The 226133-nt window shown below is 65.7% G+C and carries 211 protein-coding genes (2 of these 211 only partly in view); 128 read left to right on the forward strand and 83 right to left on the reverse strand.

Annotation, left to right across the window (positions count from 1 at the left end; translation table 11 throughout):
• Positions 1–33, forward strand: the 3' portion of a protein-coding gene (locus KW845_RS02970) for a TonB-dependent siderophore receptor (protein WP_218367677.1). 2169 nt of this gene lie to the left of the window's left edge; 33 of the gene's 2202 nt are visible here — the last part of the coding sequence; its start codon lies beyond the left edge, outside the window; the stop codon is at positions 31–33.
• An 85-nt stretch (positions 34–118) separates the two neighbouring features.
• Here the strand turns inward: KW845_RS02970 and serB are convergent, their stop codons facing one another.
• Entirely contained in the window at positions 119–976 is an 858-nt protein-coding gene (serB, locus tag KW845_RS02975; RefSeq protein ID WP_218367678.1) for a phosphoserine phosphatase SerB, read from the reverse strand.
• 45 nt (positions 977–1021) lie between these two features.
• Positions 1022–4483 carry a transcription-repair coupling factor gene (mfd, locus tag KW845_RS02980; protein WP_218367679.1) on the reverse strand — a complete coding sequence of 1154 codons (3462 nt, stop codon included), beginning with the start codon at positions 4481–4483 and terminating at the stop codon, positions 1022–1024.
• 29 nt (positions 4484–4512) lie between these two features.
• Between mfd and ispD the strand changes: the two genes are divergently transcribed.
• Positions 4513–5196, forward strand: coding sequence for a 2-C-methyl-D-erythritol 4-phosphate cytidylyltransferase (gene ispD, locus KW845_RS02985; RefSeq protein WP_218367680.1), 684 nt, complete (start codon positions 4513–4515; stop codon positions 5194–5196).
• Complete coding sequence (gene ispF, locus KW845_RS02990; RefSeq protein ID WP_218367681.1) at positions 5193–5681, forward strand: 2-C-methyl-D-erythritol 2,4-cyclodiphosphate synthase; 489 nt, start codon at positions 5193–5195, stop codon at positions 5679–5681. Before ispD ends, ispF begins: the two co-directional genes overlap by 4 nt.
• 107 nt (positions 5682–5788) lie before the next feature.
• Here the strand turns inward: ispF and KW845_RS02995 are convergent, their stop codons facing one another.
• The 4 genes from KW845_RS02995 to ompR are packed head-to-tail and all read right to left on the reverse strand — an operon-like array spanning position 5789 to position 9134.
• Entirely contained in the window at positions 5789–6307 is a 519-nt protein-coding gene (locus KW845_RS02995) for a carboxymuconolactone decarboxylase family protein (RefSeq protein ID WP_218367682.1), read from the reverse strand.
• A 54-nt stretch (positions 6308–6361) separates the two neighbouring features.
• Positions 6362–6910, reverse strand: coding sequence for a peroxiredoxin (locus KW845_RS03000; protein WP_218367683.1), 549 nt, complete (start codon positions 6908–6910; stop codon positions 6362–6364).
• Positions 6911–6970: 60 nt separating this feature from the next.
• A complete protein-coding gene (locus tag KW845_RS03005; protein ID WP_218367684.1) occupies positions 6971–8413 on the reverse strand; it encodes an ATP-binding protein in 1443 nt (480 codons plus the stop codon).
• A complete protein-coding gene (gene ompR / locus KW845_RS03010; RefSeq protein ID WP_012248623.1) occupies positions 8400–9134 on the reverse strand; it encodes a two-component system response regulator OmpR in 735 nt (244 codons plus the stop codon). The genes KW845_RS03005 and ompR overlap by 14 nt, the downstream gene beginning before the upstream one ends.
• A gap of 130 nt (positions 9135–9264) precedes the next feature.
• Between ompR and tsaB the strand changes: the two genes are divergently transcribed.
• Together tsaB and KW845_RS03020 are read left to right on the forward strand one after the other, a co-directional pair.
• Positions 9265–10506 (forward strand): tRNA (adenosine(37)-N6)-threonylcarbamoyltransferase complex dimerization subunit type 1 TsaB, encoded by a 1242-nt coding sequence (gene tsaB / locus KW845_RS03015; protein ID WP_218367685.1) that lies wholly within the window; start codon positions 9265–9267, stop codon positions 10504–10506.
• A complete protein-coding gene (locus tag KW845_RS03020) occupies positions 10503–11402 on the forward strand; it encodes a uracil-DNA glycosylase family protein (protein WP_218367686.1) in 900 nt (299 codons plus the stop codon). Before tsaB ends, KW845_RS03020 begins: the two co-directional genes overlap by 4 nt.
• 11 nt (positions 11403–11413) lie before the next feature.
• Here KW845_RS03020 and lplT read toward each other — a convergent pair whose 3' ends face one another.
• Entirely contained in the window at positions 11414–12727 is a 1314-nt protein-coding gene (gene lplT / locus KW845_RS03025) for a lysophospholipid transporter LplT (RefSeq protein WP_218367687.1), read from the reverse strand.
• Between the two features lie 264 nt (positions 12728–12991).
• On the opposite strand from lplT, the gene smc reads away from it, so the two are divergent.
• The 3 genes from smc to ligA are packed head-to-tail and all read left to right on the forward strand — an operon-like array spanning position 12992 to position 19721.
• Entirely contained in the window at positions 12992–16522 is a 3531-nt protein-coding gene (smc, locus tag KW845_RS03030; protein ID WP_218367688.1) for a chromosome segregation protein SMC, read from the forward strand.
• 38 nt (positions 16523–16560) lie between these two features.
• A complete protein-coding gene (locus KW845_RS03035; RefSeq protein ID WP_218367689.1) occupies positions 16561–17616 on the forward strand; it encodes a cell division protein ZipA C-terminal FtsZ-binding domain-containing protein in 1056 nt (351 codons plus the stop codon).
• Positions 17616–19721, forward strand: coding sequence for an NAD-dependent DNA ligase LigA (ligA, locus tag KW845_RS03040; protein ID WP_218367690.1), 2106 nt, complete (start codon positions 17616–17618; stop codon positions 19719–19721). Before KW845_RS03035 ends, ligA begins: the two co-directional genes overlap by 1 nt.
• A 91-nt stretch (positions 19722–19812) precedes the next feature.
• Here ligA and KW845_RS29635 read toward each other — a convergent pair whose 3' ends face one another.
• The 4 genes from KW845_RS29635 to msrB are packed head-to-tail and all read right to left on the reverse strand — an operon-like array spanning position 19813 to position 21876.
• On the reverse strand, positions 19813–20589 hold the full coding sequence (locus tag KW845_RS29635; protein ID WP_218367691.1) for a peptidylprolyl isomerase: 777 nt from the start codon (positions 20587–20589) through the stop codon (positions 19813–19815).
• Positions 20586–20876, reverse strand: coding sequence for a BolA family transcriptional regulator (locus KW845_RS03050; RefSeq protein WP_218367692.1), 291 nt, complete (start codon positions 20874–20876; stop codon positions 20586–20588). Before KW845_RS03050 ends, KW845_RS29635 begins: the two co-directional genes overlap by 4 nt.
• Positions 20877–20901: 25 nt before the next feature.
• Positions 20902–21477 carry a septation protein A gene (locus KW845_RS03055; RefSeq protein WP_218367693.1) on the reverse strand — a complete coding sequence of 192 codons (576 nt, stop codon included), beginning with the start codon at positions 21475–21477 and terminating at the stop codon, positions 20902–20904.
• Positions 21478–21876 carry a peptide-methionine (R)-S-oxide reductase MsrB gene (gene msrB / locus KW845_RS03060; protein ID WP_218367694.1) on the reverse strand — a complete coding sequence of 133 codons (399 nt, stop codon included), beginning with the start codon at positions 21874–21876 and terminating at the stop codon, positions 21478–21480. It lies immediately after the preceding gene.
• A gap of 52 nt (positions 21877–21928) precedes the next feature.
• Between msrB and KW845_RS03065 the strand changes: the two genes are divergently transcribed.
• From KW845_RS03065 to KW845_RS03095, 7 genes are all read left to right on the forward strand, one after another.
• Positions 21929–22606: an energy-coupling factor ABC transporter ATP-binding protein gene (locus tag KW845_RS03065; protein ID WP_218367695.1), complete on the forward strand. Its 678-nt coding sequence runs from the start codon at positions 21929–21931 to the stop codon at positions 22604–22606.
• Positions 22606–23199 carry an energy-coupling factor transporter transmembrane protein EcfT gene (locus tag KW845_RS03070; RefSeq protein WP_218368602.1) on the forward strand — a complete coding sequence of 198 codons (594 nt, stop codon included), beginning with the start codon at positions 22606–22608 and terminating at the stop codon, positions 23197–23199. Before KW845_RS03065 ends, KW845_RS03070 begins: the two co-directional genes overlap by 1 nt.
• A gap of 42 nt (positions 23200–23241) precedes the next feature.
• Positions 23242–23805: a biotin transporter BioY gene (locus KW845_RS03075; protein WP_218367696.1), complete on the forward strand. Its 564-nt coding sequence runs from the start codon at positions 23242–23244 to the stop codon at positions 23803–23805.
• Between the two features lie 205 nt (positions 23806–24010).
• Positions 24011–25177: an ABC transporter substrate-binding protein gene (locus tag KW845_RS03080; RefSeq protein WP_218367697.1), complete on the forward strand. Its 1167-nt coding sequence runs from the start codon at positions 24011–24013 to the stop codon at positions 25175–25177.
• A gap of 136 nt (positions 25178–25313) precedes the next feature.
• Positions 25314–26351 carry a branched-chain amino acid ABC transporter permease gene (locus KW845_RS03085; RefSeq protein WP_218367698.1) on the forward strand — a complete coding sequence of 346 codons (1038 nt, stop codon included), beginning with the start codon at positions 25314–25316 and terminating at the stop codon, positions 26349–26351.
• 5 nt (positions 26352–26356) lie between these two features.
• Complete coding sequence (locus KW845_RS03090; RefSeq protein ID WP_218367699.1) at positions 26357–28192, forward strand: ATP-binding cassette domain-containing protein; 1836 nt, start codon at positions 26357–26359, stop codon at positions 28190–28192.
• Positions 28189–28938 carry an ABC transporter ATP-binding protein gene (locus KW845_RS03095; protein ID WP_218367700.1) on the forward strand — a complete coding sequence of 250 codons (750 nt, stop codon included), beginning with the start codon at positions 28189–28191 and terminating at the stop codon, positions 28936–28938. Before KW845_RS03090 ends, KW845_RS03095 begins: the two co-directional genes overlap by 4 nt.
• A gap of 39 nt (positions 28939–28977) precedes the next feature.
• On the opposite strand, the gene KW845_RS03100 is transcribed toward KW845_RS03095, so the two are convergent.
• Genes KW845_RS03100 through KW845_RS03110 form a run of 3 tightly spaced genes read right to left on the reverse strand, consistent with a single transcriptional unit; the run spans position 28978 to position 32108 of the window.
• The gene (locus KW845_RS03100) at positions 28978–29697 is read right to left on the reverse strand and encodes an IclR family transcriptional regulator (RefSeq protein WP_218367701.1); all 720 of its coding nucleotides are present in this window, start codon (positions 29695–29697) and stop codon (positions 28978–28980) included.
• A 15-nt stretch (positions 29698–29712) separates the two neighbouring features.
• Positions 29713–30612 (reverse strand): NAD(P)-dependent oxidoreductase, encoded by a 900-nt coding sequence (locus KW845_RS03105; RefSeq protein ID WP_218367702.1) that lies wholly within the window; start codon positions 30610–30612, stop codon positions 29713–29715.
• Between the two features lie 32 nt (positions 30613–30644).
• The gene (locus KW845_RS03110; protein ID WP_255592343.1) at positions 30645–32108 is read right to left on the reverse strand and encodes an aldehyde dehydrogenase; all 1464 of its coding nucleotides are present in this window, start codon (positions 32106–32108) and stop codon (positions 30645–30647) included.
• A 177-nt stretch (positions 32109–32285) separates the two neighbouring features.
• Here KW845_RS03110 and KW845_RS03115 point away from each other — a divergent pair, with 177 nt between their 5' ends.
• Complete coding sequence (locus KW845_RS03115) at positions 32286–33251, forward strand: tripartite tricarboxylate transporter substrate binding protein (protein WP_218367703.1); 966 nt, start codon at positions 32286–32288, stop codon at positions 33249–33251.
• Between the two features lie 7 nt (positions 33252–33258).
• On the opposite strand, the gene KW845_RS03120 is transcribed toward KW845_RS03115, so the two are convergent.
• On the reverse strand, positions 33259–34098 hold the full coding sequence (locus KW845_RS03120; protein ID WP_218367704.1) for a branched-chain amino acid aminotransferase: 840 nt from the start codon (positions 34096–34098) through the stop codon (positions 33259–33261).
• Between the two features lie 81 nt (positions 34099–34179).
• On the reverse strand, positions 34180–35187 hold the full coding sequence (locus tag KW845_RS03125; protein WP_218367705.1) for an ABC transporter substrate-binding protein: 1008 nt from the start codon (positions 35185–35187) through the stop codon (positions 34180–34182).
• 120 nt (positions 35188–35307) lie between these two features.
• On the opposite strand from KW845_RS03125, the gene KW845_RS03130 reads away from it, so the two are divergent.
• Entirely contained in the window at positions 35308–36471 is a 1164-nt protein-coding gene (locus tag KW845_RS03130; protein ID WP_218367706.1) for an FUSC family protein, read from the forward strand.
• Between the two features lie 35 nt (positions 36472–36506).
• Here the strand turns inward: KW845_RS03130 and KW845_RS03135 are convergent, their stop codons facing one another.
• The 10 genes from KW845_RS03135 to fdxA form a co-directional block, all read right to left on the reverse strand.
• A complete protein-coding gene (locus KW845_RS03135; protein WP_218367707.1) occupies positions 36507–37487 on the reverse strand; it encodes a branched-chain amino acid ABC transporter permease in 981 nt (326 codons plus the stop codon).
• Positions 37484–38371 (reverse strand): branched-chain amino acid ABC transporter permease, encoded by an 888-nt coding sequence (locus tag KW845_RS03140; protein ID WP_218367708.1) that lies wholly within the window; start codon positions 38369–38371, stop codon positions 37484–37486. Before KW845_RS03140 ends, KW845_RS03135 begins: the two co-directional genes overlap by 4 nt.
• Before the next feature lie 92 nt (positions 38372–38463).
• The gene (locus tag KW845_RS03145) at positions 38464–39678 is read right to left on the reverse strand and encodes an ABC transporter substrate-binding protein (protein ID WP_218367709.1); all 1215 of its coding nucleotides are present in this window, start codon (positions 39676–39678) and stop codon (positions 38464–38466) included.
• A gap of 58 nt (positions 39679–39736) precedes the next feature.
• Positions 39737–40450, reverse strand: a complete 714-nt coding sequence (locus KW845_RS03150) for an ABC transporter ATP-binding protein (RefSeq protein ID WP_218367710.1) — start codon at positions 40448–40450, stop codon at positions 39737–39739.
• Complete coding sequence (locus KW845_RS03155) at positions 40447–41220, reverse strand: ABC transporter ATP-binding protein (protein ID WP_218367711.1); 774 nt, start codon at positions 41218–41220, stop codon at positions 40447–40449. The genes KW845_RS03150 and KW845_RS03155 overlap by 4 nt, the downstream gene beginning before the upstream one ends.
• Positions 41221–41363: 143 nt before the next feature.
• Positions 41364–42002 carry an endonuclease III gene (gene nth / locus KW845_RS03160; protein WP_218367712.1) on the reverse strand — a complete coding sequence of 213 codons (639 nt, stop codon included), beginning with the start codon at positions 42000–42002 and terminating at the stop codon, positions 41364–41366.
• Positions 41999–42640, reverse strand: a complete 642-nt coding sequence (gene rsxB, locus KW845_RS03165) for an electron transport complex subunit RsxB (RefSeq protein WP_218367713.1) — start codon at positions 42638–42640, stop codon at positions 41999–42001. The genes nth and rsxB overlap by 4 nt, the downstream gene beginning before the upstream one ends.
• Before the next feature lie 46 nt (positions 42641–42686).
• Complete coding sequence (locus tag KW845_RS03170; RefSeq protein ID WP_218367714.1) at positions 42687–43901, reverse strand: polyhydroxyalkanoate depolymerase; 1215 nt, start codon at positions 43899–43901, stop codon at positions 42687–42689.
• Positions 43902–44040: 139 nt separating this feature from the next.
• Complete coding sequence (locus KW845_RS03175; RefSeq protein WP_218367715.1) at positions 44041–44838, reverse strand: ferredoxin--NADP reductase; 798 nt, start codon at positions 44836–44838, stop codon at positions 44041–44043.
• Between the two features lie 41 nt (positions 44839–44879).
• Positions 44880–45203: a ferredoxin FdxA gene (gene fdxA / locus KW845_RS03180; protein ID WP_207406226.1), complete on the reverse strand. Its 324-nt coding sequence runs from the start codon at positions 45201–45203 to the stop codon at positions 44880–44882.
• A 167-nt stretch (positions 45204–45370) separates the two neighbouring features.
• Between fdxA and pncB the strand changes: the two genes are divergently transcribed.
• The 3 genes from pncB (at position 45371) to KW845_RS03195 (ending at position 47255) form a co-directional block, all read left to right on the forward strand.
• Positions 45371–46546 (forward strand): nicotinate phosphoribosyltransferase, encoded by a 1176-nt coding sequence (pncB, locus tag KW845_RS03185; protein ID WP_218367716.1) that lies wholly within the window; start codon positions 45371–45373, stop codon positions 46544–46546.
• 56 nt (positions 46547–46602) lie between these two features.
• Entirely contained in the window at positions 46603–46956 is a 354-nt protein-coding gene (locus KW845_RS03190) for a RidA family protein (RefSeq protein ID WP_218367717.1), read from the forward strand.
• 146 nt (positions 46957–47102) lie between these two features.
• Positions 47103–47255: a DUF3309 domain-containing protein gene (locus tag KW845_RS03195; protein ID WP_218367718.1), complete on the forward strand. Its 153-nt coding sequence runs from the start codon at positions 47103–47105 to the stop codon at positions 47253–47255.
• A gap of 2 nt (positions 47256–47257) precedes the next feature.
• Here the strand turns inward: KW845_RS03195 and KW845_RS03200 are convergent, their stop codons facing one another.
• Together KW845_RS03200 and KW845_RS03205 are read right to left on the reverse strand one after the other, a co-directional pair.
• The gene (locus KW845_RS03200) at positions 47258–47770 is read right to left on the reverse strand and encodes a flavodoxin family protein (RefSeq protein ID WP_218367719.1); all 513 of its coding nucleotides are present in this window, start codon (positions 47768–47770) and stop codon (positions 47258–47260) included.
• The gene (locus KW845_RS03205) at positions 47767–48624 is read right to left on the reverse strand and encodes a zinc-dependent peptidase (protein ID WP_218367720.1); all 858 of its coding nucleotides are present in this window, start codon (positions 48622–48624) and stop codon (positions 47767–47769) included. The genes KW845_RS03200 and KW845_RS03205 overlap by 4 nt, the downstream gene beginning before the upstream one ends.
• Before the next feature lie 105 nt (positions 48625–48729).
• On the opposite strand from KW845_RS03205, the gene KW845_RS03210 reads away from it, so the two are divergent.
• The 6 genes from KW845_RS03210 to KW845_RS03235 all read left to right on the forward strand — a co-directional run bounded on the left by KW845_RS03210 (position 48730) and on the right by KW845_RS03235 (position 55962).
• The gene (locus tag KW845_RS03210) at positions 48730–50952 is read left to right on the forward strand and encodes a bifunctional (p)ppGpp synthetase/guanosine-3',5'-bis(diphosphate) 3'-pyrophosphohydrolase (RefSeq protein WP_218367721.1); all 2223 of its coding nucleotides are present in this window, start codon (positions 48730–48732) and stop codon (positions 50950–50952) included.
• A gap of 72 nt (positions 50953–51024) precedes the next feature.
• Positions 51025–52179 carry an acetylornithine deacetylase gene (gene argE / locus KW845_RS03215; protein ID WP_218367722.1) on the forward strand — a complete coding sequence of 385 codons (1155 nt, stop codon included), beginning with the start codon at positions 51025–51027 and terminating at the stop codon, positions 52177–52179.
• A gap of 91 nt (positions 52180–52270) precedes the next feature.
• Positions 52271–53470, forward strand: a complete 1200-nt coding sequence (gene trpB / locus KW845_RS03220; protein ID WP_218367723.1) for a tryptophan synthase subunit beta — start codon at positions 52271–52273, stop codon at positions 53468–53470.
• A gap of 4 nt (positions 53471–53474) precedes the next feature.
• Positions 53475–54335, forward strand: a complete 861-nt coding sequence (gene trpA / locus KW845_RS03225; RefSeq protein ID WP_218367724.1) for a tryptophan synthase subunit alpha — start codon at positions 53475–53477, stop codon at positions 54333–54335.
• 36 nt (positions 54336–54371) lie between these two features.
• Positions 54372–55247: an acetyl-CoA carboxylase, carboxyltransferase subunit beta gene (gene accD / locus KW845_RS03230; protein WP_218367725.1), complete on the forward strand. Its 876-nt coding sequence runs from the start codon at positions 54372–54374 to the stop codon at positions 55245–55247.
• A 169-nt stretch (positions 55248–55416) separates the two neighbouring features.
• The gene (locus KW845_RS03235) at positions 55417–55962 is read left to right on the forward strand and encodes an acyloxyacyl hydrolase (protein ID WP_218367726.1); all 546 of its coding nucleotides are present in this window, start codon (positions 55417–55419) and stop codon (positions 55960–55962) included.
• Between the two features lie 68 nt (positions 55963–56030).
• Here KW845_RS03235 and KW845_RS03240 read toward each other — a convergent pair whose 3' ends face one another.
• Both KW845_RS03240 and KW845_RS03245 read right to left on the reverse strand, forming a co-directional pair.
• Positions 56031–56477, reverse strand: coding sequence for a thioesterase family protein (locus KW845_RS03240; RefSeq protein ID WP_218367727.1), 447 nt, complete (start codon positions 56475–56477; stop codon positions 56031–56033).
• A 213-nt stretch (positions 56478–56690) separates the two neighbouring features.
• A complete protein-coding gene (locus KW845_RS03245) occupies positions 56691–59738 on the reverse strand; it encodes an Rne/Rng family ribonuclease (RefSeq protein ID WP_218367728.1) in 3048 nt (1015 codons plus the stop codon).
• 514 nt (positions 59739–60252) lie between these two features.
• Between KW845_RS03245 and KW845_RS03250 the strand changes: the two genes are divergently transcribed.
• From KW845_RS03250 to msrQ, 4 genes are all read left to right on the forward strand, one after another.
• Positions 60253–61221: an RluA family pseudouridine synthase gene (locus KW845_RS03250; protein WP_218367729.1), complete on the forward strand. Its 969-nt coding sequence runs from the start codon at positions 60253–60255 to the stop codon at positions 61219–61221.
• A 2-nt stretch (positions 61222–61223) separates the two neighbouring features.
• A complete protein-coding gene (locus tag KW845_RS03255) occupies positions 61224–61880 on the forward strand; it encodes an HAD family hydrolase (protein WP_218367730.1) in 657 nt (218 codons plus the stop codon).
• 90 nt (positions 61881–61970) lie between these two features.
• Positions 61971–62936 (forward strand): protein-methionine-sulfoxide reductase catalytic subunit MsrP, encoded by a 966-nt coding sequence (gene msrP / locus KW845_RS03260; RefSeq protein ID WP_218367731.1) that lies wholly within the window; start codon positions 61971–61973, stop codon positions 62934–62936.
• 17 nt (positions 62937–62953) lie between these two features.
• Complete coding sequence (msrQ, locus tag KW845_RS03265; RefSeq protein ID WP_218367732.1) at positions 62954–63595, forward strand: protein-methionine-sulfoxide reductase heme-binding subunit MsrQ; 642 nt, start codon at positions 62954–62956, stop codon at positions 63593–63595.
• 36 nt (positions 63596–63631) lie between these two features.
• Here the strand turns inward: msrQ and KW845_RS03270 are convergent, their stop codons facing one another.
• Genes KW845_RS03270 through KW845_RS03280 form a run of 3 tightly spaced genes read right to left on the reverse strand, consistent with a single transcriptional unit; the run spans position 63632 to position 65771 of the window.
• Complete coding sequence (locus tag KW845_RS03270) at positions 63632–64459, reverse strand: N-acetylmuramoyl-L-alanine amidase (protein ID WP_255592345.1); 828 nt, start codon at positions 64457–64459, stop codon at positions 63632–63634.
• Positions 64456–65172, reverse strand: coding sequence for an SAM-dependent methyltransferase (locus KW845_RS03275; RefSeq protein ID WP_218367734.1), 717 nt, complete (start codon positions 65170–65172; stop codon positions 64456–64458). The genes KW845_RS03270 and KW845_RS03275 overlap by 4 nt, the downstream gene beginning before the upstream one ends.
• Entirely contained in the window at positions 65169–65771 is a 603-nt protein-coding gene (locus KW845_RS03280; RefSeq protein WP_218367735.1) for a Maf family nucleotide pyrophosphatase, read from the reverse strand. Before KW845_RS03280 ends, KW845_RS03275 begins: the two co-directional genes overlap by 4 nt.
• Before the next feature lie 92 nt (positions 65772–65863).
• Here KW845_RS03280 and KW845_RS03285 point away from each other — a divergent pair, with 92 nt between their 5' ends.
• The 18 genes from KW845_RS03285 to recO all read left to right on the forward strand — a co-directional run bounded on the left by KW845_RS03285 (position 65864) and on the right by recO (position 81878).
• Positions 65864–66523 carry a DUF177 domain-containing protein gene (locus KW845_RS03285; RefSeq protein WP_218367736.1) on the forward strand — a complete coding sequence of 220 codons (660 nt, stop codon included), beginning with the start codon at positions 65864–65866 and terminating at the stop codon, positions 66521–66523.
• A gap of 51 nt (positions 66524–66574) precedes the next feature.
• Positions 66575–66757 carry a 50S ribosomal protein L32 gene (rpmF, locus tag KW845_RS03290; RefSeq protein WP_012416801.1) on the forward strand — a complete coding sequence of 61 codons (183 nt, stop codon included), beginning with the start codon at positions 66575–66577 and terminating at the stop codon, positions 66755–66757.
• 51 nt (positions 66758–66808) lie between these two features.
• Positions 66809–67873, forward strand: coding sequence for a phosphate acyltransferase PlsX (gene plsX, locus KW845_RS03295; protein WP_218367737.1), 1065 nt, complete (start codon positions 66809–66811; stop codon positions 67871–67873).
• Positions 67873–68859 (forward strand): beta-ketoacyl-ACP synthase III, encoded by a 987-nt coding sequence (locus KW845_RS03300; protein WP_218367738.1) that lies wholly within the window; start codon positions 67873–67875, stop codon positions 68857–68859. Before plsX ends, KW845_RS03300 begins: the two co-directional genes overlap by 1 nt.
• 77 nt (positions 68860–68936) lie before the next feature.
• Positions 68937–69872 (forward strand): ACP S-malonyltransferase, encoded by a 936-nt coding sequence (gene fabD / locus KW845_RS03305; RefSeq protein ID WP_218367739.1) that lies wholly within the window; start codon positions 68937–68939, stop codon positions 69870–69872.
• 45 nt (positions 69873–69917) lie between these two features.
• Positions 69918–70673, forward strand: a complete 756-nt coding sequence (fabG, locus tag KW845_RS03310; protein WP_218367740.1) for a 3-oxoacyl-ACP reductase FabG — start codon at positions 69918–69920, stop codon at positions 70671–70673.
• 126 nt (positions 70674–70799) lie between these two features.
• Positions 70800–71039 carry an acyl carrier protein gene (gene acpP / locus KW845_RS03315; RefSeq protein ID WP_003813816.1) on the forward strand — a complete coding sequence of 80 codons (240 nt, stop codon included), beginning with the start codon at positions 70800–70802 and terminating at the stop codon, positions 71037–71039.
• Positions 71040–71223: 184 nt separating this feature from the next.
• Positions 71224–72453, forward strand: coding sequence for a beta-ketoacyl-ACP synthase II (gene fabF / locus KW845_RS03320; RefSeq protein WP_218367741.1), 1230 nt, complete (start codon positions 71224–71226; stop codon positions 72451–72453).
• A gap of 1 nt (position 72454) precedes the next feature.
• Positions 72455–72952 (forward strand): hypothetical protein, encoded by a 498-nt coding sequence (locus KW845_RS03325; protein WP_218367742.1) that lies wholly within the window; start codon positions 72455–72457, stop codon positions 72950–72952.
• Complete coding sequence (gene rpoE / locus KW845_RS03330; RefSeq protein WP_218367743.1) at positions 72949–73548, forward strand: RNA polymerase sigma factor RpoE; 600 nt, start codon at positions 72949–72951, stop codon at positions 73546–73548. The genes KW845_RS03325 and rpoE overlap by 4 nt, the downstream gene beginning before the upstream one ends.
• A gap of 12 nt (positions 73549–73560) precedes the next feature.
• Positions 73561–74061 carry a sigma-E factor negative regulatory protein gene (locus KW845_RS03335; RefSeq protein ID WP_218367744.1) on the forward strand — a complete coding sequence of 167 codons (501 nt, stop codon included), beginning with the start codon at positions 73561–73563 and terminating at the stop codon, positions 74059–74061.
• The gene (locus tag KW845_RS03340) at positions 74061–75116 is read left to right on the forward strand and encodes a MucB/RseB C-terminal domain-containing protein (protein ID WP_370628191.1); all 1056 of its coding nucleotides are present in this window, start codon (positions 74061–74063) and stop codon (positions 75114–75116) included. The genes KW845_RS03335 and KW845_RS03340 overlap by 1 nt, the downstream gene beginning before the upstream one ends.
• A gap of 44 nt (positions 75117–75160) precedes the next feature.
• On the forward strand, positions 75161–76630 hold the full coding sequence (locus KW845_RS03345) for a DegQ family serine endoprotease (RefSeq protein WP_218367745.1): 1470 nt from the start codon (positions 75161–75163) through the stop codon (positions 76628–76630).
• Between the two features lie 323 nt (positions 76631–76953).
• The gene (lepA, locus tag KW845_RS03350) at positions 76954–78747 is read left to right on the forward strand and encodes a translation elongation factor 4 (RefSeq protein ID WP_218367746.1); all 1794 of its coding nucleotides are present in this window, start codon (positions 76954–76956) and stop codon (positions 78745–78747) included.
• Positions 78748–78766: 19 nt separating this feature from the next.
• Entirely contained in the window at positions 78767–79651 is an 885-nt protein-coding gene (lepB, locus tag KW845_RS03355) for a signal peptidase I (RefSeq protein WP_218367747.1), read from the forward strand.
• Position 79652: 1 nt separating this feature from the next.
• Positions 79653–80411: a ribonuclease III gene (gene rnc / locus KW845_RS03360; protein ID WP_218367748.1), complete on the forward strand. Its 759-nt coding sequence runs from the start codon at positions 79653–79655 to the stop codon at positions 80409–80411.
• Positions 80408–81298, forward strand: coding sequence for a GTPase Era (gene era / locus KW845_RS03365; protein ID WP_218367749.1), 891 nt, complete (start codon positions 80408–80410; stop codon positions 81296–81298). Before rnc ends, era begins: the two co-directional genes overlap by 4 nt.
• Positions 81291–81878 (forward strand): DNA repair protein RecO, encoded by a 588-nt coding sequence (recO, locus tag KW845_RS03370; protein ID WP_218367750.1) that lies wholly within the window; start codon positions 81291–81293, stop codon positions 81876–81878. Before era ends, recO begins: the two co-directional genes overlap by 8 nt.
• 41 nt (positions 81879–81919) lie before the next feature.
• Here recO and KW845_RS03375 read toward each other — a convergent pair whose 3' ends face one another.
• From KW845_RS03375 to KW845_RS03395, 5 genes are all read right to left on the reverse strand, one after another.
• On the reverse strand, positions 81920–82591 hold the full coding sequence (locus tag KW845_RS03375) for a PliI family lysozyme inhibitor of I-type lysozyme (protein ID WP_218367751.1): 672 nt from the start codon (positions 82589–82591) through the stop codon (positions 81920–81922).
• A 129-nt stretch (positions 82592–82720) separates the two neighbouring features.
• A complete protein-coding gene (locus KW845_RS03380) occupies positions 82721–83431 on the reverse strand; it encodes a Bax inhibitor-1/YccA family protein (protein ID WP_218367752.1) in 711 nt (236 codons plus the stop codon).
• A gap of 112 nt (positions 83432–83543) precedes the next feature.
• Positions 83544–83918, reverse strand: coding sequence for a hypothetical protein (locus KW845_RS03385; protein WP_218367753.1), 375 nt, complete (start codon positions 83916–83918; stop codon positions 83544–83546).
• A 23-nt stretch (positions 83919–83941) separates the two neighbouring features.
• Positions 83942–84391 (reverse strand): DNA polymerase III subunit chi, encoded by a 450-nt coding sequence (locus KW845_RS03390; protein ID WP_218367754.1) that lies wholly within the window; start codon positions 84389–84391, stop codon positions 83942–83944.
• An 18-nt stretch (positions 84392–84409) separates the two neighbouring features.
• Positions 84410–85906: a leucyl aminopeptidase gene (locus KW845_RS03395; protein ID WP_218367755.1), complete on the reverse strand. Its 1497-nt coding sequence runs from the start codon at positions 85904–85906 to the stop codon at positions 84410–84412.
• 54 nt (positions 85907–85960) lie between these two features.
• Here KW845_RS03395 and lptF point away from each other — a divergent pair, with 54 nt between their 5' ends.
• On the forward strand, positions 85961–87064 hold the full coding sequence (gene lptF, locus KW845_RS03400) for an LPS export ABC transporter permease LptF (RefSeq protein ID WP_218367756.1): 1104 nt from the start codon (positions 85961–85963) through the stop codon (positions 87062–87064).
• A 60-nt stretch (positions 87065–87124) separates the two neighbouring features.
• Here lptF and KW845_RS03405 read toward each other — a convergent pair whose 3' ends face one another.
• Positions 87125–88045, reverse strand: a complete 921-nt coding sequence (locus KW845_RS03405) for a LysR family transcriptional regulator (RefSeq protein ID WP_218367757.1) — start codon at positions 88043–88045, stop codon at positions 87125–87127.
• 146 nt (positions 88046–88191) lie between these two features.
• Between KW845_RS03405 and KW845_RS03410 the strand changes: the two genes are divergently transcribed.
• The 4 genes from KW845_RS03410 to KW845_RS03425 all read left to right on the forward strand — a co-directional run bounded on the left by KW845_RS03410 (position 88192) and on the right by KW845_RS03425 (position 92579).
• Positions 88192–89409 carry an ABC transporter substrate-binding protein gene (locus KW845_RS03410; RefSeq protein WP_218367758.1) on the forward strand — a complete coding sequence of 406 codons (1218 nt, stop codon included), beginning with the start codon at positions 88192–88194 and terminating at the stop codon, positions 89407–89409.
• A 76-nt stretch (positions 89410–89485) separates the two neighbouring features.
• Positions 89486–90979 carry a CoA-acylating methylmalonate-semialdehyde dehydrogenase gene (locus KW845_RS03415; RefSeq protein WP_218367759.1) on the forward strand — a complete coding sequence of 498 codons (1494 nt, stop codon included), beginning with the start codon at positions 89486–89488 and terminating at the stop codon, positions 90977–90979.
• A 143-nt stretch (positions 90980–91122) separates the two neighbouring features.
• Positions 91123–92067: a CysB family HTH-type transcriptional regulator gene (locus KW845_RS03420; protein ID WP_218367760.1), complete on the forward strand. Its 945-nt coding sequence runs from the start codon at positions 91123–91125 to the stop codon at positions 92065–92067.
• Between the two features lie 200 nt (positions 92068–92267).
• The gene (locus KW845_RS03425) at positions 92268–92579 is read left to right on the forward strand and encodes a DUF2325 domain-containing protein (RefSeq protein WP_218367761.1); all 312 of its coding nucleotides are present in this window, start codon (positions 92268–92270) and stop codon (positions 92577–92579) included.
• Between the two features lie 57 nt (positions 92580–92636).
• Here KW845_RS03425 and KW845_RS03430 read toward each other — a convergent pair whose 3' ends face one another.
• Entirely contained in the window at positions 92637–93287 is a 651-nt protein-coding gene (locus tag KW845_RS03430) for a C40 family peptidase (RefSeq protein ID WP_218367762.1), read from the reverse strand.
• A gap of 216 nt (positions 93288–93503) precedes the next feature.
• Here KW845_RS03430 and KW845_RS03435 point away from each other — a divergent pair, with 216 nt between their 5' ends.
• From KW845_RS03435 to KW845_RS03475, 9 genes are all read left to right on the forward strand, one after another.
• Positions 93504–95405 carry a propionate--CoA ligase gene (locus KW845_RS03435; RefSeq protein WP_218367763.1) on the forward strand — a complete coding sequence of 634 codons (1902 nt, stop codon included), beginning with the start codon at positions 93504–93506 and terminating at the stop codon, positions 95403–95405.
• Positions 95402–95809 (forward strand): heme-binding protein, encoded by a 408-nt coding sequence (locus KW845_RS03440; RefSeq protein WP_218367764.1) that lies wholly within the window; start codon positions 95402–95404, stop codon positions 95807–95809. Before KW845_RS03435 ends, KW845_RS03440 begins: the two co-directional genes overlap by 4 nt.
• Positions 95806–97152 carry an MFS transporter gene (locus tag KW845_RS03445; RefSeq protein WP_218367765.1) on the forward strand — a complete coding sequence of 449 codons (1347 nt, stop codon included), beginning with the start codon at positions 95806–95808 and terminating at the stop codon, positions 97150–97152. Before KW845_RS03440 ends, KW845_RS03445 begins: the two co-directional genes overlap by 4 nt.
• 165 nt (positions 97153–97317) lie before the next feature.
• Entirely contained in the window at positions 97318–99297 is a 1980-nt protein-coding gene (gene acs / locus KW845_RS03450; protein ID WP_218367766.1) for an acetate--CoA ligase, read from the forward strand.
• A gap of 111 nt (positions 99298–99408) precedes the next feature.
• Positions 99409–100290 (forward strand): DMT family transporter, encoded by an 882-nt coding sequence (locus tag KW845_RS03455; RefSeq protein WP_218367767.1) that lies wholly within the window; start codon positions 99409–99411, stop codon positions 100288–100290.
• Between the two features lie 56 nt (positions 100291–100346).
• Positions 100347–101357, forward strand: coding sequence for a low-specificity L-threonine aldolase (gene ltaE, locus KW845_RS03460; protein ID WP_218367768.1), 1011 nt, complete (start codon positions 100347–100349; stop codon positions 101355–101357).
• A 166-nt stretch (positions 101358–101523) separates the two neighbouring features.
• Positions 101524–102216, forward strand: a complete 693-nt coding sequence (locus KW845_RS03465; protein WP_218367769.1) for a GntR family transcriptional regulator — start codon at positions 101524–101526, stop codon at positions 102214–102216.
• A 62-nt stretch (positions 102217–102278) separates the two neighbouring features.
• Positions 102279–103514: a CaiB/BaiF CoA-transferase family protein gene (locus KW845_RS03470; protein WP_218367770.1), complete on the forward strand. Its 1236-nt coding sequence runs from the start codon at positions 102279–102281 to the stop codon at positions 103512–103514.
• Entirely contained in the window at positions 103511–104287 is a 777-nt protein-coding gene (locus KW845_RS03475) for an enoyl-CoA hydratase/isomerase family protein (protein WP_218367771.1), read from the forward strand. Before KW845_RS03470 ends, KW845_RS03475 begins: the two co-directional genes overlap by 4 nt.
• Positions 104288–104306: 19 nt before the next feature.
• Here KW845_RS03475 and KW845_RS03480 read toward each other — a convergent pair whose 3' ends face one another.
• From KW845_RS03480 to KW845_RS03490, 3 genes are read right to left on the reverse strand one after another with little or no spacing between them, the layout of a single operon-like run.
• Positions 104307–105404: a cytochrome P450 gene (locus KW845_RS03480; protein ID WP_218367772.1), complete on the reverse strand. Its 1098-nt coding sequence runs from the start codon at positions 105402–105404 to the stop codon at positions 104307–104309.
• A gap of 60 nt (positions 105405–105464) precedes the next feature.
• A complete protein-coding gene (locus KW845_RS03485) occupies positions 105465–106295 on the reverse strand; it encodes an NAD-dependent epimerase/dehydratase family protein (RefSeq protein WP_218367773.1) in 831 nt (276 codons plus the stop codon).
• Between the two features lie 6 nt (positions 106296–106301).
• Positions 106302–107948 carry an electron transfer flavoprotein-ubiquinone oxidoreductase gene (locus tag KW845_RS03490; protein WP_218367774.1) on the reverse strand — a complete coding sequence of 549 codons (1647 nt, stop codon included), beginning with the start codon at positions 107946–107948 and terminating at the stop codon, positions 106302–106304.
• A gap of 112 nt (positions 107949–108060) precedes the next feature.
• Here KW845_RS03490 and KW845_RS03495 point away from each other — a divergent pair, with 112 nt between their 5' ends.
• The 16 genes from KW845_RS03495 (at position 108061) to ftsB (ending at position 125591) form a co-directional block, all read left to right on the forward strand.
• Positions 108061–108537 (forward strand): acyl-CoA thioesterase, encoded by a 477-nt coding sequence (locus KW845_RS03495; protein WP_370628168.1) that lies wholly within the window; start codon positions 108061–108063, stop codon positions 108535–108537.
• 73 nt (positions 108538–108610) lie between these two features.
• Complete coding sequence (locus tag KW845_RS03500) at positions 108611–109309, forward strand: CoA transferase subunit A (protein ID WP_218367776.1); 699 nt, start codon at positions 108611–108613, stop codon at positions 109307–109309.
• A 12-nt stretch (positions 109310–109321) separates the two neighbouring features.
• On the forward strand, positions 109322–109972 hold the full coding sequence (locus KW845_RS03505) for a CoA transferase subunit B (RefSeq protein ID WP_218367777.1): 651 nt from the start codon (positions 109322–109324) through the stop codon (positions 109970–109972).
• Positions 109973–110146: 174 nt separating this feature from the next.
• Entirely contained in the window at positions 110147–111028 is an 882-nt protein-coding gene (locus tag KW845_RS03510) for a MurR/RpiR family transcriptional regulator (protein ID WP_218367778.1), read from the forward strand.
• Positions 111025–112005, forward strand: coding sequence for an isoaspartyl peptidase/L-asparaginase family protein (locus KW845_RS03515; protein ID WP_218367779.1), 981 nt, complete (start codon positions 111025–111027; stop codon positions 112003–112005). Before KW845_RS03510 ends, KW845_RS03515 begins: the two co-directional genes overlap by 4 nt.
• Positions 112006–112056: 51 nt before the next feature.
• A complete protein-coding gene (locus KW845_RS03520; RefSeq protein WP_218367780.1) occupies positions 112057–113931 on the forward strand; it encodes a dipeptide ABC transporter ATP-binding protein in 1875 nt (624 codons plus the stop codon).
• A 36-nt stretch (positions 113932–113967) separates the two neighbouring features.
• Entirely contained in the window at positions 113968–115530 is a 1563-nt protein-coding gene (gene gsiB, locus KW845_RS03525) for a glutathione ABC transporter substrate-binding protein GsiB (protein ID WP_218367781.1), read from the forward strand.
• 80 nt (positions 115531–115610) lie between these two features.
• On the forward strand, positions 115611–116531 hold the full coding sequence (gene gsiC / locus KW845_RS03530; RefSeq protein ID WP_218367782.1) for a glutathione ABC transporter permease GsiC: 921 nt from the start codon (positions 115611–115613) through the stop codon (positions 116529–116531).
• A 7-nt stretch (positions 116532–116538) separates the two neighbouring features.
• Complete coding sequence (gene gsiD, locus KW845_RS03535; RefSeq protein WP_218367783.1) at positions 116539–117423, forward strand: glutathione ABC transporter permease GsiD; 885 nt, start codon at positions 116539–116541, stop codon at positions 117421–117423.
• A 9-nt stretch (positions 117424–117432) separates the two neighbouring features.
• Positions 117433–118512: a P1 family peptidase gene (locus KW845_RS03540; protein ID WP_218367784.1), complete on the forward strand. Its 1080-nt coding sequence runs from the start codon at positions 117433–117435 to the stop codon at positions 118510–118512.
• 28 nt (positions 118513–118540) lie between these two features.
• Positions 118541–119359: a M55 family metallopeptidase gene (locus tag KW845_RS03545; protein WP_218367785.1), complete on the forward strand. Its 819-nt coding sequence runs from the start codon at positions 118541–118543 to the stop codon at positions 119357–119359.
• An 8-nt stretch (positions 119360–119367) separates the two neighbouring features.
• Positions 119368–121167, forward strand: coding sequence for an aminopeptidase P family protein (locus KW845_RS03550; RefSeq protein WP_218367786.1), 1800 nt, complete (start codon positions 119368–119370; stop codon positions 121165–121167).
• 170 nt (positions 121168–121337) lie between these two features.
• Positions 121338–122984, forward strand: coding sequence for a CTP synthase (locus KW845_RS03555; protein WP_218367787.1), 1647 nt, complete (start codon positions 121338–121340; stop codon positions 122982–122984).
• Positions 122985–123839, forward strand: a complete 855-nt coding sequence (gene kdsA / locus KW845_RS03560) for a 3-deoxy-8-phosphooctulonate synthase (protein WP_218367788.1) — start codon at positions 122985–122987, stop codon at positions 123837–123839. It begins immediately after the preceding gene.
• Positions 123840–123889: 50 nt separating this feature from the next.
• Positions 123890–125176: a phosphopyruvate hydratase gene (gene eno, locus KW845_RS03565; protein ID WP_218367789.1), complete on the forward strand. Its 1287-nt coding sequence runs from the start codon at positions 123890–123892 to the stop codon at positions 125174–125176.
• Positions 125177–125243: 67 nt separating this feature from the next.
• Positions 125244–125591 (forward strand): cell division protein FtsB, encoded by a 348-nt coding sequence (gene ftsB, locus KW845_RS03570; protein ID WP_218367790.1) that lies wholly within the window; start codon positions 125244–125246, stop codon positions 125589–125591.
• Between the two features lie 16 nt (positions 125592–125607).
• On the opposite strand, the gene KW845_RS03575 is transcribed toward ftsB, so the two are convergent.
• From KW845_RS03575 to KW845_RS03620, 10 genes are all read right to left on the reverse strand, one after another.
• A complete protein-coding gene (locus tag KW845_RS03575; RefSeq protein WP_218367791.1) occupies positions 125608–126372 on the reverse strand; it encodes a pilus assembly protein in 765 nt (254 codons plus the stop codon).
• 110 nt (positions 126373–126482) lie between these two features.
• Complete coding sequence (hslO, locus tag KW845_RS03580) at positions 126483–127400, reverse strand: Hsp33 family molecular chaperone HslO (RefSeq protein ID WP_218367792.1); 918 nt, start codon at positions 127398–127400, stop codon at positions 126483–126485.
• 36 nt (positions 127401–127436) lie between these two features.
• Positions 127437–127958 (reverse strand): gamma carbonic anhydrase family protein, encoded by a 522-nt coding sequence (locus KW845_RS03585; protein WP_218367793.1) that lies wholly within the window; start codon positions 127956–127958, stop codon positions 127437–127439.
• 21 nt (positions 127959–127979) lie between these two features.
• The gene (locus KW845_RS03590; protein ID WP_218367794.1) at positions 127980–129644 is read right to left on the reverse strand and encodes an acyl-CoA synthetase; all 1665 of its coding nucleotides are present in this window, start codon (positions 129642–129644) and stop codon (positions 127980–127982) included.
• A gap of 136 nt (positions 129645–129780) precedes the next feature.
• Positions 129781–130656: a UDP-2,3-diacylglucosamine diphosphatase gene (locus tag KW845_RS03595; protein WP_218367795.1), complete on the reverse strand. Its 876-nt coding sequence runs from the start codon at positions 130654–130656 to the stop codon at positions 129781–129783.
• 83 nt (positions 130657–130739) lie between these two features.
• Positions 130740–131249: an RDD family protein gene (locus KW845_RS03600; protein WP_218367796.1), complete on the reverse strand. Its 510-nt coding sequence runs from the start codon at positions 131247–131249 to the stop codon at positions 130740–130742.
• 156 nt (positions 131250–131405) lie between these two features.
• Entirely contained in the window at positions 131406–131597 is a 192-nt protein-coding gene (locus KW845_RS03605) for a hypothetical protein (RefSeq protein ID WP_218367797.1), read from the reverse strand.
• A 239-nt stretch (positions 131598–131836) separates the two neighbouring features.
• Positions 131837–133261, reverse strand: coding sequence for a class I SAM-dependent RNA methyltransferase (locus KW845_RS03610; protein WP_218367798.1), 1425 nt, complete (start codon positions 133259–133261; stop codon positions 131837–131839).
• Positions 133262–133291: 30 nt separating this feature from the next.
• Positions 133292–133714, reverse strand: coding sequence for a CopD family protein (locus KW845_RS03615; RefSeq protein ID WP_218367799.1), 423 nt, complete (start codon positions 133712–133714; stop codon positions 133292–133294).
• 193 nt (positions 133715–133907) lie between these two features.
• Positions 133908–135359, reverse strand: a complete 1452-nt coding sequence (locus KW845_RS03620; RefSeq protein ID WP_218367800.1) for a bifunctional 2-methylcitrate dehydratase/aconitate hydratase — start codon at positions 135357–135359, stop codon at positions 133908–133910.
• Positions 135360–135445: 86 nt separating this feature from the next.
• Here KW845_RS03620 and KW845_RS03625 point away from each other — a divergent pair, with 86 nt between their 5' ends.
• From KW845_RS03625 to prpF, 3 genes are all read left to right on the forward strand, one after another.
• Positions 135446–136156, forward strand: coding sequence for a GntR family transcriptional regulator (locus KW845_RS03625; RefSeq protein WP_218367801.1), 711 nt, complete (start codon positions 135446–135448; stop codon positions 136154–136156).
• Positions 136153–138768 carry a Fe/S-dependent 2-methylisocitrate dehydratase AcnD gene (gene acnD / locus KW845_RS03630; RefSeq protein ID WP_218367802.1) on the forward strand — a complete coding sequence of 872 codons (2616 nt, stop codon included), beginning with the start codon at positions 136153–136155 and terminating at the stop codon, positions 138766–138768. Before KW845_RS03625 ends, acnD begins: the two co-directional genes overlap by 4 nt.
• A gap of 69 nt (positions 138769–138837) precedes the next feature.
• A complete protein-coding gene (gene prpF / locus KW845_RS03635; RefSeq protein ID WP_218367803.1) occupies positions 138838–140034 on the forward strand; it encodes a 2-methylaconitate cis-trans isomerase PrpF in 1197 nt (398 codons plus the stop codon).
• Between the two features lie 100 nt (positions 140035–140134).
• Here prpF and KW845_RS03640 read toward each other — a convergent pair whose 3' ends face one another.
• From KW845_RS03640 to KW845_RS03670, 7 genes are all read right to left on the reverse strand, one after another.
• Entirely contained in the window at positions 140135–141214 is a 1080-nt protein-coding gene (locus KW845_RS03640) for an LLM class flavin-dependent oxidoreductase (protein WP_218367804.1), read from the reverse strand.
• Positions 141211–141969, reverse strand: a complete 759-nt coding sequence (locus KW845_RS03645; protein WP_255592359.1) for an ABC transporter ATP-binding protein — start codon at positions 141967–141969, stop codon at positions 141211–141213. The genes KW845_RS03640 and KW845_RS03645 overlap by 4 nt, the downstream gene beginning before the upstream one ends.
• The gene (locus KW845_RS03650) at positions 141966–142718 is read right to left on the reverse strand and encodes an ABC transporter permease (RefSeq protein ID WP_218367805.1); all 753 of its coding nucleotides are present in this window, start codon (positions 142716–142718) and stop codon (positions 141966–141968) included. Before KW845_RS03650 ends, KW845_RS03645 begins: the two co-directional genes overlap by 4 nt.
• The gene (locus tag KW845_RS03655) at positions 142715–143668 is read right to left on the reverse strand and encodes an ABC transporter substrate-binding protein (protein ID WP_218367806.1); all 954 of its coding nucleotides are present in this window, start codon (positions 143666–143668) and stop codon (positions 142715–142717) included. Before KW845_RS03655 ends, KW845_RS03650 begins: the two co-directional genes overlap by 4 nt.
• A 126-nt stretch (positions 143669–143794) precedes the next feature.
• The gene (locus KW845_RS03660) at positions 143795–144661 is read right to left on the reverse strand and encodes a sulfurtransferase (protein ID WP_218367807.1); all 867 of its coding nucleotides are present in this window, start codon (positions 144659–144661) and stop codon (positions 143795–143797) included.
• Positions 144658–145626 (reverse strand): TauD/TfdA family dioxygenase, encoded by a 969-nt coding sequence (locus KW845_RS03665; RefSeq protein WP_218367808.1) that lies wholly within the window; start codon positions 145624–145626, stop codon positions 144658–144660. Before KW845_RS03665 ends, KW845_RS03660 begins: the two co-directional genes overlap by 4 nt.
• Positions 145627–145651: 25 nt before the next feature.
• The gene (locus tag KW845_RS03670) at positions 145652–146662 is read right to left on the reverse strand and encodes a tripartite tricarboxylate transporter substrate binding protein (RefSeq protein ID WP_218367809.1); all 1011 of its coding nucleotides are present in this window, start codon (positions 146660–146662) and stop codon (positions 145652–145654) included.
• A 280-nt stretch (positions 146663–146942) separates the two neighbouring features.
• Between KW845_RS03670 and KW845_RS03675 the strand changes: the two genes are divergently transcribed.
• Positions 146943–147119, forward strand: coding sequence for a hypothetical protein (locus KW845_RS03675; RefSeq protein ID WP_218367810.1), 177 nt, complete (start codon positions 146943–146945; stop codon positions 147117–147119).
• 83 nt (positions 147120–147202) lie between these two features.
• Here KW845_RS03675 and prpC read toward each other — a convergent pair whose 3' ends face one another.
• From prpC to KW845_RS03690, 3 genes are all read right to left on the reverse strand, one after another.
• Positions 147203–148405, reverse strand: a complete 1203-nt coding sequence (gene prpC / locus KW845_RS03680) for a 2-methylcitrate synthase (protein WP_218367811.1) — start codon at positions 148403–148405, stop codon at positions 147203–147205.
• Positions 148406–148474: 69 nt separating this feature from the next.
• The gene (gene prpB / locus KW845_RS03685; RefSeq protein ID WP_218367812.1) at positions 148475–149368 is read right to left on the reverse strand and encodes a methylisocitrate lyase; all 894 of its coding nucleotides are present in this window, start codon (positions 149366–149368) and stop codon (positions 148475–148477) included.
• Between the two features lie 275 nt (positions 149369–149643).
• Positions 149644–150633 (reverse strand): malate dehydrogenase, encoded by a 990-nt coding sequence (locus KW845_RS03690; RefSeq protein ID WP_218367813.1) that lies wholly within the window; start codon positions 150631–150633, stop codon positions 149644–149646.
• 298 nt (positions 150634–150931) lie between these two features.
• On the opposite strand from KW845_RS03690, the gene KW845_RS03695 reads away from it, so the two are divergent.
• The 7 genes from KW845_RS03695 to KW845_RS03725 all read left to right on the forward strand — a co-directional run bounded on the left by KW845_RS03695 (position 150932) and on the right by KW845_RS03725 (position 156755).
• A complete protein-coding gene (locus KW845_RS03695; protein WP_218367814.1) occupies positions 150932–151711 on the forward strand; it encodes a GntR family transcriptional regulator in 780 nt (259 codons plus the stop codon).
• A 121-nt stretch (positions 151712–151832) separates the two neighbouring features.
• Complete coding sequence (gene sdhC, locus KW845_RS03700; RefSeq protein WP_218367815.1) at positions 151833–152246, forward strand: succinate dehydrogenase, cytochrome b556 subunit; 414 nt, start codon at positions 151833–151835, stop codon at positions 152244–152246.
• Entirely contained in the window at positions 152247–152630 is a 384-nt protein-coding gene (sdhD, locus tag KW845_RS03705; protein WP_218367816.1) for a succinate dehydrogenase, hydrophobic membrane anchor protein, read from the forward strand.
• Between the two features lie 3 nt (positions 152631–152633).
• Positions 152634–154412 (forward strand): succinate dehydrogenase flavoprotein subunit, encoded by a 1779-nt coding sequence (gene sdhA, locus KW845_RS03710; protein ID WP_218367817.1) that lies wholly within the window; start codon positions 152634–152636, stop codon positions 154410–154412.
• A gap of 13 nt (positions 154413–154425) precedes the next feature.
• A complete protein-coding gene (locus KW845_RS03715; protein WP_218367818.1) occupies positions 154426–155142 on the forward strand; it encodes a succinate dehydrogenase iron-sulfur subunit in 717 nt (238 codons plus the stop codon).
• A 21-nt stretch (positions 155143–155163) separates the two neighbouring features.
• Positions 155164–155424 carry a succinate dehydrogenase assembly factor 2 gene (locus KW845_RS03720; protein WP_218367819.1) on the forward strand — a complete coding sequence of 87 codons (261 nt, stop codon included), beginning with the start codon at positions 155164–155166 and terminating at the stop codon, positions 155422–155424.
• Positions 155425–155444: 20 nt separating this feature from the next.
• The gene (locus KW845_RS03725) at positions 155445–156755 is read left to right on the forward strand and encodes a citrate synthase (RefSeq protein WP_218367820.1); all 1311 of its coding nucleotides are present in this window, start codon (positions 155445–155447) and stop codon (positions 156753–156755) included.
• A 115-nt stretch (positions 156756–156870) separates the two neighbouring features.
• Here KW845_RS03725 and KW845_RS03730 read toward each other — a convergent pair whose 3' ends face one another.
• From KW845_RS03730 to mdeB, 3 genes are all read right to left on the reverse strand, one after another.
• The gene (locus KW845_RS03730; protein WP_218367821.1) at positions 156871–157323 is read right to left on the reverse strand and encodes a DUF2214 family protein; all 453 of its coding nucleotides are present in this window, start codon (positions 157321–157323) and stop codon (positions 156871–156873) included.
• A 20-nt stretch (positions 157324–157343) separates the two neighbouring features.
• Positions 157344–159635, reverse strand: coding sequence for an NADP-dependent malic enzyme (locus tag KW845_RS03735; RefSeq protein ID WP_218367822.1), 2292 nt, complete (start codon positions 159633–159635; stop codon positions 157344–157346).
• 199 nt (positions 159636–159834) lie between these two features.
• Positions 159835–162540 (reverse strand): alpha-ketoglutarate dehydrogenase, encoded by a 2706-nt coding sequence (gene mdeB / locus KW845_RS03740; protein WP_255592361.1) that lies wholly within the window; start codon positions 162538–162540, stop codon positions 159835–159837.
• A gap of 91 nt (positions 162541–162631) precedes the next feature.
• Here mdeB and KW845_RS03745 point away from each other — a divergent pair, with 91 nt between their 5' ends.
• From KW845_RS03745 to KW845_RS03830, 18 genes are all read left to right on the forward strand, one after another.
• On the forward strand, positions 162632–163105 hold the full coding sequence (locus tag KW845_RS03745; protein ID WP_218367823.1) for an Lrp/AsnC family transcriptional regulator: 474 nt from the start codon (positions 162632–162634) through the stop codon (positions 163103–163105).
• A 67-nt stretch (positions 163106–163172) separates the two neighbouring features.
• On the forward strand, positions 163173–165236 hold the full coding sequence (locus KW845_RS03750) for an OPT family oligopeptide transporter (protein WP_218367824.1): 2064 nt from the start codon (positions 163173–163175) through the stop codon (positions 165234–165236).
• A gap of 335 nt (positions 165237–165571) precedes the next feature.
• Positions 165572–168442: a 2-oxoglutarate dehydrogenase E1 component gene (locus KW845_RS03755; protein WP_218367825.1), complete on the forward strand. Its 2871-nt coding sequence runs from the start codon at positions 165572–165574 to the stop codon at positions 168440–168442.
• Between the two features lie 46 nt (positions 168443–168488).
• Entirely contained in the window at positions 168489–169727 is a 1239-nt protein-coding gene (odhB, locus tag KW845_RS03760; protein WP_218367826.1) for a 2-oxoglutarate dehydrogenase complex dihydrolipoyllysine-residue succinyltransferase, read from the forward strand.
• A gap of 189 nt (positions 169728–169916) precedes the next feature.
• On the forward strand, positions 169917–171344 hold the full coding sequence (gene lpdA / locus KW845_RS03765; protein WP_218367827.1) for a dihydrolipoyl dehydrogenase: 1428 nt from the start codon (positions 169917–169919) through the stop codon (positions 171342–171344).
• A gap of 233 nt (positions 171345–171577) precedes the next feature.
• On the forward strand, positions 171578–172669 hold the full coding sequence (gene zapE, locus KW845_RS03770; protein ID WP_218367828.1) for a cell division protein ZapE: 1092 nt from the start codon (positions 171578–171580) through the stop codon (positions 172667–172669).
• Positions 172670–172772: 103 nt separating this feature from the next.
• On the forward strand, positions 172773–173297 hold the full coding sequence (locus KW845_RS03775; RefSeq protein WP_218367829.1) for a sigma-70 family RNA polymerase sigma factor: 525 nt from the start codon (positions 172773–172775) through the stop codon (positions 173295–173297).
• 4 nt (positions 173298–173301) lie between these two features.
• Positions 173302–174264 carry a DUF4880 domain-containing protein gene (locus KW845_RS03780; RefSeq protein ID WP_218367830.1) on the forward strand — a complete coding sequence of 321 codons (963 nt, stop codon included), beginning with the start codon at positions 173302–173304 and terminating at the stop codon, positions 174262–174264.
• A 140-nt stretch (positions 174265–174404) separates the two neighbouring features.
• Positions 174405–176885, forward strand: a complete 2481-nt coding sequence (locus KW845_RS03785) for a TonB-dependent siderophore receptor (protein ID WP_218368607.1) — start codon at positions 174405–174407, stop codon at positions 176883–176885.
• A gap of 93 nt (positions 176886–176978) precedes the next feature.
• Positions 176979–177284 (forward strand): DUF3649 domain-containing protein, encoded by a 306-nt coding sequence (locus tag KW845_RS03790; RefSeq protein WP_370628169.1) that lies wholly within the window; start codon positions 176979–176981, stop codon positions 177282–177284.
• Positions 177281–178885 carry a PepSY domain-containing protein gene (locus KW845_RS03795; protein ID WP_218367831.1) on the forward strand — a complete coding sequence of 535 codons (1605 nt, stop codon included), beginning with the start codon at positions 177281–177283 and terminating at the stop codon, positions 178883–178885. Before KW845_RS03790 ends, KW845_RS03795 begins: the two co-directional genes overlap by 4 nt.
• On the forward strand, positions 178882–179208 hold the full coding sequence (locus KW845_RS03800; protein WP_255592362.1) for a DUF3325 domain-containing protein: 327 nt from the start codon (positions 178882–178884) through the stop codon (positions 179206–179208). The genes KW845_RS03795 and KW845_RS03800 overlap by 4 nt, the downstream gene beginning before the upstream one ends.
• Positions 179209–179315: 107 nt before the next feature.
• Positions 179316–179945: a GntR family transcriptional regulator gene (locus KW845_RS03805; protein ID WP_218367832.1), complete on the forward strand. Its 630-nt coding sequence runs from the start codon at positions 179316–179318 to the stop codon at positions 179943–179945.
• Between the two features lie 35 nt (positions 179946–179980).
• Positions 179981–180952 carry a tripartite tricarboxylate transporter substrate binding protein gene (locus KW845_RS03810; protein ID WP_370628170.1) on the forward strand — a complete coding sequence of 324 codons (972 nt, stop codon included), beginning with the start codon at positions 179981–179983 and terminating at the stop codon, positions 180950–180952.
• Positions 180953–180975: 23 nt separating this feature from the next.
• Positions 180976–181986 (forward strand): tripartite tricarboxylate transporter substrate binding protein, encoded by a 1011-nt coding sequence (locus tag KW845_RS03815; protein WP_218367833.1) that lies wholly within the window; start codon positions 180976–180978, stop codon positions 181984–181986.
• 25 nt (positions 181987–182011) lie between these two features.
• Positions 182012–183073 (forward strand): isocitrate/isopropylmalate dehydrogenase family protein, encoded by a 1062-nt coding sequence (locus tag KW845_RS03820; RefSeq protein WP_218367834.1) that lies wholly within the window; start codon positions 182012–182014, stop codon positions 183071–183073.
• Between the two features lie 2 nt (positions 183074–183075).
• Complete coding sequence (locus tag KW845_RS03825; protein ID WP_255592363.1) at positions 183076–183945, forward strand: amidohydrolase; 870 nt, start codon at positions 183076–183078, stop codon at positions 183943–183945.
• Between the two features lie 79 nt (positions 183946–184024).
• Complete coding sequence (locus KW845_RS03830; protein WP_218367835.1) at positions 184025–185368, forward strand: tryptophan--tRNA ligase; 1344 nt, start codon at positions 184025–184027, stop codon at positions 185366–185368.
• A 17-nt stretch (positions 185369–185385) separates the two neighbouring features.
• Here KW845_RS03830 and KW845_RS03835 read toward each other — a convergent pair whose 3' ends face one another.
• Entirely contained in the window at positions 185386–185892 is a 507-nt protein-coding gene (locus tag KW845_RS03835; protein WP_218367836.1) for a hypothetical protein, read from the reverse strand.
• A gap of 305 nt (positions 185893–186197) precedes the next feature.
• On the opposite strand from KW845_RS03835, the gene KW845_RS03840 reads away from it, so the two are divergent.
• Positions 186198–186911 (forward strand): helix-turn-helix transcriptional regulator, encoded by a 714-nt coding sequence (locus KW845_RS03840; RefSeq protein ID WP_218367837.1) that lies wholly within the window; start codon positions 186198–186200, stop codon positions 186909–186911.
• Positions 186912–187008: 97 nt separating this feature from the next.
• On the opposite strand, the gene KW845_RS03845 is transcribed toward KW845_RS03840, so the two are convergent.
• On the reverse strand, positions 187009–187482 hold the full coding sequence (locus KW845_RS03845; protein ID WP_370628171.1) for a BON domain-containing protein: 474 nt from the start codon (positions 187480–187482) through the stop codon (positions 187009–187011).
• 126 nt (positions 187483–187608) lie between these two features.
• On the reverse strand, positions 187609–189990 hold the full coding sequence (gene tex, locus KW845_RS03850) for an RNA-binding transcriptional accessory protein Tex (protein WP_218367838.1): 2382 nt from the start codon (positions 189988–189990) through the stop codon (positions 187609–187611).
• Between the two features lie 140 nt (positions 189991–190130).
• On the opposite strand from tex, the gene KW845_RS03855 reads away from it, so the two are divergent.
• Positions 190131–192212 carry an ATP-dependent DNA helicase gene (locus tag KW845_RS03855; protein WP_218367839.1) on the forward strand — a complete coding sequence of 694 codons (2082 nt, stop codon included), beginning with the start codon at positions 190131–190133 and terminating at the stop codon, positions 192210–192212.
• A 53-nt stretch (positions 192213–192265) separates the two neighbouring features.
• On the opposite strand, the gene KW845_RS03860 is transcribed toward KW845_RS03855, so the two are convergent.
• Positions 192266–193060 (reverse strand): outer membrane protein assembly factor BamD, encoded by a 795-nt coding sequence (locus KW845_RS03860; RefSeq protein WP_218368613.1) that lies wholly within the window; start codon positions 193058–193060, stop codon positions 192266–192268.
• Between the two features lie 108 nt (positions 193061–193168).
• On the opposite strand from KW845_RS03860, the gene KW845_RS03865 reads away from it, so the two are divergent.
• From KW845_RS03865 to KW845_RS03910, 10 genes are all read left to right on the forward strand, one after another.
• Entirely contained in the window at positions 193169–194143 is a 975-nt protein-coding gene (locus KW845_RS03865; RefSeq protein WP_218367840.1) for an RluA family pseudouridine synthase, read from the forward strand.
• The gene (pgeF, locus tag KW845_RS03870) at positions 194131–194889 is read left to right on the forward strand and encodes a peptidoglycan editing factor PgeF (RefSeq protein WP_218367841.1); all 759 of its coding nucleotides are present in this window, start codon (positions 194131–194133) and stop codon (positions 194887–194889) included. The genes KW845_RS03865 and pgeF overlap by 13 nt, the downstream gene beginning before the upstream one ends.
• Positions 194890–195070: 181 nt before the next feature.
• Positions 195071–196693 (forward strand): class I poly(R)-hydroxyalkanoic acid synthase, encoded by a 1623-nt coding sequence (phaC, locus tag KW845_RS03875; protein WP_218367842.1) that lies wholly within the window; start codon positions 195071–195073, stop codon positions 196691–196693.
• A 76-nt stretch (positions 196694–196769) separates the two neighbouring features.
• Entirely contained in the window at positions 196770–197507 is a 738-nt protein-coding gene (gene phbB / locus KW845_RS03880; RefSeq protein WP_218367843.1) for an acetoacetyl-CoA reductase, read from the forward strand.
• Between the two features lie 93 nt (positions 197508–197600).
• The gene (gene phaR, locus KW845_RS03885) at positions 197601–198173 is read left to right on the forward strand and encodes a polyhydroxyalkanoate synthesis repressor PhaR (protein WP_218367844.1); all 573 of its coding nucleotides are present in this window, start codon (positions 197601–197603) and stop codon (positions 198171–198173) included.
• A 159-nt stretch (positions 198174–198332) separates the two neighbouring features.
• On the forward strand, positions 198333–198869 hold the full coding sequence (locus KW845_RS03890) for an iron transporter (protein ID WP_218367845.1): 537 nt from the start codon (positions 198333–198335) through the stop codon (positions 198867–198869).
• 23 nt (positions 198870–198892) lie between these two features.
• On the forward strand, positions 198893–199225 hold the full coding sequence (locus KW845_RS03895; RefSeq protein ID WP_218368614.1) for a cupredoxin domain-containing protein: 333 nt from the start codon (positions 198893–198895) through the stop codon (positions 199223–199225).
• A gap of 13 nt (positions 199226–199238) precedes the next feature.
• Complete coding sequence (locus KW845_RS03900) at positions 199239–200075, forward strand: FTR1 family protein (protein WP_218367846.1); 837 nt, start codon at positions 199239–199241, stop codon at positions 200073–200075.
• Positions 200076–200134: 59 nt separating this feature from the next.
• Positions 200135–201514 carry a 4Fe-4S binding protein gene (locus KW845_RS03905; protein WP_218367847.1) on the forward strand — a complete coding sequence of 460 codons (1380 nt, stop codon included), beginning with the start codon at positions 200135–200137 and terminating at the stop codon, positions 201512–201514.
• 63 nt (positions 201515–201577) lie between these two features.
• Positions 201578–202465 (forward strand): PhzF family phenazine biosynthesis protein, encoded by an 888-nt coding sequence (locus KW845_RS03910; RefSeq protein ID WP_218367848.1) that lies wholly within the window; start codon positions 201578–201580, stop codon positions 202463–202465.
• Positions 202466–202471: 6 nt separating this feature from the next.
• On the opposite strand, the gene KW845_RS03915 is transcribed toward KW845_RS03910, so the two are convergent.
• The 5 genes from KW845_RS03915 to cphA (KW845_RS03935) form a co-directional block, all read right to left on the reverse strand.
• The gene (locus tag KW845_RS03915; protein ID WP_218367849.1) at positions 202472–202813 is read right to left on the reverse strand and encodes a BON domain-containing protein; all 342 of its coding nucleotides are present in this window, start codon (positions 202811–202813) and stop codon (positions 202472–202474) included.
• A gap of 63 nt (positions 202814–202876) precedes the next feature.
• Positions 202877–203041 (reverse strand): DUF1328 family protein, encoded by a 165-nt coding sequence (locus KW845_RS03920; RefSeq protein WP_207404343.1) that lies wholly within the window; start codon positions 203039–203041, stop codon positions 202877–202879.
• Between the two features lie 26 nt (positions 203042–203067).
• Entirely contained in the window at positions 203068–203268 is a 201-nt protein-coding gene (locus KW845_RS03925; protein ID WP_218367850.1) for a CsbD family protein, read from the reverse strand.
• Positions 203269–203504: 236 nt separating this feature from the next.
• Entirely contained in the window at positions 203505–206078 is a 2574-nt protein-coding gene (gene cphA / locus KW845_RS03930) for a cyanophycin synthetase (protein ID WP_218367851.1), read from the reverse strand.
• A 22-nt stretch (positions 206079–206100) separates the two neighbouring features.
• On the reverse strand, positions 206101–208713 hold the full coding sequence (gene cphA, locus KW845_RS03935) for a cyanophycin synthetase (RefSeq protein ID WP_218367852.1): 2613 nt from the start codon (positions 208711–208713) through the stop codon (positions 206101–206103).
• Positions 208714–208940: 227 nt separating this feature from the next.
• Here cphA (KW845_RS03935) and KW845_RS03940 point away from each other — a divergent pair, with 227 nt between their 5' ends.
• The gene (locus tag KW845_RS03940; RefSeq protein ID WP_218367853.1) at positions 208941–211220 is read left to right on the forward strand and encodes an ABC transporter ATP-binding protein; all 2280 of its coding nucleotides are present in this window, start codon (positions 208941–208943) and stop codon (positions 211218–211220) included.
• A gap of 19 nt (positions 211221–211239) precedes the next feature.
• The gene (locus KW845_RS03945) at positions 211240–211710 is read left to right on the forward strand and encodes a DUF1854 domain-containing protein (protein WP_218368615.1); all 471 of its coding nucleotides are present in this window, start codon (positions 211240–211242) and stop codon (positions 211708–211710) included.
• Positions 211711–211724: 14 nt separating this feature from the next.
• Here KW845_RS03945 and KW845_RS03950 read toward each other — a convergent pair whose 3' ends face one another.
• On the reverse strand, positions 211725–212855 hold the full coding sequence (locus tag KW845_RS03950) for a GNAT family N-acetyltransferase (RefSeq protein WP_218367854.1): 1131 nt from the start codon (positions 212853–212855) through the stop codon (positions 211725–211727).
• A gap of 57 nt (positions 212856–212912) precedes the next feature.
• Here KW845_RS03950 and KW845_RS03955 point away from each other — a divergent pair, with 57 nt between their 5' ends.
• Together KW845_RS03955 and KW845_RS03960 are read left to right on the forward strand one after the other, a co-directional pair.
• Complete coding sequence (locus KW845_RS03955) at positions 212913–213725, forward strand: ferritin-like domain-containing protein (RefSeq protein WP_218367855.1); 813 nt, start codon at positions 212913–212915, stop codon at positions 213723–213725.
• 81 nt (positions 213726–213806) lie between these two features.
• On the forward strand, positions 213807–215069 hold the full coding sequence (locus KW845_RS03960) for a lytic murein transglycosylase (protein ID WP_218367856.1): 1263 nt from the start codon (positions 213807–213809) through the stop codon (positions 215067–215069).
• On the opposite strand, the gene KW845_RS03965 is transcribed toward KW845_RS03960, so the two are convergent.
• Entirely contained in the window at positions 215047–215838 is a 792-nt protein-coding gene (locus tag KW845_RS03965; RefSeq protein WP_218367857.1) for a dioxygenase, read from the reverse strand. The two genes, KW845_RS03960 and KW845_RS03965, sit on opposite strands and share 23 nt — an antisense overlap.
• A gap of 121 nt (positions 215839–215959) precedes the next feature.
• Here KW845_RS03965 and KW845_RS03970 point away from each other — a divergent pair, with 121 nt between their 5' ends.
• Both KW845_RS03970 and KW845_RS03975 read left to right on the forward strand, forming a co-directional pair.
• Positions 215960–216859, forward strand: coding sequence for a LysR family transcriptional regulator (locus KW845_RS03970; RefSeq protein WP_218367858.1), 900 nt, complete (start codon positions 215960–215962; stop codon positions 216857–216859).
• A 74-nt stretch (positions 216860–216933) separates the two neighbouring features.
• Positions 216934–218223 (forward strand): M20/M25/M40 family metallo-hydrolase, encoded by a 1290-nt coding sequence (locus KW845_RS03975; RefSeq protein WP_218367859.1) that lies wholly within the window; start codon positions 216934–216936, stop codon positions 218221–218223.
• Here the strand turns inward: KW845_RS03975 and KW845_RS03980 are convergent.
• Entirely contained in the window at positions 218216–219127 is a 912-nt protein-coding gene (locus KW845_RS03980; protein ID WP_218367860.1) for a LysR substrate-binding domain-containing protein, read from the reverse strand. The genes KW845_RS03975 and KW845_RS03980 overlap by 8 nt on opposite strands.
• Positions 219128–219290: 163 nt before the next feature.
• On the opposite strand from KW845_RS03980, the gene KW845_RS03985 reads away from it, so the two are divergent.
• On the forward strand, positions 219291–220052 hold the full coding sequence (locus KW845_RS03985; RefSeq protein WP_218367861.1) for a sulfite exporter TauE/SafE family protein: 762 nt from the start codon (positions 219291–219293) through the stop codon (positions 220050–220052).
• 6 nt (positions 220053–220058) lie between these two features.
• On the opposite strand, the gene modA is transcribed toward KW845_RS03985, so the two are convergent.
• The 4 genes from modA to KW845_RS04005 form a co-directional block, all read right to left on the reverse strand.
• On the reverse strand, positions 220059–220814 hold the full coding sequence (gene modA, locus KW845_RS03990; protein ID WP_218367862.1) for a molybdate ABC transporter substrate-binding protein: 756 nt from the start codon (positions 220812–220814) through the stop codon (positions 220059–220061).
• Positions 220815–221169: 355 nt separating this feature from the next.
• Positions 221170–222078: a D-hexose-6-phosphate mutarotase gene (locus KW845_RS03995; RefSeq protein ID WP_218367863.1), complete on the reverse strand. Its 909-nt coding sequence runs from the start codon at positions 222076–222078 to the stop codon at positions 221170–221172.
• Positions 222075–222725 carry an AAA family ATPase gene (locus KW845_RS04000; RefSeq protein WP_218367864.1) on the reverse strand — a complete coding sequence of 217 codons (651 nt, stop codon included), beginning with the start codon at positions 222723–222725 and terminating at the stop codon, positions 222075–222077. The genes KW845_RS03995 and KW845_RS04000 overlap by 4 nt, the downstream gene beginning before the upstream one ends.
• Positions 222725–223072, reverse strand: coding sequence for a type II toxin-antitoxin system prevent-host-death family antitoxin (locus KW845_RS04005; RefSeq protein WP_218367865.1), 348 nt, complete (start codon positions 223070–223072; stop codon positions 222725–222727). Before KW845_RS04005 ends, KW845_RS04000 begins: the two co-directional genes overlap by 1 nt.
• A 139-nt stretch (positions 223073–223211) precedes the next feature.
• Between KW845_RS04005 and KW845_RS04010 the strand changes: the two genes are divergently transcribed.
• Complete coding sequence (locus KW845_RS04010; protein WP_218367866.1) at positions 223212–224090, forward strand: LysR family transcriptional regulator; 879 nt, start codon at positions 223212–223214, stop codon at positions 224088–224090.
• Between the two features lie 59 nt (positions 224091–224149).
• Here KW845_RS04010 and KW845_RS04015 read toward each other — a convergent pair whose 3' ends face one another.
• Positions 224150–225289, reverse strand: a complete 1140-nt coding sequence (locus tag KW845_RS04015) for a tripartite tricarboxylate transporter substrate binding protein (protein WP_218367867.1) — start codon at positions 225287–225289, stop codon at positions 224150–224152.
• 29 nt (positions 225290–225318) lie between these two features.
• Here KW845_RS04015 and KW845_RS04020 point away from each other — a divergent pair, with 29 nt between their 5' ends.
• Positions 225319–226133: the 5' portion of an amidase gene (locus tag KW845_RS04020; protein ID WP_218367868.1), read on the forward strand. 613 nt of this gene lie beyond the right edge of the window; the window shows 815 of its 1428 coding nt (coding positions 1–815); its start codon is at positions 225319–225321; the stop codon falls past the right edge of the window.

Below are 226133 nucleotides of genomic sequence, written 5' to 3' on the forward strand. Positions count from 1 at the left end.
CAGTTCATCCTGAGCGCGAACGTGCGTTATTGACGCGGCTTGGCTTGGCCAGGTGTCAGGTTCCGCAGGTGCCCGGCACCTGGGAACCTGGGCCAGCGTTTTGGCCCCGCGCTTGTCTTCAGCTCTCGAACCAGTTCAGCACCCCGTCGAGCCCCGCCACGTTCAAGGCATACGGCGTCTGCTTCCGGACGATAGGCTTGGCGCGATAGGCCACTGCGTAGCGGGCGGCTCCCAGCATTTTCAGGTCATTGGCGCCGTCGCCCAGGGCGATGGTCTGTTCCGGCGTGGCGCCATGGGCTTGCGCGAAGGCGCGCAAATAGGCCAGCTTCGCGTCGGCGTCCAGGATATCGCCCAGCACCTTGCCGGTGAGCACGCCGTCGCGGATTTCTAGCGTGTTGGCGTGCGCGCTGTCGAGCTGCAGCCGTTCGCGCAGGCGCTCGGTGTAGAAGGTAAAGCCGCCGGATACCAGCAGCACTTTCAGCCCGGCGGCCCGGGCGGTGGAGATCAGGCGCTCGGCACCCGGGTTCAGGCGCAGTTTTTCGCTGTAGACCTGTTCCAGCGCCGCGGCCGGCGTGCCGGCCAGCAACGCTACCCGGCGCCGCAGGCTTTCGGCAAAATCCTTGATCTCGCCGCGCATGGCCGCCTCGGTGATCTCGGCCACTTTGGGCTTGACCCCCGCTACGCCCGCGATTTCGTCGATGCATTCGATATTGATGAGCGTGGAATCCATATCCATCGCCAACACCTTGCATTGCGACAGGCGTGCGCCTGCAGGCACGAAGGCGGTGTCCACCCCGTGTTGCTCACCCCAGGCCGTGACTTGCTCGCGCACGCTGGCATCCTGGCCCACGTCGAGCAGCCGTGCCGCTGTGGCGCCAAGATGCATGACGCCCTGGGCCTGGGCCAGGGCAGCAAGTTGCTCGACTTGGGCGGCGCTCAGGGCCGGGGACTGGATGACAAGATGATGCGTGGGCATGTCGGGCGGGAATATTGGGGCTGAAGGGGGCGGGTCGGCGGAATATTACTTCAGGGTACGCAGCACGGCGCGCACGGCATCTGCACGGGCCGCGACCTTGGGGGCCTTGAATTCGATGCGTAGCTTGTCCTGGCCGGCCAGCCTGATATGGCGCTGCTTTTGTACCAGTTCGATGATGCGCAGCGGATCCACCGCGGCCTTGGGGCCGAACTGCAGCAGGGCCTGGGTTTCGCTGGCGTCGATCTTGACGATGCCCAGCGGTTGCGCGGCCAGGCGCAGCCGGTGCGTGGTCAACAGCACCTGGGCGGCTTCGGGCAACTTGCCGAATCGGTCGATCAGTTCTTCCTGGATGCGGATCAGGTCGTCTTCGTCGGCAGCGTGCGACAGCCGTTTATAGATGCCCAGGCGGGCATGCACATCGGCGCAATAGTCGGCCGGCAGCAGGGCAGGTGCGTGCAGGTTGACTTCGCAGGCCAGGTTGAAAGGGGCGTCCAGGTCGGGTTCTTCGCCTACCTTGAGCGCCCGCACAGCCTCGTTGAGCATCTCGTTGTACATCGAGAAACCGATCTCCTGGATATTGCCCGATTGCGATTCGCCCAGCACTTCACCGGTACCGCGGATTTCCAGGTCGTGCATGGCCAGGTAGAAGCCCGAACCCAGCTCTTCCATGGCCTGGATGGCTTCCAGCCGCTTCTTGGCATTGGCCGTGATGGCATCTTCGCCCGGCGTCAGCAAGTAAGCGTAGGCCTGGTGGTGCGAGCGGCCGACACGCCCGCGCAACTGGTGCAGCTGCGCCAGGCCGAAGCGGTCGGCGCGATGGATGACGATGGTGTTGGCGGTGGGCACGTCGATGCCGGTTTCGATGATGGTGGTGCACAGCAGCACGTTGTAGCGCTGTTGGTAAAAGCCCTTCATCACTTGTTCCAGCTCCCGCTCGGGCATCTGCCCGTGCGCCACGGCGATGCGCGCCTCGGGCACCAGTTCTTCCAGGCGGGCCCGGCGATTGTGGATGGTCTCGACCTCGTTGTGCAGGAAATAGGCCTGGCCGCCGCGCTTGAGTTCGCGCAGCAGGGCCTCGCGGATGGTGCTGCCGTCTTCGCGGCGCACGAAAGTCTTGATGGCCAGGCGCTTTTGCGGCGCGGTGGCGATCACGGAAAAATCGCGGATACCTTCCAGCGACATGCCCAGCGTGCGCGGGATGGGCGTGGCGGTGAGCGTCAGCACATCGACCTCGGCACGCAGGGCTTTCAGCGTTTCTTTCTGGCGTACGCCGAAGCGATGCTCTTCGTCGATGATGACCAGGCCCAGGCGCTTGAAACGCACGTCTTTGGACAGTATCTTGTGGGTGCCGATGACGATGTCGACGCGGCCGTCGTTGATGCCCTGCACCGCCTCGGCCACCTCTTTGGATGACCGGAAACGCGACAGTTCGACCACGCGCACGGGCCAGTCGGCAAAACGGTCGGAGAAGGTATGGGCGTGCTGCTCGGCCAGCAGCGTGGTGGGGCACAGCAGCGCCACCTGCTTGCCGTTGGCCACGGCCAGGAACGCGGCACGCAGCGCGACTTCGGTCTTGCCGAAACCCACGTCGCCGCATACCAGGCGATCCATGGGGCGGCCCGAAGTCATGTCGGCGATGACGGCCTGGATGGCGGCATCCTGGTCGGCGGTTTCCTCGAAACCGAACCCTTCGGCAAAGGCTTCGTAATCGTTGAGCGGCAACTTGAACGTATAGCCTTGGCGTGCCGCGCGCTGCGCATATAGCGCCAGCAGTTCGGCGGCCGTATCGCGCACCTGGCGAGCGGCCTTGCGGCGGGCCTTGTCCCACTGGCCCGAGCCCAGCTGGTGCAGGGGGGCGGCATCGGGGTCGGCGCCGCTATAGCGGGCGATGACATGCAATTGCGATACCGGCACGTACAGCGTGCTGCCATTGGCGTATTCGAGATGCAGGAACTCCATCTCGCCTTCGCCCATATCCATGTTCACCAGGCCGTGGTAGCGCCCGATGCCATGCTGCGCGTGCACCACGGGGTCGCCGGCGCGCAGCTCGGACAGGTCGCGCACCATGGCTTCGACGTTGCTGGCGCGTTCCTGGGCGCGTCGGCCGCGGCGTGTGCCGCCAGCGTGACCGGGGTACAGGTCGTTTTCGGTCAGGAAGATCAGGCGGGCCGACGGAATGCCGAAACCGGTCGACAGCGGCGCCGTGGCCAGTGCGAAAGCCGCTTGCGACGCCAGGAAAGCCTGGACGGATTCGGGGTGGGCATCGGGTGCCAGGCCGAATTCGGCCAGCATCTGCGCCAGCGTTTCGCGGCGGCCGGCCGAGTCGGCGCACAGCAGCACGCGCGATTCGCCGCCCGCCAGCAGGGCGCGCAAGCGCGCGATGGGGTCTTCGGCACGCCGGCTGACGCTGACATCGGGGATGGCAGTGAAGTCGGGGTGGGCGGCGCCGTCGATCAGGGACAGGCGGGCAAAGGCCTTGAAGCGCCCATACAGGGCTTCGGTATTGAGAAACAGCGCGTCCGGCGGCAACACCGGCCTTTCGCGGTCGCTTTTCAGGAAGGCGTAGCGGCTGGCGGTATCCTGGCTGAAGCGTTGCACGGCGTCATCGATATCCCCCAGGGTGACGGCGATGGCATCGGGCGGCAAATAATCGAACAGCGTTGCAGTTTCGTCGAAGAACAGCGGCAGGTAGTATTCGACCCCCGCGAATGCGATGCCGTTGCCGATGTCTTTATAGGGCAGGGCGCGCGACGGATCGCCTTCGAATTCTTCGCGAAAGCGCGCGCGAAAGCGATTGCGCGCGGCTTCGTCCATGGGAAACTCGCGGCCGGGCAGCAACTGCACTTCGCGCACTGGATACAGGCTGCGCTGGGTATCGACATCGAAGCTGCGGATGGATTCGATTTCGTCGTCGAACAGGTCCAGCCGATAGGGCACGGCCGAACCCATGGGGAACAGGTCGATCAGGCCGCCGCGCAAACAGAATTCGCCCGGTGCGGTCACCTGCGTCACATGGCTGTAGTTGGCCAGCGTCAGCTGTGCACGCAGCGCCGCTTCGTCCAGCCGGTCTTTCTGCTTGAACGAGAACGTGTAGGCGGCCAGGAACGCGGGCGGGGCCAGGCGGTACAGCGCGGTGGTTACCGGCACCAGCAGCACGTCGACGGTGTGCTGCAGCAACGCGTGCAGAGTGTGCAGGCGCTCCGAGACCAGATCCTGGTGCGGCGAGAAGGCATCGTAGGGCAGGGTTTCCCAGTCGGGCAACTGCCGCACGCGCAGTTCAGGCGCGAATTGCGGAATTTCGTCGGCCAGGCGCTGGGCTTCCAGCGGCGCGGCGGTCAACACCACCAGCGGGCGGGCAGCCTGGCGGGCCAGGTCGGCCAGCAGCCAGGCGTCGGCTGAGCCGGGCGGGCGTGGCTGTACGTAGCGGGCGCCGGGTTTCAGGGCGGACAGTGTGGCGGCAGTGGCGGGTACCCGCGAGGCCGCATCGAGAAGTGAGGAATCGGACATCAGGCCGAAGATTATAAAATCTCTTGGCCATGACTGATTCTTTGATTGCAATCGTGCCCGCCGCCGGCGTGGGCCAGCGTGCCGGCAGGGCCGGCGCGCCCGATTTGCCCAAGCAATATCGCTTGCTGGCCGGCCAGCCCATGCTGCGCCTGGCCGTGGCGGCATTGCTGGCCGATACACGCGTTGGCCAGGTTCGCGTGGCGGTGTCGCCCGGCGACGAGCGGGCCACGCCTGCCCTGGCCGGGCTGCCGCGCACAGTGTGCCGCCCCTGCGGTGGCCCCACACGTGCGGCCACTGTGGCCGCGGCGCTGGCCGACAGCGGCGCGGCCGATAATGACTGGATACTGGTGCACGATGCGGCCCGGCCGGGGCTGCCACCCGACGCGCTGGCGCGCCTGATCGACGCCTGCCTGGCGGATCCGGTGGGTGGCCTGTTGGCCCTGCCGGTGGCTGACACCGTGAAGTCGGGTGGGCCGCGCGTGCAGGCCACGCTGGACCGCAATGGCCTGTGGCTGGCCCAGACGCCGCAGATGTTCCGTGCTGGGGTGCTGCGTGCCGCGTTGAGCCAGGCCCAGGCGGCTGGTACCACGATCACGGACGAGGCCTCGGCCATCGAGGCTGCCGGCCATGTGCCGTTGCTGGTGCGGGGCGCCATGCGCAACTTCAAGGTCACTTGGCCGGATGATTTCGAACTGATGGAAAAATGGCTATGAATGTTCCTTTTCGCGTCGGGCAGGGCTACGACGTGCATGCCCTGGTAACGGGCCGGCCGCTGATCATCGGCGGCGTGACCATTCCGCATACGCATGGGCTGCAGGGGCATTCCGATGCCGATGTGCTGCTGCACGCGGTGACCGATGCCCTGCTGGGGGCGGCCGGCCTGGGCGATATCGGCCGCCACTTCCCCGATACCGATCCCGCCTATCGCGGCGCCGACAGCCGCGTGTTGTTGCGCGACGCGGTGGCCAAGGTCCGCGCGGCCGGCTGGTCGCCGGTCAACATCGATGCCACTGTGCATGCGCAGGCGCCCAAGATCGGGCCGCATGCGGCGGCCATGGTGGCCAATATCGCCGCCGACCTGGGCATCGATGCCGCGGCCATCAATATCAAGGCCAAGACCAACGAAGGCCTGGGGTACCTGGGGCGCAAAGAGGGTATTGCCGCCACCGTGGTGGCCTTGCTGGCGCAGGTGCCGTAAAAAGCAAACACAAGAGCCCGGCGCGTGGCCGGGCTCGAGGGGCTTGGATGGGCACGTGCGGCGTTGGCGCCAGGCCCTTGAAAGGCTGCCGGCCCCCCGTGCCGCGCTTACTTGCCCTGCGCAGCCAGCGATAGTGCCGCGGCGTTGACTACCGCCGCAATGCGACCGACATCGCGCAGTTGCTCGATGCTCAGTCCGTCTTTCTTCAGGTTTTCATAGTGCGATTGCACGCAGAAGTGGCACTTGCCGATGATCGACGCGGCCAGCGCGAACAGCTCGAAGCGCTTCTTGTCGACGCCGCCGTGGGTGGCGTAGGCGTTCATGCGCAGTTGGGCCGGCAGGCTCTTGAGCTGGGCATCGTCGGTCATTTCCACGTACGGATACCAGACGTTGTTCATACCCATCAGGGCCGATGCGGTCAGGGCGGCATTGGCGTCGGTTTCGGACAGGCCGCTCTTGAAAGCTTCGATCAGGACCGGGCTGCGGGCTGCAAACGCGGCCGACAGGGCGGCACCCACCGCATCTTCGGGGGCCAGGGTCGAACGCGCGATCACGCCATCCAGATTCAGGCGAATGTCTTTGGCCCAATCTGGCAGTTGTTCTTTGATTGCTGAAAGGAATTCCATAGTTTTTACCTATAATCTGGAGCAGGAAAGGCCCGGACGAGCCGGGCCAGGAGATTACAGCGTCGCGCCGCCCAGGCTGCGGTTGCACGGGCAGAGTTCGTCGGTTTGCAGACCGTCGAGCAGGCGCAGCACTTCTTCAGGGTTGCGGCCCACGTTCAGGTTGTTTACCGACACGTGCTGGATGGTGTTGTCCGGGTCGACGATGAACGTGGCGCGGAAAGCAACGCCTTCGTTCTTGTCACGCACGCCCAGTTGGTCAACCAGCGCACCCGTGGTGTCGCCGAATTGATAGTGACCCAGCTTGTTCAGGTCCGGGTGCTCACGGCGCCAGGCCAGCTTGACGAATTCGTTGTCGACCGAACCGCCCAGCAGGACGGCGTCGCGGTCTTCGAAATCTTTGGCCAGCTTGTTGAAGCCGACGATTTCGGTGGGGCAGACGAACGTGAAGTCTTTCGGGTAGAAGTAGATCACCTTCCACTTGCCGGGAAACGAGCTTTCGGTGATGTCTTCGAAGGCCGAAACGCCGTTTTCTTCGTGCTGATTGAAGCCGGGCTTGACGCCGGTGACCTTGAAGGGCTCGAGTTTATCGCCAACAGTTTTCATGAATGCTCCCGTAGTTGTTGGGTGGAAATGAAGGCACTGCCTCAAGCCCCAAATTCTACGCTATTGGCTATCGCTGTCTAATTGATAATTCCTAAATTTGGCTTTGGGGATCTCTATGCGAGCGGTCAGTCCGCCGCCAGGCCGGGACAGCATTTTCAGCGACCCGCCCACGTGCTTGAGCAGGCGTTCGACAATGGCCAGTCCCAGGCCCGCGCCACTGACGCCGGTGCGGGCGGCCTCGCCCCGCGAGAACGGGCGCAGCAGCCGGTCGACCTCTTCGGGGGCAATGCCAGGGCCGCGGTCGGACACCTCGATGACCAGGGTGCCGCCCTCGGCATGCAGGCTCATGGTCAGGTGGGCTTGCCCATCGGTCGAACGGCCGTATCGGCGGGCGTTCTCGATCAGGTTGCTGACCACCCGCTTCAGGTCCAGGGCGGTGATGCGGGCCCGCAGGCCGGGTTCGAGCGAGGCGTCAAGCTCGCCACCCATCGAGGCCGTGTGGCTGCGCTCACGTTCGTACAGGTCGGCCAGCACGGCCGAGATATCGGTGGCCATCTGGGGCAAGGTGCCGGCCGGGCGGGCGTATTCCATCAACTGCCCGATGCTGTGGTCGATTTGGCCCAGGTCTTCGTCGATGGCCTGCCGGGCGTCTTCCGAGACGCCGCTCATTTCGATTTCCAGCCGCATGCGGGCCAGCGGCGTGCGCAGGTCGTGCGATATGCCAGCCAGCATCAGTTCGCGGTCGGCCTCGGCCTGCCGCAGGTCTTTGGACATGCGGTTGAACGAGGCGTTGAGGTCGCGAATTTCCAGCGGCCCCTGTTCCGGCAGCGGGGCCGGCGTCTCGCCGCGCGACAGTACCTGCGCGGCGCGCGCCAGGCGCGACAACGGCCGGTTGACGAAGCCCACGCTGACGGCTGCGCCCACCAGCGAGAGCAGCAGGGCGGTAGCGCCCCAGCCCAGCCATTCGATGCCGCCGGTCAGGCCGATTTGTTCGCGCTCGAACACCAGCCAGTACAGGTCTTGGTCGATCTGGAAACTGACCCAGAACCCGGGTACCTGGTTCACCCCCCATGAAATCTGGGTTTCCGGGCCGAACCGTGTGCGGATATGCTGGGCCACCCGCTGCCAGTAGTTGTCGTCGGGCAGGGCCTCGGTAAAGTCGGTGACTTCGCGCGGATAAACCTGGATGCCTTCATTGGTGGCCAGGTCCAGCAGCAGCTTGCTGCGTTCGGCGTCGTTGGAATAGATCAGGGCCGTGCGCGTGATATTGACGGCCGTGATCACCCGCTGCGCCATCTGGTTGGCGCGCGGGCCCAGTTCCATGCTGAAGAACACCTGCAGCCACGCGCCCAGGCTGACCAGCATCAGTGCGGCCAGCAGCAGGAACGTGCGGCCGAACAGGCCCAGCCTGAGGCGTGAAGTCAGGTTCCTGAAGATCTTGCGCAAGCTGGGCACGAGACGGCGCTCTTGCCCCGGTCGGGCGGGATGGTCAGCTGCCGCCATCCGGGACGAACACGTACCCCAATCCCCAGACCGTCTGGATGAACACCGGCTTGGACGGGTTGGGTTCGATCAGCTTGCGCAGACGCGAGATCTGCACATCCAGGCTGCGATCGAAGGCTTCGTATTCGCGGCCGCGGGCCAGTTCCATCAGCTTGTCGCGGGACAGCGGGATCTTGGGATGGCGCGCGAACACCTTCAGCACCGAGAACTCGCCCGTGGTGATGGGCACCTGTTCGCCGTTGCGCGTGAGCGTACGTGTGGACAGGTTGAGCACGTAGGGCCCGAAGGCGATGGATTCGTTCTCCTGGCTGGGCGCGCCCGGATGTTCTTCGGTGCCACGCCGGCGCAGGATGGCATTGATGCGCGCCAGCAGTTCACGCGGGTTGAACGGCTTGGACAGGTAGTCGTCGGCGCCCATTTCGAGGCCGACGATGCGGTCGATTTCTTCGGCCTTGGCCGTGAGCATGATGATGGGCGTGTTGTCGTGGCCCCCGCGCAGGCGGCGACAGATCGACAGGCCGTCTTCGCCCGGCAGCATCAGGTCGAGCACCAGCAGGTCGAAGTGTTCGCGCTGCCAGAGCTTGCCCATTTCCTTCGCGTCTTCGGCGACGAAGACGTTGAATCCCTGTTCCGACAAGTAGCGGCGCAGCAGGTCGCGCAGGCGCGGGTCGTCGTCGACGACAAGGATCTTGCGGATGGGATTTGTGTTTTGCGTATTCATGGCCGGAAATGTAACAGTGACAAGAACCAGCGGCTAGTGCCTATTCACAAGATATTACACATTGCGAAGTAAGGTTGAAAACCCCACCCGGTCCCCGGGGAAAGCTCCCTGATTTCGTACAATCTGTGTCATGGATTTGAACCTGCTGGCCCTAGAGACCTCATCCTCGCGCTGCGGGGTGGCCCTTTTGCGCGAAACGCCCGCCGGCCCCGTGGTCAGCACGCTGGAGCACGAGGGCGCGCAGGAGCACGCCGAGCGCCTGCTGCCCATGGCCGGCGAACTGCTGGCCCAGGCTGGCCTGGGCCCCGGCGATCTGCATGCGGTGGCGTTTGGCCAGGGGCCGGGGGGCTTTACCGGCCTGCGGGTGGCCTGCGGGGTGGCGCAGGGCATGGGCCTGGCCTTGCAGGTGCCGGTGGTGCCGGTGGTGTCCCATCTGGCGGTCGCAGAGCAGGCAGGGGCCGAACCCGGCGATATCGTGCTGGTGGCACTGGATGCCCGCATGAACGAGGTCTACCTGGCGGTCTACGAACGATGCGCGGACGCGGCGGCGCCCTGGCAGACGCTGCAAGCACCGATGTTGATCGCCGCTGGCGAGGCGGCCGCCTGGGCGGTCCACCACCTGCCGGCCTGGTCGGCAGGCCGGCCTTCGCCCGTGCCGCGGGTGGCAGGCGATGCCTGGCAGGTCTACCCCGCTGACATGGCGGTGCCGGCCGGCTGGCGCCGTACCGACGCGGGGCGCCCGCAAGCCGACGCGGTGGCCCGGCTGGCGCGCCTGGCCTGGCTGCGCGGCGAGGCGGTGGCGCCCGAACTGGCGGCGCCGCTCTACGTGCGCGACAAAGTGGCGTTCACCACGGCCGAGCGTCAGCGCGGGCAGGGCGGCAATCCCAAGGCGGCCCCCGCCTGGACGCAGCCGGTGCTGGTTCCGATGGCCGAGTCCGACCTGGACGAAGTCGCGGCATTGGAAGGGGCAGTCCAGGCCTTTCCCTGGACGCGCGGCAATTTCGCCGATGCCCTGGCCTCGGGCTACGAAGCCCGGGTAATGCGCCAGGATGGCCAGCTGATGGGGTTCTGCGTGGCCATGCTGGCCCCCGACGTGGCGCACCTGCTGGTGATCGCGGTGGCCCGCTTGCGTCAGCGGCAGGGGCTGGGCGGCCTGCTGATCGATTGGTGCGAACAATGCGCGCGCCAACGCGGCTTGCCGGCCATATTGCTGGAAGTCCGGCCCTCTAATCATGCTGCCCTGGCGTTTTATGAACGCCAGGGTTTCCAGCGCATCGGCATGCGCAGGGGCTATTATCCGGCGGGTAAAGGCCAGCGCGAGGACGCCCTGGTCATGCAGAAAACCCTTGCCCGCGACGGAGACTCGCCATGATCCCGACGGACGCCGTGCCGCCGGCGCCTCGCATCAACGCCCTGCAGAAATTCTGGCTGCGCGAGATCGGCATCGAAAAGACTTGGCTGCAGGCGGCCGAACCGCCCGTGCCCGCGCGGCCCGCCAGCACAGCGGCGGCCACTGCGCCAGAGGCCGTGGCCGCGGCTGATGCCGTTTTGGCCAGGGCCATGCCCGCGGCAGCGCCCGCATTGCCCGCTGAAGCACCGTCCGCGCCCGCGAAGCCCGCGGCGCCGGCCGCGCGTCCGGCGGCACGGCCCGTTCCGGTCCCCGCGGCCAAGGCGCCGCAGCCGCCGGTGGTACAGCCAGTGGTCCCCGCTCACGATTTCGACGCGCTGCGCGAGCAGGTCGTTCAATGCACCGCCTGCGGCTTGTGCAATGGCCGTCGCCATGCGGTGTTCGGCATGGGCGCGCGCCCGGCCCGCTGGATGGTGGTGGGGGAGGCTCCCGGCGAACAAGAAGACCGCCAGGGCCTGCCGTTCGTGGGCCGGTCGGGTCAATTGCTGGACGCCATGCTGGCGTCGGTGGGCCTGAACCGCGAAAACGATGTCTTCATCGCCAACGTCATCAAGTGCCGGCCGCCGGGCAACCGCAATCCCAAGCCGGAAGAAATCGCGGCCTGCAGCCCTTATCTGATGCGGCAGATCGAATTGCTCAAGCCCGAGCGCATCCTGGTGCTGGGGCGGTTTGCGGCGCAAACCCTGTTGGGCACCGATGCCACCATCGGCAGCCTGAGGGGCCGCAAGCATGTGCTGGCCGCCGACGATGGGCGCAGCATCCCGGTGGTGGTCAGCTATCACCCGGCCTACCTGCTGCGCAGCCCGGTCGAGAAGGCGCGCGCCTGGCAAGACCTGCGCCTGGCGATGGCGCAGGCCTGAGCCGCCACGCTTCAGTGTGGCGTCTTGAGCGCCTGGCCGTGGCCTTCCTGGCCGATCTGCTCGTGCAGCGCGGGGTCGGCCGACAGGTTGCGGCGGCTCCAGCGCATGAAAATGATCATCAGCACCGCTACCAGCAGGCCGAACAGCACGATGATGGTATTGATGGGCATGTCCAGCCATAGCAGCACGGTGTAGATGGCCACCATCAGCAGGATGTTGAGCTGTTCATTGAAATTCTGCACCGCGATCGAGTGGCCGGCCGACAGCAGGACGTGGCCGCGATGCTGCAGCAGGGCATTCATGGGCACCACGAAGAAACCGGCCAGGGCGCCGGTGAGCAGCAGCAGGACGTAGACGCTCCAGGTGGACTTCACCAGGGGCATCAGCAGCACCACCAGGCCCATCAGCACGCCTACCGGCAGCACGCTGAGCGCCTTGCGCAACGGGATGCGGCCGGCCAGGATCGAGCCGGCTACGGTGCCCAGGGCAGCCACGCCCATCAGCATCGATGCTTCGTCGAGCCGGTAGCCCAGGTGGCGGCGGCCCCATTCGATGACGATGAGCTGCAGCACCGCGCCCGCCCCCCAGAACAGCGTGGTCACGGCCAGCGAGATCTGGCCCAGCTTGTCTTGCCACAGTACGCGTACGTAGCTGGCGAAGGTCATGGTCAGGCGCACCGGGTTTTTCTGCTGGGGCGGGTAGCGCACGTGAGTATGGGGAATCAGCAGGTTGCACAGCGCGGCCAGCAGGTAGACGAAGGCGATCACCAGAATGGCCGCCTCGGCTGGCGTGTGCACCAGGCGGCCGATATGGGCGTGCTTGAGCAGCAGCGCCGAGGCGGCCGGCGAGATCAGCACCCCGCCCAGCACGGTGCCCAGAATGATGGAAAACACGGTCAGGCCTTCGATCCAGCTATTGCCCTTGACCAGCATCTCGGGGGGCAGCATCTCGGTGACGATGCCGTACTTGGCCGGCGAATAGGCCGCGGCTCCCACGCCCACCAGCCCGTAGGCCGCGCACACCAGGTAGGTCTGGTGGGTGGCCGAAATGCCCAGGTTGGCGTACATGAACATCAACAGGCAGCCCGCCACCTTGAGCGCGTTGGTGGCGAACATGACCCGCCCCTTGGGGAAGGAGTCGGCCAGCGCGCCCACGAAGGACGCCAGCACCACGTAAGCCAGCGCAAACGACCACTTCATGACGGGCGCCATCCAGTCGGGGCCGTGCAGTTCCAGTATCAAGGCGATCGCCGCGATAAATAGCGCGTTGTCCGCCAAGGACGAGAAGGCCTGCGCAGCCATGACCAGATAGAACCCGCGTTTCAAAAGTAGATCCCCGGTGGCTGCCGGATTCCGCCGACAGCGTTGAAAACGTGTTTCGTATGGAAAAAAGTGTCAGCGAGTATAGCGTCCGACATCCCGGGCGAGGGCTTTTTCGATCCCCGCAGAGGGCGGCCCCCCGTGGGCGGCCCGGCTGCCTGGGGTATCATACGATCCGCATCTACCGGCCCCGCGGGGGGCCGGTTTGCAATCCGTGCGGCAGGTCCGTTCAACGCCTTTCGTTCAACCCCACCCGTCCGTCATCGTACTGTGCGCCTTACTCAACTAAAACTCGCCGGCTTCAAATCGTTCGTCGATCCCACTGTCATTCCCGTGCCCAGCCAGTTGGTGGGCGTGGTGGGTCCCAACGGTTGCGGCAAGTCAAACATCATCGACGCCGTGCGGTGGGTGCTGGGCGAGGCCAAGGCATCGGAGTTGCGCGGCGAATCGATGCAGGACGTGATCTTCAACGGCTCGGGCAATCGCAAGCCGGCCGCGCGCGCCTCGGTTGAAATGGTATTCGACAATAGCGAAGGCCGGGCCGCGGGGCAATGGAGCGCCTATTCCGAGATCGCGGTGCGGCGCGTACTGACACGCGACGGCACCAGCAGCTACTACGTCAACAACCAACAGGTGCGGCGCCGGGACATCCACGATATTTTCCTTGGTACCGGGCTGGGCGCGCGTGGCTACGCCATCATCGGGCAGGGCATGATCAACCGCCTGATCGAGGCCCGCCCCGAAGAACTGCGCGTCTTTCTCGAGGAAGCCGCCGGCGTATCGCGCTACAAGGAACGGCGCCGCGAAACCGAAAACCGCCTGTCCGACACGCGTGAAAACCTGACGCGGGTCGAAGACATCCTGCGCGAACTGGGGTCGCAGCTTGAAAAGCTGGAAGCCCAGGCCGAAGTGGCCCGGCAGTACCGCGAACTGCAGGCCGATGGCGAAAAGAAACAGTTTGCGCTCTGGCTGCTGAAGGAAACCGGCGCACGCGACGAGCGCCAGCGCAAGAACCAGGACATGGCTCAGGCCCAGAACAACCTGGAAGCCGCCATCGCCAGCCTGCGCACCGGCGAGGCCGAGCTCGAATCCCGCCGCCAGGCCCATTACGCGGCCAGCGACGCGGTGCACGCCGCGCAGGGGCAACTCTACGAGGCCAATGCCCAGGTCAGCCGCCTGGAAGCCGAAATCCGCCACGTGGTCGATTCGCGCAACCGCCTGCAGGCCCGCCGCGAACAGTTGCTGCAGCAGATCGCCGAATGGGACAGCCAGCAGACGCATTGCGTCGAGCAGATCGCCCAGGCCGAAGACGACCTGGCCACCGGCGCCGCACGCACCGAAGAGGCGCGCGCCCTGGCCGAAGAGGCCCATGCCAGCCTGCCGGCCACCGAGGCCCGGGTGCGCGACGCGGCCGCTTCGCGCGACGATATGCGTAGTTCCCTGGCCCGGGTCGAGCAAAACCTGGCGCTGGTGGCCCAAACCCAGCGCGATGCCGATCGCCAGCTGCAAAACCTGGAACTGCGTCGCGAACGCTTGCAGCAAGAGCTGCGCGAACTGCAGGCGCCCGATCCGGCGCGCCTGGAGCAACTGGCGGGCGACCGTGCGGTAGGCGAAGACCAGCTCGAAGAAGCCCAGCAAGAACTGGCTGCCCTGGAAGGGCGGGTGCCCGAGGCCGATACCGAGCGCGGCCGGGCCCAGGCATCGGCCCAGCAAGACACGCAGAACCTGGCACGCCTGGACGCGCGGCTGACCGCCCTGGTCAAGCTGCAGGAAGACGTGCAGAAGCAAGGGGCGCTGGAACCTTGGCTGGCCAAGCACGAACTGGCCGGGCTGGGTCGCCTGTGGCAAAAGCTGCATATCGAGCCGGGTTGGGAAAACGCCCTGGAATCGGTATTGCGCGAGCGCATGGCCGCCATGGAGGTTCGCAACCTGGACTGGTCGCGTGCGTTTGCCGAAGACGCGCCGCCGGCCCGCCTGGCGTTCTACCAGATGCCCGCCGCGGCGCCCGCCCCGGCGGCGGCGCCGGGGCTGACGCCCCTGGCCAGCCTGCTGCGCATCACCGATCCCGACCTGCGCACGCTGCTCAACGACTGGCTGCGCAATGTCTATACCGCGGCCGATGTGGGCCAGGCCCTGGCTGCGCGCGCCACGCTGCCTGCCGGCGCGGCCTGCGTGGTCAAGGCTGGCCACCTGGTGGACGCCCACAGCGTGCGCTTTTATGCGCCCGACTCCGAACAGGCCGGCCTGTTGGCGCGCCAGCAGGAAATCGAGAACCTGCAGCGCGAGATCAAGGCCCAGCAACTCATCGCCGACCAGGCCCGCGCCGCCGTTGCGCGCGCCGAAGCGGCCTGGCAGCAGGTGTCGCAGGCCGTGGCTCCGGCCCGCCAGCGGGTGGCTGAAGTCACCCGCCGCGTGCACGATATCCAGCTCGAACATGCGCGCCTGCAACAGCAGGCCGAACAGTCCGGTGAGCGCGCCGCGCGGCTGCGCCAGGACCTGGAAGAGATTTCCGCCCACGAAGAAGACCTGCGCGCCACGCGCGAGGAAGCCGAAGCCCGCTTCGAGGCGTTGGATGCCGAACTGGCCGAGCACCAGTCGCGCTTCTCCGACGCCGAGATCGCCGGGGAAGACCTGGCCGCGCAGGCCGAAGCGGCCCGTGCCCGGCTGCGCGAGCTCGAGCGGGCGGCGCAGGAAGCCGAGTTCGCCGAGCGCGGCGTGCAATCGCGCATTGCCGATCTGCAGCGCAACCGCCAACTGGCGGTCGACCAAAGCCAGCGCGCCGCCGTCGAGCTCGAGCAATTGAAAACCGACCTGGCCGAACTCGATGCCTCGGCTTCCCAGGCCGGCTTGCAAGATGCCCTGGAAGCCCGCGCCGAGCGCGAAGAAGCCCTGTCGCGCGCGCGCCAGGAACTCGACAACCTGTCGGCGCTGCTGCGCGGCGCCGACGAAGACCGCATGCAGCAAGAGCAGGCGCTCGAGCCCCTGCGCGCGCGGATTACCGAACTGCAACTGCAAGAGCAGGCGGCCCGCCTGGCCGAAGAGCAGTTCACCGAGCAGCTCAACGCCCGCGAGGTCGATCGCGAAACGCTGGCCCAGGAACTGGCCGCCATGCCCGACGAATGGCGCCGCGCCAATTGGCTGCAGTCCGAAGTGGGGCGCATCTCGCGCCACATCGAGTCGCTGGGCTCGGTCAACCTGGCCGCGCTCGACGAGCTCAACGCCTCGCGCGAGCGCAAGGACTACCTTGATTCGCAGCAGCAAGACCTGCTTACCGCCATTGATACCCTGGAAGACGCCATTCGCAAGATCGATCGCGAAACCCGCGAATTGCTGCAGGCCACGTTCGATACGGTCAATGGCCATTTTGGCGAGTTGTTTCCCAAGCTGTTCGGTGGCGGCGAGGCCAGGCTGTCCATGACCGGCGACGAGATCCTGGATGCCGGCGTGCAGGTCATGGCCCAGCCGCCGGGCAAGCGCAACAGCACGATCCACCTGCTGTCAGGCGGTGAAAAGGCCCTGACCGCCACGGCCCTGGTGTTTGCGCTGTTCAAGCTGAACCCCGCACCGTTCTGCCTGCTCGACGAAGTCGACGCGCCGCTGGACGATGCCAATACCGAGCGCTATGCCAGCCTGGTCAGCAACATGAGCGAGCAGACACAATTCCTTTTCATCTCGCACAACAAGATCGCCATGCAGATGGCCAAGCAACTGGTCGGCGTTACCATGCAAGAGCAGGGTGTTTCGCGTATCGTTGCCGTAGATATTGATTCGGCCGTGCAAATGGCCGCCGAAGCTGCATAAACCAGAATGGCGCTGTCTTGCCGGCGCAGGATTGACACATGAGCGACTTGCAGATTGGGCTGATTGCCCTGGGTGTGCTGCTGATTTTGTTGGTGCTGGGTTTCAACTGGTGGCAGGACCGCCGTGCGCGAAACCGCATGCAGGCACATTTTCCAGCCTCTGACCAGGATCCCCTGCTGGGGGCGAACGAAGGCCGCCCGGCGGGCGCCGAGTCGCAGCGCCGCGAACCCGGCATGAACGTGCCTGGCTCCGCCCCGGCGCAGTCGGCCGCGCCCGGCTCCGATACAGACGATACCGAAGAGGCCGATCCGGTCTGCGAGATCGTCATCGAAGTCAATTTCGGCGAACCGGCGCGCGGAGCCGACCTGCTGCCCTACATGCAGGGCCTGCGCCAGGTCGGCCGCAAGCCCATGCGCGTGTTTGCCGAAACCGAGGCCGGGCGCCACCGTGACCGTGTCCATGCCGGCGAGTCCTATGCGTCGCTGCAATTGGCCGTCTTGCTGGCCAACCGCAGCGGGCCGCTGACCGCCATCGAATGGTCGCAGGCCTGGGCGCGAGCCCAGGACCTGGCCGAGCGATTCGAGGCCACGATCGAAGGGCCCGACCAGCAGGTGGTGCTGGAACGCGCGGCCAAGCTCGACGACATGTGCGCCGCCCTGGATACCCAGGTCGGCCTGACGCTCTTGCTGGGGGCGTCGCGCCCGGCCGCCGATGTCGTCGGCGTTGCACGCGAGCTGGGTTTCGCCCCTGATGGTCCGCGCCTGGCGTGGCTGGCCGACAACGGCGTGGCGCGCTTCACCTTGTCGCGCGGCGATGGCGCGGCCTTCGATGCCGGCATGTCCCCCGTCGAGCGCCTGTTGCTGCTGCTGGACGTCCCGTGCAGCCCCGCCGACCCGCGTGCCTTCGGCCGCATGGTCGATGTGGGCCGCGACCTGGCCGCGCGCCTGCAAGCCGAACTGGTCGATGACCAGGGCAAGCTGCTGGTCGACGGCGCCGAAGCCGTCATCGATGAGCGCCTGCAGGTGCTGTTCGGGCAACTGGACCAAGCCGGCCTGCCGGCGGGTAGCCCGCGCGCGCAACGGGTGTTTGCCTGATGGCCGCAGGTGCAGGCGCTGGCGCCAAGCAGGCGGCGCAGCGCGCTGCAGAGCTGCGCAACGAGATCGAACAGCACAATGTGCGCTACTACGTGCACGATGCACCCAGCGTTTCCGATGCCGATTACGACGCGCTGATGCGCGAATTGACCCAGCTCGAGACCGACCATCCCGAGCTGGTCACCCCCGAGTCGCCGACCCAGCGCGTGGGCGCGGCACCGCTGTCGGCCTTCGGCAGCGTGCGCCATGCGGTACCCATGCTGTCGCTGGGCAATGCCTTCGATCCCGACGAAGTGCAGGCATTCGACCGCCGCGTCACCGAGACGCTGCGCGGAGCCGGGCTGTTGCGCCCGGACCAGCAGCCGGAATATTTCTGTGAACTGAAGCTCGATGGCCTGGCCATCAGCCTGCGCTACGAAAATGGCCGGCTGGTGCAAGCTGCCACGCGCGGCGACGGGCAAACCGGCGAAGATGTCACGGCCAACGTGCGTACCATCCGCGCGGTACCGCTGCGCCTGAAGGGCGCGGTGCCAAGCGTGCTCGAGGTGCGCGGCGAAGTGCTGATGAACCGCGCCGAATTCGAGCGCCTGAACCGCAGCCAGGCCGCGCGCGACGAGAAGGTCTTCGTCAATCCGCGCAATGCTGCCGCCGGCAGCCTGCGCCAACTGGATCCTCGCATCACCGCCCAGCGTCCACTGCGCTTTTTCGCCTATAGCTGGGGAGAAGTGCACGGCCTGCCGGGACGCCAGCCGGGGTTGTTCGAAGAGCCTGCCCCTGGCGCGCGCCAGGAATCGACGCTGCCGCACGATACCCACGGCGCCATGCTGGCCTGGCTGGCCGAGCTGGGCCTGCCGGTCAATACCCGGCACAACCGCCGCATGCAGGGCGCCGAGGGCCTGCTGGCGTACTACGAGCAGGTTGGCAGCGAACGTGCCAAGCTGCCCTATGACATCGATGGCGTCGTCTACAAGATCGATTCGCTGCCGGCCCAGAAAGTGCTGGGTTTCGTGGCACGCGCGCCCCGCTTTGCGCTGGCGCACAAGTTTCCGGCCGAAGAGGCCACGACGCGCCTGCTGGACATCGAAGTGCAGGTGGGCCGCACCGGCGCCATCACGCCCGTGGCGCGCCTGCAGCCGGTGTTCGTGGGCGGCGTCACGGTCACCAACGCCACGCTGCACAACGAAGACGAAGTGCGCCGCAAAGATGTGCGTATCGGCGATACCGTCATCGTGCGCCGCGCCGGCGACGTCATCCCCGAGGTCGTGGGGCCGGTGCCCGGGAAGCGGCCCGCCGACGCGCGCGAATTCGTGATGCCCACGTCGTGCCCGGTGTGCGGCTCGGCCATCGAGCGCACCGAAGACGAGGCCATCGCACGTTGCACCGGCGGCTTGTTCTGCGCCGCGCAACGCAAGCAGACGCTGCTGCATGCGGCCGGCCGCAAGGCGCTGGATATCGATGGGCTGGGCGAGAAACTGGTCGACCAACTGGTCGAAAGCGGCCGGCTGAAATCGTTGGCCGACCTGTACAGCCTGACCGCCTTTGAACTGGCGGCGCTCGATCGCATGGGCAAGAAGTCGGCCGACAACCTGGTCGCCGCCATCGACAAGGCTCGCACGCCGACGCTGGGACGGCTGTTGTTCGCCCTGGGCATACGCCACGTGGGCGAAACCACTGCGCGCGACGTGGCGCGCCACTTCGGCAACATCGAAAGCATCATGGATGCCGATGAAGACGCCCTGACCGGCGCGCCCGACGTGGGCCCGGCGGTGGCCGGTTCGATCCGGCGCTTTTTTGCCGAGCCGCACAACCGCGAGATCATCGACCTGCTCAAGGCGCAGGGGGTGCACCCCGTGGCCGAGGCCGGCCCGCAAGGCAATACGCTGGCCGGCAAGACATTCGTCCTGACCGGCACCATGCCCAACTGGACCCGCGACGACGCCACCCGGCACATCCTGGCCGCTGGCGGCAAGGTCAGCGGTTCGGTCTCGAAGAAAACCGCCTACGTGGTGGCGGGCGAAGACGCCGGCAGCAAGCTGGCCAAGGCCCGGGAACTGGGCGTTACCGTGCTCGATGAAGACGAGCTGAAGGCGTTGCTGGGCGTGTAGCGCGGGTAGGTGAATTCCTGGCTGGACCGCCCCCCAAATGGCAAAACGCCCGCTTGATAAGCGGGCGTTTTGCTGCGGCTGAAATCAGGCCTTACTTGATGGTGGCCTTTTCACGCAATTCTTTCTGGTACGTGGTCAGGGTTTGCTGGCGCAGCATTTCTTCAAGCTGCGGGCGCACCTGATCCAGCGGCGGGAACTCTACCGGGCGGGTGTCTTCGACTTCGATGATGTGCCAGCCGAACTGGGTTTGCACCGGCTTGGCAGCAAGTTCGCCTTTCTTCAGGCCGCTGACGGTATCGGCAAACGGCTTGACGTAGTTGGTGGGCGGGGCCCAGCCCAGATCGCCGCCATTGGTGGCGCTGCCCGGGTCTTTCGAATTCTTCTTGGCCAGGTCGGCGAACTTGCCCTTGTTGGCCTTGATCTGTGCCAGCAGGTCGTTGGCGGTTTTTTCGTCTTCGACCAGGATGTGGCGAACCTTGTATTCCATCTGGCCGGCCTGCTGTTCCTTGGCCTTGTCGTACTCGGCCTGGATCTGCTGGTCGGTGACCGGGTGCTTCTGCAGGTAGTCGGCCATCAGGGCGCGCACCAGGATGCCTTGGCGAGCCAGTTCGATTTCGGTCTGGATGTCAGGCTGCTTGGCGATGCCGTCTTTCTCGGCCGCCTGGACGAAGACCTGGCGATTGATCATTTCTTGCTTGACCTGCTCGCGCAATTGCGGCGTATCGGTGGCGCCCTGGCTGACCAGCAGCTTCACGAACTGATCCAGGCTTTGCTGGGAAATGGCCTTGCCATTGACAGTGGCTACGTTCTGCGCAAAGGCCGGCAGCGCGACCGCGCAAGCCGCGGCCAGCATCACGATGCGTTTCATGGATTTCCTTTAGGGTTTTGACTGGGGGCTTGGGCATCGAGCGCAAGCGCATGAATCGGATGGGGGATCAAATCGTGCAAAAGATCATACACCAGGCGATGGCGCGCTACAGGCGCCAGCCCGGCGAAGCGGGCCGACACGATATGCACATGGTAGTGGCCCGCGCCACCCTGCGCGCCGGCATGTCCGGCGTGCAGATGCGAGTCGTCGCGGATGTCGAGCGTGGTGGGGGCCAGCGCAGCCAGGCGGGTGCGTATCAAGGCGATGCGGTCGGTATCGTGGGACATGGGCAAGCTTGGAAAAACAGATGGGTCAGTCTTTGCCGGCGTCATTGCCGGCTTCGGGGGGGCGCGGCTGCTGGATATGGCGGCCCAGCCACAGCGACTGGCCGATCACGAAGACCAGCAGCAGCCCCATCAGGCCGAATACCTTGAAGTTCACCCATTGCGATTCGGTGAAGTGGCCGGAAAAGGCCACGTACAAGTTGACCGCCCCCGCGGCCAGGAAGAACAGCGCCCAACTGAGGTTGAGTTTGTCCCAGGCGGCATCGGGCAATTCGATTTGCGTGCCGAGCAGGCGGCGCATTAGGTTGCGCTTGAACAGCAAGCGTGCGCCCAGCAGGGCGCCGCCGAACAGCCAGTACAGGACGGTGGGCTTCCACTTGATGAAGACATCGCTGTGCAGCCATAGCGTGGCGCCGCCGAAAATGACGATGACCGACAGGTTGATCCAGTGCGTGGCCTCGATGCGCTTGCCCGTGGCCCGCAGCCAGATGAACTGTGCCACCGAGGCGGCAATGGCCACGGCCGTTGCGGTATAAATATCGGTGAACCGGTACGCGATGAAGAAAAGGATCAGCGGGAACAGGTCGAACAGGAATTTCTTCATTCAGTCTTCAAGCGGTTCGAATTTGAGCGACAGCGAATTGATGCAATAGCGCAGGCCGGTGGGCGCGGGGCCATCGGGAAAGACATGGCCGAGGTGGGCGTCGCATATGTTGCACAGCACCTCGGTGCGGGCCATGCCGTGCGAGGCGTCGTGTTCTTCGCGCACCCGCGCGGGATCGAGCGGTTCGAAGTAGCTGGGCCAGCCACAGCCGGCATCGAACTTGGTGTCGGAGGCGAACAGGGCGGTGCCGCAGCCCACGCAGCGGTAGATGCCGTGGGTGGTGGTGTCCCAGTAGCGGCCCGTGAAGGCGCGTTCAGTGCCTTTCTGGCGCGCCACGGCGTATTCTTCGGGGGTCAGCTGGGTGCGCCATTCGGCGTCGGTCTTGCGTACTTTTTCCATATGCACTCTTGGAGTCCCGCTCCGTGAAATGGTTCGGGCATAATCCCGCCCCATGTTAATCGAGTTTGACCAGGTGGTCGTCGCCACGCCGCACTCCCAGGCGCTCAGGGGGGTCAGCCTGACCCTCTCGCAGCGTCGCGTGGGCGTGGTCGGCCCGAACGGGGCCGGCAAGAGCACGCTGGCCAAGCTGTTGAACGGCCTGGTTCAGCCCACCGCCGGCCGGGTGGTGGTCGATGGCCTGGACACCCGGCGCGACCTGAAGGCGGTGCGCCGGCGGGTGGGGTTCGTGTTCCAGAACCCCGAGAACCAGATCGTCTACCCCATCGTACGCGAAGACCTGGCCTTCGGGCTGAAGTCCCTGGGGCTGGCTGCCGCCGAGCGCGCGCGCCGCATCGATGCCAGGCTGGCCGAGCTGGGCGTGGCACACCTGGTCGACCGGGCCAGCCATTCCTTGTCCGGCGGAGAATGCCAATTGGTCGCGCTGGCGTCGGTATTGGTCATGGAACCTGCCCTGGTCGTGTTCGACGAACCCACCACCCAGCTCGACCTGCGCAACCGCAACCGCGTTGCCCGGGCGATTGCCGCCCTGGACCGGCCGGCGGTGGTCGTCAGCCACGACCTGGAGCTGCTGCAGGACTTCGACCGTGTGCTGGTCGTGGTCGATGGCGGCATCGCCGCCGACGATACGCCCGGCCCCGCGCTGCGCTGGTACCGCGAGCACTGCGCATGATGATCGAACCCCTGTATGTAAATGGGCATGGCCCCCTGCACCGGGTGCCGGCGGCGTTCAAGCTGGCGCTGCTGGTGGCGGCCGGCGCCGGCCTGTTCGCCGTGCACGACGCCCGCTGGCTGGGCGTGGCGGCGGGGGTGTCGGCGCTGCTGGTGTGGTCCACCGGCGTGGGCGGTGCCGCCTTGTGGCGCCAATTGCGCGGGCTGATATGGGTACTGGCCGCGGTCGGCGGGTTCGCCGCGGTGTTCCAGGGCTGGCTGGCGGCGGCCGTGGTGCTGCTGCGGATTGGCGCCCTGGTAGGCCTGGCCCTGGCGGTGACGCTGTCGACCCGCAGTTCCGACCTGATCGCGGTATGCGAGCGGGCCTTGCTGCCCTTGCAGCGGATAGGCCTGGTAGACGCCGGCAAAGTCGCCCTGGCCCTGGCCCTGGCGCTGCGGTTCGTGCCCGAGATCTGGCGCCACTACCAGGAAATCCGCGAAGCCCAGGCCGCGCGTGGCCTGGCCAGGCATCCACTGGCCTTGATCGTGCCCCTGATCGTGCGTACGTTGAAGCGTGCCGAGCAGGTGGCCCAGGCCATCGACGCGCGCAGCTAGGCATCGTGTTCCCGATGTTTCTCCTTTCCAGGACTCTCTGCGATGAAGACTAAAGACACCGTGTTGATCGCGCTGTTCGCCGCGCTGATCGTTGTGCTGAGCTTGATGCCGCCGATTCCGCTGCCCGCCATTCCGGTACCGGTGACCTTGCAGACGCTGGGCACCATGCTGGCCGGCGCCATGCTGGGGCCGGTGCGCGGCGGGCTGGCCTGCCTGCTGTACCTGCTGTTGGCGGCCATCGGCTTGCCGGTGTTGCCAGGCGGACGAGGTGGGCTGGGGGTGTTTTTCGGGCCTACCGGGGGGTTCCTGGTCGGCATGGCGCTGGGGGCCTGCATCACCGGCTGGCTGGCGCGCCACCTGGCGGCGCGCGCACGGCACGCGGGCCTGGCGGTGGCCGGCTACGTGGCGGCCTGCGTGGTGGGCGGCATCCTGGCGGTATACGCCATCGGCATTCCGTGGCTGGCTGCCGTGACGCAAATGGAATGGAGCAAGGCGGCCCTGGCCGTGGCGGCGTTCGTGCCCGGCGACGTGCTCAAGGCCGTGGTCGCGGCATGGGTGGCGTGGCGGGTCGAGCGCGTCTGGCCCATGCTCCGGGAATCCCCTTAATGACGCCCGGCGCCAAGTTCGGCAAGATTTGTTAATGTCAAACGCATTTGATTTTTGCGCGTACAAGCTAGGGAAGTCACGGGGTTTTATTTGAAAGGTATTTGATACACTTCAAACGCAATTAGTAGTTTTTCTGTATGACGTTCAACCGGGCTCACCTTACCCCGCTGGGGCCAAAACAAGAGCCCACACAGGAGACAACAACATGACGCGCAAGCATTTCGGCTTGTCTGCGGCCGTCGCGGCCGTTGCCTTGAGCCTGCCGCTGCTCGCCAGTGCGCAGATCAAGGTGGGTGTCACCCTTGCCAGCACCGGCCCCGCAGCCTCGCTGGGCATTCCCGAGCGCAATACGGTTGCGCTGCTGCCCACCGAGGTAGCCGGCCAGAAGATCGAATGGATTGTGCTGGACGACGCCACCGACACCACGCAAGCCGTGAAGAATTCGCGCAAGCTGGTGTCCGACGACAAGGTCGATGTGCTGGTCGGCACCTCGATCACGCCGGGTTCGCTGGCCATGGTGGACGTGGCGGCCGAAGCCAAGGTGCCGATGATCAGCGTGGCCGCCAGCGCCAAGATCGTCGAGCCGGTCGACGACAAGCGCCGCTGGGTGTTCAAGACGCCGCAGAACGATGCCTTGATGGCCAGCGCGCTGGCCGACGCCATGGCCAAAGCCAAGGTCAAGACGCTGGGCTTCATTGGCTTTGCCGATGCCTATGGCGATAGCTGGCTGGACGTGATGCGCGATGCGGTCAAGGGCAAGGGCATCGAGATCACCGCGGTCGAGAAATACGGCCGTACCGATACCAGCGTGACCGGCCAGGTGCTCAAGCTGATCAGCGCCAAGCCCGATGCGGTCCTGATCGCCGGCGCGGGTACGCCGTCCGCGCTGCCCCAGAAAGAGCTGCGTGCCCGCAACTACCAGGGCACCATCTACCAGACCCATGGCGCGGCCAACAACGACGTGCTGCGTGTCTGCGGCAAGGATTGCGAAGGCATGCTGCTGCCGGCCGGCCCGTTGCTGGTGGCCGACCAACTGCCCGACAGCAATCCGGTGAAGCAATCGGCGCTGGCCTACACCAAGGCCTATGAAGCCAAGCACGGCGATGGTTCGACCAACACGTTCGGCGGCCATATGTGGGATGCCGGCCAACTGATCGTGACGGCCGTGCCCATCGCGCTCAAGACGGGCGCCAAGCCCGGCACGCCGGAATTCCGCGCCGCCATGCGCGATGCGCTGGAAGGCATCAAAGACCTCGCCGCCTCGCAAGGGGTGTTCAACATGAGCCCCGCCGACCACGCCGGTTTCGATGAGCGCTCGCGCGTCATGGTAAAAGTCGAGAATGGCAAGTGGGTGTACCAGCCCGACCTGTAATCTTCATGCCGCCGGCGCGGCAGCTCAGTCCCGCCGGCATCTCCACGCACCGGCCGCCAGGCCGGTGTGTCGCATCCGCAGCGTTGCCCGGCAGCGGGGCCGGGCAAGGCCAAGACACCCCTAAGGTAGTGGTTCGATGGATTTCACGATAGCGCTCATCCTGCTGCAGGACGGCATCGTCAACGGCGCCATCTATGCGTTGCTGGGCATGGCACTGGTGCTGGTGTTCACCGTTACGCGCGTCATCTTCATTCCGCAAGGCGAGTTCGTGGCGTTCGGCGCCTTGACGCTGGCCATGCTGGTCAACGGTCGGGTACCGGGCACGGCCTATCTGCTGCCGCTGCTGGGCGCCATCGTGCTGGTGATGGAAGTGCTGCGGGCCGTGCGCACGGGCGCCTGGGCGTCGCTGCCCAAGGTGTTGCTGACTTGCGTGGCCCTGCCGCTGGTGTTGTTGTGGCTGACCACGGCTTACGCCGGCGAGGGCAATTCGCTGTGGCTGAACATGCTGCTGACGCTGGCGCTGATCATCCCGATGGGCCCCATGGTGTATCGCATCGTGTACCAGCCGCTGGCCGAAGCATCGGTGCTGGTATTGCTGATCGTCTCGGTGGCCGTGCACTTCGCCCTGACCGGCCTGGCCCTGGTGTTCTTCGGTGCCGAAGGCTGGCGCACCCCGGCTTTCGTCAGCGGGCAGATCAACATCGGGTCCGCCACGTGGTCGGCGCAGAGCCTGTTCGTGGTGGGTACCTGCGCCTTGTTGATCGTGGCCTTGTGGCTGTTCTTCGATAAAACCCTGTATGGGCGTGCGCTGCGGGCCACCGCGGTCAACCGGCGCGGCGCGCGCCTGGTGGGTATCAGCACCAGCATGTCGGGCAGCCTGACCTTCACCCTGGCGGTGGCGATCGGCGCCATGTCGGGCATGCTGATCGCGCCCATCACCACGGTCTACTACGACACCGGCTTCTTGATTGGCCTGAAGGGCTTCGTGGGCGCCATCATCGGTGGGTTGGGCAGCTATCCCGTGGCCGCCGCCGGCGCCGTGCTGGTGGGCGTACTAGAGGCGTTCTCGTCGTTCTGGGCGAGCGCCTACAAGGAAGTCATCGTGTTCACGCTGATCATCCCGGTCCTGGTATGGCGGTCATTCAGCAGCCATCACACGGACGAGGAGGAGTAAGCGCCATGAACCGCATTCTGCTTATTGCATTCCTCGCCGCGCTGGCTGTCTTGCCGATGGTGCCGGCCACGCCGGAATTCTGGATCACCCAGCTCAATTACATCGGCCTGGCGGCCATGGTGGCGCTGGGGCTGGTGCTGCTGACCGGCGTGGGCGGCCTGACCTCGTTCGGCCAGGCGGCCTTCGTGGGCCTGGGTGCCTACACCACCGCGGTCATGACCAGCCAATACGGCGCCTCGCCCTGGCTGGCCTTGCCGGTGGGTTTGCTGCTGACTGCCGTGGTGGCATACCTGCTGGGCATGATCACGCTGCGCCTGTCCGGCCACTACTTGCCGCTGGGCACGATTGCCTGGGGCCTGTCGCTGTATTTCCTGTTCGGCAATCTGGACTGGCTGGGCAAGCACGACGGTATTGCGGGGCTCGAGCCCATCAGCCTGTTCGGCTTTTCGCTGGCCAGCGGCCGGCATATCTATTACCTGATCTGGGTCTTCCTGCTGCTGTCGCTATGGGCCACCAGCAACTTGCTGAGTTCGCGCCCCGGGCGGGCTATCCGCGCCCTCAAGAGCGGTGCGGGCATGGCCGAGTCGATGGGCGTGAACACGGCTGCCTACAAGGTCGTGATCTTCGTCTGGGCGGCATTGCTGGCTTGCCTATCAGGATGGATTTATGCGCATATGCAGCGCGCCGTCAGCCCCAGCCCGTTCGGCTTGAACTATGGCATCGAGTACTTGTTCATGGCGGTGGTGGGCGGCGCCGGCCATGTCTGGGGCGCGCTGGTGGGTTCGGCCGTGATCCTGGGCCTGAAAGACCAGTTGCAGAACCTGCTGCCGGCGCTGCTGGACACCGATGCCAACTTCGAGCTGATCGTGTTCGGCGTGCTGCTCATCCTGATGCTGCAGTACGCAGCCAACGGCTTGTGGCCCATCTTGTCGGCCGGCTGGGCGCGCCTGACCGGCGGCGCCGGCTCGCGCCGCAACCTGGCGCCGCCACCGGCCGCAGCGGCCTTGCCGCAGCGCGAGCGGCCGCAGGGTGGCGCGCTGGTGCTTGAAGTGGATGCCATCCGCAAGGAATTCGGCGGCCTGGTGGCGGTGAACGATATTTCGTTCAAGGTGCGGGCCGGCGAGATCGTCGGCCTGATCGGCCCCAACGGCGCCGGCAAGAGCACCACGTTCAATTTGATCAGCGGCGTGCTGCCGGCCACGCGGGGCCAGGTGCGCTTTCTGGGCGAGCGCATCGACGGCCAGTCGGCGCGCGATATCGCGCGGCGCGGCGTGGGCCGCACGTTCCAGCACGTGCAATTGCTGCCCGGCATGTCCGTGCTGGAAAACGTGGCCTTGGGGGCGCACATGCGCGCCGATGTCGGGGTGATGGCCGGCGCGCTGCACAGCGAGCGGGCACAAGAAGCCCGGCTGCTGCACGAAGCCGCCACCCAGCTCAAGCGGGTCGGCCTGGGCGACTACCTGTACGAGCAGGCCGGCAATCTGGCGCTGGGCCAGCAGCGTATTCTGGAAATCGCGCGCGCGCTGGCCAGCGATCCGGTGCTGCTGTTGCTGGACGAGCCCGCCGCGGGCCTGCGCTACAAAGAAAAGCAGGAACTGGCCAAGGTGCTGGGGCAACTGCGCGCAGAAGGCATGAGCATTCTGCTGGTGGAACACGATATGGATTTCGTCATGCGCCTGACCAATCACCTGGTGGTCATGGATTTTGGCACCAAGCTGGCCGAAGGGGTTCCGGCTGAAGTGCAGCAGAACCCCGCCGTGCTCGAAGCCTACCTGGGCGGCATCGACGATGACCTGCCCGAGGCCGGCGCGGCTGCATCCGCAACCGGGAGCATCCAATGAGCCAGGACCCGATTCTGGATGTGCGCGGGCTGAGCGCCCGCTATGGCAAGGTGGGGGCGCTGAGCGAAGCGACGCTGACAGTCGCCCCGGGCAGCATCGTGACGGTGATCGGCGCCAACGGCGCGGGCAAGTCGACCCTGCTCAATGCCATGATGGGCGCGCTGCCCACCACCGGGCATTCGTCCGGCGCGGTGCATTACGCGGGCACCGATGTGTCGGGCTGGACCGTCGAGCGGCGGGTGTCGGCAGGCATGTCGCTGGTGCCCGAGCGGCGCGAGCTGTTCGGCAGCATGTCAGTGGAAGATAACCTGTTGCTGGGCGGCTTCCGCCGTTATCGGGCGCGCGAGAGCGGCTGGCGCGGTACCCTGGACGAAGTGTTCGAGCTGTTTCCGCGCCTGCGCGAGCGGCGCCGCCAGCAAGCGGGCACGCTATCGGGCGGCGAACGCCAGATGCTGGCGGTGGGTCGTGCCTTGATGGCCAAGCCGCGTTTGCTGATGCTGGATGAACCCAGCCTGGGCCTGGCGCCGCGCATCGTGCGCGAGATTTTCCATATCATCGCGCGGCTGCGCGAGACCGGCGTGGCGATTCTTCTGGTTGAGCAGAATGCCCGCGCCGCCCTGCAGGTGGCCGACTACGGCTACGTGCTGGAAACCGGTGAAGTCATCCTGCACGGCCCGGCCCGCGAATTGGCTGGCAACCCGCGGGTGATCGAAAGCTATCTGGGCCTGGGCAAGGGGACTGAGTGAAAACCCGCCCCCGAAGCGCTGCGCGCATCCACCTCGCGGCTAGGCCTTACCCGACGGCCAGCGGCCGCCCAAGGCTTGTGTGGCCGACGCGGCTGCTTCAGTGGCCAGGCGCGACATTTTCTTGATGGCGGCCGCCGTGAAGCGCTCTTTGGGGCCGGACAGCGAGATGGCGCCACACATTTCCCCGCCCGGGCCGAACACGGGGCTGGCCACCGCCGCGCAGTTCGGATCGCGCTCGCCCATCGAGATCAGCGTCAGGCCGGCCGGCGAGGGCGGCTTGCCCTGGACCAGATAGGCTGTCAGCAGCCGCCCGGCAGCTCCCCGGTCCAGGGGCAGCAGGTCGCCCACGCGGATGCGGTCGAGCGTCGAATGGTGCGAGTCGACACGCAGCAGGCACATGCGCGACTGGGCATCGTGGTAGGCGTGGAATGACGCGCTTTCGGTTCCTTGGTCGACCAGTTGCTGCAGCAGCGGCTGCACCGCTTCGGTCAGGCGGTAGGTGGCCTCGTAGGCGCGCCCCAGGCGATGCGCATACGGGCCCAGCGCGTACCGGCCGTCGGCGCGCCGTACGACCAGGGCCGATTTTTCGAGCGAGGCAATGAGCCGCAGCAACGTGCTTTTGTAGAACCCCGTAGCCCGCGACAGGTCGGCCAGGCTGATGGCGTCGGTGCGCTGTGCGATGGCATCGACAATGGCCAGGGCGCGTTCGACGGCGGCTACGCCGTCGGAAGAGGGCTCGGGTTGGGAAGTGCGGCTCATGGATGATGCAAAGGCTTAATCGGAGTCGGCAGCGTCCGCGTCGATGATCCGGCTGATGACCGGAAAATAGCGATTGCCCTGGCCTTGCTCGATGGCGGCGGCGAACCAGTGATCGACGTTGCGCGCGCCCGGCGCGTCTACGCCGGTTTGTTCGGCCAGCGCCAGCGCGTAGCGCAGGTCTTTGCGGGCGTACTCGACCGGGAAGGCTTTCTCGGGAAATTCCCCGGGGAGAATAGCCTTTAAGCCATGGTTGCGCAACGCGAAGCTGTCGGCCGATCCGCGCGTGAAGGTTTCGAGCAGCACTTGCGGGTCTACCCCCGAGCGCCGCGCGATGGCGCGCGCCTCGGACAGCGCCGTCACGGTCTCGAACAGCACCATGTTGTTCAGGATCTTCACCACCTGGCCGCTGCCCACCGGGCCGCAATGCGTGATCTCCGAGGCAAAGGTGGCGATCAGCGGCTGTACCCGCGCATAGACGGCGGCCTCGCCGCCCACCATTACCGACAGCGTGCCGGCCTCGGCTGCGGCGCGCGTACGCGCCACGGGGGCATCGATGAACGTGGCGCCCTTGGCCGCGAATTCGGCGGCCAGGGCGCGCGTGGTGTCGACCGGCGAAGTGCTGGTGTCCACGATCAGCTGGCCCGGCCGCGCGTGGGCCAGCAAGCCTTGCGGCCCGCGCGCCACCTGGGCGACGATTTCGCCGGAAGGCAGCGACAGGAACACGATGTCACTGCCCTGGGCTACCTCGGCGATCGAGGCGGCGGTTGTCACGCCATGGGCCGCCAGGCGCTGCAACGGGGCCGGGTTGCTGTCGTAGCCCAGTACCGGCAGCCCGCATTTCCGGGCCAGGTTGCGGCAGATGGGTTCACCCATCACGCCCATGCCGATGAAGCCGGCACTCTTGAAGTCAGTCATTGGTATGGTCTCCGTCGATAATGCGATGGGGCTCACATGCCCCAATAGATGCCCTTGGATTGCTGGTACAAGCGCAGGCCCGACAGGCCTTTTTCGCGCCCGATCCCGCTTTGCTTGAAGCCGCCGAACGGCGTGGCGATGGACAACTGCTTGTAGGTGTTGATCCAGACGCTGCCGGCCTCGAGCTGCCGCGCCACGCGCCAGGCGCGCCGGTAGTCGGCGGTCCAGACGCCGGCGGCCAGGCCGTAGGCGCTGTCGTTGGCCTGCGCGACCAGGTCGTCTTCATCGTCGAATGGCAGCACGCACAGCACGGGCCCGAAGATTTCTTCGCGTACCACGTGGGCGTCGGGCTTTAATGCGCCCAGGATGGTGGGCAGGTAGAAGGCGCCCGCCTGCAGGGCGTCTGTGTCGGGGCGCCGCCCGCCCAGCAGTACTTCACCGCCCTCGGCCAGGGCGGTGCCCACCATGCCTTCGATCTTGTCGCGGTGCCCGAACGAGGCAATGGGGCCCATCTGCGCGCCGGCTGCATCGGGCAGGTCGACTTTCAACTGCGCCGCGCGCGCGACCAGGCGCTCGATGAACGGCTGGGCAATGTTGCGCTGTACGTAAAGCCGCGATCCGGCCACGCAAGACTGGCCGCTGCCTTCGAAGATGCCGCCGATGACGCCTTCGATGGCGGCCTGCTGGTCGGCATCGCTGAACACGACATGCGGCGACTTGCCGCCCAATTCCAGCGCCACGGGCATCAGCTTGTCGGCCGCGATGCGCGCAATGGCGCGGCCGCTGGCGGTGCCCCCGGTGAAAGACACCATGCGCACGCCGGGATGTTCCACCAGGCGCTTGCCCACGGTGGTGCCCAGGCCAGTGACCACGTTCAGGATACCGGGCGGCAGCCCGGCCTCGAGCGCAATGCGGCCCAGCTCGAGCGCCGGCAGCGAAGTGACTTCGGACGGCTTCAGAATAACGGCATTGCCCGCCGCCAGCGCCGGCGCGACCTTCTGGGCCTCCATTGTCATGGGGGAATTCCAGGGCGTGATGGCGGCCACCACGCCGTACGGTTCGTACTGGGTCATCGACAGATAGTTGCCGCGCGAAGGCGTGACTTCGGCATTCAAGGTCTCGCACACGCCCGCGTAGTAGCGGAACGTGGCCGAGGCGCTGGCGACCTGGGCCTGGCATTCGCCCCATACCTTGCCGTTCTCGATCATCTGCAGCCGCGCCAGCGTGTCGGCGTGGCGGTCCATGCCGTCGGCGATGGCGCGCAGCAGGGCGGCGCGCCTGTGCGGCAGCATGTCGCGCCAGGCGGGCTGGCGCACGGCTTGCCAGGCGCCGGCCACCGCCTCGTCCACCTGGGTATCGGATGCTGCACTGATCAGGAAATTGGACTGGCCGGTCGCTGGGTTGGTCGATTCAAAAGCTTGCTCGGGCGCGTCGATCCATGTGCCGCCGATAAGCATCGGCTTGAGCGTGCGGGAAGGGTCGTGGGTGGCGGACATGCTGGTGACTTCCTTGTGGTGGCGGGGTTGCGCGCGACCGTGCGGGGACCGCACAGCGGCATGCATGCGGGTTGACATCGTGCCAGCCAATAATTATAAAATAGAATAATCGTTCTGTTAAACAGAACATAAAAAATATACAAACACATCTGAGATGACAAGAGGAGATTCGCAAAGATGCTTACCCAATGGATGCGCGCCGGTTTCTGTGCCGCCGCCTTGCTCGTCACCGCGGCCCATGCCGAGACGTACCCCGCCAAACCTGTGACGATGGTGGTGCCGTACCCGGCCGGCGGTGCCACCGACGTGGTGGCGCGCGCCGTGTCACAGCAATTGGCCGAGGCCTGGAAGCAACCGGTGGTGGTGGAAAACCGTGCCGGTGCAGGCACAACGATCGCCGCAGCCGCGGTGGCGCGTGCACCGGGCGATGGCTACACGCTGTTCATGACCACCTCGGCTCATACGATCAGTGGCCATCTGTATCGCGACTTGGCATACGACGCCGTGAAGGATTTCGCGCCTATCACCTTGGTAACGAAGGTGCCGTTGGTGCTGGTGGTGAACCCGAAAGTGCCGGCCGCGACGCTGCCCGAATTTCTGGACTACTTGAAACAACACGGCAGCGATGTCAATTTCGCCTCGCCCGGCAACGGCACGGCGCAGCACTTAAGCGGCGAGCTGTTCAAGCTGGCCACCAACACGCAGATTATGCATGTGCCTTATCGCGGCGACGCTCCGGCATTCACCGATCTGGCGGGCGGGCAGGTGCAGATGATGCTGGCCACGATTACCTCGGCCTTGCCGCTGATCGAGTCGGGCAAGCTGCGCGCGCTGGCGGTGGCGCATAACAAACGGGTGCCGGCACTTGCCAAGGTACCCACGTTCAGCGAGGCGGGTATGCCTGGCTTCGAGGCGGCAACCTGGTTCGGCCTGCTGGCGCCGGCTTCGTTGCCGCCCAACCGGGCGCAGCACATCTATCAGGACGTGTCGCGGATCGTCGCTACCCCGGAGATGCGGGCTCGCATCGAGGCGTTGGGCGGCGACGTTGTCAACAGCACGCCGCAGGAGTTCGCGGCGTTCATTGCGGCCGAGCAGGAAAAGTGGGGCAAGGCCGTCAAGGCGGCTGGCGCCGCCCAACCCTAGCCGCCCGCTACTTGCCGCTGCGCGCGTATTCCATATACAACCGGTGCGCGCGCCGCGCCATGGGCCCATAGGGCAGGCTGCGGTCTTCGACCCGGTTCACGTACACCACCTTGCCATAGTTGCCGGTGGAAAATACTTCGTCGGCCTGCCCGACGTCGGTGCGCGACAGCGGCCGTTCCTGCACCTCGACGCCGTCGGTGCGCAGCAGGGCCAGCACGCGTTGGCGGGTGATGCCGTTCAGGAAGGTACCGTTGTCGGCCGGCGTGGCAACGACGCCGTCCTTGGCGATCCACAGGTTGGCGGTGGCGAATTCGGCCACATGGCCATCGCCGTCGAGCATGATGGCGTTGTCGAAACCCTTGGCGACGGCTTCGTGGATGGCGCGCTGGCCATTGGGATACAGGCACGAGGCCTTGGCGTCGGTGGGCGCCATGTTGGACCAGGCGCGCGCAAAGCTGGAAAAGCAGGCCGAAAAGCCCTGCTCGCCCGGCATGGGCACCTTGAATACGTGCAGCACGAACTGTGTCTTGTCGGGATCGGGCAGCAGGAAGCCGTCGGCACAGAAGAACATGGGCTTGATGTACAGCGCTTCGCCGGCCGGAAAGCGCGCCACGGCCTGCAGGCACAGGTCGCGGATCTGCTGCCAGCCCAGCTGGGGCTTCATCAGCATTTTCTCGGCCGAGCGCACCACGCGCTGGCAGTGCAAGTCCAGGTCGGGGGTCAGGCCATCGAAGGCCCGGGCGCCGTCGAACACCATGCTGGCCATCCAGAAGGCGTGGTCGGCCGGGCCCAGCAGCTTGGGGTTTTCGGTGGTCCATCGACCATCGTGCCAGTAGATTGCATCCATGTCGTCGTTCCTTGATTCGCTTGTACGCCGGCGGGCGCATCGCCCGCGCGAGCATACACCCGCCGATGTGCGCCGGGCCGGCTACAGCTTGGCCTGGACCCGGTCGGCGACCTCGGCGGGCACCCACTTGCGCCAGACATCGGGATACGTGCGCAGGAAATACTGCGCGGCGTCTTCGGGTTCGGCACCCTGGTTCTCAAGCCAGCCCAGGGTGTCGTCGATGGCCGGGCCGGGCATGCTCAGCTTCTCGAAGAAAGCCTTCAACTGCGGCGCCTGCCTGGCGAATTCGGCGTTCAGGCCGGTGACCACCTTGTTGGGCTTGAACTCGGTGGCCACCGGGTTCTCGCACTTCGGGTCGGTCATGCAGGTGTAGGCGGCCTGGTCGAACGCCGGCAATTGCAGCTTGACCAGATCCAGCGAGCCGACCAGCGCCGTGGGTGTCCAGTAATAAAACACGATGTCGCGCTTGCGCTTGTAGGCGGACACGATGGCGGCCTTCTGCGCGGCGCCCGAGCCAGGGGCGAACATCGTGTACCGGTCTTCCAGCTTCAGGGCCTTGAGCAGGTTGGCATTGAGGGTGCCGCAGGCCCAGCCGGCGGGACAGCCGTAAATGCGGCCCTTGCCTGGGTCTTCCGGGTCGGCGAACACCTTTACGTAGCGTGCCAGGTCGGCGGCGTTCTTCAGGTCGGGGTGGCGTTCGGCCGTGTAGCGGGGGATGTACCAGCCTTCGCCCGCGTCGAACACGTGGCCCACCGCCAGTACTTTGCCGGACTTCAGCGCCTTGTCCCAGGCGACCTCGATCTGGCCTGGCCAGACTTCGGGCGTGACGTCGACGTCGTGGCGTTGCAGGGCGGCCAGCATGGCCAGGGTCTCGCCGATTTCCACCGAGGTGGCGCAGCCGTAGCCGTGTTCCACGATGAAGCGTTCGATGCCCGCCAGTACCAGATTGGATTCCCAGTTCAGGCCGCTGAAGCGTACCGGCTGGTCGATCTCGCATTGGGCGGCGGCCGTGGCCGGTGCCGCCCACGACAGGGTAGCGGCTGCGGCCAGGGCGGCCAGGAACAAATGGGGCAATCGCAGCGTACGCATGGGATGTTGTCTCCTTGCTTGCGTGGTGGATGACGCTAGGCCTATGCCATTGTAAGGGCTGTCCGCGCAGGCCACGGCCAGGCCGGTCCGCTATGATTGGCAGCAGACGCAGGCACTTCCATGGCCCACAAACCTACTCCTACGCCAGCGGCCAAACCCCGGCCGCGCTTGCACGCTAGCCGCTCGTCCAGGCGGACGGTCACCCGCCTGGCGTCGGCGCGCTATCTGCTGGCGGCCGGCCAGTTTCGCGAAAGCCTGGCCATCATGCCGCCGCCGTCAGTGCGCAGCGCGGTGGTTGCCGGCCTGCAAGCTGCCTTGGCGGTGCTGCTGGCCCTGGCCAGCACGCGCCTGTCGCCCTGGCCGCAGTTGGTAGGGTTTGCCGCCCTGGGCGCACTGGCGGCCTTGTTCGGCCGCTATGTCACCCTGGGCCTGCGCCGGCGCATCGTGCTGATCTGCGGCTGCCTGCTGACATTGGGCGTGTTGCTGCCTTCGCTGGCATCGCTGGCCGGCGCGACACCTCCCATGATGATTGCCTTGCTGGCGCTGCTGGCCGGCGCGGCATCCCTGGCCGTGTCGTACTGGAACCTGGGTGGGCCGGGCGCCGTGATCTTCGTATTTGCCATCGGCGCCGTGATGGCGCCGGCCGAATCGGGCCAGGCCGTCTTGCTGCGCACGCTGGCCGCCGGCTGGGGCGCGGTGCTGGCCTGGCTGGTGTGCGCACTGACCGACCGCTTGCGCGGCGGCAGTGCGCCAGCCATGGCGGCTGTTCTGCGGCCGTCCCTGGCAATGCAGGCGACAGCCGCGGGCCGCATCACGCTTGGTTGTGCGGCGGCCGCTTTCATGGCCTATGCCGCCGGCGGGAACTACCCCGCCTGGGCAGCCATCGGTGCCGCCGCCGTCATGCAGGGGGGCCAACTGCATATCACCATGAACCGCGCGCTGCAGCGCATGGCGGGCACCGTGCTGGGCGCCTGCATTGTCTGGGCCATCCTGATCCAGCATCCGTCTTTCTGGGTCATGGTGGCGGCCATCGTCATGTTCCAGTTCATCACCGAAGTGATCATTGGCTTCAATTACGCGCTCGGCCAGATTACCGTCACGCCCATGGCGCTGTTGATGACACAACTGGCCTCGCCGATCATTTATACCGGCATGCCCGTCGAGCGCGTGCTCGACACGATCGTGGGCGCCGCGCTGGGCATTGTTTTCGCGTTGGTGTTTTCGTCTCTGGACGACCGGCGCCTGCTGGCCCGCCGCCGTCGCAAGTTCGCGGCGTTTCGCTAGGGCGGGTCAGCCCCGGCAAGACGCCGCGGGGGCGCTCAGGCGCGCCCGCGGCGGCGCTGCAGCAGCGCCTGCCATTCGCCCACGATGCCGCGGCGGAACGCCAGTACGCAGATGATGAAGATCAGCCCGATCACGATGGTGACGGACTCGCCCAGCCGCAGGAACCAGTTGTTGCCGGTCAGGTTGGCCAGGAACCGGCCGAAGTCGCCTACCTTGTTCTCCAGCAGTACTACGATGAAGGCGCCCAGGATGGGCCCCACCAGCGTGCCCAGGCCGCCGATCAGCGTCATCAGGATCACCAGGCCGGACATCTGCCAGGTGGCATCGGATAGCGTGGCCGACACGAACACCAGCGTCTTGGTGGCGCCGGCCAGCCCGGCGATGGCGGCCGACAGCACGAAAGCCAGCAGTTTGAAGCGGTCGACGTCGTAGCCCAGCGACAAGGTGCGCGGTTCATTCTCGCGCAGGGCCTTGAGCACCTGGCCGAAGGGCGAGTGCACGGTGCGCCAGATGATGAAGTAGCCGATCGCGAAAATCGCCATGACCAGGTAATACAGGTTCAGGTCCTTGCTCAGGTCGATGAAGCCGAACAGGGTGCCGCGCGGCACGCGCTGCAGGCCGTCTTCTCCACCGGTGAAGGCGGCCTGCAGGAAGAAGAAGAACACCATCTGCGCCAGTGCCAGGGTGATCATGGCGAAATAGATGCCGCTGCGGCGGATGGCCAGCAGGCCCATCACCAGCCCCAGCGCGGCAGCCACCGCCATGCCGAACAGCAATCCCAGCTCGGTGGGCAAGCCCCATACTTTCAGCGCATGCCCGGCGGCGTATGCCGCGCTGCCCAGGAAGGCCGCATGCCCGAACGACAGCAGGCCGGTATAGCCCAGCAGCAGGTTGAAGGCGCAGGCAAACAGCGCATAGCACATCACCTTCATGGCGAAGATGGGGTACACGCCCACGAACGGCAGGATGGCCACGACAATGGCTGCCGCCGCATAGCTGAGCAATTGGCGATTCATTTCTCTTTTCCGAACAGTCCTGCGGGGCGCAGCAACAGGACAATGGCCATGATGATGAACACCACGGTACTGGAAGCCTCGGGCCAGAAGACCTTGGTCAGGCCCTCGATCACGCCCAGCCCCAGGCCAGTAAGAATGGAACCCAGAATGGAACCCATGCCGCCGATCACCACCACGGCGAACACCACGATGATCAGGTTCGAACCCATCAGGGGCGAGATCTGCAGCACCGGCGCGGCCAGCACGCCGGCAAAGCCCGCCAGGGCCACGCCGAAGCCGTAGGTCAGGGTTACCATGCGCGGCACGTTCACGCCGAAGGCCTCGACCAGCTTGGGGTTCTCGGTGCCGGCGCGCAGCAGGGCGCCCAGGCGCGTGCGCTCGATGATGAACCAGGTGGCCATGCAGACCGTGATCGAAGCCACCACGACCCAGGCGCGGTAGTTGGGCAGGATCATGAAGCCCAGGTTGGTGGCGCCGCGCAACAGGTCGGGCGTGGGGTAAGGTTGGCCGGATACGCCGTAGAAACTGCGGAACAGGCCTTCGATCAGCAGCGTCAGGCCGAAGGTGAGCAGCAGTCCGTAAAGGTGGTCGAGCTTGTACAGGTGCTTGAGCAGCAGTTTTTCGATCACGATGCCGAACAGGCCCACCACCAGGGGCGCCAGGATCAGCATGATCCAGTAGTTCAGGCCCAGGTACGACAACCCCATCCAGGCCACGAACGCGCCCAGCATGTAGAGCGACCCGTGCGCGAAATTGATGACGTTCAGCAGCCCGAAAATGACCGCCAAACCCAATGACAGCATGGCGTAGAACGACCCGTTGACCAGGCCCAGCAGTAGCTGTCCGAGCAAGGCCTGTATGGGGATGCCGAAGAGGTCAATCATGTCGGGAGAATCCTGCGCGTTCTGATGGATGCGTGCCGATTCGCGGTGCGGCCCGGCCGGATGGGCTCGGGCGCGCCGGGAGCTTCAGCGGATTACTTCTTGAAGAGCTTGCAAGACGATTCCGAGGGCTTGGTGTAGACCTCGTCGCCAGGCAGGTTGGCGACTACCTTGTAGTAGTCCCACGGCGCCTTGGACTCTTCAGGCGTCTTGACCTGCATCAGGTACATCTCGTGGATCATGCGGCCGTCTTCGCGCACATAGCCGTCCTTGGCGTAGAAGTCGTTGATCTTGTTCGACTTCATCCACTTCATCAGGGTGTCGGCATCGTCGGTGCCGGTGGCCTTGACGCCGTTCAGGTAGAACGTCACCGAGGAATAATCGGCGGCCTGCAGGCTGGACGGCTTGCGGTTGACCTTGGCCTCGAACTTCTTGGTCCAGGCGCGCGCGTCGTCGGATTGATCCCAGTACCAGCTATCGGTCAGGTACATGCCCTGCGTGGCTTGCAGGCCCAGCGAATGGATATCGTTGATGAAGATCAGCAGGCCGGCCATCTTCATGGTCTGGGTGACGCCGAACTCGTTGGCCGCCTTGATGGAATTGATGGTGTCGCCGCCCGCGTTGGCCAGGCCCAGGATCTGCGCGCCCGAGGCTTGCGCCTGCAGCAGGAACGACGAGAAATCGGAGGTGGCCAGCGGCGCGCGCACGGCACCCTTGACCTCTCCGCCTGCCGCCTTCACCACGGCGGTGGTGTCGCGCTCGAGCGCATGGCCGAAGGCGTAGTCGGCGGTCAGGAAGAACCAGGTCTTGCCGCCATTCTTCACCACGGCCGAGCCCGTGCCACGGGCCAGCGCCACGGTGTCGTAGGCGTAGTGCACGGTGTAGGGAGTGCATTGGGCGTTGGTCAAGTCCGAGGCGCCCGCGCCGATGGAAATGAACGGCTTTTTCTTCTCGGCCGCCACGACCGCCATGGCCAGGTTGGTGGCCGAATTGGTGCCGCCTATCAGTACGTCGAGTCCTTCCTGGTCGAACCATTCGCGTGCGCGGCTGGAGGCGATGTCGGCCTTGTTCTGGTGGTCGGCCGTGACCAGTTCGATCTTCTTGCCGTTGATGTTGCCGCCCGCGTCGGCAATAGCCATGCGGATCGCTTCCACCCCAGCCGGGCCGTCGATGTCGGAATACACGCCCGACATGTCCGTAATGAAACCGATGCGGATGACGTCGCCGGAGATGCCCTGCGCCTGGGCGGGTAGCCCTGCAAATCCCAGGCCGGCCAGGGCCAGTGCGGCAGTGATGTGATGCAGCTTCATGGGATGACTCCTTTGCTTCTCTGTGGGGATGCCGGCAATGCGGCGGATGACAGGATTTCTAAACACCCAGCAACTCGTTGAGCGTGTCCTGCTTCTGTTGAAGTTCACTGGCTTCGAAGTGCTCGACGATCTGGCCGTGTTCCATGACATAGAAACGGTCGGACAAGGGAGCGGCGAAGCGGAAATTCTGTTCGACCATGACAATGGTGTAGCCGCGCTGTTTCAAGGCGGTGATCATGCGCGCCAGCGCCTGCACGATGACCGGCGCCAGGCCTTCCGAGATCTCGTCCAGCAGCAGCAGGTTCGCACCCGTGCGCAAGATGCGCGCCACGGCCAGCATCTGCTGTTCGCCGCCCGACAGGCGCGTGCCCGGCGAATTGCGGCGCTCGTGCAGGTTGGGAAACATGTCGTAGATCTCGGTCAACGACATGCCGCCGCCCAGCGCGCCGCCCACAGGAGGCGGCAGCAGCAGGTTTTCTTCGCAGGACAGGCTGGCGAAGATGCCGCGTTCTTCGGGGCAGTAGCCCACGCCCAGGTGGGCGATCTTGTAGGTGGGCAGGTCGATGGCCTCGGTGCCATGGATGCGTACCGAGCCCTTGCGGGTGCCGGTCAGGCCCAGCACGGCGCGCAGGGTCGTGGTGCGGCCCGCGCCGTTGCGTCCCAGAAGCGTTACGACTTCGCCCTGGGCAATCTGCATGTCGACGCCGTGCAGGATGTGCGATTCGCCGTACCAGGCCTGCAGGCCGGATATCTGGAGTGCCGGGGTGCTCATGCATGGGCTCCTTGCAGTTCCCCCTCGGTGGTGCCCATGTAGGCCTGCATCACCGCAGGATGGCGCGACACCTCCGCATAAGGCCCTTCGGCCAGGACAGCACCGCGCGCCAGCACGGTAATGGTGTCGGCAATGGACGACACGACGTTCATATTGTGTTCAACCATCAGGATGGTGCGGCCCTGGCTTACCCGCTTGATCAACTGGGTGACGCGATCGACGTCCTCGTGGCCCATGCCCTGCGTGGGTTCGTCGAGCAGCATCAGTTCGGGGTCCATGGCCAGCGTGGTGGCGATCTCGAGGGCGCGCTTGCGCCCGTAGGGCAGGTTGATGGTGGTCTCGTCGGCGAATGCGCCCAGGTCGACCTGGTCCAGCAATTCGCGCGCGGCCGGGTCCAGCGCGGCCAGCGGTTTTTCGCTGCGCCAGAAGTGAAACGACAGGCCGGTCTTGCGTTGCAATCCGATACGTACGTTCTCGAGCACCGTCAGGTGCGGGAACACTGCCGAGATCTGGAACGAGCGTATGATGCCGCGCCGCGCGATCTGGGCAGGCCGGTCGCGGGTGATGTCGGTGCCGTTATAGATGATCTGGCCCGCGGTGGGCGCCAGGAACCTGGTCAGCAGGTTGAAGCAGGTGGTCTTGCCTGCGCCATTGGGGCCTATGAGCGCGTGGATCTGCCCGCGCTTGACGCGCAGGTCGACCCCGTTGACTGCAACGAAGCCGCGAAATTCTTTCGTGAGGCCTTTTGTCTCCAGGATAACGTCATCCATATCCGCGGCACCAGCGCTATATTTTTTAAGAGTTGCCGGCGAGTATGCGGACCTATCCCCCAAAATTCCATGAGGGTTTTTCATAGGTATTGCGCTGCGGCATCGCCGATTGTCGGGCAGCCGACAATGCGCGGCATGAACCCTTACTGCGGCAGGGTCTTTTGCTTGAACTCGCAAAGATCCGCGATGCCGCATTGCGGGCACTTCGGCTTGCGGGCCACGCAGATGTAGCGGCCGTGCAGGATCAGCCAGTGGTGCGCGTCCAGCATGTATTCGGCCGGTACGAACTTCTCGAGCTTGTGTTCGACTTCCAGCACGTTCTTGCCCGGCGCGATGCCGGTACGGTTCGAGACACGGAAAATATGCGTGTCGACCGCCATGGTGGGCTGGCCGAAAGCGGTATTGAGCACCACATTGGCCGTCTTGCGGCCCACGCCGGGCAGGGCCTCCAGCGCTTCGCGCGTCTGGGGCACTGCGCCGCCATGCTGTTCGAGCAGCAGCCGGCAAGTGGCGATGGCGTTCTTGGCCTTGGTACGGTACAGGCCGATGGTCTTGATGTAGGAGGCCAGCCCTTCTTCGCCCAGGTCCAGCATGGCTTGCGGCGTGCCGTAGCGCGGGAAGAACTTGCGCGTGGCCAGGTTCACCGATTTGTCGGTCGCCTGCGCGGACAACAGCACGGCGATCAGCAACTGGAAGGGCGTGTCGTATTCCAGTTCGGTGGTGGGATGGGGGTTGGCGGCTTGCAGGCGGGCAAAGATGGCTTGGCGCTTGGCGGCGTTCATGGGGGCGTGGTGGTGCGTCGGGCCCGGGCGCGCGCCAGGGCGGATTCAATGGTGGCGCGCTTGCGGGCGTCGTCGTCCGGCTGGGCAAGAACCGGCCGCGCTGCGGCCGGCCCGTCGTCGGGGGATGCCATCAGGCCCGCGTTGTCGGCGGTCTCGCGCGCCAGGCGGGCTTGCCGTGCATGATGGTGCTGGCGGCCGGCTTGCGCATCGGCCGGGGTCCAGGGCCGTCCGGCCGGCACCATCTCGATGCAATCGACCGGGCAGGGGGCCACGCATAGGTCGCAGCCCGTACACCAGTCGGCCAGCACGGTATGCATGCGCTTGTTGGCCCCCACGATGGCGTCCACCGGACAGGCGCGGATGCACAGCGTACAGCCGATGCAATGCGCTTCGTCGATGCGTGCCACGGTCAACGGGCCAGGAGTGCCGCGCGACAGGTCCAGCGGCAGCACGGCGGTGTCGAGCAGGGCCGCCAGCGCGGCGATGCCGTCCTCGCCGCCCGGCGGGCAGCGATTGATGGGGGCCGAGCCTGCGGCGATGGCCTGGGCATAAGGCTGGCAGCCGTCGTAACCGCATTTTGTGCACTGCGTCTGGGGCAGCAGGGCGTCTATGCGCTCGGCAAGGGAAGGACAGGACATGGCGGGTGTAGCAAGAACGGGCCGGCGCGGCCCGTATACGCCGGTACTATGCCTGGCGGATGAATTCCGCAATTTTAGGACAGATCATCTCGCGCCAGCGCCGGCCCGAGAAAATGCCGTAATGGCCGCAGCCTGGCGCGGTGTAGTGCTGCTTGCGGCCGGCCGGTATGCCGCGGCACAGGCCGATGGCCGCGCGCGTCTGCCCCTGGCCCGAGATATCGTCGAGCTCGCCCTCGATGGTAAGCAGGGCCACCTTCTTGATATCGGCGGGCCGCACGGCCTGGCCGCCGACTTGCCAGGTGCCGTTGGGCAACTGGAATTCCTGGAACACCACGCGGATAGTGTCCAGGTAAAACTCGGCGGGCATGTCCAGCACCGCGTTGTACTCGTCGTAGAAGCGGCGGTGCGCGGCTGCATCGCTGTCGTCGCCACGCAGCAGGTCCAGGTAGAAGTCGTAGTGCGATTTCAGGTGCCGGTCGGGGTTCATGGCGACGAAGCCCGCGTGCTGCAGGAAGCCGGGGTACACGCGCCGGCCCGCGCCGGGGTAGCGCGCCGGCACGGTGTCGATCAACTGGCCTTCGAACCAGGCATGGGGCTTGGTGGTGGCCAGCCGGTTGACCTGCGTGGGCGACTGGCGTGGGTCGATGGGGCCGCCCATCATCACCATGCTGCGCGGCTGCAGCCGATCGCCCGCCGAGGCCATCAGGGCGATGGCCGCCAGCACCGGCACGGTGGGCTGGCAAACCGATATCACGTGGACGTCGGGCCCCAGGTGGCGAATGAAGTCCTGGATATAGTGCACATAGTCGTCCAGGTGGAACGGCCCATGCGCCACGGGTACCATGCGCGCGTCGAGCCAGTCGGTGACGTACACCTCGTGGGCGGGCAGCAGGGCGCGCACGGTGTCGCGCAGCAGGGTGGCGTGATGTCCCGACAGGGGCGCCACCACCAGCACGCGGGGGTCGGCGCGGCGTGCGGCGCGCTTGAAATGCAGCAGGCGGCAGAACGGTTTTTCCAGCGCCACCGATTCGGCCACGCGCACGTCGCGGCCGTCGATGCGGGTCGATGGCAGCTTCCAGGCGGGTTTGCGGTATTCCTTGCCCAGCCGGTGCATGAGTTCGCAGCTTGCCGCCAATTGCCGTGACAGTGGCGTGTAGGCCAGCGGGCTATAGGGGTTGGAGAACAACTGTGAACCGGCATCGGTGAATGCGGCTAGGGGCGTCAGGAAGGCCCGCTGCAATTCGTGCAAGTGATACAGCATGTAGACGAGATTCCTAGGCTGGACGGGGGTGGATTATTACCATTGCGTGTAAGGATATATCCAATTCGTCTAGCTGCCCGGCACCAAGGGGGCCGTTTCTGTTGCGGAAAAACGACCCATCAGGCGTGTTTATTCGGGTTTACCAGTAGTTTTCGACGGCCAGATTGCCGGGAATGCCTCGGCGGCCCGGCGCGAAGCCCCGCTCGGAAAGCAGTTTGCGGGCATCGGACAACATGGCCGGATTGCCGCACAGCATGATTTTCGATTGCTGCGGGTCGAGCGTTTCGCCGGCCAGTTGTTCCAGGCGGCCATCGGCGATCAGTGTGGTCAGCCGCGCCTGGGGCGCCCCCGGCAAGGCCTCGCGGGTGGCGATGGGCAGGTACACCAGCTTGTGCGGGTCTTGCTCGAAGAACCGGGCATAGGCCGGCTGCTTGTGCCATTGCAGGATTTCGTCGCGGTAGGCCAGTTCGCTGGCCGAACGCACGCCGTGCACCAGCACGATGCGCCGGAAGGCCTGCCACGTGGCCGGATCGCGCAGGATGGACAGGTAGGCCGACAGCCCCGTGCCCGTGGCCAGCAGCCATAGATCGCCGCCCGGGGCAAAGCGGTCGATGGTCAGGAAGCCGAAGGGGTTTTTCTCGATATACAGGGCATCACCCGGCTGCAACTGCGCCAGCCGCGGGCTGAACAGCCCTTCGGGCACCACGATGGAATAGAACTCCAGCCTGTCTTCATGCGGCGCCGACACCATCGAATAGGCGCGCCAAACCGTGGGCGGCGCATCGGGGGCGTCGTCGGCGGGCAGCCCCACACGGGCAAATTGCCCGGCCTGGAACCGGAAGGCCGGGTCGCGGGTGACACGCACCGAGAACAGCTTGCCCGGCACCCAGGTATGGATGTGGGTGACGGTTTGGCGCGTGTACTTGGAATCGGTCATCTAGTGAATATGTGGCGCGTCAGGCGGCGCGGCCGTGCCCGCTACTTTTCCAGATGCTGCAGCTTGTCTTGCACGCCGTTCCATTCGTCGGCGTCGGGCAGCGGCTTCTTGGCGCGGCTGATGGGGGCGAATTCGGGCGTCAGTTCGGCATTCAGGGCGATGAACTGGACCTGGTCCTGGGGGACGTCTTCTTCGGCGTAGATGGCGTTCGCCGGGCATTCGGGAATGCAGACGGCGCAGTCGATGCATTCGTCGGGGTCGATGACCAGGAAATTCGGCCCCTCACGGAAGCAGTCTACGGGGCACACGTCGACACAATCGGTGTACTTGCATTTGATACAGTTTTCGGTAACGACGTGGGTCATTCAGGACTCCGACAAGCAACAGCTTTTTTAACCTTTGCAGGATTTTACCCAATGCGGCGGGCAGGGGCGACCATAACCCTGGCCACGGTAGTGCCGTGCCCAGGCCGAAGCGGCGGGCTGCTTATGCTATGGTGTGACGAAACGAACCGCGCCCGAACCGCGCCATCATGATTATTACTTCGCTGCTCGACACCGATCTGTACAAGTTCAGCATGATGCAAGTGGTGCTGCATCATTTTCCCGCGGCCCAGGTCGAGTACCGCTATAAATGCCGTACCCCTGGCGTGAACCTGCAGCCTTACCTGGACGAGATCCGAGCCGAAGTACACGAATTGTGCCAGTTGCGCTTCACTCAGGCCGAGCTGCAATACCTGGGCGGCTTGCGCTTTATCAAGAGCGACTTCGTCGACTTCCTGGGCTTGTTCCATATGCCCGAGCGCTGCATTTCCATTGGCGAAGGCGAGCTTCCGGGCGAAATCGCCATTACGGTCAAGGGGCCATGGCTGCACACGATCTTGTTCGAGATCCCGGTGCTGGCCATCGTCAACGAAGTGTATTTCCGCAATACGCGCCGTTATCCCGACTGGGAAGAAGGGCGCCAGCGCCTGCAATCGAAGATGCATCTGGTGCTCGACGATCCGGCACTGGCCGATTTCCGCGTGGCCGAGTACGGTACGCGGCGGCGCTTCTCGAAGCTGTGGCACGAAGAAATCGTGTCGACCCTGAAGGGCCAGATGGGCGTGCATTTCGCCGGCACCAGCAATGTGCTGCTGGCAATGCAGCACAATGTGCTGCCGCTGGGCACCATGGGCCACGAATACTTGCAGGCCTGCCAGGCATTGGGGCCGCGGCTGCGCGATTCGCAAGTGTTCGCGCTGGAAGTCTGGGCCAAGGAATACCGCGGCGACCTGGGCATTGCGCTGTCCGACGTGTACGGCATGGATGCCTTCCTGCGCGATTTCGACATGTATTTCTGCAAGCTGTTCGACGGCGCGCGCCACGATTCGGGCGATCCGTTCACGTGGGGCGAACGGCTGCTGGAACACTACCGCAACAACCGTGTCGATCCGCGCGCCAAGACGCTGGTGTTCTCGGATTCGCTGACCTTCCCGCGCGCGATCGAGCTTGCCCGCCAGTTCGCCGGCCGCTGCAAAGTGTCGTTCGGCATAGGCACCAACCTGACCAACGACCTGGGCCACGAGCCGCTGCAGATCGTGATGAAAATGGTCCGCTGCAATGGCCAGCCGGTCGCCAAGGTGTCCGATGCGCCCGAAAAAACCATGTGCGACGACCCTGCCTACCTGGCCTACCTGCGCCAGGTCTTCCAGTTGCCGCCGGCCTGAAGCGGCGGCGCGGCGCCATCCCAATTTTTGCCAACCATTCTCTCAGGGGATATGCAATGAGCAGTATCAAGCGCGTCAATGTGGAAAAACGGCTGTCTGACATGGCCTTGTACAACGGCGTGGCCTATCTGGCCGGCCAAGTGCCCGACGACGCCTCGCTGGACATGGCCGGCCAGACCCGCCAGGTCCTGGCCACCATCGACCGCCTGTTGGCCGAGGCCGGCAGCGACAAGAGCAAGATCCTGATGGCCCAGATCTTCGTGGCCAACATGAAAGAGTTCGACGCCATGAACCAGGCCTGGGATGCCTGGGTGGCCGCCGGCAATGCGCCGCCGCGCGCCACGGTGGAAGCCCGCCTGGCCAACCCGGACTTCAAGGTCGAGATCGTGGTGACTGCCGCGGTGGCTTGATCGCGGGTCGGCTGCGCTTGCCAGGGCCTCCGGTTTCCGGAGGCCTTTTTGTTGGGCAGGCCCGGGATCGTGCCGGCCGGGCACGCCGCTTGCGGACAGTCCGGCGGCGGCCCGTTGGCCGTCCTGACAACGATAAGGAGCTCGCCATGGGCACTGTGCTGCTGATCATCCTGATTCTGCTACTGATCGGGGCTTTTCCAAGTTGGCCGCATAGCCGCGGCTGGGGGTACTACCCGAGCGGCCTGCTGGGCATCGTGGTCATCATCCTGATCGTGATGCTGCTGACAGGCAGGTTATAGCGTCACGCCTCGGCGGCCAGCAGGGTGGCGGCCAACAGGCCGCCCAGTTCTTCGCAGCGTTGTAGCGCGTCGGCAGGCACGGTCTTGGGGGCCAGGATGGCTTCGGGTGTCTGGGCGCCGTTGCGCTCGATCAGCGCGGGCGCCGCCGCGCGCAGCCGCCAACCGGTGCAGATGCGCTCGGCCTGCCGGGCCGCACCGGCCCCGTCAGTGCCGGCACTGATCGCCAGGGCGTAAGGCCGGCCTTCGATGCGATCGAGTGCGCCGTAATAGCAGCGGTCGAAGAATTCCTTCATTTCGCCGCTCAGGCTTGCCAGGTTCTCGGGCGCGCAGAACAGGTATCCGTCGGCATCCAGCAGGTCGACCGGCTCGACCATCCGGGCGCGCCGCAGCTTCACCTGCAAGTGGTCGGCCTGCTCCAGCGCAATGGCGGCTTGCCGCGCGCCGCGCACCAGCGAGCGGGCCATCTTCCTGGCCGCGCCGGTGCGCGAATGCCAGACGATAAGCAGGTGTTTCATGCCCGCACCTGGCCCATGGGCCGCTCTTGGCGGGCCAACGGATCTTGCCGGTAATAGGCTTGCAGCAATGCATACCATTCGGGCAAGGTCTGGGCCAGCGGAGCCGGGTCGACAAAAAAATGCTCGGAACTGACCGCGAAGAACTCTGCTTCGTCGGTAGCCGCGTATGGGTCCAGCGGCAATTGTCCGTACCAGGCGCCGGCCGCGTCGCTTTCCGGGTCCACGTCGGGCGGAATGGCGGCCTCTACCGCGTCGAGCGCGGCGATGAAGCGGTCCAGGCTGTCGTCAAGCACGCGCCGCCAGGTACGTGGGGCCAGGCCGGCATGGGCACCCAGGTCGGGCATGCCGTCGGCATGGCCCGATCGCAGGTCGAGCTTGTGGGCGAATTCGTGGATGACGACGTTGAAGGCGGTTCCGTTGGGCAGGGCGTCGGCCCACGACAGGATGACCGGGCCGCCATCCCAGGCTTCGCCAGCGGCGGCTTCATCGTATTCATGCACGATGCCCATGTCGTCCTGGCGCACTCGTGGAATCGAGAAACCTTCGGGATACACGATGATCTCGTCCCAGCCCTCGTACAGGGCGGGCGGCAGGTTCAGGATGGGCAGGGCGGCCTGGGCGGCGATCGACAGGCGCATGAAGTCGCTCAATTCCAGCCCGCGGGCGCCGTTGAGATTCTTGCTGGCCAGCAGCCAGGCGGCGCGCGCCTGCAACTGGTCGCGCTCGGCCGGGTCCAGCACGGACAGGAAGGGATGCGCATGCAACACTTGCGCCCACAGCTCGGGCACAATGCGGGCCTGTACCTGGGCTACCGCTGCTGCGCCCGCTCCTCGGCCTTTCAGCCATCGCAACATAACTCTGGGTTCCTTGATCATGCCTCGCCGCGCGGGCGTTGCGGCGTTTGAGCTTAGTGTAGAGTGTAGGAAAATTTCGATTTCTTGCCGGTCATTTCGCACGCGATGTCCGTAACTTCCGATACCGATGCGTTCTCGCCGTTCGATGACGCCTGGCGCCAGAGTGCCGGGGCCGGTCTCGAGCCCGATGCATTGGCCCGCATCGAGCGGGCGGTGGCCTGGGCCATGCCGCAGTTCGCCGGCCAGCGCGCGGCCACGGGCGAGCCCCTGGCCCACCACGCCGCTGGCGCGGCATGCATCCTGGCCGGCCTGCAAACCGATACCCCTACCCGTATCGCCGCCTTGCTGGCGGCGCTGCCGACCGACTTGTCGTCGCCGGCGCCATTGCGCAACGACCCGATAGCCGCCGAGTTCGGCCCCGAGGTGGCCCGCCTGGTGCAGGGTGCGCGTGCCTTGCTCAGGCTGGGCATGGTGGCGCGCCATGCCAGCGACAGCGAGGCCGACAGCGGCGACCAGAAAGAAATGCAGCGCAAGATGCTGCTGGCCATGGCGGCCGACCTGCGCATTGTGCTGATGCGCCTGGCCTCGCGCCTGCAGACGCTGCGCTGGCACGCCGAATCCAAGACCCCCTGCGCGCCGGCCTTCGCCCAGGAATCGCTCGACCTGTATGCGCCGTTGGCCAACCGGCTGGGCATCTGGCAGGTCAAGTGGGAAATGGAAGACCTGGCCTTCCGCTTTCTCGAGCCCGATCGGTACAAGCAGATCGCGCGCCTGCTCGAAGAAAAGCGCGTCGAGCGCGAAGCCTTCATCGCCGACGCCATCGCGCGCCTGCAGGCGGCGCTGGCCAAGGCCGGCATCCATGCCGAAGTCAGCGGCCGGCCCAAGCATATCTACAGCATCTGGAACAAGATGCGCCTGAAGGGGCTGGAGTTCTCGCAGTTGTACGACCTGCGCGCCCTGCGGGTCATTGTGGATGACGTGCGCGACTGCTTTACCGCGCTGGGCATGGTGCACGACATGTGGATACCGATGCCCGATGAGTTCGACGACTATATATCGCGGCCCAAGCCCAACGGCTACCGGTCGTTGCATACCGTGGTGGCCGACGACGACGGCCGGCCGTTCGAAGTGCAGATCCGCACGCGCGGCATGCACCAGTTCGCCGAATACGGCATGGCCGCGCACTGGCGCTACAAAGAAGCGGGCGCCAAGGGCGGGCAGGTGGCCGCCTCGAGCGAATACGATCGCCAGTTGTCCTGGATGCGCCAGTTGCTGGCCTGGGGCACCGACATCGAAGCCGGCGGCAAAAAAGCCGCGCCCACCCGTTCCCCGCGCGACGAACGCATCTACGTGTTGACGCCGCAGGCCCGCGTCATCGAACTGCCGGCCGGTGCCACGCCGGTCGATTTCGCCTATCACCTGCATACTGACCTGGGCCACCGCTGCCGCGGCGCCCGGGTCGATGGGCAGATGGTGCCCCTGCAAACCCGCCTGGCCACCGGCCAGACGGTTGAAATCATTGCCGCCAAGTCGGGCGGCCCGTCGCGCGACTGGCTCAATCCGCAACTGGGCTTCCTGGCCAGCCCGCGGGCACGCGCCAAGGTGCGCATGTGGTTCAACGCCATCGAACTGCAGCAGCGCATCACGACCGGCCAGGCGCTGGTCGAAAAAGAGCTGCAGCGGCTGGGCAAGACCGCCGTCAATCTCGATCAGCTGGCGCAGAACCTGGGATTCGCGCGGGCCGATGACCTGTACGTGGCAGCCGCCAAAGACGAATTCAGCCTGCGCCAGATCGACGCGGTGTTCCAGCAGCCGGCGCCCGAAGCCGAGCCCGAGGCGGCCGACCTGGCCAATGCACACAGTGCCGACAGCGCCGCGCGCAGCGGCAAGAGCGGGGTGCTGGTGGTGGGGGTGGACTCGCTGCTGACCCAGTTGGCGCGCTGCTGCCGGCCCGCGCCGCCCGACGAGATCGCCGGTTTCGTCACGCGCGGCCGAGGCGTGTCCATCCACCGGATTGGCTGCCGCAGCTATCAGGCGCTGGCTGCGCGCGAACCGGAACGGGTCATCGACGTGACCTGGGGCCATACCACCGAGACTTTTTACCCGGTGGATATCAGCGTGCATGCGCATGACCGGTCCGGCCTGCTGCGCGACTTGTCCGAAGTGTTCGCGCGGCAGCGCCTGAACGTGGTGGGCGTCAATACCCAAAGCCGCCAGTCGCTGGCGCACATGATCTTCACAGTCGAGGTGCGCGGCGGCGAGTCGCTGGGCAAGGCGCTGGCGGCCCTGTCCGAGGTGCCGGGGGTGACTTCCGCGGTACGTCACTGACCGCCGGCCACGGGGCGCGGCGCCCGGCTGTTCTGGCCTACACTCGGTGTTTTACCCGTCGAGAATCGTCACATGGATACGCGTACCTGGCTGCAAACGCTGGTTGGCATCGATACCACCAGCCGCAACTCGAACCTGGGCCTGATCGAGACGGTGCGGGACAAGCTCAAGGCCCAGGGCGTAGAGGCCTGGCTGGCCCACAATGCCGATCGCAGCAAGGCCAATCTGTTCGCCACGCTGCCGGCCAGCGATGGAAACGAGCAGGGCGGCATCGTGCTGTCGGGCCATACCGACGTGGTACCGGTCGATGGCCAGGCCTGGTCCACCGACCCCTTCGGGCTGGCCGAGGCCGATGGCCGGCTGTATGGCCGGGGCACGTGCGACATGAAGGGGTTCATCGCCGCCTCATTGGCGCTGGTGCCCGAATACCTGGCCATGCCGCGCAAGAAGCCGATTCATCTGGCGTTTTCGTATGACGAGGAAGTGGGCTGCGTCGGGGCCCCGGTGATGCTGGCCGAACTGGTCGAGCGCGGTATCCGGCCCGACGGCTGCGTGGTGGGCGAGCCCACCGGCATGCAGGTGGTCGTCGCGCACAAGGGCATCAACCTGTTCCGTTGCTGTGTCCAGGGCAAGGCGGCGCATTCGTCGCTGACCCCGCGCGGCTGCAACGCCATCGAGTACGCGGCGCGCCTGATCTGCCGTATCCGCGAAATGGCTGACGCCTTCAAGGCCCAGGGGCCTTACGACGAGTTCTACGACGTTCAGTATTCCACCATGACCACCAACCTGATCCAGGGCGGCATCGCGGTCAATACCATTCCCGAGCGCTGCGAGTTCTCGTACGAATTCCGCAATCTGCCGGGCATGCCGGCCGACCAGATCCAGGCCCAGGTCGAGCGCTATGTACAGGAAACGCTGTTGCCGGCCATGCGGGCGGAATTCGACGGGGCGCGCATTGACATCCAGACCGGTGCCAAGGCGCCGGGGCTGGATGCCTCTGAAGAGGCCGCCATCACGCAACTGGCGCGCGCCCTGACCGATGACCGCGCCACCCGCAAGGTGGCCTATGGCACCGAGGCCGGCCTGTTCCAGGGCATCGGCGTACCCACGGTGGTATGCGGGCCCGGGCACATCGAGCAGGCGCACAAGCCTGACGAATACGTGGCCCTGGACCAGCTTGCGGCTTGCGAAAAGTTCTTGCGCCGCCTGGGGCAGTCGCTGGCGTAGGGCAGGCCACCCTTATGCTCGGGTAAAATGGCGGGTTGCGAAGCGGGCTTCGCGGCCAACGGTGTGTTTGCCGCCTGCCCAGGAGAAACTGGTGAAATCTTACGATCTTCCGGATGCCCAGGGCCATTTCGGCCAATATGGGGGCGTGTTCGTCGCCGAAACGCTGATGCACGCGCTCGACGAGCTGCGCGCGGCCTATGAACGCTGCCGGCTCGACCCCAAGTTCGTCGAAGCCTTCAACTACGAACTCAAGCATTTCGTCGGGCGTCCCAGCCCCGTCTACCATGCGTCCCGCTGGTCGCGCGAACTGGGCGGCGCACAGATCTGGTTCAAGCGCGAAGACCTGAACCATACCGGCGCGCACAAGGTCAACAATTGCATCGGCCAGGCCCTGCTGGCCCGCCACATGGGCAAGCCGCGCGTCATCGCCGAAACCGGCGCCGGCCAGCATGGCGTGGCCACCGCCACGGTGGCGGCCCGCTATGGCATGGAATGCGTGGTCTACATGGGCAGCGAAGACGTCCGGCGCCAGGCTTCCAACGTGTACCGCATGAAATTGCTGGGCGCCACGGTGGTGCCGGTCGAATCGGGCTCGCGCACCCTGAAAGACGCGTTGAACGAAGCCATGCGCGACTGGGTCACCAACGTCGAGAACACGTTCTACATCATCGGCACGGTGGCCGGGCCCGATCCCTACCCCCGCATGGTGCGCGACTTCCAGACCGTCATCGGCAACGAATGCCTGGCCCAGATGCCCCAGGATGCCGGCCGCCAGCCCGACTACATCGTGGCCTCGGTGGGCGGCGGGTCGAACGCCATGGGCATCTTCTACCCGTACATCCCCTACGAAGACGTGCAACTGGTGGGCGTGGAAGCGGCTGGCGAGGGCATGGACACCGGGCGCCACGCGGCCTCGCTGGCGGCCGGACAAGTGGGCGTGCTGCACGGCAACCGCACTTACGTCATGCAGGATGCCGACGGCCAGGTGCAGGAAACCCATTCGGTCTCGGCCGGGCTCGACTACCCCGGCGTGGGCCCCGAGCATGCCTGGCTGAAAGACAGCGGGCGCGCCCAATACGTGGGCATCACCGACGACGAGGCCCTGGCCGCGTTCCACGACTGCTGCCGCATCGAAGGCATCATGCCGGCGCTCGAATCTGCGCATGCCATCGCGCAGGCCGTGAAAATGGCCCCCACGCTGCCGCAAGACAAAATCATCCTGGTCAACTTATCGGGCCGGGGCGACAAAGACATGCACACCGTCGCCGAGCGCGCGGGTATCCAGTTCTGACACCATGACGACCCGAACCGATCGCATCGCCGCTGCGTTTTCCCGTGTGGCCGAATCTGGCCGCTCGGCCGCGCTGATCCCCTACATTGCCGCCGGCGACCCTTCCCCGCAAGCGACCGTGCCGCTGATGCATGCCCTGGCGCAGGCCGGCGCCGACATCATCGAGCTGGGCGTGCCGTTTTCCGATCCCATGGCCGATGGCCCTGTCATCCAGCGCGCCGCCGAGCGCGCCATCGCCCAGGGCGTGGGCCTGCGCCGCGTGCTCGAGCTGGTCGCCCAGTTCCGCCGCGACGACACGGCCACGCCGGTGGTGTTGATGGGCTATGCCAACCCCATCGAACGCATGGGCCAGCAGGCGTTTGCCAATGCCGCCCAAGAGGCGGGCGTCGACGGCGTGCTGGTGGTCGATTACCCGCCGGAAGAAATCGATGCCTTCGCCGGGCAGTTGCAGGCATGCGGCATCGCGCCCATTTTCCTGCTGGCGCCCACGTCCACCGATGCGCGCATCCAGGCCATTGCCCGCATTGCGCGCGGCTATGTCTATTACGTGTCGCTCAAGGGGGTTACCGGTTCAGGCAGCCTGAACACCGACGACGTTGCGGCGCGCCTGGCGCTGATCCGACGCCACGTCAGCATCCCCGTAGGAGTGGGCTTTGGCATCCGCGACGCGGCCAGCGCCCAGAATATCGCCCGGGCGGCCGACGCCGTGGTCATCGGCAGCAAGCTTATCGAAACCATGGAGCAGGCGGTGGCCACCGCGCCTGCCGGCAAGCAGACCGAGGCCGCCATTACCGCCGCCAGCCTATGGCTGGCCGGCATCCGGCAGGCACTCGACCAAGTCAAACGAGATAATCCGCCGGCCTGAAGCCGCCGTGCGCTGTCTCTTAACGGAAGAACGACAATGAGCTGGATCGAAAAACTCCTGCCTCCCCGCATCAACAAAACCAGCGACAGCGGTGCGCGGCGCGTGCCCGAGGGCCTGTGGGTCAAGTGCCCGTCGTGCGAGTCGGTGCTGTATAGCGAAGACCTGGCGGCCAATCTGCATGTTTGCCCCAAGTGCGACCATCACATGCGCATCGGTTCGCGCGCCCGGCTCGATTCGCTGCTCGATGTCGAGGGCCGGGTCGAAATCGGCCAGAACACGCGTTCGGTGGATACGCTGAAATTCAAGGACACGCGCAAGTATCCCGAGCGCATCCAGGAAGCCATGAAGCAAACCAGCGAAACCGATGCGCTGGTGGTCATGAGCGGCTCGATCCGCGGCGTGCCTACGGTGGTGGCCTGCTTCGAGTTCGAATTCATGGGCGGTTCGATGGGCTCGGTGGTGGGCGAACGTTTTGCCCGTGGCGCCCAAATGGCCCTGGACAACAAAACCCCATTCATCTGCGTGGCTGCCTCGGGCGGCGCGCGCATGCAGGAAAGCCTGTTGTCGCTGATGCAGATGGCCAAGACCAACGCCATGCTGACCCGGCTGTCGGCCGAAGGGCTGCCGTTCATCAGCGTGCTGACCGACCCCACCATGGGCGGCGTATCGGCCAGTTTCGCCTTCATGGGCGACGTGGTCATCGCCGAGCCCAAGGCCTTGATCGGCTTCGCCGGCCCCCGCGTCATCGAGCAGACCGTACGCGAAAAGCTGCCCGAAGGCTTCCAGCGCGCCGAATTCCTGCTGCAAAAAGGAGCCATCGACATGGTGGTCGACCGGCGCCAGTTGCGGGAAGAAATCGCCCGCCTGCTGGCCTTGCTGACGGACCAGCCTGCTGACGTCGTCACGGCCTGAAACCTGATATTTCCAGGGCGATATTTCCATATCGCACTGGAATCCATCGTGGTCTCACCACTCGATGTCGAATTTTCTCGCCGCACTGTTGCCTGGCTTATACAGGGTATGACGGAGGACGTGGAATTTCTGATATGTTTACCGGTGCGTAAAAAACACAGGAGCATTCATGTTGAATCTCAATAATAAGAACATCCAGGCGGCGCTGGCCGCCTTGTCGTTCGTCGGCCTGGCGTTTTCGGCCCAGGCCCAGGAAACCACCCAGGGCGGCATCGGCTTGCACTATGGCGTGGGCGATCATTACCAGCGTGCCGAACTGGTGTACGAAACCCCCGGCCTCGAACTGTTCAAGTTCGGTGGCAATTGGGGGCGGCTGGATCTTACCGGCGAATTTGGTGCGGCGTACTGGTGGGCCAGCGGCTCGCGTTCGCCCAGCAGTGTCTGGCAATTCAACGCCATCCCCATGTTCCGCTGGTGGATGAGCGAACGCTTCTACGTCGAGGCCGGTATAGGTGCCACGGCGTTTACCAGCACCAAGTTCGCCGATGAAAAGATCAGCACGGCGTTCCAGTTCGGCGACCACATCGGCATGGGGTTCATGATCACGCCGAACAACCGCCTGGGCCTGCGCTATTCGCATTTTTCCAATGCCAGCATCAAGCGGCCCAACCCCGGTCTCGATGTGCTGCAATTGACGTACACCTACCAGTTCTGAGCCCGCGCCCCCGCGCGCAGGGCTACGAACGAAGGGCCGCATTTTCCGCGGCCCTTTTCCATGCGCGCTCAGGCAAGGGGCAGGATGTAGCGCGCCAGCCGTTCGCGGTGGCGCGCGGGAATGGCCACTGGCCGCCGCGCATGCGGGTCGACATAAACGTGCGTGAACATGCCAGTGGCGTGGCTGTACGGACGCTGCGTCGTGAAGACCCCCAACTGGTACGTTACGCTGCTGGTACCCAGCTTCACCACGCGCAGGCCGATCTCGACCGGTGTGGGAAATGACACAGGCTCGAAGTACTGGCATTGCGTGCCGACCACCAGGCCGATGGCCTCGGGAGAGTCGGAGCCCGCGATGCCCTCGGCGATCAGCAGGCCGTTGACCGCCGTGTCGAACCACGAGTAATAAACCACATTATTGACGTGGCCATAGATGTCGTTGTCCATCCAGCGGGTGGTGATAGGCGTGAAATGCCGGTAGGCATCGCGGCCTTCGGCAAGTAGCCGGTCTGTCATGAAAGGCTCTCCGTAGGGCAAGGCTAGGGGCATGCGGGGTGGGTGCCGGCGTCCGCAGCCTGGTTTGACGTGCGGCGCCCAGTCTACCCTGCAAGAAAGGCACGCACGCAGTGCCTTCGGCTTGCTGCGCTCCAAGGGGGGGCCCTTGGAGCGGCCCAGCCAAAAAAACGCCGGCATCGCTGCCGGCGTTTTCCCTGGGCCTGGCGGCCGCGCTTAGTGGCGTTGGGTTTCCACCTGCACCAACGGGGCATTGGAAACCGGCGCCACGGGCTTGCGCTCACGGCCCAGGCGCGCCGGGACATTGCCGGCAGCAATACGCTGCTGCGTCTGTGCGTGGCGCTCGGGGTCGGTTTCTACCCACTTCAGTCCGGCAGCGCTGACCACATCCTGCAGATCCTGGGTGGACGCGGCCGGAGCGGCGGACGGCACCACGATAGGCTGCGGGGCAGCCGTTTCGATGGCGGGCGCAGGCTTGGCAGCCGGCACGGGCTCGGCTACCGGTGCCGCTTCGGCTGCGGGCGCGGGTTGCGCGGCCACGTCCGGTTCGGCGACGGGGGCCGGTGCAGGCGCCGCGGGAGTGTCGGCTGGCGGCTCGATAGCGGGCGCGGCAGGGGCCGGCTCGGTAGCCGGGGCAGCCTCGCTTGCCGCGGGGGCGGCCACTGGCGGTTCTATCAATGCGGCTGCGGGAGCCGCTACAGGTGCGACCGGTGCCGCTTCTTCGGCCAGCGCGGGGGCCGGGGCCGGGGGGGCGACAGGCACAGCGGGCTCGTCGGCGGCGGCCTGTACGGCCGGCGCTTGCGGAGCGGGCACAGCGACTTCCGGCATGCCCTGGGCCACGGCTGCGGCGTTGGACACGTCGGACAGGCTGGGCGCGGGGGCGCGCTGGGCGGTATCCGCTGCCTCACTGTCGTCGGTGGTTTGTTCCTGGTCGTCGCCTTGCTCTTCGGCGCCTTGCAGCGTCTGGTCGTCCTGACCGCGGCGGCCACGGCGGCTGCGGCGGCGGCGGCGCTTGCGTTCCGGATCGGCCGCGCCTTCGGCGTTGTCGGCATCGGTGGCGGGCGCGTCGGTGCCGGTGTCGGCGGTGGCTTCAGCCTGTTCGGTCAGGGCGGCGGCGATCGCCGGGCCCTGGGCGGCCGGCAGCGCAGAAGCCACGGTTTCCGCCAATGCGGCGACCATGCTTTCCTGTTCGCTCATCGGTGCGTCTTGCTGGGCACTGTCGTCGCGCCGGTTGCGGCCACGGCCACGGCGGCTGCGATTGCCGCGCGGGGCTGCGTCGTCGGCGGCCGCCTCGGGGGCCAGCGCACGGTCGGGACGGGCCGTCTCGCGCTCGGCGCGCGCGGGGCGTTCAGCCCGGTCGTCCGGACGCCGGCTGCCGCGCACATGATGGCGGGTCGCACCTTCGGTTTCGGCCGATTCGGGCCGTGCCTCGCCGCGCCGGTTGCGGCCGCGGTCGGAGCCGTGGCGTTCGCCGCGGCGTTCCTGGCCGTCGTGGCCCCGCTTGGCGCGCGAGCCGCTGCGCTTGGATTCTTCTTTGGGGGCGGCGGGGGCGGCGGGTTCGGCGGTGCCGCTCAGCCAGCCCACCAGGCGCTTGAACAGTCCGCCAAAACCGCCTCCGGCGGCCGGGGCAGCAGGGGCCGGGGCGGCCGACACGGGAGCCGGCTCCGAGGGCGTGATGCCCTTGACCAGCGCTTCCGGACGCGCCTTCACTTCCTGGTCGCGCGGCGCCCAGGCCATGTCGGTGGACGGCGCCTCGGCCAGGTCGAAGCTGGTCTTGACCTCTTCCAGGCGCGGGTCGTCGTGGCGCAGGCGCTCGATATGGTGATGCGGGGTTTCCAGGTGCTTGTTGGGGATCAGCACCAGGTTGACCTTCAGGCGGGCTTCCATCTTGGCAATGTCGGCACGCTTTTCATTGAGCAGGAAGGTGGCCACGTCGACCGGCACCTGGGCGTGCACCGCCGCGGTGTTTTCCTTCATGGCTTCTTCTTGCAGCAGGCGCAGCACGTGCAAGGCGCTGGATTCGGCATCGCGGATCACGCCAGTGCCGTTGCAGCGCGGGCAGGTGATGTGCGAGCCTTCGTTCAAGGCCGGGCGCAGGCGCTGGCGCGACAGTTCCATCAGGCCGAAGCGCGAGATCTTGCCCATTTGCACGCGGGCACGGTCGAAATGCAGGGCATCGCGCAGGCGCTGTTCGACGGCGCGCTGGTTCTTGCTGTCCTCCATGTCGATGAAGTCGATCACGATCAGGCCGCCCAGGTCGCGCAGGCGCAGCTGGCGGGCCACTTCGTCGGCCGCTTCCACATTGGTGCGCAGGGCGGTTTCTTCGATGTCGGAGCCGCGCGTGGATCGCGCCGAGTTGACGTCAACCGCCACCAGGGCCTCAGTGTGATCGATGACCACCGCGCCGCCCGAGGGCAGTTGCACCGTGCGCGAATACGCCGTTTCAATCTGGTGCTCGATCTGGAAGCGCGAGAAGAGGGGGATATCGTCGCGGTAGCGCTTGACGCGCTGCACATTGTCGGGCATCACCACGCTCATGAACGCGGTGGCCTGGTCGGCGATCTCGTCGGTGTCGATCAGGATCTCGCCGATTTCGGGCGAGAAATAGTCGCGGATGGCCCGGATGACCAGGCTCGATTCCAGGTAGATGAGGATGGGGGCGGCATTGTCGCGAGCGGCCGAGTCGATGGCCGTCCAGAGTTGCATCAGGTAGGACAAGTCCCATTGCAGCTCATCGACGTTGCGGCCGATGCCGGCGGTGCGGGCAATGATGCTCATGCCCTGGGGCACCTGCAATTGCTCCATCGTGTCGCGCAGTTCCTGGCGGTCTTCGCCTTCGACCCGGCGCGATACGCCGCCGCCACGGGGGTTGTTGGGCATCAGCACCAGGTAGCGGCCAGCCAGCGAAACAAAGGTGGTCAGGGCAGCGCCCTTGTTGCCACGCTCTTCTTTTTCAACCTGGACGATCAGTTCCTGGCCTTCGCGCAGGGCGTCCTGGATGCGGGCGGAACGGACGTCGACGCCTTCCTTGAAGTAGCTGCGGGCCACTTCCTTGAACGGCAGGAAGCCGTGGCGATCTTCGCCGTAGTTGACGAAGCAGGCCTCGAGGCCCGGTTCGATGCGGGTGATGACACCTTTGTAGATGTTGCCTTTGCGCTGTTCGCGGCCGGCGGTTTCGATGTCGAGATCGATGAGCTTCTGCCCATCGACGATGGCAACGCGCAGTTCTTCCTGGTGCGTTGCATTGAACAGCATGCGCTTCATGAGTGGGGTTCTCCGTTGTCATGACGCGCCGATATCGGCGCGTGACCTCGGGCCACTCGGGCTGCGGGCTGAAGCGGGGCAAGAACATCAAACGGCCGCCGGGCGCAGCGCCCAGGCTTGGCCGCCGCCGGTTAGGCGGGCACGTCGTGCCCTGGGGCACGCGGTTCTGTCAGCAGGAGAGTCAGCTTCACTAAGTGTGGTTGACGGAAAGGATTGCTGTGAACGGCAGGTGCGGCCGGCAATGGGCCTGCGCGCACCTGGTGCTTTAATTACGCGACGATTCTTGCAGTGCTTCAGAGCCGCTTGCGGCATGCAACGGACCTGCCAGGACGGCGGGCAAATGTCGTGCCACACCACCATCCGGCAGGGCGCGGTTGCGCCGGCGACCGAGAGGCCCCGGAGCTGAACGAGCAGGCAACAGTACAATGAAGGCCCGCGCGCTCGACGGAGACGCGTAAATGTTGCATCTCTACGCCAGGCGGCTTGTTCAGCCCCTTAAGGCTGTCCCGATTATATGTCGCTTTCCGCAATGCGCAAAGAAACCCCCATTTTTCCCGATTCAGCCCCTGCGGTACGCCTGGTCGAAGTCGGGCCCGAGCACGACGGCCAGCGCATCGACAATTTCCTGGTGCGGCTGTGCAAGGGCGTGCCCAAAAGCCATATCTACAAGGCTATCCGTGGCGGCGAAGTCCGAGTAAACAAGGGACGCATCCAGGCCGACTACCGCGTGGCGGCCGGCGATGTGGTGCGAGTGCCGCCGCTGCGCTTGCCCGCGCCCGGCCAGGCGCGTCCAGTGCCTGGCGCCGAGTTCCCGGTGGTGTATGAAGACGAGGCCCTGCTGGTGATCGACAAGCCGGCCGGGGTGGCCGTGCACGGTGGCAGCGGGGTGTCGTTCGGCGTGATCGAGCAATTGCGCGCCGCTCGTCCGCAGGCGCGCTACCTGGAACTGGTGCACAGGCTCGACCGCGAAACTTCGGGCCTGCTGATGGTCGCCAAGAAGCGCAATGCGCTGCTGGGGTTGCACGCCATGCTGCGCGAGGGCAAGGGCGACAAGCACTACCTGGCCCTGGTCGAGGGCGATTGGGTCAACGACCGGCAGCACATCCGCCTGGCCCTGACCAAATGGACCACCCAGTCGGGCGAGCGCCGCGTGCGCCCCGACCCGGCAGGCCAGACTGCGCATACCATTGTCACCCTGAAGCAACGCCTGGGCGGTTACAGTCTGGTCGATGCCGAGCTGCGCACCGGGCGCACCCATCAGATCCGGGTGCACCTGGCGGCCAGCGGCTTTCCCATCGTTGGCGATGACAAATACGGGACGGATGAGACGCGTGCTCGGTTTGCACGCCAGGGTTTCAACCGCATGTTCTTGCATGCACATCAGTTGACCTTCCCGCATCCGCTTACCGGAGAATCCCTGCGGCTGACGGCGGAGCTGCCCGCGGCCTGCCGCAAGCTAGTGCAGCAGTTGGAGAGCCTGTAAACATGTCTTATACGCTGGTGGTGTTCGATTGGGACGGAACCCTGATGGATTCCACGAATGGCATCGTGGCCGCGATCCAGGGCGCCTGTCGCGATCTGGATTTGCCCGTGCCGTCGGCCTCGGCCGCCAGTTGGGTGATCGGCCTGTCGCTCGAAAGCGCGCTACGCCGGGCCGTGCCCGAACTGACCCAGGCCATGGTGCCGCGCTTTCTGGAACGCTATCGCACTCACTATCTGCTGCGCGACCCCGAATTGCGGCTGTTCGACGGTATCGAGAACCTGCTGGTCGCGTTGGCGGACCAGCAGGTGCGCCTGGCGGTGGCCACTGGCAAAAGCCGGGTCGGCCTGAACCGCGTGCTGGCCTCCACCGGATTGCGCGATGCCTTTCAGGCCACCCGCACTGCCGATGAAACCTTCAGCAAGCCGCATCCCGCCATGTTGCACGAACTCATGCAAGAGCTGCAGGTCGAACCTGAACGCGTGGTGATGGTGGGCGATACCTCGCACGATCTGCAAATGGCTTGCAATGCGGGCGTGCATGGCCTGGGGGTTGCCTATGGTGCCCACAGCCCTCAGGAACTGCACGGTTGCCAGCCACAGGCCGTGCTCGATAGCGTGGCCGCCTTGCATGAATGGCTGTTGCCGCGCGTCAGTGCCTGATCCGGCGCGCGGGGCGGAATAATCCGGGCCCCGCATTCGTCCACAGCATGCCGCCTTGCGTCGTTCGCGCCGGGTGTCCAGGAGACCGCCATGTTGATACGCAAGCCCGGCCACGTACCGCCGCCATCTGAAATTACCCCCGAGACTGTCTGGCAGTCGCGCCGCGAATGGCTTGCGCGTGCCGGCCTGGCCGCGGCCGCGGTCGGCCTGCCTGGGTGGGCGACCCGCCAGGCATTTGCCCAGGATGCGGCGCCGCTGCCGGGCCAACCTAGCCCGCAGTTCTCGGTGATGGACAAGCAAACCCCCTTCAAAGACGTCACCACCTACAACAACTACTACGAGTTCGGCGTCGACAAGGGCGATCCGGCCAAGTATGCCGAAAAGCTGCAGACGCGCCCCTGGACCGTTACCGTCGAGGGCGAAGTGCAACGCCCCCAGACCTTCGATATCGATGCCCTGCTCAAGCTGGCCCCGCTCGAAGACCGTGTCTATCGCCTGCGTTGCGTCGAGGGCTGGTCGATGGTGATTCCGTGGGTGGGCTATCCCTTGTCGGCGCTGCTCAAGCAGGTCGAGCCCACGGGCAACGCCAAGTTCGTCGAGTTCACCACCGTGGTACAGCGCGAGAACATGCCGGGCGTACGCTATCCGGTGCTGCAGTGGCCCTATATCGAGGCGCTGCGGCTGGACGAGGCCATGCATCCCTTGTCGCTGCTGGTGTTCGGCTTGTACGGCAAGGTGCTGCCCAACCAGAACGGTGCGCCGTTGCGGTTGGCCGTGCCCTGGAAATACGGCTTCAAGTCGGCCAAGTCGCTGGTGCGCATCCGGCTGCTCGAACGCCAGCCCAGCAGTTCATGGATGCAGGCCGCCGCGAACGAATATGGCTTTTATGCCAACGTGAACCCCGATGTGCCGCACCCGCGCTGGAGCCAGGCCACAGAGCGGCGGATCGGCGAAGACGGCCTGTTCACTCCCAAGCGCAAGACTTTGATGTTCAACGGTTATGCCGACCAGGTGGCCTCGCTGTACCAAGGCATGGACCTGAAGGCCAATTACTGAGCCGCCCCGGGCGCCGCATGCACCGTCCGCCGCCTGTACTGTCGTCCGCTGCGCGCCGCAGGCCGTGGTCTGCCGCGGCGGTGGGGCGTTTCAAGCCGCTGTTGTTCGTTGCCGGCCTGCTGCCGTTCGCGCGCTGGATCTGGCTGGGTTTCCATGACGGCCTGACCGCCAACCCGGTGGAGTTCCTGACGCGTTCTGCAGGCACCTGGACGCTGGTATGCCTGCTGGTCACCCTGTCGATCACGCCGCTGCGGCGCATCCTGGACCAACCCGCGCTGGTGCGCCTGCGCCGGCCTTGCGGGTTGTTTGCCTTTTTCTACGGCAGCCTGCATTTCATGGCCTGGGTCTGGTGGGACCGCGGTCTCGATCCGGCCTCGATGCTGCAGGACGTGGTCGAACGGCCCTTCATTACCGCGGGTTTCGCGGCTTTCGTGTGCATGGCGGCCCTTGCCGCGACCTCGACGCAATGGGCGATGCGCAAGATGGGGCGGCGCTGGCAAGTGCTGCACCGGGCCGTATACCTGATTGGCGTGCTGGCCATCGTGCATTTGTGGTGGCACAAGGCTGGCAAGAACGATTTCCAGCAACCCCTGGCCTACGGCGCGGCGCTGGCCGTGCTGCTGGGGTGGCGGATCGTGGCGGCGCTGCGCCGGCATTGAGCCGGCCAGCGGCCGTGGTGGGCCCGAATCTCGGGCTCAGCGCCCCTGTCCTGAGGGAAGGGCCATCATGATGGCCGCCGTTTCCGCGTCGGGCTTGCCGTCGTAGTCGGCTGGCCGGTAGTGCATCTGGAAGGCCGCCAGTACATTGCGGGTGGCGCGGTCCAGCCGGCCGTGCTGCGGGCAGGCGTATCCCAGCCGTGCCAGTTGTTGCTGGAACCACGCCACTTCGGGTACGCCCTGGCGTTGCAGGGTTACCCAGTGGGCGGCCGCCTGCGCCTCGTCGTACCAACGGCCCAGGCCTGCGTCGGCCAGGCGCTTCCATGGGAACAGCGGACCGGGGTCGGTCTTGCGTTGCGGTGCGATGTCGCTGTGCGCCACGATGTTCTCGGGGTGCACGCCATGCCGCGCGATCAGATCGCGCAGCAGCAGGATCAGTACCTGTACCTGCGCATCGGGGTAGGGTTGCCAGCGCGTCGCGTCGCCGGCCGCGTCACGCCGGCCGGCATTGACCAGTTCGATGCCGATCGACACCGGATTCAGCGAAACCTGCTCATACCAGCTGCTTGCTCCGGCATGCCAGGCGCTGCGGGTCTCGTCCACCAGCCGGTACACGTGCGGCCGCGCCTCGTCGGTGATCAGGTAATGGGCACTGACGCCGCCCTGCGACAGCAGTTCCAGCGAGTGCGGTCCGTTGGTCGAGGTGTAGTGCAGCACGATATAGCGCACTCGGCTGTCTTGGCTGACTGCGCTGATCGAGTCGTCGATGTCCAGCGTGGGCGGCGCCCGGTGGCTTGCGCACCCCCCCAGCACCCATGCCGCGACGGCCAGGGCCGCAAAGCAGCGGGACGGGCGCAGGCGGGTCATGGGCGCGCGGCCAGGTACAGGAAAAGGGTGGGGCGCTTGTCCAGTTCGGGCACGGGCCGCGTCTTCCAATCGGCAATGGAATGCGTGCGTATCCATTCGTCATCGGTCGTCAGCGAGCGGGCCACGCACAGGCGTGTGTCGCCGCGCAACGTGGCCAGCAGCGTGGCGAACATGGCCGCATTGCGATAAGGCGTCTCGATCAGCAGCTGTGTCTGGTGATGGCGTGCCGAATGCTGTTCCCAGCTACGCAACTGCTTGGCGCGTTCGGCCGGATCCACGGGCGCATAACCATGGAATGCAAAGCGCTGGCCGTCCAGGCCGCTGGCCATCAGGCCCAGCAAGATCGACGACGGCCCCACCCATGGGCGCACCGCGATCCCCAGGCGATGCGCCGCCGCAACCACGGTAGCTCCGGGATCGGCCACGGCAGGGCAGCCCGCCTCGGACACCAACCCCAGGTCCTGGCCTTGCCGCACGGGCGCCAGCCATTGCTGGACCTGGCCCGCATCGGTCTTGGCCGTCAGGGTGTGAATGGTGATTTCCTGCAGGGGGCGCACGGTGCCGATCTGTTTCAGGAAGGCCCGCGCCGTCTTGGCGTTCTCGGCGATGTAGGTATCCAGGGCGCCGGCCAGGGTGCGGGCGTCGCTGGGCAGCCAGCGTTCGGGGGGCGACTCGCCCAGGCTGACCGGGATCAGGTGCAGCGTGCCGCTCATGCCGGCGTGCCCGCGGCCAGGGGGGCCAGCCCGAACCCGGCCAGCATGTCCGTCAGGGCGATCAAGGGCAGGCCGATGATGGCGGTCGGGTCGTCGCTGCGTACGTATTCCATCAGCGCGATGCCCAGGCTTTCCGCTTTGGCGCTGCCCGCGGTATCGTAGGGTTCTTCGGCGCGCAGGTAGGCGTCGATGGCAGTATCCGATAAAGGGCGGAAGCGGCAGTGCGTGATGACGTCGGCTTTTTCCACGCGCTGGCCGTCTGTCACCGCCAGTGCACTATGAAATTCCACCGTGCGGCCGGCCAGTGTCCGCAACTGGGCCTGGGCGCGGCTGAAGTCGCCCGGCTTGCCGATGGGCTGGCCGTCTACGGTGGCGACCTGGTCCGATCCGATCACGATGCAGCCTGGGTGGCGGGCGGCGATGGCCAGCGCTTTTTCCACCGACAGGCGCAGCGCCAGGTCGGCTGGCGCTTCGCCCGCGGTCGGGGTTTCGTCGATGTCAGGCGAAATCGCCTCGAATGGCAGGCGCAGGCGCGTCAGTAATTCGCGCCGGTAGCGCGAGCTCGAGGCCAGGATCAGGCGGGGTGGCAGATTGGGCATGCAGAGTTTGACGGTGATACGTAAGTCACGGTATTATCTAACGTTTTGCGGGATTTTTGCAGGGCAGGCATTGATTGGGGTTCGTGATTCATATGGGCAGCAACGAACGGGGCAATAACGAACAGGGCAACAACGAGCGGGGCAACAACGAATGGGCAGGGGCGGCGCGGCTGCGCGGGTCCGGTTCGGATGCCGTGATCGATGCCTTCGCACTTGCCCGCCAGGGCGGCAGCGTCCAGGGTACCGTACCGCTGGTGCGGTTGGCCAGGGCAGTCGAAGGTCTGCCCGACCAGCCTGCCGGCGAGGCCGGCCTGGTGGCTTGGTCGGTGCGCGGTGAAATAGGCAAGGGCCTGGCCAAGGCGGGTATCGCGGCGGGCCAGTCGCTCTTGCACCTGCGCGTGCAGGCCAGCCCCATGGTGGTGTGCCAGCGTTGCAATGTTCCGTTTGCTTATGCGGTAGATTCCCAGACAGTATTGCAGTTGGTCAAGTCCGAAGACGAGCTCGACAACGACTTGTCCCTTGATACGCAAGACCCGGAACTTGCGGACTCGCTACCCGAAAAGGTGGTGGGCTCGCATCGCTTCGATCTGTTGGCCCAGGTCGAAGACGAGCTCATCCTGAGCATTCCATACGTGCCCAGGCATCCCGTATGCCCGGGTGCGCAGGCCGAAGACGGCGACGCCTTCCAGGCGCCCGCCGTCGAGCATCCATCGCCGTTTGCGGTGTTGGAACAACTGAAGCGCAAAGATTAGGTCAACATCGGGCGGCATCGCGTACAATGCGGCCCGTTTCTAGGAGTCATCATGGCTGTTCAACAAAACAAGAAGTCCCCGTCCAAGCGTGGCATGCATCGCTCGCATGATTTTCTGGTCAATCCGCCCACCGCGATCGAACCCACCACCGGCGAAAGCCATCTGCGCCACCACATCAGCCCCAATGGCTTCTACCGTGGACGCAAGATCCTGAAGACCAAGGCCGACGAATAACGTCGTCGCGAAACGCGTCTTTCGCACCCACGGCAGCGCTGACCAGCACCTGTGATACGCATCGCCATCGACTGTATGGGCGGCGATTTCGGCCTGCCCGTCACGATTCCGGCCGCGATCGAGTTCGTCCGGCAATTTCCGGACTCCCGGTTGTTGCTGGTCGGCCTGCCCGAGGCCATCGAGGCGGCATTGGCCGAGCACAAGGCCGCTGCCCACGATCGCCTTGAAATCGTGCCGGCCACCGAGGTCGTCTCCATGGACGACCCGGTCGAGGTTGCCCTGCGCCGCAAGAAAGACTCTTCCATGCGGCTGGCGGTGCAGGCGGTCAAAGACGGCCGCGCCGACGCCTGCATATCGGCGGGCAATACCGGCGCCTGGATGGCCATCTCGCGTTATGTGCTCAAGACGCTGGACGGCATCGACCGTCCAGCCATCGCGACGTCCATTCCCAACCAGACCGGTCGCGCCACGACGGTGCTCGACCTGGGTGCCAACGTCGATTGCACGGCCGAGCACCTGCTGCAGTTCGCCATCATGGGTGCGGCCCTGACCCAGGCGGTCGACCATCGCGACAATCCTTCGGTGGGCTTGCTGAACATCGGCGAAGAGGTCATCAAGGGCAACGAGGTGGTCAAGGAAGCGGCCGAGCTGCTGCGTCGCAGCCCGCTGAATTTCCAGGGCAACGTCGAGGGCAACGATATCTTCAAGGGCACGGTCGATGTGGTCGTCTGCGACGGCTTTGTCGGCAACGTGGTGCTCAAGTCGGTCGAAGGCCTGGCGAAGATGCTGTCGAGCATGATCCGCGAAGAATTCCAGCGTAACCTGATCACGCTGCTGGCCGGCGCCATCGCCAAGCCGGTGCTCAACCGCCTGCGCCACCGCGTCGACAATCGCCGCTACAACGGCGCGGCGCTGCTGGGCCTGCGCGGCGTGGTGATCAAGAGCCACGGGTCGGCCGACGCCTACGCCTACGGTTTCGCATTGCAGCGCGCGCGCGAGGCCGTGGTGAGTAAACTGCAGGAACGCACTGCCCAGACCGTGGCGCTGATCACCCAGCGCGTCCAGACGGGCGGAGCCGCCGCTGGCGAGCCCGAAGCGGCCGGGGATACCGTTTGATGGGTACCGCAATGACATATGCCGTGATCGCCGGCTCAGGCAGTTTCCTGCCTGAGCGGGTCGTGTCCAACGATGAACTGGCCGCCGAGTTGGCCACGCGCAATATTTCCACGTCCGACGAATGGATCGTCGAACGCACCGGCATTCGGCAGCGCCATCTGGCCGAGCGCGGTGTCACCACCAGCCAATTGGCTACCGAAGCGGCCCGCCATGCGCTGGACGATGCCGGCGTGCAGCCTTCTGATGTCGACCTGATCATCGTGGCCACGTCCACGCCCGACTACGTCTTCCCCAGCACGGCCTGCCTGGTGCAGGCCAACCTGGGCGCGAAGGGCGGCGCGGCGTTCGACGTACAGGCCGTCTGCAGCGGTTTCGTCTATGCGCTCAGTACGGCCGACGCTTTCATCCGGGCCGGCCGGGCGCGCTGCGCGCTGGTTATCGGCGCCGAAGTCTTCTCGCGCATCCTCGACTGGAACGATCGCGGCACCTGCGTGCTGTTCGGCGACGGCGCCGGTGCGGTGGTGCTCAAGGCGTCCGACCAGCCAGGCATCCTGGCTGCTCAATTGCACGCCGATGGCGCCCAGACCAAGATCCTGTGCGCCGCTGGCAATGTGGCCTATGGCGATGTCACGGGCGATCCGTTCCTGCGCATGGATGGCCAGGCCGTCTTCAAGCAGGCCGTCACGGTGCTCGACCGCTCGGCGCGCGATGTCTGTGCCGAGGCGGGCATCGAGATCGCCGACCTCGATTGGCTGGTTCCGCACCAGGCCAACGTGCGCATCCTGAATTTCCTGGCGCGCAAACTGCACGTGCCCACCGAAAAAATCGTGATCACGGTCGATTCGCATGCGAATACGTCGGCGGCCAGCGTGCCGCTGGCGCTTGACGTGGCCCGTCGCGACGGGCGGATCAAGCCAGGTCAATTGGTGCTGATGCAGGGCGTGGGCGGCGGTTTCACCTGGGGCTCGGTCCTGGCGCGTATGTAACGCCGGGCGCTTTCCCAGGGGGCCTGGGTCCGATGTCGGGTATTCTCACCGATTCTGAAATCAGTCGATACATCATCATGAAAATCGCGTTTGTCTTTCCTGGTCAGGGTTCGCAGTCGGTCGGCATGCTCAATGCCTGGGCCGGCAATGCAGCCGTGGCCGATGTCGTGGCTCGCGCGGGCCAGGCGCTGGGCCAGGACCTCGGTGCCCTGATGGCCCAGGGGCCAGCCGAACAACTCAATCTCACCACCAACACGCAGCCGGCCATGCTGACCGCCGGCATGGCCGTATTCGCCGCCTGGCAGGCTGCGGGCGGGCCGATGCCCGCCCTGATGGCCGGACACAGCCTGGGCGAATACGCCGCGCTGACGGCAGCCGGCGCCCTGGCGCTCGAAGACGCGGTGCGCCTGGTGCGCGTGCGCGCCGATGCCATGCAGGCGGCGGTGCCGGTAGGTACGGGCGGCATGGCCGCGGTGCTGGGCCTGGACGATGACGCCGTGCGCGCGGCCTGCGCGCAGGCCGCGCAGGGCGAGGTGGTCGAGGCCGTGAATTTCAATGCGCCGGCCCAGGTTGTCATTGCCGGGCACAAGGCTGCCGTCGAGCGTGCCTGCGAAGCCGCCAAGGCGGCTGGCGCCAAGCGCGCCCTGGTATTGCCGGTGTCGGCGCCATTTCATTCCAGCCTGCTGCGGCCTGCTGCCGACGTGCTGGCCAGCGCCCTGGCGCAAGCCGCTGTGGCCGCCCCGCAAGTGCCGGTGATCAATAACGTCGACGTGGCATCCCCCGCCGACCCGGCCGCCATCCGCGATGCCCTGGTGCGCCAGGCGTGGCATCCCGTGCGCTGGGTCGAGACCCTGCAGGCCATGAAGGCCCAGGGTGTTACCCATGTGGTCGAATGCGGCCCCGGTAAAGTGCTGGCTGGGCTGACCAAGCGCATCGACAGCGAACTCACCAGCCTTTCGATTACCGACCCGGCTTCGATGCAAGCCGCGCTGGCCACCTTCAGCCAGCACTGACACGGCGTGCCTCGGCGCGGGGCGGTCCGCCACAACGGAACTGACATGGATAAACAATCGGCAGAACTGCAAGGCAAGATGGCCCTGGTAACCGGCGCCACGCGCGGTATCGGCAAGGCCATTGCCCACGAACTCGCCGTGCGCGGCGCCGTGGTGGTCGGTACGGCCACCAGCGAAACGGGCGCGCAGGCCATCAACGAAGCGCTGGCGCCCCTGGGCGGGCGTGGCGTGGTACTCGATGTTACCGACGCAAAGGCCTGCGATGCGCTGGTCGATGCGCTGGGCAGGGAAACCGGCGGCGGCCCGCACATTCTGGTCAACAATGCCGGCATCACGCGCGACAACCTCGCCATGCGCATGAAAGACGACGACTGGACGGCTGTCATCGACACCAACCTGGCGGCGGTATTCCGCCTGTCGCGCGCCGTGCTGCGTGGCATGATGAAAGCCCGCTGGGGCCGTATCATCAACGTGACCTCGGTGGTGGGCGCCAGCGGCAACGCCGGCCAGGCCAATTACGCGGCCGCCAAGGCCGGCGTGGCGGGCATGTCGCGCGCATTGGCGCGCGAGCTGGGCAGCCGCAATATCACGGTCAATTGCGTGGCGCCGGGCTTCATCGATACCGACATGACGCGCGCACTGGGCGAGAACCAGACCGCTGCGCTATTGCAGCAGATTCCACTGGGGCGGTTGGGTTCGCCCGTTGACATCGCTCATGCGGTGGCCTTTTTATCCGGACCCCAGGCAGGTTACATTACTGGAACGACCCTGCACGTCAACGGCGGGATGTACATGCAATAAGGCCGCCCCAGAGCGGCCGCTACGGGCACGCCGGGGGGCACTCAGTCATTTTTGTCACGGCCAGGCGTTTGCATTCCTCTACGCTTGGCTATAATTCGCGGGATTTTTCCCCAATTGGAGATCTGCATGGAAAGCATCGAACAGCGCGTCAAGAAGATCGTCGCTGAACAACTTGGCGTCAACGAAGCCGAGATCAAGAACGAATCCTCCTTCCTTGACGACCTCGGTGCCGATTCGCTCGACATGGTTGAACTGGTCATGGCGCTCGAAGACGAGTTCGAGACCGAGATCCCCGACGAAGAGGCCGAAAAGATCACCACCGTGCAGCAAGCGATTGATTACATCAACTCGCACGGTAAGCAGTAAAGCTCATCCTGTATTTTTCCGGACGCCATCCCGCCCAGCGGACGCGGCCGGGAACCGGGGCGGTTTCAGGAGTGCCGTGCGGTCCGTGCGCGGGAACATCTCGACGATGTTTCCGCGGCCGGACGGTCCGCACGCGTGGCGCATCCGAAAACCGCCTTTCTTTTGTCTGTTTTAGGAGTCATCCGTGAAGCGACGAGTCGTCATCACCGGCCTGGGTATCGTATCGCCCGTGGGCAACGACATCTCCGGCGCCTGGGACAATATCGTCAACGGACGTTCCGGCATCGGCCGCATCACCCGTTTCGACCCCTCGGCCATCACCACGCACATCGCGGGCGAGGTCAAGGACTTCGACGTTACCCAATACATACCTGGCAAGGAAGCCCGCCAGATGGATACCTTCATCCATTACGGCATGGCTGCGGGCATCCAGGCCTGGCAAGACTGCGGCATCGAAGTCACCGAGGCCAACGCCGAGCGCATCGGCGTCATCGTGGGCTCGGGCATAGGCGGGTTGCCGCGTATCGAAGACACCCAGACCGAACTGCTGGCCAAGGGCCCGCGGCGCATCTCGCCCTTTTTCGTGCCTGGCGCCCTGATCAACCTGATCTCGGGCCAACTGTCCATCCGCTTCGGCATGAAGGGCCCCAGCTACGCCGTCGTGTCGGCCTGCACGACCGGCCTGCATTGCATCGGCGACGCGGCCCGCCTGATCGAATACGGCGACGCCGACATCATGATGGCCGGCGGCGCGGAATCCACTGTGTCGCCGCTGGGTATTGGCGGTTTCGCGGCCATGCGGGCGCTGTCCACGCGCAACGACGATCCCGCTACCGCGTCGCGTCCCTGGGACCGCGACCGTGACGGTTTCGTGCTGGGCGAGGGCGCCGGCGTGCTGGTCCTTGAAGAGTACGAGCACGCCAAGAAGCGCGGCGCGCGCATCTACGGCGAATTCGTCGGCTACGGCATGAGCTCCGACGCGCACCACATCACCGCGCCCGACAAAGACGGCCCGCGCCGCGGCGTGTTGAACGCCTTGCGCAACGGCGGGCTGAACCCCGACGAAATCGACTATGTCAACGCGCATGGCACGTCCACGCCGCTGGGCGACAAGAACGAATCCGACGCGCTGAAGCTGGCGTTCGGCGACCACGCCAAGAAACTGGTGGTCAATTCCACCAAGTCCATGACCGGCCACCTGCTGGGTGCAGCCGGCGGCATCGAGGCGGTGTTCACCACCTTGGCCGTGTACAACCAGAAGTCGCCGCCCACGATCAACATCTTCAACCAGGACCCGGAATGCGACCTGGATTACTGCGCCAACGAGGCGCGGGACATGAAGATCGAAGTGGCGATTTCCAATTCCTTCGGTTTCGGCGGCACTAACGGCTCCATGGCCGTTCGCCGGATCTGATTTGGACGACCGCCGGGATCTCGGCTGCCGGGCGCTATGCGTGCCGGTACGCCGCCCGAGCCACCTGACGCTGTTGGGCCGGACGGTCGTTGCGGGCGCCGCGGCCTGCGCGGCCACGGCCGCGTGGTGGCAGGCCGGGCTGCCGGGCCTGGCTGCCCTGGCCGGCGCCACGGGGGCCGGCGCGGCCGTGCGTTGCATCCCGCCTTATCGGCCTCGGCCGGCCGCCGGCCGCATCCGGGCGATCCGGGCGGTGGCGGGTAGCCGTCGCTGGCAGGTCCGCCTGGGGCGTCATTGGCATGGCGCCGTACTGGGCGATACCCGGCATGGCGCCTGCTGGCTCGACCTGCGCCTGCAGATCGATTCCGCGGCAGGCCTGGCTGTTACAAATCATCGGGTCGCCATCTGGCGGTCCAGCGTGTCCCTGGCCCGCTGGCGCCGGCTCTGCCTGTTGGCAGGGGCGGCACAGCGCCTGGACGCGCCCGTCCCGGGGGCCGCATGAGCGAGCGCGAGATCGACGCCGAACTGGTCGCCCGCGTGCAGCGGGGCGACAAGAAGGCCTTCGACCTGCTGGTGCTCAAGTACCAGCGCAAGATCCTGCGCCTGCTGGGGCGCATGATCCGCGACCCTGCCGAAATCGAGGACGTCGCCCAGGAAGCCTTCATCAAGGCCTACCGCGCGCTGCCCCAGTTTCGCGGCGAAAGTGCCTTTTACACCTGGCTGTACCGCATCGCGGTCAATACGGCCCGCAACTGGCTGGCTTCGGCCGGGCGCCGTCCCAGCGCGCCCAATGCAATTGAAACCGAAGATGGTGAAACTTTTAACGAAACGGACAACCTAACCGATATCAGCACGCCGGAAGCCATGTACGCCAGCCGCGAGATCGCCGAAACAGTCAACGCGGTCATCGAGGAATTGCCCGAAGAGCTCCGGACCGCTATCGTGCTGCGTGAAATCGAAGGTATGAGTTACGAAGACATCGCCCAGAGCATGGATTGCCCGATTGGTACTGTGCGTTCGCGCATTTTCCGTGCGCGCGAAGCTATTGCCACTCGGTTGCGTCCCTTGCTGGACACCGATGCCGAGCGTCGTTGGTAAGGAGCGGCAGTCATGCAATCAACAGCAAAATCCGCAGTGGATATCGAGATTTCCCTCGAGGAATCGATATCTGCCTGGATGGACGGCGAAGCGTCCGAAGATATGTTCCCCGATCTCGCCACTGTGCAAGGCCGCCGAACCTGGGATACGTACCATCTTATCGGTGATGCCCTGCGCAATACCGACCTGGCCGTCAGCCCCAGTGCGGGCTTCCACGCGCGGCTATCGCGGGCCCTGGATGCCGAATTGCCCATCGTCGCCCCGCAGCGGCGCCGTTCCCCGCTGCGCATGGGCTTGTCGGGCCTGGCCGTGGCTGCTGCCGTGGCAACGGTGGCCTGGGTGGCCCAGCCTTACGTCATGGGCGGCGCCGGCCGGTCGGCCGAAACCCGTGTGCTGGCCGATGCCTCGACCACAGAAACGCCGGGCCTGCGCGACTACCTCGAAGCGCACCGCCAGATGGCCGGTCCCAGCGCGGTACGCCAGGTCTCGTTCGATGCCGGAGCCGGACGTTGATCGCACAGTTGCAACAGTTCCGTTGGCCGGTATTGGGCCGAGGCAGCTGGGTTCGCCGGCCCTCGCAAGGCGCCGGATGGGCCCTGACCGCCGCCGTCCTGGTAGCCTTCACCGCCATCAATGAGGCCGCCCAGGCCGCCGAGCCCGCCCAGGGCGAAAGCTCGATCCAACTGCTCTACGACATCCAGCAGGCCGCTCGCAAGCAAGACTACGCCGGCGTGTTCCTGTACCAGCAGGGCGAAGTCATCCAGTCGTCGCGCCTGGTGCACGTCATCGACGGCACCGGCGAACGCGAACGCCTGGAAATCCTGGACGGGCAGCCGCGCGAGTACCTGCGCCACAACGACGAGATCCAGTGCCTGATCCCCGAACGCAAAACCGTGCTGATGGAACCGCGTCGCGGCGACCGCTTCCCGGGCCTGCTGCTGGGCAACCCGACCGACCTGGCGCAGCACTACCATATCCGCGCACAAGACAAGCTGCACCGCGTGGCCGATCGCCAGTGCCGGGTCATCACCATCGAGCCGCGCGACAGCCTGCGCTATGGCTATCGCCTGTGCGCCGATGTCGACACCAAGCTGTTGCTCAAGGCCCAGACGATCGACGCCGAGCAAGGCGTGGTCGAGCAGGTCTCGTTCACCTCCATTCGCCTGGGCGGCAAGGTCGATCCTGCCGAGCTGTCTTCGCGCTGGAGCACGCGCGACTGGAAGGTACTGCAGCCGCGCATTGAACCGGCTGACCTGGCCGCCCAGGGCTGGCGCATTCCCGCTCCCAAGGGTTTCGTGGCGGTCATGCAGGTCAAGCGGTCGATGGGGCATAGCAACGTGAACCAACTGGTCCTGTCCGACGGATTGGCGGCCATTTCGGTGTTCATCGAACCATACGATACCCAGCGGGGTCATCCCATGTCGGCCGGAGCGGCACGACGCGGCGCCATCAATATCTATGGCACGCGGATTTCCGATTTCTGGCTGACCGCGCTGGGTGAAGTGCCGGCATCCACGCTCGAGCAACTTGCTACTTCTACCGAGTACGTGCCGGTATCGTCCAAATAACAACAGAACCTGTAAAAGGTTTGGGGAATTTTCGGAGTTCTCTCATGCAAACGCTTTCAGTGTCGAATCCTTTTTTCCGGCGCTTCTTCCTGGCCCTGCTGGCCAGCATCATGCTGGCGGGGACATACGGTCCCGCCGCGCAAGCCCAGACTTCGGCCGCGCCTACGGTGGCGCTGCCTGACTTCAGCGGCATCATTGCCAAGGTCGATCCGGCCGTCGTCAACATCCGCACCACGGCCAACGTGCCGGTGCGCTCGCCGGGTGGCGGCAACGACCCCTACGAGCTGTTCCGCTGGTTCTTCGGCCCCGACTTCCAGCCGCCCGGCATGCCGCCGCAGCAGTCGGCGCCGCGCCAGGCCCCAGAAGAACGCAAGGTGCCGCGTGGCGTCGGGTCTGGCTTCTTCATTTCCGAAGATGGCTACATCCTGACCAACAACCACGTTGTCACCGAGGCGGCCGATATCTACGTCACCCTGACCGACGGGCGCGAATTCAAGGCCAAGGTCATCGGCTCCGATGAGCGCACCGACGTGGCCCTGATCAAGATCGAGGCCAAGGACATGACGCCCCTGGTGATCGGCGATCCCAAGCAGTTGAAGAAGGGGCAGTGGGTGTTGGCCATCGGTTCGCCGTTCGGCCTGGATTCCACTGCTACCGCCGGCATCGTCAGCGCCATTGGCCGCGACACCGGCGAATACCTGCCTTTCATCCAGACCGACGTGGCCGTCAACCCCGGCAACTCGGGCGGCCCCCTGCTCAACCTGAACGGTGAGGTGGTCGGCATCAATTCGCAGATCGTCTCGCGCAGCGGCGGCTTCATGGGCATTTCGCTGGCCATCCCTATCGATGAAGCCATGCGCGTGGCCGATCAACTGCGTGCCAGCGGCAAGGTTACCCGGGGTCGCATCGGCGTGCAGATCAGCGAAGTCGGCAAGGACGTGGCCGAGGCCATCGGCTTGCCCAAGGCCGAAGGCGCGCTGGTCAGCAACGTCGAAACCGATGGCCCGGCCGAAGACGCCGGCGTCAAGCCAGGCGACGTGATCACCTCGTTCCATGGCGAATCCATCAAGCGCTGGTCCGATCTGCCCCGTATCGTCGGTGAAACCAAGCCGGGCACCCGCACCGAGATGGAAGTGTGGCGCCGCGGCAAGACGGTAACGCTGTCGGTCAAGGTGAGCGAGCTCAGCAGTGCCTCGGCGGCCGCTGCCGACAAGGCGCCGGCCGAACCCGAGCATGCCGACAACGCGCTGGGCCTGCGCATGGTCGACGTACCTGCCGACGTGCAGCGCAAGCTGGGTATCAAGGGCGGGGCGCAGGTTCGTACCTCCGAGGGCGTGGCCGCGGCGGCTGGCTTGCAGCCGGGCGACATCGTGCTGGCGGTCAACAACACCGACATCACCAGTGCCGACCAGTTCAACAAGCTGGCAGACAAGTTGCCCAAGGGCAAGGCGGCCGGCCTGTTGGTGCGCCGCGGCGACCAGACCCAGTGGGTGGCGGTCGAGCCGAAGAAGTGATCCACCCCCGAAGCGCTGCGCGCTTTCCCCTCAAGGGGGCGACGCTGGCGGACCGGCTGAGCCGGCTCCGCGGCGTCCCCGGCCGGGCTACACCTGTTTCATGCGGCGTGTAGCGCAGCGGGAAACACCGCGGGGGGCGAACTGATGACGTTATACGGCTGGATGCGAACCCGTATAAAATAGCTGGTTGCCGCAAAAGGGGGCGCGTCGCGCCCCCTCGTTTTTGGCTGGTTGCCGCGGGCGTTGCTTGCGTTTGCGCCCGTGTTGGCGTGTCTTATCCGTGCTTTGTCTCTAGCATGGTCTGTCCCTGATAAACCCACCTTATGCAGCATATCCGCAATTTCTCCATCATCGCCCACATCGATCACGGCAAATCGACCTTGGCCGATCGCCTGATCCAACGTTGCGGCGGGTTGGCGGCGCGCGAAATGTCCGCCCAGGTGCTCGACTCCATGGACATCGAACGCGAGCGGGGTATCACCATCAAGGCCCAGACCGCGGCGCTGCAATATCTGGCCCAGGACGGCAAGACCTACAACCTGAACCTTATCGACACCCCGGGGCACGTGGACTTCTCGTATGAAGTCAGCCGTTCCCTGTCCGCGTGCGAGGGGGCCTTGCTGGTGGTCGATGCCTCGCAGGGCGTCGAGGCCCAGACGGTAGCCAACTGCTATACCGCCATCGAGCTGGGCGTTGAAGTCCTGCCGGTGCTCAACAAGATGGACCTGCCACAGGCCGACCCCGAGGCCGCGCGCCAAGAGGTCGAAGACGTCATCGGCATCGATGCGTCGCAGGCGGTGCTGGCCAGTGCCAAGACAGGCGTGGGCATCGACGAGATCCTGGAAACCATCGTGGCGCGCGTGCCGCCGCCCAAGGGCGACCCCGGCAAGCCGTTGCAGGCCCTGATCATCGATTCCTGGTTCGACAATTATGTCGGCGTGGTGATGCTGGTGCGCATCATCAACGGCGTGCTGCGGCCCAAAGACAAGATCCTGCTGATGGCTTCGGGGGCAACCCACCTGTGTGAACAGGTCGGTGTGTTTACGCCCAAGTCGCAGCCGCGCACCGAATTGTCGGCCGGCGAGGTCGGGTTCATCATTGCCGGCATCAAGGAACTGGCCAACGCCAAGGTGGGCGACACCCTTACCCTGGCCGGCAAGCCGGCCGTCACGCCGCTGCCGGGCTTCAAGGAAGTGAAGCCGCAGGTGTTTGCCGGCCTGTATCCGGTGGAAAGCTCCGAATACGACCAACTGCGCGATTCGCTGGAAAAGCTCAAGCTCAACGACGCCGCGCTGATGTTCGAGCCCGAAGTATCGCAGGCCCTGGGCTTTGGCTTTCGCTGCGGTTTCCTGGGGCTGTTGCACATGGAAATCGTGCAAGAGCGCCTGGAGCGCGAGTTCGACATGGACATCATCACCACCGCGCCGTCGGTGGTGTACGAAGTCGAGCAGCGCGACGGCAGCATCGACACCATCGACAGCCCGGCACGCATGCCCGAAGTGGGCCAGATCGCCGACATCCGCGAGCCCGTCGTCAAGGTCACCCTGTTCATGCCCCAGGAATACGTGGGGCCGGTCATGACGCTGTGCAACAACAAGCGCGGTATCCAGATCAACATGAGCTACCACGGCCGCCAGGTGCACCTAACCTACGAGATCCCGCTGGCCGAGATCGTGCTCGACTTCTTCGACAAGCTGAAGTCGGTGTCGCGCGGCTACGCCTCGATGGACTATGAATTCCTGGAATACCGGTCGGCCGATGTGGTCAAGGTCGACCTGCTGATCAACGGCGACCGGGTCGATGCGCTGGCCATGATCGTGCACCGGGCCAATGCGCGTTACCGTGCGCGCGACGTGGTGACGCGCATGCGCGCCCTGATCCCGCGCCAGATGTTCGATGTGGCCATCCAGGCCGCCATCGGCGCCGAAGTCATTGCGCGCGAGAACGTCAAGGCGCTGCGCAAGAACGTGCTGGCCAAGTGCTACGGCGGCGACATCTCCCGCAAGAAGAAACTGCTTGAAAAGCAGAAGGCCGGCAAGAAACGCATGAAGCAGGTGGGCAGCGTCGAGATTCCGCAAGAGGCTTTCCTGGCCATTCTGCAGGTCGAAGATAAGTAGTGAAAATAAGGCGGCATACATGAGCTGGAACTTTGCGCTGATACTTTTTGTGCTGCTGGTGGTTACCGGCATTATCTGGACGCTGGACATCGCGGTACTGCGACGGCGGCGCGTACAGCGTGCAAAGGCCGCGGCCGATGGCGTCGACACCACCTATGCGGCCGATCCCCAAGAGGCCGTGCGCCTGCGCCAAGAGGCGGCCACGGCTGCGTCGCGGGTGCCGTGGTGGGTGGAATACGCGGTCAGCTTTTTCCCGGTGATCCTGTTCGTGTTCGTGCTGCGTTCGTTCGTGGTCGAACCGTTCCGCATTCCATCGGGCTCGATGCTGCCCACGCTGCAGTCGGGCGACCTGATCCTGGTGAACAAGTTCACCTACGGCATCCGCCTGCCCATCGTCGACAAGAAAATCATCGACATCGGCTCGCCCCAGCGCGGTGATGTGGTGGTGTTCCGTTACCCCGTCGACCCCGACGTCGACTACATCAAGCGCATCGTGGGGCTGCCGGGCGACGAGGTCGCGTACGTCGACAAAAAGCTCTATGTAAACGGCCAACTGGTGCCCCACGAGCGCGACGGCGAATATTTCGAACCCGACCGGGTGTCGTATATTGGCCAATATAAAGAGAAGTTGGGCGAAGTTGACCACCAAATACTGCTTGATGAGGGTAAATCGCAGATTTACGGGCCGATCTGGAAGTTTCCCAGCCTGAACAACTGCGAGTACGCGCGTAATGGAGTACGCTGCACAGTACCCGAAGGTCATTATTTCGCCATGGGCGACAACCGGGACAACAGCGCCGACAGCCGTTACTGGGGGTTCGTCCCTGACGCTAATATCGTCGGAAAGGCGTTCTTCATCTGGATGAACTTCAGCGACCTCAGCCGCATCGGCAGCTTTAACTGACATGTCCCTCGCCACGCTGGAAACCCGCCTGGATCACCACTTCGGCAATGCCGCTCTGCTCGAGCAGGCACTGACGCACCGAAGCCACAGCGCTCGTCACAACGAGCGCCTGGAGTTCCTGGGTGATTCCGTGCTGAATTTCGTCGTGGCGGCCATGCTGTTCGAGCGTTTCCCCAAGCTGGACGAGGGCGACCTGTCGCGCCTGCGTGCCAATCTGGTCAAGCAGGCGTCACTGGCCGATATCGGTCAGCGGCTCGAACTATCACTGTACCTGCGGCTGGGCGAGGGTGAACTCAAAAGCGGCGGATTCCGGCGTCCGTCCATCCTGGCCGACGCGGTCGAAGCCATTTTCGGGGCCGCATTCCTGGATGGCGGCTTCGATACGGCGCGCAAGGTGATCGTGCGCCAGTACCAGCCGGTGCTGGCCAGCGTCGATCCCAAGACCCTGGGCAAGGATGCCAAGACGCTGCTGCAGGAATTCCTGCAGGGGCGCAAGCTGGCCTTGCCCTTGTATACCGTGGTGGCCACGCATGGCGCGGCCCACAGCCAGCAGTTCGAGGTCGAATGCGCCATTCCGGCGCTGGAAATCAAGGTGATTGCACCCGGCGCCAGCCGGCGTGCCGCCGAACAGTCGGCCGCCAAGCTGGCGCTCGAGGCCGCGCAGGCGGCCAGTCCGGCGCGTGCCGCACGCAAGTCGGGCAAGGCCCGCAAAACCGCGCAATTGTCGCTGCCCGTGGCAGTGGCCCAAGAGGTCAAATGAGCGATACCCCTTTCCGAACCGGCTTCATCGCCGTGGTCGGCCGCCCCAACGTGGGCAAGTCCACCCTGACCAACGCCCTGATCGGCTCGAAGATATCCATTGTTTCGCGCAAGGCGCAAACGACGCGGCATCGCATCCATGGCGTGCTGACCCGCGAGCACGAACAGTTCGTGTTCGTCGATACCCCCGGGTTCCAGACACGCCATGGCGGAGCCATGAATCGCATGATGAACCGCGTGGTTACCCAGGCGCTGGCCGAAGTTGACGTGGTGGTGCACGTGGTAGAGGCCGGCAAATGGACCGAGGGCGATGCCAAGCTGTGGCCCTTGCTGCCCGATGCCAAGCGCACCATCCTGGTGGTCAGCAAGATCGATGCCGTGAAGCAGCGCGACGACCTGTATGCCTTCGTGTCCAAGATCGTTGCACAGCACCCCTATGACGCCGTGGTGCCGGTCAGCGCCCTGAAGGCGCAGCAGCTCGACCAATTGCTCGATGAAATCGCCACGCGGCTGCCTGAAGGCGAGCCGCTGTTCGAAGAAGACACCCTGACCGACCGGCCAGTGCGCTTCATTGCCGCCGAATTGCTGCGCGAGAAGATCTTCCGCCTGGTTGGCGATGAACTGCCTTACGGCTGCACCGTTGTCATCGAGCAATGGGAAGAAACCGACAAGGCGGTGCGCGTGGCCGCCTGCGTGGTGGTCGAGCGCGACAGCCATCGTCCCATCTTGCTGGGCGCCGGCGGCGAGCACATGAAGCGCATCGCGACCGAGGCGCGGCAAGACATCGCAAAACTGCTCGACAAGCAGGTGCACCTAGAGGTGTATATCAAGGTGCGCAAAGGTTGGTCGGATCGCGAAAGCGCGCTGCGCGACCTGGGCTATGAGTAGAAGGGCGCACCGCGTCCAGGATTGCGCTGCCTATATGCTCCACGCGACCGCGTGGCGCGAAACTTCGCTGATCGTCCAGAGCTTTTCCCGGGAACACGGCTGTGTGGCGCTGGTGGCCAAGGGGGCCAAGCGGCCGTATTCCGTTCTGCGGCCCGTGCTGTCGGCATTCCAGCCCTTGTTGCTGTCCTGGAGCGGTGGCGGCGAGGTCAAGACGCTGACTCGCGCCGAAGTGGCCGGCTTGCGTCCCCTGGCTGGTACCGCCTTGATGTCGGCGTGGTACATGAACGAATTGCTGCTGCGCCTGTTGCCGCGCGAAGACGCGCACCCGACCCTGTTCGATGCCTACGACACCGCCTTGCAGCAGTTGGCCGGCGGCACGCGGGCGGCCGGGGCGTTGCGGCGCTTTGAATGGACCTTGCTGCGCGAAACCGGCTACGGCATCGACGAAGACGCCCCCGATTTCGACGACCCGGCCATCGAGCCCGCCTTGCGGCGCGACCTGCGCGAACGCCTGGCGGCCAACCTGGCCGGGCGCCCGCTGGCCACCCGGCGGGTGCTGCTGGACCTGCAGCGGCTTTAAGCGGGACGCCGCAGGGCGTGCGCGCGCCGGCAGCAGTGGCGTCAGGGGGTCTTCGACAACGCCGGCATCCATTGCAGGCGCTGGCCGTCCTGGATCTTGTAGACGTCCAGCGTGATGTAGTTGCCCGACCCCGCCGTGACCAGCGTTACCGCCAGCTCGGGCTGGCCATCCCCGTCTACATCCTTGAGTTCGGCCTGCCGCAGTTCGCCATCGCGCGGACGGATCAGGCCGTCGGCGTAGTCGCCGGCCGACAGGTCGCGGTACAGGCGCACACTGTAGGTGCCGATGGACGCGGGCTCGCCCGATTCTTGCGCCACGACCAATGCGGCCGGCGCAGTGGCCAACGGCACCACGATGGGGGCTGGGGCAGCGGCATCGGCGGGGCTGGCCGACCCGGCCCATTCGACCACGCTGGCCTGGCTGCTGCGGCGGTCGACCAGGCATAGCATGCTGACCGCCGCTCCTTGCATATGGGCTTGGGGGGCACTGCCACGGATCAACAGGGCGGTCTGGCCCGAGCGGTCATCGAATTGCATGGGCGAGCCCACCTGTTCGGTCTGTGCCAGCCCGGATGCCTGTGCGCACAGGCGCAGCGCCTTGTCTTCCTGCTGTTGCCAGGCGGCCGGGGAACTGGCTTGCGCGCCAGGCATGGCCAGCATCATGGCGGCGATCGAGAAACAGGCCAGGGCGGGGCGGCAGGGGCTGGTGGTCATCCGGGGGGCTCGTCAGGGGAAAGGGTGCTTATGATGTAGCACGTGCCGTGCCTGTGTGTCCACGCAGGCAAAAAGAAGGGCCCGCACATGGCGGGCCCCAGGATGCCGACAGGAAACAGGTAAGCCTGGTTATTCCCGGTTGCCGCCGAAGATGCCCAACAGCATCAGCAGGTTCGAGAATACGTTGTAGACGTCCAGGTAGATGGCCAGCGTGGCGGACACGTAATTGGTTTCGCCGCCGTTGACCACGCGTTGCAGGTCGACCAGCATGAAGGCCGAGAAGATGACGATGGCCAGCACCGAGACGGTGAGCATCAGGGCGGGCATTTGCAGGAAAATGTTGGCCAGTGCCGCCAGCAGGATGACCACGGCGCCGGTGAACAGCCATTTTTGCATGCCGGACAGGTCGCGCTTGATGGTGGTGGCCAGGGTGGCCATCGTGCCGAACACCACCGCGGTGCCGCCGAAGGCCGTCATGACCAATTGCGCGCCGTTGCCCATGCCCAGCACGAAGCCCAGCAAGCGCGACAGCATGATGCCCATGAAGAAGGTGAACGCCAGCAACAGCACAACGCCCAGTGAACTGTGCTTGTTTTTCTCGATGGCGAACATCAGGCCGAAGGCGCCCACCAGGAATACGATGGCCGACAGCCCGGGGCTGGCCATCATGACCTGGTTCACGCCCGTGTACAGGCCGACTGCCGCGCCCAGCACGGTGGGGATCAGCGACAGCGCCAGCAGCCAGTAGGTGTTGCGCAGCACCTTGTTGCGGACGACTTCGCCCGGCGCGCCGGCAATACTGCCGGAACGGTTGAAGGGGGAAGGACGGAATTCGTTCATGGACGGCTCCTGATTGCGGCAAACGGGGGTTGCCCAATGGGTTTAGATGGGTAGGATACCTTACAGTTCCCTGAAAAATCCACTGGGTTCGATTTCAAGGGACAAGGCCATTTCAGCCCGGACGGACGGCCCGCACCGCGCGGTCGATCAGGGCGGGCAATTCGGCCTCGAGGCGGGTGCGCATGCCGGCCGTGGCGTCGTCCAGCGCGCGTTGCAAGGCTTGTTCCAGTTCGGCCTGCAAGGCGGCCCGCAACACCGCGTCGCCGGCCCCGGCGCCTGCGGCCGTGCTCCAGGCGGCCTGGGGCGATCCGGCGCCGCCCGCGGCATCGGCCCGGGTATTCGGGACGGGGTGGTCGGCCACCTGGGTCAGCACGGGCAAATCGGCATTATGCGCGCCGCCCGCCGCAGGGGTGTCGGGAACGGGCGACAGGGTAGGTTCGGCCCGCTGCGTCAGGGTGGGAATGCCGGGGTCTGAATAATGGGGCATGAGGGCTCCAGGAGACGGCCGCCTTATGCCGTGCGGCCTGCCAGGTCGTGGCTGTGCGGCGCATGGCCGGCGGCCTGGTATACGCGCCAGCGCTGGCGTGCCGCCTGGCGGTCGGCGGGTTCGTCGGAGACGATTTCCAGCACGCGCGCAAAGCCATCGTAGCCGGGCGGACAGTCGTCGTCGAGGTTGAGCAGCCAGAGTTCGTCGTCCGCCTTGCTGCCCAAGGCGGCGGGCTGCGGGGCGGCCGCGGTCAGGATGACGGGCGTGTCCGCGGCCAGGGGGTCGGAGGCCAGCACGTGCGGCACGAACGAAATATCGTCGAACGCCCACAGCATGCGGTCGAACGCGGCCAGGCGTGCCCCGTCTGCACAATACACGACCAGCCGCTGGCCTGCCTGGTAGCGCTTGCGGGTTGCCTGGCAGGCGGCCCGCAAGCGGTCGGAGGCGCCAAAGGCGAAGTCGATGCGCGTCATGGACGAGGCAGGGCCATATCAGGCCTGGTCGAGCAGGAACTGCATCAACAGCGGCACGGGGCGGCCGGTGGCGCCCTTGTCTTTGCCGCTGCGCCAGGCCGTGCCGGCGATGTCCAGATGGGCCCAGCGGTAGGCCTTGGCATAGCGCGACAGGAAGCACGCTGCCGTCACCGAACCGGCCGGCGGGCCGCCGATATTGGCCATGTCGGCGAAATTCGACTTGAGCTGGTCTTGGTAGGCGTCGTCCAGGGGCATGCGCCAGGCCGTGTCGAGCGCCTGCCTGCCGGCGCCCAGCAGTGCGTCGGCCAGTGCGTCGTCCTGGGTGAACAGGCCGGTATTGACGTGGCCCAGTGCCACCACGCAGGCGCCGGTGAGCGTGGCGATGTCCACCACGGCCGAAGGCTTGAAGCGCTCGGCATAGGTCAGGGCGTCGCATAGCACCAGGCGACCTTCGGCGTCGGTGTTCAGGATTTCGATGGTCTGGCCTGACATGCTGGTGACGACATCGCCAGGTTTGTTGGCCTTGCCGCTGGGCAGGTTTTCGCAGGCGGCGATCAGGCCCACCACGTCGAGCGGCAGTTCGAGTTCGGCCAGGGCGCGGAAGGTGCCCAGCACGCTGGCGGCGCCGCACATGTCGTATTTCATTTCGTCCATGGTGGCGGCAGGCTTGAGCGAGATGCCGCCAGCATCGAAGGTGATGCCCTTGCCCACCAGCACCACCGGCCCGGCCTTGGACTTCTTGGCGGGCTTGCCGGCATGGCGCAGCACGATGAAGCGCAGCGGTTCGTCGGAGCCGCGCGCCACCGACAGGAACGACCCCATGCCCAGCGCCTCGACCTGCTTGCGATCCAGGACCTCGACCTTCAGCGACTTGAACTCGCGCGCCAGTTTCTTGGCGGTATCGCCCAGGTAGGTGGGCGTGCACACGTTGCCGGGCAGGTTGCCCAGGGTGCGGGTGAGTTCCATGCCGTTGGCGATGGCACCGCCTTCGCGCAGCCCCTGCTGGGCCTGGGCCGCGTCGCCGCGGTCGACTACCTGCACGATTTTCTTGAGCTTGGGACGGGCGTCGCGGTCGGGTTTGCCGAACGTGGCGTCGTAATGATAGGTGGCAGCGCCGGCGGCGATGGCGGCCGAGCGCGCGCGGGCCCGCATGCCGATGTCGGCGATGGGGTTCGCGGCCAGCGTGGAGACGGCCTCGGCGAGCCGCGCGGCGACGCACGCCGCGGCGAAACCCTGTTCGGCCGCGCCATGCGCGCGCGCGCTGTATTCGCTTTGCTTGCCCAGTCCTACCAGCACCACGCGTTGCGCCGAGACGCCGGGCAGGGCACGCAACACCAGCGTGGCGCCCGCGCGGCCGCGGAACTCGGCCTTGACGACGTTGCGCACGACGTTGTTGCTGGCGCGATCGATGACATCGGCGGCGGGGCTGAGTTCGCCGTCGGCGTATACGCCCACGGCCAGCGCGGCGGTCTTGATCTGGTGCAGGGAAGCGGTGGTCTGTGTGCTAAATTCCATGGAGGATTCCCGTGTGCGTGGTGCAGTGCGGTTGATTATCCCGCATATTCTCACATGTCTCTATTCAAACGGTCTGTCGTCGCCGAGATCACCAGTCACGCGGGCGTGGTGTTCTCCACGCTGGTGGTGGTGTGGCTTAGCGTGTTGCTGGTGCGCCTGCTGGGCGAGGCCGCGGGCGGCACGATCGGTGCCGACGTGGTGCTGGGCCTGGCGGCTTTTTCCACCATTACGGCGCTGCCAACCGTGTTGGCCGTGTCGCTGTTCATTGCGGTCCTGACCACGGTGACCCGCAATTACCGCGAATCGGAAATGGTAGTCTGGTTCGCCAGCGGCTTGTCGCTGGCGGACTGGCTGCGTCCGGTGCTGCGCGTGGCCGTGCCCGTCGCGGCGCTGGTGGCGGTGCTGACGCTGGTGGCCTCGCCTTGGGCCTACCGCCAGATCGCCGAATACCGCGAACGCTTCGAGCAGCGCTCCGACTTGTCTAAGGTCACCGCCGGCCAGTTCGCCGAATCGGGCGAAGGCCAGCGCGTTTTCTTCGCCGAAGAGCCCACCCAGGCCAGCGATGAACTGGGCAATGTGTTCGCGCGTGAAATCGGCCCCGAATGGCACAGCGTCATGACGGCCAGCAGCGCGCGCATCGAAACCGAACCCAATGGCGACCGCTTCCTGGTATTGGGACGCGGGCACCGCTACGACCTGAAACCCGGCACGCCCGAGATCCGGCTGGTCGATTTCGCCAAGTATGGCGTGCGGCTGGAAAGCAAGTCGGGCGATCCCATCGCCGAGGCGCGCGCGGCCGCCGAACGGTCGAGCAAGGCCCGTCCCACGATGCAGTTGATAGCCGACGATACCGATAGTTCCTGGTCGCAGATCATGTGGCGCGTGTCGCTGCCGCTGGCTGCCCTGAACCTGGCCTTGCTGGCGATTCCCCTGGGGGCCGTGAACCCGCGGCTGGGTCGTTCGGGCGACCTGCTGATCGCGGGCATGGTGGGCCTGCTGTACATGAACCTGATCAACCTGTCGCGCGCCTGGATCAGCAGCGGCAAGCTGCCCTTCAGTGTCGGCGTCTGGATCGTGCATGCGGTGGTTCTGGCGCTGGCCGCCTACCTGCTGGCGCGCCGCCTGCGTGTAAAGGCGCCGCGCCAGCAGCCGGCATGAAGCCCACCCCCGGCAGCGCAGCGCTACGCGCTTCCCCTGACGGGGGCGACGCTGGCGGACCTACGGCAGATAGTGCATGTCGCCCTGGCGGCCTGCCAGCAGCGACGCATTGCGCACTACCGAACGGCGCATGAAATCCCACAGCACCGACATGCGCTTGAGCTTGTGCAGGTCTTCGTGGCAGTACATCCAGAAGCTGCGCGTGATGGCGATGTCGTCCTCCAGCACGGGCACCAGGCGCTGGTCCTGTGCGGCGATGAAGCAGGGCAATATTGCCAGCGAGCGGCCTTGCAGCGTCGCATGGTACTGCGCTACGACGCTGGTGCTGCGCAGCACCACCTTGCTGTCGGGCAGCAGGTCTTCCAGGTAGCGCAGCCGTTCGCTGAACAGCAATTCGTCGACATAGCCTATGAACGTATGCGCGGACAGGTCCGCGCGCGTGGCGATGGGCGCGTGGCGCGCCAGGTAGCCGGGCGTGCCGTACAGGCGCAGGGTGTAGTCGCACAGCTTGGTGCACACGTACGGGCCGCGCTGCGGGCGTTCGATGGTGATGGCCAGGTCGGCCTCGCGCTTGGACAGGCTGACAAAGCGCGGCACCGGCAGGATGTCCAGCGTGATGTGCGGATAGCGGCGCTGGAAGTCGGCCGCCAGCGGGGTCAGGACATAGCTGCCAAAGCCTTCGGTGGCGCCGATGCGCAAGTGGCCCGACAGGGCCTGCCCGATGCCCGACAGGTTCTCGCGCGCGGTCTGCACCGCGCTTTCCATTTGTTCGGCATAGACGAACAGGCGCTGCCCGTCTTCGGTCAACAAGAATCCGGTGCTGCGCGATTTCTCGAACAGCAGGGTGTCGAGCTCGGCTTCCAGAGCGCGGATGCGGCGCGACACCGTGGTGTGCTCCACGCCCAGTTTGCGCGCTGCGGCGCTGACGCGCTGCTTGCGGGCGACTTCCAGGAAATAGCGCAGGCCATCCCAGTCCAGCATGAGAGCTTCCTTGGTTATTTATGCACAATGAATGTGCAATTTGTGCTGTTGCTTGATGATTTTTACACATCTACACTAGGTTGGTCGGCGCGTCCGACAGGGCGGGCCTGCGCCAACGACACAAATAAATCACCGGAGACAACATCATGACACTGCACGCTCGCGGGCTGGCCGCCGGTTTCTGCCTGGGCGCCATGTTGGCAGGCCCTGCCATGGCAGCTGACAAGCCGCCGGTCAAGATCGGTATTCTGACGGATATGTCGGGCACGTACGCGGCCATGGGCGGCGCCGGTTCGGTGGCGGCGGCGCAATTGGCCATCGACGACTGCCTGGCCGCAGAGTGCAAGGGCATGAACATCGAACTGGTGTCGGCCGACAACCAGAACAAGGCCGACGTGGGGGCGTCGCGGGCGCGGGAATGGTTCGACCGCGACGGCGTGACCGCCATTGCCGACCTGACCAATTCGGCCGTGGCCCTGGCCGTGCAGGGCATTGCCCGCGAGAAGAACAAAGTGGTGATGTTCTCAGGGCCCGCCACCACGGCGCTGACCAATAAGGAATGCTCGCCGGTGGGCTTTCACTGGATGTTCGACACGTACTCGCAGTCCGCGGGCGGTGCCAAGGCCACGGTGCGTGCCGGTGGCAAGTCGTGGTACTTCATTACGGTGGACTACGCTTTCGGGCACTCGCTGGAAGCCGACACGGCCAAGGCCGTCAAGGCGCTGGGCGGTACTGTGGCCGGCGCGGTGCGCCACCCGCTGAACGCGCCCGATTTCGCTTCGTATCTGCTGCAGGCGCAAAGCTCGAAGGCGCAGGTGGTGGCGCTGGCCAACGGCGGGCAGGACACGGTCAACGCGGTCAAGCAGGCGCGCGAGTTCGGCATTGTCGAAGGCGGACAGCGCCTGGTGTCGCTGTTGATCTTCCTGTCGGACCTGCGGGCCCTGGGCCTGGACAACGCCCAGGGCTTGTCTTATGTAGATGGCTTCTACTGGGATTTCGACGACGCCACGCGCCAATGGTCGGGCCGTTTCGAGAAAGCGTTCAAGGGCCTCAAGCCCACCATGACGCAGGCCGGGGTGTATTCCAGCGTGCTGCATTACCTGCGTGCCGTGGCCGCCACCGGCAGCACCGATGGCCAGACGGTGGCCGACAAGATGCGCGAATTGCCGATCAAGGACCCGATCATGCACAACGCCAGCATCCGGCCCGATGGCCGCGTTATCCACGACATGTATCTGTACGAGGTCAAGAAGCCGGGCGAGTCCAAGGGCGACTGGGATTATTCCAAGCTGGTCGCCACTATTCCGGCCGATGAAGCCTTCCAGCCGCTGGCGGACTCGACCTGCCCGCTGCTGAAGCAGTAAAACAGCTACCAGGGGCGGGCCGCTGAGGCCGGCCCCTGGGGGCCGGCAGTATCCCGTAATCTATGAGGAGCAACCCATGAGTGAAGTCCCCAGCGTACCGCTATTGATCGGCGGCAAGCTCGTGCAATCCAAGACGACTGAATGGCGCGACGTGATCGATCCGGCCACGCAGCAAGTGGTCGCCCGCGTTCCCTTCGCCACGCGCGAGGAGCTGGACCTGGCCGTGTCCAATGCCAAAGAGGCCTTCCAGACCTGGCGCAATACCGGGCAGGGCGCGCGCATGCGCGTCATGCTGAAGCTGCAGCAACTGTTGCGCGAGAACACCGGCAAGCTGGCCGAAATGATCACGCGCGAACACGGCAAGACCCTGCCTGATGCCGAAGGCGAAGTCGGGCGTGGCCTGGAAGTGGTCGAGCACGCCTGCTCGATCGCCAATCTGCAAATGGGCGAATATGCCGAGAACGCCGCCGGCGGCATCGACGTCTACACGCTGATCCAGCCGTTGGGCGTGTGCGCCGGCATTACCGCGTTCAACTTCCCGGTGATGCTGCCGTGCTTCATGTTCCCGATCGCCATTGCTTGCGGCAATACCTTCGTGCTCAAGCCGTCTGAACAAGACCCCACGTCTTCGCTGTTCCTGGCGGAGCTGGCGCTCGAGGCGGGCCTGCCGCCGGGCGTGCTGAACGTGGTGCATGGCGGCCCTGATGTCGCCAATGGCCTGTGCGAGCATCCCGATATCAAGGCGGTGTCGTTCATCGGGTCGACTCGCGTCGGGTCCGAGATCTACCACCGTGCGTCCAACGCCGGCAAGCGCTGCCAGGCCATGATGGGCGCCAAGAACCACTGCGTGATCCTGCCCGACGCCGATCCGGAAGTGGCGTTGAACCAACTGGTGGGCGCGGCTTTCGGCGCCGCAGGCCAGCGCTGCATGGCCGCTTCGGTGGCCGTGCTGGTGGGCGAGGCGCGCAACTGGTTGCCCGATTTCATCGAGCGCGCCAAGCGCCTGAAGGTCAATTCCGGCAGTGACCGCAAAGCGGACCTGGGCCCGCTGGTATCGCCCAATGCCAAGAAACGGGTCGAGAGCCTGATCCAGAAGGGCGTGGACGAAGGCGCCAAGCTGCTGCTCGACGGGCGCAACCTGACGGTGCCGGGCTTCGAGCAGGGCAATTTCGTGGGCCCCACGGTATTCGATGGCGTGACCGAGAACATGACCATCTACACCGAGGAAATCTTCGGCCCGGTGTTGTGCGTGGTGGGCGTCGAGACCCTGGAAGATGCGGTGGCATTCATCAACCGCAATCCCAACGGCAACGGCGTGGCGCTGTTTACCCAGGATGGCGGTGCGGCGCGGTATTTCCAGAACAACATCGACGTGGGGCAGGTGGGGATCAACATTCCCATCCCCGTGCCGGTGGCCTGGTTCAGCTTTACCGGCTCGCGCGGCTCGAAGCTGGGCGACCTGGGGCCCAATGGCAAGCAGGCTGTGCAATTCTGGACGCAGACCAAGACAGTCACGGCGCGCTGGTCGGCGCATGGGCGCGCGGTCAACACCACGATCTCGATGCGTTAAGCTGCGAGGGGCGGCGGTTTGCCGCCCCAGGAAACGGGCCGCCCAGCGTGCGGTCCGTTTGCCCTATTTCTAAGTTTATAACCATAAATAATATAGAACAGGTTCTTTATTACTTATAATTGGCTTCTCTAACAGGGGCCACTATGAACCTGCAGCAATTCCGTTTTGTCCGCGAAACCATACGCCGCGACTTCAATCTGACCGAAGCCGCGCGCATGCTGTATACCTCGCAGCCCGGCGTATCCAAGGCCATCATCGAGTTCGAAGACGAACTGGGCATCAAGATCTTCGAGCGCCACGGCAAGCGCATCAAGGGCTTGACCAAGCCCGGGCTGGCCGTGTCCCAGGTCATCGACCGCATCATGCGGGAAGTCGACAACCTGAAGAAGGTCAGCGATGAATTCGCCCGTCGCGACGAAGGGGGCCTGGTCATCGCCTGCACCCACACCCAGGCCCGCTACCTGTTGCCGCGCGTCATTCCCAGTTTTCGCAAGCAGTTTCCCAAGGTGCACCTGTCGCTGGCCGAAGGCAGCCCGGCCCAGTTGGCCGAGATGGTGCTGCACGAGCAGGCCGACTTGGCGCTGGCCACCGAGTCGCTGGCACTGACCCCCGGCCTGGCCACTTTGCCGGTGTATACCTGGGAGCACACCGTGGTGGTGCGTCCCGACCACCCGCTGGCCGAATTGACCTCCAGCGCGGCCAAGAACCTGACGCTGACGCAATTGGCCGAATATCCCATCGTGACTTACGACCGCGCCTTTACCGGCCGCAGCACCATCGACGAGGTGTTCGCCAGCCAGGGCATCCACCCGGATATCGTGCTGGAAGCCATCGACGCCGACGTCATCAAAACCTATGTGGATGTCGGCCTGGGCATCGGCATCATCGCCGGCGTGGCCTATGATCCGCGCCGCGATGGCAATCTGGTGGGCTTGCCGGTAGGGCACCTGTTCGGTACCCATACCACGCGGGTCGGCGTGAAGTCGGGTGTGTTCCTGCGCGACTACGTCTATACCTTCCTGGAAATGATGGCGCCGTCGCTGACCCGGCAAGTCGTCACCGAGGCGGTCCAGGGCCATAGCGCCTGAGGCGCATTGCCCCGCACCCGCGCTTCGAAGCCCGGCCCGAAACAGGCCGGGCTTTTGTTTTGGCGCGCCTGGGAGGGCAATGCTATGCCAGGCCGGGGGGCGATTAATATTATTAAATAAGAACCGATCTCATTTATGTTGACTAAAAAATAGGAATCATTATCATTAACTTCACATCTCAACGATCTGGAGTACAAGTCATGACAGCAGCACTTAGCGCAGTGGTGGTGGGCGCCGACAGGCTGGGGAATATTCCGGACCTGTTGAAGGGCCACAATATCTCGATCACGCATCACATCAGCGGGCGTGATCCGTCGCACCAGAAGAAAACCCTGCAACTACCGTCGGGTACGCAACTGGTGATATTGCTGACCGATTTCCTGGGTCACAACGTCATGAAGACTTTCCGCAACGCTGCCCAGCGCGGCGGCATCCGGGTGGTGGCGTGTCGGCGGTCGGTGTGCAGTATGCAGCAGGCCTTGCAGCAATGCGGCCTGTGCTCGATGCATTGAAGCGAAGCCTGGCAAGCCCAGGGCGCGGCGTGGGGGCCTGCACGGGGCCTGGCTGCTCTACTGCTGCCGAGCCGTATCGCCGCGCGCCGAGGCCAGCAGGCCGCCATCCAGGCGGCGTGCGCCGTTGTAGCGCTTGGACCAATAGGCCAGCGTCATTTTCTCGATGCGCACCACGCCGCCCGAGCTGGGCGAATGCACGAAGCGGTTCTCGCCCAGGTAAATACCCACATGCGAATAGCGCCGGCCCAGGGTGTTGAAGAACACCAGGTCGCCGGGCTGCAACTGCTTCTTTTCAATGGCCGTGCCCATCAATGCCATGGCCGAGCTGTTGCGCGGCAGCTTCAGGCCCAGGGCACGTTCGGCCGTGTAGGCCACCAATCCACTGCAATCGAAACCGGTATCGGGCGACGAGCCGCCGTAGCGGTAGCGCACGCCCAGCTGATCCAGCGCTTCGCTGATCAGGGGGTCGGCGATGGCCTGCTGCCGTTCGCGGGTGAGCTTGCGCGTGACCAGCGTGCCGATGGGGTCGGCGGACGAAGCAGCCTGGGCGAGATCTTCGGAATCGAGCGCGCCGGTGTCGGAGCCGGGGCGCGGCCCGGTGCCGGCGCAGCCGGCCAGCAGCACGCACAGGGCGGCGGCAATCACCAGGCCCCGGCCGACGGAGCCTGGGCCTTGCCTGTAGGGTGTGCGCGTGAAGTGCCGGTGCATGCCCGCCCGAGCGGGACGCCAGGCCCCGCGGATGCTGGTGGAATTGCCGGGATTCTAGCAAATGCATGGTTTGCCGCTAGCCGCTGGCCTGCGCGCGGGCCGGTGAGCATGGGGAATTCCCCAGGTCGTCGGGCAAGCCTGATGCAAGCTTTGCCAGCCACAATAGCGCCTTCAGGGACCGAAGAAGCCCGCGCACACGGAGAGAAACCTGCGCATATGGAGGCAAGCATGCAAAAAACCCTCGATTTTCATCACCGATCCATCCATGACCGCGATGCATTCTGGCGCGCCGAAGCCGACCGCATCCACTGGGAAACACCATTCGAGCAGGTGCTCGACTATTCCCGTCCGCCGTTTGCCCGCTGGTTCGTGGGCGGGCACACCAATCTTTGCTACAACGCGGTCGACCGTTGGCTGCCCCAGCAGGCCGACCAGCCCGCGTTGATCTGGGTATCGACCGAAGTCGACCGCGAAGCCATCTATACGCGCCGCCAACTGTACGACGAAGTCAACGCAGTGGCCGCCATGCTGCGCGAGCAGGGGGTGGGCCGCGGCGATCGCGTGCTGCTGTACATGCCCATGGTGCCCGAGGCCGTGTTCACCATGCTGGCCTGCGCGCGCCTGGGCGCAGTGCACTCGGTGGTGTTCGGCGGCTTTGCGTCGGTGAACCTGGCGCAGCGTATCGACGATGCCGCGCCCAAGGTCATCGTCTCGACCGACGCGGGTTCGCGCGCCGGCAAGGTGGTGCCGTACAAGCCCTTGCTGGACAAGGCCCTGGCACTGTCCACGCAGCCACCGGGCTCGGTCATCGTGCTCGACCGTGGCCTGGCGCGCTGCGAGCGCCAGGCCGGGCGCGACCTCGATTACGCCGAACTGCGCGCGCGCCACGAGGGCGCCCAGGTACCGGTGCAATGGCTGGAATCGTCCGAGCCCAGTTATATCCTGTACACCTCGGGCACCACCGGCAAGCCCAAGGGCGTGCAGCGCGACGTCGGCGGCTATGCGGTGGCGCTGGCCGCGTCCATGGAATACCTGTTCGACGGCAAGCCTGGCGATACCTATTTCTGCACCAGCGATATCGGCTGGGTGGTGGGGCATTCATATATCGTCTATGGGCCGCTGATCGGCGGGCAGGCCAGCATCTTGTATGAGGGCACGCCGGTACGTCCCGATGGCGCCATCTTGTGGAAGCTGGTCGAGCAGTTCGGGGTCAATACGCTGTTCTCGGCGCCTACCGCAGTGCGCGTGCTGAAGCGCCAGGCGCCCGAACTGCTGTCGCGCCATGACCTGTCGTCGCTGCGGGCGGTATACCTGGCCGGCGAACCGCTGGACGAACCCACCGCGCAATGGATTTCGCAAGGGCTGGGCAAGCCCATTATCGACAACTATTGGCAAACCGAATCGGGCTGGCCGATCTTGTCGGCGCAGCCGGGGGTCGAGCGCGTTCCCACGCGTTTCGGCAGCCCCTCGTTCCCGGTGTACGGCTTCGATGCGCGCATCGTCAGCGAAAGCACGGGCGCCGACCTGGGGCCGGGCGAGAAGGGCGTGGTGGCCATTGCGCCGCCGCTGCCGCCGGGCGCCATGTCCACCATCTGGGGCGACGACGAGCGCTTCGTGCAAACCTATTTCACCTCGATTCCGGGTCGCCAGCTGTACTCCACCTTCGATTGGGGGCGCGTCGACGATGACGGCTACTGGTTCATCCTGGGGCGTACCGACGACGTCATCAACGTGGCCGGGCATCGGCTGGGCACGCGCGAGATCGAAGAGTCCATCAACAGCCACCAGAATATTGCCGAGTGCGCCGTGGTGGGGGTGGCCGACGCGCTGAAAGGGCAGACGGCCATGGCGTTCGCGGTATTGAAGCGCCCGGACGCGGCGGCCTCGGCCGAAGCCGCACGAGCGCTGGAAGGCGATATCATGCGCGTGGTGCAAGAGCAACTCGGCGCCGTGGCCCGTCCGACGCGCATCCTCTTCGTGGCAGCGCTGCCCAAGACCCGTTCGGGCAAGGTGCTGCGCCGTGCCATCGTGGCCGTGTGCGAAGGGCGCGACCCGGGCGATCTCACCACCATCGAAGATCCCACATCACTCGAACAGATCAAGGAATCGCTGCAATGAAGACCAAACCCGTGTTGACCGCCGAAGACGTCAAGAAAGTGCTGGCCGCTGCCGAAGCACATGCCGTGAAGAACGGCTGGGCGGTTGCCATCGCCGTGGTCGACGACGGCGGGCACACGCTGGGCATGCTGCGGCTCGACGGCGCGGCGCCTGTCTCCAGCCACCTGGCACCGGCCAAGGCGCAGACGGCCGCGCTGGGCCGGCGCGAATCGCGCCTCTATGAAGAGGCCATCAACAATGGCCGCTATGCGTTCTTGTCGGCGCCGTTGCTCCAGGGCATGCTCGAGGGCGGCGTACCCATCCAGGCCGATGGCGGCGTGGTGGGCGCGGTGGGCGTGTCGGGCGTGAAGTCGTCTGAGGATGCCGAGATCGCGCGCGCCGGCATCGCGGCGCTGGGCCTGTGACGCACCCATTGCCTCCCGAGCCGGACGCCGGGCCGGCCCCTGCGCCGGCCGCCGGCCTGGTGGCCGGCGTGCTCAATCCCGGCGTCACGCGCCGCGAGGTCTGGGCCTGGGCGATGTACGACTTCGCCAACTCGGGCTACACCACGGTGATCCTCACTACCGTGTTCAGCACGTATTTCGTCAGCGTGGTGGGCCAGCGTGCCGATTGGGCCACGCTGGCCTGGACGGCGGCGCTGTCGCTGTCGTACCTGTGCATCATGCTGACCATGCCCACCCTGGGCGCGCGTGCCGACGCGCGCGCGGCCAAGCGGCGCTTGCTGTATACCAGCACGGCCGGCTGCGTGGCGGCAACCCTGGTGCTGACCCAGGCGGGGCCGGGCGACGTATGGCTGGCACTGGCGGCGGTGGCCGTGTCCAATTACTGCTATTGCGTGGGCGAATCGGTGGTGGCCGCATTCTTGCCTGAATTGGCGCGTCCGGCTGCGCTGGGCCGCGTTTCCGGCTGGGGCTGGAGCTTCGGCTATTGCGGCGGCATGCTGACGCTGGGCCTGTCGCTGGCGGCCGTCACGATGGGCGAATCGCGCGGCCTGTCGGCGCCGCAATACGTGCCGTGGGTCATCGTCATCACCAGCCTGGTGTTCGCGTTGGCCGCCTTGCCGTCGTTCTTCCTGCTGCGGGAACGCGCCGTGCCGCATGCCATTGCCGTGCGCGCGCCCAACATGCTGCGCCGCCTGGCGGCGGCATGGCGCGACACGGGCGCGCACTATCCCGAATTTCGCCGCTTGCTGATGTGCGGGGCCTGCTACCAGGCGGGCATCGCGGTGGTCGTGACCTTGGCTGCCGTCTATGCCGAGCAAGTAATGGGCTTTACCTTGCCGCAGATCATGCTGCTGGTATTTACCGTAAACATCGGTGCGGCCGTGGGCGCGTTCGGCTTCGGCTACCTGCAAGACCGTATCGGCCACAAGCGCGCCCTGGGCATCACGCTGGCCGGGTGGATCGTCATGGTGCTGGTGGCCTATGCGGCCGTGACTGCGCCGGTTTTCTGGGCCGCGGCCATCCTGGCCGGCTTGTGCATGGGTACCAGCCAGAGCGCCGGCCGGGCCATGGTCGGCGCCTTGGCGCCGCCGTCGCGCCTGGCCGAGTTCTTTGCCTTGTGGACGTTCGCGATACAGCTCGCCGCCGTCGTGGGGCCGCTGACCTACGGCCTGGTTACCTGGCTGACGGCCGGCAATCACCGCCTTGCCATCCTGGTGACCGGCGTGTTCTTCGTGGGCGGCCTGCTGTTGCTGGCCCGTGTCGACATACGCGCGGGGCTGGCCCGGCGGGCGTTGCAAGGCTGAGGCCCGGCGCCCGGCTGGTATTCTTATGACTGAAACCGCTGTACGTGCGCCGGGCAGGCCGCTCCAGCCCGCCTGGTTGCGTAAGGTGCCCGTAAGAGCGCGGCGATACGGTTAGGTATAGGCAACGCATCGCCATACCTACAAATCATGAACCCGGAGACAACCATGTCCAATACCATCGAATCCGTCCTGGTCGAAACACGTGTGTTCCCACCGCCCGAGCGCGCCGTGCAAGGCGCACGCATCGACAGCCTGGATGCCTACCGCGCGCTGTGCCAGGAAGCCGAGCAAGACTTCGACGGCTTCTGGACGCGCCTGGCCCGCGAGAACCTGAACTGGACCAAGCCTTTCACGCAGGTGCTCGACGAATCCGACGCGCCGTTCTACCGCTGGTTCGGCGACGGCGAACTCAACGTGTCGGCCAACTGCCTCGATGTGCACCTGGCCAACGGCAACGCCGACAAGACCGCCATCATCTTCGAATCCGACGACGGCAAGGTCGACCAGGTCACCTACCGCGACCTGCTGGCGCGCGTGTGCCGCTTCGCCAACGGGCTGAAGTCGCTGGGCTACAAGAAGGGCGATCGGGCCATCATCTACATGCCCATGTCCATCCAGGCCGTGGTGGCCATGCAGGCCTGCGCGCGGCTGGGCGTCATCCACTCGGTGGTGTTCGGCGGGTTCTCGGCCAAAAGCCTGCAGGAACGCATTGTCGACGTGGGCGCCACGCTGGTCATCACCGCCGATGAACAAGTGCGCGGCGGCAAGACCATACCCTTGAAGCCCGCCGTCGAAGAAGCCATCGCCATGGGCGGTTGCGATGCGGTCACGAAGGTCGTCGTCTACAAGCGCACCGGCGGCAAGGTGGCCTGGCACGACAACCGCGACCTGTGGATGCACGATGTCGAGGCCGGCCAGCCCGACACCTGCGAGCCGGTGCCGGTCAATGCCGAACATCCGTTGTTCATCCTGTACACGTCGGGGTCCACCGGCAAGCCCAAGGGCGTGCAGCATTCGTCGGCGGGCTATCTGCTGTGGTCGCTGCTGACCGTGCAATGGACTTTCGACGCCCGCAAAGACGACGTCTACTGGTGCACGGCCGACGTGGGCTGGGTCACGGGCCATACCTACATCACCTACGGTCCGCTGGCGGCCGGCCTGACGCAAATCGTGTTCGAGGGCGTGCCCACCTATCCCAACGCGGGGCGCTTCTGGGACATGATCGCGCGCCACAAGGTCACCACCTTCTATACCGCGCCCACGGCAATCCGCTCGCTGATCAAGGCGGCCGAGGCATCGTCCGACGTGCATCCGCGCAACTACGATCTCGACAGCCTGCGCATCATCGGCACGGTGGGCGAACCCATCAACCCCGAAGCCTGGGTCTGGTACCACAAGAACGTGGGCCGCGAGCGCTGTCCCATTGTCGATACCTGGTGGCAGACCGAAACCGGCGGCCACATGATCACGCCGCTGCCGGGCGCCACGCCCACCAAGCCGGGCTCGTGCACGCTGCCGTTGCCGGGCGTGGCCGCGGCCATCGTCGATGAAACGGGTGGCGATGTCGAACAAGGCAATGGCGGCTTCCTGGTGATCAAGCGCCCCTGGCCCGCCATGATCCGCACCATCTGGGGCGACCCCGAGCGCTTCAAGAAAAGCTACTTCCCGCCCGAGCTGCGCGGCTATTACCTGGCCGGCGATGGCGCGCAACGCGATGCCGATGGCTATTTCTGGATCATGGGCCGCATCGACGACGTGCTCAATGTCTCGGGCCATCGCCTGGGCACCATGGAAGTCGAATCGGCGCTGGTATCGCACGAGCTGGTGGCCGAGGCGGCGGTGGTGGGGCGCCCCGACGACACCACCGGCGAAGCCGTGGTGGCCTTCGTGGTGCTCAAGCGCTCCCGGCCTGAAGGCGACGAGGCCCTGGCCATCGCCAAGCAGTTGCGCGATTGGGTGGGCAAGGAAATCGGCCCCATCGCCAAGCCCAAGGACATCCGCTTCGGCGACAATCTGCCCAAGACCCGCTCGGGCAAGATCATGCGCCGCCTGCTGCGCGTGGTGGCCAAGGGCGAGGAAGTCACCCAGGACGTCTCCACGCTGGAAAACCCCGCCATTCTCGAGCAACTGGCCAAGCCGGTCTGATGCCATGGCCGCGGCGCGCCGGGCCGGGCGCGCCCAGGAGTATCATCGAACGCGCCTGCCCCGGTTGATGCCGGGGCAGGCGCGTTTTCTTTTTCCGCACGAGTCTTCCCCGTGAGCCGCAGCAACTTCGATCGTACCGGTTTGGCCCTGATGTTCGCCACCATCCTGGTGTGGGCCGGCAGTTGGATCTCGATGAAGCTGATCGTGCCGTATATCGGGCCCTTCCAGTTCGTGGCGGTGCGCTACCTGGCGGGCAGCCTGGTGCTGTTCGTGCTGCTGGTGGCGCTGCACCGGCCGCTGGCCATGACCCCCTGGAAGCTGACCGTGCTGACGGCGTTGACCCAGACGGCCGGTTTCCAGGTATTGGTGCAGATCGCACTGGTGACGGGCGGGGTGGGCAAGGTGTCGCTGCTGGCCTATACCATGCCGTTCTGGGTGGTGGTGTTTGCCTGGGCCTTGCTGGGCGAAAAGCCCACGGCGCGCCATGGTACGGGCTTCGCGTTGGCCGCGGCCGGCCTGGTGTGCTTTCTGGAGCCCTGGGGCGGCATGGGCGACGCGATCGCGGTGCTGCTGGCCCTGGTGGGCGGCCTGTGCTGGGGCCTGGGAACCGTGCTGTCCAAGCGCATGTTCGACCGCCATGCCCCCGACCTGATGACGTTCACCGCCTGGCAGATGTTGCTGGGCGGCGCGCTGACGGTGCCGGCCGCGCTGTGGGTGCCGCAGGTGCCGGTGCAGTGGGTTTGGCAATTGTGGGCCGGCATGCTCTACATTGTGCTGATTGCCACCGCGGCGGGTTGGTTGCTGTGGCTGTCGGTCGTGCGGCGGGTGCCGGCGTCGATTGCCGGCTTGTCCAGCCTGGGCGTGCCCGTCGTGGCCACGCTGCTGGCCTGGCTGGTGCTGGACGAACAGCCGACCTTGATCGAGATGGCCGGCATGGCGCTGATACTGGGCGGCCTGTGGGTCGTGAGCCGCGTGTCGCGCCGGCCGGCATAGTTTTCTTGCAATGGCGGGCCACTGCCCGCCGGGATACTGAAGCATCTGGAGCACTTATGATCGATTTGCGCAGCGATACCGTTACGCGGCCCACCGCCGCCATGTTGCAGGCCATTGCCTCGGCGCCGGTGGGCGACGATGTCATGGGCAACGACCCTACCGTGCAGCGCCTGCAGCAGGCGCTGGCCGAGCGTACCGGCAAGGAAGCGGGGCTGTTCTTCCCGTCGGGCACGCAAAGCAACCTGGCTGCCCTGATGGCGCATTGCGGCCGTGGCGACGAATACCTGGTCGGCCAGCTGGCCCATACCTACAAATACGAAGGCGGCGGTGCCGCGGTGCTGGGCAGCATCCAGCCCCAGCCCATCGAGCACGCTGCCGACGGCACGCTGCCGCTGGAAAAGCTGGCCGCCGCGGTCAAGCCCAAGGGCGATCCGCATTACGCGCGCACCCGCTTGCTGGCGCTGGAAAACACCTTCCAGGGCAAGGTGATTCCGGCCGGCTATATCGAGCAGGCGGCCGCGTTCGCGCGCAAGCATGAACTGGGCCTGCATCTGGACGGTGCCCGGGTGTTCAACGCGGCGGTGGCCTCGGGGCAGCCGGTGCGCGACGTTTGCGCCCCTTTCGACAGCGTGTCGATCTGCTTTTCCAAGGGCCTGGGGGCGCCGGTGGGTTCGGTATTGGTGGGTAGCCTGGCCCTGATCGATGCGGCGCGCCGTTGGCGCAAAGTGCTGGGCGGGGGGATGCGGCAATCCGGGATACTGGCCGCCGCCTGCCTGCATGCGCTGGAACATCACGTCGAGCGCCTGGCACAAGACCATGAAAATGCGCGGCTGCTGGCCGAAGGGCTGGCCGGCATCAAGGGTGTGCGCGTGCTGGCGCAGAACACCAACATGGTGTTCGTCGAGTTCGCGCCCCAGGATTGCGAACCCTTGTCGCGTGCGTTGCAAGAGCAGGGCATCCAGATGCGCGCCGTGTATGGCGGCCCGACCCGCCTGGTTACGCACCTGGATGTGTCGGCCGACGACATATCGACAACCGTGCGCGCCATCCAGGCCTATTTCGCCTGAAGAAGGCAGGCTGCCCGCCAAGGCCCCGATGGGGCCTTTTTTTGCTGATTTGCTGATGCCGATTCGTGGCCGGCCATGGGAAATCCCTGAAAAGAATAAAGAATAATGCATGCATTATTCATATTATGATAGTGGCAAGTGTTGCGCTGCTGGATCTATCCCCATCATGGACCACCCCGAAGTCTCCGAAAAAATCGTGCGCGTCAGCTTGCACGACACGCTGATCGCCAACCTGCGGGCACTGCTTATCAGGGGCGAGCTCAAGCCTGGCGAGAAAGTGCCCGAACAGGCCCTGTGCCGGCGCTTCGGCATTTCGCGCACCCCCATGCGCGAGGCGCTGAAGGTGCTGGCTTCGGAAGGCGTGCTGCAACTGTTGCCCAACCGGGGCGCCATCGTGGCGGTGTTGCGCGAAGAGGAAGTCGAGCAGCATTTTCCGGTGATGGCGGCGCTGGAGGCCGTGGCCGGCGAAACCGCCTGCCGGCGCGCCACCGATTCCGACATGGCGCGCATGCGCGCCATGCACGATGCCATGCTGGAGCATTACCACGCCGGCGACGAGGTGTCTTACCTGAAATACGGGCGCGCCATCCATTACGCGCTTTTCGAGATCGCCGACAACGCGGTCCTGACGGGTTTCTACGAACAGATCCTGATGCGCGTGCATAACGTGCGCTACGTGCGGCGCAAGTCGCAAGACAACTGGGACCGCGCCGTGCGCGAACACCAGGCCATCATCGAGGCCTTCGAGGCGCGCGATGCCGAGCGGGTGGGCAAACTGCTCAAGGCACACGTCGAAGGCACTGTCGTGAATATCGCCAAGGAATCCATCCAGCGCGACCAGCCGCCTGCCGCGCCCTGATGCGCTCGGGCGGCTGCGCGCGGCAACGTCACTTCCCCGACACCAGAAGCGAGACTTTCATCATGAACCAAGCCAATTCGACTGCATCGCACGCCCCTGACCGCAAACAGCCGCTGGCCGGCGTGCGGGTCATCGACCTGACGCAGGTGATGGCCGGGCCCTACTGCACGATGCTGCTGGCCGACATGGGTGCGGACGTGGTCAAGGTCGAGCCGCCCACGACAGGCGACCAGACGCGCGGCGCAATGGGATTCAAGATGAAGGGCGATGACAGCCTGGGCTTCATGAACCTGAACCGCAACAAGCGCAGCATCACGCTGAACCTGAAAAGCGATGCCGGCCGCGCCGTGCTGCTGCGCCTGGTGGAGCAGGCCGACATCCTGGTCGAGAACTATCGGCCTGGCGTGATGCAGCGCCTGGGGCTGGGATACGAAACCCTGCGAGAGCTGAATCCCGGCCTGGTGTATGCCAGCATTTCGGGCTTCGGCCAGACCGGGCCCTGGTCGCAGCGGCCCGGCTACGACCTGATGGCCCAGGCCATGTCGGGCGTGATGAGCGTTACCGGCCATGCCGGTGGCCCGCCGGTGAAGGCCGGCGTGCCGGTGGCCGATATCGGCTGCGCGCTGTTTGCCACCTACGCGGTGCTGTCGGCCTACATCGGCAAGGCACGCGGCGGCGAAGGGCAGTTCATCGACGCCTCGCTGTTCGACTCGGCCATGGCCTTCTCGGTGTGGGATATTTCGGAATACTGGGGTACGGGCAAAGTCCCCACGCCGCTGGGCACCGCCAACCGCATGAGCGCGCCTTACCAGGCGGTCGAGGCTTCCGATGGCTACTTCGTCATGGGGGCCACCAACAACAAGCTGTGGAAACTGTTGTGCGACACCATCGGCCGGCCCGAGCTGCTGGCCGATGAGCGCTTCAAGGATATCGCTTCGCGCCTGGCCAACCGGGAGATCCTGATCGAGACGCTGGAGCAGACTTTCCGCACCCGCACGCGCGCCGACTGGACCGAGACGCTGCTGGCGGCCGGTATCCCGGCCGGCCCCATGCAAAGCTATCCCGAGGCCTTCGAGAGCGAGCATGCCCGGCATCGCGGCATGCGGCTGGATATCGCCCATCCGGTCGAAGGCTCGATTCCGAATATCGGCTTCGCGGTGAAGCTGTCGGGCACGCCGCAGCAAGTGCGCATGCCGCCGCCGCTACTGGGCGAGCACACGCAGGCCATTCTGGCAGAACTTGGCATCGCGGGCGCCGAGCTCGACCAACTGCAGGCTGACGGAGCATTCGCATCATGAGCACCGGAAAAGTCCACCTGACCGTCCAGGACGGCATCGCGGCCGTCGTGTTCGACCGGCCCGAGGCGCGCAACGCCATGACCTGGTCCATGTACGACGAACTGGCCGCCATCTGCCAGGCCTTGGGGCAACGCGATGATATACGCGCCGCCACGCTGCGCGGCGCCGGCGGCCAGGCATTCGTGGCCGGCACCGACATCGAGCAGTTCCTGGAGTTCGAGTCGGGCGACGATGGCATCCGCTACGAGGCGGTCATCGACGAACGTGTCCAGTTGCTTGAATCGCTGCCATTCCCGACGGTGGCCGTGATCGACGGCTATGCCATCGGCGGCGGATTGGCCATGGCCGCCGCCTGCGACTTCCGCGTGGCGACGCCGGCCGCGGTGTTCGGCGTGCCTATCGCCCGCACGCTGGGCAATTGCCTGTCCAGCGCCAACACGGCGCGCGTGGTGGCCGGCTTCGGCGCCGCCCGCGCCAAGCGCATGCTGCTGCTGGCCGAGACCATCGCGGCCGCCGAGGCGCGCGATTGCGGGTTCGTGCACGAAATCGTCGAACCCGAGGCGCTCGATGCCAAGGTGGCCGCGCTGTGCCAGCGGCTGGCCGGCAACGCGCCGCTGACCATCAAGGCGGCCAAGGAAACCATCCGCCGCCTGGTCGTCGAAGGCCTGTCACGCAACGACGACCTGGTGCGCGAATGCTACGGCAGCCGCGATTTCCGCATCGGCATCGAAGCTTTCCTGGCCAAGCAGCGGCCGCGCTGGACTGGCCGCTGATCCAGCGTACGCCCGGCTTTCAGGCCGCTGCCGCAAAATACGGCACGCGTGCATTCGGCAAGGGACGGTAGTGCGGTCCGCCCAGCAACTGGGCGGGATCCAGGCCACCCTGCAACAGGCGCGACACTGCCTGGCCGGCTGACTGTATGGCCGGCGCATGGCCCGGGCAGGCATGCCGGCCGGCACCGAACGTCCAGGGTATGGCGCCGGGCTGCTCGATGCCGGCCGCGGCCAGCACCAGCAATACCGTGGCCCCGGCCGGTAGCACATGGCCGTCCAGCGGGATGGGGGCGCACAGGTAGCGCCGGGTGTTGTGCACCGGGGGGTCGTACTGCGCCGTATGTGCCGCCATGCGCAGGCACTCGCGGGTGTCCTGGCGGGCAGCCGCGGCCGTTACCGGGTCGCGGGCCAGCGCCACCAGCGTATTGCCGATCAGCCCCGCACCCGCTTCGCACGACTGGAACAACAGGCCGGCCAGATTGGCGGCAATGACGTCAGGTTCGATACCCGCCTGCGCCGCGCGGCCGCGCAGCACGGCCAGCGGCGTGCCGCCGGCTTGCGTTTCCAATAGTGCGGCCAGGGTGGCTTGCAGGCGTGCCGCCGCGGCATGGCCCGCCGCCACGTTATCCGCAGTCGCCGCCGGACGCAGTGCGGCACGAAACTGCCGCACGTCGCGGGCACACGCCGGCGCGACCTGCTGCGCCAGGCCCAGATGGCGGGCCATGGCGTACACGGGGGCGTCGAACAGAAAGTCGTCCAGCGCGGGCAAGTCGCGCGGCATCGCGGGCCAACAGGGCGTGGCGGTGGGGGACAATGCAAGCAGGCAGTCTGCCAGCAACGGCTTCAAGCCCGCATGGCCGGGCCCGTCGCTCATGCGTACGAAGCGGCTGAACAGCAGGCCGGCGGCACCATCGTGCAAGGCCTGCGGCACCGGTTCTTGCGCCGGGCGCACGCGGGCGGCGCTATGGTCGAGCACGGCACGGATCAAGGCTGGCGTGCTGGCAATCCACAAGTCCAGCGCAGGGTCGTGGTACAGCGGCCGGTCGCGCGCCAGCATGCGATAGTACGGATACGGGTCGGCGTGGGTAACGGCCTGGATGGGATCGGTAGGTGGCATGGCGCCAGTATCGGGCGTATGCCGGTGGCAATGCTTCGATGCGGGTCGAAGAATGGCGCGTCAGGCCAGCAGCGCCGCGTAGCCGGCGCGGGCGTCGGGCCACTGCAAGGCCAGGCCGCTGGCGCGCAGCCTCGCATTGCTGAGTTTCTTGCTGCCCACGGCCGCCGGAGCCGGCCCTTCGGCGGGTTCGGGGGCGCCGGCCAGGCGGGCCAGATGGGCGTACAGTTCGTGCAGCGGCAACGGCGTGTCATCGCAGCCGACGTAGACCGCCTGGGCCTGCGGCAGTGCCAGCAGGTGGGCCGCGGCGGCCGCGGCATCGTCGATATGGATACGGTTGGCCCAATGCGGCGGATGGCGCGGCGCCCGTGCCGTACCGGCCCGCAGGCGCTCGATCAATTGCAGCCGGCCCGGGCCGTACAGGCCAGCCAGGCGCAGGCTGACGGAAGGCACCGCTTGCGCGGCCAGCCAGTTTTCGGTGTCCAGCAGGATGCGGCCGTTGAACCCGGCGGGATCGGGCGGGGTGGTTTCATCGACCCAGCCGCCGTGGTTGTCGCCGTACACGGCCGAAGACGACACGAACAGCACGCGCCGCAGCGCGCGGGTGTCCAGGGCCGCCAACAGGGTGGGCAGGCCATCGCGGAACACCGCCCGATAGACGGCAGGATCCCGCGCGCCGGGAGCCGGCAAATACGCCAGGTGGGTGATTCCGGCTGGCAGGCCGGCCAGGGTATCGGGCTGGGTCAGGTCGGCGCGCAGCCAATGGATGCCGTCGTCGCTGCCCGCTGGCGGCTGGCGCCGCAGTGCCCAGACGTTGGCGCCGCGCGCCCGCAAGCGGTGCGCCAGGCGCAAGCCCAGGTCGCCGCAGCCCGCCAGCAGGACGCGTTCGGCCATGCCGGCCTACATGCCGCTATAGACCGGGCCTTCGCCGCCCTGCGGGGCCACCCACACGATATTCTGGGTAGGGTCCTTGATGTCGCAGGTCTTGCAGTGCACGCAGTTCTGCGCATTGATCTGCAGGCGGTCGTCGCCGTGGCTATCTTTCACGAACTCGTACACGCCGGCCGGACAGTAGCGGGCCTCGGGGCCGCCATATTTGGCCAGGTTCACCGCCACCGGCACCGTGGGGTCTTTCAGGGTCAGGTGGACCGGTTCGTTTTCGTCGTGGTTGGTGTTCGAGATGAATACCGAACTGAGCTTGTCGAAGGTCAGCTTGCCGTCGGGTTTCGGGTAATCGATGCGCGCGCATTCCGAGGCCGGCTGCAGGCAGGCATGATCGGGCTTGGTGCGATGCAGGGTCCAGGGGATGTTGCCCTTGAGCACCAGTTGCTCGATGCCGGTCATCAGGGTGGCGACCGTGCTGCCCTTCTTGAACCACTGCTTGAAGTTGCGTGCCTTGTTCAGTTCGGTGCGCAGCCACGACGATTCGAACGCGGCCGGGTAGGCCGAGAGCTCGTCCTGGCGGCGGTCGGCGGCCACTGCCTCGAAGGCGGCATCGGCGGCCAGCATGCCGGTCTTGATGGCGGCATGGCTGCCCTTGATGCGCGAGGCATTCAGGAAACCGGCTTCACAGCCCACCAGCGCGCCGCCCGGGAAGGTGAGCTTGGGCAGCGCCAGCAGGCCGCCGGCCGTGATGGAGCGCGCGCCGTAGGCAATGCGCTTGCCGCCTTCGAATGTGCCGCGGATGGCGGGGTGGGTTTTGTAGCGCTGGAATTCTTCGAACGGCGACAGCCAGGGGTTGGCGTAGTCCAGGCCAACCACCATGCCCACCGCCACCAGATTGTTGTCCAGGTGGTACAGGAACGAGCCGCCGTAGGTGTCGGCATCGAGCGGCCAGCCGGCGGTATGCACTACCAGGCCTGGCCGGGCCTGGGCCGGGTCGACTTCCCACATTTCTTTCAGGCCGATGCCGTACGCCTGGGGATCGCGGCCGTCGTCGAGCTTGTAGCGCTCGATGAGCTGGCGGCCCAGTTGCCCACGCGAGCCTTCGGCGAAGATCGTGTAGCGCGCCAGCAGTTCCATGCCGGGCTGGTAGTGGTCGGTGTGCGAGCCGTCGCGCGCCACGCCCATGTCGCCGGTGGCCACGCCGCGCACCGCACCGTTTTCGTCGTACAGCACCTCAGCCGCGGCAAAGCCGGGGAATATCTCGACGCCGGCGGCCTCGGCCTGGTCGCCCATCCATTTCACCACGTCGCCCAGGCGCACGACGTAGTTGCCGTGGTTCTGGAAACAGGCCGGCAGCATCCAGTTGGGGGTGCTGCGCGCGCCGGTGCGGGTCAGGAACAGGAACTGGTCCTGGGTGACCGGCACGTTCAGTGGCGCGCCCTTGTCTTTCCAGTCGGGGATCAGCTCGGTCAGGGCCAGCGGATCCATCACGGCGCCGGACAGGATATGGGCGCCGAGCTCGGCGCCTTTCTCGAGTACGCACACGCTCAGTTCGCGGTTCTGCTCGGTAGCCAGCTGCTTCAGGCGCAACGCGGCGGCCAAGCCTGCCGGCCCGCCGCCGACAACCACCACGTCATATTCCATTGACTCGCGTTCGGACATTACTCCAATCCCCTCTATGTGCCGTCTGGTGATGCAAGGAAGTATTATCGGCGATTGTATTGCAGCCGGCCGGCTCGTGCCCCGGCTGCTTGATTACTGTCAGGAGCACCCATTGACCCGGGACCCGCAAAACGCCCGTATTCTTGAAGTAGGCGATTGGCATCAGGCCGAAGTGCCCATGCGCTGGGGCGATGCCGATGCGCTCAATCACATGAACAACACCGTGTATTTCCGCATGATGGAAGAGGCGCGCATCCATATGCTGCACGGGCAGGACTGGTCGCCCCCGGCCGGCCAGGGCTTTATCCTGGCGCATGCGTCGTGCGACTTCCTGCGGCCTTTCACGTACCCGGTCAGCGTGCGGGTCACGCACCGGATCACGCGCATCGGCCGTTCCAGCCTGGACGCCGACGTGGTGCTGGACAAGGCGGGCGACGACGCCGGCCCGTATGCGCGTGGGCGTACCGTACTGGTATGGATGGATTATGCGACCAACCGTTCGCAGCCGTGGTCGCCCGGCGTGCTGGAGCAACTGGGCAGGCAGTGCATGCCCGCCGCGCAAGCCGCTAAAATCGGTTCAAACCAATAAATAACGAGCGGGCGCGCCACCCCTTCTTGCAGCCGCGCCTCTGTAAACCCGAACTTCACTAGGAGCTGGACAGATGGACAAAGTGTATGCAAGCGCCGCCGAAGCGCTGGCAGGCGTCGTCGAAGACGGCCAGATGATCGCAGTGGGCGGCTTCGGCCTGTGCGGCATCCCCGAGGCACTGATCGCGGCCTTGCGCGACTCGGGCGTCAAGGGGCTGACCTGCGTCAGCAACAATGCCGGGGTGGACGGTTTCGGATTGGGCCAACTGCTCAATACCCGCCAGGTTCGCAAAATGATCGCCTCGTATGTGGGCGAAAACAAAGAGTTCGAGCGCCAGTACCTGGCCGGCGAACTCGAGCTGGAATTCACGCCGCAAGGCACGCTGGCCGAAAAGCTGCGCGCCGGCGGTGCGGGCATCCCGGCGTTCTTCACGCGCACCGGCGTGGGCACTATCGTGGCCGACGGCAAGGAACTGCGCGAATTCGATGGCCAGCAATATGTCATGGAGCGTTCGCTGGTGCCCGATGTGTCGCTGGTGAAGGCGTACATCGCCGACCGCAGCGGCAACCTGGTGTTCCGCAAGACGGCGCGCAATTTCAATCCCAATGTGGCCATGGCCGGCAAGATCACCGTGGTAGAGGTCGAGAAAATCGTCGATACAGGTTCGCTCGACCCCGACCAGATCCATCTGCCTGGCATCTATGTGCAGCGCATCGTGCTGAACGCGCAGCCGGAAAAGCGCATCGAACAACGCACCACCCGTCCGGCCTAAGGAGAACACGACATGGCATGGTCCCGCGATGAAATGGCCGCGCGCGCCGCGCGCGAGCTGCAAGACGGCTTTTACGTGAACCTGGGCATCGGCTTGCCCACCCTGGTGGCCAACCACGTGCCCAAGGGTGTCGAGGTATGGCTGCAATCCGAGAACGGCCTGCTGGGCATCGGCCCGTTCCCCACCGACGACCAGGTCGACGCCGACCTGATCAACGCCGGCAAGCAGACGGTTACCACGCTGCCCGGCTCGTCCATCTTCTCTTCGGCGGACTCGTTCGCGATGATCCGCGGCGGCAAGATCAACCTGGCCATCCTGGGCGCCATGCAGGTGTCCGAAACGGGCGACCTGGCCAACTGGATGATTCCGGGCAAGATGGTCAAGGGCATGGGGGGCGCCATGGACCTGGTGGCCGGCGTGGGCAAGGTGGTGGTACTGATGGAACACGTGGCCAAAAAGAAAGACGGTACCGAAGACATCAAGCTGCTGCCCGAATGCACGCTGCCCCTGACGGGCGTGGGCGTGGTCGACCTGATCATCACCGACCTGGGCGTACTGGAAGTCGGCGAAGCCGGCCTGAAGCTGCGCGAACTGGCGCCCGGCGTCACGGTCGACGAGATCCAGGCCAAGACCCAGGCCAAGCTGGATGTCTCTGGCGTGTAGCCGGAGCCTGGCAAGCGCATGACAGGAAACCCTGCTTCGGCAGGGTTTTTTCATGCCTGGCCGCTCGAGGGTAATCCCCGAGTATGAAAATCAATTTTCTTATTTAAAATTACGATGTAAACAAATTTACATTCGCATCCGCCAGCCAGCCCCCCCCCTCGCAGCAACCCGTTCATGACCCAGGCCACCCCGTCTTTCGCAGCCCGGATCGCCCGCGCGCAGCCCGGTTTCAGCCGGGCCCAGCACCGCATGGCCGAATATGTGCTGGCCCACCAGTTCCGCGTGGCCACCATGACCATCGATGAGTTCGCCGCCGCAGTGGGCGTGTCGGTCGCTTCCGCCAACCGCTTTGCCCGCGCGCTCGATTTGCCCGGCTATCCGCAATTCCGCGCCGAACTGGCGCGCGGTTTCGAGGCTGCGCTCGAACCGGTGGAAAAACTGCGCGTCGAGCTGGCGCATTCGGCCACGGCGGTGCAAATCATGGCGGCCATCCTGGAAGAAGACATCCGCAATGCCCAGCGCACCTTGCAGGGCCTGGATGCCCAGTCCTGTGAACGCGCAGTCGATATCGTGCTGGGCGCCGAGCGCGTCTTCATCATCGGTTTCGGCGCCAGCGGCTTTCTGGCCGGCCTGCTGCAGCGCAGCCTGTGCATGCACCTGCATGCCTGCGACACGTTGGCCGGCCCGGGCGGAGTCTCGCATGCCGCGCGCCAATTGGCCCGCATGACCGAGCGCGATCTGGTCATCGCCATCGGTTTCCCCCGCTACCTGGCCGATACCGTCACCCTAGGCCGCGCCGCGCAGCAGGCCGGGGTGCCGGTGCTGGTGCTGACCGACAAGCCCACCTCGCCGCTGGCGCCGCTGGCCACGGTGGCGCTGTATGCCCATACCTCGCGCCAGCTATCGTCCAATTCCGAGGCCGCCGCGCTGGGCTTGGTGGAAGGGCTGTCGGCTGCGGTGGCGCATCGGGCCAAGAATTCAATCCAGGCCGCGGCCGGCGTGACCCAGTCCGTCATGCCGTGGCTTTTCCATGGTGTAGGAGCAGGAAAAAGATGATTCAGCCGGTCATTGCGATTCACGGGGGGGCGGGCGCCATGTCGCGTGCCGCCATGTCGCCCGAGAAAGAGCAGGAATACCTGGCGGCCCTGAACGAGATCCTGGCGGCCGGGCAGGCCGTGCTGGCCGCCGGCGGCAGCGCGCTGGACGCGGTCACCGTGGCGGTGCGCCGCCTGGAAGACTGCCCGCTGTTCAACGCCGGGCACGGTGCCGTCTTCACCAGCGCGGGCACGCACGAGCTCGATGCGTCCATCATGGATGGCATCACGCTGCGCTGCGGCGCCATCGCCAACGTGACTTGCGTGCGCAATCCGGTGCTGGCCGCGCGTGCCGTCATGGAACACAGCAAGCACGTGTTCTTCGTGGGGCAGGGCGCCGAGGATTTCGCCCGAGAGCAAGGCCTGGAACTGGTCGATCCATCTTACTTTTCGACCGAGGCGCGGCGCGAGCAGTTGCTGCGCGTGCAGCGCGAAAACCCCGAGGCCGCGGTGCTGGACCACGATGGCCAGGCCATGGTGGCGCGTGGCCAGCCTGCGCCGGCCGATCCGCTGGATGCCGACAAGAAATTCGGCACAGTGGGCGCTGTGGCCGTTGACGCCCAGGGCAATGTGGCCGCCGCCACTTCCACGGGCGGCATCACCAACAAGCAGGTTGGCCGCGTGGGCGATGCCCCGATCATTGGCGCCGGCTGCTATGCCAGCAACCGCAGTTGCGCTGTCTCTACCACGGGTACCGGCGAAATGTTCATTCGCGCCGTTGCCGCCTATGACGTGGCGGCCCGGATGGAATACGGCGGAGCCTCGCTGCAGGCGGCCGCCGACCGCGTGGTGTTCGACACCTTGCCCGCCATCCAGGGCAAGGGCGGCATGATCGCCGTCGACACCCAAGGCAATGTGGTCCTGCCGTTCAACACGGAAGGCATGTATCGAGGCTATGCCCGCGTGGGCGAGCCACCGGTGGCGGCCATTTATCGATGACCGTCGCGCAATTGCGCTGCCGATGCGGCAGCCTGCAGGGGATGAAGAAATATGGTTGACCGCGCAAGCAGCCTGGCGCTGCCCGATAACCGCGTGGTGCAGGTCGATGACCTGAGCGTGCGGTTCGCGACTTCGGAACGCACGGTCGATGCGGTGCGCAATCTGTCGTTCCACGTCGATCGGGGCGAGACCCTGGCCATCGTGGGCGAGTCCGGTTCGGGTAAGTCGGTCACGTCGCTGGCCTTGATGCGGCTGGTGGAGCACGGCGGCGGCAAGATCGCCTCGGGCAGCATGCTGTTGCGCCGGCGCAGCGGTGCGGTGGTCGACCTGGCGCGTGCGCCCGGGGCCGCGATGCGCACCATACGCGGCGCCGACATCGCCATGATTTTCCAGGAGCCCATGACCTCGCTGAACCCGGTGTTCACGGCTGGCGACCAGATCGCCGAATCGATCCGGGTGCACCAGGGCAAAGACAGCGCGAGCGCGCGCGCCGAGGCGCTGCGCATGCTCGAGCGCGTGCGCATTCCCGAGGCCCGCCAGGTGCTGGACCGCTACCCGCACCAGTTGTCGGGCGGCATGCGCCAGCGCGTCATGATCGCCATGGCGCTGTCGTGCAAGCCGCAATTGCTGATCGCCGACGAGCCCACCACCGCGCTGGACGTCACCATCCAGGCGCAGATCCTGCAGCTGATCCGCCAGTTGCAGGAAGAAATGGACATGGGCGTGATCTTCATCACGCACGACATGGGCGTGGTGGCCGAAGTGGCCGACCGGGTGCTGGTCATGTACCGCGGCGACAAGGTCGAAGAGGGCGGGGCGGACGAAGTATTCGGCCGGCCCCGCCATACGTACACACGCGCGTTGCTGTCGGCAGTGCCGCGCCTGGGCGCCATGGCCGGCACCGACTTGCCGGCCAAGTTTCCGCTGCTGCGGGTCGATACCCAGCAGGCGGTTGCGCCGGTCGAGCGCCACGATACGCTGCGCGACGATGCCCAGCCCATTTTGCGCGTCAAAGACCTGATCACCCGTTTCGATGTGCCCAGCGGCCTGTTCGGGCGCGTCAAGCGGCGCGTGCACGCCGTCGAGCAAGTCAGTTTCGACCTGTACCCCGGCGAAACCCTGGCGCTGGTGGGCGAATCGGGCTGCGGCAAGTCGACCACCGGCCGTTCGCTGCTGCGCCTGGTCGAAAGCCAGAGCGGCGCCATCGAATTCGGCGGGCAGAACATCCGCGACATGCCTACCAGCACGCTGCAAAGCCTGCGCCGCAATATCCAGTTCATTTTCCAGGACCCGTTCGCCTCGCTCGATCCACGCGTCACGGTGGGTTTCTCGATCATGGAACCGCTGCTGGTGCACGGCATCGCCAAGGGCGAGGCGGCGCGCCAGCGCGTGGCCTGGCTGCTGGAGAAGGTCGGCCTGCCGGCCGAGCATGCCAGCCGCTATCCGCACGAGTTCTCTGGCGGCCAGCGCCAGCGCATTGCCATCGCGCGCGCGCTGGCGCTCAATCCCAAGGTCGTGGTGGCCGACGAGTCGGTCTCGGCGCTGGATGTGTCGATCCAGGCGCAGATCGTCAACCTGATGCTCGACTTGCAGCGCGAGCTGGGCGTGGCGTTCCTGTTCATTTCGCACGACATGGCGGTGGTCGAGCGCGTCAGCCACCGCGTGGCGGTGATGTACCTGGGACAGATCGTCGAAATCGGCCCGCGCCGCGCCATTTTCGAAAACCCGCAGCATCCCTACACGCGCAAGCTGATGGACGCTGTGCCGATCGCCGATCCGGCGCGCCGGCACATCAGGCGCGAACTGCTGTCCGATGAAATCCCCAGCCCGATCCGGGCCGTCGGCGACGAACCGGTGGTCCAACCGTTGGTGCAAGTCGCGCCACGGCATTTTGTCGCCCGGCACCGAATTGCCGGCGCGTACTGATCAGCAAGCCGTCTGTACCCCCCAAGGAGCCTGTTCATGAATAAATGTGTCGATTCGCTGTCCCAGCGAAAAACCCTGGCAGCAAGCCTGTTGGCACTGTCCGCCCTGACCTGCGGCAGCGCCGCGTTCGCGGCCAAGGATGTGGTGCTGGCGCTGAGCTCGCAGGCCGAGACGCTGGACCCCTACAACACCAACACTACCTTGACCACGGCCGTCACCAAGTCGTTCTATGAAGGCCTGTTCGAGTTCGACAAAGACCTGAAGATCAAGCCTGTACTGGCCGAAAGCTACGAAGTCTCGCCCGACGGGCTGACCTACACCTTCAAGCTGCGCCAGGGCGTGAAGTTCCATGACGGTACCGCGTTCAACGCCGCCGCCGTGAAGGCCAACCTGGATCGCGTGCTCGATCGCGACAACCACCTGGCCCGCTACAACCAGTTCAACCGCATCGACAAGGTCGAAGCGGTCGATGACTACAACTTGCGCATCACCCTGAAAGAGCCGTTCGCGCCCTTCATCAACTCGCTGGCGCACGCTTCGGCGGCCATCATTTCGCCGGCCGCGCTGCAAAAGTACGGCAAGGAAATCGCCTTCAATCCGGTGGGTACCGGCCCCTTCGTGTTCGACGGCTGGAAGCAGACCGACTACGTCCGCGGCAAGAAATTCGACGGCTACTGGAAGAAGGGCTATCCCAAGGTCGACACCATCACCTGGAAACCGGTGCTGGAGAACAGCACCCGCGCCGCCATGCTGCAGACCGGCGAAGCCGATTTCGCCTACACGCTGCCGTATGAGCAGGCCGCCTTGCTGCAAAAGAGCGACAAGCTGGACGTGCTGACGGGCGATTCGATCATCACCCGCTACATCAGCTTCAACGTGCAGCACAAGCCATTCGACAATGTGAAGGTGCGCCAGGCCATCAACTACGCCATCAACCGCGAGGCGCTGGCCAAGGTGGCGTTTGCCGGCTACGCCTTCCCGGCGCAGGGCATCGTGCCGCAAGGCGTGACCTATGCCTACAAGATGGACCCGTGGCCGTACGATCCCAAGAAGGCCAAGGAACTGCTGGCCGAGGCCGGTTACCCCGATGGCTTCGAATCGGTGCTGTGGGGCGGCTATAGCAACACCACCACCCAGAAAGTGCTGCAGTTCGTGCAGCAGCAATTGCGCCAGGTCGGCGTGAAAGTCCAGGTGCAGGCCCTGGAAGTGGGCCAGCGCACCGAGATGGTCCAGTCCGCGCCGGACCCCGCCACCGCGCCGGTACGCATGTACTACGCGGGCTGGTCGTCCTCGACCGGCGAAGCCGACTGGGCCCTGCGTCCGTTGCTGGCCTCGGAATCGTTCCCGCCCAAGCTGAACAATACGGCCTACTACAAGAACGACCTCGTCGACGGCAACATCGCCAAGGCCCTGCGCTCGGTCGACGACAAGGAAAAGACCCAGCTCTACAAAGAAGCGCAAGAGCAGATCTGGAAGGATGCGCCGTGGGCGGCACTCGTTACCGAGAAAATGCTGTATGCCCGCAGCAAGAACCTGGACGGTGTCTACGTGATGCCCGACGGCAACATCAATTCCGGCGAGATCTCGGTTTCCAAGTAAGTACGCCCGCCTAACGGCGAAACACGGTCGATGCGCGGGTCCGCCCAGGCGGGCGCGCGCATCGCCGATCAGGTTGCAATATGCTGAATTACTTCCTCAAGCGCCTGGTGGGCCTGGCGCCCACCTTGCTGATCGTGGCGGTGCTGGTGTTCCTGTTCGTGCACATGCTGCCCGGCGATCCGGCGCGGCTGGCGGCAGGGCAGGACGCCGATCTCGAGACCGTTGAACTGGTGCGCAAAGAGCTGGGGCTGGACAAGCCGCTGCCCGAGCAGTTCGTGCGGTTCTTCACCAACATCGTGCAGGGCGACCTGGGCACGTCGATCCGCACGCGCCGGCCGGTGGCCACCGAAATCGCCGAGCGCTTCATGCCCACGCTGCTGCTGACCCTGGTCAGCATGGCCTGGTCGGTCGTGTTCGGCATGACCATCGGCATTCTCTCGGCGGTGTACCGCAACCGCTGGCCCGACCGCCTGGGCATGACGCTGGCCGTCTCGGGCATTTCATTCCCGGCGTTCGCGCTGGGGATGTTGTTCATGCAGATATTCTCGGTGGACCTGGGCTGGTTGCCGACGGTGGGCGCCAGTTCGTGGCAGCACTACATCCTGCCGTCCATTACGCTGGGCGCCGCGGTGGCCGCGGTGATGGCGCGCTTTACCCGCGCCTCGTTCGTGGAAGTGATCCAGGAAGACTTCGTGCGCACCGCCCGCGCCAAGGGCCTGCGCGAACGTGTCGTCATCATCAAGCATTGCCTGCGCAACGCGCTGATCCCGGTGGTAACCATGATGGGCCTGCAGTTCGGCTTCCTGCTGGGCGGCTCGATCGTGGTCGAGGCGGTATTCAACTGGCCCGGCCTGGGCCGGCTGCTGGTCGACTCGGTCAACATGCGCGACTACCCCGTCATTCAGGCGCTGGTGCTGCTGTTCTCGCTGGAGTTCATCCTGATCAACCTGGTCGTGGACATGCTCTACGGTTTCATCAACCCCACCATCCGATACAAGTGAGGCGGCCATGACGCAAACGACCGCCGTAAATACCGGCACCGATGTACGTACCCCGTGGGGGGAATTCTGGCGCAAGTTCCGCAAGCAGCACGTGGGCGTGGGCGCCCTGGTGTTCGTGCTGCTGCTGGTGCTGGTCGCCGTGCTGGCGCCCTGGATCAGTCCGTACGACGCCGAGAATTTCTTCGACTACGACATGATCAACACCGGTCCGTCCTGGACCCACTGGTTCGGGGTCGATCCGCTGGGCCGCGATATCTTCAGCCGTATCCTGATGGGCGCGCGCATCTCGCTGGCGGCCGGCTTCCTGTCGGTGCTGCTGGGCGGCCTGATCGGCACCGCGCTGGGCTTGATGGCCGGCTACTACGAAGGCTGGTGGGACCGCATCACCATGCGCATTTCCGATGTGCTGTTCGCGTTTCCCGGCATTCTGCTGGCACTGGGCGTGGTGGCCATATTGGGCAGCAGCATGACCAACGTGGTGGTGGCGGTGTCGGTGTTCAGCGTGCCGGCCTTCGCGCGCCTGGTGCGCGGCAACACGCTGGCCCTGAAGAACCTGACCTATATCGAGGCCACCAAGAGCATCGGCGCATCCGACTGGACCATCCTGGTGCGCCACATCCTGCCCGGCACGATCTCGTCCATCGTGGTGTATTTCACCATGCGCGTGGGCACGTCCATTATCACGGCGGCCAGCCTGTCGTTCCTGGGCATGGGCGCGCAGCCGCCCACGCCGGAGTGGGGCGCCATGCTGAACGAGGCGCGCGCCGACATGGTCAATGCGCCCCACGTGGCGCTGTTCCCCAGCCTGGCGATCTTCCTGACGGTGCTGGCTTTCAACCTGTTGGGCGACGCCTTGCGCGATGCCCTGGACCCCAAGATCGACCGCCTGTAGCCTGCCGCGATGGATACGCAATCGATACTCCCCCGCATCGGCGGGCTGCCGGCGGGGCCGCTGGATGCCATCAGCGATGTGTGCGGCGTCACCGTCGGACACTGCACCATAGCCGACGGCGCGCTGCAGACCGGCGTCACGGTGGTGCGTCCGCACCCCGGCGACGTCTACCGCGACAAGGTGCCGGCCGCCGCGGCGGTGCTCAACGGTTTCGGCAAGAGTACCGGCCTGGTCCAGGTACGCGAGCTGGGCGTATTGGAAACGCCGCTGGCCCTGACCAATACATTCGGCGTGGGCACAGTGGCCAATGCGCAGATCCGCGCCGCCGTGGCCGCCAACCCCGCCATCGGGCGCGATTGGCCCACCGTCAATCCACTGGTGTTCGAATGCAATGATGGCTACCTGAACGACATCCAGGCGCTGGCCGTGCAGGAAATGCACTATGCGCAGGCGCTGGCCGCGGCCGAATCCCGCTTCGCGCAGGGGGCGGTCGGGGCGGGGCGCGGCATGTCGTCGTTCTCGCTCAAGGGCGGCATCGGTTCGGCATCGCGCATCGCCGCTATCCAGCCGGGCCTGCGCCATGCGGTGGGGGCGCTGGCGCTGGCCAATTTCGGCCGCCTGCCCAGCCTGACCATCGCCGGCCGGCCGTTCGGCCGCGAACTGGCCCGCCAGCAAGACCAGGCGCACGCCGCCGAGGCCGCGCGCCCCGAGCAGGGCTCCATCATCCTGCTCATCGCCACCGATGCACCGCTGGATGCCCGCCAGTTGCGCCGCGTGGCGCTGCGCGCCGGCGCCGGCCTGGCGCGCACCGGTTCCGTGTTTGGCCATGGCAGCGGCGACATCGCGCTGGCGTTTTCCACCGCCTACACTATTCCCCACCTGGCCGAGCGCGGCATGCCCGCCGTGCCGCTGCTGCATGAAACGCGCATCGATCCGCTGTTCGAGGCCGCGGCCGAAGCGGCCGAGCAGGCCATCATCGCGGCCCTGTGGCATGCCGAATCGGTCGACGGGCGCGACGGCCATCGCCGCGCCTGCATCCGCGAAGCCGCGCCGCGCTGGCGCGAATGGCTGGCACGCACTGAACTGTAGGCGGCCGCCGCAACTTTGACACAATCCCATGAAAATCCTGATTTCCACCGATATCGAGGGCGTGGCCGGCGTATTCCATGCCGAGCAGACCCGGGCCGGCAATGGCGAATACGAGCGGGCCCGCGCCTGGATGACGGGCGAGGCCAATGCCGCCATCCAGGGCGCTTTCGCCGGCGGCGCCGCTGAAGTCCTGGTCAACGATTCGCATGGCGGTTTTCGCAACCTGCTGCCCGACGCGCTCGACCCGCGCGCCCGCCTGGTGCTGGGCAAGCCGCGCTACCTGGGCATGATGGGCGGGTTGGAAGAACCCTGCGATGCCGTCTTCATGATCGGCTACCACGCCCGTTCGCAGGCGCGCGGCATCCTGGCTCACACGATCAACAGCTTTGCCTTCGCACGCGTGTTCATCAACGGCACCGAGCTGGGCGAGGCCGGGCTGTACGGGGCGCTGGCCGGCGAGCTGGGCGTGCCGGTGATCCTGGGCAGCGGCGACGATGTCTTCATTGACGAGACCGGCCCGCTGTTTCCGCATGCCCAGTGGGTGCAGACCAAAGTGGCGCACGGCCAAGGCAGCGGCGCCACGCTGTCGCCCGAGGCCGCCCGCCAGGCCATCGCGGCCGCTGCCGCAGCGGCGGTGCGTGGCGCCGCCGGGGCGGTTCCCCTGCGCATCGCCGCGCCTATAGAATGCCGGTTGCAGACCCAGAGTTCGGCGCTGGCCGACCTGTTCTGCATGTGGCCCACGCTCGAGCGCGTGGACGGCGTCACCCTGCGCTTCACCGTAGACAGCATGCAGGCCGCCGTCCGCACGCTCAACAGCCTGTCGGCCATGTCGTCCATGCTGCGCTAAGGAACCCCATGCCCTCCACCGATACCCGCATCGCCCAGCTCAGGCAGGCCATGCGCCGCCATGGCCTGGACGCTTGCGTCGTCCCGTCCGCCGATCCGCATTTGTCCGAATACTTGCCCGCTCGCTGGCAGGGCCGCCAGTGGGCTAGCGGTTTCACCGGCTCGGCCGGCACGCTGGTGGTCACGGCCGATTTCGCCGGCTTGTGGGTCGACAGCCGCTACTGGGTACAGGCCGAGGCCCAGCTTGCCGGTACCTGCGTGCAGTTGATGAAAATCGCGGCGGCCGGCACGCCCGGCCATATCGACTGGCTGGCCGCGCACATGCAGGCCGGCCAGCGGGTGGGCGTGGATGGCCTGGTGCTGGGCTTGTCGGCTTTCCGTGCGCTGTCGGCCGCGCTGGCGCCCGTGGGGGCCAGCCTGGACATCCAGGCCGACCTGCTGTCCGACATCTGGCCCGATCGCCCCGGCTTGCCTGACGCACCCGTGTACGGGCATGAACCGCCCTACGCCTGCCTCAGCCGCGCCGACAAGCTGTCCCAGTTGCGCCAAGCCATGCGCGCGCACGGCGCCGACGTGCACCTGGTGTCCACGCTGGACGATATTGCCTGGCTGTTCAACCTGCGTGGCGCCGATGTGTCGTACAACCCGGTATTCCTGGCGCATGCCCTGGTCGGCCTGGACCACGCCACGCTGTTCGTGGCCGACGGCAAGGTCGGCGTGGCCCTGCGCGCCGCGCTGGCGGCCGATGGCATCGACGTGGCGCCCTACGGCCTGGTCGCCGAGGCGCTGGGCTCGCTGCAGTGCGACCAGACCCTGCTGATCGATCCGGCCCGGGTCACTTGCGGCGTGTTCCACGCCATGAACCCGGCCGTGCCGCGCGTCGAGGCAATCAATCCCAGCACCTTGTTCAAGTCGCGCAAGTCCGAGGCCGAACTGGCCCACGTGCGCCAGGCCATGGCGCACGACGGGGCCGCGCTGTGCGAGTTCTTCGCCTGGTTTGAAAGCGCCCTGGGCCGCGAGGCCGTTACCGAACTGACCATCGACGAACAAATCACGGCGGCGCGCGCACGCCGCCCGGGCTATGTGTGCCCCAGCTTCGCCACCATTGCCGGTTTCAATGCCAATGGCGCCATGCCGCACTACCGGGCCACACCCGAATCGCATTCGGCCATCGAGGGCGATGGCTTGCTGCTGATCGATTCGGGCGGCCAGTACCTGGGCGGCACCACCGACATCACCCGCGTGGTGGCCGTGGGCCAGCCCAACGCCGACCAGAAGGCCGACTTCACCCTGGTGCTCAAGGGCATGATCGCGCTGTCACGGGCGGCTTTCCCGCGCGGCACGCCATCGCCCATGCTCGATGCCATTGCCCGCGCGCCCATCTGGCAGGGCGGAGCCGAATACGGCCACGGCACCGGCCATGGGGTGGGGTATTTCCTGAACGTGCACGAGGGGCCGCAGGTCATCTCGTACCGCGCCGCGCCCGGTCCCCACACGGCCATGGAACCCGGCATGATCACCTCCAATGAGCCCGGCATCTACCGGCCCGGACGCTGGGGAATCCGCATCGAGAACCTGGTGGCCAATCGCAGCTGGCTCGAGGGCGAACTGGGCGAGTTCCTGTGCTTCGAGACCCTGACCCTCTGCCCCATCGATACCCGCTGCATCGATGCCTCGCTGCTGCGGCCCGACGAAATCGCCTGGCTGGACGACTACCATCGCACGGTGCGCGAGCGCCTGGCGCCGCTGGTCGACGGCACGGCGCTGGCCTGGCTGCAGGCGCGTACCCAGCCGCTGCTGGCCAACTGAGCGCGGTATTTTCCGGGGCGGGTGGACGGGTCCCCCGGGGCTGCTCGGGGGCGGGCGCACCTTCCGGCTTTGTTACGTGACAACGATCAGGGAAAACCCCTGAGCGGTCCTGCGCCCGGCTATAATCCAAATTTCCCGCATGCGCCCGCTCGTCCCGGGCGCCTATTACGATGACCAAATACGTATTTGTCACCGGCGGTGTGGTGTCCTCCCTGGGCAAAGGGATCGCCGCCGCGTCCCTCGCCGCGATTCTCGAATCGCGCGGCCTGCAAGTCACTCTGCTCAAGCTCGACCCCTACATCAACGTCGACCCCGGCACCATGAGCCCGTTCCAGCACGGCGAGGTGTTCGTCACGGAAGACGGCGCCGAAACCGACCTCGACCTGGGCCACTACGAACGCTTCATCTCGGCCAAGATGCACAAGGTGAACAACTTCACCACCGGCCAGATCTACGAATCGGTGCTGCGCAAAGAGCGCCGCGGCGATTACCTGGGCAAGACGGTGCAGGTCATTCCGCACATCACCAACGAAATCCAGGACTTCGTCGCCCGTGGCGCCGATGCCGCCTGGAACGGCGCCACCGACGTGGCCATCGTCGAAATCGGCGGCACGGTGGGCGACATCGAATCGCTGCCGTTCCTGGAAGCCGCCCGCCAGATGAGCCTGCGGCTGGGCCGCAACAACGCCGCCTTCGTGCACCTGACGCTGGTGCCGTTCATTGCCTCGGCCGGCGAGCTCAAGACCAAGCCCACCCAGCACTCGGTGCAGAAACTGCGCGAAATCGGCATCTATCCCAACCTGCTGCTGTGCCGCGCCGACCGCCCCATTCCCGACGACGAGCGCGCCAAGATCTCGATGTTCTCCAACGTGCCGCTGGATGCCGTCATTTCGGTCTGGGATTCCGACTCCATCTACAAGATTCCCGCGATGCTGCACAAGCAGGGCGTCGACAACATCGTCTGCGAGGCCCTGGGGCTGACGCCGCCGCCGGCCGACCTGTCCATGTGGGACAACCTGGTCGATGCGCTGGAACACCCCCAGCACCAGCTCACCATCGGCATGGTGGGCAAGTACGTCGACCTGACCGAATCCTACAAGTCGCTGTCCGAAGCCCTGGTGCATGCCGGCATCCACACGCGCTCGAAGATCAATATCGAATACATCGATTCCGAAGACATCGAAACCCGCGGTACCGACCAGCTCAAGCACCTGGACGCCATCCTGGTGCCGGGCGGTTTCGGCAAGCGGGGCACCGAAGGCAAGATCGCCGCCATCCGCTATGCTCGTGAAAACGGCGTGCCTTACCTGGGCATCTGCCTGGGCATGCAGCTGGCCGTCATCGAGTTCGCGCGCCACGTGGCCGGTTTGGGCGGCGCCAACAGCACCGAATTCGACCCGTCCGCCCCGCATCCGGTGGTGGCGCTGATCACCGAATGGATGGACCGCGAAGGCAAGGTCGAAAAGCGCGATGCCGCTTCCGACTTGGGCGGCACCATGCGCAAGGGCGCGCAGCGCTGCCCCGTCAAGCCGGGCACCCGCGCGCAAGCCATCTACGGCGACGACGTCAACGAACGGCATCGCCACCGCTACGAAGTCAACAACGTCTACGTGCCGCGCCTGGAAGAGGCGGGCATGGTCATCAGTGCGCGCACCCCCACTGAAAACCTGCCCGAAATGATGGAACTTCCCGACCACCCGTGGTTCGTGGGTGTGCAGTTCCACCCCGAATTCACTTCCACGCCGCGCGACGGGCACCCGCTGTTCTCCAGCTTCATCGAGGCGGCCATTGCCAATCACGCGCGCAAGGAGCCCTGAATGAAAGCCTGCGGTTTCGACATTGGCCTGGAGCACCCGTTTTTCCTGATCGCAGGTCCGTGCGTCATCGAATCGCGCGAACTGGCCTTCGAAACCGCCGGCCGCCTGCAGGAAATCACGGCCAGGCTGGGTATCCCGTTCATCTACAAAAGTTCGTTCGACAAGGCCAATCGCAGCTCGGGCAAATCGTTTCGCGGCCTGGGCATGGACGAAGGCCTGAAGATCCTGTCCGATGTGCGCGCCCAACTGGGCGTGCCCGTGCTGACCGATGTGCACGAAACCGAGCAGGTCGGCCCGGTGGCCGCCGTGGTCGACATGTTGCAGACGCCGGCTTTCCTGTGCCGACAAACCGACTTCATCCGGGCCTGCGCAGCCTCGCTCAAGCCGGTCAACATCAAGAAGGGCCAGTTCCTGGCGCCGCACGATATGGTGCAAGTGGCCCAGAAGGCCCGCGACGCCGCCATCGAGGCCGGCGGCGACGGCAGTAATATCCTGGTTTGCGAGCGCGGCGCTTCTTTCGGATACAACAACTTAGTGTCCGACATGCGCTCGCTGGCTATCATGCGGGAAACGGGCTGTCCGGTCGTGTTCGACGCCACCCACTCGGTGCAGTTGCCGGGCGGGCAGGGTACGTCTTCGGGCGGGCAGCGCGAATTCGTGCCCGTGCTGGCGCGCGCGGCGGTGGCTGTCGGAGTGTCGGGCCTGTTCATGGAAACCCACCCCAATCCGGCTTGTGCCATGTCCGACGGCCCCAACGCCGTGCCGCTGGACCTGATGCCCGCGCTGCTCGAATCGCTGGTCGAACTCGATCGCGTGACCAAACGCAACGGCTTCATCGAAAACCAGTTCATCTGAACTGATGCCGCCGTCATGAATCTGTCTATCGTTCAGGGAATCAAAAAATCATGAGTGCAATCGTCGATATCATCGGCCGCGAAATCCTCGATTCGCGCGGCAATCCTACCGTCGAGTGCGACGTGCTGCTGGAATCCGGCGCCATGGGTCGCGCCGCCGTGCCGTCGGGCGCTTCCACCGGCCAGCGCGAAGCCATCGAACTGCGCGACGGCGACATGTCGCGCTACCTGGGCAAGGGCGTGTTGCGCGCGGTCGAGAACCTCAATACCGAGATATCCGAAGCCCTGATGGGCCTGGACGCGCAAGAACAGACGTTCGTCGACCGCACCCTGATCGAACTGGACGGCACCGAAAGCAAGGAACGCCTGGGCGCCAATGCTCTGCTGGCCGCCAGCATGGCGGTGGCGCGTGCCGCCGCCGACGAATCCGGCCTGTCGCTGTACCGCTACTTCGGCGGCAGCGGTCCCATGAGCATGCCTGTGCCGATGATGAACGTCATCAATGGGGGCGCGCATGCCAACAACACGCTCGACCTGCAAGAACTGATGATCCTGCCGGTGGGCGCCACCAGCTTCCGCGAGGCCTTGCGCTGGGGCGCTGAAGTGTTCCACGCCCTGAAGAAGCTCATTCACGGCCAGGGCATGTCCACGGCCGTGGGTGACGAAGGCGGCTTTGCACCCAACGTGCCCAGCCATGAAGCAGCCATACAGCTGATCCTGAAGGCCATCACCGAGGCCGGCTACGAGCCGGGCTCGCAAATCGCCCTGGGCCTGGACTGCGCCAGTTCCGAGTTCTTCCGCGATGGCAAATACACGCTGGCCGGCGAAGGCGGCCTGTCGCTGTCGTCGCAAGAATTCGCCAACCTGCTGGCCACCTGGTGCGACAAGTACCCCATCATCAGCATCGAGGACGGCATGGCCGAAAACGATTGGGATGGCTGGAAACTGCTGACAGACCAACTGGGCAAGAAGGTGCAATTGGTGGGCGACGACCTGTTCGTTACCAACACCCGCATCCTGAAAGAAGGCATCCAGAAGGGCGTGGCCAACTCGATCCTGATCAAGATCAACCAGATCGGCACCCTGACCGAGACCTTCGCCGCCATCGAAATGGCCAAGCGTGCCGGCTATACCGCCGTGGTGTCGCACCGCTCGGGCGAAACCGAAGATTCCACCATCGCCGATATCGCGGTGGCGACCAACGCCATGCAGATCAAGACCGGTTCGCTGTCGCGTTCCGACCGCATGGCCAAGTACAACCAGTTGCTGCGCATCGAAGAAGAACTGGCCGAAGTGGCTTCTTATCCGGGCCTCGACGCGTTCTACAACCTGCGTTGACCGTACCGGGCCGGGCGCGCCGCGCCCGGCCCTTGCGGCTGGCCGCAATAGTTGAGGGTGTTCGCATATGCGCCTGTTGTTCCTGGGGCTGCTCGTCTTGCTGGGCCTGATCCAGTATCCGCTTTGGCTGGGCAAGGGCGGCTGGTTCAAGGTATGGGACCTGCAGCGCCAGGTGGCCGCGCAACACGAAACCAACGAAGGGCTGCGCGCGCGCAACGCCGCGCTTGAGGCCGAAGTGCGCGACCTGGCTACCGGCGTAGGAGCCATCGAAGAGCGCGCCCGCAGTGAACTGGGCATGATGCGCGAAGGCGAGGTCTTCGTGCAGATTTTGCCGCCCGGCAGCTCCGTGCCGCGGCCCGCGCCCACGCCTGCGGCCGGCACTTCTGGCCAACCCGCCACGCCGCCGCGCCGCTGATCGGCCCGTTTGCGGCTCAAGGCCCGTCGCGGGCGCAATCCCAGCTTCCGTAGACCACTTGGCCCTTGCGCGCCGCCGGTGCCGCATGCCAGTCGACCGGGTGCGACTGCATTTCGATGCGCAATTCCATTCGAAGGGCCAGCAGGCCGCGCTCCAGGGCGTGTTGCGCGCAAGCCTCCGCCGCCCGGCCTGCCTGCCGCAGCAGTACCCGGGTCAGGGGCGCCAGGGGCTCGTGCAGGTAGGTCAGGCGCAGATGCAGGGTATTGGCATCGAAAATGGTCGGGCCGCCAGGCGGGGCGCCGCGCGCGGCGTGTTGCTCGGCCTGGTAGTCGTTGCTGGCGGCGCGCCGGCCAGGCGCTCCGGCCACGGCCAGGCCGGCGCGCGCATGAGCCTGTAACGCCACAGCGCTGGGCTGCAGTACTTCGATGCGCCAGGCGGGCATCCCGGCCTGGACTTGCAGGCGCCGCCATGCCCGCCGTTGCGCCGCTCGCGCATCGCCGCCGGCCTGCGCGTGGCGCGGCCGCGCCGCCTGTTCAAAGGCTTGGGCGATGGCGTCGGGATGGCCGTGGGCCGTGGCGCCCGCCCGCGCGGCGTCGACCAGGGCCACATAGGCCAATTGCCGGGCCAGATGCCAGTGCGCAGCCTCGGCCGCCAGCACGCCCAGCAACAGCAGGGGCGGGGCGGCCAGGGCGAATTCCAGCAAAGTGGCGCCACGGCCGTGCCGCGGCATGGCACGGCGCTGCACGCAGGGGCGCAATCGAAAAGGCAGAGGGTAAGGCATCGCCGGCAGTGTGCCTGCGCCATGCCTGGGCCGTCGATTGTGGCATCTACGCCTGGGCCGTCCCGTCCACCCGCAAGGTGGAAGCGCGCAGCGCTTCGGGGGGGGCAATTTCAATGCACGGTGGGTGGGTCTTGTTCGGGCATCGGACGGGCCGGGGCGAACAGGCCCGAGCAATCGACCGCATCGAACTTGTAGGGCTTGCCGCAGAAGTCGCAGGTGACGCGCACGCTGCCTTGCTCGGCCAGGATATCTTCGACCTCGCGCTCGCCCAGGGTGCGCAGCATGCCCGCCACGCGCTCGCGCGTGCACGTGCAGTGCCAGCGTACCGGGATGGGCTCGAAGGCAATCAGTGTTTCTTCCCAGTACAGCCGGTGGATCAGCGTATCGATATCGGCACGCACCAGTTCATCGGGTTCGAGCGTGTCGGCCAGCAGGGTGGCACGCGCCAGCGTGTCGGCGGTACTTTCGGCGCGCGCCGCGCCGCCCTGGTCGGGCAGGCGCTGCACCAGCAGGCCGGCAGCGTACTGATCGCCAGCCTGCAGCCACAGCCGCGTGTCGAGCTGCTCGGACGCCTTCATGTAGTGCTGCAGGGCTTGCGCCACGGTCTCGCCTTCCAGGGGCACGATACCCTGGTAGGTCTGCTGGCCCGGCACCTTGCGGCGGGGGTCCAGTACCACGATGAAACGGCCCTGGCCATCGGCATTGAGCAGGCTTTGCATGCTGCCGTCGGCTGGCACTTCATGGCCTTCGCGTACTTTCACGGTGGCGCGCAGGCTCAGGTCGGACTGGCATTCGACCACCACCAGGGCGATCGGGCCGCCACCCTGGATCTGCAGCACCAGCGAGCCCTCGAACTTGATGTTGGCTGCCAGCAAGGCCGCGGCCGCCATGAGTTCGCCCAGCAGGCGCTGGACGGCGGGCGGGTACTGGTGGTTTTCCTGCGCATCCAGCCAGGTCTGGTGCAACCGCACGGCCTGGACCCGCACCGAGCGGTCTTCGAACAGGTATTTCTTGAGTTGATCGGTCATGGGGGAATGTTAGCCGATCGCCTGGTCCGGGCGGCGTCAGCCTATGCGCTTGAGTGCCTGCTTGTAGTGTTGCGCGCGCGTTTCGTAGTGGCGGGTATTCTCGTGCATGCCGGCGATTTCTTCGGCTGTCAGCTCGCGCACCACCTTGCCGATGCCGATGACCAGCGAATTGTCCGGAATGACCCGGCCTTCGGGGATGATGGCACCGGCGCCCACCAGGCAATTGCGCCCGACCACGGCATTATTCAGCACAATGGCCTGCATGCCGATCAGGGCGCCCTCGTGGATGGTGCAGCCGTGCAGCATGGCCTGGTGCCCCACGGTGACGCCGGGCCCGATGGTCATCGGACAGCCTTCGTCGACGTGCAGCACGCTCGATTCCTGGATGTTGCTGCCTGCCTGGATGACGATGGGGGCGTTGTCGCCCCGTATTGCCACGTGCGACCAGATGCTGACGCCGGCCTGCAGGGTGACATTGCCGATGATGTCGGCGCTGTCGGCGATGTACACGCTGGGGTCGATGACAGGGGTATGGACGTCAAGCTGGTAAATGGGCATGCAGCGGTCTCCGGTATGCAATCAAGCCTGGGCGGCCGCGGCCCGCGCTTCTTCGCGCTGGCGCAGCACCCTGCGCTGGATTTTACCGGTGGTGGTCATGGGAAGTTCGTCGATGAACTCGATTTCCTTCGGGTACTCGTAGGGCGCCAGGCGGTTGCGCACGTGTTCTTGCAGGGCCTGGATAAGCTGGGCGGGGTCGTGGCTGGCGTATTCGGGGGTCAGCACCACGTAGGCCTTGACCAGCGCGCCGCGCTCGGCGTCGGGCTTGGGCACGACCGCGGCATTGGCCACGGCATCGTGGCCCAGCAGGCAGTTTTCGATTTCACCCGGGCCGATGCGATAGCCGGCCGACTTGAAGACGTCGTCGGCGCGGCCGGCGTACCACAGGTAGCCGTCGGCATCGATGCTGGCCAGGTCGCCGGTACGGCACCAGTCGCCCGTGAACTTGGCCTGGGTGGCCGCCTCGTTGCGCCAATAACCCAGGAACAGGATGGGATCGGGGAAACCGTGGATGTCGAGCCGGTTCAGGGCGATTTCGCCGGTTGCACCCGCCGCCACCGGCTGGCCGGCATCGTCGATCACTGCCACCTGGTGGCCCGGGTACGGCCGCCCCATGCTGCCCGGCTTGGCCGGCCAGCGCTGGCGGCTATTGCCCACCAGGTAATTCATTTCAGTCTGGCCGAACATCTCGTTGGGCGTGATGCCCAGCGCCGAGCGGCACCATTCGAACACGGTTTCGCCCACGCTCTCGCCGGCGCTCATGATGGCGCGCAAGGCCAGCCGGTAACGGCTGGCCGGCTCGGGCACGGCCTTCATCATCATCTTGAGCGCGGTCGGGAACAGGAAGGTATTGGTGACCCGGTAGCGCTCCATGAGCTCGAAGGCCCGCTCGGGCGTGAAGCGTCCGCGCGTGCCCACGATGGGGTGGCCGAAATACAGGGTGGGCAGCAGGGCATCCATCATGCCGCCCGTCCAGGCCCAGTCGGCCGGCGTCCAGAATACGTCGTTGGGCTTGGGAAACCAGTCTTGCGATGCCACGAAGCCGGGCAGGTTGCCGATCAGGACGCTATGGGGCAGCAGGGCACCCTTCGGCGCGCCGGTGGTGCCCGAGGTATAGAGCAGGATGGCCGGGTCCGAGGCACGCGTCAGCACGGGCTTGAAGTCGCCAGGCTGGCGGGCCAGCAGGCTGCGCCAGGGCAGGACGCGCTCGTCGGCGAAGCCGATGCCGATGATCTGGTGCAGGTTGGGGCAGTTCTCGCTGACGGCCAGCAAATTGGCGCTCGAGGCGTAATCCACGATGGCGACGCGGGCATCCGCATCGCGCAAGCGGGTTTCCAGGGCCTCGGGCCCGAATAGCGACGACAGGGGTACGACCACGGCACCTACGCTGTAGATGGCCATGTGCGCCACGGCGGTTTCCGGACGTTGTCCCAAAACCACACCGATCCGGTCGCCGCGCTCGACGCCCATTTTTACCAAGCCATTGGCCAGCTGGTTGGCCGCTTCCGACAGGCGCGCGTATGTCCAGACTTCGCGGTTGCCGGCTTCGTCTTCGTAATAAATGGCAATACGCCGCGCGTCCGAACTGCTGGCCGCCCAGCGGTGGCAGCAAGCTTCCGCAATATTGAATTGGGTCGGCACGAGCCAGCGGAATGATTGGTAGAGCGCCTGATATTGGTCGTTCATGGCCCTATGTTGTAAGCGCGCCGGCGACTGTCCCTGGGAATGCCGCCTGGGACCGGGATGCCCCAAGTGCAAGCATGACCTAGAGGGCGGCGAACTGCAACATTCCCGTGCCGCTAACGGGGACGTATAAGGGTTTTTACGGGTGCTTGCCCTGGCGGCGCAAGGCCGAGGGCAGTGCCGGCAGAGACAGGGGCCGCCGCGAGCGTCCCGAGCCGGCGCTGGCCTCGCGCCGGGCATGCTCCGCGCTCCAGTCCAGCAGCGTCAATTGGCCGTCATGCGACTCGGCCAGGGCCGACAGGCTCTCGACCCAATCGCCGTCGTTGCAGTACAGCACGCCGCCCACGTCGCGCAATTCGGGCTTATGGATGTGGCCGCAGACCACGCCGTCCAGTCCGCGCCGCCGGGCTTCGCCAGCCAGGGCTTCCTCGAAGTCGGTAATGAATGCCACGGCATTCTTGACCTTGTGCTTCAGGTATTGCGACAGCGACCAATAATGCAGGCCCAGGCGATGCCTCAGGCGGTTGAAGTGGTGGTTCAGCCACAGGGCCGACTGGTACAGCGTGTCGCCCAGGTGGGCCAGCCACTTGCTGTGCTGGATCACGCCGTCGAACTGGTCGCCGTGCAGCACCAGCAGGCGCTGCCCGCGCGCCGTGACGTGTACGTCTTCATCCAGGATCTCGATGTCGCCGAACGCGTAGCCGATGAACTCGCGCGCGAATTCATCGTGGTTGCCCGGTACGAACACGACCCGGGTACCGTTGCGGGCCTTGCGCAGGATGCGCTGCACCACGTCATTGTGGGCACGCGGCCAGTGCCAGTGCTTGCGCAGTTGCCAGCCGTCGATGATGTCGCCGACCAAGTACAGGGTGTCGGACTCGTTCTGTTCCAGGAAGTCCAGCAAGAATTCCGCCTTGCACCCGGCTGTGCCCAGGTGCAGGTCGGAAATCCAGAGCGTGCGCCAATGGGTAGGGCGGATTTCGGTCACGTGGGCATCCCTCGGGGCGGTCGTCATGCCCAGGGATGTAACCATCCCGCCGTGACGCCTGCATGACTACGGGATGACGCTGTTGTGACCGATGCGTCCCTGTGGCCGTTTCAGGCCTTGCGCGGCGGCGCGTCGCGCAAGCGGGTGCCCAGCAGCCGGTCATGCAGGAATTGGCCGTCGCGATCGAACCATGACCAGACGAAAATGGTGAACGGCGCGGCCACGATGAACATGTCCATTGATTTCCAGCCTGTGGCGGCCGACGCCGCGCCCACGATAGCCGCCCCCACCAGCACGAGAGGCCAGGCCAGCACGTAGCGCGCCACCAGGCGCAGCATCGAGGGCGGCCGGCCATCGCGGTCGACCAACTGGATGTTCCAGGTCTTCATGGGCAAGGTCTGGCCCTTGCGGCGCCAGCACAACACAAAATAGGCGCCGATGGCCAGGAACAGCCAGGCCTGGCGCGCATGGCGCAGCATCAGCGCATGTTTGCTCTGAGTCAGGGTGTCGAACAGGTAGCCGGCCAGGAAGACTACGCCAAACAACAGTACGGCTTCGTACATCATGCAGGCAAAACGGCGTAGCCGGCTGGGCGTCAAGAGGGGGTGGGCGTCGATCATGGGGGCGTATTATCCCGCATCCGCGCCGCCGCCATGTGCCTCGCTGGCGTAGGGCGGACCAGGAAAAAAAAAACCCACCGTTGCGGGTGGGTCTTAAAAGGGGCTGTAGCAGCCCCCAAGGGGAAATCGGTACGTTACGCGGGTGCGGCCCGGCCGTCAGGCGGCCGAATGCGCGGCCTTGGCGCCGGCTTCGCGGGCAACCACGGACTTGATACCCTTGCCCAGCTTGCGCAGGCCAGAGACCAAGGCGCGCATGGGGCGGGGGCGGAATTGTTCTTCGATGGCTTGCAACATTAGCTGACGCTCGAGTTCGTCGGTCAGGCGGATGGTGGAATTGACATTGATCACGATGTTTCCAGGACTTGCTCTTGCGTAGACTTGCGTAAATTTGAGGTTCTAGATCGGGTTTATGCAACTAGATCTATGAACGTCTAGGGTTAACCCGAATTTTAGGGTTAACCCTGAATTTATGCAAGTGCCTGGTGCATTGTGCGCATTCTTGGAGCCGATAATGCGCCACTTGGGCGCCGTGTTGCTTGATAGCCACGATAGCGGCGCAGTATTGCGGCTTTTTTACAACGAAAGAATCAAGACCGTTCGCGATAGCCCGCGGCCACCAGTTCGAAGCCGAACAGGCGGCAATCCAGCGCGCCATTGTGCAGCGGGATGCGGCGCAGCGGCTTCAGGCGCAGTTGCTGAGGCAGGGTACGGTCGCTTGAGATGACGTGCAGTTGCCAGTTGGCGAATTCTCGCTTCAGGTGCGCCGACCAGGCGCGCCACAAGTCGTCGTCTTCGGCCGGCATGCGTTCGCCATAGGGCGGGTTGGTGACGATCCAGCCGTGGTCGGCAGGGGGCGGCACCTGGCGGGCATCGCCCACTTCGAAGCGAATGGTGTCGGCCGTCAGCCAGGCCCGTTCGGCATTGTTGTGCGCGTATTCGATCGCCAGGGGGTCCAGGTCGTAGCCCACCAGCGGGGCGTCCAGGCCGGGCAGGATGCGCGCGCGCGCGTCGTCTTTCAGGTCGTGCCAGCGGCGCGGGTCGTGGCCGCGCAGGCGCTCGAAGCCAAACGGGCGCGAAATACCGGGGGGTACGCCCAGCGCGATCCAGGCGGCTTCGATCAGGATGGTGCCGCTGCCGCAGAACGGGTCCAGCAGTGGCGCGGCGGGATCCCAGCCGGCCAGTGCCAGCATGCCGGCGGCCAGGTTTTCGCGCAGCGGCGCCTCGCCCTTGTCCAGGCGCCAGCCACGCTTGAACAGCGATTCGCCCGACGTGTCCAGGTACAGCGTGGCGGTATGGCCGGTCAGGAACAGGTGCACGCGCGCGTCGGGCCGCACGGTATCGATGTTGGGCCGTTCGCCTTCCAGGTCGCGCAGGCGGTCGCAGATGCCGTCCTTGGCGCGCAGGTTGCAGTAGTGCAGGCTTTGTACCGGGCTCTTGATGGCCGAGGTGTCCACCCGCAAGGTTTGCTCTGCGCCGAACCAACGTTCCCAGGGCACACTGCGCGCCAGGTCGAGGATGTCGTCTTCGTGCGAGATCTCGTCGTGGGCCACCTGGACCAGGACGCGCGTGGCCAGGCGCGAATACAGGTTGGCGCGCTGGATGCCTGGCCAGTCGGCACTGAAGTGGCAGCCGGCCCGGCCGGCCTGCGCGTCGGCAAAGCCCAGGGCCTGCATTTCTGCCGTCAGGGCTTCTTCCAGGCCTTGGGGGCAGGGGGAGAACACCTCGAATGTCTCGGCTTCGCGTGGGGGGCGCGGCATGCGGCGGCGCATCGTGTCGTCGCGTGGCGCGTCGAATTCGGGGGGCGCGGGCAAGGGGGCAGGGGCGGCGGCCGGGGCGGGCGCGGCGGGTTGCCGTCGGCGGTCGGCCTGTTCTTTAAGGCGCTCGGACTGCGCGGCCGTACGTGCGCGCGCACCGCTGCGGGTACGCTTGGCGCCTTCGCCGCTTGCGTGGGCGTCGCGCGCCGTTTTCTTGACCGTCAGCGTCTTGCGGCGGCCTTGTTCATCAGAGGACATACGGATCCAGGCCAGGGGCCGGGTAGGTGGTCAGAAGGGCTTGAGCACTACCAGCAGCACCACCACCACCAGCAACAAGACGGGAATTTCGTTGAACCAGCGGTAGAACTTGTGAGACCGAGTGTTGCGGCCTTGCTCGAACTTGCGCAGCATGACGCCACAGGCGTGATGGTAGCCGATGATGAGCAGCACGAAGAACAGCTTGGCATGCATCCAGCCATTGCCAGGACCCATGCCGATGCCGTAGCCGACATACAGCCACAGGCCCAGCGCCACGGCGACGATGGCCAGCATGGTGGTGAAGCGATACAGGCGGCGGGCCATCCCGACCAGACAGGACTGCACGGCCGGGTCGGACTGCTGCGCCAGGTTCACGTACAGCCGGGGCAGGTAGAACAGCCCGGCGAACCACGACGCGATGAATACGATGTGAAAGGCCTTTACCCAAAGCATGCTGCGTCCGATACGGCAAAGTGATGCCCGCATTGTAGTCAAGGATGGCGGCAGGCTGCCTGGTTTGTTTGTCGAGTCCCTGCGGCGCCCTGCCGTTGCTTCGACTTTACTCGGACAGAGTCCCGCCTGCCCGAGCGCCGCAGGACGGGGCTGGAAAGCAAAACCCCTGCGCGGCGCAAAAATTGGCCCCCGGCTAGATCACGTACAAATCCACGTACTCATGTACGGGCATGGCCTCCAGGGTTTTCTGGTCGAGCGATGCGTCGAGGATGCGCGCCTGCTGCCGGGCCGGGAAGATGCGCGCCAGATTGGTGCGGAACTTGGCTTCCAGCAGCGGGATGCCGTCTTTGCGGCGGCGCTTGTGGCCGATCGGGTATTCGCAGACGATCTCGTCGAACTGGGTGCCGTCATTGAGTTCCACCGTCAGCGCATTGGCGATCGAGCGCTTGTCGGGATCGTGATAGTCGCGCGTGTAGGCCGGGTCCTCGACGCAGACGATCTTGTCGCGCAGCGCGTCGATGCGCGGATCGCGGGCGATCTCGTCTTCGTAGTCGGCAGCCGTCAGCCGTCCGAACAGCACCGGCACCGCCACCATGTACTGAATGCAGTGGTCACGGTCGGCGGGGTTGTTCAGGGGGCCTTTCTTGTCGATGATGCGGATGCACGCTTCGTGCGTGCGGATGGTTATGCGTTGGATGTCCTGGGCCGACTTGCCAGCCGCCTTGAGCCTGGCGTGGATCTCCATGGCGCATTCCACCGCAGTCTGCGAGTGGAACTCGGCCGGGAACGAGATCTTGAACAGCACGTTTTCCATCACGTAGCTGCCATAGGGCCGCTGGAACTTGAACGGTTGCCCCTTGAACAGCACGTCGTAGAAGCCCCAGGTCTTGGCGCTGAGCACCGAGGGGTAGCCCATTTCACCGGTACGGGCAATCAGCGCCAGGCGCACGGCGCGGCTGGTGGCGTCGCCCGCTGCCCAGCTCTTGCGGCTGCCGGTATTGGGGGTATGGCGATAGGTGCGCAAGCTTTGCCCGTCGACCCAGGCCAGCGACACGGCATTGATGGTTTCTTCGCGGCTCAGGCCCAGCATCTGCGCGACCACGGCGGTCGAAGCCACCTTGACCAGCACGACGTGGTCCAGGCCGACCTTGTTGAATGAATTCTCAAGCGCGATGCAGCCCTGGATTTCGTGCGCCTTGATCATGCCGGTGAGCACATCGCGCATCGTCAGCGGTGCCTTGCCGGCCGCCACGGCGTTGCGCGACAGCCAGTCGGCCGTGGCCAGGATGCCTCCCAGGTTGTCCGACGGATGGCCCCATTCGGCGGCCAGCCAGGTGTCGTTGAAATCGAGCCAGCGGATCATGGCGCCGATATTGAAGGCGGCCTGTACCGGGTCGAGCTGGAACTGCGTGCCTGGCACTTTGGCGCCGTTGGGCACCATGGTGCCGGGCACGATGGGGCCCAGCAGCTTGCGGCAGGCGGGGTATTCCAGCGCTTCCAGGCCGCAGCCCAGCGTGTCGATCAGGCAGTTGCGGGCCGTTTCGTAGGCCAGGCCGCTCTTGATTTCGTAGCCCAGGACATAGTCGACGATGTCGACCAGGACCTGATCCGGGTCGGGGCGGACGTTGGAGACGGGGGTAGACATGGTGGGCTCCTGGGATTGTTGACAATCTGGCTTCACAAACACAGTTTAGCTATAATTTGGCAGGTAATAACACAGTGATTGTCGACATGACGACCAAAATCCTGACATTGCCGGTGTCCCCGGGCGAGGCGGAAACGCTGTCGGACCACGTCTTCCGCAAGATCCAGTCGGCCATCGTCAAGGGCGAGATCGCGCCTGGCAGCAAGATGTCCGAGCCCGAACTGGCGCGCACCTACGGTATCAGCCGCGGCCCGCTGCGTGAAGCCATCCACCGGCTCGAGGGCCAGCGGCTGCTGGTGCGCGTCCCCCACGTGGGCGCGCGGGTGGTGGCGCTTAGCCAGCAAGAATTGTGCGAGCTCTACCAGATCCGCGAATCCCTGGAAGGCATGGCCTGTCGCCTGGCCGCCGAACGCATGACGCCGGCGGTGGCCGGCGAGCTGCGCAGCGTGCTCGAGGCGCACGAGCGCGACGAGGCCTTCCAGGCCGGGCGCGGCTACTACCAGCAGGAAGGCGACTACGATTTCCACTACCGCATCGTGCAGGCCAGCGGCAACCAGATGCTGATCCGCATGCTTTGCGACGAACTCTACCAACTGGCGCGCATGTACCGCATCCAGTATTCGGCCACGCCCAATCGCCCCCGCCAGGCGTACGCCGAGCATCATCGCATTCTCGACGCCATCGCCGATGGCGACGGCGAATTGGCGGAACTCCTGATGCGCAGGCACATCCGCGCATCGCGTCTCAACATTGAACATCAGATCGCGCAGGGCAACCTGCAGCGCACCGAGGCATGAACATCAAATACCGCAAGCCCCTGCCCGGCACCAGCCTGGACTACTTCGACATGCGCGCCGCCGTAGAGGCGATCGCGCCTGGCGCCTATGACGGCCTGCCCTATACCTCTCGGGTACTGGCCGAAAACCTGGTGCGCCGCTGCGATCCGTCGCTGCTCGACGATGCGCTGCGGCAACTGATCGAGCGCCGCCGCGACCTTGATTTCCCGTGGTTTCCGGCCCGCGTGGTGTGCCACGACATTCTCGGGCAGACCGCGCTGGTGGATCTTGCCGGCCTGCGCGATGCTATCGCGGACAAGGGCGGCGACCCGGCCAAGGTGAACCCGGTGGTTCCGGTGCAGCTGATTGTCGACCACTCGCTGGCGGTCGAGCACGGCGGCTTCGAGCCCGATGCGTTCGAGAAAAACCGCGCTGTGGAAGATCGACGCAACGAAGACCGCTTCCACTTCATCGACTGGACCCGCGAGGCGTTCCGCAATGTCGATGTGGTGCCGCCGGGCAACGGCATCATGCACCAGATCAACCTCGAGCGCATGTCGCCGGTCATCCATGCCCAGGACGGCGTGGCCTATCCGGACACGCTGGTGGGCACCGACAGCCACACCCCGCACGTCGATGCGCTGGGCGTGCTCGCCGTCGGGGTGGGCGGCCTGGAAGCCGAAAGCGTCATGCTGGGCCGCGCTTCCTGGATGCGCCTGCCGGACATCGTGGGCGTCGAACTGACGGGCCGCCGCCAGCCGGGCATCACCGCCACCGACATCGTGCTGACCCTGACCGAATTCCTGCGCAAGGAAAAAGTCGTGGGCGCCTACCTGGAATTCTTTGGCGAGGGCGCAGCCAGCCTGACGCTGGGCGACCGCGCCACCATCTCGAACATGGCGCCGGAATACGGCGCCACGGCGGCGATGTTCTCGATCGACCAGCAGACCATCGACTACCTGAAGCTGACTGGCCGCGACGACGCGCAGGTGCGGCTGGTGGAAACCTATGCCAAGGCCGCCGGCCTGTGGTCCGACAGCCTGGATCAGGTGCAGTTCGAGCGCGTGCTGCGATTCGATTTGTCCAGCGTGGTGCGCACGCTGGCCGGGCCGTCCAACCCGCACCGCCGGCTGCCCGTGGCCGACCTGGCCGAGCGCGGTATCGCCGGCCCTGCCGAGATCCAGCCCGGCCTGATGCCCGACGGGGCGGTGATCATCGCCGCCATCACCAGTTGCACCAACACCAGCAATCCTCGCAACGTCATCGCGGCGGGCCTGCTGGCGCGCAATGCCAACCGCGCGGGCCTGACCCGCAAACCCTGGGTGAAGACCTCGCTTGCTCCCGGGTCGAAGGCGGTATCGCTGTACCTGGATGAAGCCGGCCTGACCACCGAGCTCGAGCAACTGGGCTTCGGCGTCGTCGCCTTTGCCTGTACCACCTGCAACGGCATGTCCGGCGCGCTGGACCCGAAAATCCAGCAAGAGATCATCGATCGCGACCTGTATTCCACCGCTGTGCTGTCGGGCAACCGCAACTTCGACGGGCGCATCCACCCCTATGCCAAGCAAGCCTTCCTGGCCTCGCCGCCGCTGGTCGTGGCCTACGCGATCGCCGGCACCATCCGCTTCGACATCGAGCAGGACGTGCTGGGCACCGACACCAGCGGCAAGCCGGTACGCCTGAAAGACATCTGGCCCAGCGACGAAGAGATCGACGAGGTGGTCGCCTCGGCCGTCAAGCCGGATCATTTCCGCAAGGTCTACGAGCCCATGTTCGGTATCCGGGACCAGCGCCGCGAGGCGGTCAGCCCGCTTTACCAGTGGCGCCCCACCAGCACGTATATTCGCCGTCCCCCGTACTGGGAAGGCGCGCTGGCTGGCGCGTGCACCCTGCGAGGCATGCGTCCGCTTGCGCTGCTGGGCGACAACATCACAACCGACCATCTCTCGCCGTCCAACGCCATCTTGCTCGATAGCGCAGCCGGCGAGTACCTGGCGAAAATGGGCTTGCCCGAAGAAGACTTCAATTCCTACGCCACCCACCGGGGCGACCACCTGACCGCGCAGCGCGCCACCTTTGCGAATCCCAAGCTGTACAACGAAATGGTGCGCGACGCGGCTGGCGGCGTGAGGCAGGGGTCGCTGGCGCGTGTCGAACCGGAAGGCAAGGTGATGCGCATGTGGGAAGCCATCGAAACCTACATGCAACGCAAGCAGCCGCTGATCATCGTCGCGGGCGCCGACTACGGCCAGGGTTCCTCGCGCGACTGGGCTGCCAAGGGCGTGCGCCTGGCCGGCGTAGAGGCCATCGCCGCCGAAGGCTTCGAGCGTATCCACCGCACCAACCTGATCGGCATGGGCGTGCTGCCGCTGGAATTCAAGCCCGGCACCAACCGTACGACGCTGGCGCTGGATGGCACTGAAACCTACGACGTCGTGGGCGAGCGCCGCCCGCGCGCCGACCTGACGCTGGTCGTGCACCGCCAGGACGGACAGGCTGTGGAAGTGCCCGTGACCTGCCGCCTGGATACCGCCGAAGAAGTGTCGATCTACGAGGCCGGCGGTGTGTTGCAACGTTTCGCGCAAGACTTCCTCGAAGCCCAGTCCGCGGGCGCCGCCCGCAAGGCAGGCTGATTCTTACCCGCAAGCGCAGCGCCGCATGGGCGCTGCGTATTTCCGATATCCAGTTTTCAGGACGGCATCATGGCCCAAGCACCCCAGATCAGGATTCCCGCCACCTATATGCGCGGCGGCACGAGCAAAGGCGTGTTCTTCAAGCTGACAGACCTGCCCGAGGCGGCCCAGGTACCCGGCCCCGACCGCGATGCGCTGCTGCTGCGCGTGATCGGCAGCCCCGACCCGTACGGCAAGCAGATCGACGGCATGGGCGGGGCAACTTCCAGCACCAGCAAGACAGTCATTCTTTCCCGGAGCCGTCGTCCGGACCACGATGTGGACTACCTGTTTGGCCAGGTATCCATCGACCAGCCGTTCGTGGACTGGAGCGGCAATTGCGGTAACTTGTCCGCCGCGGTCGGCCCTTTTGCTATCGCCAATGGCCTGGTCGATCCGCAGCGGGTGCCCGAAAACGGCGTGGCTATCGTGCGGATCTGGCAAGCCAATATCAGCAAGACCATCATTGCCCACGTACCCATGTCCGGCGGCGTGGTGCAAGAGACGGGCGACTTCGAACTGGACGGCGTGACCTTCCCGGCCGCCGAGGTGCGTCTCGAATTCATAGATCCGGCCGAAGCCGGGGAAGAGGGCGGTTCGATGTTTCCCACCGGCAACCTGGTGGACGAGCTCGAGGTGCCGGGCGTGGGCACTTTCAAGGCCACTTTCATCAATTCCGGCATCCCCGCCATCTTTCTTGACGCCGCGGCGCTGGGCTATACCGGTACCGAGCTGCAGAACGACATTAACGACGATCCTGCCGCGCTGGCGCGCTTCGAGGCCATCCGGGCCCACGGCGCGGTGCGTATGGGCCTGATCGGTTCGGTGCAAGAGGCCACCGGCCGCCAGCACACGCCCAAGGTTGCTTTCGTGGCCAGGCCGGCGGGCTACGTCGCCTCCAGCGGCAAGCCGATTGACGCGAGCGATGTCGACGTACTGGTGCGCGCCCTGTCGATGGGCAAGCTGCATCACGCCATGATGGGCGCGGCCTCGGTGGCCATCGCCACGGCGGCCGCGGTGCCTGGCACGCTGGTCAACCTGGCCGCGGGTGGCGGCGAGCGCGACGGCGTGCGCTTCGGCCACCCGTCGGGCACGCTGCGCGTGGGCGCGCAGGCGAGTTTGGTCGATGGCCAGTGGACAGTCACCAAGGCCGTCATGTCGCGCAGCGCCCGCGTGATGATGGAAGGTTGGGTGCGGGTACCGTGGGCACCGGGCGCTGCGAAATAAGGCGCACGGCATGCCGGGTATCAGACACCGAGGCGGGACGGGGCTGCACACAGCAGTGTCTGGCACCTAACGGAGCCAGGCACCTGGCAGTATCCGAGACTTAGCGGGTCAACGCCCGCACGCGCGGCATGACCTCGGCGGCGAAGCGCTCTTGTTCGCTGATCATCGGGAAGAACGACAGCAAGAAGGTGTTGATGCCGATCGCATGGAACTGTGCAACGCGTTCGGCGACCTGGTCATAGCTGCCGACGAAGCCGGGAATGGTGCCCCCGTTGGCGCCTATCATCCGGCCTTCCTTGTATTGCTTGACGTAGTGGATGGTCTTCGCTTCGGGATCGATATGATCGCCACGGCGGCGAGCCGTATCGTTGGCGCCGTCCTGGACCGCCAGCCAGTAGGCCAGTTCTTCCTGGGCCTGTGCTTCGGTTTCCCTGACCAGGGAATAGCCGGTGGTGCCGAACGTGATCGGCGCACCGGCACGAGGGCGGCTTGCCACGTCCTTGATCATCGGCTCCAAGTCCTGGGGCGGGCGCCCGTTCACCAGCCAGCAGTCGGCATGTTCCACCGCCAACTGCCGTCCCGGCTCGGACTCTCCGCCGGAATAGATATATGGCCGGCCGCGCGTGCGCGCGGCCGGCCGCAGCGAGAAATCCTCTAGTGTGAACGCCTCGCCCGCGTGGGTGACCGACCGGCCCTCGGTGAGCTCGCGCACCACCTGTATCCATTCGGCGCTGTAGGCATAGCGGGCATCGTGCGGCGGGAAGCCGATGCCGGACAACTCGAGTTCCGGGCGGTACCATGCGCTGACCAGGTTGATCGCGAAGCGGCCGTTGCTGATGTCCTCGATGCCCAGGGCCATTTTCGCCAGGACCGCGGGATGCACCAGGCGCGGCTTGATCGCAGCGATGATCTCGATGCGCTCGGTCAAAGCTGCCAAGCCGGCCGCTGCCGTCCACGCATCCAGCACCTCGGCATCCTGGCCCTGCGGATTGATGGTGTGCTGGGCGATCAAGGCGGTATCGAAACCGCAGCGCTCGGCGCTGAGCACCACGTCGCGGGCCAGGGAGAACGGCGCGCCTGCGTTTTCCTGCCCGGGGTCCTGAACCCAATGCCCGCGATGCGGGGCCCATATGCCGAACCGCACCGGTTGCGTCGCCGGTGTGGAGTCTGTCTTGCTCATGTCTCGTGTTTCTCCAGTCCAAGGCCGTCCAGCAGTTGCTCGCGCAAGGGCAGGATGTCGGCCTGGGTGCGGCTGCGCGGTCTTGGCAGCCGGATGTCGTGGCGTGCGACGATGCGCCCCTGTTCGAGCACCAGGACGCGGTCCGCCAGCAGGATGGCCTCTTCGACGTCATGGGTGACCAGCAGCGCCGCCATGCGATGCCGCGTCCATAGATCCGCCACCAGTGTTTGCATTTGCATGCGTGTCAATGCATCAAGCGCGCCGAAAGGTTCGTCCAGCAACAGCAGGCGGGGGCGCCGTAACAGGGCCCGGCAGATGGCCACCCGCTGTGCCTGGCCGCCCGACAGCGTGGCGGGGTAAGCGTCTATCTTGTCGGCCAGCCAGACCTCGGCCAGCGCAGCCGCGGCAATTTCCCGTCGTTTCCTGCGCGGTGCACGCAAGCCCAGGGTGATGTTTTCCCATACCCGTTTCCATGGCACCAGGCGGGCGTCCTGGAACACGTAGCCTGCGTTCAGGTCGGCCTGGACAGATCCGCTGGCCCCGGTGTCGAGGCCACTAAGGATGCGCAACAGCGTGGACTTTCCCGAGCCGCTGCGGCCGATCAGCGCAACGAACTCGCCCTGGCCGATATCCAGGTCGATCTGTGCCAGCACGTCGCGGCCGTCGAAGCGGCGCCCGACACCGCGCATGTGCACGACGCCGGCCCGCGGTTCGGGAAGCTGCCTTGACGGGATTGACGCCATCACTGCGCTCATGCATTGCTCCGTTGCCAGCGGCTGCTGCGCTGTTCGAGTGCGCGAACGAGCAGGTCCGCCACCAGCCCCACGCTCGCGTAGATGACCAGGCAGGCCATGATGACGGCCGTCTGGCCGAAGGTGCGGGCTTGCATCGTAAGGAAACCGATGCCCGAATTGGCATTCATCTGTTCCGCCACGATCAGGCTTATCCAGGCGGTGCCGATGGATAGGCGCAGCCCCACCATGATGCCGGGCAGTGCGCCGGGCAGCACGATCTCGCGGATCAACTGCCAGCGGCCCAGAGACTGGATGTGGGCCAGCTCCATGAGCCTGGGATCGATCCCGCGGATGGCCTTGAAGGTGTTCAGGTACAAGGGAAAAAAACTGCCGAGTGCCACCAGCGCCACCTTGGCTTCTTCTCCGATGCCGAACCAGATCAGGAAGAGCGGGACCAGCGCCAGATGGGGCAGGGTGCGAATCATCTGGAAGGTGGCATCCAGCAGGTTTTCTGCATTTCGCGTCAGTCCCACCAGCAATCCCAGGACGAGCCCGAGGCCGCCGCCAAGCAGCAGTCCGGTCGATGCGCGGGCCAGCGATACGGCCAGCGAAGGCAGCAGCACGTCGTCAGCCTGCATCTGGCGGAATGCCTGCAGCGTATCCCAGGGCGTACTGAATTCCTGCGCGTCGATCAGGCCGCTCTGGCCGGCGAGCTGCCACGCCGCCACCAGCAAGACGGGGATTGCCGCACGCCGTGCCAAGGTGCTCATTGGCCACCCTGGCGCAGTACTCCGTCGAAGGCGCCGTCGAATTCCTGGCGCGCGTCGACCCGGCCCGGTATGAGTTTCTGCTCGGCGAACGCGTCGGCAATGCGCTGCGTATACGCGGCGAGCGCGCCATCGCCAACAGGCACCAGCCTGTCCACCATGACGCCGGATGCCGCGCGTACCAGGGGAACCGGGATGCCGTATTTCGGCGAAAGATACGCCGCGCGCTCGTCCAGATGATTCTGGATCCAGGTCAGATGCTGATCCAGCGCCCTGACGAAACCTTCGAGCGCCGCGCGCTTCGGGCCTGCGATGGTCGGGGTATTGGCCAGGTAGTAGAGCGAGCTATTGACCAGGCCCTTGCCGTCGACCAGCACGCGGGCGCCCTTGGACTGCAAGATCTGGATGGTGGGGGCAGTGACGATGGCGGCATCCAGCTTGCCGCTGTTCAGCGCCGTTCCGGCATCGGCCGATCCCAGCAGCACCGGGGTGATGTCCGACTGCTTGAGCCCGGCAGTGGCCAGCGTCTGCAGCAGCAGCCAATGGGTGTTCGTTCCCTGGGTGAAAGAGACCTTCCTGCCTTTCAGGTCCGCCACGGACTGGATGGGGGAATCCTTGGCGACCAGGATGGCCGTGGCGGCTGTTTGCGGCGCCGTGGCGGCGATCACGCGTACCGGCCGCTTTCCGCTCTGCGCGAAGATGGGTTGGACCTCGCCAGTCTCTCCTACGTCGATAGCGTTCGCATTCAGTGCTTCGAGCACGTCGTTGCCGGTTTCCAGGGGAATCAGCTCGAGCTTTACCCCGGGGACGGATACCTGGGCGAGCGGGAAGTCGGCGATATAGCCCTGGGTGCGCAGGTAGCCGACACGCAGCGTCGTGTCGGCGGCGGCGGCCGTGCCGGCGAGGCAGAGCGCGGCGCCCGCGGTGTACATGATGCGAAGAAAGGAATGCATGGCAGGTTTCTGGAAGTGGAAAAGCGGAATTTGAAACGGCAGAAGCGGAACGGCAGAACTTCAGGCGCCCTGGAACCGGTTTCCGGATGGCTGGGATGGCGCCCGTGCAGCTATCCGGCGGCCGGGTCAGGCCGGGCGGTTGTGGGCGATGGGCGAGCCCACCGTGCTGCCCCATTCGGTCCATGATCCGTCGTACAGGCGTACGTCGGCGTATCCCAGCTTTTCCTGCAGCACGTACGCAAGCAGGCTGGCTCGATGCGATAGCCGGCAATAGGCGATGATCGGACGGCTGCCATCGATGCCCGCGGCGGCCACGCGCCGGCGCAACTCGTCCAGCGGCTTCAGGGCGCCGTGCTCGTCAAGCAGATCCTGGTAATGCAGGTTTACCGCTCCTGGAACGTGCCCGGCACGTTCCGCGCCATGATCCGGGCCTCCGGGCGGGCTGACGCGCCAGCCGTCGTATTCTTCCCGCGTGCGCGCATCGACGATCTGGATGCCGCCATCGCGCAGCGCATCCAGCACGTCCTGGCGCAGGGCGCGCCGTGGCGGCGGACCCGGTTGTATATCGACGGGTTGCCCGGCCGATGATTGCGGCTGCACCGAGCCTGCCAGCGGTTCCGTCGACAGTTCAGGCCGTTGCAGCACGAACACCTGCCGCAGGCCGGCGTGGCGCAGCGCCCAACGGGCATAGAAGCCATATTGCCGGTGCTCGCCGTAGGCCACGATGGGGGCCGAGGAGGCTAGCCCCAGGGCCTGCAAGCGTTGTTCGATCAGGTCGCGCCCTGCAAAATCGCGGGTATCCGGCAGCCACAGCAGATCTTTCCAGAATATGCGCGTTGCACCGGCCGCCAGCGTGGCTGGCACCGCCGCCGATGGATCCGGGCAATGCGCCTGGATCTCGAGCAGGTTTACCGGGGAAACTGCTGCCAGGGCGCGCAGCGTATCGACATCGATCGTGCCCTCGCGCAAACCGGTGATGGACGGATGTGTCATGCTCCAGCCGTCTCCTCTAGGGCAAAGCGAACCAGCTCTGCTCCTTCCACGACCACGCGGCGCAGCATGCGGCGCGCCTCGGGATCGAAAGGTTCGCGCTTGTGCAGCACGCTACGGTTATCCCAGATCACGATATCGCCCGGCTTCCAGTCGTGCGTCCATACGAAACGTGCCTGGGTCGCATGCGCCCATAACCGGTCGAGCAGCCGTTCCGATTCGTCCACCGGCAGCCCGGGTACGTGGGCATACAGGCGGCGGCCCAGGAACAGCACAGGCGCGCCCGTTTCGGGATGGCGGGTGACCAGCGGCTGCGCACGGCCGGGCGAAGCCGTGACATCGGTGACCGCGGCATAACCGGCGCGCGGGTAGCCGGCAGAATCCATCACTTCATCCTGCTTGACGGACAAGGTGCTCAGCGACGCCAGTTCTTCAGGCGCAAGATGCCGGGCGGCCAGCGCCATGCTTGCGAACGAGGTGCCGCCCTGGCCGATTGGAATTTCGGCACCGTAGACGATGGTCGCGCTAGGAGGCTTCACGAATTGGCACATATCGCTGTGCCACGACAGTTCGCCGCTGCCGAGCCCGCCCAATGCGAGATCCTTGTCCACCACGTTGGATACGATCGTGATCTGCGGATACCGTTCGTCGCGTGGCGCTTGCGTAATGCCAGGCCTCGCCTTGCCCAGGTCGGCCCGCGTCAGCGGATTGGGCAGGGGAGACGTGATCTTCAGTTCGCCGAAACGCCGGCCGAACGCCACCTGTGCGGCATCATCGAGGTGCTGGCCGCGGATGCGAACGACGTGATACTTCAACCAGGCGCGGCGCAGTTCAGCAGTTTGACGCTCATCCAGTTGTGTCACGTCGTCGATGTGCAACGTGGCGCCGAACGCCGCGTTGACGGGATACACATCGAACAGCGGGAATTCCGGATCCCGCGCGTTCACCTCATACGTATCTTGGGTCATGATGGCCTGAGCTCCTTTCATGATTTCATTCGGGGCGCAATCCGATCTGCAGGGCAACCTGCTGCCAGCGCTTCACGTCACGGGTGACGATGGCCTCAAACGATTCCGGCGTACTGCCCAGCGGTGTCAGGTTTACGCTTTCCAGGTAGGTGCGAAATTCGGGCTCGCGCAGGATGCCGTTGACTTCCTTGTTCAGCCTGCGCACGATCGCGTCCGGCGTGCCGCGCGGAGCGAGCAGGCCCGACCAGCCATCCAGGTCCAGTCCCTGGAAACCCGACTCGGCCAGCGTGGGCGTATCCGGCAGGTCCTTCTTCCAGCGTTCGCGCGAGGACACGGCGATGGGGCGCAGGCGGCCGCTTAACACCAGGGGCAGGCCGAAGGACGCCGGAACGAGCATCACGTCCACCTGCCCCGCCAGCAGCGCGTTTACTGCGGGCCCGCCGCCGTTATAGGGCACGTGCGTTCCGGGTATGCCGGTCTGCTTGAAAAGCGACGCGATGGACAGGTGCATGTCGCCGCCCAGGCCGGACGATGCGTAATTCAGCCCACCGGGCTTGCGCTTGGCATAGTCTCGCAATTCAGCCAGCGTATGGACCGGCACCGAAGGCGGCACGGCCAGGATAGACGTCGACGCACTGATGGTCGAGATAGGCGCGAAGTCGTGCTCCACGTCGTAGGGCAGATTCGCATACACACTGGGCCCTGTGGTGAAGGCGGCCAATGTGAGCAGCAGGGTATAGCCATCGGCAGGCGCGCGCGCCACGGTGGCGGTGCCGAGCGTCGTGCCCGCACCGGGGCGTGACTCGATCACCACGGGTTGCCCCAGGCGTTCCGAAAGTTTTTGCGCCAGGGGGCGGCCCACCACCGTAAGGCCGCCGCCCGGCGCGTAGGGCACTACCAGCCGTATGGCGTGATCGGGATAGTCGATGTCCTGCGCGTGGACGGGCAAGGCGGCGGTGAGCGTGGCGCCGGCAAGCGCCAGCAGCGCAGCCACACTGGCGACCTGCCGCTGCAGGTAGAGGTGAAGGTACGACATAGCGGTGAAGCGCAGTGGGGGTAAACGAAAATACTATCTGCCGTCACCGCGGGTGCGAACGAACGATTATTTGTTTGTATAGATGCTTATACAAATTACCGCCGGCCCGGTTGCCTCTAGCGGCAAGCCTATCGGTTCGCCAGCGCGCGAGCGTCAACCTGGGGTTGACGCCCCATGACAATACGTCGCTCGTTATCCGCCGTGGACCTTTCTACACTGCGGCAACGTCAACTTGAAGCGGTACCGGCTGCCCATGCACAAGCGCCGGCGGCCTACCTCAATGCGCCCATCAAGCTGGTGGTGGGCTGGTCGCCTGGCGGCGCGCCCGGACCTGGGCGCCGATGACGTGGCGCAGCTCGCTGCGCGGGCCCGCCAGGACGCAGGCGGCTTGAACATGTCTTCGGGCGGCAACGGTTCCACCAGCCATCTGGCGGGCGAAGTGGGACGGCTCGTTTAAAAAAACCCCAAGGGCTGGATCATAGTCCAGCCCTTGGGGTGCGGGTCAGGCAACCAGGCGGCGCTTGCCCGTGCCGCGGGTGCTTACTTGCGCTTTTCCAGCGGCACGTACTTCTGGTCTTCCGGTCCGATGTAGTTGGCGGTGGGCCGGATGATCTTGTTGTCGACACGCTGTTCGATGATGTGGGCCGACCAGCCCGCCGTGCGCGCAATCACGAACAGCGGCGTGAACATGGCGGTGGGCACGCCCATCATGTGGTAGCTGACGGCCGAGAACCAGTCCAGGTTGGGGAACATTTTCTTCACGTCCCACATCACGGTTTCCAGGCGTTCGGCGATGTCGAACATCTTGGTGCTGCCGGCCTTTTTGGACAGCTTGCGCGAGACTTCCTTGATGACCTTGTTGCGCGGGTCGGACACGGTATAGACCGGGTGGCCAAAGCCGATGATGACTTCCTTGGCCTCGACGCGGCGGCGGATGTCGGCTTCGGCTTCGTCGGGGCTGTCGTAGCGCTGTTGCACTTCGAAGGCCACTTCGTTGGCGCCACCGTGCTTGGGCCCGCGCAGCGCACCGATGGCGCCGGTGATGGCCGAATACATGTCCGAGCCGGTGCCGGCAATGACGCGGCCGGTGAAGGTCGAGGCATTGAACTCGTGCTCGGCGTACAGGATCAGCGAGGTGTGCATGGCGCGCACCCAATCGTCGGACGGCTTCTGCCCATGCAGCAAGTGCAGGAAATGGCCGCCGATGCTGTCGTCATCGGTTTGCACGTCGATGATGCGGCCGTTATGGCTGTAGTGGTACCAGTACAGCAGCGCCGAGCCCAGGTTGGCCATCAGGCGGTCGGCGATGTCGCGCGCGCCGGGAATGTTGTGGTCGTCTTTCTCGGGCAGCACGCAGCCCAGCACCGACACGGCGGTGCGCATCACGTCCATGGGGTGGCTGGATGCCGGCAGGCTTTCCAGGGCGTTTTGCAACTGGGCCGGCAGGCCGCGCAGTGCACGCAGCTTTTCCTTGTAGGCCTTCAGCTCGGCCTTGGTGGGCAGCTTGCCGTGCACCAGCAGGTGGGCGATTTCCTCGAACTCGGCGGTGCTGGCGAAGTCCAGGATGTCATAGCCGCGGTAGTTCAAGTCGTTACCCGTGCGGCCCACGGTGCATAGCGCCGTGTTGCCCGCTACCACGCCGGAAAGCGCCACGGATTTCTTGGGCTTGAACCCGGCCTTTTCCTCGGTAGGTGCAGGTGCGCTTGCTTTCTTGGCGGCCGGCTTCTTTTGCGAGGTGCTCATGTCTCAGACTCCTTACCCATGCGGGCGTAGATTGGGGCGTAAACAAAAATACGGGAAGAGGGGCCGGTTTTACTTGCCCTTGCCCTGTTGGAACAGCGCGTCCAGCTGCGATTCGAAAGCGTGGTAGCCGATGCGGTCGTACAGTTCGTCGCGGGTCTGCATGGTGTCGACCACGTTTTTCTGGTGGCCGTCGCGGCGGATGGCCTGGTAGACGTTCTCGGCGGCCTTGTTCATGGCGCGGAAGGCCGACAGCGGGTACAGCACCATGGCCACGCCCACGCTGCCCAGTTCTTCCACCGAGAACAAAGGCGTCTTGCCGAATTCGGTGATGTTGGCCAGCACCGGCACCTTCACGGCCTTGGCAAAGCGGTCGTAAGTGGGCAGGTCGTAGGCGGCTTCGGCGAAGATCGCGTCGGCGCCGGCTTCCACGCAGGCCAGGGCACGCTCGATGGCGGCGTCCACGCCATGCGAGGCGATGGCGTCGGTGCGGGCGATCAGGTAGAAGTCGGAATCGGTGCGGGCATCGGCAGCGGCCTTGACCCGGTCGGCCATTTCCTGGGTGCTGACGATTTCCTTGCCCGGCCGGTGGCCGCATCGCTTGGCGCCGACCTGGTCTTCGATGTGGCAGGCGGCCGCGCCGAACTTGATCAGGCTTTTCACGGTGCGCGCGATATTGAAGGCCGAGGGGCCGAAGCCGGTGTCGATGTCGACCACCAGCGGCACGTCGCAGACATCGGTGATGCGGCGCACGTCGGTGAGCACGTCGTCAAGCGTATTGATGCCCAGGTCGGGCAGGCCCAGCGAACCGGCGGCTACGCCGCCACCCGACAGGTAAATGGCGCGATATCCGGCGCGCTTGGCGAGCAGGGCATGGTTGGCGTTGATGGCGCCGATGATCTGCAGGGGGGTTTCTTCGGCCAGGGCCTGGCGGAACAAGGCGCCGGGGGAAGCGGGACGGGTCATGGGCGAGTCTCCGTGGAAGGCACGGACGCTCGCTCGGGCGCCCGGGCCTGATTGATGTAGCGAAAGCGCCGCGTGCCGGGCGGGCCCGGAGGCTGCGCAATAAGTCTGGGTCCTTGCCGCCAGCGGGCGAATCCGCAAGGAAAGACACAGATTTATTGCGGCGCGGCTGGCACCACGCGTGAATCAGGTGCCCCCGAGCGGGGACGCCGCGGATCCGGCTTTGCCGGTCCGCTAGCGTCGCCCCCTGGGGGGAAGCGCGTAGCGCTTCGGGGGGGTTATTTCAATAGGTCTTTCACGCCGTCGCGCTCTTCGAGCAGCTCTTTCAGCGTGAAGTCGAGGCGCTCGCGCGAGAAGGCGTCGATTTCCAGGCCTTCGATGCGCTTGTATTCGCCGTTTTCGGTGGTAACCGGCACGCCGTAGATGATGCCTTCGGGGATGCCGTAGGAACCATCGGACGGGATGCCCATGGTGACCCACTTGCCGTTGCTGCCCAGGACCCAGTCATGCACGTGGTCGATGGCGGCATTGGCGGCCGAGGCAGCCGAGGACAGGCCGCGCGCCTCGATGATGGCGGCGCCGCGCTTGCCCACGGTGGGGATGAAGGTGTCGCGATTCCAGGTGTCGTCGTTGATCAGCTTGGACAGGCTTTGGCCGCCGACGGTGGCAAAGCGGTAGTCGGGGTACATCGTGGGCGAGTGGTTGCCCCACACGACCAGCTTTTCGATGTCGGCCACGGCTTTGCCGGACTTGGCGGCCAGTTGCGACAGCGCGCGGTTGTGGTCCAGGCGCAGCATGGCGGTGAAGTTCTTGGCGGGCAGGTCGGGCGCCGACTTCATGGCGATGTAGGCGTTGGTGTTGGCGGGGTTGCCTACCACCAGCACCTTGACGTTGCGGCTGGCTACGTCGTTCAGGGCCTTGCCTTGGGCCGTGAAGATCTGGGCATTGACGCTGAGCAGGTCCTTGCGTTCCATGCCGGGGCCGCGCGGGCGGGCACCCACCAGCAGGGCGACGTCGGCGCCTTTGAAGGCGGTGCGCGGATCGCTGTGGGCCGTGACTTCCTGCAGCAGCGGGAAGGCGCAGTCGTCCAGTTCCATGATGACGCCCTTCAGGGCCTTTTGCGCTTTTTCGTCGGGGATTTCCAGCAGTTGCAGAATGACCGGCTGGTCTTTGCCCAGCATCTCGCCCGAGGCGATGCGAAACAGGAGGGCGTAACCGATTTGGCCGGCGGCGCCGGTGACGGCGACACGCATGGCGGGCTTGGACATGAAGGTTCTCCGTAATGAGTTCGGTGAGACAGAAATCTCGCCAATCAGTGTAATCGCTGGGCACGCCTCGGCGTGCCGCCGGGGGCCGGCAGATAGCTGTGAATCCTAGATCGAATTTACGTATACGTCAATTGCTCTTATATCTTATATAAGACATAAGACGTTGGACAACGCTGGCCGCGTTGTGCCACAATGGCATGTTTGCCGGTATGCCCGTCCGCTGCGCGGACGCTTCGACGGCGCCAGCGCCTTATTGCGCAGGCCTCGCAGCCGAACAAGCACGATTACGATAACTTCCATGGCAGACCCCAGGCCCGATCCCGCACCACGCAATCGCGCCGCCCGCACGGCGGGCGAAGGGGCCGCTTTCAGTCCGTTGTACCGCCAGATCAAAGACCTGCTGGTGCAGAGCCTCGAGCGCGGTGAATGGAAGCCCGGCGAACTCATCCCCAGCGAAATCGACTTGGCGGGCCGTTTCCAGGTCAGCCAGGGCACGGTGCGCAAGGCCGTCGATGAACTGGCCGCCGAACACCTATTGCTGCGCCGGCAGGGCAAGGGCACATTCGTGGCCACGCACCACGAGGCGCGCGTGCGCTATCGCTTCCTGCGCCTGGCCGCCGACGAAGAAGGCGAGGGCGGGCGCGCCGAAAGCCGCGTCCTGGAGTGCCGCCGCCTGCGCGCGCCGGCCGAAATTGCCCGCGCGCTGGAACTGCGCGCCGGCGAAACCGTGCTCTCCATCCGCCGCCAGCTCTCCATGAACCACCGGCCTACTGTCATCGACGACATCTGGCTGCCCGGTTCGGTGTTTCGCGGCCTGACCCTTGAATTGCTGGTCGCCAGCAAGGCGCCGCTGTATGGTCTGTTCGAGACCGAATTCGGCGTCAGCATGGTGCGCGCCGACGAAAAAATCCGCGCGGTCGTGGCACCCGCCGAAATCGCCGGGCTGCTGGACGTCGAGCCCGGTACGCCGCTGCTGCAGGTCGACCGCGTGTCCTACACCTATGGCGACCGGCCGGTGGAGGTCCGCCGGGGCCTCTACCTGACTGACCGTTACCATTATCGCAATAGCCTGAATTAATGAGCTTTTTTCCTACGATTTGATACCAACCCGTTCTCTGGGCGAAAATAGCGCGTTTGCCTGCAAGGGCAACCCTAATTTCGTTGTCACGAATCCCTAGCACCGTAACACCGAGGCCGTCATGTCCGACACCGCTGCCAAGCCACGTCCGCAGTTCCGCAATATTGGCATTGCGCAAATCGCCAGCTATCGCCTGCCCCTGGCGGGCAAACTGTCCATTCTGCACCGCGTCAGCGGCGCCCTGCTGTTCGTCTGTCTTCCCTTGGTCATTCTGCCGCTGTTCGCGGCCAGCGTGGCCTCGCCGGAAAGCTATGCGCAAGTGGCCCAATACGCGGGCAACCCCCTGGTGAAGCTGGTGCTGCTGGTGCTGGTGTGGGGCTACCTGCACCACTTCTGTGCCGGTATCCGCTACCTGGTGCTGGACCTGCACATCGGCATCGACAAGGTCTCGGCCCAGAAGAGCGCCGGCGTGGTCTTCGGTGTCAGCCTGGCGCTGACCCTCGTGTTCGCCCTTAAATTGTTCGGAGCTCTGTAAATGGCCGACACCAAGAACTTTGGCCCCAAGCGCCTGGTCGTGGGCGCCCATTACGGCGTCGTGGATTTCATCGCGCAGCGCATCACCGCCGTCATCATGGCCGTGTACACGCTGGTGCTCATCGTCGGCCTGCTGGTCATGCCGTCGTTCTCGTATGAAAACTGGAAGGCGCTGTTCACCTTTCACGTTTATGCCCTGCCTGTCGGCCAGATCCTGGCCACGCTGTTTTTCTTTGCGCTGGCGTGGCACGCCTGGATCGGCGTGCGCGACATCTGGATGGACTACGTCAGGCCCACGGGCGTGCGCCTGCTGCTGCAGGTGCTGACCATCCTGTGGCTGGTCGGTTCGATCGTCTATTTCGCGCAAATCCTCTGGAGTATCTAAGCCGTGGTCTCTGTCATGAATTCATTGCCGCGCCGCCAGTTCGATGTGGTGGTCGTCGGCGCCGGCGGAGCCGGCATGCGCTGTTCGCTGCAACTGGCCCAGGCGGGCCTGTCGGTGGCGGTCCTGTCCAAGGTGTTTCCCACGCGCTCGCATACCGTGGCCGCGCAGGGCGGCGTCAGCGCGTCGCTGGGCAACATGAGCGAAGACAACTGGTACTGGCACATGTACGACACCGTGAAGGGGTCGGACTGGCTGGGCGACCAGGACGCCATCGAGTTCATGTGCCGCGAGGCGCCCAACGCCGTGTACGAACTCGAGCATTTCGGCATGCCTTTCGACCGTAATGCCGACGGCACCATCTACCAGCGTCCATTTGGTGGACACACTGCCAATTTTGGTGAAAAACCCGTGCAGCGCGCCTGTGCCGCCGCCGACCGCACCGGCCACGCGCTGCTGCATACGCTGTACCAGCGCAACGTCGCCGCCCGCACCCAGTTCTTCGTCGAATGGATGGCGCTCGACCTGCTGCGCAACGACGCCGGCGACGTGGTCGGGGTCACCGCGCTGGAAATGGAAACCGGCGACATCTACATCCTGGAAGCCAAGACCACCGTGCTGGCCACGGGCGGCGCGGGCCGTATCTGGGCGGCCTCCACCAACGCCTTCATCAATACCGGCGATGGCCTGGGCATGGCGGCGCGTGCCGGCATCCCGCTGCAAGACATGGAATTCTGGCAGTTCCACCCCACCGGCGTGGCCGGCGCGGGCGTGCTGATCACCGAAGGCGTGCGCGGCGAAGGCGGCATCCTGCTGAACAAAGACGGCGAACGCTTCATGGAGCGCTACGCGCCCACCCTGAAAGACCTGGCGCCGCGCGACTTCGTGTCGCGCTCGATGGACCAGGAAATCAAGGAAGGCCGCGGTTGCGGTCCTGATGGCAGCTACGTGGTGCTCAAGCTCGACCACCTGGGCGCCGATGTCATCAACAAGCGCCTGCCGTCCATCCGCGAAATCGCCATCAAGTTCGGCAACGTCGATCCCATCAAAGAGCCGATCCCGGTCGTGCCCACCATCCACTACCAGATGGGCGGCATCCCGGCCAATTACCACGGCCAGGTGCTCACGAACGTGAACGGCGAGAACAAGGTGGTCAACGGCCTGTACGCCATCGGCGAATGCGCGGCGGTGTCGGTGCACGGCGCGAACCGCCTGGGCACCAACTCGCTGCTCGACCTGATCGTGTTCGGCCGGGCCACCGGCAACCACATCGTCGATTCGCACCCCGAGCGCCAGCATGCGCACCAGCCGGTGCCGCAGGAAGCGGTCGATTTCTCCGTGGACCGCGTCGCCAAGCTGGAAGCGCGTACCTCGGGCGAAAAAACGCAAGACATCGCCAACGCCATCCGCGTGTCGATGCAGCGCCACTGCGGCGTGTTCCGCACGCTGGATCTGCTGAACGAAGGCGTGGGCCAGATCGAAGACCTGGCCAAGCAGGCCGAGCATGTCTATTTCAAGGACAAGTCCAAGGTGTTCAACACCGCCCGCATCGAGGCGCTGGAACTGACCAACATGACCGAAGTGGCGCGCGCCACCATCAAGTCGGCAGCCAACCGTCACGAAAGCCGCGGCGCGCATGCGCTGGACGACCACCCGACCCGCGACGACGAGAACTGGCTGAAGCATACCCTCTGGTATTCCGAGGGTGGCCGCCTGGATTACAAACCCGTTCAAATGAAGCCCCTGACGGTCGAGTCCTTCCCGCCCAAGGCGCGTACTTTCTAAGCAGGATGCCGTTATGAGCACCAAGAGAATCGTCAAATTCGAGATCTACCGCTACGACCCGGACAAGGACGAGCGCCCGTACATGCAGAAGCTGGAAGTCGAACTCCAGCCCACCGACAAGATGTTGCTCGATGCGCTGGTGCGCATCAAGAACGACGTCGACGACAGCCTGGCCCTGCGCCGCTCGTGCCGCGAAGGCGTGTGCGGTTCCGACGCCATGAACATCAACGGCAAGAACGGGCTGGCCTGCACGACCAACCTGCGCGAACTCAAAGAGCCCATTGTGCTCAAGCCGCTGCCCGGCCTGCCCGTGATCCGCGACCTGATCGTGGACATGACGCACTTCTTCAATCAGTACCACTCGATCCGTCCTTACCTGATCAATGACACGCCGCCGCCCGAGCGCGAGCGCCTGCAGTCGCCCGAGGCCCGCGAAGAACTCGACGGCCTGTACGAGTGCATCCTGTGCGCCTGCTGCTCGACCTCGTGCCCGTCGTTCTGGTGGAACCCCGACAAGTTCGTCGGCCCGGCCGGCCTGCTGCAGGCCTACCGTTTCCTGGCCGACAGCCGCGACGAAGCCACTGGCGAGCGCCTGGACAACCTGGAAGATCCTTATCGCCTGTTCCGCTGCCACACGATCATGAACTGCGTCGACGTCTGTCCGAAGGGCCTGAACCCGACCAAGGCCATCGGCAAGATCAAGGAACTGATGGTTCGCCGGACTGTCTAGTAACAGGGTGCAGAGGTCGACATGAGCAGTCTTACTGAACTGGATCGGACGCGCCTGCGATGGAGGGCGCGTCGAGGCCTGCTCGAGAACGACCTGATCATCACCCGGTACCTGGACGCATACGAAACGCAGCTCACCGATGACGATGTGGACGCGCTGACCCGGCTTTTCGAGCTGGGCGACAACGATCTGCTCGATCTGCTGCTGGCGCGCAAAGAGCCCGAAGGGGCACTGGATACGCCGCAGCTGCGCCTCATCATCAAGAAAATGCGTGAGCTCTGATTAATTGTGAGGAAATAGCGATGAACCTGTCTGACAAAAAAGCCACTCTATCGTTCTCGGACGGCTCCCAGCCGATCGAGTTTCCCGTGTACAAGGGCACGGTCGGCCCGGACGTCATCGACATTCGCAAGCTGTATGGCCAGACGGGCATGTTCACGTTCGACCCCGGTTTCATGTCTACCGCGGCATGCGAATCGGCCATTACCTACATTGACGGCGATAAGGGCGAACTGCTGTATCGCGGCTACCCCATCGAGCAACTGGCCGTCAATTGCGATTTTCTCGATATCTGCTACCTGATCCTGAACGGCGAACTGCCCAACGGCGAACAGAAGACCGATTTCGATTCGCAGGTGACGCACCACACGATGGTGAACGAGCAACTGCATTTCTTCCTGCGGGGCTTCCGCCGCGATGCCCACCCCATGGCCGTGCTTACCGGCCTGGTGGGCGCGCTGTCGGCGTTCTACCATGACTCGACCGACATCACGAACCCGCAGCACCGCCATGTCTCGGCCATACGCCTGATCGCCAAGATGCCGACCCTGGTGGCCATGGCATACAAGTATTCGCAAGGCCAACCGTTCATCTACCCGCAAAACGATTTGTCGTACACCGGCAATTTCCTGCGCATGATGTTCGCCACGCCGTGCGAAGAGTACAAGGTCAATGATGTCGTCGAGCGCGCGCTCGATCGCATCTTCATCCTGCATGCCGACCACGAGCAGAACGCGTCGACCTCTACCGTGCGCCTGTGCGGTTCGTCGGGCACCAACCCGTTTGCCGCCATCTCGGCCGGCGTGGCTTGCCTGTGGGGTCCGGCTCACGGCGGCGCCAACGAAGCCTGCCTGCAGATGCTCGAAGAATTGCAAGCCAACGGCGGCGTGGCCAAGGTTGGCGAGTTCATGGAAAAGGTCAAGGACAAGAACTCGGGCGTGCGCCTGATGGGCTTTGGCCATCGCGTCTACAAGAACTACGACCCGCGCGCCAAGCTGATGCAGGAAACCTGCAAGGAAGTGCTGCAGTCGCTGGGCCTGGAAAATGACCCGCTGTTCAAGCTGGCCATGGAACTCGAACGCATCGCCCTGGAAGACGACTACTTCGTGCAGCGCAAGCTGTACCCGAATGTGGACTTCTACTCGGGTATCGTGCAACGCGCCATCGGCATTCCCACCGCACTGTTCACCGCCATCTTCGCGCTTGCGCGTACGGTGGGCTGGATCGCCCAGTGGAATGAAATGCTGTCGGACCCCGACTACAAGATCGGCCGTCCGCGCCAGCTGTTCACGGGGGCGGTCACCCGCGACGTGCCGGCCATGGACAAGCGCTGAGCCTGTACGGCGCCGTCCGCCATGCGGGCGGTGCGGGCAAAAAAAACCACGCGCCAGCGTGGTTTTTTTTTGCGGATTCGCCCGGCGCCGGTTGCGCCGCGGGGCCGGCGCGAGGCTACAGGCCGATACCGCGCGCCATCAGCGCCGCGCACAGCGGCACCAATACCAGCAGGTGCACTTCCACCATGACCCAGCGCCGCGCATGCTTGATCTGCCCGCCCTCGGGCACATAGCCGGCTTGTTGGCGCGCCTGCTTGTTCCAGCGCAAGAAAGCCAGCGTAGGCGGAATCGAACAGAGGCCGATCAGCACGAACAGGCCGATCTTGGCGTGGAACCACGGGTTGGCCATGTAGAACGCGGCACCCTTGGCGCCCAGCATCAGCCGCAGCAGCCCGGTAACCAGCACCGCGATGGCGCTGACCAGGTACAGGCGGTCGTAGATGGCCAGCCTGCGCACGACGGTATCGGCCATGGCGGGGCGCAGCAGCACGGTTTGCGCCGTCATGGCCACGACCATCAGGAAGATGGCCAGGTAGTGGATCCAGGCGAGCAGGGCGTCTTGCAGCATGTCGTACCTTCCGGATCGGGTTACGTGGACCGCTTTTCAGCGGCTTCCTGCTGCGCGTCCACCACCGCCAGGGCGGTCATGTTGACGATGCGGCGCACCGTGGCGCTGGTGGTCAGGATGTGCACCGGACGAGCCGCGCCCAGCAGGATGGGACCCATGGTGATGCCGTTGCTGCCGGTCATCTTGAGCATGTTGTACGTGATGTTGCCCGTGTCCAGGTTTGGCATGACCAGCAGGTTGGCCGGCCCCTTCAGCTTGCTGTCGGGATAGGCCAGCACGCGGATCTTTTCCGACAACGCGGCATCGGCGTGCATTTCGCCGTCGACTTCGAGTTCGGGCGCGCGTGCCTCGACGATGCGGCGCGCCTGCGACATTTTCAGCGACGATTCGGTCACGCGGCTGCCGAAGTTCGAATGCGACAGCAGGGCGATCTTGGGCATGACGCCGAAACGCAGCATTTCCTCGGCGGCCTGCACCGTGATGCTGGCCACTTCTTCGGCGGTCGGATTTTCGTTGACGTGCGTATCGGTGATGAACAGCGTCTGGTCGGGCAGCATCAGCACGTTCAGCGCGGCATAGGTCTGGCCGGGCTTGCGGCCGATGATTTCGTCCACGTACTTGAGCTGGTTGTCGTACTTGCTGGCCACACCGCACAGCAGTGCGTCGGCATCGCCGCGGCGCAGCAGCATGGCACCGATCAGGGTGTTGTGCTTGCGGATCATCGCCTTGGCGATGGCGGGCGTGACTCCCTCGCGGCCCTTGAGCTGGTAGTAGGCGTTCCAGGTTTCGTTGAAGCGGCTGTCGTCTTCGGGATCGACGATCTCGATGTCCTGGCCGGCCACCAGGCGCAGGCCCGCCTTCTCGACGCGCATCTCGATCACCGAGGGGCGGCCCACCAGGATGGGGTGCGCCAGCTTTTCGTCGACGACGGTTTGCACCGCGCGCAGCACGCGTTCGTCTTCGCCATCGGCATAGATGACGCGCTTGGGTGCCTTCTTGGCCTGGGCGAACAGCGGGCGCATCAACTGGCCCGAGTGATAGACGAAGCCCATCAGCTTCTGGCGGTAGGCCTCGATGTCTTCGATGGGGCGCGCGGCCACGCCGGACTCGGCGGCGGCCAGCGCCACGGCCGGCGCGATCTGCACGATCAGGCGCGGATCGAAGGGCTTGGGAATGATGTAATCGGGGCCGAACGACAGTTCCTGGCCCGCGTAGGCATGCGCGACTTCGTCATTCTGTTCGGCCTGCGCCAGTTCGGCGATGGCTTTCACGCAGGCCAGCTTCATTTCTTCGGTGATGCGCGTGGCGCCGGCATCCATGGCGCCGCGGAAGATGAAGGGGAAGCACAGTACATTGTTGACCTGGTTCGGGTAGTCCGACCGGCCGGTGGCAATGATGCAGTCGGGACGCGCGGCGCGCGCCACTTCGGGACGGATCTCGGGCTCGGGGTTGGCCAGGGCCAGGATCAGCGGCTTGGGGGCCATGGTCTTGACCATGTCGGCCGTCAGCACGCCGGCGGTAGAGCAGCCCAGGAATACGTCGGCATCGCGCACGACATCCGCCAACGTGCGGGCGTCGGTTTTCTGCGCGTAGCGCTTCTTGTTGGGCTCCATGTTCTGGTCGCGGCCGTCCCAGATGACGCCGCGCGAATCGACCACATAGATATGCTCGCGCTTGATGCCCAGGTGCACCAGCAGGTCCAGGCAGGCAATGGCCGCGGCGCCCGCGCCCGACACCGCCAGCTTGACCTCGGCGATGTTCTTGCCCACTACTTGCAGGCCGTTCAGGATGGCGGCCGACGAGATGATGGCGGTGCCGTGCTGGTCGTCGTGGAAGACGGGAATCTTCATGCGCTCGCGCAGCTTCTTCTCGATGTAGAAGCACTCGGGCGCCTTGATGTCTTCGAGGTTGACGCCGCCCAGCGTGGGCTCGAGCGCGGCAATGATGTCGACCAGCTTGTCGGGGTCGTTCTCGGCCAGTTCGATGTCGAACACGTCGATGCCGGCGAATTTCTTGAACAGGCAGCCCTTGCCTTCCATCACCGGCTTGGCGGCCAGCGGCCCGATATTGCCCAGCCCCAGCACGGCAGTGCCGTTGGTGATCACGCCCACCAGGTTGGCGCGCGAGGTGTACTTGGACGCGGCTTCGTCGCCCCTGTCGAAGATGGCCATGCAGGCCGCGGCCACGCCCGGCGAGTAGGCGAGCGACAGGTCGTCCTGGTTGGCCAGGGTCTTGGTGGGAACCACCGAGATCTTCCCGGGGGTGGGATAGGCGTGGTAGTCGAGCGCCAGTTTGGTAAGAGTTTCGTCCATGCTGATGAGAGGCCTTTGCGGCACGGCTGACAAAGTAGAAAACGGGCCGCCGAGGGGCCCGTCCCGAGGGGGTCTATTTCAACAGAAAGTAGCAGTGTGTGTTTGCTGCGGTGCAGCGAAGTCGGCGAGGGCTGGGTGAGCGAATGCCAGCGGCGCAGGTTGATCCTGGCTGAACTCGGGATACGTTGCGGGAGCCGGTTCAATTCAGCCAGGGCGGCTCTTTTCTCTGGGACGTGCCCAGCGCTTGGCGCAGGGCCTGCCGTGCCGCGTCGAACTTGTCATCGGTGGCGGCCAGCAGATCGAGTGCCTGCAGCGTGATCCAGTCGGCGCTGACTTCGAAGAAGTCGCGCAGCCGGGCCCGCGTATCGCTGCGGCCGAAGCCGTCGGTGCCCAGGGTGCGATAGGGGGCGGTGATCCAGGCGCGGATTTGTTCGGGCACGGCGCGTACGTAGTCGCTGGCGGCTACCACCGGCACGGTGCCGGGCAGGCACTGCTCGATCCAGCAGGGCTGCGCGCCCAGGCCCAGCGTGCGTTCGCGTTCGACGGCGCGGCCGTCGCGCGACAGTTCCGAGAAGCTGGTCACGCTCCAGACTTCGGCCTGGATGCCGTGCTCTTGTTGCAGGCGTTCGGCCGCCTGCAGCGCTTCGTTCAGCATGGGGCCGGCGCCCAGCAGCCGTACCTGCGGCGTGTCTTGCGCCGTGCGCACGCGGTGCATGCCGCGCAGGATGCCCCCGCGGGCATCATCGGTGGGCAGGCTGGGTTGGGCCAGGTTTTCGTTGGTGACGGTCAGGTAATAGAACTCGTCGCACTGTTTGTCCAGCATGCGTTGCATGCCGTGTTCGAGGATCACCGCGACCTCATAGGCATGGGCCGGATCGTAGGCGCGGCAATTGGGCACGGTACCCGCCACCAGGTGGCTGGAGCCATCCTGGTGCTGCAGGCCTTCGCCGCCCAGCGTGGTGCGCCCCGAGGTGGCGCCGATCAGGAAGCCGCGCGTGCGTTGGTCGGCGGCGGCCCAGATCAGGTCGCCGATGCGCTGGAAGCCGAACATCGAGTAATAGATATAGAACGGCAGCATGGGCAGGCCGTTGACCGAGTAACTGGTGCCGGCCGCCGTCCATGACGAAATGGCGCCAGCCTCGGTGATGCCTTCTTCCAGGATCTGGCCATCGAGCGCCTCGCGGTAGTACAGCACCGAGCCGATGTCTTCCGGTTCGTACAACTGGCCTTGCGCGGAATAGATGCCGATCTGGCGGAACAGGTTGGCCATGCCGAAGGTGCGGGCTTCGTCGGCCACGATGGGCACGATGCGTCCGCCCAGGGTTTCGTCTTTGAGCAGGCCGCCCAGCATGCGCACGATGGCCATGGTGGAAGACATTTCCTTGCCGTCGGCCTGCAGGGCGAAGCGCGCCCATTGTTCGGCCGGCGGCGCGGGCAGGCGGGGGGCTTCGGTGCGGCGACGCGGCAAGTGGCCGCCCAGCGCCGCGCGGCGTGCTTGCAGGTAGCGCAGTTCGGCGCTGTCGGCGGTCGGCTTGTAGAACTTCAGGGCCAGGCAGTCGGCATCGGAAATAGGCAGCGCGAAGCGGTCGCGGAAAGCCAGCAGGGCCTCGTCGTCGAGCTTCTTTTGCTGGTGCGTGGTCATCTTGCCCTGGCCGGCCGTGCCCATGCCATAGCCTTTTTTCGTTTGCGCCAGGATCACCGTGGGCTGGCCGCGATGGCGCACGGCGCGATGGTAGGCCGCGTGGATCTTGACGATGTCGTGGCCGCCGCGGCGCAGGCGGTCGATGGCCTCGTCGGTCCAGTCGGCCACCAGGGCCGCCAGTTCGGGGTTCTGGTTGAAGAAGTGGGCGCGGTTGTAGGCGCCGTCATTGGCCGCGAAGGTCTGGAACTGGCCGTCGACGGTGCCCGCGAAGGCGCGTGCCAGCGCGCCGTCGGTATCGCGGGCGAGCAGGGCATCCCAGTCGCCGCCCCAGACCAGCTTGATGACATTCCAGCCGGCGCCCGCATACAGGGTTTCCAGCTCGTCGATGATGCGGCCGTTGCCGCGCACCGGGCCGTCCAGGCGCTGCAGATTGCAATTCACGACGAACACCAGGTTGTCGAGTTTCTCGCGCGCGGCCAGGGTCAGCGCCGCGATGGATTCGGGCTCGTCCATCTCGCCGTCGCCGAAAATGCCCCAGACCTTGCGGTCGGAGGGCTGGGCCAGCGAACGGTGTTCCAGGTAGCGCATGAAGCGGGCCTGGTAGATGGCGTTGATCGGGCCGATGCCCATCGACCCGGTGGGGAACTGCCAGAAATCGGGCATCAGCCATGGGTGCGGGTACGACGACAGGCCGCGCAGTCCACGTGCGCGGGCGGCGATTTCCTGGCGGAAGTGGGCCAGTTCGTCTTCGCCCAGGAATCCTTCCAGGTAGGCGCGAGCGTAGACGCCCGGAGCCGAATGCGGTTGCAGGTAGACCAGGTCGCCCGCGAAATCGGCGCCGGAAGCGCGAAAGAAGTGGTTGAACCCCACTTCGAACAAATCGGCGGCCGACGCATAGCTGGCGATGTGGCCGCCCAGTTCGCCATGCGCCTGGTTGGCGCGCACCACCATGGCCAGGGCGTTCCAGCGGTTGATCGAGGCAATGCGCTCTTCGATGGCCAGGTCGCCGGGGAAGGGCGGTTCGTCGCGCAGCGGAATGGTGTTCAGGTAGGCGCTGCGTGTCTGCCCGGCGGCGCGTACGCCGAGCGAGGCCGCCTGGGCCAGCAACTGGTCCAGCACATAGGCCGCGCGTGGCGTGCCGGATGCCTGGGCCAGCGATTGCAGCGCTTCGCGCCATTCCGTGGTTTCGGCGGGATCGGTGTCTTGGGGCAAGGCGGGCGCAGCGTCGTGCATGATCGGGACGGTCTCCGGTGAAGCACTCATGCTATCCCTTTCGCTCAGGCATGAGTGATCGAAAATGCGCCGGATAGGGGTGTGTGCCGGCATAATGTACCGTGCAAAGGAATTTATAAAGATGAATATGCCGACATCGCTGGACAGTACCGACCGCCGCATCCTGTCTATCCTGCAGACCGACTCCAGCCTGACCAATGTCGAGCTGGCCCGGCGCGTGCATTTGTCGCCCTCGCCGTGCCTGGCCCGGGTCAAGGCGCTGGAGGCTGCCGGCGTGATCCGCGGCTATGTGGCCCTGGCCGACCCGCTGCAACTCGGGTTGAGCCTGAATGTGTTCATCCAGGTCAGCCTGGAAAAGCAGGTCGAGTCCGAGCTCGAGCGGTTCCAGAGCGCCATGGCGGAGTGCCCGGAAGTGATGGAGTGCTACCTGATGAGCGGCGACGCCGATTACTTGCTGCGCGTGGTCGTGCCCGACATGCAGGGGCTGGAGCATTTTGTGGTGAGCCGGCTGTCGCGCATCGCGGGGGTGCGCAACATCCGCTCGGGCTTTGCCCTGAAGCAGGTCAAGTACCAGACGGCGCTGCCGCTGGGCTGAGGGCCATGCCCGGCGCCGGCGAGCGGCGTAGAATCGCCGGATCATTCTCCCTGGAGCCCTCAAATCCATGACCGACCCCGCTCGCGTTCCCGATTCGATCACATTGCCCGAACTGACCGTGCGCGGGGTGATCATCGGCGCCCTGATCACGGTGGTGTTCACGGCGTCGAATGTTTTCCTGGGCTTGAAAGTCGGCCTGACGTTCTCGTCGGCCATTCCGGCCGCGGTGATCTCGATGTCGGTGCTGCGGCTGTTCAATAACGCCAATATCCTGGAAAACAACATGGTGCAGACGCAGGCCTCGGCCGCGGGCACCTTGTCGGCGATTATTTTCATACTGCCGGCGCTGGTCATGATGGGGCACTGGCAGGGCTTTCCGTTCTGGCAGACGCTGGGCATCTGCGCGGCCGGCGGCATGCTGGGCGTGATGTTCACGATCCCCCTGCGCCACATCATGGTGGTGCAAAGCGAACTGCCCTATCCGGAAGGCGTGGCCGCGGCCGAGATCCTGCGCGTGGGCAGTGGTGGGGCTTCCGATGGGCAGGCCCAGTCCGCCGCGCCGGGCAAGCCGGCGCCCACCGGCATGGCCGATATCGTCAGCGGCGCGGGCGTGGCCGCCGTGGTCAGCTTCGCGGCCAGCGGGCTGCGTATCCTGGGCGACGGGGTCAGCCTGTGGCCCACGATCGGCGCGGCGGTGTTCCGCCTGCCCATGGGGTTTTCGCTGGCGCTGATGGGCGCGGGCTACCTGATCGGCATCGTGGCCGGCCTGGCCATGCTGACCGGCCTGCTGATCGCCTGGGGCGTGGCGGTGCCGGTGCTGACGGCCCTGGGCAGTATGCCGGCGGGCCAATCGGTGGCCGACTACGCCACCGGGCTCTGGAGCTCGCAGGTGCGCTTCATTGGGGCTGGCGTGATCGGCGTGGGCGCCATCTGGACGCTGGCCACGCTGTTCATGCCCATGATGCGGGGCATCAAGACCTCGTTTTCGGCGTTCGGCCGGGCCGGCCGTGCCGCGCAGGGCGCGGCGCCGCGCACCGAGCAAGATTTGTCGGCGCGCTGGATTTCGCTGGTGACGCTGGTGCTGGTGGCCATCCTGGTGGCCACCTTTGCTTCTTTCCTGCGTGCCGAACCGGTCACGGCCGGCAGCGTGGGCATGCTGGTGACCTATTCCGTGGCGTTCGCTTTCATTTTCGGCTTCCTGGTGGCGGCGGCCTGCGGCTACATGGCCGGACTGGTCGGCTCGTCCACCAGCCCGATCTCGGGCGTGGGCATCGTGGCCATCGTGCTGGTGTCGCTCTTGATGCTGGGCCTGGAAAGCGCGGGCGGGCTGCTGGGCACCCAGGAAGGCGTCCAGATGGCCATCGCCCTGGCAATTTTCACCACCTCGGCCGTCGTGGCGGTGGCCTCTATTTCCAATGACAACCTGCAAGACCTGAAAACCGGCTGGCTGGTGGGGGCGACCCCCTGGCGCCAGCAGGTGGCGCTGCTGATCGGCTGCGTGGTCGGGGCGGCGGTGATTTCGCCAGTGCTCGAGCTGCTGTACAACGCCTATGGCTTCGCCGACGCGCTGCCGCGCCAGGGCATGGATCCCGGGGCCGCCCTGTCGGCGCCGCAGGCCACGTTGATGCTGGCCATCGCGCAGGGCATTTTCACGCACCAACTGAATTGGGCCATGATCCTGATCGGCATGGTGGTGGGACTGGGCCTGATCATGGTCGACCAGGTGCTCAAGCGCACCTGCACGGTCGCCCGCATGCCCGTCCTGGCGGTGGGCATCGGCATCTACCTGCCGCCCACGGTCAGCGCACCGCTGGTGGTGGGGGCGGTACTGGCCTGGCTGATCGAACGCACCCTGCGCCGGCGCGCCGGCCAGGCCGGCCAACCCTACGAGAAACATGCCGAACTGCCCAATCGGCGCGGCACCTTGCTGGCCTCGGGCCTGATCGTGGGCGAAAGCCTGGTGGGGGTGCTGATGGCCGCCGTGATCGGCGCTACCGGCAGCGAGGCGCCGCTGGCGTTGGTGGGCGAGGGCTTCGCCACCGTGGCCTCGTGGCTGGGGCTGGCGGTGTTCGTGCTGGTGGCGGTCTCGTTCTACCGCCGTACGCTGGCCGCCGCCCTGGCCCGGCCCTAGCCGCCTGGCGCCGCGTTGGGCGGCCGTGGTTTCCGCGTCACAAGGGGCGCGTGCCCGCGGCTGCGTCGATGCCCGACAATCCCGGGCGGTAGCAGGCATCATGGCGGATGTTGCGGCGGCCATGATGCCGCGGAATGCCGCCATGCCTTCGGGTGGGGCATGGCGCCGGCTGCAACAAGACAGGTGTAAATCGGTAGGGTTATACTTTTGAGTTATACGGCTTTCGAGGCTTGTACGTGCCTTCTGCCCCTGCTATCCGCTAAACGGGAAGCCCGTGTCGCGGAAGGTTTTCCTGCATCGTATCGAGTGAAGCACTCGTCAAGGTGAAGCAATATATGTCTTCCGAATCAGAATCTCTGTCCAGCTCGTATTTGTTTGGCGGTAACGCCCCCTACGTCGAAGAACTGTACGAGTCCTATCTCGACAATCCCGGCTCGGTGCCCGACAACTGGCGCGAATACTTCGACCAGCTCCAGCACGCGCCCGCCACCGACGGCCAGGAAGCCACCCGCGACCAGGCGCATGCCCCCATCGTCGAGTCGTTCGCGCAGCGTGCCCGCACCAACGGTTTCGTGCAGCAGTCGGCACCGGCCGACATGTCGATGGCCAGCAAGCAGGTGTCGGTGCAATCGCTGATCGCCGCCTACCGTTCGCTGGGTTCGCGCTGGGCCGACCTGGACCCGCTCAAGCGCCGGGAACGTCCACCGATTCCCGAGCTGGATCCTTCGTTCTACGGCCTGACCGAAGCCGACCTGGACCAGGTCTATTCGGCCACCAATACCTACTTCACGACCGCCAGCACCATGACGCTGCGCGACATCCTGAAGGCGGCGCGCGATACCTATTGCCGCAGCATCGGGGCCGAATTCACGCATATTTCCGATCCGGCCGCCAAGCGCTGGATCCAGGAACGCCTGGAAAAAACCTTCGGCGCCGCGACCTATAACGCCGAGGAAAAGCGCCACATCCTGCAGCAACTGACCGAATCCGAAGGCCTCGAACGCTTCCTGCATACCAAGTACGTGGGCCAGAAGCGCTTTTCGCTGGAAGGCGGCGAAAGCTTCATCGCCTCGATGGACGAAGTGGTGAACCACGCCGGCGAATCCGGCGTGCAGGAAATCGTGGTCGGCATGGCCCACCGCGGCCGCCTGAACCTGCTGGTGAACATCATGGGCAAAATGCCCGGTGACCTGTTCGCCGAGTTCGAGGGCAAGCACGCCGAAGGCCTGACCGACGGCGACGTGAAATACCACAACGGCTTTTCCAGCGATATTTCCACGCGTGGCGGCCCCGTGCACCTGTCGCTGGCGTTCAACCCGTCGCACCTGGAAATCGTCAACCCGGTGGTCGAAGGCAGCGTTCGCGCGCGCCAGGAACGCCGCGGCGACCACGAAGGCAAGCAAGTACTGCCGGTGCTGGTGCATGGCGACGCCGCCTTTGCGGGCCAGGGCGTGGTCATGGAAACCCTGAACCTGGCGCAAACCCGTGGCTACGGCACGGGCGGCACGCTGCACATCGTCATCAACAACCAGATCGGCTTCACCACGTCCGACCCGCGCGATTCGCGTTCCACGCTGTATTGCACCGACGTGGTCAAGATGATCGAGGCCCCGGTATTCCACGTCAATGGCGACGACCCCGAAGCCGTGGTGTTCGCCACCAAGCTGGTGCTCGACTACCGCATGGAATTCGGCCATGACGTCGTGCTGGACATCGTCTGCTTCCGCAAGCTGGGCCACAACGAGCAAGACACGCCGTCGCTGACGCAGCCGCTGATGTACAAGAGCATTGGCCATCACCCCGGCACGCGCAAGCTGTACGCCGACAAGCTCACCGCGCAAGGCGTGCTGGCCGAGGGCGAAGGCGACCAACTGGTGAAAGACTATCGCCAGCTCATGGAAGACGGCCAGCGCACCATCGAGCCCGTGCTGACCGACTACAAGAGCAAGTACGCCATCGACTGGTCGCCCTTCATGGGCGCCAAATGGACCGACCAGGCCGATACTGCCGTGCCGCTGGCCGAGCTCAAGCGCATCGGCGAACGCATCACCACGGTGCCCGAGGGCTTTACCGTGCACTCCCTGGTCAACAAGCTGCTGAACGATCGCCGCAACATGGCCAAGGGCGAAGTGAACCTGGACTGGGGCATGGGCGAGCACCTGGCCTTCGCTACGCTGCTGGCTTCGGGCTATGCCATACGCATCACCGGCCAGGACTCGGGCCGCGGCACGTTCACGCACCGCCATGCGGTGCTGCACGACCAGAACCGCGAGCGCTGGAACGACGGTACCTATATCCCGCTGCAGAATGTGTCCGACGGCCAGGCGCCGTTTACGGTGATCGACTCGGTGCTGTCCGAAGAAGCGGTGCTGGGCTTTGAATACGGCTATTCCAGCGCCGAGCCCAACACGCTGACCATCTGGGAAGCGCAGTTCGGCGACTTCGTCAACGGCGCCCAAGTGGTGATCGACCAGTTCATCAGCTCGGGCGAGGCCAAATGGGGCCGTCAGTCGGGCCTGACCCTGATGCTGCCGCACGGCTACGAAGGGCAGGGTCCGGAACACTCGTCGGGTCGCATCGAACGCTTCCTGCAACTGTGCGCCGACAACAACATCCAGGTGGTGCAGCCGACCACGGCTTCGCAGATCTTCCACCTGTTGCGCCGCCAGATGATCCGGCCGTTCCGCAAGCCGCTGGTCATCTTTACGCCGAAATCGTTGCTGCGCAACAAGGACGCGGGTTCGCCCCTGACCGAACTGGCCGGCGGCAGCTTCCGCCCGGTGATCGGCGAACTCGACGACACCATCGACGCCGCCAAGGTCAGGCGCGTGCTGGCATGCTCGGGCAAGGTCTATTACGACCTGATCCACGCCCGCCGCGAGCGCGAGGCCAATGACGTGGCCATCGTCCGCGTCGAGCAGCTTTACCCGTTTGCCCACAAATCGTTCGAGACCGAACTGCGCAAGTACAGCAAGGCGACTGAAGTCGTCTGGGTGCAAGACGAGCCGCAGAACCAAGGTCCGTGGTTCTATGTTCAGCATCACTTGTACGAAAACATGGCCGACGGCCAGAAGCTCGGCTACGCGGGCCGCCAGGCTTCGGCGTCGCCCGCGGTGGGCTACCTGGCCAAGCACCAGGAGCAACAGAAGGCCCTGATCGAACAGGCTTTCGCCACCAAGTACAAAGGCTTCATGCTGACCAAGTAAGCCCAGCTACCGACATCGAACCCTTATTCAACGGAACCTAATTACCATGGCTATTACTGACGTCGTTGTCCCCCAATTGTCCGAATCCGTGTCGGAAGCGACCCTGCTGACCTGGAAGAAGCAGAAGGGCGCTGCTGTCGAAGCAGACGAAATCCTGATCGAAATCGAAACCGACAAGGTCGTGCTGGAAGTGCCGGCGCCCGCATCGGGCGTGCTGGCTGAAATCGTCGAAGGCGATGGCAGCACGGTCACTTCGGGGCAACTGATCGCCAAGATCGATACGGCCGCCAAGGCTGAGGCGGCCGCGCCGGCCGAAGCGCCCAAGGCCGAAGCACCCAAGGCCGAAAAGGCCGAAAAGGCCGCCGAGAAAGCCGCCGCCGCTCCTGCGTCGGCTTCGTCCGCCTCGGCGGGCGTGGCTTCGCCGGCCGCGGCGAAGATCCTGTCCGAGAAGGGCGTGGATGCCGCTGCGGTGGCGGGCACCGGCCGTGACGGCCGTGTCACCAAGGCCGATGCGCAGGCCGCCAGCGCAGCGCCGGCCAAGGCCGCCGCTGCACCGGCCGCACCCGCTTCGGTGTCGCTGGACGGCCGCCCCGAACAGCGCGTACCCATGAGCCGCTTGCGCGCCCGCATCGCCGAGCGTCTGCTGCAGTCGCAACAGGAAAACGCCATCCTGACCACGTTCAACGAGGTCAATATGCAGGCCGTCATCGACCTGCGCAACAAGTACAAAGAAAAGTTCGAGAAAGAGCACGGCATCAAGCTGGGCTTCATGTCTTTCTTCGTCAAGGCCGCGGTGGCCGCGCTGAAGAAGTTCCCGCTGATCAATGCCTCGATCGACGGCAAGGACGTCATCTACCACGGCTACTTCGACATCGGTATTGCGGTGGGCAGCCCGCGTGGCCTGGTGGTGCCGATCCTGCGCAACGCCGACCAGCTCTCGATCGCCGAAATCGAGAAGACCATTGCCGATTTCGGCAAGCGTGCGGCCGATGGCAAGCTGGGCATTGAAGAAATGACCGGCGGTACGTTCTCGATCTCGAATGGCGGCGTGTTCGGCTCGATGCTGTCCACCCCTATCATCAACCCGCCGCAATCGGCCATCCTGGGCGTGCACGCCACCAAGGAACGGGCCGTGGTCGAGAATGGCCAGATCGTCATTCGCCCGATGAACTACCTGGCGCTGTCGTACGACCATCGCATCATCGACGGCCGCGAAGCGGTGCTGGGGCTGGTGGCAATGAAGGATGCGCTGGAAGATCCTCAGCGTTTGCTGCTGGATCTGTAATCGGCTGTCCGGCTCGGGCAAGGGCAATGCATTCTTCTGTCGCGGCAGGCCGGATCGCACCGGCCGTTGCGCGGCAGGCCCTGGCGGCCGGTCTGGCCGCGGTCGCGGCCAGACTTCCCTTCGCCTACCTTGTCAGGCGGGGCGGCCCGGCGCTCGCGCTAGTTCAAACTCCCCATCTTCGAGATCATCATGTCCAAACAATTTGACGTCGTCGTCATCGGTGCCGGCCCCGGCGGGTACATCGCCGCCATCCGCGCCGCGCAACTGGGTATGTCGGTGGCTTGCATCGACGCGTGGCAAAACGGCCAGGGCGGCCCGGCCCCCGGCGGTACTTGCACCAACGTGGGCTGCATCCCGTCCAAGGCGCTGCTGCAGTCGTCTGAACACTTTGAACAGGTCAACCACCACTTCGCCGACCACGGCATCGAAGTCAAGGGCGTCAGCCTGAAGCTGGACACGCTGATCGGCCGCAAGAACACGGTGGTCAAGCAGAACAACGACGGCATCCTGTACCTGTTCAAGAAGAACAAGATCACGTTCTTCCACGGCAAGGGCGCCTTTGCCGGCAAGGCCGATGGCGGTTACGCCATCAAGGTCAGCGGCACGGCCGAAGAAGACGTGGTGGCCAAGCACGTGATCGTGGCTACCGGTTCGTCGGCCCGTGAGCTGCCGGGCCTGCCGTTCGACGAGAAAGTGGTGCTGTCCAACGACGGCGCGCTGAATATCGACGCCGTGCCCAAGAAGTTGGGCGTGATCGGCGCCGGCGTCATCGGCCTGGAAATGGGCAGCGTGTGGCGCCGCCTGGGCGCCGAGGTCACCATCCTGGAAGCCATGCCGGAGTTCCTGGCGGCAGCCGACCAGCAAGTGGCCAAGGAAGCCCTGAAGGCCTTTGCCAAGCAGGGGCTGGACATCCAGATGGGCGTGAAGATCGGCGAGACCAAGGCTGCGGCCAAGTCGGTCACCGTGCCCTATACCGACGCCAAGGGCGGCGAGCAGAAGCTGGTGGTGGACAAGCTGATCGTCTCGATTGGCCGTGTGCCGTACACCGGCGGCCTGAACACCGACGCGGTGGGCCTGAAGCTGGACGAGCGCGGCTTTGTCGAAGTGGACGGCGACTGCAAGACCAACCTGCCCAACGTGTGGGCGGTGGGCGACGTAGTGCGCGGTCCGATGCTGGCTCACAAGGCCGAGGAAGAAGGCGTGGCGGTGGCCGAGCGTATTGCCGGCCAGCACGGCCATGTCAACTTCGATACGGTGCCGTGGGTCATCTATACCTCGCCCGAGATTGCCTGGGTGGGCAAGACCGAGCAGCAACTGAAGAAAGAAGGCCGTGAATACAAGGCCGGCAGCTTCCCGTTCATGGCCAACGGCCGGGCGCGCGCGCTGGGCGACACCACGGGTTTCGCCAAGGTCATCGCCGATGCCAAGACCGACGAAGTGCTGGGTGTGCATATCGTGGGCCCCATGGCTTCCGAGCTGATTTCCGAAGCCGTCACCATCATGGAATTCCGTGGCGCGGCCGAAGACATCGCGCGCATCTGCCATGCGCACCCAACCCTGTCCGAGGCCGTGAAGGAAGCGGCGCTGGCGGTGGACAAGCGCACGCTGAATTTCTGATACTCGCAGCGTGGCGGCGTCAGGGTTTCACTGGGCGCCACGCGGCCTGCCCGGGGATCATCTCCAGGTGCCTGATTCCCGGAGGGTGTCAGGCACCGACGTGTGCGGCGACTGACTCAACCATGCGGTGTCGGGCACCCTCTGACGCGATCCAGGCCTTGATGCCTGGCCCTGGTCCTTGATTGCCATACCAGGCGGGTCACCCCGCCTTCTTTCAGGTTTGCTGCTGCGACATGAATGTCCGCGAATACTACGAACAAGCCCTGACGGAACGGGGCTATCAGCCCGATGCGGCGCAGAGGCAGGCCATCGACCGCTTGCAGGCCTATTACGACGACTGGCTGCGCTTCAAGGCCATGCGCTCGAATGCGCTGAAGAAGCTGCTGAACCGGCCTGATGTGCCGTGCGGGGTATACCTGTGGGGCGGGGTGGGACGCGGCAAGAGCTTCCTGATGGACGCGTTCTACGCCACCGTGCCGGTGGTGCGCAAGACGCGCCTGCACTTCCACGAGTTCATGCGCGGGGTGCATCGCGAACTGGAAAGCGTCAAAGGCATGCAGGACCCGCTGGACGAAGTGGCGCGCCGCGTCGCCAAGCGCTACCGGTTGATCTGTTTCGACGAATTCCACGTGTCCGACGTGGCCGACGCCATGATTCTGTACCGCTTGCTGCTCAAGCTGTTCGAGTACGGCACTTCGTTCGTGATGACGTCCAACTACGAGCCATCGACCCTGTACCCCGATGGCTTGCATCGAGACCGCATCATGCCAGCCATCCAACTGATCCAGAAGCGCATGGATATCCTGAACGTGGATGCCGGCGTCGACTACCGTCGCCGTTCGCTGGAACAGGTGCAGTGCTATCACTCGCCCCTGGACGAGCACGCGCAGCTTGCCTTGCAAGACGCCTTCGACCGCCTGGCCGATACGCCGCCCCAAGATCCGGTGCTGCATATCGAGCACCGCGAGATCCACGCGCGGGCCCTGGCGGGCTCGGTCGTGTGGTTCGACTTCGCCACGCTGTGCGGCGGCCCGCGTTCGCAGAACGACTACCTGGAACTGGCCAATCGCTTCCACGCCGTCATCTTGTCCGACGTGCCGCGCATGGGGCCGCGCCAGGCTTCCGAGGCGCGCCGCTTCACCTGGCTGATCGACGTGTTCTACGACCACAAGATCAAACTGATCATGTCGGCCGAATGCGAGCCCGAGGCCTTGTACACCGAAGGCGCGCTGGCCAACGAATTCCACCGTACGGTGTCGCGCATCATGGAGATGCAGTCGCGCGAATACCTGGAGTCCGAGCGCCGCTTGACGGTGGGTTTGTAGCGCGTACGCCGCAAAGCGGGCGGGGCGCCCATGCCTACGATTGATAATAATATTAGTTATCAATTACTATCTTGTTTTCCGCCCGCTCCAACTCCCGCTTGCCGTGAAGACTTCTACGCCGTGCGGGCCCGCCGCGTCCGCGCCGGTGCCTGTCGATGTGCTCTACCGCGACCATCAGCCGTGGCTGTTTCGTTGGCTGCGGGGCCGGCTGGGCAGCCCCTTCCGGGCCGAAGATCTTGCACAGGACGTATTCGTGCGGGTCATCGCCGGGCGCAAGCAGGTGCATGCCGCCCAGGCGCGGCCCTTCTTGCGCACTATCGCCCATGGCCTGCTGCTGGACCACTACCGCCGGGCCAGCCTCGAACAAGCCTATCTGGATTACCTGGCCGTGCTGCCCGAGCCGCAGGCGCCATCGGCCGAGCAGCGCGCCGTCATGGTGCAGCAGATCGCCGCGCTGGACCGCATGCTGGCGGGCTTGCCCGACAATGTGCGCCGCGCCTTCCTGCTGGCCCAGATCGACGGCCTGGGTTATGCCGAGATCGCCTTGCAATTGGGGGTGTCGGTGAGTTCCGTGCAGCAATACATGATCCGCGCCTTGACGGCCTGCTATGCCTGCCTTGATAGCTGAAGCGATGCCCGACGATTCGGTGGCACGCGAGGCGATCACGTGGTGGGTCAAGCTGCAATCGGGCGAAGGCGGGGCCGCGGCGGTACAGGCTTGTACGCGCTGGCGTGCCGCCGATCCGCGCCATGAACGGGCCTGGGTGCGCCTGGAAGGGCTCGCCCAGGCGGTGCGCGGCATTCCTTCCGATTTCGCGCATGCCCACCTGGCGGGCCAGCCGGCCTCGCGCCAGCGGCGCACCGTGCTCAAGGGCTTGGCCGGCGCGCTGGTGCTGGGTGGCAGTGCCGCCGCCGTGCACGAATTGACGCCCTGGCAGCGCTTGTTCTCCGACTACAGCACGCGCGTGGGCGAGCGCCGGCGCGTGCTGTTGCCCGGCGATATCCGCATGGACCTGGCCAGCGACACCGCCGTGTCGGCCGAGATCGGCGCCAGCAAGCGGCAACTGACCTTGTGGCGCGGCCAGATGGGCATCCTGATCCAGGATGCCGACGGCGCGCCGCCACTGGTGGTGCAGGCAGCCGATAGCCGGGTCGAGGCGGTGCACGCACGCTTTGCGCTGTTGCGCGTAGCGGCGGGCATGCGGGTCGATGTGTATGAAGGCAGCCTGCGCGTGATGGCGCGCGACGGCGGGTCGCGCCTGCTCAGCGCGGGCACGGCCATGTATCGCCAGGACGGCAGTTGGCGCGAGGGGCCGGTCGACCCGGGCGAGGGCGCCTGGACCGACGGCCTGCTGGTTGCCAACGGCGACCGTCTGGATGCCGTGCTGGCGCAACTGGCGCGCTATCGCCCGGGAAGACTGTCGGCCAGCCCGGATGCGGCCGGCTTGCCGGTGTCAGGGGTGTTCCCGCTGGACGATACCGACCTGGCGCTGGCCATGCTGCAGCAAACGCTGCCGATCACGGTGACACGCTGGGGCAGGTGGTGGGTAACGGTCGAGAGCGCCGACGGCGCCGGCGCGGCCGTCCCGGTATGAATTGATTTGTTTCAATTTGGTGGCGGGCGCGACTGCAGGTTTGGCGCGCCGGTGCGGAATAGCTCATGCAAACCTTCCATTCTTGCAGGAGCTTCGTCTTGTCTTTCCTCGCCTCTTTCCCAGCGGCCTTGGCCGGCAGCATGGGCCGTAGCTGCAGTGCGCGTGTCCAGTATCGCGGCGCGCTGCCCGCCCTGGCCCTGGCTCTGGCCGCTGCCGGCTTGGCCACTGTGCCGCAGGCTGCCTTTGCGCAATCCGCAGCCGCGGCCGCTCGCAGCTATTCGGTACCGGCGGGGCCGCTCGGCGAGGTGCTGACCGCTTTTGCGCGGCAGGCCGGCGTCCTGATTTCTTTCGATACGCGCATGGTGGCCGGCCAGACGGCCGCGGGCCTGCAGGGCGGCTATTCGGTGGGCGGGGGATTCAACGCCATCTTGCAGGGCACTGGCCTGCAAGCCCAGCCGGGGGCGGGCGGCTGGGTGCTGAGGCGGGCACCGGCCTCGACGGGCGATATGGTAAGCCTGGCGCCGGTCACGGTACAGGGCGAAAGCGAAACCGGCACAGGCCAGACCTATGGCGTGGTGTCGCTGGTATCTGCGTCGGGTACCAAGACCGACACGCCGCTGCTGGAAACGCCGCAGTCGATCTCGGTCATTACGCAGCGCCAGATCGCGCAGCAAGGCGCGACCACCTTGAATCAGATACTGCGCTATACGCCGGGCGTGGCCGTTGAAACGCGCGGCGCGACGGCCACGCGGCTGGATCAGTTCACCATCCGCGGCTTCGGCGCCACCACCTACCTGGACGGCCTGCGCGTGTTTGGCGGTCGCGACGCCTTGCCGCAGGTCGACGGCTACCGCCTTGAACGGGTCGACGTGCTGAAAGGGCCGTCTTCGGTGATATACGGCCAGGGCGGGCCGGGCGGCGTGGTCAACCAGATCAGCAAGCGGCCGGTTGACGGGCAAGTCAATGAGGTCGGGGTCGAGTTCGGCACCGATTCGCTCTTGCGCGGCATGGTCGACGTGGGCGGCCGCCTGGACGAAGAGGGCAAGCTTCTCTACCGCCTGGTGGGGTCCGGGTATACGGCCGACGGCCAGCAGCACTACACCAAAGAGCGGCGCTATTACGTATCGCCGTCGTTTACGTACCAGCCATCGACCGACACGCGGCTGACCGTGCTGACCCATTTCCAGCACGACCCGGACATGGGCGCCTACGGCTCGTTGCCGGCCATGGGCACGGTGTACGAACTGCCGGACGGCAGCCGCTTTTCGCGTAGTTTCTACGACGGCGACAAGGGCTTCGAGCGCAGCGACCGCAAGCATTATTCGCTGGGCTACGACTTCGAGCACCGTTTCAACGACACCTTCAAGGCAAGCCAGAATTTCCGCTATACGCACGCTGATGCGGAATATCGCAGCATCTACAACAGTGCCTGGGCCGACCCGGGCGTCTACCGCTACCTGTCGCGCGGCATGATCGGCACCGACGTGAAATTCGATGCACTGACGGTGGACAACAACCTGCAGGCCGATTTCGAGACCGGGGCATTTGCCCACACGATGCTGCTGGGCTTCGATTACCAGCGCATCAATACCGACACCCTGTCGGCTTCGCGCTGGGGCGTGGCCGATTTCAACCTGGACACCTGGAACCCGAACTACGACGCGGGCTATGTGCTGCCGCCGTTCACCAGCGACCAGGACCAGACGCAATATCAGACCGGCCTGTACCTGCAAGACCAGATCAAGGTGGGACGGTTGTCGGTGCTGCTGGGCGGGCGCTATGACTGGGCGCGCACCATGTCCAACACCACCAACCTGACCAACGGCGTGCGCACCCATTCGCCGCAGCGGGCCCAGGCTTTCACCGGGCGGGCCGGCCTGCTGTACCTGTTCGACAATGGCGTGGCGCCGTACTTCAGCTATTCCGAATCGTTCGAGCCGCAGAATGGCACGGGCTGGGACAACCAGGCGTTCGATCCGGTGGAAGGCGAGCAGTACGAACTGGGCGTGAAGTACGAGCCGCCCGGCTCGCGCACACTGCTGACCGCCGCGCTGTTCGACCTGCGCCGCAAGAACCTGACCACCACCGATCCCGATCCCACGCATATCTGCGGCGCGGGCCGCTGCAACATCCAGGCGGGCGAAGTGCGCACGCGCGGGCTGGAGCTCGAGGCCAAGAGCCAGCCCATCGAGGGCCTGAGCGTGATTGCCTCGTATAGCTGGCTGCACAACGTCTACACCAAAGACAACCCCAACTTGGCAGGCGTCAGCATGAAGGGCACCCAGCCGGTGGCCGTGCCCAAGCACCAGGCGTCGGCGTGGATACGCTACGAACTGCAGCAAGGGCCGATGGCCGGCCTGGGCGTGGGGGCGGGCGTGCGCTACATGGGCGAGACCTGGGGCGACTCCGGCAATACGTTCCGGGTACCCGGCGCCACGCTGTTCGACCTGGGCCTGGACTACGACCTGGGCCGCCATCAGCCGGCCCTGAAGGGCTGGCAGGTCAGCCTGAACGTGGCCAACCTGTTCGACAAGCGCTATGTGGCGTCTTGCATCGACGAAAACTGGTGCTGGTACGGATACGACCGCACAGTGAAGGCGTCGGTGCGGTACCGCTGGTAAGGCCCTGGATTGGCAGTCCCGCCTTCGTGCAGGGCTGCCAATCTCATTAAGAATGATTATAATTCTCAAATTAATCTGTTCGCAGGACTTGCAGTGAAACCTACCCCCGGCGCTGGCCTGGCGCATTATCGATGGACGGTGGCATCGCGAGTGGCCGCGGCCACGCTGGGCGGCTATGCGCTGGCCTCGGCCACGGCCGCGTGCCTGGCCGTGTGGCTGCCGCTGGCACGGGCCGATGCCGTCGTCACCGCCATGCTGCTGGCCTTCGTGGTCTACGCCATCGGTGTCACCTGGGTGTTCGCCACCCGTACCGCCTGGCGGGCCTGGGCCGGCATGCTGCTGCCCACGGCCGTGCTGGGGGCGTTGTTCTGGCTGGGCCGGCCGGTGGGGGTGGCATGAAGCCGCCGAAGCCGCAGCAACAGGGCGAGGGCCTGCGCCAGGCCATGTCCTGGCTGCATACCTGGTCGGGGCTGGTGTTCGGCTGGGTGCTGTTCGCCATGTTCCTGACCGGCACGCTGGCGTTTTTCCGCCCCGAGATCACGCACTGGATGCAGCCCGAGATGCCGTCGCGCCAGGTGACCATGCCAGCCGCGCAGGCGGCCGACGTTGCCCAGCGCTACCTAGAACAGCATGCGCCCGATGCCACGCGCTGGTTCGTCAGCCTGCCGTCGCCGCGCGAACCGCAACTGAGCCTGCTGTACCAGGTGCCCAAGCCGGCGCCGGGCGAACGGGGTTTCAAGCGCGTGAAACTGGATCCCGACACGGGGCAGGTGTTGCAGGCGCGCGAGACGCGCGGCGGCGATTTCCTGTATCGCTTCCATTTCGAGCTGGAAATGGGTTTCCCATGGGGGCGCTGGCTGGCCAGCATCGCCGGCATGTTCATGCTGATCGCCATCATCAGCGGCGTGATCACCCACAAGAAGATCTTCACGGATTTCTTCACCTTCCGGCCGGGCAAGGGCGGCCAGCGCGCCTGGATGGATGGCCACAATGCCCTGTCGGTACTGGGACTGCCGTTTCACCTGATGATCACGTTCAGCGGCCTGGTGATCTTCATGACGATGTTGCTGCCGGCCGGCATCTCGGCCGCCTACGACAATCCACGCGCCTTCACCAACGAGATGTTCCCGGCCTTCGCTCCCGCGCCGGCCGGCAAGGAAGCCGCCCCGCTGATGCCGCTGGGCCAGTTGGTAGAGCGCGCCCAGGTGCAATGGCAGGGCGGCCGCGCCGGCCGCCTGGTCGTGGCCAATCCGGGCAAGGCCGGTGCGGTGGTGTCGGTGGGCCGCGATGCCGGCGAACGCATCACTTATGGCCGCGTGGCGCCCAGCCTGCGTTTCGACGGCATCGACGGCAAGCTGCTGGCGCGCCATGATGCCGACAGTGCCGCCATGGTGACGGCCGGCACCATTATCGGCCTGCACCTGGGCCTGTTTGCCGAACCGTTGCTGCGCTGGCTGTATTTCGTGGTCAGCCTGGCAGGTACCGCCATGGTGGGTACGGGCCTGGCGCTCTGGGTGGCCAAGCGCCGCCAGAAGGCCGGCGCGGCCGCACAGCAGGCCTTCTCGCTGCGCCTCGTCGACGCCCTGAACGCGGGTTCGATCGCCGGGCTGTGCGTGGCCCTGGCCGTGTTCTTCTGGGCCAACCGGCTGCTGCCTGCCGAGCTGGCCGGACGCGCTTCCCTGGAAACCCGCGCGTTCTTCATTGCCTGGGCCCTGACGTTCCTGTATGCCTTCATGTTCCGCACGCGCATGTGGCGCGACCTGTTGTCGCTGGCTGCCGGCCTGTCGCTGGCCTTGCCCGTGTTGAACGCAATGACTACCACCCGCCATCTGGGCGTATCGCTGCCTGCGGGCGACTGGGTCATGGCCGGATTCGACCTGACCGCCTTGGCCTCGGGTGTGCTGCTGGCCTGGATGGCGCGCAAGTCGCGCAAGCCGCGCACGCAACCCGCGCGCCAGCCAGCGCGTTCGCAGGTCGCCTTGAACGAGGTCAGCCCATGATGAGCATCGCCGCTTTCTGCCTGGCATATGCCGGCTTCGCCGCCCTGTGCCTGGGCATGGACCGCCACTACGAGGCCGTGTTCGATCGCGAGCTGCCACGCCGCCACCGCACCCCCTTGCGAGCCTTGGGCTGGGCCGCGCTGGCCCTCTCGCTATGGGCATCCGCGGCCGTCTGGGGCTGGCGCTACGGCGCCGTGGAATGGATAGGCATCCTGACCCTGGCAGGCCTGCTCTTGATCTGGTTCGTCAGCTACCGCCCCGGCTGCGCACTGGCCACCGGCGGTCTGTGCGCAGCAGCCGCGCCGGTGCTGGCCTGGATGTAACCTCCGCCCGCCAGAAGAACAACCAGCCAGACACCATAAAGGCAGCCGCTATTTGCTGCCTTATTTTTTGTATGCAAAAATATATATAAATACACAATCCCGCAGCCATGCCCATCCCACAGCAAAGTTCACAAGCATTTGCCGCCTATAACGAAATCAAGCGCCGGATTTTTTCCGGCGAATTCGCGCCTGGCGCACGCCTGCGCGAAATCGAGGTGGCAACCCTGCTGGAACTGGGCCGCACACCCGTACGCGAAGCCCTGAAGCGCATCCAGGATGAAGGCTTGCTGCGCCAGGAGCCTGGCCGTGGCCTGGTCGTGACCATCATGGACCAGCAGGAAGTGGGCGAGCTGTACGCAATGCGCGAAGTGCTGGAATCAGCCGCCGCCGCATTGGCGGCGCGGCACGCCACCGATGCCGAGGTCGCCAACATGCAGGCCATCCTGCAAGAAGGCGACAGCGACCCCGTGGCGTTGAACCTGCGCTTTCACGACGCCATCTACAGCGCGGCCCACAACCGGCACCTGATCCGCCTGCTGCGCTCGCTGACCGACACCACGTATCTGCTGGGTCGCAGCACGCTCAGTTCCAAGGCGCGTGCCAAGGCAGCCCTGCAAGAACACAGCGGGATCGTGGCCGCCATTCGCAGCCGCGATCCCGGGCAGGCTGCCGAGGCCGCCCGCCATCATATTCACCAGGCCTTGCTGGAACGCTTGAAGATACTGCGCCAGCGCTGAGTCTTTCATCTATTTTCCCCAGGAGACAACCCATCATGCGTTACTTGACAAGCATCGGCCGGTGCGCGCTGGCGGCGGCGTGCATGCTGCCGGCCCTGGCCTGCGCGCAGGCCTTTCCGGACAAGCCCATCAAGCTGGTCGTGCCGTTTGCGGCCGGCGGCGGCACCGACAGCATCGCGCGCGACATGGCACGCACGCTGAGCGATCGGCTGGGCCAGCCGGTGGTGGTAGAGAACCACGGCGGAGGCGGCGGCTCGATCGGTGCAAACCTAGTGGCGCACGCCGCGCCCGATGGCTACACGCTGCTGTTCGCCACGTCGACCTTCGTGACCAATGCGGCCGCGCAGGCAACCAGTACCTACGATGTCGAGAAGTCGTTCGCGCCCGTGGCCCTGATCGGCCGCGGCCCGCTGCTTGTCGTCACCAACCAGGACCTGGGCGTGAAATCGGTGGCCGAGCTGCGCGCGCTGGTCGCCCAGCGGCCCGATGAGATCAATTTCTGTTCGGCCGGCACCGGCAGCATCAATCACCTGTCGGGCGAGTTGTTCAAGCAGAAGGCCCATGTGCAGATGACGCATGTGCCCTACAAAGGCAGCGGCCCGGCCACGGTGGACCTGCTGGCGGGGCGCGTGCAGGTGTTCTTCGCAACGGTGCCGACGATGCTGGGCCAGGTGAAAGAAGGCCGCGTGCAGTTGCTGGCAGTCACCAGCCAGCAGCGCTCGCCGCTGTTTCCCGATACGCCCACCATGGCCGAGGCCGGCGTGCCGGATTTCGACATCTCGACCTGGTGGGGCATCCTGGCGCCCGCGGGCACGCCGGCGCCGGTGGTGCAGCAGTTGAACAAGGCCGTCAACGAAGCCGCCGCCGCCGACCTGGTGCGCCAGCGGCTGACCAATGAGGGCGCCGACTTGTATGCGGGCAAGCCCGAGGATTTCGGCCGCGCCTTGTCGGCCGAACTGGCATTGTGGCGCGGCGTCGTGCAGCAGTCGGGCATCCGGCTGGATTGATGCCTTTGTCCTGGAGACAGATCATGTTCCCTTCTTCCTTTCCGATGCTGCCGGCGCGCCGCCGCATCCTGGCAGGTGCCGGCGCCGCTGCGCTGCTGGCCGCGCTGGGCAGGCCCGCGGCGGCGCAAGATGCCTACCCCTCGCGCGCGCTGACCGTCATCGTGCCGTATGCGCCGGGCGGGCAGGGCGATGTGTTCGCGCGGCTGCTGGGCGAACGGCTGGGCGCGGCATTCAAGCAGACCGTGGTGGTCGAGAACCGGCCCGGCGCCTCGGGCACGGTGGGCACCCGCCAAGTGGCGCGCGCCGAGGCTGACGGCTACCACCTGTTGCTGGGCCAGACTGGCGAGATGGCCGTCAACCCCTTCGTGATGCGCGACCTGGGCTACGACCCGCAGCACGATTTCACGGCCGTGGCGCTGGTGGGCGATTCTCCGCTGGTGCTGGTGGTGCCCGCCGCATCCCCGCATGCCGACCTGGTCGCCCTGGTCGAAGCCGCGCGGGCCAAGCCTGACAGCATCACCTATGCTTCGTCCGGCACTGCCACGCCGGGCCACCTGGCCGCCGCCGCGCTGGCGCTGGCGACTCAGGCGCGCATGGTGCATGTGCCGTATAAAGGCGCGGGCCAGGCCATGACCGACCTGTTGGGCGGGCATGTGGATTTCTTCTTTTCCAGTGCCTCGGCCGCCATGCCGCATGTGTCGGCGGGCAAGCTCAAGGCCCTGGCTGTGTCGACGCCGCAGCGCGTGGCCGCCTTGCCCAAGGTGCCGGCAGTGGCCGAGCAGGTGGCGCCCGGCTTCCAATTCAGCCTGTGGGGCGGTTATTTTGTGCCGGCCGGCACGCCTGCCGCCATCGTGCAGCGGCTGAACCAGGAAATCAACGCGGTACTGGCCGATCCCGGCATCCGCGCCCGCTTCGAAGCCGACGGCACGGTAGTGCGTCAAAATACGCCCGACGAGTTTGCCGCGTTCGTGCGCAGCGAAGCGGACAAGTATCGCCGCCTGGTCCAGGCCACCGGCGTGCGCGCAGAAGGTTAATGTCTTTGACTCTCGAGGTATGTCCATGAAGATAGTTGTTCTGCCGGGTGACGGCATCGGCCCCGAAACCATGGCCGTGGCGGTCGACGCATTGCAGGCCGTGTCGCAGCGCTTTGGCCTGGGCTTGCAGCTCGATCACGATCTTGCCGGCCACGATAGCCTGAAGCAGCATGGCGCCACTGTCACGCCGGCCGTGCTGGAAAAAGTGCGTGCCGCCGATGGCCTGATGCTGGGCCCGATGGCCACCTACGACTTCAAGGACGAGGCCAAGGGCGAAATCAATCCGTCCAAGTACTTTCGCAAGAACCTCGACCTGTACGCCAACATCCGCCCGGCCCGCACGTATCGCGGCATGCCGCCGCGCCTGGGCGAATTCGACCTGGTGGTGGTGCGCGAGAACACCGAAGGTTTCTACGCCGACCGCAATATCGAATCCGGCGGCAGCGAAATGCTGATCACCCCCGACGTGGTCGTCTCGCTGCGCCGCATTACCCGCCAGTGTTGCGAGCGCATCGCCCGCTCGGCCTTCGAGCTGGCCATGACGCGCAAGAAGCACGTCACCATCGTGCACAAGGCCAACGTGCTGAAGATCGGCGATGGCATGTTCATCGACATGTGCCACCAGGTGGGCAAAGAATTTCCCGATGTCCGCATCGACGACGTCATCGTCGACGCCATGATGGCGCACGTGGTGCGCGCTCCCGATCGCTACGACGTGATCGTCACCACCAATATGTTCGGCGATATTCTGTCGGACCTGACGGCCGAACTGTCGGGCAGCCTGGGCCTGGGCGGTTCGCTCAATGCCGGGCGCGACCATGCCATGGGGCAGGCCGCGCACGGTTCGGCGCCGGATATCGCGGGCCAGGACATCGCCAACCCGGCTTCGCAATTGCTGTCGGCCGCGATGCTGCTGAGCTGGTACGGCCAGCGCAAGGGCGCAAGCAAATTCCTGGACGCTGGCGCCGCCATCGAGCAGGCCGTTGCCGCCGCCATCGCGTCGGGCCAATGCACGCGCGACGTGGGCGGCAATCTGGGCACGCGCGCCGCTGGCCAGGCCGTGCTGGCGCACCTGCAGGCTGCTTGACGATGTCGCTGCCCGCCTTGCCTGCCGGAGCCTGCGACTGCCACGTGCATGTCATTGGCGACCCGGCCCGTTATCCGATGGCGGCCGGCCGCCCCTACACGCCAGGCCCGGCCACGCCGCAAGACTTGCGGCGCCACATGGCCGGCCTGGGCCTGGAACGCGCGGTGATCGTGCAGCCCAGCATCTATGGAACCGACAACCAGTGCCTGCTCGACGGGCTGCGCGCGCTGGATGGCGCGGGGCGCGGCGTGGCCGTGCTGGACGCGGCGGCGCCATCGCCGGTGCTGCACGGCCTGCACGGCCTGCACGCCCAGGGCATCAGGGGGGTGCGCATCAACCTGGAAAGCACGGGCCGCAGCGATGCCCAGTCGATCCGCGACGAACTGGCGTCATGGGCCCGGCGGCTGGCGCCGTTCGGCTGGCACCTGCAGGTCTATGCCTCGCTGGACGCCATCGCGGCGGCCGCGCCGTCGCTGGCCAGCCTGCCGGTGCCCGTGGTGCTGGATCATTTCGCCATGATCCCGGCCGGCACGGCACCGCAAGACCGGCGGGTACAGGCCGTGCTGAGCCTGGTGGCGCAGGGGGCCGCGTACGTGAAGCTGTCGGCCCCGTATCGCATCGACCCGCTCGCGGCGGCGCCCGAGGCGGTAGCCGCGCTGGCGGCGGCCTTCATTGCCGGTAATCCCGACCGCATCCTGTGGGCCAGCGATTGGCCGCACACCAGCCGCGAGCCGGGCAAGGCCGCCACCGAGGTCAGCGCTTATCGGCAGGTGGGCAGCGGCCGGTTGGTCCAAGGCATCGCGGCCTGGCTGCCCCAGGCCGTGCGCACGCGCGTGCTGGTCGACAATCCCGCCCGCCTGTACGGGTTCTAGCCCGTTGCGCGCCGCCCGGCCCGGCGCGCAACGACGCGCTACACTGCGGACTTCTCCGCAAATGCCCGCCGTCCCGTCCATGAGTACTCGCGTCCTTACCGGCATCACCACGTCCGGAACCCCCCATCTCGGCAACTACGCCGGGGCCATCCGTCCCGCCATTACGGCCAGCACGCAGCCCGGCATCGACGCGTTCTATTTCATGGCCGATTACCATGCACTGATCAAGTGCGACGACCCGGCCCGCGTGGCCCGGTCGCGGCTCGAGATCGCCGCCACCTGGCTGGCGGGCGGGCTGGACCCCGAACGCGTCACGTTCTACCGCCAATCCGACATCCCCGAGATCCCCGAGCTTTGCTGGCTGCTGACCTGCGTGACCGCCAAGGGCCTGATGAACCGCGCGCACGCCTACAAGGCGTCGGTGGACCAGAATACGGCCAAGGGCGTCGACCCCGACGACGGCATCAACATGGGCTTGTTCTCGTACCCGATCCTGATGGCGGCCGACATCCTGATGTTCAACGCGCACAAGGTGCCGGTGGGCCGCGACCAGATCCAGCACCTGGAAATGGCCCGCGACATCGCCCAGCGCTTCAACCACTTGTACGGGCGCGAATATTTCGTGCTGCCCGAAGTGGTCATCGAAGAAGAAGTGGCCACCTTGCCGGGCCTGGATGGCCGCAAGATGTCCAAGAGCTACAACAACACCATCCCGCTGTTCGAAGGCGGCGCCGCCGCGCTGCGGGCCGCGGTGATGCGCATCGTGACCGATTCGCGCCAGCCGGGCGAACCCAAAGACGCCGAATCGTCGCACCTGTACACCATCTACCGCGCCTTCGCGACGCCTGCAGAATCGGCGGCATTTCGTGCGCAGCTCGAAAGCGGCCTGGGGTGGGGCGAGGCCAAGCAGGCGCTGTGCGATCGCCTGGAAGATGACCTGGCGCCGATGCGCGGGCGCTACCAGGAACTGATGGCGCATCCCGAGCGCATCGAAGACATACTGCAGGCGGGCGCGCAAAAGGCGCGCAAGCTGGCCGTTCCGCTGATGGAAGAATTGCGCCAGGCTGTGGGGCTGCGCGCGGCCGCGCCGGCGGCAGGCAAGGCGGCGCCGAAGAAAGCCGGCAAGGCCGCGCGCTTTGTCAGCTTCCGCGACGACGATGGCACCTTCCGGTTCCGCCTGCTGGCGGCCGACGGCCAGGAACTGCTGCGTTCGCGCGGCTTCGCCAATCCCAAAGAGGCCGGCGCGCTGTTGCAGCGCCTGCAATCCGGAAACGCCCAAGACGTCTTGCGGCCCGAGGGCCTGGCTTATGCGGCCGTGCTCGACGGCGACACGGTGGCGCAAGGCCCCCAGGCTGACGATGAAGCCCAGCGCGATGCGCTGCTGTCCCGGGCTCGCCAGGCCCTGGCAGCGCTGGCGAACTGAGCCAGGGCCGGCTCAGGCTAGCGCCCGCCCGCCGCCACGATGCGGCCGTCGTGTACCTGGAAGCGCGGGATATTTCCCTGGCCGGCGATTTCCAGCGTATCGCCTTCGGTGTAGCCCGTGACGGTGGGGCAGTCCAGCCATTCGGGGTTGATGAACGGGAAATACTTCAAGGTGCCGCTGCCCTGGCTGGCAAACTCGAAGGTCGTGTTTGCCACCACTTCCGGGTCCCACTGGCTGGCGTCGAACACCATCGAGCACTGCGGGCCGATGCGGTAGACGATGCTGGCGCCCATGCTGGCAAAACCCAGCGCGCCCACATGCAGGCCGGCACCGTTGACCAGCTCGATGATGCGCGAGCCCAGGCGTTCCAGGGTGATCAGCTTGAACGACACGTGCACGGCATCCAGGACCAGGTGCGCGTACTGGCCCAATGTGACTTCGCCATAGGTCGCGGTGGGACTGACGTTTTGGTCATTCAGGGTTTGCGACGCGTTGGCGGCGAGCGCAAGGGTGGTGCTTCGCATAGCGAAATTATCTCCGGCAGGGGGGCGCAGTCGGGGGAAACAGCATGACGTGACCGACGGGTGCGCCCATCGCCAGAACCACGGTTTTCATCCACAAGCGGATGCCCTGATGCAGGGAAATCCGTTCTTATTGTTTTGATACAAACGGATATTTTCGCTTAATTTGTGGTGGCCCGCATGTCTTTTCAATGGACGCCACTTAGGGATTAACCCGCATTCGCCGCGCGTGATACTTCGTCCGCCATCGAAACGTACAAAGCTAACATGGCGATACAGTGCCTGCCATGACAGGACAGGAGCCATGCATGACTTACCAGCCCGGTTTTGCCGCCACCGCCTTCTTGTTGGCCGATCACGCGCGCGCCGCGATGCTGGCGGCGCTGCTCGACGGGCGCGCGTTGCCGGCCGGCGAGCTGGCGCGCACGGCAGGCGTGACGGCGCAGACGGCCAGCGCCCACTTGGCCAAGATGCTGGCAGGCGGCCTGTTGCAGGTAGAAACCGAAGGGCGCCATCGCTATTACCGCCTGGCCGGCGCGCATGTCGCCAGCATGCTGGAAGGCTTGTCGGTGATCCAGCCCGAGACGCAGGCATCGCGCCGTCCGGCGCTTAGCCCGCAGGCGCGTGAGTTCCGCTTTTGCCGCCGCTGCTACGACCACCTGGCCGGCCAACTGGGCGTGGCGGTGACGCAAGCCCTGCAAGACCGCGACTACCTGCTGGCGGCGCCCGACAAGCAGTTCGATGTGACGCCAGGCGGCGCGGCCTGGTTTTCGGGCATTGGGGTCGATGTGGATGGCCTGGCGCCTACGCGGCGCGGGTTGGCCCGCCAGTGCCTGGACTGTACCGAGCGTCGCCATCACCTGGCGGGCCCGCTGGGCGTGGCCTTGCTGGCCGCCATGTGCGAACAGCAATGGCTGCGCAGGGATGCCCGGTCACGGGCAATCAAGGTAACGCCGCGCGGCTGGACCTGGCTGGACGAACAATTGGGTATCCAGGCGCCCGCGCTGCCGCTGGCCGCTTAGGACCAACCCGCAGCGCTCGCCAGGCTTGGACGGAAAGTTCTACCGCGCCAGGCAATTCTTACGGGCCTCTACAAGGATCACTGCCCTGGTGGCGCTTTCAGGGGCCGGTGCCGCCCTGCAGTTCCGGCGTATTGCCGGCGCTGTCGTGCACTTCCAGGCGATCGTCCACGCGCCGCACGCCCGCCATGGCGGCCACTGCGGGTATCAGGGCGCTGTGCTCGGCGGCAAGAATATGGCCGGTCAGCGAAACATCGCCGGCAACGACGTCGACCGTGATGGCGCCAGGATGGCTGACCAGGCGGCCCAGCTGGGCGCGTATGCGCTCGGCCAACTGGCTGTCGCTGGCCGGCGGCTCGTCCAGGTCCATTGCGCTGCGCGCGCTGGCTGTCCAGCCTCGCACATGGTCGGCGGCCTGCTTGCCTTCGGACAGCAGGCAGTCGGCCGTGTCGTTGCGCAGGGCATTGAGGGTGTCGCACAGCTGGGCGCGGCGTCGGCGTCCCATCTGCGGATCGAAGTAGTACATGGCCGTGGCGCCCAGCGCCAGCGTAGCGATGCGATTCAGGATAGTCACTTGCGTCCTCCGCGAGTCTGGCCCTATTGCGGCCGTGCCCGCAAGACGGGCAACGGCCGGGAGACCAATGCTGCGCAAGTGATGTGCCCGGCCTGCCAGGGCCGGGCAAATGACGCCCGGGCCGCGTCAGCGCTTGAGTTTGGCGAAGGCGTCGGCCATTGCGCTATTACGTGGCTCGGCCCGGCCTGCATCGGCCTGCGGTGGACGGCGGCCTGCCGGCCGTGCCGCGCCGCGCGGCGCATCTCCGTTGCTGCCGCTGCTGCGTCGCACCGGCTGCGCCGTGTCGTTCAGGCGCATGGTCAGCGCCACGCGCTTGCGCGCCGCATCGACTTCCAGCACTTTCACGGTAACCGTCTGCCCCACGCGCACGACGTCGCGCGGGTCTTTGACGAATTTCTCGGCCAATGCCGAGATATGCACCAGGCCATCCTGGTGCACGCCGATATCGACGAAGGCACCGAAGTTGGCCACGTTGGTTACCACGCCCTCGAGCACCATGCCGGGATACAGGTCATTGAGCGTTTCCACGCCTTCTTTGAACTGCGCTGTCTTGAACTCGGGGCGCGGGTCGCGGCCGGGTTTTTCCAGTTCGGCAAAGATGTCGCGCACCGTGGGCAGGCCGAAGCGCTCGTCGGTGAAATCGGCCGGCGACACGCCTTTCAGGGCTTCGCGCTGGCCGATGATCTGCTGGACGTCGGCCTTGATCTTGGCGACGATGCGCTCGACCACCGGGTAGGCTTCGGGGTGCACCGCCGAGGCGTCGAGCGGATTCGCGCCATTGGGGATGCGCAGGAAGCCGGCCGCCTGCTCGAAGGCCTTTTCACCGAAACGCGGCACCTTGCGCAGCAGTTCGCGGGTGGGGAAGGCGCCGTTTTCGTCGCGCCACGAGACGATGTTCTTGGCCAGCAGCGAATTCAGGCCCGACACGCGTGCAAGCAGGGCGGCCGAGGCCGTGTTGACGTCCACCCCTACGGCGTTGACGCAGTCTTCGACCACGGCATCGAGCGAGCGTGCCAGTTCGCGCTGGTTGACATCGTGCTGGTACTGCCCCACGCCGATGGCCTTGGGATCGATCTTGACCAGTTCGGCCAGCGGATCCTGCAGGCGCCGGGCAATCGATACGGCACCGCGCAGCGTGACGTCGAGGTCGGGGAATTCTTGCGCGGCGCTCTCGGATGCCGAATACACCGATGCTCCGGCTTCGGACACCACGACGCGGGTGAGCTTCAGGTCGGGGAACTGGCTCATCATGTCGCCCACCAGTTTCTCGCTTTCGCGCGAGGCGGTGCCGTTGCCGATGGCGATCAGTTCGACCCGATGGCGCGCGGCCAGCGCGGCCAGCGTGGCAATGGTGCCTTCGCGGTCGCGGCGCGGTTCAAAAGGATAGACCGTGGCCGTATCCACCACCTTGCCGGTACGGTCGATGATGGCCACCTTGCAGCCGGTGCGGATGCCGGGATCCAGGCCCAGCACGGTCTTCGGGCCGGCTGGAGCCGCCAGCAGCAAGTCTTTCAGGTTGGCGGCAAACACGCGAATGGCTTCGGTCTCGCCGCTTTCGCGCAGGCGGCCGAACAGTTCGCTTTCGAAGGCCGTCAGCAGCTTCACGCGCCAGGTCCAGCGGCACACTTCGCCCAGCCAGCGCGCGCGCGGCGGTGCGTCCAGTTCGAAGAGCGCGCGGCCCAGCTTGAGGAAACCGGCAATGCGCGCCACGCAGGGGTGCGGGGTCTGGGTTTCAAGTTCCGCCTCGAGCCCTACACGCAGCTCGAGCACGCCTTGCTGGCGGCCGCGCAGCAGCGCCAGGATGCGGTGCGAGGGCAGGGTGCGCAGCGGCTCGTTGAAGTCGAACCAGTCGCGGAAATTGGCGCCTTCGGCTTCCTTGCCTTCGGCCACCTTGGAATAGACCAGGCCGGTGGACCACAGATGCTCGCGCATGTCGGCCAGCAGGTCGGCATTTTCGGCATAGCGCTCGGCCAGGATGTCGCGCGCGCCGTCGAGCGCGGTCTTGGCGTCGTTGATCGCCGCTTCCGGGTTCAGGTATTGCGCGGCCAGTGCGGCCGGGTCGCAGGCGGTGTCGGCCAGGATGGCGTCGGCCAGGGGCTCAAGCCCGGCTTCGCGGGCAATCTGGGCGCGGGTGCGGCGCTTGGGCTTGTATGGCGCGTACAGGTCTTCCAGCCGCTGCTTGGTATCGGCCGTGGCAATTTCCTGTTGCAGTTCAGGCGTCAGCTTGCCCTGCTGAGTGATCGATTCCAGGATCGCGCCGCGCCGGTCCTCGAGCTCGCGCAGGTAGCCCAGGCGGACTTCCAGGTTGCGCAGCACGGTGTCGTCGAGCCCACCGGTGGCTTCTTTGCGATAGCGCGCAATGAAAGGCACCGTGGCGCCGTCATCGAGCAATTCGATGGCCGCGGCGATTTGCGACGGGCGGCTGGCCAGTTCGGTGGCGAGCTGGGCAAGGATACGGGCTTGGTCGACGCTGGGCGCAGTGCTCGTGGTGGCAGAAGTGTCAGGCATCTCGATACGGCGGCAAAGGGAAAACAAGGGGCGGATTTTGCCACAAGGCGGCACCGGCCCGCGCGGCGCTGCGCCATTTTAGGCACGATAGGTCCGGCGGGCGGGGTATCATTTGGGCCAATTCACCGCCTGCCCCCCCGATGCTGGACCTGGATATCTCCGAGTTTTTCGCCGCCGACGGCCCCTTGGCCACGGCGCTGCCGGGCTATACGCCGCGGCCGGCCCAGGTCGAACTGGCGCAGGCCATCGGCCGCGCCATCACCGATCGCGCCACGCTGGTGGCCGAGGCGGGCACCGGCATCGGCAAGACCTGGGCGTACCTGGTGCCGGCGTTCGCGGCAGGCGGCAAAGTGGTCATCTCGACCGGCACGCGCACCCTGCAAGACCAGCTCTTCACGCGCGACCTGCCGCGCGTGCGTGCGGCCCTGGCGGCCCCGGTTACTGCCGCCTTGCTCAAGGGGCGCGCCAACTACGTGTGCCACTACCACCTCGACCGCCTGCAAGGCGATGAACGTGCGCTGAAGTCGCGCACCGAAATATCGCAATTGCGCCAGATCCAGGTATTTGCCGGTATTTCCAAGACCGGCGACCGCGCCGACCTGGGCAAGGTTCCCGAAGACGCCGATATCTGGCAACGGGTCACGTCCACCCGCGAAAACTGCCTGGGGCAAGACTGCCCGCGCATCCGCGACTGCTTCGTGGTGAAAGCGCGCCGGCAGGCCCAGGAGGCCGACGTAGTGGTAGTGAACCACGCGCTCTTCATGGCTGACCTGGTGCTGCGCGAAGAGGGCGTCACCGACCTGCTGCCCGAGGCCGATACGGTGATCTTCGATGAGGCCCACCAATTGCCCGACACGGCCACGCGCTTCCTGGGCAGCAGCGTGTCCACGCACCAATTGCTGGACTTCGGCCGGGCCCTCGAGGCCGCCGGCCTGGCCTACGCCCGCGAGGCGGCCAAATGGAGCGACGTCAGCCGGCTGGTCGAGACTGCCGCGCGTGAACTGCGGCTGGCCTGTGCGCCGCTGGACCAAGTGCCGGGCCGCAAGGCAACTTTCGAAGCCATGCCCGAAGCCGCGCAATTCGATGCCGCGCTGGCGGCACTGCGCCAGGCCATCGATGCGGCCACGCGGGCCCTCGGGGCCGTGGCCGAAAAACACCCCGACCTGTCGGCCGCCGCGCGCGGAGGCGCCGAGATCTCGCTGCGGCTGGCCCGCTGGGCACTGCCCGGGCGCGATGGCGGCGCCGGTGCACAAGCCGACGAAGGCTGGGGGCGCGATACCCACGCCCTGGCGCAGGCCGGCGATGACGGCCCGGCGCTGCCCCAGGCCGTGCTGCAAGGCATCGCGGCCGCCACCGATTACACCGGGCCCGCGGTGCGCTGGGTCGAGCACGGCCAGCATCATGTGCGCCTGCATTCGGCCCCGCTGTCGGTGGCGCAGGCATTCTCGCGGTTCCGCAAGCCGGGCCAGGCCTGGATACTGACCTCGGCCACCTTGTCCGTGCACGGAGACTTCAAGCATTACACCAGCCAACTGGGGCTGGACGATGCGCGTACGGGGCGCTGGGAGTCGCCGTTCGACTACACCACGCAGGGCCTGCTGTTCGTGCCGCGCGACATGCCCGAGCCGCAATCGCCGCGTTTTGTCGAACGTTTCGTGCAGACCCTGATGCCGCTGCTCGAGGCCAGCCCGGGCGGCACGCTGGTGTTGTGCACCACTTTGCGGGCCGTCGATCGCGTGGCCGCGCTGCTGGCCGACACCTTCGAAGACCAGGGCCACGAATGGCCGCTGCTCAAGCAGGGCGACGCAACGCGGCGCGACCTGCTCGAACGCTTCTGCAAGCTTGAACATCCTGTGCTGGTGGGCAGCGCCAGTTTCTGGGAAGGCATCGACCTGCCCGGCGACGTGCTGACCCTGGTGGCCATCGACAAACTGCCTTTCGCTCCTCCTGATGATCCTGTCATCGAGGCGCGCTTGCGCGCCTGCCGCGTGCGGGGCGGCAATCCGTTTGCCGAATACCAATTGCCCGAGGCCGCCATTTCGCTCAAGCAGGGCGCGGGCCGCCTGATCCGTACCGAGCGCGATTGGGGCGTGCTGATGGTGGGCGACGCAAGGCTGGTTGAAAAGCCCTATGGCAAGCGGCTGTGGCGCGGGCTACCGCCGTTTTCACGCACCCGCGACCTGAACGAAGTCCTGGCGTTCTACGCACGGCGAGTTGTCTGAAATGCAACGTGCCGCCCGAAGGCGGCACGCATGCTAGCCGATGGCGCGCGCGTCTACTTCCACGAGAACGGGTTCCACCAGCTTTTGTCGGTAAGCAGGGTTTGCTCGTTGACGGTGCCGTTGGGGTAGTTGGTCTTCAGCACGCGCTGGGCGTCGTCTTTCAAGTCGGTAAGCCCAAGCTTGTCGTACGAGGCCACCATGATGACCAGGGCTTCTTCGGATGCGGGCGCACCCTCGAAGTCGGTGATGACGGTCTGGGCGCGGTTGGCCGCGGCAACATAGGCGCCGCGTTCGTAGTAGTAGCGCGCCACGTAGACTTCGTTCATGGCAATCGCGTTCACCAGCCAGGTGACGCGCTTTTCGGCGTCGGGCGTGTACTTGCTGGACGGGTAGCGCTTGATCAGTTCGTTGAACGCGTCGTAGGACGCGCGCAGGCCCTTGGGGTCGCGCTCGGCCGGGTCCTGGCCGGTCAGGTTGCTCATGAAGGCGCTGGCCGGCGTGAAGTTGATCAACCCCTTCAGGTACAGCATGTAGTCCGTGCCGGGGTGGTTGGGATACATCTGCTGGAAACGGTCGATGGCGGCCAGCGCCTGTTCGTTTTCGCCGTCTTTCCAGTTGACATAGGCCAGGTCGATCAGGGCCTGCTGGGCATAAACGCCGAACGGATAGCGGCTTTCGATGGCCGTCAGGCGTTCGCGTGCTTCGGTCCAGGCGCCCGCGTCGGCCTCGGCCTTGGCGTCGGCGTACAGTTGTTCTGCGCTCCAGCCGGCGGTCTTGTCATATTTTGTGTCAGTCCCACTGCAACCCGCGACAAACAGGGCAACAGATAGCGCGATGGCCGCGCGCAGGGGCCATCCGCGACGAGCAGGGCGGTTCGAGAGGGCGGCGATGCGGAAAATCACGAGATTGGTTTCCTTGGTGTTAGGATGGCACGCTGAATTATATGATCTGTCTTCATGTCCCATACAGACGCCCCTGCCGCCGCCAGCGCCGGCCTCGCGGCGGATGACGAACCCCAGTTCATCACGATACCCGCGGACACGCGCGCCGACCGCCTGGATAAAGTCCTGGCCACCCTGCTCGACGGGCATTCCCGCAGTCGTTTGCAGGGCTGGATCGAGGCCGGCTGGGTGCAGGTCAATGGGGCGCCGGCCAAGGTGCGCCAGGTGGTCGGCCCGGGCGACGTGCTGGCGGTCTGGGAACAGCCCGCCCCCGAAAGCCTGGCATTCGCGCCCGAACCCGTGGATTTTGCCGTGGTGGACGAAAGCCCCGACTGGATCGTGGTCGACAAGCCAGCCGGGCTGGTCACCCATCCCGGAGCCGGCAACTGGCATGGTACCTTGCTTAACGGCCTGTTGCACCGTTATCCCGAATTGGCCCGGGTAGCCCGGGCGGGCATTGTGCACCGGCTCGACAAAGACACCTCGGGCCTGATGGTCGTGGCCCGCAATGAACTGGCCCAGACCCATCTGGTGCGGCAATTGCAGGCGCGCAGCATGGGCCGCGAATACATTGCCCTGGCGCATGGCTGGCTGCGGGCCGCGGGCAAGGTCGATCGCCCCATCGGCCGCGACGCCCGCGTGCCGGTGCGCATGAGCGTCGACCGCCCCATCGCGCCCAAGCCCGCGATCACCCATTACACGCCCGCGCGCCGCGGGCAGGCGCCAGCGGGTGAACCGGTGACCGAAGTGGTCTGCCGCCTGGAAACCGGCCGCACGCACCAGATCCGCGTGCACTTGGCCAGCCTGGGCCATCCCTTGTTGGCCGACACGCTGTACGGCGGCCGGCCAACGGCCGGTGCCGCGCGCCAGATGCTGCATGCGCGGGCTTTGCATTTCGATGATCCGGGCGGCCGCGGGCCGGCCGCTTTCCGCGCAATGCCGCCCGACGACATGCGCCAAGTACAGGAAGCCCTGCAATGGACCGGCTGATTCACGGTTTGCCCGTCGTTACCGGCCCGCAATGGCCAGGAATACGCTATTTCTGCACCACGCGCGGCGGCGGCGCCGGTGTGGCGCCGCATGACACGCTCAATCTCGGCCTGCGGGCCGGCGACGAGCCCGGCACCGTGCTGGAAAACCGCCGGCGCGTGCGGGCGGCGGTGCCGTCCGATCCCCTGTGGCTGCGCCAGGTGCATGGCAGCGATGTGGTCGATGCCGATCGTGCATCGGCAGACGAAGAACTGGCCGCCGATGCCAGCGTGACCGCAGCCCGCGGGCGCGTACTGGCCATCATGGCGGCCGATTGCCTGCCGGTGCTCATTACCGACCTGGACGGCACCGTGGTCGGTGCGGCGCATGCGGGTTGGCGCGGCCTGGCCGGCGGAGTGCTCGAGCGCACCCTGGACAGCCTGCGCGCCAAGGCTCCTGGCGCACTTGGCTGGCGCGCCTGGGTCGGGCCAGGAATCGGACCGGGTGCATTCGAAGTGGGGGCCGACGTGCGCGCGGCCTTCGAGCCCGACGGCCCCGATGCCTTGGCGCATTTCATGCCGCGCCCCGGGGTGCCGGGCAAATGGCTGGCCGACCTGCCGGCGCTGGCATTGCTGCGCCTGCGGCGTGCCGGCGTCGAAGACCCGCAGGCCAGTGGCTTGTGCACCGTGTCGGACCCCGGACGCTTTTTCTCGTATCGCCGCGACGGCGTCACCGGCCGCATGGCGCTGCTGGCGTGGCGCGAATAGGGCTGCTACGCCGCGCCGCCGCATCGGCCTGCCAGCCTCTCGCCGCGCCTGTCGGGGTATCCTTGTATACCCGCATTGACAGCCCCTATGTCGCCATGCACCATCGGGCTGTCGCGCAGTCTTAACGCCGGGTTCTGGCTGGCAGTCTTCGCCCCGTACCCGACCATAATATGGTGTCGAAGTGAACGCCCCTCTTTCTTCTGCATGGCCCGTTCCGGTTAGCGTGGCGCCGGACGCCCTGGCAGACATCCAGGCCGAGTTCTCGCGCGATTGGCTGCGCATCTACGACGAAGCCCGGCGCGGCGTGCTGGCACCGCCCGCCGATCGCCGCTTCCGCGGTCCGGCCTGGGCCGCCAGCGCCCAGCACACCTTGCTGGCGCATGCCTACTTGCTGTCGGCGCGCGCGCTGTCGCGCATGGTCGATGCCGCGCAAGTGAGCGAAGCGCTGCGCAACCGGCTGCGGTTTTCCATCATGCAATGGGTCGATGCGCTGTCGCCGTCGAATTTCCTGGCGCTCAATCCCGATGCGCAGCAGTCCGTCATCGACACGGCCGGCCGCGCGCTCAGCGACGGCCTGGCCAATCTGGTCAACGACTTGCGCAAGGGCCGCATCAGCCATACCGACGAAAGCCAATTCGAAATCGGCCGCAATGTCGCGACCACGCCTGGCCAAGTGGTGTTCCAGAACCCGCTGTTCCAGTTGATCCAGTACGCCGCACAAACCGATACCGTGCACGAGAGCCCGCTGGTCATCGTGCCGCCCAATATCAACAAGTTCTACATTCTGGACCTGCAGCCGGCGAACTCGCTCGTGCGCTATGCGGTCGAGCAGGGCCACACGGTATTCATGGTGTCGTGGCGCAATCCGCTTGCTGCCGACAACGATGGCGTCGACGCCGCCACCTGGTCGCAATACCTGGACGATGGCGTGCTCAAGGCGCTGCAGGTGGCCAGCGACATTGCCGGCCAGCCGCAGGTCAACGCCCTGGGTTTCTGCGTGGGCGGCACGATGCTGGCCTCGGCCTTGGCGCTGGCGCAGGCGCGCGGCCAGCGTCCGGTGGCCGCGCTTACCCTGCTGACTGCTTTGCTCGATTTTCACGATACAGGCATCTTGCAGGTGTTCGTCGACGAAACCCATGCCCTGATGCGCGATCGCCAACTGGGGCAGGGCGGCCTGATGGCCGCCCGCGACCTGGCCACCACGTTCTCCTTCCTGCGGCCCAACGAACTGGTCTGGAACTACGTGGTGGGCAACTACCTGAAAGGCCAGACGCCGCCGGCCTTCGATCTGCTGTACTGGAACGGCGACAGCACCAACCTGCCCGGGCCGTTCTTCACCTGGTATTTCCGCAACACGTATCTCGAAAACAATCTCAAGGTGCCAGGGCGCGCGCAGGCCTCGGGCACGGCGCTGGACCTGACGCGCCTGGATATGCCTGCCTACCTGTACGGCTCGCGCGACGACCACATCGTGCCCTGGACCTCGGCTTACGCATCCACGCAATTACTGCGCGGACCGCAGCGTTTCGTGCTGGGGGCATCCGGGCATATTGCAGGCGTCATCAATCCACCTGCCTCCGGCAAGCGCAGCTATTGGGCCAGCGACAATCCGGCATTGCCGGGCGATCCGGGTGCCTGGCTGGCGCAGGCCACCGAGCATGCCGGCAGTTGGTGGCCCGACTGGTCGGGCTGGCTGGCGGGGCATGCCGGCGCCAGGCGCAAGGCGCCCGCGCGCCCGGGCAATACCCGCCATCGTCCGCTGGAGCCGGCACCGGGCAGCTATGTGAAAGTTCGGGCAACTTGAACGGCCCGCGTGGGCCGAACCCGATGGACAGTATGTAGTTATTTAGTTAGGCGCCCAGCGCGCAGGAGGAAGACACATGAGCGGGAAACTCGCATACGTCACGGGCGGCATGGGCGGCATCGGCACGGCAATCTGCCGTCGGCTTGCCAAAGACGGCTTTCGCGTAGTGGCTGGCTGCGGTCCCAGCCGCAACTACCAGCAATGGATCGATGAGCAGGCGGCCCAGGGCTATACCTTCTATGCGTCGGTGGGCAATGTCTCCGACTGGGATTCCACGGTAGCCGCCTTCGAGCGCGTCACCAGCGAACTGGGGCCGGTCGATGTACTGATCAACAATGCCGGCATCACCCGCGATGGCCTGTTTCGCAAGATGTCGGCCGATGACTGGCGCGCCGTCATCGACACCAACCTGAACAGCCTGTTCAACGTGACCAAGCAAGTCATTGACGGCATGGTCGCGCGCCAGTGGGGCCGCATCGTCAACATCAGCTCGGTGAACGGCCAGAAAGGCCAGTTCGGGCAGACCAACTATTCCACCGCCAAGGCCGGCATCCATGGCTTCACCATGGCGCTGGCGCAGGAAGTGGCCAGCAAGGGCGTCACCGTGAACACCGTGTCGCCCGGCTATATCGGTACCGACATGGTGCGCGCCATCCGGCCCGACATGCTCGAGAAGATCGTCGCCACGATCCCGGTGCGCCGCCTGGGCACGCCTGAAGAAATCGCGTCGATCACGTCGTGGCTTTCCTCCGACGAATCCGGCTTTGCCACGGGCGCCGATTTTTCTCTCAACGGCGGCCTGCACATGGGCTGATCATGAATCGGCCGGAAAGACGCCAGGCTGTCTTTCCGGCTTACACTGGGAATACTTCAAAGTTAAAGAGATCTCACGATCTCGGGGACAACCATGACGCAAGCACAAACCGGCGCCAGCCTGCGCCTGATCAAAAAGTACCCCAATCGCCGTCTGTACGACACGCAGACCAGCACTTACATCACCTTGGCCGACGTCAAGCAATTGGTGCTTGCCACCGAAGAGTTCCAGGTGGTCGACGCCAAGAGCGGCGACGACCTGACCCGCAGCATCCTGCTGCAGATCATTCTTGAAGAGGAAAGCGGCGGCATGCCCATGTTCTCGTCGAACATGCTGTCGCAGATCATCCGCTTCTACGGCCATGCCATGCAGGGCATCATGGGGTCGTACCTGGAAAAGAATATCCAGGCCTTCATGGAGATCCAGCAACGCATGGCCGAGCAGTCCAAGGGCCTGTACGGCAGCCAGTTCGGCCCCGAGGCCTGGACGCAGTTCATGAATGTGCAGACACCCATGCTGCAGAACATGATGAACAACTACATCGACCAGAGCAAGAACCTGTTCGTCCAGATGCAAGACCAGATGCAGGACCAGACCCGTGCCATGTTCTCGTCGTTTCCGTTCACGCCTGGCGGTGGCCCGCAGGGCGGAGGCGGTCGCAAATAGGCGTTTGGCAGGCCCGGTTTTTCAAGGGGTGGGCCTGCGCGGGAATTAGTGCGGCTTGCGATATGTCAGGAGCTTGTCAGGTCGTTCACGATACAGTAATGAAAACGGTTCTTGTTTAACGGAACCGTTTTCTTCTTTCCGTATCTTGAGGCTCCGCACATGTTGAAAAAAGTCTTGGCCCTGGCCGCCGGCCTGGCGCTGTCGGGTAGCGCCCTGGCCGTCGAATACCCCATCGGCGAGCCGGTGGAAAAGGGCGGCATGGAGATCGGCGCAGTGTATCTGCAGCCGATCGAAATGGATCCGCCCGGCATGATGCGCCCCGCCAAAGACTCCGACGTGCACCTCGAGGCCGATATCCACGCCACTGCCGGCAACAAGACCGGCTTTCCCGAAGGCGAGTGGGTGCCGTACCTGGTGGTCAAGTACGAAATCCAGAAATCCGGCAGCCAGAACGTCCAGAAAGGCACGTTCATGCCCATGGTCGCCAACGACGGCCCGCACTATGGCGACAACGTCAAGCTCGAAGGTCCGGGCAAGTACAAGCTGAAGTACACCATCCTGCCGCCCACGGCCGACAAAATGAGCCACTTCGGCCGCCACATCGACAAGGAAACCGGCGTGGGTCCGTGGTTCGAACCCTTCGATATCGAATACGAGTTCGTCTTCGCCGGCACTGGCAAGAAGGGCGGGTATTGATCGTGCGTCGCCGCCACGCCTGGCTGGCCGCGCTGTCGCTGTGCGCCGGGTTGGTCGTCGCGCTGCCCGGTGTGGCGCGCGCCGAACTGCCCACCTTCAAGCTCACGTTCAAACCCGACGGCACGTTCGAGCCGGCCCGCCTGGAAGTGCCGGCCGGACGTTTCAAGATCGAACTGGTCAACGAAAGCAACGAGCCGGTCGAGTTCGAGAGCATTCCCTTACGCAAAGAAAAGGTCATGGGCCCGGGCGTGCGCTCGTTCGTGGTGATCACCATCTCGCGGCCCGGCGAATATCCCTTCTTCGACGATTTTCACCAGGATGTGCGCGGCACGCTGGTGGTCGTTCCCAAAGACTGATCCGGCGGTATTCATGGAACAGGTACTTTTCATCGTCTGGCGCGAAAGTGTCGAAGCCCTGCTGATCGTGGGCATTCTCTATTCATGGCTGCGCGCCAGCCCCGAGGGGCGGCGCGGGCTGCCTTATCTGTGGGGCGGCGTGGCCGCCGGCCTGGCGCTGGCCGTGGCGCTGGCGCTGGTGCTGCTGGGCGTGTCGTCGTGGCTGAGCGACGAGGGCCAGGAATGGTTCCAGGCGGGCATGTCGCTGGTGGCATGCGCGCTGGTGGTGCAGATGGTCATCTGGATGAAAAAGCACGGCCGCACCCTGAAAAACGAGCTCGAATCCGGTGCCAGCACCTCGCTCGCCCAGGACAGCTGGTGGGGCTTGCTGGTACTGGTCATGATCGCCGTGGCGCGCGAAGGCAGCGAGACCGTGGTGTTCCTGTATGGCAGCGTGTCCGCCGGCCAAGGTGCCGATACCGCCATGCTGGCGCTGGCCGGCGTGGCCGGTTTCGCCATCGCGTTGCTGACCTTCTGGCTGCTGCAACTGGGTGGCAAGCTGATCACCTGGCGGCGTTTTTTTCGCCTGACCGAAATCCTGCTGTTGCTGCTGGCCGGTTCCTTGCTGATGGGTGGCCTGGACCGCTTGATATCGCTGGGTGTGCTGCCTACCTTGGTCGATCCCATCTGGGACAGCTACTGGCTGCTCGACGACAGCAGCGGCGTGGGCAAGGTGTTGGCCGATTTTGCCGGCTATCGCGCTTACCCCGCATTGATGTCGGTGCTGTTGTGGCTGGCGTACTGGGTAGTGGTATGGGCACTGTTGCGGCGGGCGGGCAGGCCGCCCAACCGCGTGGCGGTACCCGCGTAATGACACAGTTGCCTGACCGGCCGGCGCTCTTGCCGGCCATTGCATTTGAAGGTTGATCCATGGCAGCCGTACTCGGGCGTTCCGCCGCCCGCTTCGCCGATTTCCTGCGCGACCATGCTCCGCTGCTGCGCAAGCTGCAATGGGGCATCGTCGGCGTATACGCGTTCCTGCTGATCGTTCCCCCGCTGCTGCCCTTGCCCGACAATGCCGCGACGGTGTTCAACAACCTGACCATCGTGGCGCAGTTCGCGTTCTGGGGCGTGTGGTGGCCGTTCGTGCTGGTGTCCATCCCGTTGCTGGGCCGCGCGTGGTGCGGCTGGCTCTGTCCCGAAGGCATGCTGACCGAATGGGCCAGCGAACGCGGGCAGGGCCGCTCCATCCCGAAGTGGATGCGCTGGGGCGGCTGGCCTTTCGTGGCATTTGCGCTTACCACCATCTATGGCCAGCTGGTCAGCGTGTACCAGTACCCGCTGGCCGTGCTGGCGGTGCTGGGCGGCTCGACCATGGCCGCCATGGTGGTGGGCTGGCGCTATGGTCGCAGCAAGCGCGTGTGGTGCAAATACCTGTGCCCGGTCAACGGCGTGTTCAACTTGCTGGCCAAGCTGGCGCCCTGGCATTTCAAGGTCAACGAAGATGCCTGGCGGCACCCGGTCATACGCATCGAGCCGATCAATTGCGCGCCGCTGGTACCGTTGCGCCACATGAAGGGCGCGGGCGACTGCCATATGTGCGGCCGCTGCAACGACTACCGCGGCGCCATTGCGCTGACGCCGCGTTCGCCCGAAGAAGAAATCGTGCGCGTGGCCACCGGCGACGGCTGGCAAACCGCGCTGATCTGTTTCGGGCTGATGGGCATCGCCATTGGCGCGTTCCTCTGGAGCGCCAGCCCCTGGTTCGTGACCGCCAAGCAATGGGCCGCCGTCTGGCTGGTGGAACACGACATCCTGTGGCCGCTGATGGACAACGCGCCCTGGTTCATCCTGACCCACTACCCGGAAATGAACGACAGCTTTTCGTGGCTGGACGGCGCCGGCATCTTGATGTTCGTGGTGGGCAGCACCGTCATCGTGGGCGGCGGCGCGTTCGCCGCGTTGTGGGCGGCCGACCGTGTCGCCCCGGCCAGCCTGCCTGGCGGGCGCCTGGCGGGCTTGCACAAACTGGCGCAGGCGCTGATCCCGGCGGCCGGCGTCGGCGTGTTCCTGGGCCTGTCGGCCACCACCGTTACCTTGCTGGGGCATGAGGGCGTCAATACCGGCTGGGCCGATCCGGTGCGCTTTACCTTGTTGACGCTGGCCGTGGCCTGGTCGTTGCGGCTGGGCTGGCGCCTGCTGGCCCAGCGGGCGGTTGCCTGGCCGCGCAAGGCTGCGGCGTGGCTGTTGATGGCGGGCGGCCTGGCGCCGTTCTGCACGGCCTGGATCCTGTTCTTCGCGGTCTGGTAACGGCGCGCCATCCGGGCCGGCGCGCACGCTATCATCGGTTTTTGCCGATTGCCACCGCGCGCCATGCACACTTACGCGTTCCGCCTGCTCAACGTTTTTGCACAAACCACGTTTGGCGGCAACCCGCTATGCGTCTTCGAAGATGCGCGCGGGCTGGAAGACCAGGCCATGCTCGACCTTGCGCGGCAATTCAATTTGTCGGAAACCACATTTGTGCTGCCCAGCAAGCAGGCCGACGCGCAAGTGCGCATCTTCACGCCGGGCTATGAAATGCGCTTTGCCGGCCACCCCACGCTGGGTACGGCGCAGGTGGTGCGCGACCTGGCCGGCAGCGGCGACAGCCTGTCGCTGGAATTTGCCGCGGGCATCGTGCCGGTGCATGCGCGTGGCGATACCTGGACATTCACCGCGCCAACCGCCGGCGTGCCCAAGACGGCGGCGCCCGCCTTGTCCGCGGCCGAGATTGCCGGCCAGCTCGGGCTGCGGATCGATGACTTGCTCGATGCGCCGATGTGGGTCGATACCGGCGCCGATCAACTGCTGGTACCGCTGAAAACGCCAGAGGCCGTGCAACGCGCCCAGCCCGACAGCAGCCAGTTGCATCGGTGGCAGCCCAGCAGCCTGGGTCGCAAGACGGCCTACGTATTTGCGTTCGACCCGGCGCCCGGGCCCGATGGCCGTCAGGCAGTGCGGGCGCGCTATTTCTTCACGAAAGAAGGGGGTGGGGTGGCCGAAGATCCGGGTACCGGATCGGCCTGCGCCAACCTGGGCGGTTGGCTGGTGGCGCAGGGCAAAGAGCTGCCCGCGCGGATTCTGGTACAGCAGGGCGACCAGGTCGCACGGCCTTGCCGCCTGTACCTGGATGTCGCGCCCGATGGCGCGATCCGGGTAGGCGGCAATGTGATCGAGCTGGGCCGCGGCACGGTGCGCATCCCGCAGCCCCGGCCCTAGCCGCGATCAGTTCGGCTTGGCCTTGGCCGGATCGACCTTGATGTCGTTCTGCACCTGTTTCACGCCTTCCACGTCGCGGGCCACACGGGCGGCTTGTTCGGTTTCGGCTTCGGTGCCCACCGTGCCCGTCAGGGTGACGTTGCCATCGGTGGTCTCGACGGCAATGTCCAGCGCGCTGAGCGTCTCGTCGGCCACGAAGGCCGCCTTGACCTTGGTGGTGATGACGGCATCCGAAGCGTACTCGCCCATCGATTGCTTGGGCGCATCACCCTCGGCGGCATGCGCCACGGCACCGAATACGGCGCCGGCGCCCACGGCGGTGGCAACGATCAGGTTGCGCATTTTCATGAAATTCTCCTTGTGTTGCGGGCCGATTGAGCGGCGGCGCCGGATCGCGCCCGCCGCCTGCGGCTATTTCTTCCTGAACGCACCGCTCAGGATCGACAGCAGCGCCAGGATCAGGAATACGAAGAAAAGAATCTTGGCGATGCCGGCGGCACCGGCGGCGATGCCGCCGAAACCCAGCACCGCGGCAATGATGGCAATAACGAAGAAAACAGCGGCGTAATACAGCATATGGGTTCTCCTCGGGTCAAAAGGGATCAGTGGTTGGCATCGAAGAATGCCCGCACTTCCTTCTGCGCTTCTTCCTTGGTCTTGCCGTAGCGTTCCTGGATCAGGCCGGCCAATCGTTCTGCATTGCCTTCGGTGCGGGTCAACTCGTCGTCGGTGAGTTCGCCCCACGCGGCTTTCGCTTTACCAGTCAATTGCTTCCACTTGCCTGCAACGATGTCGTTGTTCATGGTGGTCCTCCTGGTTGATGAGCGTGTTACTACCGTACGAGGGCCCGGAAGGGGTGTCAAACGCGGCTGTAGGCAAATGTAAGCCGGGCCGCCCGCGCCCTCGCGAGGGCCGGGGGCCTGGTTGAGGCCGCAAGCGAAGTTACAATTCAGTAAAGTTTTGAGTTGCTTTGACGGGCAGGCGTAACGGATCCTGCGCGGCGGTGGCGCAGCCCGGCCCGCGAGCGGCAGTGCGGCCTCTAGGGCGTGGCGATACGCTGCTTCAAGTGCGCCAATGCTTCTTCCACCTGGTCCACCAGCACCAGGCACAGATCGCCGGGCGACAGGCGCGCCAATGCCGTATCGATGGCCAGGAACTCGCCGCGGATTTCTTCGATATGGCAGGCACGTCGCGCGCTAGCCAGGCCCTGGCGCAACAAGGCCAGCACTTCGCCGTCGGCACGGCCGCGCTGGCACTGATCTTCATACAGCAGGACATCGTCGAAGGCATCGCCCAGGATCTCGGTCTGGCGACGCAGGTCTTCGTCGCGCCGGTCGCCCGCCCCGCTGATCACCACGCTGCGCCGCTGTGCGGGCAAGGCCTCGACTGCCCGCACCAGTGCCAGGATGGCATCGGGATTATGGCCGTAGTCGGCAATGACCGTGGCGCCGCGGTAGTCGAACATATTGAAGCGGCCGGGCACGGTTTGCGCATCGTTGATGAAGCTGGCCAGCCCCTGGCGGATCGTCGGCCAGTCGATACCCAGCGACCAGGCCGCCGCGATGGCGGCCATGGCGTTGTCGACCTGGAAGGCAACGGCACCGCCGTGTGTCAGGGGGATATCGGCCAGTGCGATACTGACTGCCGTGTCGCCTTGCACGGCCACGATAGCCTCGCCGTCGCGATAGACCACGCGATGGCCCTGTGCGCGATGCGTACCGATGAGCGGATGCGCGGGGTCGCCGGAAAAGAACGCCACCGCGCCGGGGCAGGCCGATGCCATGTCGGCCACGATGGGGTCGGTGGCATTGAGTACCGCGGTGCCGCCGGCGTGCACGTACTGCACGATGACGCGCTTGACCACGGCCAGGTCTTCCACCGTGCTGATATAGCCCAGGCCCAGGTGGTCGCCCATGCCCAGGTTGGTGACGATAGCCACGTCGCAGCGGTCGAAAGCCAGGCCTTCGCGCAGGACGCCGCCACGCGCGGTTTCGAACACGGCCGCGTCCACGCCGGGATGGGCCAGGACGCGGCGGGCGCTGCGCGGTCCGCTGCAATCGCCGGTATCGATGCATTGCGCGCCGATGTAGACCCCGTCGGAATTCGTCATGCCGACCCGCTTGCCGGCACTGGCCAGCAGATGCGCGACCAGCCGCACCGTCGTGGTCTTGCCGTTGGTGCCGGCGACGGCCACCACCGGAATGCGGCCATCGTCTCCGTCGGCGTACATGCTGGAGACAATGGCTTCGCCCACGGCGCGGCCCTTGCCGAACGACGGGCTCAGGTGCATGCGCAGCCCCGGCGCCGCATTGACTTCCACCACGCCGCCGTGCTGGTCTTCCAGGGGCAGGTGCACGGTCTCGGCCACTACGTCCACGCCGCAGATGTCCAGGCCCACCATGCGCGCCGCGGTGACGGCGCGCGCGGCCATCTCGGGGTGCACCTCGTCGGTGACGTCGGTGGCCGATCCGCCGGTGCTCAGGTTGGCGTTGTGGCGCAGCGCCACCAGGGCACCCACCGGAGGCACCGAATCGGCGTCGTAGCCTTGTTTTTTCAGGGTTGCCACGGCGATATCGTCAAAACGGATCTTGGTCAGCGAGGTGGCGTGGCCATCGCCGCGCAGCGGGTCGGCATTGACTTGCTCGACCAGTTCGCGAATGGTGTGCAGCCCGTCGCCCGCGACTTGCGGCGGATCGCGGCGCGCCGCCGCCACCAGGCTGCTGCCCACCACCAGCAGGCGGAAATCGTGGCCGGGAATATAACGTTCGACGATGACTTCGCTGCTGATCTCGGCCGCGGCCTGGTAGGCGGCCATCACTTGCTCGCGCGTCTCGACGTTGACCGCCACGCCGCGTCCCTGGCTGCCGTCGCGCGGCTTGACCACCACCGGCCCGCCCAGCGCCCGGGCGGTGTCCCAGGCAGCCTGCGCGTCCGACACCGAGTTGCCCAGCGGTACCGGTACGCCGGCCGCATCCAGCAGCATCTTGGTCAAGTCCTTGTCTTGCGCGATGGATTCGGCGATGGCGCTGGTGGCGTCGGTCTCGGCCGCCTGGATACGGCGCTGGCGGCTGCCCCAGCCGAATTGCACCATGCTGCCGTGAGTCAGCCGGCGGAACGGAATATTGCGGGCCAGGGCCGCATTGACAATAGAACCCGTGCTCGGGCCCAGGCGCAGGTCTTCGTCGAGTTCGCGCAGGCGTGCCAGGGCGTCGGCCAGGCCGAAGGGCGTGTCGGCCAAGGCAGCATCCAGCACTTGCGCGGCCAGCGTCACGGCCAGCCGGCCGACCGCCTCTTCACTGTATTCCACCACCACCTGGAACACCCCGGGCTCGATGGTGGCGGCCGTACGGCCGAAGGCCACCGGGCAACCGGCGTGCGCCTGCAGCGCCAATGCGGCGGCCTGCAGCACGTGCGCGATCGACAGGGCCTCTTGTTGCCCGTCGGGCCGCAGGCGGCCGATCTGGGGAAAACGCGCGCGCAGCCTGGCTTCGAATTCGGGCAGGTGCTCGTCGATGGCACATTCGGCGTCGTGGCAGGTGACGATGGCTTCGATCGCGGTATTGCGGCTCCATAGATTGGGGCCGCGCAGCGCTCGGATACGGGAAACTTCCATGGGCAATATTCCTGGCCTGGTTTTATTGTTGGATCCAGCGGCGTACACGATCGATGGTGGGGCCGGAATAGGCTTCGTCCGATTGCAGCAGCACGAAATCGCCCGCCCCGATGTGGTCGAGCACCATGTCGATGGCCTGGGCGTGATCGGGCTCGTCGTGCACGGCAACCGGCCGCGCACCTTGTTCCAGGCCCTGGCGCAGCAGCGCGCGGGCCTGCCCGGCCGGGCGCTTGCTGGTGACGGTGGAATCGTCGTACAGCACGACCCGATCGAAGGCGCTGGCCAGCAGGCGGCCCTGGTCGATCAGGTCGGCGTCGCGGCGGTCGGCCCCGGCTGCGTACACGGCGCAGCGGCGGGCGGCCGGAAAGCGCGACGCGGCATCCAGCAGCGCCTGCAATGCCGAGGCGTTGTGCACGTCATCGACCACGACCGTGGCGCCGGCACGCTCGAACAGTGTGAATTGCCACGGCGCGTCGGCCTGGTCGATATCGAAGGCCTCGATGCCGGCACGGATGATGGCATCCGCGATGCCCAATGCCCAGGCGGTGCCCACGGCCGCCAGCACGTTCTCGACCTGGAACCCGACCCGCCCGCCGTGCGTGAGCGGTATGGCGGCAATGTCGGCCAGCGCGATCTCGTTGCCGCCTTCGGCCAGCACGATCGAGCCGCCGCGCAGGAAGACTGCCCGCTTGCCCTGGGCAAGCTGCTCGACGATGGCGGGCAGGGACGAATCGGTGCCGAAGTACAGCACGTCGCCGTCGCACAGCGATGCCATGCCGGCCACGCGCGGATCGCGCGCGTTCAGCACCGCCACGCCGCCAGGCAGCACGACATCTACCTGGGTGCGCAATATGTCGACCAGGCGGTCGGTGTCCTGGATGTCGAAGTCGCCCAGGTGGTCGCCCTGGTCGATGTTGGTGACCACGCCCACCTGGCAGCGGTCGTACGGCAGGCCCTGGCCCAGGATCACCGCGCTGTCGTTCTCGATGACAGCCGCGTCGACGCTGCGGTTCATCAGCAGCCGCCGGCCGCCGGCCCAATCGGCGCAGTCGCCCGCCTGCACCTGCCGCGAGCCCAGGTACAGGCCTTCGCTGCATGCCAGGCCCGCATGGCGGCCGGACAGCGCCAGCAGGCGCGCCACCAGGCGTGCCACCACGGTCTTGCCGTTGGTACCGGTGATGCCCACCACCGGGATGCGGCCATCGTCGCCAGCGGGAAACAGATGGTCGACAATCGCGCGGCCCACCGGCCGCGGCGGGCCGTTGGCCGGTTTCAGGTGCATCAACAGGCCAGGGCCGGCATTTACTTCCACGATGGCGCCGCGCTGCGTATCCAGGGGCCGCGAGATATCTTCAGCCACCAGGTCCACGCCCGCCACGTCCAGGCCCACGACCTGCGCCGCCAGCACCACCGTGGCGGCCGTTCCGGGATGCACCCGGTCGGTGACGTCGAAGGCCACATTGCCGCTGCGCTGGATCAGCACGCGCCGTCCGGCCGCGGGCACGCTGTCGGCCGACAGCGACTGGCGCGCCAGTTCCAGGCGTGCCGCCGAATCCAGGCGCACAGTGTTCAGGGGATGGTTCTCGGTACGGCCGCGGCGCGGGTCGCTGTTGATCTGCAGGTCGATCAGGGCGGATACGGTGCCCTGGCCGTCGCCGGTGATCCAGGCCGGCTCGCCGGCGGCCGCGGCAACCAGGCGATCTCCCACCACCAGCAGGCGGTGTTCGTTGCCGGGCACGAAGCGTTCCACCAGCACGCCGCTGCCTTCGTCCACCGCTACGGCATAAGCCGACAGCACATCGGCCCGGCTGGCCAGGTTGGTGAACACGCCGCGCCCGTGATTGCCGTCGCAGGGCTTGACCACCACGGGCAAGCCGATGTCTTGCGCGGCTTTCCAGGCGTCTTCGGGGCTGTCGACCCGGCGCCCCTCGGGCACCGGCACGCCACAGTCCGACAGCAGCATCTTGGTCAGGTCTTTGTCGCGCGAGATGCCTTCGGCGATGGCGCTGGTGCGGTCGGTCTCGGCCGTCCAGATGCGCCGCTGCCGCGCGCCGTACCCGAACTGCACCAAATTGCCTTCGAACAGCCGGATGCATGGAATATCGCGGTCGTCGGCGGCATCGACGATGCACGCCGTGCTGGGCCCCAGGCAGTGGGCATCGGCCAGGTCGCGCAACCGGCCGACGGCCTGCGTCACATCGAACGGCCGGTCTTCGATGGCCGCCATGACCAGGTCGCGCGCTTCCTCCAGCGCGGCGCGGGTCACTTGCTCCTGCCAGGCGCGCACCACCACTTTGTAGACGCCGCGTGTCGAGGTTTCGCGCGCCTTGCCGAAACCGCCGGGCAGGCCGGCCAGGGTCTGCAATTCCAGCGTCACGTGTTCCAGGATATGGCCGGGCCAGGTGCCTTCGCGCAGGCGCTGCAGGAATCCGCCGCGCACGCCGGGGCTGCAGCGGTGCTCGATCAGGCCGGGCAGCCAGGTGGAAAGCCGCTCGTAGAACCCCGGAATGGTGTTCGACGGGCAGTCTTCCAGGGCGCCGATATCGACCCAGGCTTCAAGTACCGGGCGGTAAGTCCAAATGTTCGGGCCGCGCAAAGCCACGACATCGAGAAATTCAATGTCTTTGTCTTTCATGTTTTAGTTGGAGTAGGCGCGTCGGCAGACAGGGGGCCCCGGATGAGTGGACGGGGATGTCGGGCAGGAAGCGAAGCCGATGCGTGGGGCGGGGTGGGTTCCTAGATGGAAAATGGCGTAACCGGCTGCTACTATACGCCGCCTTTACGCGCCGATAAACTCGCGCTGTTGTAAGGAGGGGACACGTTCGGCCAGGCCGACAACGCGGCCATGGCGGATCGCCATCCATGAACAAGAAGCAGCTTCTTTCCGGCAGTTCCGGGCAGGCGCCGTCCGCCCTGCACGACGCGATGCAATCCCGCCTTGCGCCGGGCGAAGCCGTGCTGGCCTGGCTCGAGACCGACCTGGACGCGCACCTGGCCTTCCGGCCCGGGCTGGTGGCCCTGACCGACCGACGCCTGCTGGCGCGCTCGCCCGACGACGGACTATGGCATGACTGGGCCTGCGCGCCCGGGCTGCGCCTGGGCCAGCACGACCATGCGGGCGCCGCTACCCTGGAATTGCACGATGGGCCGGTTCGCCTGGCCGCCTGGCGCTATACCCTGGCCCGCAACCCGGCCGCGCTGCGCCTGCTGGCCAGGTTCGACGCCCTGCAGGCCGGCCTGCAGGCCGACGCGCCGGCTTGCCTCGCCTGCCATTTGCCGCTGCCGGCAGGGCAGGCGCAATGTCCCGCCTGCACCCGGATGCAGGCGGGGCCCTCTTCGACCTGGGCGCTGCTGCGCTTGTGGCGTTTCGCCCGGCCGTACCGCGCCACGCTGCTGGTCGGATTCGTGCTGACCCTGCTGGCCACCGCGGCCACGCTGGTGCCGCCGTACCTGACCATGCCGCTGATGGACAACGTGCTGATCCCGTTCCAGAACGGCACACCCATCGATTACAAGCTGGTGCGCCTGTATCTGGGCGGCCTGCTGGCCTCGGCGGCGGTGGCCTGGGGGCTGGGCTGGGCGCGCACGTATATCCTGGCCCGGGTCAGCGAGCGCATCGGCGCAGACCTGCGCACCTCGACATATGAGCACCTGCAGCAGCTATCGCTGCAATACTTCGGCGGCAAGCGCACCGGCGACCTGATGTCGCGCATCGGCAGCGAAACCGACCGCATCTGCATCTTCCTGTCGCTGCACTTGCTCGACTTCGCCACCGATGTGCTGATGATCGCCATGACGGCGGCTATCCTGGTGTCCATCAACCCGTGGCTGGCGCTGGTAACGCTGGCGCCGCTGCCGTTCATCGTATGGATGATCCACGCAGTGCGCGATCGCCTGCGCCATGGTTTCGAAAAAGTCGATCGCATCTGGGCCGAGATCACCAACGTGCTGGCCGACACGATACCCGGTATACGCGTGGTGAAGGCCTTCGCGCAGGAAAAGCGCGAGGTGCAGCGATTCCGGGCCGCCAACAACCGCAACCTGGAAGTGAACGACCGCGTCAACAGCCTGTGGTCGCTGTTTTCGCCCACGGTGACCCTGTTGACCGAAATAGGCTTGCTGGTGGTATGGGTGTTCGGCATCTGGCAAGTGGCCAACAAGCAGATCACGGTAGGCGTGCTGGCGGCCTTCCTGGCCTACATCGGCCGGTTCTACACGCGGCTGGATTCCATGAGCCGCATCGTGTCGGTAACGCAGAAAGCGGCCGCCGGCGCCAAGCGCATTTTCGATATTCTCGATCACGTCTCCAGCGTGCCCGAGCCCCAGGCGCCGACGCGGCTGGATCGCGTGGCCGGCGGCATCGAGCTGCGCAACGTGGGCTTTCGTTATGGCAACCGTTCGGTCATGAGCGGGCTGGACCTGGCCATCGCGCCCGGCGAAATGATCGGGCTGGTGGGCCACAGCGGCTCGGGCAAGAGCACGCTGATCAACTTGATCTGCCGGTTCTACGACGTGTCCGAAGGCGCCATCCTGGTCGACGGCGTCGATATCCGCGCGCTGCGCATCGCCGACTATCGCCGCAACATCGGCCTGGTGCTGCAAGAACCGTTCCTGTTCTTTGGCACCATCGCCGAGAACATTGCCTATGGCAAGCCGCAGGCCACGCGTGCCGAGATCGTGGCCGCGGCGCGTGCGGCCCATGCCCATGAATTCATATTGCGCCTGGCGCATGGCTACGATTCGCTGGTGGGGGAACGCGGCCAGGCCCTGTCGGGCGGCGAGCGCCAGCGCATCTCGATTGCACGCGCGCTGTTGATCGATCCGCGCATCCTGATCCTGGACGAGGCCACTTCATCGGTGGACACCACGACCGAAAAAGAAATCCAGAAGGCGCTGGACAACCTGGTGCGCGGGCGCACCACCATTGCCATCGCACACCGCCTGAGCACCCTGCGGCGCGCCGACCGGCTGGTCGTGCTGGACCGCGGCCGCGTGGTCGAGCAGGGCCGCCACGAGGCGCTGATGGCGCGCCAGGGCGCCTACTATCGCCTGTACCAGGCGCAGGCGCGCACCGGCGAGGCCGACCTGCGCGACGATGGCGACGATGATGACCATGACCACAACGATGCGCCCCGTGACTGAACCTTCACGCGAACCCGCCATGACATTTCCCGCCTTCAGCCTGTATCGCAATGCCCATGGCCGGCTGGTGTACGTGTCGCCCGACGGCCTGCTGCACGAAGGCGTGCAGGCGGTGCGGGCATTCCCGATCAGCGATCCCTCGCAGGGCGTGTCTATCGTCAGTGCCGAAGGCCATGAACTGGTCTGGCTCGATTCGATGGATACGCTGCCGCCGCAAATGCGCCAGCAAGTTGCAGAGGCGCTGGCCAGCCGTGAGTTCATGCCGGAAATCCAGCGCATCGAGGCCGTGTCGGCATTTGCCACGCCGTCGGTCTGGCAGGTGCTTACCGACCGCGGGCCCACCGAGTTCACCTTGAAGGGCGAAGAAGATATCCGCCGGTTGGCCGGCCAGACGCTGCTGGTCTCCGACAGCCACGGCATCCATTACCTGCTGCGCGATGCGGCTGCGCTGGACAGGCACAGCCGCCGCCTGCTCGATCACTTCCTGTAGGTGGCGAGCAGGCCCTAGCCGCGCCTGAACGGCGTATGGGTCTCGAGTTCGCCCAGGTAGCCGTCCACGGCTTGCGTTTCGCGTTCCAGGAAGTCTTCAATGGCCTCGGCAAAGCGCGTGTCGGCTATCCAGTGTGCCGACCAGGTCGGCGTGGGCAAGAGGCCGCGCGCCATCTTGTGCTCGCCCTGGGCGCCGCCCTCGAAGCTGGCCAGGCCGTGCTGGATGCAGTAGTCGATCGATTGCAGATAGCAGGTCTCGAAATGCAGGCCCGGCACGAAATCCAGCGCGCCCCAGTAGCGGCCGTACAAGGTGTCGCCGCCCAGCATATTCAGCGCCGCCGCCATCGGTTGGCCGTCGCGCAGCGCCAGGATCAGCACCAGCGCATCCGGCAGGTCGCGATGCAGGCGCTGGAAGAATTCGCCGCTGAGATAAGGCGGGTTGCCATGCGAAAAATACGTATGCCGGTAGCAGCGGTAGAAGAACGCCAGCGCGTCGGCATCGATCTGTGCCCCGCGCAACCAGCGGTATTCGATGCCGGCGGCTTGCACTTTCTTGCGGTCCTGGCGGATCTTCTTGCGCTTGTCGTGATTCATCGCCGCCAGGAAGGCATCCAGGTTGGCATAGCCCGCATTGCACCAGTGGAATTGCACGCCCTCGCGCACCAGGTAGCCGGCCTGGCGCAACGCCGCCAGGTCCTGTTCGTCGGGAAACAGGATATGCAGCGATGACACTTTCAGCCGCTGTGCCAGCTCGATCAGGCCGCGCGCCAGTTCCAGGCGGTCATCGGGGTGGGCGGCCAGCAAGCGCGGCCCGCCCACGGGGGTGAAGGGCACGGCGGCCAGCAGCTTGGGGTAGTAGCGCAGGCCGTGGCGCTCGAAGGCGTCGGCCCAGGCATAGTCGAACACATACTCGCCGCGCGAATGCGCTTTCAGGTACAGCGGCACGGCGCCGGCCAACTTTCCATCGCGCCGCAGCACCAGGTAATACGGGGCCCAGCCGGTGTCCGGTACCGCGCAGCCGGTGTCGTGCAAGGCGGCCAGGAACTCGTGGCGCACGAAAGGCTGCGTACCCGCCAGCGCATTCCATTGGCGTGCGTCCACGCGGGACAACGAAGTTTCGATACCGAGACGGGCAGGGGGGCTCATGGCGCAATGATAAAGTCTAAGACTGTTTCCGCGCCGCTGGCGATCCGCCCCTTGTGCATGACTGCTGCTGCTTTTCCTGATCCCACCCCGGCCAGCCTGCGCCGGCAAGCCCTGGCCGCGCTGGCCGCGCGTGCCTGGCCCGACAAGCTGGCGGCCGTGCGCGCCATCGACGACGGCGCGCCCATCGACGCCGAGGCCCTGCTGGCCGGGCCCGCCAGCCTGCCCGGGCGGCCCGATGCCCCGGTGCTGGTGGCGCCCGGCCAGGTCAGGCAGCGTTCGGTGCAATCGCCCGAAGGCCGGGCCGCGTTGCTGCACGCCTTGGCGCACATCGAATTCAACGCCATCAACCTGGCCCTGGATGCCGTATGGCGCTATGACGCGATGCCGGCCGACTATTACCGCGACTGGCTGCGCGTGGCGCGCGAAGAGGCCTACCACTTCGAGCTGTTGAACCAACACCTGGCCAGCCTGGGCCATGCCTACGGCGATTTCCCGGCCCACAACGGATTGTGGGAAATGGCCGAGAAAACCCGCGACGATCTGCTGGCCCGCCTGGCCCTGGTGCCACGCACGCTGGAAGCGCGCGGCCTGGATGCTTCACCGCTGATCCGCGCCAAGCTGGCCGGCGCGGGCGATGCCGCCGGCGCGGCCATCCTGGACATCATCCTGCGCGACGAGATCGGCCATGTGGCCGTCGGCAATCACTGGTACCGCCACCTGTGCGCGCAGCGCGGCCTGGATCCGCTGGCATGCTATGCCGACCTGGCGCGGCGCTACGGCGCGCCGAAGCTGCGGGGGCCGTTCAACCTGGATGCCCGGCGCCAGGCCGGCTTTGACGAGGCCGAGCTGCAGGCCTTGCAGCAACCCTAGGCGGCGGGCGGTTACAGCGCGATACCACGGCGGGGCGCGGCCGTGCGACGCCAGCCCGCGCCTGCCTATAGAATCGACGCCATGAGCTCTCGACATTCTCTTTCCCTGCTTTGCCTAATAGCGCTGACAGGCGCCGTGCGCGCCGCCGCGGCTGCCGATGTCATCGCGCCCGCCGACACGGCGGCCTTCGCCAGCTGCCTGGCGCAGTTGCGCGGACAGGCGGTCAAGCAAGGCGTGTCCGCCGGCACGTTCGACACCTATACCCAGGGCCTGGCGCCCGACATGAGCGTCATCGCTTCGCTGGACGCGCAACCCGAATTCAAGACCCCCATCTGGGACTACCTGGCCGCGCTGGTCGACGATGAGCGCATCGCCGATGGCCGGCAGGCCCTGCAGCAGTGGCAGCCCGAACTGGCCCGTGCGCAATCGCAATTCGGCGTCGATCCGGCCACGGTGGTGGCGGTATGGGGCGTGGAAAGCAATTTCGGCAAGAAACTGGGCGGTCGCCCGCTGCTGACTTCGCTGTCGACCCTGTCGTGCTTCGGGCGCCGGCAAAGCTATTTCCGCGGCGAATTCTTCGCCACGTTGAAGATCATCCAGCAAGAACATGTACGGCCCGAGCGCCTGAACGGATCGTGGGCCGGCGCATTCGGCCAGACGCAGTTCATGCCGTCAACCTATCTGCGCCTGGCGGTCGATTTCGACGGCGACGGGCGCCGCGACCTGGTCGACAGCGTGCCCGATGCCCTGGGGTCCACCGCCAACTTCCTGAAGCGCGCCGGCTGGAAGCCGGACCTGGGCTGGGGCTTTGAAGTGGCCTTGCCGGCGGGGCTGGACACCAGTGGGGCGGGCCGCCGCAACAAGCGCCCCTTGTCGGCCTGGGCCGCGCAAGGCATCAAGCGCGTCAACGGCCAGCCGCTGCCGGCCGGCGACACCCAGGTGGCCCTCTTGCTGCCGGCCGGCCCGCAGGGGCCGGCATTCCTGGTGACGCGTAATTTCGATGCCGTGTATTCCTATAACGCGGCGGAAAGCTACGCCCTGGCCATTGCGCACCTGTCCGATCGCCTGCGCGGCGCCGGCCCGTTCGCGCATGCCTGGCCCACCGATGACCCCGGGTTGTCGCGCGCCCAGCGGCGCGAACTGCAGTCGCTGCTGATCGCGCGCGGGTTCGACATCGGCGAGCCCGACGGCCTGATCGGCGCGCGTACCCGCCAGGCACTGCAAACCGTGCAAGGCCAGGCCGGCTTGCCGGCCGACGGCCGGGCGGGGCAGAAATCGCTGCAATGGCTGCGGCAGAATGCCGCCGACCCACCCGCCGCGCTCAATTCACCGCGGGCGAATTGAACACGTAGGCATCCATCGACAACACGCCATGAGCAATGCCCCCATCCAGCACTTCCACATCGGCATCGGGGGCGGCCGCGCCGGCGGCGATCAACAGCGGCAGATAGTGCTCTGCCGTGGGGTGGGCGCGGCGCGCCTGCGGCGCGGTGTCCAGGTAATTGACCAGGGCCTCGCGGTCGTGCGTGCGCACTGCCGCGCGCGCCCAGTCGGCAAACGCCTGCACATACGGTTCGTCGGCGCCGTCGCGCTGGCGGAATTCATAAAGATTGTGGGTCAGGCTGCCCGATCCCACGATCAGCACGCCTTCGGCCGACAGCGGGGCCAGCGCGCGCCCCAGTTTCCAGGCCTGCGCCGGGTCCAGCGTGGCAGGCAGCGACAACTGCACGACCGGAACATCGTGGGCGGGAAACATGTGCAGCATGGGCACCCAGGCGCCATGATCCAGGCCGCGTTCCGGATCCAGGCTTGCCTGATGGCCGGCCTGATTCAGCAGCGCCGCCACGCGCGCCGCCAGGGAGGGATCGCCAGGCGCGGGGTATTGCAAGGCATAGAGCGGCGCCGGAAAACCACCGAAATCATGAATCGTCTGCGGCCGCGCGGCGGCCGTCACGGCCAGGCTGCGGGTCGTCCAGTGCGGCGATACGATCAGCACCGCCTGCGGCGCGGGCAGGCGCTGGCCCAGGGCGGCCAGCAGCGGCCCTGCGCGGCCGGGTTCCAGCGCGAAAGTGGGTGCGCCGTGGGACACGAAAAGAGTAGGCTGGGTCTGCATGGCAAGAAATCTCCGATCAAGCCGACCGGATAAAGGGCGGTCGTTGAATAAACTTTAATTGCCTATCGGACCGAGATAAATAGGCCATTTGTGGATATATTGTTCCAGGATGGTGGTTAATATGGACCGATTCGAAGAAATGCGGGTGTTCACCACCGTGGTCGAGGCAGGCAGCTTCGTCAAGGCCACCGAAACCCTGCGCATGTCGAAAGCAGGTGTCTCGCGCCATGTCACTGAACTGGAAAGCCGCCTGGGCGTGCGCCTGTTGCAGCGGACCACGCGCCGGCAATCCCTGACCGAAGAAGGGCAGTTGTTCTACGAACGCTGCAAGGCGCTGCTGGCCGAGGTCGAGGACGCCGAAACCGAGGTCACCAGCCGCAGCGGCGAAGTGGGAGGGCTGCTGCGCATCAACGCGCCGCTGACCTTCGGCGTGCGGCACCTGGCCGCGCTGTGGGCCGCTTTCAAGGCACAGCATCCCCAACTGATACTGGACATCACCTTGGCCGATCGCGTGGTCGACCTGGTCGAGGAAGGCTATGACGTCGCGGTGCGCATCTCGCAACTGGCCGATTCCACGCTGGTCAGCCGCCGCCTGGCTTGCACGCGCATGGTGCTGTGCGCCACGCCGCAGTACATCCAGATGCGCGGCCATCCCGAACACCCCAGGGAACTGACCATGCACCCCACCATTGCCTACACCTACTGGACGGGTCGCGACGAATGGCGTTTCCATGGCCCGGAGGGCGAGGTCAGCGTCCGCATCCAGCCCATCATGCGCGCCAACAACGGCGATACCTGCATGGAAGCCGCCCTGGCAGGCCTGGGCGTCATCCTGCAGCCCACCTTCCTGGTCGGCGACGCCCTGCGCGCCGGCACCCTGGTAGAACTCATGCCGCAATACCGCTGCGTCGAACTGGGCATCTACGCGATCTATCCCACCCGGCGGCACGTGCCGCCGCGCGTGCGCGCGCTGGTCGACTTCCTGAGCGGGCATTTCGCCCAGCCGCCATGGCCCGACTGAGGCCGGGCGCGCAGCCGCTTAAGGCGGCGCCGTACCGCCCCTGTCTTCTACGGCGACTCAAAGGAGCCCACGCGATGTCCTGTTTCCTGTCTCGTTCTGCCCGCTCACGCGCCCTGGCGCTGCTGTGTTGCGCCTGTGCCGGCCTGGCGCAGGCGGCCCCGGTGGCCACGGTGCATGACGCCGCCCAGGCGCAACGCCAGCCCATGCTCGACACCATGCGCGACCTGGTCGGCATCGAGTCGGGCAGCAAAGACCTGCAAGGGCTGCAGCAGCTGGCCGCGCTGGTGGCCGAGCGCCTGAAGACCCTCGGCGGCCAGGTAGAGACCATTGCGCCGACCGACATCACGCGGCTGTCCGATACGCCCGAACAAGTCGGCTCGATGGTGCACGCCGAATTCCAGGGCACCGGCAGCAAGAAGATCATGCTGATCGCCCACATGGATACGGTCTATCAGAAAGGCATGTTGAAAGACCAGCCGTTTCGCATCGACGGCGAACGCGCCTACGGCCTGGGCATCGCCGACGACAAGCAAGGCGTGGCCGCCATCATCCACACCGTGGCCCTGCTGCGCGAACTGGGCTTCAAAGACTACGGCACGCTGACCGTGCTGATCAACGGCGATGAAGAAATCAGCTCGCCAGGCTCGCGCAATACCATCACGCGCCTTGCTGCCGACCAGGACGCCGTATTCTCGTTCGAAGGGGGCGGCAAGCAGGGCAACCTGCGGCTGGCCACCAGCGGCATCGGCGCAGCCTACCTGGCCGTCACGGGCAAGACCTCGCATGCCGGCGCGCGGCCCGAGGGCGGGGTGAACGCCTTGTATGAACTGGCGCATCAGGTGCTGCAGATGAAAGACCTGTCGCAGCCCGAGCAGGGCCTGAAATTGAACTGGACGCTGGCCCAGGCGGGTACAGTGCGCAACGTGATTCCCGGGCAAGCCACCGCGCAGGCCGATGCGCGGTCGCTGAAAGTCGCCGATTTCGACGCGCTCGAGGCCACCATGCGCCAACGCATCCAGCAGAAATTGCTGCCTGACGCGAAAGTCGACTTGCGTTTCGAAGTGCGCCGGCCACCGCTGGAGGCCACCGAGGCGTCGCGCCGCGTGGCCGGCCACGGTGTCGCCATTTATAAGGAACTGGGCTTGCCCATGAAAGTGCTGGATGTGGCCACAGGGGGCGGCACCGACGCCGCGTTCGCCGGTGTGAAGGCGCGCGGCGCGGTGATCGAAGGCATGGGCCTGAGCGGTTTCGGCGCGCATTCCAACGACGCCGAATATGTGCAGATCGAAACCATCGTGCCGCGCCTGTACCTGGCCGCGCGCATGATCATGGATATCTCGCGCGACGGCGTGCCGCTCAAGTAGCGCGCACGGGAGCCGGCTGGGCGGCATCCAGCAGATAGTGCAGCATCTGCCCGGCATAGGCGGGCAGGTCTTCGGCCTGTCGCACGCACAGCAGCAGGTTGCGGCGGGCCCAGGCGGCATCGAGCGCCACGGCCTTGATGCCGGTTGCCCGCGCACAGCGCCGCGCGGCAGCGCGCGGCACGATGCCTATGCCGATTCCCTGGCCCACCAGCCGGCAGATGGCATCGAAGCTGCGCAGCCGCACGCGGTAGTTCAAGGGCGCGCCGGCGCGCCGCGCATGCTGGGCGACATGGTCTTGCAGGGCGCTGCCTTCGGCCAGGCCGATGAAATCCTGGGCAGCGATGTCGGCCAGGCCCACGCAGGCCGATTGCGCCAGCGGGTGGTCACGGGCCACTACCAGCACCAGCGGGTCGTATCGGAACTGATGGGTCTGCAGGCCTTGCAGGTCGGCCGAATCGGCCAGGATGCCGATGTCGGCGGTGCCGGCCCGCATGGCGTCGGCGATATCGGCGCTCAGCCGCTCTTGGACATCGACCGAGATGCGCGGATACTGCCCCAGGAAACCACCCAGCAGATCGGGCAGGTATTCGCTCAGCGCCGCCGTATTGCACAGCAGCCTGACATGGCCCCGGATGCCGTGGCCGTACTGGTCCAGCTCGCCGCGCATGCGCTCGACCTGCTTGAGCACCGTGCGGGCATGATGCAGCAGAGTGCGGCCCGCCGCCGTCACATGCACGCCGTGGCGTTCGCGTACCAGCAAGGGCACGCCCAGGGCGTCTTCCATGCCGCGCACGCGCTCGCTGGCCGAGGCCAGCGTCATGTGTGCACGCTGCGCGCCTACTGTGATGGTGCCTGCTTCATGGATGTGCAGGAACAGGCGCAGGTCGGTCAGGTCGAAACGCATGAACCGATGCTAGCACGTAAGCATCAGGAAATACCTGAGGCTGGCTATGGAACCTACGCATTGGCAGATGCGCAAATAGGCCCAAGAATACGGGCATTCAGCCGATTCACCTGAACTGCCGCGGGCCCGCAAGCCTATGCTTGTTCCGTAAGCTCAAACCGCCATGAACCTCTTCGATTCCCTGCCGGGCCTGCTGGCCGCCGTGACTGCCGTGTTCTTGCTGGCGGGCATGGTCAAGGGCGTGGTGGGCTTGGGCCTGCCCACCATTTCCATGGCCTTGCTGGCTTTGTTCATGGCGCCCGCCCAGGCGGCGGCGCTACTGGTCATTCCCTCGCTGGTCACCAATCTGTGGCAGGCCCGCCCGGTGCGCGCGCTGGGCCCGCTGCTGCGGCGCATCGGCACCATGCAACTGGGCATTTGCGCGGGTACGCTGGCCGGCGCCGCCCTGTTCGGCGCGCCGGCGGGCGCCTGGGGGGCGGTGGCGCTGGGTACTGCGCTGCTTGCGTATGCCGCCTGGGGCCTGTTCGGCAAGCCGCCAGTCTTGCCGGCGCGCGCCGAGCGGTGGATGGGGCCCTGCATCGGCGTGCTGACGGGTATCATCACCGCCGTCACCGGGGTGTTCGTGGTGCCGGCTGTTCCCTATCTGCAGTCGTTGGCACTGGATAAAGATGCCTTGATCCAGGCCATGGGGGTGTCTTTCACGGTATCCACGCTGGCACTGGCCGCGGGTTTGTGGCTGACTGGCAGCTACGGCGCGGGGACTGCCGGCGCGTCGTTTGCCATGTTGGCCCCGGCCTTGCTGGGCATGGCCGCGGGCCAGCGCCTGCGTCGCGCGCTTTCGCCACGGCTGTTCCGCCTGTGCTTCATGGCCAGCCTTGCGGCGCTGGGCATCTACCAAGTCGTCGAAGGCTTGCTGGCGCCCTGACTTGCGCTAGCGATGAAATCCGTAGGCACGCATGATCTGGCCCACTTTCGGGCCTTTAAGGTAGAACAGGAAAGAACGTGCCGCCAGGTTTTCCTTGCCGGTCTCGAGCAGGATGGCGTCTTGCCTGATCGGGTCGTAAAGCGATGTGGGCACGATCCACACCGAGCCGCGCTCGACCCGGCTGTTCTTGTACACGTGCGACAGCGTGACAAATCCCAGTTCAGTGTTGCTGCCCGATAAAAACCGGCGGGTGTCCGATGCATTGCGGCGCTCGACCAATTTACCCGTGACGGCGCTGCGCAATCCCAGGCGATCGATCACCTGCATGGCCGGACGGCCGTAGGGCAGCAGGTCGGGGCTGGTGATCGACAGGCGATTGAACTGGTTGTCTTTCAGCACATCGCCCTGCGGATCGACATAGCCTTGGCGCGGAGACCACAGCGCCAACACCCGCGTGGCATAGGTATAGCGCGTGCCGGGCACGGCCTTGCGGGCTGCTTCCAGGCGTGCGGGCAGTACGTCGTTGCCGGCCACGAAAACATCGTAATGGACGCCTTGCTCGATCTGGGCATAGAGCTGGCTGGTCGGGGCAACTGACAGCACCACGACATTGCCGGTCTTGCGCTGGAAGTCGTCGGCAATGACGCGTATCGGCGCGACGACATTGGTTGCCACCGCTATCTGGACCTGTCCGGCGCGAGCAGCCGCACCGACCATACCGGCGAGCATCGCGGCAATGAAAAATTTGAGGAGCGCATTCATCTGCAGTCTCTGGCGCCGTCAGCCAGCGCCTATGTCTATGCCAGGCGTGTGATTTGATCATATTCGGGCCGCCGGGCCCACCATTCAAATGGTGCGCGGCATCCGTATTTCCCCGCAATTGCGGGTCAATCTCCAGGAATAAGGCCACAACTGCCCTGTGATACGGCAAATTGAATATGGCTACATGAAGTTACATAACGACATGGCCGCCATGGCGGCTTATTCCAGGAGAAAGCGATGAACGAGCAAACAACGCCCATGAAGTGGCCCAGCGATTTTCCCGCCAAGCATTGATGCCTGTGCCCGCCCGCAAGGGCGGACACAGCATGTTGACGCATACCGCGAGCGGCAAATTTCAGGCCGTGCAGGCCTGCACGCTGATCGACAGTGACACGGTGGCGGTGTCGCCGGGCTGGACGGCCAGCGCGTCGTCCAGCACCCTTGCCGTTTCCACGCATACCATGCGTTGCCATGCATCATTGGCAAAGTCGTCCAGCCGCGCGGCCTTGTCCGCGCCGGGATTCCACACCACCGTTGAATGCGAACCGGCCGCGCGCAGGCACACCTTGCGGCGCCAACCGGGATCGTGCACGGCAACCGGTGCGGCGGTATCCAGATACAGGCGATCGGTTTCGCCATCGAGGATCACCGGGCCTGCCTGCCGCCGGCGTTCCCAGTGCCGGGCCATGTCCAGGTAATTTCGCTCTTGCAGGCCGTGGATTTCGACGCGGCGGCTATCCGATACGGCAAAGTAGGTATGCAAGGCCAGGGCCGTCGTGAAGGCCTGCGTGCCCAGGTTGCGTACCGATAGCGCCAGGGCGATGTCCTGCCCGAATCGCATGCGCATGCTTAGTAGTGCATGGTGCCGCCAGCCCGGGGCGCAGCCGGGCAGGGCGGCGAACCCGAATTCCAGTTCGGCTTCATCGGCTTCGGCATGCTGCCCGGCCAGGCGCCAATCGGCTTGGCGCACCCAGCCATGCGACGGCGCTCCGGGTGGCGCGGCCACGCTGTCGCGCACGGCTGCCGGGTTGCGCGCATAAACGGCAAACCACGGCCAGCACACGGGTATGCCGCCGCGTACCGGTACGCCCGGCAGCAAGTGCGCTTGTTCAGACAACCAGATCAAGGGCCGGCCGTCGGCCGGCGCATAGCTCAGCAATTGTGCGCCTTGCCGGGCCACCAGCGCGCTGCCATGCGGCGTGCGCACACGCCAGCCGCGCAATTGGCCGATGTTCGCCGGTTCGATAAGCGCGTGGCCGGTCATGATTGCTCGATCGCTGCCTGCAGGATGGGCCTGGCCCAGGCGGGGGTGGCCGCCTGGCTGGCGGTATCGTCCATGGCGGGAAAAGCCAGCTTGCCGCCCAGGGTTTCCATTACCAGTCGTGGCGCCGGGATCTGGGTGCCGGGCGCGGCATCGGTGCTGTTGTCGAACACTTGCAGCCGCGCCAATACCGGCAGCAGCCGGATCAGGTTCAGCCGCGAAGCCGTCCAGCGCTCATGGATTTTCTCGGTGGGTATCGGGTGCCCGCCATGCGCCACTCGCAGTTGCACGCGCGCAATGTGATGCTCTGCCGACGACAGGCCGCAAAACCACATCATCACATCGTGGGTGGGGGCGGCCTGCGCCAGCAATTGCGGAATGGTACGGGCGCCCAGCGTGGTTTCAAACGCATAGTTGCTGGCCTTGCCGATGGCCGCCTCGAGTCGGGTGCGGCCGTATTCCCACGCGCGCCCGTTGGCCTGGGCGGCGTCCAGGCCCAGTTGGCCGGCCAATTGGCGGGCATAGGTATCGGGATTGAACCAGGACAGCCCATGTTCGGCCAGCATGGCGCCGCCCACCGAACTCTTGCCCGCCCCGTTGACCCCCGCCAGCACAAAGATGAACGGGCGCCTTGTGCGCGCCGGTGCCATCAGTAGCTTTCACCCACCTTGGGCGCACGTGCCAGCTTGCCCTTGGCCTCGAACAGGGCTTGCAGGTGGTCGCGTGCCTCGGGGCGTTGCAGTACGGCCAGGCGTTCGTCAAAGCGGTTGGCCAGTTCGTCCAGCACGGCCTGTTCGCGGGACTGGTGTGCCTGGATTTCTTCGGTAAGGTCGCGGTACTGTTGGGCGTCGACCAACACCATTTCCACCACCGAATGATTGGTGATGGCCACGCTGCCCGACTGCCGTACCTGGCGTACCACGTCTTTCCAGCGGTTCTTCACTTGGGAAGCGTTCTGGCGGGGCAGGGTGTCAAGAGACTTCAAAGGCGCAAGCATGGCGGCGTCCGTCAAGACTAGGTTATGGCTATTATGGCAAAAATAGCCATAATGGTCAAAATTTGACCGGACCCAGGGCAATGCCGGCAGCAGACGGCCGCGGGCAAGCGCCGGTACCTACAGAGAGAAGCAGGCCATCATGGTTCGAATCGGACTTCACCACCTTGAGACCTTGTGCTGCATACAGCGCCTTGGCTCTTTCTCCGCCGCGGCAGAACGATTGAACACGACCCAGTCGGCGATTTCCAGCCGTGTGCGGGAACTGGAGACGCGGCTCAAGACGCGCATCTTCCGTAAAGAGGGCAGGCGCATGCTGCTCACGGTACAAGGGCGCGACCTGGTACAGCGCTGCGAGCCGCTGCTTCAGCAGATGAATGAGGTCCTGTTGTCGGCCGGGGATGCCAACGAGCCATCCGGAATGGTGTCGCTGGGCCTGGGCGAGTCTGCGGCCATGGTTTGCCTGCCGCCTTTCCTGCACGACATGTCCACCGTGATGCCGAAGATGGGCTGGAACATCACTGTCGATGTGACACCGAACCTGCGGCAGAAGCTTCTCGACGGAGAACTGGATATCGTGGTGATGGCAGGGCCTCTGGATGCGGCAGAACTGGTCGTCACGCCCATCGGGCCAGTCAATCTGTCCTGGATGGCGGCATCATCATTTTTTGAAGCGCACGGAAGCTCGGCTTCACTGAAAGATGGGCCGGTGTGGTCGCTTCCACGCCCGTCGTACCATCATCGGGTCGTTGCCGGCGCAATGCGCGCGTGCGGGCTTTCCACCTCGGGCATCAATACCTGCAATCATGTGCAGACACTAATAGAAATAGTCAAATCGGGACGAGGCATGGGCCTGCTGCCCGAGCAGCAGGTAACGCACAGTCTGGCCACCGGCGCGCTGCGGCGGCTCGAGATGCGGCAGCCGACTTATGCGATTGAATTCCTGGCCGCCAGGCGCCATGAAGAAACCGATCCCATCATCCTGAATGTCTTCCAACAAGTCCTCAAGATGACGATCTGACCCAGGGCCTGGTGATCGGATCGGTCCCGCCCGCAGTCATCCAATGCCGAGAAGAAATTTCAATCGGCTGGCTTGAAACCCGTAAGCCGGACCATGCCACGATATTTCTCGATCTCTTTTGCGTAGAAATCTTCCGCTTCTGAAAGAGACATGCGTTGCCAGACCCGCCGACCATCACCCTCGAGCCCCTGGATGACGGCGGGCGATTCCACGATATTTCCGATCGCCGCGTTCAGCGCCTGGCGAACCGCCAGCGGCGTGCCTTTCTTGACGTAGTAGGCGGCGTTGCTTGCGTAGTCCATGTCCTTGAAGACAGAACGCTCTGCCAGGCTCGGCAAATGCGCGAGCTCTTTCGGCTTGTCCTGAGACAGATTGGCGATGATGCGATACCGGCCTTCTTTGTCGAACTGCAGCATCGAGGTCGAGAACGCCATGATGGTGAAGTCGATCCGATCGCCAAGAATATCCTGCACGATGGGGGCGCTGCCTTTGTACGGGATGAAATTCAGCTGCGCATCGGCTTTCTTGGCCATGCTGCCGGGAATCAGGTGGTACAGGGAACCCACGCCCGGGATGCCGCAAGTGATGGGTTCGGAATGGCTTCTCGAGCGCATGAGCCGGATGAATTCGTCCAGGTTCTTCACTGGCAATCCCTTGCGCACCACCAGCACCAGGCGCGTCGTCGTGACCGGATGCACGATCTCGAAATCGGAGACGTCATAACGGATGCCCTGCATCGTGAGCGGCGGCAGGATCAGTTCATTCTGCGATCCCTGGTACAGCATCTGGCCATTGGCCGGCGCGTTGAGCATTTTCTGGGCCGCGATGGCGCCGGTGGCGCCTCCGATATTCTCGACAACCACCGTGGCACCCAGCTCGCGATGCAGGGGCTCCGCGAAAAGCCGCGCGGTAAAGTCGCTTGCGCCGCCGGCAGGGTACGGGACGACAAGCGATACCGGACCTGCGATCTTGCTTGCCGGTGCCTGGGCGTGCAGCAGCGGCGCGGCTCCGAACACAAGCCCCATGAACAGGGCCTTGGCGATACGCATGGATTTCCCCTTGAAGTTTTGAAAAACCGGTGAAAGGCGCCCTGATGATAAGAACGATCGGGCCGTCCAGGGGCGAGATTTTTCGATGGAAATCCATCGGAAAATCGATTGGTACGCTGCCCGGCCAATCGATAAACTGCCAGTCCGCATATTCCAACACGCAGACCAGGGAGCTATCGATGGCGATATTCCATGAGTACGATGACTATGATGGCCTTGGCCTGGCCGAGCTCATTCGCCGTGGCGATGTATCCCCGGACGATCTGCTGGACACGGCAATGGCGCGGGTGACGGAAAGAAATCCAAAGATCAATGCTTTCGCGTCGTTGTTCGAGGCCCGCGCCCGCGGCGATATTCGCGCCGGTTTGCCGGCGGGCCCGTTTTGTGGCGTGCCGTTTGCACTGAAAGATCTATTCATGCATTTCAAGGGCGAAGTAACCGGCAACGGATCCCGGTTCTGGGACGGGGCCGTGGCAACGCACGATAGCGAGCTATTCGCCCGATATCGCCGTGCAGGCTTTGCCATCTTTGGCAAGACGACGACGTCGCAACTGGGTCTCGGCCCTGCAACTGAAACACGTGCTTATGGCGTGACGCGCAATCCCTGGGACCTGGGCCGCACCTCGGGCGGATCCAGCGGCGGGGCGGCGGCTGTGGTCGCGGCCGGCATCCTGCCGCTGGCGCATGCCAGCGACAGCGGCGGCTCGACACGCATTCCCGCGTCTTGTTGCGGCCTGTTCGGATTGAAACCGACGCGCGGACGGATGCCGATGGGGCCGGACCGCGGGGAGTCCAGCGGTGGCCTCGGCTCGGCGCATGCCGTGACTCGTACCGTGCGAGACAGTGCCGCGCTGCTCGATGCCACGGCCGGCAGCGACCTTGGCGCCCCGTACGGAATCATGCCGCCGCAACGGCCCTGGCTCGACGAGGTGGGCGCGAAACCGGGCCGCCTGCGCATTGCCGTGTGGAACGAGCCACCGGAAGGCGTGGTCGT

This window comes from Bordetella sp. BOR01 (genome assembly GCF_019218885.1).
Lineage (GTDB): Bacteria > Pseudomonadota > Gammaproteobacteria > Burkholderiales > Burkholderiaceae_B > Bordetella_A.

What these genes read in the sequence shown, in the direction of transcription:
- tsaB (WP_218367685.1), top strand. Translation starts at nt 9,265, where the DNA reads ATGGATTTGAACCTGCTGGCCCTAGAGACCTCATCCTCGCGCTGCGGG.
- KW845_RS03620 (WP_218367800.1), bottom strand. Translation starts at nt 135,359, where the DNA reads ATGTCTACCCCCGTCTCCAACGTCCGCCCCGACCCGGATCAGGTCCTG.
- KW845_RS03135 (WP_218367707.1), bottom strand. Translation starts at nt 37,487, where the DNA reads ATGAATCGCCAATTGCTCAGCTATGCGGCGGCAGCCATTGTCGTGGCC.
- KW845_RS03005 (WP_218367684.1), bottom strand. Translation starts at nt 8,413, where the DNA reads ATGGCGGCAGCTGACCATCCCGCCCGACCGGGGCAAGAGCGCCGTCTC.
- ltaE (WP_218367768.1), top strand. Translation starts at nt 100,347, where the DNA reads ATGATCGATTTGCGCAGCGATACCGTTACGCGGCCCACCGCCGCCATG.
- KW845_RS03515 (WP_218367779.1), top strand. Translation starts at nt 111,025, where the DNA reads ATGATTCAGCCGGTCATTGCGATTCACGGGGGGGCGGGCGCCATGTCG.
- rsxB (WP_218367713.1), bottom strand. Translation starts at nt 42,640, where the DNA reads ATGTCCTGTCCTTCCCTTGCCGAGCGCATAGACGCCCTGCTGCCCCAG.
- ompR (WP_012248623.1), bottom strand. Translation starts at nt 9,134, where the DNA reads ATGAATACGCAAAACACAAATCCCATCCGCAAGATCCTTGTCGTCGAC.
- KW845_RS03940 (WP_218367853.1), top strand. Translation starts at nt 208,941, where the DNA reads ATGAACAAGAAGCAGCTTCTTTCCGGCAGTTCCGGGCAGGCGCCGTCC.
- KW845_RS03195 (WP_218367718.1), top strand. Translation starts at nt 47,103, where the DNA reads ATGGGCACTGTGCTGCTGATCATCCTGATTCTGCTACTGATCGGGGCT.
- KW845_RS03595 (WP_218367795.1), bottom strand. Translation starts at nt 130,656, where the DNA reads ATGACGACCGCCCCGAGGGATGCCCACGTGACCGAAATCCGCCCTACC.
- KW845_RS03670 (WP_218367809.1), bottom strand. Translation starts at nt 146,662, where the DNA reads ATGTCGTACCTTCACCTCTACCTGCAGCGGCAGGTCGCCAGTGTGGCT.
- KW845_RS03210 (WP_218367721.1), top strand. Translation starts at nt 48,730, where the DNA reads ATGTCCGTAACTTCCGATACCGATGCGTTCTCGCCGTTCGATGACGCC.
- KW845_RS03070 (WP_218368602.1), top strand. Translation starts at nt 22,606, where the DNA reads ATGATCGAACCCCTGTATGTAAATGGGCATGGCCCCCTGCACCGGGTG.
- KW845_RS03390 (WP_218367754.1), bottom strand. Translation starts at nt 84,391, where the DNA reads ATGACGCGCATCGACTTCGCCTTTGGCGCCTCCGACCGCTTGCGGGCC.
- KW845_RS03915 (WP_218367849.1), bottom strand. Translation starts at nt 202,813, where the DNA reads ATGAAAATGCGCAACCTGATCGTTGCCACCGCCGTGGGCGCCGGCGCC.
- KW845_RS03725 (WP_218367820.1), top strand. Translation starts at nt 155,445, where the DNA reads ATGAACCTGTCTGACAAAAAAGCCACTCTATCGTTCTCGGACGGCTCC.
- KW845_RS03475 (WP_218367771.1), top strand. Translation starts at nt 103,511, where the DNA reads ATGAGCACCGGAAAAGTCCACCTGACCGTCCAGGACGGCATCGCGGCC.
- KW845_RS03075 (WP_218367696.1), top strand. Translation starts at nt 23,242, where the DNA reads ATGAAGACTAAAGACACCGTGTTGATCGCGCTGTTCGCCGCGCTGATC.
- KW845_RS03815 (WP_218367833.1), top strand. Translation starts at nt 180,976, where the DNA reads ATGTTCCCTTCTTCCTTTCCGATGCTGCCGGCGCGCCGCCGCATCCTG.
- fdxA (WP_207406226.1), bottom strand. Translation starts at nt 45,203, where the DNA reads ATGACCCACGTCGTTACCGAAAACTGTATCAAATGCAAGTACACCGAT.
- KW845_RS03105 (WP_218367702.1), bottom strand. Translation starts at nt 30,612, where the DNA reads ATGACTGACTTCAAGAGTGCCGGCTTCATCGGCATGGGCGTGATGGGT.
- KW845_RS03055 (WP_218367693.1), bottom strand. Translation starts at nt 21,477, where the DNA reads ATGAAGAAATTCCTGTTCGACCTGTTCCCGCTGATCCTTTTCTTCATC.
- KW845_RS03345 (WP_218367745.1), top strand. Translation starts at nt 75,161, where the DNA reads ATGCAAACGCTTTCAGTGTCGAATCCTTTTTTCCGGCGCTTCTTCCTG.
- zapE (WP_218367828.1), top strand. Translation starts at nt 171,578, where the DNA reads ATGAATGTCCGCGAATACTACGAACAAGCCCTGACGGAACGGGGCTAT.
- eno (WP_218367789.1), top strand. Translation starts at nt 123,890, where the DNA reads ATGAGTGCAATCGTCGATATCATCGGCCGCGAAATCCTCGATTCGCGC.
- KW845_RS03255 (WP_218367730.1), top strand. Translation starts at nt 61,224, where the DNA reads ATGTCTTATACGCTGGTGGTGTTCGATTGGGACGGAACCCTGATGGAT.
- era (WP_218367749.1), top strand. Translation starts at nt 80,408, where the DNA reads ATGAGCGATACCCCTTTCCGAACCGGCTTCATCGCCGTGGTCGGCCGC.
- KW845_RS03905 (WP_218367847.1), top strand. Translation starts at nt 200,135, where the DNA reads ATGGCAGCCGTACTCGGGCGTTCCGCCGCCCGCTTCGCCGATTTCCTG.
- hslO (WP_218367792.1), bottom strand. Translation starts at nt 127,400, where the DNA reads ATGACCGATCAACTCAAGAAATACCTGTTCGAAGACCGCTCGGTGCGG.
- cphA (WP_218367851.1), bottom strand. Translation starts at nt 206,078, where the DNA reads ATGGAAGTTTCCCGTATCCGAGCGCTGCGCGGCCCCAATCTATGGAGC.
- KW845_RS03510 (WP_218367778.1), top strand. Translation starts at nt 110,147, where the DNA reads ATGACCCAGGCCACCCCGTCTTTCGCAGCCCGGATCGCCCGCGCGCAG.
- KW845_RS03395 (WP_218367755.1), bottom strand. Translation starts at nt 85,906, where the DNA reads ATGGAATTTAGCACACAGACCACCGCTTCCCTGCACCAGATCAAGACC.
- KW845_RS03735 (WP_218367822.1), bottom strand. Translation starts at nt 159,635, where the DNA reads ATGGACGAAACTCTTACCAAACTGGCGCTCGACTACCACGCCTATCCC.
- KW845_RS03690 (WP_218367813.1), bottom strand. Translation starts at nt 150,633, where the DNA reads ATGTCCAAGCCCGCCATGCGTGTCGCCGTCACCGGCGCCGCCGGCCAA.
- KW845_RS03430 (WP_218367762.1), bottom strand. Translation starts at nt 93,287, where the DNA reads ATGCACCGGCACTTCACGCGCACACCCTACAGGCAAGGCCCAGGCTCC.
- KW845_RS03115 (WP_218367703.1), top strand. Translation starts at nt 32,286, where the DNA reads ATGCTTACCCAATGGATGCGCGCCGGTTTCTGTGCCGCCGCCTTGCTC.
- KW845_RS03745 (WP_218367823.1), top strand. Translation starts at nt 162,632, where the DNA reads ATGAATATGCCGACATCGCTGGACAGTACCGACCGCCGCATCCTGTCT.
- KW845_RS03020 (WP_218367686.1), top strand. Translation starts at nt 10,503, where the DNA reads ATGATCCCGACGGACGCCGTGCCGCCGGCGCCTCGCATCAACGCCCTG.
- KW845_RS03425 (WP_218367761.1), top strand. Translation starts at nt 92,268, where the DNA reads ATGACAGCAGCACTTAGCGCAGTGGTGGTGGGCGCCGACAGGCTGGGG.
- KW845_RS29635 (WP_218367691.1), bottom strand. Translation starts at nt 20,589, where the DNA reads ATGAAACGCATCGTGATGCTGGCCGCGGCTTGCGCGGTCGCGCTGCCG.
- KW845_RS03995 (WP_218367863.1), bottom strand. Translation starts at nt 222,078, where the DNA reads ATGACCGGCCACGCGCTTATCGAACCGGCGAACATCGGCCAATTGCGC.
- modA (WP_218367862.1), bottom strand. Translation starts at nt 220,814, where the DNA reads ATGAATGCGCTCCTCAAATTTTTCATTGCCGCGATGCTCGCCGGTATG.
- prpC (WP_218367811.1), bottom strand. Translation starts at nt 148,405, where the DNA reads ATGAGCACCTCGCAAAAGAAGCCGGCCGCCAAGAAAGCAAGCGCACCT.
- KW845_RS03550 (WP_218367786.1), top strand. Translation starts at nt 119,368, where the DNA reads ATGCCCTCCACCGATACCCGCATCGCCCAGCTCAGGCAGGCCATGCGC.
- KW845_RS03175 (WP_218367715.1), bottom strand. Translation starts at nt 44,838, where the DNA reads ATGACCGATTCCAAGTACACGCGCCAAACCGTCACCCACATCCATACC.
- recO (WP_218367750.1), top strand. Translation starts at nt 81,291, where the DNA reads ATGAGTAGAAGGGCGCACCGCGTCCAGGATTGCGCTGCCTATATGCTC.
- lepA (WP_218367746.1), top strand. Translation starts at nt 76,954, where the DNA reads ATGCAGCATATCCGCAATTTCTCCATCATCGCCCACATCGATCACGGC.
- KW845_RS03140 (WP_218367708.1), bottom strand. Translation starts at nt 38,371, where the DNA reads ATGATTGACCTCTTCGGCATCCCCATACAGGCCTTGCTCGGACAGCTA.
- acpP (WP_003813816.1), top strand. Translation starts at nt 70,800, where the DNA reads ATGGAAAGCATCGAACAGCGCGTCAAGAAGATCGTCGCTGAACAACTT.
- KW845_RS03270 (WP_255592345.1), bottom strand. Translation starts at nt 64,459, where the DNA reads ATGACCCGCCTGCGCCCGTCCCGCTGCTTTGCGGCCCTGGCCGTCGCG.
- KW845_RS03780 (WP_218367830.1), top strand. Translation starts at nt 173,302, where the DNA reads ATGCCCGACGATTCGGTGGCACGCGAGGCGATCACGTGGTGGGTCAAG.
- acs (WP_218367766.1), top strand. Translation starts at nt 97,318, where the DNA reads ATGTCCAATACCATCGAATCCGTCCTGGTCGAAACACGTGTGTTCCCA.
- KW845_RS04000 (WP_218367864.1), bottom strand. Translation starts at nt 222,725, where the DNA reads ATGGCACCGGCGCGCACAAGGCGCCCGTTCATCTTTGTGCTGGCGGGG.
- KW845_RS03235 (WP_218367726.1), top strand. Translation starts at nt 55,417, where the DNA reads ATGTTGAATCTCAATAATAAGAACATCCAGGCGGCGCTGGCCGCCTTG.
- KW845_RS03095 (WP_218367700.1), top strand. Translation starts at nt 28,189, where the DNA reads ATGAGCCAGGACCCGATTCTGGATGTGCGCGGGCTGAGCGCCCGCTAT.
- phaR (WP_218367844.1), top strand. Translation starts at nt 197,601, where the DNA reads ATGACGCAAGCACAAACCGGCGCCAGCCTGCGCCTGATCAAAAAGTAC.
- KW845_RS03485 (WP_218367773.1), bottom strand. Translation starts at nt 106,295, where the DNA reads ATGGCCGAACGCGTCCTGCTGGCGGGCTGCGGCGACCTGGGCTTGCGC.
- KW845_RS02995 (WP_218367682.1), bottom strand. Translation starts at nt 6,307, where the DNA reads ATGGAATTCCTTTCAGCAATCAAAGAACAACTGCCAGATTGGGCCAAA.
- KW845_RS03280 (WP_218367735.1), bottom strand. Translation starts at nt 65,771, where the DNA reads ATGCCCAATCTGCCACCCCGCCTGATCCTGGCCTCGAGCTCGCGCTAC.
- pncB (WP_218367716.1), top strand. Translation starts at nt 45,371, where the DNA reads ATGATTATTACTTCGCTGCTCGACACCGATCTGTACAAGTTCAGCATG.
- KW845_RS03480 (WP_218367772.1), bottom strand. Translation starts at nt 105,404, where the DNA reads ATGCCACCTACCGATCCCATCCAGGCCGTTACCCACGCCGACCCGTAT.
- KW845_RS03520 (WP_218367780.1), top strand. Translation starts at nt 112,057, where the DNA reads ATGGTTGACCGCGCAAGCAGCCTGGCGCTGCCCGATAACCGCGTGGTG.
- KW845_RS03555 (WP_218367787.1), top strand. Translation starts at nt 121,338, where the DNA reads ATGACCAAATACGTATTTGTCACCGGCGGTGTGGTGTCCTCCCTGGGC.
- KW845_RS03610 (WP_218367798.1), bottom strand. Translation starts at nt 133,261, where the DNA reads ATGTCCTCTGATGAACAAGGCCGCCGCAAGACGCTGACGGTCAAGAAA.
- KW845_RS03470 (WP_218367770.1), top strand. Translation starts at nt 102,279, where the DNA reads ATGAACCAAGCCAATTCGACTGCATCGCACGCCCCTGACCGCAAACAG.
- KW845_RS03205 (WP_218367720.1), bottom strand. Translation starts at nt 48,624, where the DNA reads ATGTTGCGATGGCTGAAAGGCCGAGGAGCGGGCGCAGCAGCGGTAGCC.
- gsiC (WP_218367782.1), top strand. Translation starts at nt 115,611, where the DNA reads ATGCTGAATTACTTCCTCAAGCGCCTGGTGGGCCTGGCGCCCACCTTG.
- KW845_RS03970 (WP_218367858.1), top strand. Translation starts at nt 215,960, where the DNA reads ATGGACCGATTCGAAGAAATGCGGGTGTTCACCACCGTGGTCGAGGCA.
- KW845_RS03190 (WP_218367717.1), top strand. Translation starts at nt 46,603, where the DNA reads ATGAGCAGTATCAAGCGCGTCAATGTGGAAAAACGGCTGTCTGACATG.
- trpA (WP_218367724.1), top strand. Translation starts at nt 53,475, where the DNA reads ATGACGACCCGAACCGATCGCATCGCCGCTGCGTTTTCCCGTGTGGCC.
- lepB (WP_218367747.1), top strand. Translation starts at nt 78,767, where the DNA reads ATGAGCTGGAACTTTGCGCTGATACTTTTTGTGCTGCTGGTGGTTACC.
- KW845_RS03125 (WP_218367705.1), bottom strand. Translation starts at nt 35,187, where the DNA reads ATGCGTACGCTGCGATTGCCCCATTTGTTCCTGGCCGCCCTGGCCGCA.
- KW845_RS03090 (WP_218367699.1), top strand. Translation starts at nt 26,357, where the DNA reads ATGAACCGCATTCTGCTTATTGCATTCCTCGCCGCGCTGGCTGTCTTG.
- KW845_RS03240 (WP_218367727.1), bottom strand. Translation starts at nt 56,477, where the DNA reads ATGACAGACCGGCTACTTGCCGAAGGCCGCGATGCCTACCGGCATTTC.
- KW845_RS03410 (WP_218367758.1), top strand. Translation starts at nt 88,192, where the DNA reads ATGACACTGCACGCTCGCGGGCTGGCCGCCGGTTTCTGCCTGGGCGCC.
- KW845_RS03925 (WP_218367850.1), bottom strand. Translation starts at nt 203,268, where the DNA reads ATGAACAACGACATCGTTGCAGGCAAGTGGAAGCAATTGACTGGTAAA.
- KW845_RS03965 (WP_218367857.1), bottom strand. Translation starts at nt 215,838, where the DNA reads ATGCAGACCCAGCCTACTCTTTTCGTGTCCCACGGCGCACCCACTTTC.
- nth (WP_218367712.1), bottom strand. Translation starts at nt 42,002, where the DNA reads ATGAACGCCGCCAAGCGCCAAGCCATCTTTGCCCGCCTGCAAGCCGCC.
- KW845_RS03490 (WP_218367774.1), bottom strand. Translation starts at nt 107,948, where the DNA reads ATGTCCGAACGCGAGTCAATGGAATATGACGTGGTGGTTGTCGGCGGC.
- KW845_RS03375 (WP_218367751.1), bottom strand. Translation starts at nt 82,591, where the DNA reads ATGACCACCAGCCCCTGCCGCCCCGCCCTGGCCTGTTTCTCGATCGCC.
- KW845_RS03960 (WP_218367856.1), top strand. Translation starts at nt 213,807, where the DNA reads ATGAGCTCTCGACATTCTCTTTCCCTGCTTTGCCTAATAGCGCTGACA.
- KW845_RS03890 (WP_218367845.1), top strand. Translation starts at nt 198,333, where the DNA reads ATGTTGAAAAAAGTCTTGGCCCTGGCCGCCGGCCTGGCGCTGTCGGGT.
- KW845_RS03285 (WP_218367736.1), top strand. Translation starts at nt 65,864, where the DNA reads ATGGGCAGCAACGAACGGGGCAATAACGAACAGGGCAACAACGAGCGG.
- KW845_RS03500 (WP_218367776.1), top strand. Translation starts at nt 108,611, where the DNA reads ATGGACAAAGTGTATGCAAGCGCCGCCGAAGCGCTGGCAGGCGTCGTC.
- KW845_RS03830 (WP_218367835.1), top strand. Translation starts at nt 184,025, where the DNA reads ATGAGTACTCGCGTCCTTACCGGCATCACCACGTCCGGAACCCCCCAT.
- KW845_RS03415 (WP_218367759.1), top strand. Translation starts at nt 89,486, where the DNA reads ATGAGTGAAGTCCCCAGCGTACCGCTATTGATCGGCGGCAAGCTCGTG.
- KW845_RS03465 (WP_218367769.1), top strand. Translation starts at nt 101,524, where the DNA reads ATGGACCACCCCGAAGTCTCCGAAAAAATCGTGCGCGTCAGCTTGCAC.
- KW845_RS03865 (WP_218367840.1), top strand. Translation starts at nt 193,169, where the DNA reads ATGTCCCATACAGACGCCCCTGCCGCCGCCAGCGCCGGCCTCGCGGCG.
- argE (WP_218367722.1), top strand. Translation starts at nt 51,025, where the DNA reads ATGGATACGCGTACCTGGCTGCAAACGCTGGTTGGCATCGATACCACC.
- KW845_RS03065 (WP_218367695.1), top strand. Translation starts at nt 21,929, where the DNA reads ATGTTAATCGAGTTTGACCAGGTGGTCGTCGCCACGCCGCACTCCCAG.
- KW845_RS03900 (WP_218367846.1), top strand. Translation starts at nt 199,239, where the DNA reads ATGGAACAGGTACTTTTCATCGTCTGGCGCGAAAGTGTCGAAGCCCTG.
- KW845_RS03585 (WP_218367793.1), bottom strand. Translation starts at nt 127,958, where the DNA reads ATGCCCATTTACCAGCTTGACGTCCATACCCCTGTCATCGACCCCAGC.
- KW845_RS03975 (WP_218367859.1), top strand. Translation starts at nt 216,934, where the DNA reads ATGTCCTGTTTCCTGTCTCGTTCTGCCCGCTCACGCGCCCTGGCGCTG.
- KW845_RS03085 (WP_218367698.1), top strand. Translation starts at nt 25,314, where the DNA reads ATGGATTTCACGATAGCGCTCATCCTGCTGCAGGACGGCATCGTCAAC.
- KW845_RS03920 (WP_207404343.1), bottom strand. Translation starts at nt 203,041, where the DNA reads ATGCTGTATTACGCCGCTGTTTTCTTCGTTATTGCCATCATTGCCGCG.
- prpB (WP_218367812.1), bottom strand. Translation starts at nt 149,368, where the DNA reads ATGACCCGTCCCGCTTCCCCCGGCGCCTTGTTCCGCCAGGCCCTGGCC.
- KW845_RS03590 (WP_218367794.1), bottom strand. Translation starts at nt 129,644, where the DNA reads ATGAACGACCAATATCAGGCGCTCTACCAATCATTCCGCTGGCTCGTG.
- KW845_RS03825 (WP_255592363.1), top strand. Translation starts at nt 183,076, where the DNA reads ATGTCGCTGCCCGCCTTGCCTGCCGGAGCCTGCGACTGCCACGTGCAT.
- KW845_RS03785 (WP_218368607.1), top strand. Translation starts at nt 174,405, where the DNA reads ATGGGCCGTAGCTGCAGTGCGCGTGTCCAGTATCGCGGCGCGCTGCCC.
- lpdA (WP_218367827.1), top strand. Translation starts at nt 169,917, where the DNA reads ATGTCCAAACAATTTGACGTCGTCGTCATCGGTGCCGGCCCCGGCGGG.
- msrP (WP_218367731.1), top strand. Translation starts at nt 61,971, where the DNA reads ATGTTGATACGCAAGCCCGGCCACGTACCGCCGCCATCTGAAATTACC.
- KW845_RS03435 (WP_218367763.1), top strand. Translation starts at nt 93,504, where the DNA reads ATGGAGGCAAGCATGCAAAAAACCCTCGATTTTCATCACCGATCCATC.
- KW845_RS03715 (WP_218367818.1), top strand. Translation starts at nt 154,426, where the DNA reads ATGAGCACCAAGAGAATCGTCAAATTCGAGATCTACCGCTACGACCCG.
- KW845_RS03840 (WP_218367837.1), top strand. Translation starts at nt 186,198, where the DNA reads ATGACTTACCAGCCCGGTTTTGCCGCCACCGCCTTCTTGTTGGCCGAT.
- rpoE (WP_218367743.1), top strand. Translation starts at nt 72,949, where the DNA reads ATGAGCGAGCGCGAGATCGACGCCGAACTGGTCGCCCGCGTGCAGCGG.
- KW845_RS03575 (WP_218367791.1), bottom strand. Translation starts at nt 126,372, where the DNA reads ATGCCTTACCCTCTGCCTTTTCGATTGCGCCCCTGCGTGCAGCGCCGT.
- KW845_RS03150 (WP_218367710.1), bottom strand. Translation starts at nt 40,450, where the DNA reads ATGAGCACCCCGGCACTCCAGATATCCGGCCTGCAGGCCTGGTACGGC.
- KW845_RS03820 (WP_218367834.1), top strand. Translation starts at nt 182,012, where the DNA reads ATGAAGATAGTTGTTCTGCCGGGTGACGGCATCGGCCCCGAAACCATG.
- KW845_RS03955 (WP_218367855.1), top strand. Translation starts at nt 212,913, where the DNA reads ATGACTGCTGCTGCTTTTCCTGATCCCACCCCGGCCAGCCTGCGCCGG.
- prpF (WP_218367803.1), top strand. Translation starts at nt 138,838, where the DNA reads ATGGCCCAAGCACCCCAGATCAGGATTCCCGCCACCTATATGCGCGGC.
- KW845_RS03910 (WP_218367848.1), top strand. Translation starts at nt 201,578, where the DNA reads ATGCACACTTACGCGTTCCGCCTGCTCAACGTTTTTGCACAAACCACG.
- KW845_RS03600 (WP_218367796.1), bottom strand. Translation starts at nt 131,249, where the DNA reads ATGATCGACGCCCACCCCCTCTTGACGCCCAGCCGGCTACGCCGTTTT.
- KW845_RS03120 (WP_218367704.1), bottom strand. Translation starts at nt 34,098, where the DNA reads ATGGATGCAATCTACTGGCACGATGGTCGATGGACCACCGAAAACCCC.
- KW845_RS03950 (WP_218367854.1), bottom strand. Translation starts at nt 212,855, where the DNA reads ATGAGCCCCCCTGCCCGTCTCGGTATCGAAACTTCGTTGTCCCGCGTG.
- rnc (WP_218367748.1), top strand. Translation starts at nt 79,653, where the DNA reads ATGTCCCTCGCCACGCTGGAAACCCGCCTGGATCACCACTTCGGCAAT.
- gsiD (WP_218367783.1), top strand. Translation starts at nt 116,539, where the DNA reads ATGACGCAAACGACCGCCGTAAATACCGGCACCGATGTACGTACCCCG.
- phbB (WP_218367843.1), top strand. Translation starts at nt 196,770, where the DNA reads ATGAGCGGGAAACTCGCATACGTCACGGGCGGCATGGGCGGCATCGGC.
- KW845_RS03720 (WP_218367819.1), top strand. Translation starts at nt 155,164, where the DNA reads ATGAGCAGTCTTACTGAACTGGATCGGACGCGCCTGCGATGGAGGGCG.
- KW845_RS03695 (WP_218367814.1), top strand. Translation starts at nt 150,932, where the DNA reads ATGGCAGACCCCAGGCCCGATCCCGCACCACGCAATCGCGCCGCCCGC.
- KW845_RS03665 (WP_218367808.1), bottom strand. Translation starts at nt 145,626, where the DNA reads ATGACCCAAGATACGTATGAGGTGAACGCGCGGGATCCGGAATTCCCG.
- KW845_RS03980 (WP_218367860.1), bottom strand. Translation starts at nt 219,127, where the DNA reads ATGCGTTTCGACCTGACCGACCTGCGCCTGTTCCTGCACATCCATGAA.
- KW845_RS03420 (WP_218367760.1), top strand. Translation starts at nt 91,123, where the DNA reads ATGAACCTGCAGCAATTCCGTTTTGTCCGCGAAACCATACGCCGCGAC.
- KW845_RS03655 (WP_218367806.1), bottom strand. Translation starts at nt 143,668, where the DNA reads ATGCATTCCTTTCTTCGCATCATGTACACCGCGGGCGCCGCGCTCTGC.
- tex (WP_218367838.1), bottom strand. Translation starts at nt 189,990, where the DNA reads ATGCCTGACACTTCTGCCACCACGAGCACTGCGCCCAGCGTCGACCAA.
- KW845_RS03805 (WP_218367832.1), top strand. Translation starts at nt 179,316, where the DNA reads ATGCCCATCCCACAGCAAAGTTCACAAGCATTTGCCGCCTATAACGAA.
- KW845_RS03250 (WP_218367729.1), top strand. Translation starts at nt 60,253, where the DNA reads ATGTCGCTTTCCGCAATGCGCAAAGAAACCCCCATTTTTCCCGATTCA.
- ligA (WP_218367690.1), top strand. Translation starts at nt 17,616, where the DNA reads ATGGCCGCAGGTGCAGGCGCTGGCGCCAAGCAGGCGGCGCAGCGCGCT.
- cphA (WP_218367852.1), bottom strand. Translation starts at nt 208,713, where the DNA reads ATGAAAGACAAAGACATTGAATTTCTCGATGTCGTGGCTTTGCGCGGC.
- msrQ (WP_218367732.1), top strand. Translation starts at nt 62,954, where the DNA reads ATGCACCGTCCGCCGCCTGTACTGTCGTCCGCTGCGCGCCGCAGGCCG.
- KW845_RS03380 (WP_218367752.1), bottom strand. Translation starts at nt 83,431, where the DNA reads ATGAACGAATTCCGTCCTTCCCCCTTCAACCGTTCCGGCAGTATTGCC.
- KW845_RS03245 (WP_218367728.1), bottom strand. Translation starts at nt 59,738, where the DNA reads ATGAAGCGCATGCTGTTCAATGCAACGCACCAGGAAGAACTGCGCGTT.
- KW845_RS03080 (WP_218367697.1), top strand. Translation starts at nt 24,011, where the DNA reads ATGACGCGCAAGCATTTCGGCTTGTCTGCGGCCGTCGCGGCCGTTGCC.
- KW845_RS03835 (WP_218367836.1), bottom strand. Translation starts at nt 185,892, where the DNA reads ATGCGAAGCACCACCCTTGCGCTCGCCGCCAACGCGTCGCAAACCCTG.
- mdeB (WP_255592361.1), bottom strand. Translation starts at nt 162,540, where the DNA reads ATGAGTGCTTCACCGGAGACCGTCCCGATCATGCACGACGCTGCGCCC.
- sdhD (WP_218367816.1), top strand. Translation starts at nt 152,247, where the DNA reads ATGGCCGACACCAAGAACTTTGGCCCCAAGCGCCTGGTCGTGGGCGCC.
- kdsA (WP_218367788.1), top strand. Translation starts at nt 122,985, where the DNA reads ATGAAAGCCTGCGGTTTCGACATTGGCCTGGAGCACCCGTTTTTCCTG.
- KW845_RS03945 (WP_218368615.1), top strand. Translation starts at nt 211,240, where the DNA reads ATGACATTTCCCGCCTTCAGCCTGTATCGCAATGCCCATGGCCGGCTG.
- ftsB (WP_218367790.1), top strand. Translation starts at nt 125,244, where the DNA reads ATGCGCCTGTTGTTCCTGGGGCTGCTCGTCTTGCTGGGCCTGATCCAG.
- KW845_RS03755 (WP_218367825.1), top strand. Translation starts at nt 165,572, where the DNA reads ATGTCTTCCGAATCAGAATCTCTGTCCAGCTCGTATTTGTTTGGCGGT.
- KW845_RS03540 (WP_218367784.1), top strand. Translation starts at nt 117,433, where the DNA reads ATGGATACGCAATCGATACTCCCCCGCATCGGCGGGCTGCCGGCGGGG.
- fabD (WP_218367739.1), top strand. Translation starts at nt 68,937, where the DNA reads ATGAAAATCGCGTTTGTCTTTCCTGGTCAGGGTTCGCAGTCGGTCGGC.
- KW845_RS04015 (WP_218367867.1), bottom strand. Translation starts at nt 225,289, where the DNA reads ATGCGGACTGGCAGTTTATCGATTGGCCGGGCAGCGTACCAATCGATT.
- msrB (WP_218367694.1), bottom strand. Translation starts at nt 21,876, where the DNA reads ATGGAAAAAGTACGCAAGACCGACGCCGAATGGCGCACCCAGCTGACC.
- KW845_RS03440 (WP_218367764.1), top strand. Translation starts at nt 95,402, where the DNA reads ATGAAGACCAAACCCGTGTTGACCGCCGAAGACGTCAAGAAAGTGCTG.
- KW845_RS03130 (WP_218367706.1), top strand. Translation starts at nt 35,308, where the DNA reads ATGGCCCACAAACCTACTCCTACGCCAGCGGCCAAACCCCGGCCGCGC.
- KW845_RS03275 (WP_218367734.1), bottom strand. Translation starts at nt 65,172, where the DNA reads ATGAGCGGCACGCTGCACCTGATCCCGGTCAGCCTGGGCGAGTCGCCC.
- KW845_RS03800 (WP_255592362.1), top strand. Translation starts at nt 178,882, where the DNA reads ATGATGAGCATCGCCGCTTTCTGCCTGGCATATGCCGGCTTCGCCGCC.
- KW845_RS03035 (WP_218367689.1), top strand. Translation starts at nt 16,561, where the DNA reads ATGAGCGACTTGCAGATTGGGCTGATTGCCCTGGGTGTGCTGCTGATT.
- sdhC (WP_218367815.1), top strand. Translation starts at nt 151,833, where the DNA reads ATGTCCGACACCGCTGCCAAGCCACGTCCGCAGTTCCGCAATATTGGC.
- KW845_RS03050 (WP_218367692.1), bottom strand. Translation starts at nt 20,876, where the DNA reads ATGTCCCACGATACCGACCGCATCGCCTTGATACGCACCCGCCTGGCT.
- KW845_RS03640 (WP_218367804.1), bottom strand. Translation starts at nt 141,214, where the DNA reads ATGAGCAAGACAGACTCCACACCGGCGACGCAACCGGTGCGGTTCGGC.
- KW845_RS03505 (WP_218367777.1), top strand. Translation starts at nt 109,322, where the DNA reads ATGGCATGGTCCCGCGATGAAATGGCCGCGCGCGCCGCGCGCGAGCTG.
- gsiB (WP_218367781.1), top strand. Translation starts at nt 113,968, where the DNA reads ATGAATAAATGTGTCGATTCGCTGTCCCAGCGAAAAACCCTGGCAGCA.
- accD (WP_218367725.1), top strand. Translation starts at nt 54,372, where the DNA reads ATGAGCTGGATCGAAAAACTCCTGCCTCCCCGCATCAACAAAACCAGC.
- KW845_RS03645 (WP_255592359.1), bottom strand. Translation starts at nt 141,969, where the DNA reads ATGAGCGCAGTGATGGCGTCAATCCCGTCAAGGCAGCTTCCCGAACCG.
- KW845_RS03200 (WP_218367719.1), bottom strand. Translation starts at nt 47,770, where the DNA reads ATGAAACACCTGCTTATCGTCTGGCATTCGCGCACCGGCGCGGCCAGG.
- KW845_RS04005 (WP_218367865.1), bottom strand. Translation starts at nt 223,072, where the DNA reads ATGCTTGCGCCTTTGAAGTCTCTTGACACCCTGCCCCGCCAGAACGCT.
- fabG (WP_218367740.1), top strand. Translation starts at nt 69,918, where the DNA reads ATGGATAAACAATCGGCAGAACTGCAAGGCAAGATGGCCCTGGTAACC.
- acnD (WP_218367802.1), top strand. Translation starts at nt 136,153, where the DNA reads ATGAACATCAAATACCGCAAGCCCCTGCCCGGCACCAGCCTGGACTAC.
- mfd (WP_218367679.1), bottom strand. Translation starts at nt 4,483, where the DNA reads ATGTCCGATTCCTCACTTCTCGATGCGGCCTCGCGGGTACCCGCCACT.
- KW845_RS03100 (WP_218367701.1), bottom strand. Translation starts at nt 29,697, where the DNA reads ATGAGCCGCACTTCCCAACCCGAGCCCTCTTCCGACGGCGTAGCCGCC.
- KW845_RS03170 (WP_218367714.1), bottom strand. Translation starts at nt 43,901, where the DNA reads ATGCTGTATCACTTGCACGAATTGCAGCGGGCCTTCCTGACGCCCCTA.
- KW845_RS03730 (WP_218367821.1), bottom strand. Translation starts at nt 157,323, where the DNA reads ATGCTGCAAGACGCCCTGCTCGCCTGGATCCACTACCTGGCCATCTTC.
- KW845_RS03385 (WP_218367753.1), bottom strand. Translation starts at nt 83,918, where the DNA reads ATGCCCCATTATTCAGACCCCGGCATTCCCACCCTGACGCAGCGGGCC.
- KW845_RS03985 (WP_218367861.1), top strand. Translation starts at nt 219,291, where the DNA reads ATGAACCTCTTCGATTCCCTGCCGGGCCTGCTGGCCGCCGTGACTGCC.
- odhB (WP_218367826.1), top strand. Translation starts at nt 168,489, where the DNA reads ATGGCTATTACTGACGTCGTTGTCCCCCAATTGTCCGAATCCGTGTCG.
- KW845_RS03615 (WP_218367799.1), bottom strand. Translation starts at nt 133,714, where the DNA reads ATGCTTTGGGTAAAGGCCTTTCACATCGTATTCATCGCGTCGTGGTTC.
- lptF (WP_218367756.1), top strand. Translation starts at nt 85,961, where the DNA reads ATGTCTCTATTCAAACGGTCTGTCGTCGCCGAGATCACCAGTCACGCG.
- KW845_RS03155 (WP_218367711.1), bottom strand. Translation starts at nt 41,220, where the DNA reads ATGGATGACGTTATCCTGGAGACAAAAGGCCTCACGAAAGAATTTCGC.
- rpmF (WP_012416801.1), top strand. Translation starts at nt 66,575, where the DNA reads ATGGCTGTTCAACAAAACAAGAAGTCCCCGTCCAAGCGTGGCATGCAT.
- ispD (WP_218367680.1), top strand. Translation starts at nt 4,513, where the DNA reads ATGACTGATTCTTTGATTGCAATCGTGCCCGCCGCCGGCGTGGGCCAG.
- KW845_RS03675 (WP_218367810.1), top strand. Translation starts at nt 146,943, where the DNA reads ATGCGCCCATCAAGCTGGTGGTGGGCTGGTCGCCTGGCGGCGCGCCCG.
- KW845_RS03650 (WP_218367805.1), bottom strand. Translation starts at nt 142,718, where the DNA reads ATGAGCACCTTGGCACGGCGTGCGGCAATCCCCGTCTTGCTGGTGGCG.
- KW845_RS03405 (WP_218367757.1), bottom strand. Translation starts at nt 88,045, where the DNA reads ATGCTGGACTGGGATGGCCTGCGCTATTTCCTGGAAGTCGCCCGCAAG.
- KW845_RS03795 (WP_218367831.1), top strand. Translation starts at nt 177,281, where the DNA reads ATGAAGCCGCCGAAGCCGCAGCAACAGGGCGAGGGCCTGCGCCAGGCC.
- KW845_RS03660 (WP_218367807.1), bottom strand. Translation starts at nt 144,661, where the DNA reads ATGACACATCCGTCCATCACCGGTTTGCGCGAGGGCACGATCGATGTC.
- KW845_RS03300 (WP_218367738.1), top strand. Translation starts at nt 67,873, where the DNA reads ATGGGTACCGCAATGACATATGCCGTGATCGCCGGCTCAGGCAGTTTC.
- KW845_RS03545 (WP_218367785.1), top strand. Translation starts at nt 118,541, where the DNA reads ATGAAAATCCTGATTTCCACCGATATCGAGGGCGTGGCCGGCGTATTC.
- KW845_RS03625 (WP_218367801.1), top strand. Translation starts at nt 135,446, where the DNA reads ATGACGACCAAAATCCTGACATTGCCGGTGTCCCCGGGCGAGGCGGAA.
- KW845_RS03335 (WP_218367744.1), top strand. Translation starts at nt 73,561, where the DNA reads ATGCAATCAACAGCAAAATCCGCAGTGGATATCGAGATTTCCCTCGAG.
- KW845_RS03810 (WP_370628170.1), top strand. Translation starts at nt 179,981, where the DNA reads ATGCGTTACTTGACAAGCATCGGCCGGTGCGCGCTGGCGGCGGCGTGC.
- KW845_RS03855 (WP_218367839.1), top strand. Translation starts at nt 190,131, where the DNA reads ATGCTGGACCTGGATATCTCCGAGTTTTTCGCCGCCGACGGCCCCTTG.
- KW845_RS04010 (WP_218367866.1), top strand. Translation starts at nt 223,212, where the DNA reads ATGGTTCGAATCGGACTTCACCACCTTGAGACCTTGTGCTGCATACAG.
- serB (WP_218367678.1), bottom strand. Translation starts at nt 976, where the DNA reads ATGCCCACGCATCATCTTGTCATCCAGTCCCCGGCCCTGAGCGCCGCC.
- ispF (WP_218367681.1), top strand. Translation starts at nt 5,193, where the DNA reads ATGAATGTTCCTTTTCGCGTCGGGCAGGGCTACGACGTGCATGCCCTG.
- KW845_RS03000 (WP_218367683.1), bottom strand. Translation starts at nt 6,910, where the DNA reads ATGAAAACTGTTGGCGATAAACTCGAGCCCTTCAAGGTCACCGGCGTC.
- pgeF (WP_218367841.1), top strand. Translation starts at nt 194,131, where the DNA reads ATGGACCGGCTGATTCACGGTTTGCCCGTCGTTACCGGCCCGCAATGG.
- KW845_RS03145 (WP_218367709.1), bottom strand. Translation starts at nt 39,678, where the DNA reads ATGAAGCTGCATCACATCACTGCCGCACTGGCCCTGGCCGGCCTGGGA.
- KW845_RS03110 (WP_255592343.1), bottom strand. Translation starts at nt 32,108, where the DNA reads ATGTCCGCCACCCACGACCCTTCCCGCACGCTCAAGCCGATGCTTATC.
- KW845_RS03750 (WP_218367824.1), top strand. Translation starts at nt 163,173, where the DNA reads ATGACCGACCCCGCTCGCGTTCCCGATTCGATCACATTGCCCGAACTG.